This is a genomic window from Pantoea allii, from assembly GCF_046529425.1.
GTDB lineage: Bacteria > Pseudomonadota > Gammaproteobacteria > Enterobacterales > Enterobacteriaceae > Pantoea > Pantoea allii.
The window spans coordinates 2,355,364-2,586,049 of the sequence record NZ_CP125958.1 but is presented as its reverse complement, the minus strand read 5'-3'; the positions used below and the strand labels follow the sequence as shown (position 1 = coordinate 2,586,049).

At 53.1% G+C, this 230,686-nt stretch carries 200 protein-coding genes and 7 pseudogenes (2 of these 207 running past the window's edge); 114 read left to right on the top strand and 93 right to left on the bottom strand.

What is annotated here, in order from left to right; genetic code table 11:
* On the bottom strand, positions 1-114 hold the start of the coding sequence (locus QNH99_RS12155) for a hypothetical protein (protein ID WP_063879465.1). Its footprint begins 345 nt before the window's first position; the window shows 114 of its 459 coding nt (coding positions 1-114); its start codon is at positions 112-114; its stop codon lies off the left edge, out of view.
* On the bottom strand, positions 107-1,012 hold the full coding sequence (locus QNH99_RS12150; RefSeq protein ID WP_370513125.1) for a winged helix-turn-helix domain-containing protein: 906 nt from the start codon (positions 1,010-1,012) through the stop codon (positions 107-109). Before QNH99_RS12150 ends, QNH99_RS12155 begins: the two co-directional genes overlap by 8 nt.
* A gap of 1,769 nt (positions 1,013-2,781) precedes the next feature.
* Here QNH99_RS12150 and QNH99_RS12145 point away from each other — a divergent pair.
* The 7 genes and pseudogenes from QNH99_RS12145 (at position 2,782) to QNH99_RS12115 (ending at position 10,660) form a co-directional block, all read left to right on the top strand.
* A complete protein-coding gene (locus QNH99_RS12145) occupies positions 2,782-3,468 on the top strand; it encodes a DUF1120 domain-containing protein (protein ID WP_241536584.1) in 687 nt (228 codons plus the stop codon).
* A 56-nt stretch (positions 3,469-3,524) separates the two neighbouring features.
* Positions 3,525-5,885, top strand: coding sequence for a fimbrial biogenesis outer membrane usher protein (locus tag QNH99_RS12140; protein WP_410516739.1), 2,361 nt, complete (start codon positions 3,525-3,527; stop codon positions 5,883-5,885).
* Positions 5,857-6,561: a fimbria/pilus periplasmic chaperone gene (locus QNH99_RS12135; protein WP_013025675.1), complete on the top strand. Its 705-nt coding sequence runs from the start codon at positions 5,857-5,859 to the stop codon at positions 6,559-6,561. Before QNH99_RS12140 ends, QNH99_RS12135 begins: the two co-directional genes overlap by 29 nt.
* A gap of 51 nt (positions 6,562-6,612) precedes the next feature.
* A complete protein-coding gene (locus QNH99_RS12130; protein ID WP_013025676.1) occupies positions 6,613-6,861 on the top strand; it encodes a helix-turn-helix transcriptional regulator in 249 nt (82 codons plus the stop codon).
* A gap of 685 nt (positions 6,862-7,546) precedes the next feature.
* Positions 7,547-7,822 carry a helix-turn-helix transcriptional regulator gene (locus QNH99_RS12125; RefSeq protein WP_029568750.1) on the top strand — a complete coding sequence of 92 codons (276 nt, stop codon included), beginning with the start codon at positions 7,547-7,549 and terminating at the stop codon, positions 7,820-7,822.
* Complete coding sequence (locus QNH99_RS12120) at positions 7,823-8,716, top strand: N-acetylmuramoyl-L-alanine amidase (RefSeq protein ID WP_063879468.1); 894 nt, start codon at positions 7,823-7,825, stop codon at positions 8,714-8,716.
* 513 nt (positions 8,717-9,229) lie between these two features.
* A pseudogene (locus QNH99_RS12115) lies at positions 9,230-10,660 on the top strand (purine-cytosine permease family protein).
* Between the two features lie 131 nt (positions 10,661-10,791).
* Here QNH99_RS12115 and QNH99_RS12110 read toward each other — a convergent pair.
* On the bottom strand, positions 10,792-11,775 hold the full coding sequence (locus QNH99_RS12110) for an AraC family transcriptional regulator (RefSeq protein ID WP_109716280.1): 984 nt from the start codon (positions 11,773-11,775) through the stop codon (positions 10,792-10,794).
* A gap of 77 nt (positions 11,776-11,852) precedes the next feature.
* Between QNH99_RS12110 and QNH99_RS12105 the strand changes: the two genes are divergently transcribed.
* From QNH99_RS12105 to QNH99_RS12085, 5 genes are all read left to right on the top strand, one after another.
* A complete protein-coding gene (locus QNH99_RS12105) occupies positions 11,853-12,740 on the top strand; it encodes an SDR family oxidoreductase (protein WP_109716281.1) in 888 nt (295 codons plus the stop codon).
* A gap of 338 nt (positions 12,741-13,078) precedes the next feature.
* Positions 13,079-14,164 (top strand): mechanosensitive ion channel family protein, encoded by a 1,086-nt coding sequence (locus tag QNH99_RS12100; protein ID WP_172823924.1) that lies wholly within the window; start codon positions 13,079-13,081, stop codon positions 14,162-14,164.
* Positions 14,165-14,320: 156 nt separating this feature from the next.
* The gene (locus QNH99_RS12095) at positions 14,321-15,148 is read left to right on the top strand and encodes an MBL fold metallo-hydrolase (protein WP_172896846.1); all 828 of its coding nucleotides are present in this window, start codon (positions 14,321-14,323) and stop codon (positions 15,146-15,148) included.
* Between the two features lie 193 nt (positions 15,149-15,341).
* Complete coding sequence (locus QNH99_RS12090) at positions 15,342-16,049, top strand: alpha/beta fold hydrolase (protein WP_172896847.1); 708 nt, start codon at positions 15,342-15,344, stop codon at positions 16,047-16,049.
* An 813-nt stretch (positions 16,050-16,862) separates the two neighbouring features.
* Positions 16,863-17,996 carry a glutathione-independent formaldehyde dehydrogenase gene (locus QNH99_RS12085; protein ID WP_063879477.1) on the top strand — a complete coding sequence of 378 codons (1,134 nt, stop codon included), beginning with the start codon at positions 16,863-16,865 and terminating at the stop codon, positions 17,994-17,996.
* Between the two features lie 233 nt (positions 17,997-18,229).
* On the opposite strand, the gene QNH99_RS12080 is transcribed toward QNH99_RS12085, so the two are convergent.
* Positions 18,230-18,955, bottom strand: coding sequence for an SDR family NAD(P)-dependent oxidoreductase (locus QNH99_RS12080; protein WP_410516738.1), 726 nt, complete (start codon positions 18,953-18,955; stop codon positions 18,230-18,232).
* A 153-nt stretch (positions 18,956-19,108) separates the two neighbouring features.
* On the opposite strand from QNH99_RS12080, the gene QNH99_RS12075 reads away from it, so the two are divergent.
* Complete coding sequence (locus QNH99_RS12075; protein ID WP_172896849.1) at positions 19,109-20,017, top strand: LysR family transcriptional regulator; 909 nt, start codon at positions 19,109-19,111, stop codon at positions 20,015-20,017.
* A gap of 171 nt (positions 20,018-20,188) precedes the next feature.
* Here QNH99_RS12075 and QNH99_RS12070 read toward each other — a convergent pair whose 3' ends face one another.
* From QNH99_RS12070 to QNH99_RS12050, 5 genes are all read right to left on the bottom strand, one after another.
* Positions 20,189-20,578, bottom strand: a complete 390-nt coding sequence (locus QNH99_RS12070; protein WP_254353830.1) for a hypothetical protein — start codon at positions 20,576-20,578, stop codon at positions 20,189-20,191.
* Between the two features lie 199 nt (positions 20,579-20,777).
* The gene (locus QNH99_RS12065) at positions 20,778-21,287 is read right to left on the bottom strand and encodes an Lrp/AsnC family transcriptional regulator (protein WP_063879480.1); all 510 of its coding nucleotides are present in this window, start codon (positions 21,285-21,287) and stop codon (positions 20,778-20,780) included.
* A gap of 10 nt (positions 21,288-21,297) precedes the next feature.
* Positions 21,298-22,665, bottom strand: a complete 1,368-nt coding sequence (locus QNH99_RS12060; protein WP_063879481.1) for an aspartate aminotransferase family protein — start codon at positions 22,663-22,665, stop codon at positions 21,298-21,300.
* A 14-nt stretch (positions 22,666-22,679) separates the two neighbouring features.
* The gene (locus tag QNH99_RS12055) at positions 22,680-23,729 is read right to left on the bottom strand and encodes a phosphotransferase (RefSeq protein WP_410516737.1); all 1,050 of its coding nucleotides are present in this window, start codon (positions 23,727-23,729) and stop codon (positions 22,680-22,682) included.
* Positions 23,730-23,760: 31 nt separating this feature from the next.
* Positions 23,761-24,426 (bottom strand): haloacid dehalogenase type II, encoded by a 666-nt coding sequence (locus tag QNH99_RS12050; RefSeq protein ID WP_063879483.1) that lies wholly within the window; start codon positions 24,424-24,426, stop codon positions 23,761-23,763.
* Positions 24,427-24,719: 293 nt separating this feature from the next.
* Here QNH99_RS12050 and QNH99_RS12045 point away from each other — a divergent pair, with 293 nt between their 5' ends.
* From QNH99_RS12045 to QNH99_RS11975, 15 genes are all read left to right on the top strand, one after another.
* The gene (locus tag QNH99_RS12045) at positions 24,720-25,202 is read left to right on the top strand and encodes a cold-shock protein (protein ID WP_063879484.1); all 483 of its coding nucleotides are present in this window, start codon (positions 24,720-24,722) and stop codon (positions 25,200-25,202) included.
* 1,770 nt (positions 25,203-26,972) lie between these two features.
* Positions 26,973-29,351: a type VI secretion system Vgr family protein gene (locus QNH99_RS12040; protein WP_410516736.1), complete on the top strand. Its 2,379-nt coding sequence runs from the start codon at positions 26,973-26,975 to the stop codon at positions 29,349-29,351.
* Complete coding sequence (locus QNH99_RS12035; RefSeq protein WP_410516735.1) at positions 29,352-30,116, top strand: DUF4123 domain-containing protein; 765 nt, start codon at positions 29,352-29,354, stop codon at positions 30,114-30,116. It begins immediately after the preceding gene.
* Between the two features lie 75 nt (positions 30,117-30,191).
* Positions 30,192-30,719 carry a T6SS immunity phospholipase A1-binding lipoprotein Tli1-KP gene (tli1, locus tag QNH99_RS12030; protein WP_410516734.1) on the top strand — a complete coding sequence of 176 codons (528 nt, stop codon included), beginning with the start codon at positions 30,192-30,194 and terminating at the stop codon, positions 30,717-30,719.
* A 68-nt stretch (positions 30,720-30,787) separates the two neighbouring features.
* Positions 30,788-31,315: a T6SS immunity phospholipase A1-binding lipoprotein Tli1-KP gene (gene tli1, locus QNH99_RS12025; protein ID WP_410516733.1), complete on the top strand. Its 528-nt coding sequence runs from the start codon at positions 30,788-30,790 to the stop codon at positions 31,313-31,315.
* Positions 31,303-33,756, top strand: coding sequence for a T6SS phospholipase effector Tle1-like catalytic domain-containing protein (locus QNH99_RS12020; RefSeq protein WP_410516732.1), 2,454 nt, complete (start codon positions 31,303-31,305; stop codon positions 33,754-33,756). The genes tli1 (QNH99_RS12025) and QNH99_RS12020 overlap by 13 nt, the downstream gene beginning before the upstream one ends.
* A 72-nt stretch (positions 33,757-33,828) precedes the next feature.
* Complete coding sequence (tli1, locus tag QNH99_RS12015) at positions 33,829-34,365, top strand: T6SS immunity phospholipase A1-binding lipoprotein Tli1-KP (RefSeq protein ID WP_410516731.1); 537 nt, start codon at positions 33,829-33,831, stop codon at positions 34,363-34,365.
* A 68-nt stretch (positions 34,366-34,433) separates the two neighbouring features.
* Positions 34,434-34,958: a DUF3304 domain-containing protein gene (locus QNH99_RS12010; protein WP_410516730.1), complete on the top strand. Its 525-nt coding sequence runs from the start codon at positions 34,434-34,436 to the stop codon at positions 34,956-34,958.
* 68 nt (positions 34,959-35,026) lie between these two features.
* The gene (locus QNH99_RS12005) at positions 35,027-35,563 is read left to right on the top strand and encodes a DUF3304 domain-containing protein (RefSeq protein ID WP_410516729.1); all 537 of its coding nucleotides are present in this window, start codon (positions 35,027-35,029) and stop codon (positions 35,561-35,563) included.
* A gap of 68 nt (positions 35,564-35,631) precedes the next feature.
* Positions 35,632-36,159 carry a T6SS immunity phospholipase A1-binding lipoprotein Tli1-KP gene (tli1, locus tag QNH99_RS12000; protein ID WP_410516728.1) on the top strand — a complete coding sequence of 176 codons (528 nt, stop codon included), beginning with the start codon at positions 35,632-35,634 and terminating at the stop codon, positions 36,157-36,159.
* A complete protein-coding gene (locus tag QNH99_RS11995; protein ID WP_410516727.1) occupies positions 36,147-38,585 on the top strand; it encodes a T6SS phospholipase effector Tle1-like catalytic domain-containing protein in 2,439 nt (812 codons plus the stop codon). The genes tli1 (QNH99_RS12000) and QNH99_RS11995 overlap by 13 nt, the downstream gene beginning before the upstream one ends.
* 24 nt (positions 38,586-38,609) lie before the next feature.
* On the top strand, positions 38,610-38,867 hold the full coding sequence (locus tag QNH99_RS11990) for a PAAR domain-containing protein (protein WP_063879491.1): 258 nt from the start codon (positions 38,610-38,612) through the stop codon (positions 38,865-38,867).
* Positions 38,864-40,003, top strand: coding sequence for a hypothetical protein (locus tag QNH99_RS11985; RefSeq protein WP_410516726.1), 1,140 nt, complete (start codon positions 38,864-38,866; stop codon positions 40,001-40,003). The genes QNH99_RS11990 and QNH99_RS11985 overlap by 4 nt, the downstream gene beginning before the upstream one ends.
* Positions 39,987-43,433 carry an ImcF-related family protein gene (locus QNH99_RS11980; RefSeq protein ID WP_410516725.1) on the top strand — a complete coding sequence of 1,149 codons (3,447 nt, stop codon included), beginning with the start codon at positions 39,987-39,989 and terminating at the stop codon, positions 43,431-43,433. Before QNH99_RS11985 ends, QNH99_RS11980 begins: the two co-directional genes overlap by 17 nt.
* Before the next feature lie 378 nt (positions 43,434-43,811).
* Complete coding sequence (locus tag QNH99_RS11975; protein WP_063879494.1) at positions 43,812-44,351, top strand: DUF2058 domain-containing protein; 540 nt, start codon at positions 43,812-43,814, stop codon at positions 44,349-44,351.
* A gap of 9 nt (positions 44,352-44,360) precedes the next feature.
* Here the strand turns inward: QNH99_RS11975 and QNH99_RS11970 are convergent, their stop codons facing one another.
* Both QNH99_RS11970 and QNH99_RS11965 read right to left on the bottom strand, forming a co-directional pair.
* A complete protein-coding gene (locus QNH99_RS11970) occupies positions 44,361-44,543 on the bottom strand; it encodes a hypothetical protein (protein ID WP_063879495.1) in 183 nt (60 codons plus the stop codon).
* A gap of 2 nt (positions 44,544-44,545) precedes the next feature.
* Positions 44,546-45,136 carry a CGNR zinc finger domain-containing protein gene (locus QNH99_RS11965; RefSeq protein WP_410516724.1) on the bottom strand — a complete coding sequence of 197 codons (591 nt, stop codon included), beginning with the start codon at positions 45,134-45,136 and terminating at the stop codon, positions 44,546-44,548.
* Between the two features lie 97 nt (positions 45,137-45,233).
* On the opposite strand from QNH99_RS11965, the gene QNH99_RS11960 reads away from it, so the two are divergent.
* On the top strand, positions 45,234-46,169 hold the full coding sequence (locus QNH99_RS11960) for an alpha/beta fold hydrolase (protein ID WP_410516723.1): 936 nt from the start codon (positions 45,234-45,236) through the stop codon (positions 46,167-46,169).
* A 77-nt stretch (positions 46,170-46,246) separates the two neighbouring features.
* Here QNH99_RS11960 and QNH99_RS11955 read toward each other — a convergent pair whose 3' ends face one another.
* The 7 genes from QNH99_RS11955 to QNH99_RS11925 form a co-directional block, all read right to left on the bottom strand.
* Positions 46,247-46,945 carry an RluA family pseudouridine synthase gene (locus QNH99_RS11955; RefSeq protein ID WP_410516722.1) on the bottom strand — a complete coding sequence of 233 codons (699 nt, stop codon included), beginning with the start codon at positions 46,943-46,945 and terminating at the stop codon, positions 46,247-46,249.
* Between the two features lie 215 nt (positions 46,946-47,160).
* The gene (locus QNH99_RS11950; protein WP_063879499.1) at positions 47,161-47,766 is read right to left on the bottom strand and encodes a class I SAM-dependent DNA methyltransferase; all 606 of its coding nucleotides are present in this window, start codon (positions 47,764-47,766) and stop codon (positions 47,161-47,163) included.
* Between the two features lie 123 nt (positions 47,767-47,889).
* The gene (locus tag QNH99_RS11945) at positions 47,890-48,903 is read right to left on the bottom strand and encodes an OmpG porin family protein (RefSeq protein WP_410516721.1); all 1,014 of its coding nucleotides are present in this window, start codon (positions 48,901-48,903) and stop codon (positions 47,890-47,892) included.
* 12 nt (positions 48,904-48,915) lie between these two features.
* Complete coding sequence (locus QNH99_RS11940) at positions 48,916-50,409, bottom strand: glycoside hydrolase family 32 protein (RefSeq protein ID WP_172897186.1); 1,494 nt, start codon at positions 50,407-50,409, stop codon at positions 48,916-48,918.
* Positions 50,410-50,423: 14 nt separating this feature from the next.
* Positions 50,424-51,710, bottom strand: coding sequence for an OmpG porin family protein (locus QNH99_RS11935; RefSeq protein ID WP_410516720.1), 1,287 nt, complete (start codon positions 51,708-51,710; stop codon positions 50,424-50,426).
* Positions 51,711-51,804: 94 nt separating this feature from the next.
* Positions 51,805-53,241 carry a glycoside hydrolase family 32 protein gene (locus QNH99_RS11930; RefSeq protein WP_410516719.1) on the bottom strand — a complete coding sequence of 479 codons (1,437 nt, stop codon included), beginning with the start codon at positions 53,239-53,241 and terminating at the stop codon, positions 51,805-51,807.
* A 19-nt stretch (positions 53,242-53,260) separates the two neighbouring features.
* Positions 53,261-54,499, bottom strand: coding sequence for an MFS transporter (locus QNH99_RS11925; RefSeq protein WP_063879504.1), 1,239 nt, complete (start codon positions 54,497-54,499; stop codon positions 53,261-53,263).
* 263 nt (positions 54,500-54,762) lie between these two features.
* On the opposite strand from QNH99_RS11925, the gene QNH99_RS11920 reads away from it, so the two are divergent.
* Positions 54,763-55,758, top strand: coding sequence for a LacI family DNA-binding transcriptional regulator (locus QNH99_RS11920; RefSeq protein WP_096010696.1), 996 nt, complete (start codon positions 54,763-54,765; stop codon positions 55,756-55,758).
* Positions 55,759-55,835: 77 nt separating this feature from the next.
* Here the strand turns inward: QNH99_RS11920 and QNH99_RS11915 are convergent, their stop codons facing one another.
* Complete coding sequence (locus QNH99_RS11915; protein ID WP_410516718.1) at positions 55,836-56,117, bottom strand: helix-turn-helix domain-containing protein; 282 nt, start codon at positions 56,115-56,117, stop codon at positions 55,836-55,838.
* Here QNH99_RS11915 and QNH99_RS11910 point away from each other — a divergent pair.
* From QNH99_RS11910 to QNH99_RS11900, 3 genes are all read left to right on the top strand, one after another.
* Entirely contained in the window at positions 56,104-56,328 is a 225-nt protein-coding gene (locus tag QNH99_RS11910; protein ID WP_074181017.1) for a hypothetical protein, read from the top strand. The genes QNH99_RS11915 and QNH99_RS11910 overlap by 14 nt on opposite strands.
* Before the next feature lie 191 nt (positions 56,329-56,519).
* Positions 56,520-56,903: a hypothetical protein gene (locus tag QNH99_RS11905; protein ID WP_410516717.1), complete on the top strand. Its 384-nt coding sequence runs from the start codon at positions 56,520-56,522 to the stop codon at positions 56,901-56,903.
* Positions 56,904-57,118: 215 nt separating this feature from the next.
* On the top strand, positions 57,119-57,547 hold the full coding sequence (locus QNH99_RS11900) for a VOC family protein (RefSeq protein ID WP_145393263.1): 429 nt from the start codon (positions 57,119-57,121) through the stop codon (positions 57,545-57,547).
* A 57-nt stretch (positions 57,548-57,604) separates the two neighbouring features.
* Here the strand turns inward: QNH99_RS11900 and araA are convergent, their stop codons facing one another.
* Together araA and QNH99_RS11890 are read right to left on the bottom strand one after the other, a co-directional pair.
* On the bottom strand, positions 57,605-59,095 hold the full coding sequence (araA, locus tag QNH99_RS11895; protein WP_096010690.1) for an L-arabinose isomerase: 1,491 nt from the start codon (positions 59,093-59,095) through the stop codon (positions 57,605-57,607).
* 11 nt (positions 59,096-59,106) lie between these two features.
* Positions 59,107-60,792: a ribulokinase gene (locus QNH99_RS11890; RefSeq protein WP_063879510.1), complete on the bottom strand. Its 1,686-nt coding sequence runs from the start codon at positions 60,790-60,792 to the stop codon at positions 59,107-59,109.
* A gap of 365 nt (positions 60,793-61,157) precedes the next feature.
* Between QNH99_RS11890 and QNH99_RS11885 the strand changes: the two genes are divergently transcribed.
* The 5 genes from QNH99_RS11885 to QNH99_RS11865 all read left to right on the top strand — a co-directional run bounded on the left by QNH99_RS11885 (position 61,158) and on the right by QNH99_RS11865 (position 66,910).
* Complete coding sequence (locus QNH99_RS11885; protein ID WP_410516716.1) at positions 61,158-62,141, top strand: arabinose ABC transporter substrate-binding protein; 984 nt, start codon at positions 61,158-61,160, stop codon at positions 62,139-62,141.
* Between the two features lie 140 nt (positions 62,142-62,281).
* Positions 62,282-63,802, top strand: a complete 1,521-nt coding sequence (araG, locus tag QNH99_RS11880) for an L-arabinose ABC transporter ATP-binding protein AraG (RefSeq protein WP_410516715.1) — start codon at positions 62,282-62,284, stop codon at positions 63,800-63,802.
* Between the two features lie 12 nt (positions 63,803-63,814).
* Positions 63,815-64,801: an L-arabinose ABC transporter permease AraH gene (gene araH / locus QNH99_RS11875; RefSeq protein ID WP_172897178.1), complete on the top strand. Its 987-nt coding sequence runs from the start codon at positions 63,815-63,817 to the stop codon at positions 64,799-64,801.
* A 72-nt stretch (positions 64,802-64,873) separates the two neighbouring features.
* Positions 64,874-65,791, top strand: a complete 918-nt coding sequence (araC, locus tag QNH99_RS11870; RefSeq protein ID WP_063879513.1) for an arabinose operon transcriptional regulator AraC — start codon at positions 64,874-64,876, stop codon at positions 65,789-65,791.
* 78 nt (positions 65,792-65,869) lie between these two features.
* Positions 65,870-66,910 (top strand): oxidoreductase, encoded by a 1,041-nt coding sequence (locus tag QNH99_RS11865; protein ID WP_410516714.1) that lies wholly within the window; start codon positions 65,870-65,872, stop codon positions 66,908-66,910.
* Positions 66,911-66,988: 78 nt separating this feature from the next.
* Here the strand turns inward: QNH99_RS11865 and add are convergent, their stop codons facing one another.
* From add to manA, 3 genes are all read right to left on the bottom strand, one after another.
* Positions 66,989-67,984, bottom strand: coding sequence for an adenosine deaminase (gene add, locus QNH99_RS11860; protein WP_410516713.1), 996 nt, complete (start codon positions 67,982-67,984; stop codon positions 66,989-66,991).
* Between the two features lie 214 nt (positions 67,985-68,198).
* A complete protein-coding gene (locus QNH99_RS11855) occupies positions 68,199-69,698 on the bottom strand; it encodes a YdgA family protein (protein WP_410516712.1) in 1,500 nt (499 codons plus the stop codon).
* Positions 69,699-69,829: 131 nt separating this feature from the next.
* A complete protein-coding gene (manA, locus tag QNH99_RS11850; protein ID WP_096010686.1) occupies positions 69,830-71,005 on the bottom strand; it encodes a mannose-6-phosphate isomerase in 1,176 nt (391 codons plus the stop codon).
* A gap of 197 nt (positions 71,006-71,202) precedes the next feature.
* Between manA and fumC the strand changes: the two genes are divergently transcribed.
* Positions 71,203-72,600 (top strand): class II fumarate hydratase, encoded by a 1,398-nt coding sequence (gene fumC / locus QNH99_RS11845; RefSeq protein WP_063879518.1) that lies wholly within the window; start codon positions 71,203-71,205, stop codon positions 72,598-72,600.
* 33 nt (positions 72,601-72,633) lie between these two features.
* On the opposite strand, the gene tus is transcribed toward fumC, so the two are convergent.
* Complete coding sequence (gene tus, locus QNH99_RS11840) at positions 72,634-73,575, bottom strand: DNA replication terminus site-binding protein (protein ID WP_283355643.1); 942 nt, start codon at positions 73,573-73,575, stop codon at positions 72,634-72,636.
* A 192-nt stretch (positions 73,576-73,767) separates the two neighbouring features.
* Here tus and QNH99_RS11835 point away from each other — a divergent pair, with 192 nt between their 5' ends.
* Together QNH99_RS11835 and QNH99_RS11830 are read left to right on the top strand one after the other, a co-directional pair.
* Positions 73,768-74,955 carry an MFS transporter gene (locus QNH99_RS11835; protein ID WP_410516711.1) on the top strand — a complete coding sequence of 396 codons (1,188 nt, stop codon included), beginning with the start codon at positions 73,768-73,770 and terminating at the stop codon, positions 74,953-74,955.
* A 188-nt stretch (positions 74,956-75,143) separates the two neighbouring features.
* On the top strand, positions 75,144-75,638 hold the full coding sequence (locus QNH99_RS11830) for an RrF2 family transcriptional regulator (RefSeq protein ID WP_410516710.1): 495 nt from the start codon (positions 75,144-75,146) through the stop codon (positions 75,636-75,638).
* 417 nt (positions 75,639-76,055) lie between these two features.
* Here QNH99_RS11830 and oqxB read toward each other — a convergent pair whose 3' ends face one another.
* Together oqxB and QNH99_RS11820 are read right to left on the bottom strand one after the other, a co-directional pair.
* Entirely contained in the window at positions 76,056-79,211 is a 3,156-nt protein-coding gene (gene oqxB / locus QNH99_RS11825) for a multidrug efflux RND transporter permease subunit OqxB (protein ID WP_410516709.1), read from the bottom strand.
* 12 nt (positions 79,212-79,223) lie between these two features.
* Positions 79,224-80,378, bottom strand: coding sequence for an efflux RND transporter periplasmic adaptor subunit (locus QNH99_RS11820; protein ID WP_096010680.1), 1,155 nt, complete (start codon positions 80,376-80,378; stop codon positions 79,224-79,226).
* Positions 80,379-80,683: 305 nt separating this feature from the next.
* Here QNH99_RS11820 and QNH99_RS11815 point away from each other — a divergent pair, with 305 nt between their 5' ends.
* The 3 genes from QNH99_RS11815 (at position 80,684) to QNH99_RS11805 (ending at position 81,833) form a co-directional block, all read left to right on the top strand.
* Positions 80,684-81,040: a helix-turn-helix domain-containing protein gene (locus QNH99_RS11815; protein ID WP_063879524.1), complete on the top strand. Its 357-nt coding sequence runs from the start codon at positions 80,684-80,686 to the stop codon at positions 81,038-81,040.
* An 89-nt stretch (positions 81,041-81,129) separates the two neighbouring features.
* Entirely contained in the window at positions 81,130-81,567 is a 438-nt protein-coding gene (locus QNH99_RS11810) for a ribonuclease domain-containing protein (RefSeq protein ID WP_063879525.1), read from the top strand.
* Between the two features lie 2 nt (positions 81,568-81,569).
* The gene (locus QNH99_RS11805) at positions 81,570-81,833 is read left to right on the top strand and encodes a barstar family protein (RefSeq protein WP_063879526.1); all 264 of its coding nucleotides are present in this window, start codon (positions 81,570-81,572) and stop codon (positions 81,831-81,833) included.
* On the opposite strand, the gene QNH99_RS11800 is transcribed toward QNH99_RS11805, so the two are convergent.
* From QNH99_RS11800 to QNH99_RS11785, 4 genes are all read right to left on the bottom strand, one after another.
* Positions 81,830-84,205 carry a virulence factor SrfC family protein gene (locus QNH99_RS11800; protein ID WP_096010678.1) on the bottom strand — a complete coding sequence of 792 codons (2,376 nt, stop codon included), beginning with the start codon at positions 84,203-84,205 and terminating at the stop codon, positions 81,830-81,832. The two genes, QNH99_RS11805 and QNH99_RS11800, sit on opposite strands and share 4 nt — an antisense overlap.
* Complete coding sequence (locus QNH99_RS11795) at positions 84,202-87,165, bottom strand: virulence factor SrfB (protein WP_410516708.1); 2,964 nt, start codon at positions 87,163-87,165, stop codon at positions 84,202-84,204. The genes QNH99_RS11800 and QNH99_RS11795 overlap by 4 nt, the downstream gene beginning before the upstream one ends.
* Before the next feature lie 2 nt (positions 87,166-87,167).
* Positions 87,168-88,508 carry an SrfA family protein gene (locus tag QNH99_RS11790; RefSeq protein ID WP_410516707.1) on the bottom strand — a complete coding sequence of 447 codons (1,341 nt, stop codon included), beginning with the start codon at positions 88,506-88,508 and terminating at the stop codon, positions 87,168-87,170.
* 162 nt (positions 88,509-88,670) lie between these two features.
* The gene (locus QNH99_RS11785; protein ID WP_410516706.1) at positions 88,671-89,846 is read right to left on the bottom strand and encodes a benzoate/H(+) symporter BenE family transporter; all 1,176 of its coding nucleotides are present in this window, start codon (positions 89,844-89,846) and stop codon (positions 88,671-88,673) included.
* 92 nt (positions 89,847-89,938) lie between these two features.
* On the opposite strand from QNH99_RS11785, the gene QNH99_RS11780 reads away from it, so the two are divergent.
* Together QNH99_RS11780 and QNH99_RS11775 are read left to right on the top strand one after the other, a co-directional pair.
* Complete coding sequence (locus QNH99_RS11780) at positions 89,939-90,484, top strand: helix-turn-helix domain-containing protein (protein WP_410515365.1); 546 nt, start codon at positions 89,939-89,941, stop codon at positions 90,482-90,484.
* A 179-nt stretch (positions 90,485-90,663) separates the two neighbouring features.
* Complete coding sequence (locus QNH99_RS11775; protein ID WP_063879532.1) at positions 90,664-91,221, top strand: isochorismatase family protein; 558 nt, start codon at positions 90,664-90,666, stop codon at positions 91,219-91,221.
* Between the two features lie 3 nt (positions 91,222-91,224).
* Here QNH99_RS11775 and QNH99_RS11770 read toward each other — a convergent pair whose 3' ends face one another.
* The 3 genes and pseudogenes from QNH99_RS11770 to QNH99_RS11760 form a co-directional block, all read right to left on the bottom strand.
* Positions 91,225-91,650 (bottom strand): type II toxin-antitoxin system VapC family toxin, encoded by a 426-nt coding sequence (locus QNH99_RS11770; protein WP_283378650.1) that lies wholly within the window; start codon positions 91,648-91,650, stop codon positions 91,225-91,227.
* Positions 91,650-91,898: a type II toxin-antitoxin system Phd/YefM family antitoxin gene (locus tag QNH99_RS11765; RefSeq protein WP_410516705.1), complete on the bottom strand. Its 249-nt coding sequence runs from the start codon at positions 91,896-91,898 to the stop codon at positions 91,650-91,652. The genes QNH99_RS11770 and QNH99_RS11765 overlap by 1 nt, the downstream gene beginning before the upstream one ends.
* 234 nt (positions 91,899-92,132) lie before the next feature.
* Positions 92,133-92,513, bottom strand: a pseudogene (locus QNH99_RS11760) (TonB-dependent receptor domain-containing protein); the annotation flags it as partial.
* Between QNH99_RS11760 and QNH99_RS11755 the strand changes: the two are divergent.
* Positions 92,513-93,010, top strand: a pseudogene (locus QNH99_RS11755) (DUF4113 domain-containing protein); the annotation flags it as partial. The pseudogenes QNH99_RS11760 and QNH99_RS11755 overlap by 1 nt on opposite strands.
* A gap of 68 nt (positions 93,011-93,078) precedes the next feature.
* Here the strand turns inward: QNH99_RS11755 and QNH99_RS11750 are convergent.
* The 3 genes and pseudogenes from QNH99_RS11750 to QNH99_RS11740 form a co-directional block, all read right to left on the bottom strand.
* Positions 93,079-93,846, bottom strand: a complete 768-nt coding sequence (locus QNH99_RS11750) for a hypothetical protein (protein WP_410516704.1) — start codon at positions 93,844-93,846, stop codon at positions 93,079-93,081.
* Between the two features lie 144 nt (positions 93,847-93,990).
* Complete coding sequence (pqqA, locus tag QNH99_RS11745; RefSeq protein WP_410517673.1) at positions 93,991-94,062, bottom strand: pyrroloquinoline quinone precursor peptide PqqA; 72 nt, start codon at positions 94,060-94,062, stop codon at positions 93,991-93,993.
* Positions 94,063-94,217: 155 nt separating this feature from the next.
* Positions 94,218-94,487, bottom strand: a pseudogene (locus QNH99_RS11740) (TonB-dependent receptor plug domain-containing protein); the annotation flags it as partial.
* 375 nt (positions 94,488-94,862) lie between these two features.
* On the opposite strand from QNH99_RS11740, the gene QNH99_RS11735 reads away from it, so the two are divergent.
* Both QNH99_RS11735 and QNH99_RS11730 read left to right on the top strand, forming a co-directional pair.
* A complete protein-coding gene (locus QNH99_RS11735) occupies positions 94,863-95,723 on the top strand; it encodes an NAD(P)-dependent oxidoreductase (RefSeq protein WP_218994559.1) in 861 nt (286 codons plus the stop codon).
* Positions 95,720-96,502, top strand: a complete 783-nt coding sequence (locus QNH99_RS11730) for an AraC family transcriptional regulator (protein ID WP_410516703.1) — start codon at positions 95,720-95,722, stop codon at positions 96,500-96,502. The genes QNH99_RS11735 and QNH99_RS11730 overlap by 4 nt, the downstream gene beginning before the upstream one ends.
* Here the strand turns inward: QNH99_RS11730 and leuA are convergent.
* On the bottom strand, positions 96,423-98,138 hold the full coding sequence (gene leuA, locus QNH99_RS11725) for a 2-isopropylmalate synthase (RefSeq protein ID WP_410516702.1): 1,716 nt from the start codon (positions 98,136-98,138) through the stop codon (positions 96,423-96,425). The two genes, QNH99_RS11730 and leuA, sit on opposite strands and share 80 nt — an antisense overlap.
* Positions 98,139-98,324: 186 nt before the next feature.
* Between leuA and QNH99_RS11720 the strand changes: the two genes are divergently transcribed.
* The 19 genes from QNH99_RS11720 to QNH99_RS11630 all read left to right on the top strand — a co-directional run bounded on the left by QNH99_RS11720 (position 98,325) and on the right by QNH99_RS11630 (position 114,649).
* Positions 98,325-99,347 (top strand): dipeptidase, encoded by a 1,023-nt coding sequence (locus QNH99_RS11720; protein ID WP_172897160.1) that lies wholly within the window; start codon positions 98,325-98,327, stop codon positions 99,345-99,347.
* A 139-nt stretch (positions 99,348-99,486) separates the two neighbouring features.
* The gene (gene pqqA, locus QNH99_RS11715; protein WP_009090272.1) at positions 99,487-99,558 is read left to right on the top strand and encodes a pyrroloquinoline quinone precursor peptide PqqA; all 72 of its coding nucleotides are present in this window, start codon (positions 99,487-99,489) and stop codon (positions 99,556-99,558) included.
* Between the two features lie 52 nt (positions 99,559-99,610).
* Entirely contained in the window at positions 99,611-100,528 is a 918-nt protein-coding gene (gene pqqB, locus QNH99_RS11710; protein WP_218994555.1) for a pyrroloquinoline quinone biosynthesis protein PqqB, read from the top strand.
* Between the two features lie 3 nt (positions 100,529-100,531).
* Positions 100,532-101,287 (top strand): pyrroloquinoline-quinone synthase PqqC, encoded by a 756-nt coding sequence (pqqC, locus tag QNH99_RS11705; RefSeq protein WP_096010667.1) that lies wholly within the window; start codon positions 100,532-100,534, stop codon positions 101,285-101,287.
* A gap of 2 nt (positions 101,288-101,289) precedes the next feature.
* Positions 101,290-101,568, top strand: a complete 279-nt coding sequence (pqqD, locus tag QNH99_RS11700) for a pyrroloquinoline quinone biosynthesis peptide chaperone PqqD (protein ID WP_063879542.1) — start codon at positions 101,290-101,292, stop codon at positions 101,566-101,568.
* Positions 101,555-102,697, top strand: coding sequence for a pyrroloquinoline quinone biosynthesis protein PqqE (gene pqqE / locus QNH99_RS11695; RefSeq protein WP_096010666.1), 1,143 nt, complete (start codon positions 101,555-101,557; stop codon positions 102,695-102,697). The genes pqqD and pqqE overlap by 14 nt, the downstream gene beginning before the upstream one ends.
* Entirely contained in the window at positions 102,697-104,973 is a 2,277-nt protein-coding gene (gene pqqF / locus QNH99_RS11690; protein WP_410516701.1) for a pyrroloquinoline quinone biosynthesis protein PqqF, read from the top strand. The genes pqqE and pqqF overlap by 1 nt, the downstream gene beginning before the upstream one ends.
* A 118-nt stretch (positions 104,974-105,091) precedes the next feature.
* A complete protein-coding gene (locus tag QNH99_RS11685) occupies positions 105,092-105,676 on the top strand; it encodes a YceI family protein (RefSeq protein ID WP_063879545.1) in 585 nt (194 codons plus the stop codon).
* Positions 105,677-106,220: 544 nt separating this feature from the next.
* Complete coding sequence (locus tag QNH99_RS11680; RefSeq protein WP_063879546.1) at positions 106,221-107,201, top strand: 6-phosphofructokinase; 981 nt, start codon at positions 106,221-106,223, stop codon at positions 107,199-107,201.
* Between the two features lie 9 nt (positions 107,202-107,210).
* On the top strand, positions 107,211-107,525 hold the full coding sequence (locus QNH99_RS11675; protein ID WP_063879547.1) for a PTS sugar transporter subunit IIB: 315 nt from the start codon (positions 107,211-107,213) through the stop codon (positions 107,523-107,525).
* On the top strand, positions 107,518-108,885 hold the full coding sequence (locus QNH99_RS11670; RefSeq protein WP_063879548.1) for a PTS sugar transporter subunit IIC: 1,368 nt from the start codon (positions 107,518-107,520) through the stop codon (positions 108,883-108,885). The genes QNH99_RS11675 and QNH99_RS11670 overlap by 8 nt, the downstream gene beginning before the upstream one ends.
* Positions 108,872-109,714 carry a class II fructose-bisphosphate aldolase gene (locus tag QNH99_RS11665; protein ID WP_096010663.1) on the top strand — a complete coding sequence of 281 codons (843 nt, stop codon included), beginning with the start codon at positions 108,872-108,874 and terminating at the stop codon, positions 109,712-109,714. Before QNH99_RS11670 ends, QNH99_RS11665 begins: the two co-directional genes overlap by 14 nt.
* A gap of 66 nt (positions 109,715-109,780) precedes the next feature.
* Positions 109,781-110,050 (top strand): hypothetical protein, encoded by a 270-nt coding sequence (locus tag QNH99_RS11660; protein ID WP_063879550.1) that lies wholly within the window; start codon positions 109,781-109,783, stop codon positions 110,048-110,050.
* Positions 110,051-110,059: 9 nt separating this feature from the next.
* Positions 110,060-110,497 (top strand): PTS sugar transporter subunit IIA, encoded by a 438-nt coding sequence (locus tag QNH99_RS11655; RefSeq protein ID WP_063879551.1) that lies wholly within the window; start codon positions 110,060-110,062, stop codon positions 110,495-110,497.
* Entirely contained in the window at positions 110,494-111,135 is a 642-nt protein-coding gene (locus QNH99_RS11650) for an AAA family ATPase (RefSeq protein WP_063879552.1), read from the top strand. The genes QNH99_RS11655 and QNH99_RS11650 overlap by 4 nt, the downstream gene beginning before the upstream one ends.
* Positions 111,086-111,517, top strand: a complete 432-nt coding sequence (locus QNH99_RS11645; protein ID WP_410516700.1) for a thiol-disulfide oxidoreductase DCC family protein — start codon at positions 111,086-111,088, stop codon at positions 111,515-111,517. Before QNH99_RS11650 ends, QNH99_RS11645 begins: the two co-directional genes overlap by 50 nt.
* A 153-nt stretch (positions 111,518-111,670) precedes the next feature.
* Positions 111,671-112,078, top strand: a complete 408-nt coding sequence (locus tag QNH99_RS11640) for a DUF2231 domain-containing protein (protein ID WP_410516699.1) — start codon at positions 111,671-111,673, stop codon at positions 112,076-112,078.
* Between the two features lie 12 nt (positions 112,079-112,090).
* Positions 112,091-113,392, top strand: coding sequence for a PQQ-dependent sugar dehydrogenase (locus tag QNH99_RS11635; RefSeq protein ID WP_283378643.1), 1,302 nt, complete (start codon positions 112,091-112,093; stop codon positions 113,390-113,392).
* Between the two features lie 627 nt (positions 113,393-114,019).
* The gene (locus tag QNH99_RS11630) at positions 114,020-114,649 is read left to right on the top strand and encodes a DapH/DapD/GlmU-related protein (protein WP_283378642.1); all 630 of its coding nucleotides are present in this window, start codon (positions 114,020-114,022) and stop codon (positions 114,647-114,649) included.
* Positions 114,650-114,702: 53 nt separating this feature from the next.
* On the opposite strand, the gene QNH99_RS11625 is transcribed toward QNH99_RS11630, so the two are convergent.
* Entirely contained in the window at positions 114,703-116,169 is a 1,467-nt protein-coding gene (locus tag QNH99_RS11625) for a catalase (protein ID WP_256852579.1), read from the bottom strand.
* 353 nt (positions 116,170-116,522) lie between these two features.
* Here QNH99_RS11625 and QNH99_RS11620 point away from each other — a divergent pair, with 353 nt between their 5' ends.
* The 6 genes from QNH99_RS11620 (at position 116,523) to QNH99_RS11595 (ending at position 122,846) form a co-directional block, all read left to right on the top strand.
* Positions 116,523-117,503: a TIM barrel protein gene (locus QNH99_RS11620; RefSeq protein ID WP_109716330.1), complete on the top strand. Its 981-nt coding sequence runs from the start codon at positions 116,523-116,525 to the stop codon at positions 117,501-117,503.
* Positions 117,504-117,568: 65 nt separating this feature from the next.
* Complete coding sequence (locus QNH99_RS11615; protein WP_145393242.1) at positions 117,569-118,609, top strand: substrate-binding domain-containing protein; 1,041 nt, start codon at positions 117,569-117,571, stop codon at positions 118,607-118,609.
* 16 nt (positions 118,610-118,625) lie between these two features.
* Complete coding sequence (locus tag QNH99_RS11610) at positions 118,626-120,125, top strand: sugar ABC transporter ATP-binding protein (RefSeq protein WP_241567820.1); 1,500 nt, start codon at positions 118,626-118,628, stop codon at positions 120,123-120,125.
* Positions 120,126-120,154: 29 nt separating this feature from the next.
* The gene (locus QNH99_RS11605; protein ID WP_096010655.1) at positions 120,155-121,126 is read left to right on the top strand and encodes an ABC transporter permease; all 972 of its coding nucleotides are present in this window, start codon (positions 120,155-120,157) and stop codon (positions 121,124-121,126) included.
* Positions 121,126-121,983 (top strand): MurR/RpiR family transcriptional regulator, encoded by an 858-nt coding sequence (locus QNH99_RS11600; RefSeq protein ID WP_096010654.1) that lies wholly within the window; start codon positions 121,126-121,128, stop codon positions 121,981-121,983. The genes QNH99_RS11605 and QNH99_RS11600 overlap by 1 nt, the downstream gene beginning before the upstream one ends.
* Before the next feature lie 2 nt (positions 121,984-121,985).
* Positions 121,986-122,846, top strand: coding sequence for a PfkB family carbohydrate kinase (locus QNH99_RS11595; RefSeq protein ID WP_410516698.1), 861 nt, complete (start codon positions 121,986-121,988; stop codon positions 122,844-122,846).
* Positions 122,847-122,893: 47 nt separating this feature from the next.
* Here the strand turns inward: QNH99_RS11595 and QNH99_RS11590 are convergent, their stop codons facing one another.
* The 6 genes from QNH99_RS11590 to QNH99_RS11565 form a co-directional block, all read right to left on the bottom strand.
* On the bottom strand, positions 122,894-123,925 hold the full coding sequence (locus QNH99_RS11590) for an NADP-dependent oxidoreductase (protein ID WP_410516697.1): 1,032 nt from the start codon (positions 123,923-123,925) through the stop codon (positions 122,894-122,896).
* Positions 123,926-124,371: 446 nt separating this feature from the next.
* Positions 124,372-125,490, bottom strand: a complete 1,119-nt coding sequence (locus QNH99_RS11585) for an NAD(P)/FAD-dependent oxidoreductase (protein ID WP_410516696.1) — start codon at positions 125,488-125,490, stop codon at positions 124,372-124,374.
* Positions 125,491-125,521: 31 nt separating this feature from the next.
* Positions 125,522-126,595: a Gfo/Idh/MocA family oxidoreductase gene (locus QNH99_RS11580; protein WP_410516695.1), complete on the bottom strand. Its 1,074-nt coding sequence runs from the start codon at positions 126,593-126,595 to the stop codon at positions 125,522-125,524.
* Positions 126,595-127,341 (bottom strand): amino acid ABC transporter ATP-binding protein, encoded by a 747-nt coding sequence (locus QNH99_RS11575; RefSeq protein ID WP_063879568.1) that lies wholly within the window; start codon positions 127,339-127,341, stop codon positions 126,595-126,597. Before QNH99_RS11575 ends, QNH99_RS11580 begins: the two co-directional genes overlap by 1 nt.
* Position 127,342: 1 nt before the next feature.
* Entirely contained in the window at positions 127,343-128,149 is an 807-nt protein-coding gene (locus QNH99_RS11570) for an amino acid ABC transporter permease (protein ID WP_063879569.1), read from the bottom strand.
* Between the two features lie 73 nt (positions 128,150-128,222).
* Positions 128,223-129,044, bottom strand: a complete 822-nt coding sequence (locus QNH99_RS11565; protein WP_063879570.1) for an ABC transporter substrate-binding protein — start codon at positions 129,042-129,044, stop codon at positions 128,223-128,225.
* 195 nt (positions 129,045-129,239) lie between these two features.
* On the opposite strand from QNH99_RS11565, the gene QNH99_RS11560 reads away from it, so the two are divergent.
* Positions 129,240-130,334: a LacI family DNA-binding transcriptional regulator gene (locus tag QNH99_RS11560; RefSeq protein ID WP_109716335.1), complete on the top strand. Its 1,095-nt coding sequence runs from the start codon at positions 129,240-129,242 to the stop codon at positions 130,332-130,334.
* A gap of 151 nt (positions 130,335-130,485) precedes the next feature.
* Here the strand turns inward: QNH99_RS11560 and QNH99_RS11555 are convergent, their stop codons facing one another.
* Entirely contained in the window at positions 130,486-131,049 is a 564-nt protein-coding gene (locus tag QNH99_RS11555) for a GNAT family N-acetyltransferase (RefSeq protein WP_256852583.1), read from the bottom strand.
* 67 nt (positions 131,050-131,116) lie between these two features.
* Here QNH99_RS11555 and QNH99_RS11550 point away from each other — a divergent pair, with 67 nt between their 5' ends.
* Together QNH99_RS11550 and QNH99_RS11545 are read left to right on the top strand one after the other, a co-directional pair.
* Positions 131,117-131,509: a VOC family protein gene (locus tag QNH99_RS11550; RefSeq protein WP_256852584.1), complete on the top strand. Its 393-nt coding sequence runs from the start codon at positions 131,117-131,119 to the stop codon at positions 131,507-131,509.
* Positions 131,510-132,071: 562 nt separating this feature from the next.
* Positions 132,072-132,707 carry a hypothetical protein gene (locus tag QNH99_RS11545; RefSeq protein ID WP_063881173.1) on the top strand — a complete coding sequence of 212 codons (636 nt, stop codon included), beginning with the start codon at positions 132,072-132,074 and terminating at the stop codon, positions 132,705-132,707.
* Between the two features lie 29 nt (positions 132,708-132,736).
* Here QNH99_RS11545 and QNH99_RS11540 read toward each other — a convergent pair whose 3' ends face one another.
* On the bottom strand, positions 132,737-133,837 hold the full coding sequence (locus QNH99_RS11540; protein WP_096010644.1) for an NADH:flavin oxidoreductase/NADH oxidase: 1,101 nt from the start codon (positions 133,835-133,837) through the stop codon (positions 132,737-132,739).
* A gap of 298 nt (positions 133,838-134,135) precedes the next feature.
* On the bottom strand, positions 134,136-134,444 hold the full coding sequence (locus QNH99_RS11535; protein ID WP_063879575.1) for a DUF1471 domain-containing protein: 309 nt from the start codon (positions 134,442-134,444) through the stop codon (positions 134,136-134,138).
* Positions 134,445-135,020: 576 nt separating this feature from the next.
* On the opposite strand from QNH99_RS11535, the gene QNH99_RS11530 reads away from it, so the two are divergent.
* The 3 genes from QNH99_RS11530 to QNH99_RS11520 all read left to right on the top strand — a co-directional run bounded on the left by QNH99_RS11530 (position 135,021) and on the right by QNH99_RS11520 (position 137,840).
* Complete coding sequence (locus QNH99_RS11530; protein WP_410516694.1) at positions 135,021-136,634, top strand: alkaline phosphatase; 1,614 nt, start codon at positions 135,021-135,023, stop codon at positions 136,632-136,634.
* 222 nt (positions 136,635-136,856) lie between these two features.
* Positions 136,857-137,276, top strand: a complete 420-nt coding sequence (locus tag QNH99_RS11525) for a hypothetical protein (RefSeq protein ID WP_410516693.1) — start codon at positions 136,857-136,859, stop codon at positions 137,274-137,276.
* A gap of 3 nt (positions 137,277-137,279) precedes the next feature.
* Entirely contained in the window at positions 137,280-137,840 is a 561-nt protein-coding gene (locus tag QNH99_RS11520; protein ID WP_063881174.1) for an RNA polymerase sigma factor, read from the top strand.
* 62 nt (positions 137,841-137,902) lie between these two features.
* Here the strand turns inward: QNH99_RS11520 and malG are convergent.
* A pseudogene (malG, locus tag QNH99_RS11515) lies at positions 137,903-138,346 on the bottom strand (maltose ABC transporter permease MalG); the annotation flags it as partial.
* Between malG and QNH99_RS11510 the strand changes: the two are divergent.
* Positions 138,344-138,424: pseudogene (locus QNH99_RS11510) on the top strand (hypothetical protein); the annotation flags it as partial. The pseudogenes malG and QNH99_RS11510 sit on opposite strands and share 3 nt — an antisense overlap.
* A 259-nt stretch (positions 138,425-138,683) precedes the next feature.
* Positions 138,684-139,712 (top strand): alpha/beta hydrolase family protein, encoded by a 1,029-nt coding sequence (locus QNH99_RS11505; RefSeq protein ID WP_172897140.1) that lies wholly within the window; start codon positions 138,684-138,686, stop codon positions 139,710-139,712.
* Here QNH99_RS11505 and QNH99_RS11500 read toward each other — a convergent pair.
* The 4 genes from QNH99_RS11500 to QNH99_RS11485 all read right to left on the bottom strand — a co-directional run bounded on the left by QNH99_RS11500 (position 139,684) and on the right by QNH99_RS11485 (position 143,939).
* Positions 139,684-140,670 (bottom strand): helix-turn-helix domain-containing protein, encoded by a 987-nt coding sequence (locus QNH99_RS11500; protein WP_410516692.1) that lies wholly within the window; start codon positions 140,668-140,670, stop codon positions 139,684-139,686. The genes QNH99_RS11505 and QNH99_RS11500 overlap by 29 nt on opposite strands.
* A gap of 190 nt (positions 140,671-140,860) precedes the next feature.
* The gene (locus tag QNH99_RS11495) at positions 140,861-142,090 is read right to left on the bottom strand and encodes an MFS transporter (protein WP_145393230.1); all 1,230 of its coding nucleotides are present in this window, start codon (positions 142,088-142,090) and stop codon (positions 140,861-140,863) included.
* A gap of 113 nt (positions 142,091-142,203) precedes the next feature.
* Positions 142,204-142,641 (bottom strand): GNAT family N-acetyltransferase, encoded by a 438-nt coding sequence (locus QNH99_RS11490; RefSeq protein ID WP_145393229.1) that lies wholly within the window; start codon positions 142,639-142,641, stop codon positions 142,204-142,206.
* Entirely contained in the window at positions 142,638-143,939 is a 1,302-nt protein-coding gene (locus QNH99_RS11485) for a glycoside hydrolase family 10 protein (protein ID WP_410516691.1), read from the bottom strand. The genes QNH99_RS11490 and QNH99_RS11485 overlap by 4 nt, the downstream gene beginning before the upstream one ends.
* Before the next feature lie 190 nt (positions 143,940-144,129).
* Between QNH99_RS11485 and QNH99_RS11480 the strand changes: the two genes are divergently transcribed.
* From QNH99_RS11480 to QNH99_RS11455, 6 genes are all read left to right on the top strand, one after another.
* Complete coding sequence (locus QNH99_RS11480) at positions 144,130-144,294, top strand: DUF2256 domain-containing protein (RefSeq protein WP_410516690.1); 165 nt, start codon at positions 144,130-144,132, stop codon at positions 144,292-144,294.
* Between the two features lie 153 nt (positions 144,295-144,447).
* Positions 144,448-146,775 (top strand): FdhF/YdeP family oxidoreductase, encoded by a 2,328-nt coding sequence (locus QNH99_RS11475; protein WP_410516689.1) that lies wholly within the window; start codon positions 144,448-144,450, stop codon positions 146,773-146,775.
* 311 nt (positions 146,776-147,086) lie between these two features.
* Entirely contained in the window at positions 147,087-147,800 is a 714-nt protein-coding gene (locus QNH99_RS11470; RefSeq protein WP_063879640.1) for an MgtC/SapB family protein, read from the top strand.
* A 624-nt stretch (positions 147,801-148,424) separates the two neighbouring features.
* A complete protein-coding gene (locus QNH99_RS11465; RefSeq protein ID WP_410516688.1) occupies positions 148,425-149,042 on the top strand; it encodes a hypothetical protein in 618 nt (205 codons plus the stop codon).
* A 92-nt stretch (positions 149,043-149,134) separates the two neighbouring features.
* Positions 149,135-149,824: a hypothetical protein gene (locus QNH99_RS11460; RefSeq protein ID WP_410516687.1), complete on the top strand. Its 690-nt coding sequence runs from the start codon at positions 149,135-149,137 to the stop codon at positions 149,822-149,824.
* Positions 149,825-150,187: 363 nt separating this feature from the next.
* Positions 150,188-150,724, top strand: a complete 537-nt coding sequence (locus QNH99_RS11455; RefSeq protein WP_109716349.1) for a C40 family peptidase — start codon at positions 150,188-150,190, stop codon at positions 150,722-150,724.
* 234 nt (positions 150,725-150,958) lie between these two features.
* Here QNH99_RS11455 and QNH99_RS11450 read toward each other — a convergent pair whose 3' ends face one another.
* From QNH99_RS11450 to QNH99_RS11425, 6 genes are read right to left on the bottom strand one after another with little or no spacing between them, the layout of a single operon-like run.
* Positions 150,959-151,606 carry a flavin reductase family protein gene (locus QNH99_RS11450; protein WP_410516686.1) on the bottom strand — a complete coding sequence of 216 codons (648 nt, stop codon included), beginning with the start codon at positions 151,604-151,606 and terminating at the stop codon, positions 150,959-150,961.
* Between the two features lies 1 nt (position 151,607).
* Positions 151,608-153,032 carry a M24 family metallopeptidase gene (locus QNH99_RS11445; RefSeq protein ID WP_410516685.1) on the bottom strand — a complete coding sequence of 475 codons (1,425 nt, stop codon included), beginning with the start codon at positions 153,030-153,032 and terminating at the stop codon, positions 151,608-151,610.
* Positions 153,033-153,048: 16 nt separating this feature from the next.
* Complete coding sequence (locus QNH99_RS11440) at positions 153,049-153,873, bottom strand: ABC transporter permease (RefSeq protein WP_063879644.1); 825 nt, start codon at positions 153,871-153,873, stop codon at positions 153,049-153,051.
* The gene (locus QNH99_RS11435) at positions 153,866-154,693 is read right to left on the bottom strand and encodes an ABC transporter permease (RefSeq protein ID WP_145393222.1); all 828 of its coding nucleotides are present in this window, start codon (positions 154,691-154,693) and stop codon (positions 153,866-153,868) included. Before QNH99_RS11435 ends, QNH99_RS11440 begins: the two co-directional genes overlap by 8 nt.
* 9 nt (positions 154,694-154,702) lie before the next feature.
* Entirely contained in the window at positions 154,703-155,752 is a 1,050-nt protein-coding gene (locus QNH99_RS11430) for an ABC transporter substrate-binding protein (protein WP_410516684.1), read from the bottom strand.
* Positions 155,753-155,772: 20 nt separating this feature from the next.
* Complete coding sequence (locus QNH99_RS11425; protein ID WP_145393220.1) at positions 155,773-156,879, bottom strand: ABC transporter ATP-binding protein; 1,107 nt, start codon at positions 156,877-156,879, stop codon at positions 155,773-155,775.
* Positions 156,880-157,379: 500 nt separating this feature from the next.
* On the opposite strand from QNH99_RS11425, the gene QNH99_RS11420 reads away from it, so the two are divergent.
* From QNH99_RS11420 to QNH99_RS11390, 7 genes and pseudogenes are all read left to right on the top strand, one after another.
* A complete protein-coding gene (locus QNH99_RS11420; protein WP_410516683.1) occupies positions 157,380-158,483 on the top strand; it encodes a sugar phosphate isomerase/epimerase family protein in 1,104 nt (367 codons plus the stop codon).
* Between the two features lie 98 nt (positions 158,484-158,581).
* Positions 158,582-159,322 carry a GntR family transcriptional regulator gene (locus tag QNH99_RS11415; RefSeq protein WP_410516682.1) on the top strand — a complete coding sequence of 247 codons (741 nt, stop codon included), beginning with the start codon at positions 158,582-158,584 and terminating at the stop codon, positions 159,320-159,322.
* A 782-nt stretch (positions 159,323-160,104) separates the two neighbouring features.
* Positions 160,105-160,802: pseudogene (locus tag QNH99_RS11410) on the top strand (IS3 family transposase); the annotation flags it as partial.
* 287 nt (positions 160,803-161,089) lie between these two features.
* The gene (locus QNH99_RS11405) at positions 161,090-162,334 is read left to right on the top strand and encodes an ABC-three component system protein (protein ID WP_410516681.1); all 1,245 of its coding nucleotides are present in this window, start codon (positions 161,090-161,092) and stop codon (positions 162,332-162,334) included.
* On the top strand, positions 162,327-163,076 hold the full coding sequence (locus tag QNH99_RS11400; RefSeq protein ID WP_410516680.1) for an ABC-three component system middle component 1: 750 nt from the start codon (positions 162,327-162,329) through the stop codon (positions 163,074-163,076). Before QNH99_RS11405 ends, QNH99_RS11400 begins: the two co-directional genes overlap by 8 nt.
* A complete protein-coding gene (locus tag QNH99_RS11395) occupies positions 163,048-165,375 on the top strand; it encodes an AAA family ATPase (RefSeq protein WP_410516679.1) in 2,328 nt (775 codons plus the stop codon). The genes QNH99_RS11400 and QNH99_RS11395 overlap by 29 nt, the downstream gene beginning before the upstream one ends.
* 261 nt (positions 165,376-165,636) lie before the next feature.
* On the top strand, positions 165,637-165,951 hold the full coding sequence (locus QNH99_RS11390) for a hypothetical protein (protein WP_410516678.1): 315 nt from the start codon (positions 165,637-165,639) through the stop codon (positions 165,949-165,951).
* A gap of 9 nt (positions 165,952-165,960) precedes the next feature.
* On the opposite strand, the gene QNH99_RS11385 is transcribed toward QNH99_RS11390, so the two are convergent.
* Positions 165,961-167,081 (bottom strand): IS3 family transposase gene (locus QNH99_RS11385; protein WP_109718365.1). Its coding sequence is split into 2 segments (ribosomal slippage): positions 165,961-166,823 and positions 166,823-167,081, totalling 1,122 coding nucleotides; the frame shifts between segments, so codons are not numbered across the junction.
* A gap of 339 nt (positions 167,082-167,420) precedes the next feature.
* Here QNH99_RS11385 and QNH99_RS11380 point away from each other — a divergent pair.
* Positions 167,421-168,038: a hypothetical protein gene (locus QNH99_RS11380; RefSeq protein WP_410516677.1), complete on the top strand. Its 618-nt coding sequence runs from the start codon at positions 167,421-167,423 to the stop codon at positions 168,036-168,038.
* A 390-nt stretch (positions 168,039-168,428) separates the two neighbouring features.
* On the opposite strand, the gene QNH99_RS11375 is transcribed toward QNH99_RS11380, so the two are convergent.
* The 11 genes from QNH99_RS11375 to QNH99_RS11325 all read right to left on the bottom strand — a co-directional run bounded on the left by QNH99_RS11375 (position 168,429) and on the right by QNH99_RS11325 (position 182,665).
* Positions 168,429-172,202 (bottom strand): hypothetical protein, encoded by a 3,774-nt coding sequence (locus QNH99_RS11375; RefSeq protein WP_410516676.1) that lies wholly within the window; start codon positions 172,200-172,202, stop codon positions 168,429-168,431.
* Positions 172,203-173,501: 1,299 nt separating this feature from the next.
* Entirely contained in the window at positions 173,502-174,176 is a 675-nt protein-coding gene (locus tag QNH99_RS11370; protein ID WP_410517672.1) for a hypothetical protein, read from the bottom strand.
* 243 nt (positions 174,177-174,419) lie between these two features.
* Positions 174,420-174,854: an NUDIX hydrolase gene (locus QNH99_RS11365; RefSeq protein WP_410516675.1), complete on the bottom strand. Its 435-nt coding sequence runs from the start codon at positions 174,852-174,854 to the stop codon at positions 174,420-174,422.
* A gap of 61 nt (positions 174,855-174,915) precedes the next feature.
* Positions 174,916-176,112, bottom strand: a complete 1,197-nt coding sequence (locus QNH99_RS11360) for an ABC transporter substrate-binding protein (protein WP_063879652.1) — start codon at positions 176,110-176,112, stop codon at positions 174,916-174,918.
* A gap of 4 nt (positions 176,113-176,116) precedes the next feature.
* Positions 176,117-177,133, bottom strand: coding sequence for a CobW family GTP-binding protein (locus tag QNH99_RS11355; protein ID WP_410516674.1), 1,017 nt, complete (start codon positions 177,131-177,133; stop codon positions 176,117-176,119).
* 20 nt (positions 177,134-177,153) lie between these two features.
* Positions 177,154-177,438, bottom strand: a complete 285-nt coding sequence (locus tag QNH99_RS11350) for a hypothetical protein (RefSeq protein ID WP_063879654.1) — start codon at positions 177,436-177,438, stop codon at positions 177,154-177,156.
* Between the two features lie 10 nt (positions 177,439-177,448).
* A complete protein-coding gene (locus QNH99_RS11345) occupies positions 177,449-178,195 on the bottom strand; it encodes an SDR family NAD(P)-dependent oxidoreductase (protein ID WP_063879655.1) in 747 nt (248 codons plus the stop codon).
* 9 nt (positions 178,196-178,204) lie between these two features.
* Entirely contained in the window at positions 178,205-178,978 is a 774-nt protein-coding gene (locus tag QNH99_RS11340; protein WP_410516673.1) for an SDR family NAD(P)-dependent oxidoreductase, read from the bottom strand.
* Between the two features lie 9 nt (positions 178,979-178,987).
* The gene (locus QNH99_RS11335; RefSeq protein ID WP_256852598.1) at positions 178,988-180,358 is read right to left on the bottom strand and encodes an MFS transporter; all 1,371 of its coding nucleotides are present in this window, start codon (positions 180,356-180,358) and stop codon (positions 178,988-178,990) included.
* Positions 180,359-180,392: 34 nt separating this feature from the next.
* Positions 180,393-181,268 carry a polysaccharide deacetylase family protein gene (locus QNH99_RS11330; protein WP_063879658.1) on the bottom strand — a complete coding sequence of 292 codons (876 nt, stop codon included), beginning with the start codon at positions 181,266-181,268 and terminating at the stop codon, positions 180,393-180,395.
* A gap of 20 nt (positions 181,269-181,288) precedes the next feature.
* The gene (locus tag QNH99_RS11325; RefSeq protein WP_410516672.1) at positions 181,289-182,665 is read right to left on the bottom strand and encodes an amidase family protein; all 1,377 of its coding nucleotides are present in this window, start codon (positions 182,663-182,665) and stop codon (positions 181,289-181,291) included.
* A gap of 295 nt (positions 182,666-182,960) precedes the next feature.
* Between QNH99_RS11325 and QNH99_RS11320 the strand changes: the two genes are divergently transcribed.
* Positions 182,961-184,007: a GntR family transcriptional regulator gene (locus QNH99_RS11320; protein WP_172897128.1), complete on the top strand. Its 1,047-nt coding sequence runs from the start codon at positions 182,961-182,963 to the stop codon at positions 184,005-184,007.
* A gap of 404 nt (positions 184,008-184,411) precedes the next feature.
* Positions 184,412-186,280 (top strand): M48 family metallopeptidase, encoded by a 1,869-nt coding sequence (locus tag QNH99_RS11315; RefSeq protein WP_410517671.1) that lies wholly within the window; start codon positions 184,412-184,414, stop codon positions 186,278-186,280.
* 83 nt (positions 186,281-186,363) lie between these two features.
* Here QNH99_RS11315 and QNH99_RS11310 read toward each other — a convergent pair whose 3' ends face one another.
* From QNH99_RS11310 to QNH99_RS11295, 4 genes are read right to left on the bottom strand one after another with little or no spacing between them, the layout of a single operon-like run.
* On the bottom strand, positions 186,364-186,753 hold the full coding sequence (locus QNH99_RS11310) for a RidA family protein (protein WP_096010588.1): 390 nt from the start codon (positions 186,751-186,753) through the stop codon (positions 186,364-186,366).
* A gap of 9 nt (positions 186,754-186,762) precedes the next feature.
* Positions 186,763-188,094 (bottom strand): NAD(P)/FAD-dependent oxidoreductase, encoded by a 1,332-nt coding sequence (locus QNH99_RS11305; protein WP_410516671.1) that lies wholly within the window; start codon positions 188,092-188,094, stop codon positions 186,763-186,765.
* A 32-nt stretch (positions 188,095-188,126) separates the two neighbouring features.
* Positions 188,127-189,599 carry an aldehyde dehydrogenase family protein gene (locus QNH99_RS11300; protein ID WP_410516670.1) on the bottom strand — a complete coding sequence of 491 codons (1,473 nt, stop codon included), beginning with the start codon at positions 189,597-189,599 and terminating at the stop codon, positions 188,127-188,129.
* Positions 189,600-189,633: 34 nt separating this feature from the next.
* A complete protein-coding gene (locus tag QNH99_RS11295) occupies positions 189,634-190,764 on the bottom strand; it encodes an alanine racemase (protein ID WP_410515328.1) in 1,131 nt (376 codons plus the stop codon).
* Between the two features lie 94 nt (positions 190,765-190,858).
* Between QNH99_RS11295 and QNH99_RS11290 the strand changes: the two genes are divergently transcribed.
* Positions 190,859-191,767 carry a LysR family transcriptional regulator gene (locus QNH99_RS11290; protein ID WP_063879665.1) on the top strand — a complete coding sequence of 303 codons (909 nt, stop codon included), beginning with the start codon at positions 190,859-190,861 and terminating at the stop codon, positions 191,765-191,767.
* Positions 191,768-191,800: 33 nt separating this feature from the next.
* Here QNH99_RS11290 and QNH99_RS11285 read toward each other — a convergent pair whose 3' ends face one another.
* On the bottom strand, positions 191,801-192,196 hold the full coding sequence (locus tag QNH99_RS11285) for a cupin domain-containing protein (protein ID WP_410516669.1): 396 nt from the start codon (positions 192,194-192,196) through the stop codon (positions 191,801-191,803).
* Between the two features lie 431 nt (positions 192,197-192,627).
* On the opposite strand from QNH99_RS11285, the gene QNH99_RS11280 reads away from it, so the two are divergent.
* Genes QNH99_RS11280 through QNH99_RS11270 form a run of 3 tightly spaced genes read left to right on the top strand, consistent with a single transcriptional unit; the run spans position 192,628 to position 194,430 of the window.
* Positions 192,628-193,191, top strand: coding sequence for a fasciclin domain-containing protein (locus tag QNH99_RS11280; protein WP_063879667.1), 564 nt, complete (start codon positions 192,628-192,630; stop codon positions 193,189-193,191).
* Between the two features lie 40 nt (positions 193,192-193,231).
* Positions 193,232-193,786, top strand: a complete 555-nt coding sequence (locus QNH99_RS11275) for an RNA polymerase sigma factor (protein ID WP_410516668.1) — start codon at positions 193,232-193,234, stop codon at positions 193,784-193,786.
* On the top strand, positions 193,783-194,430 hold the full coding sequence (locus tag QNH99_RS11270; protein WP_410516667.1) for an anti-sigma factor: 648 nt from the start codon (positions 193,783-193,785) through the stop codon (positions 194,428-194,430). Before QNH99_RS11275 ends, QNH99_RS11270 begins: the two co-directional genes overlap by 4 nt.
* A 125-nt stretch (positions 194,431-194,555) precedes the next feature.
* Here the strand turns inward: QNH99_RS11270 and QNH99_RS11265 are convergent, their stop codons facing one another.
* Positions 194,556-196,196 carry a methyl-accepting chemotaxis protein gene (locus tag QNH99_RS11265; protein WP_410516666.1) on the bottom strand — a complete coding sequence of 547 codons (1,641 nt, stop codon included), beginning with the start codon at positions 196,194-196,196 and terminating at the stop codon, positions 194,556-194,558.
* Between the two features lie 886 nt (positions 196,197-197,082).
* Here QNH99_RS11265 and kup point away from each other — a divergent pair.
* Both kup and QNH99_RS11255 read left to right on the top strand, forming a co-directional pair.
* Complete coding sequence (kup, locus tag QNH99_RS11260) at positions 197,083-198,951, top strand: low affinity potassium transporter Kup (RefSeq protein WP_241567858.1); 1,869 nt, start codon at positions 197,083-197,085, stop codon at positions 198,949-198,951.
* Between the two features lie 588 nt (positions 198,952-199,539).
* Positions 199,540-199,956, top strand: coding sequence for a GFA family protein (locus QNH99_RS11255; RefSeq protein ID WP_063879671.1), 417 nt, complete (start codon positions 199,540-199,542; stop codon positions 199,954-199,956).
* An 11-nt stretch (positions 199,957-199,967) separates the two neighbouring features.
* Here the strand turns inward: QNH99_RS11255 and QNH99_RS11250 are convergent, their stop codons facing one another.
* The 4 genes from QNH99_RS11250 to QNH99_RS11235 form a co-directional block, all read right to left on the bottom strand.
* Positions 199,968-201,083, bottom strand: coding sequence for a HipA domain-containing protein (locus QNH99_RS11250; protein WP_410516665.1), 1,116 nt, complete (start codon positions 201,081-201,083; stop codon positions 199,968-199,970).
* A complete protein-coding gene (hipB, locus tag QNH99_RS11245) occupies positions 201,083-201,322 on the bottom strand; it encodes a type II toxin-antitoxin system antitoxin HipB (protein ID WP_410516664.1) in 240 nt (79 codons plus the stop codon). The genes QNH99_RS11250 and hipB overlap by 1 nt, the downstream gene beginning before the upstream one ends.
* 614 nt (positions 201,323-201,936) lie before the next feature.
* A complete protein-coding gene (locus QNH99_RS11240) occupies positions 201,937-204,312 on the bottom strand; it encodes a glycoside hydrolase family 3 N-terminal domain-containing protein (RefSeq protein WP_410516663.1) in 2,376 nt (791 codons plus the stop codon).
* A gap of 22 nt (positions 204,313-204,334) precedes the next feature.
* Positions 204,335-205,714: an MFS transporter gene (locus tag QNH99_RS11235; protein ID WP_145393198.1), complete on the bottom strand. Its 1,380-nt coding sequence runs from the start codon at positions 205,712-205,714 to the stop codon at positions 204,335-204,337.
* Between the two features lie 525 nt (positions 205,715-206,239).
* On the opposite strand from QNH99_RS11235, the gene QNH99_RS11230 reads away from it, so the two are divergent.
* Positions 206,240-206,872, top strand: a complete 633-nt coding sequence (locus QNH99_RS11230) for an acyl-homoserine-lactone synthase (RefSeq protein ID WP_096010579.1) — start codon at positions 206,240-206,242, stop codon at positions 206,870-206,872.
* On the opposite strand, the gene QNH99_RS11225 is transcribed toward QNH99_RS11230, so the two are convergent.
* Positions 206,844-207,593: a helix-turn-helix transcriptional regulator gene (locus tag QNH99_RS11225; RefSeq protein ID WP_109716372.1), complete on the bottom strand. Its 750-nt coding sequence runs from the start codon at positions 207,591-207,593 to the stop codon at positions 206,844-206,846. The genes QNH99_RS11230 and QNH99_RS11225 overlap by 29 nt on opposite strands.
* 609 nt (positions 207,594-208,202) lie before the next feature.
* On the opposite strand from QNH99_RS11225, the gene QNH99_RS11220 reads away from it, so the two are divergent.
* Positions 208,203-209,096 carry an SDR family oxidoreductase gene (locus QNH99_RS11220; RefSeq protein WP_145393197.1) on the top strand — a complete coding sequence of 298 codons (894 nt, stop codon included), beginning with the start codon at positions 208,203-208,205 and terminating at the stop codon, positions 209,094-209,096.
* Positions 209,097-209,150: 54 nt separating this feature from the next.
* Here the strand turns inward: QNH99_RS11220 and ampC are convergent, their stop codons facing one another.
* Complete coding sequence (ampC, locus tag QNH99_RS11215; protein ID WP_410517670.1) at positions 209,151-210,290, bottom strand: class C beta-lactamase; 1,140 nt, start codon at positions 210,288-210,290, stop codon at positions 209,151-209,153.
* Between the two features lie 333 nt (positions 210,291-210,623).
* Positions 210,624-211,805, bottom strand: coding sequence for a glycosyltransferase (locus tag QNH99_RS11210; protein ID WP_410516662.1), 1,182 nt, complete (start codon positions 211,803-211,805; stop codon positions 210,624-210,626).
* A 260-nt stretch (positions 211,806-212,065) separates the two neighbouring features.
* On the opposite strand from QNH99_RS11210, the gene hpxO reads away from it, so the two are divergent.
* A complete protein-coding gene (hpxO, locus tag QNH99_RS11205; protein ID WP_410516661.1) occupies positions 212,066-213,223 on the top strand; it encodes an FAD-dependent urate hydroxylase HpxO in 1,158 nt (385 codons plus the stop codon).
* Positions 213,224-213,260: 37 nt separating this feature from the next.
* Here hpxO and dcp read toward each other — a convergent pair whose 3' ends face one another.
* From dcp to guaD, 5 genes are read right to left on the bottom strand one after another with little or no spacing between them, the layout of a single operon-like run.
* Entirely contained in the window at positions 213,261-215,303 is a 2,043-nt protein-coding gene (gene dcp / locus QNH99_RS11200; protein ID WP_410515323.1) for a peptidyl-dipeptidase Dcp, read from the bottom strand.
* A gap of 60 nt (positions 215,304-215,363) precedes the next feature.
* On the bottom strand, positions 215,364-216,140 hold the full coding sequence (gene xdhC / locus QNH99_RS11195) for a xanthine dehydrogenase accessory protein XdhC (RefSeq protein WP_283378608.1): 777 nt from the start codon (positions 216,138-216,140) through the stop codon (positions 215,364-215,366).
* Positions 216,127-218,493, bottom strand: coding sequence for a xanthine dehydrogenase molybdopterin binding subunit (gene xdhB / locus QNH99_RS11190; RefSeq protein WP_256852611.1), 2,367 nt, complete (start codon positions 218,491-218,493; stop codon positions 216,127-216,129). The genes xdhC and xdhB overlap by 14 nt, the downstream gene beginning before the upstream one ends.
* A complete protein-coding gene (xdhA, locus tag QNH99_RS11185; protein ID WP_410516660.1) occupies positions 218,483-219,922 on the bottom strand; it encodes a xanthine dehydrogenase small subunit in 1,440 nt (479 codons plus the stop codon). Before xdhA ends, xdhB begins: the two co-directional genes overlap by 11 nt.
* Positions 219,919-221,247: a guanine deaminase gene (gene guaD, locus QNH99_RS11180; RefSeq protein ID WP_096010568.1), complete on the bottom strand. Its 1,329-nt coding sequence runs from the start codon at positions 221,245-221,247 to the stop codon at positions 219,919-219,921. Before guaD ends, xdhA begins: the two co-directional genes overlap by 4 nt.
* A gap of 383 nt (positions 221,248-221,630) precedes the next feature.
* Between guaD and ydfG the strand changes: the two genes are divergently transcribed.
* Positions 221,631-222,377 (top strand): bifunctional NADP-dependent 3-hydroxy acid dehydrogenase/3-hydroxypropionate dehydrogenase YdfG, encoded by a 747-nt coding sequence (ydfG, locus tag QNH99_RS11175; RefSeq protein WP_063879687.1) that lies wholly within the window; start codon positions 221,631-221,633, stop codon positions 222,375-222,377.
* A 28-nt stretch (positions 222,378-222,405) separates the two neighbouring features.
* Here ydfG and QNH99_RS11170 read toward each other — a convergent pair whose 3' ends face one another.
* Positions 222,406-222,732 (bottom strand): YnfA family protein, encoded by a 327-nt coding sequence (locus QNH99_RS11170; RefSeq protein ID WP_063881184.1) that lies wholly within the window; start codon positions 222,730-222,732, stop codon positions 222,406-222,408.
* A 133-nt stretch (positions 222,733-222,865) separates the two neighbouring features.
* Between QNH99_RS11170 and QNH99_RS11165 the strand changes: the two genes are divergently transcribed.
* Positions 222,866-223,189 carry a DUF1283 family protein gene (locus tag QNH99_RS11165; RefSeq protein WP_063879688.1) on the top strand — a complete coding sequence of 108 codons (324 nt, stop codon included), beginning with the start codon at positions 222,866-222,868 and terminating at the stop codon, positions 223,187-223,189.
* Between the two features lie 45 nt (positions 223,190-223,234).
* Positions 223,235-223,531 carry a DUF1161 domain-containing protein gene (locus QNH99_RS11160; protein WP_063879689.1) on the top strand — a complete coding sequence of 99 codons (297 nt, stop codon included), beginning with the start codon at positions 223,235-223,237 and terminating at the stop codon, positions 223,529-223,531.
* A gap of 89 nt (positions 223,532-223,620) precedes the next feature.
* On the opposite strand, the gene QNH99_RS11155 is transcribed toward QNH99_RS11160, so the two are convergent.
* Positions 223,621-225,087 carry an MDR family MFS transporter gene (locus QNH99_RS11155; RefSeq protein WP_410516659.1) on the bottom strand — a complete coding sequence of 489 codons (1,467 nt, stop codon included), beginning with the start codon at positions 225,085-225,087 and terminating at the stop codon, positions 223,621-223,623.
* A 378-nt stretch (positions 225,088-225,465) separates the two neighbouring features.
* On the opposite strand from QNH99_RS11155, the gene QNH99_RS11150 reads away from it, so the two are divergent.
* Genes QNH99_RS11150 through osmV form a run of 4 tightly spaced genes read left to right on the top strand, consistent with a single transcriptional unit; the run spans position 225,466 to position 228,903 of the window.
* Entirely contained in the window at positions 225,466-226,182 is a 717-nt protein-coding gene (locus QNH99_RS11150; protein WP_063879691.1) for an ABC transporter permease, read from the top strand.
* A gap of 16 nt (positions 226,183-226,198) precedes the next feature.
* Positions 226,199-227,110, top strand: coding sequence for a glycine betaine ABC transporter substrate-binding protein (locus tag QNH99_RS11145; RefSeq protein WP_172897112.1), 912 nt, complete (start codon positions 226,199-226,201; stop codon positions 227,108-227,110).
* 9 nt (positions 227,111-227,119) lie between these two features.
* Entirely contained in the window at positions 227,120-227,767 is a 648-nt protein-coding gene (osmW, locus tag QNH99_RS11140; protein WP_096010567.1) for an osmoprotectant ABC transporter permease OsmW, read from the top strand.
* The gene (gene osmV / locus QNH99_RS11135; RefSeq protein ID WP_063879694.1) at positions 227,767-228,903 is read left to right on the top strand and encodes an osmoprotectant ABC transporter ATP-binding protein OsmV; all 1,137 of its coding nucleotides are present in this window, start codon (positions 227,767-227,769) and stop codon (positions 228,901-228,903) included. The genes osmW and osmV overlap by 1 nt, the downstream gene beginning before the upstream one ends.
* Positions 228,904-229,051: 148 nt before the next feature.
* Here the strand turns inward: osmV and bioD are convergent, their stop codons facing one another.
* Together bioD and QNH99_RS11125 are read right to left on the bottom strand one after the other, a co-directional pair.
* A complete protein-coding gene (gene bioD, locus QNH99_RS11130) occupies positions 229,052-229,750 on the bottom strand; it encodes a dethiobiotin synthase (protein WP_063879695.1) in 699 nt (232 codons plus the stop codon).
* Between the two features lie 115 nt (positions 229,751-229,865).
* Positions 229,866-230,686 carry the 3' portion of a sugar metabolism global transcriptional regulator Mlc gene (locus tag QNH99_RS11125; RefSeq protein ID WP_096010566.1) on the bottom strand. The gene runs 397 nt beyond the window's last position, so 821 of the gene's 1,218 nt are visible here — the last part of the coding sequence; the start codon falls outside the window, past its right edge; it ends in the stop codon at positions 229,866-229,868.

Below are 230,686 nucleotides of genomic sequence, written 5' to 3'. Positions count from 1 at the left end.
CCACTGATAAGAAATATCCGCTTTACACGATATACGGTGTTCCCGGTTTCCACTAAATGGATACAATAAAAGAGCGATAAAGCATAGCCCTGTCAGAACCAGAATTTTATTCATCATTGAAATTCTTAACATAATAATGAGAGAGACAGTTTGCTCGAATTGTAGCGTGCAAGGGGTGCTGGCATTGAAAGTAAGAGAGTCTGTCAGCATTTTTAAAAGATGTCATATAGATATATTGACTGTCTTTACAATTGATATCCAAATCATCTACGCGTTTTTTTAACTCAGCGCTATTGAGCCAGGCGTCTGAGTTATTAAAAATCACGCAGCCTTTATAGTCCATGCTGTGAGCGAAAACGGGCTCTGCCGATTGCGGTTCGACTTTGATAAAAATAAAAATACAGCAAAAAGAAACGAAAGTGATGGCGGTAAAAAACACATTTTTAAAAGAGAGTCGTGCTAACAACATTTCTGTTTTGGGTAACCATGGCGAGTGATCACGTTGACGAGTTGAGGGTAAAACCGTCTTATGATCTTTATCATCTTCGACATCTGCGTGCTGTAACACGGCTGGAGATGCTCCCTCGTGGGATTCTGTGTTTTCTTCTGACGAAAGAGGTTCATAATTTTTCTCACTCAAGACAGCTGCTGAAGAGGCTGTAACGGTATTTTCTTTCATCACCACGGTTTGTGGTGACAGGATAAAACCACGCCGGGGCATCGTTCGAATGATGTCTTCCTGCAGTCCGGCTTTACTCAGTGCGCGCCTGAGGCTGGATATATTCTGATAGAGGGACGTAGAGGTCGGCTCCATGCCAAAACGACGCCATGCATAGTCAAAAAACTGTTGATGAGTGACTAACTCACCGACATTTTCAATGAGCAACTCGAAGCATAGTGATGCTGAAGCACTAATGATCGCCGGATTGCCTCTGCCAGTAATTCTTTTTTTCTCGGGTTCAAAAACCAGAAAGTGATTAAGTGTAATCTTTCGGCTCAAAGTGCTCTCCATCTGTACCAAAAGAAATGGACATGAATACCCATCTATTGAAAGGAATTAATAGATAAAAATTTGTTATCTGAATCGACATCAGCATAGTGCTGAATAATTTCCAAATCAAATTAAATAAAAGAGTTTTATTTGCATGCCTTTGTCTTTTTTAATTTAAGTGGAATATAAAATACATGATTTAAGTTGTAAGTAATTGATTTTATTGTTTATAATTTTAAATTTAATTTAATAAAAAATAGTAATGTTTTTAGAGGGAACCTGAAGCGGGTTTAGGCTTCTTATGTAGCCCGCTGTCGCACGCGAAAGACAGCAGATAACGATGTTAAAACGCGCAATTAACTTCTCAAAAATTTCTCTAATAGTAATTATATACATTCTCATTTGCCCTGTCAGTCAGGCGTTCTGGTCAACGGCAGGTGTCAGATTCATTTGAACTCTCATTGGTTTACGCGCTTGCTGCCGTTCACTGCATCATTCAAAATAGACGTTGTTGTCAGCATACGCACTCATATGAAAAACGCACATACATACGTCTTTTAATAAGCCGTCAGCGCTATCCACATCAGAGGTAGGCGTAGCTGCATGCGCGCAATCCTCAGGTCGCGCAGACAGACATCATGCGACCAGGGGGGTTGGGCGAGGATAAAATCTGCAAGAAAATAATGTGCAGGGTTGTTAAACCAACCAGATTAAGCCCAGATTGCAGACTGAGCGGAACGAATACACCCTCCATTTTCAAAAAACCTCTACCTCAATGATACTCATCGTCACTGCAGCCTGAGATCACGCATCAGCCGTTGTTTAAGTAAATCACGCGAGAATTCCAGGTGGGCATCACAGAATCTTACGTTGCTTCGTTTAACGTTAAGGTATTGCATTTCAATGGGGCGTTGATGATGTTTTTAACTGCCCTCACTTACCTGTGTCATTCTGTATTTATCCATACCTGCGACATTATGGCTTAGCAACGCATCGTAGATATCATGTAATCAATATCCCGCTGTGACAAACACCACTCTCATCGACCTGACAGAATGTCTGTCGTTTCCTGATCTCCTGACGTTAAGTATCGAAAGTGCGCAACCCAAGCCTCTGGCCCAATGTTCTAAGAGCGTCACGGTTTGCACAGCACTTTCTTTTTCAAACATATTGCTGATTTAACGGGGAGGTAGGATAAAACGGTAAGCTTTTCTGGTACGACTATCTGACTAAAAGATATGGCTGTGAGTCAATGTAAACCAGGAATGAACTAAAGGAATGAAAATGGTCAGGAATGAAACATCTTAAGTAATGCATTCAGGTCGAGTGACCAATGACAACGTCAGGCTGAACGTTTGTCTATTTTAAACGTGATTAGTAGGGCAATGAAACAGCGTCAATCAGATGTGACGGCATGGCGTTGTGTGTACTGACGCTTCGACACAGAAAAAAGTATGAAAAGGGACTGGAAAGGGCAGGCTAATCCGGCAGGTGTCCATTGCAATCTTTAAAAGACGAGTTTTCACTCAGTGATAAGTAAATATTGGGAGTTGATGTGTATGTTCTTTTCTGAATTTATTTATAAATCAATCAAAAAAAATATTGCTTTAAATGTGGCATAGAGTATATGTCTATCTTATTGATTTTTAACAATAAAAAACAAAAGATTATTTTATAAAAAAAGAGATTAATTCATATGGCGATTTCAATGTTTAACGTTATATTTCTCACCGCATTAAGCCTGAGCGGCTTGTGTCGATTTTTTTTATACAGAGATAAGGAAGAATAACGTGTCTTTTAATAAAACAGTATTAGCGTTGAGTTTCACCACCAGTGTATTATTTTGCCATTCAGCCATGGCGGGAACCGACATTAATGTTCATGGCATCATTGCGCCGAACGCCTGTACAGCAAGTGTTGTAGGCGGTGAGGCTCTTGACTGGGGGATTACTCAGCACAAAGATCTTAATCAAACCGCGGTCAATACCTTTGCAGCGAAACAAGTGACATTACAGGTAAGTTGTCCCTCAGCGCAGAAAGTGGCATTCTGGGCGACCGACCCCAATGAAAGCAGTGCTATGGTGGGTGTGAATACCAATAACAGAAGTGGGCATGCAGATAGTACGCGTATTTTTGGTTTAGGGATGGATCCGGTAACGGGAAATAAATTGGGGAATTTTACCATCAGCCCTGTTTCATCAACGGTAGACGGCGTGACCAATACGACCTCTTTCGGTTACCAGAATAGTGGTTCGCACAGTGGTACTGCGTTTGGTCGTGTGTTAAATGCCGATTGGAGTTATAAGAAAACGGAAGACTGGACACCATGGGATGAAACGACCAGTGCACCAGCCTCAGGGAAAGATATTTCATGGGTGTTTGACATCGAACCGCAATTAAACGCCGGAAATATGATAACGAATGCGCAACAGGTTGACTGGCAGGGTACTGCACAGATTAACGTACGTTATTTTTAATTTATTTTTTTTGAGAGCGACAGCAGGCATCTCCCTATGAGGTGCCTGATTTTGACATGCAAAAAATATATTATGTTGTTACTGTTATTTTCTTTTTAATTTTTACAGCACCAGTGCGGAGTGAAACGCTACATTTTGATTCTAATTTGATGGCTGCGAATGGTATCACTTCTGCGCAGCTTGATAATGCACTTAATCAGCATGTAATGCCAGAGCGAGAAACGGAATCTGATATTTACATCAATGGAAAATATATTTTATCAGGAAGGGTTTTTTCGGTTAAAAATGCAGCGGTTTATTCGGAAGACATAAAATCAAAAGCAGGAATAAAAGCGTTAGCATGGTCGCCCTACAAAGCCAGAAATGGCAGTAAATATTTTTATCTGGATAAACAGATTCAGGCTAAATTTGATCGGGCTAATAATACCTTACGGTTATTAGTCCCTGTAAAATATCTGATTAATCCAGAGGGGAAGCAAAGGTTGAGTGGCGGGAACGGGGCATTTATAAATTACAATACCTATGCCTATCGCTTTTCAGGAGGAGAAACCTCCCTCAACAGTATCAATACAGATTATGAAGCCGGAATTAATATGAACAATACGATTATTCGCTCACATGGTTACTACAGTTCCTTTAGCAGCCGTAACGCACGTACGGCGGTTAACACGATACGTGATGGCTATATTGAGCGAGACTATCAAAATGTTCGCGTCCGCGCAGGACGAACAATCGTTAGCGATGGTGGGTTTGGCACTGGCTATATTGATGGTGCCATCATCTCCTCCGCCAACGGCAACGCGACGGCATTTGTGAACTTTAATTATGAAGCTGCAGAAACGCTGACTGTCGAGTTCTGGCAAAATAACTTGCTTCTCTGGAAACAAATCATTCAGAAAGGCCATGCGGAACTGCGTAATATTCCGGTAGCTGGCTTTAGTGATGACGTCAGGGTATTGGTTAAGCGAGACGGGCAGATCGTTGACTCGCGCATCATCTCACGCGCGCAAATCACCTCTGACCAGGATGGTAACGCGGGCTATTATGCTTTTACAGGACGTACCGTTAGCGGCAGCAGAAGCACGGTAAGCGGCGCCGGTTTCTCCAGAACGCTAAATTCAATCTTCGCCCCATCGGTCGCTATGGTCACTGCGTCAGGCTATCGCGGGCTTACGGTCAGCAATACGGCTTTCGAAAAAGATTTTCGCTTTCGCTCCAGCCTGACAAGCGTACAAAATGAGAAAAACCAGAAGGGCCTGAGTTTGGATGTTTCAGGCAGCTATAAAAATACCAGCCTTAATTTTAGTCGTAACAGCCGGCATTTTAGCTATATTGGCCAGGCACGACTCGGGAATTACAATGCACAGCGGAGCAGCATTGGTTTAACGCAGACGCAGCAGTTTTCCTATGGCGTGACAGGAAGTATCTCGTTAACACATTATCGTTTCTACGATGCGCCTGGTTTCAATTCATTGTCAGGCAGTCTGAACTTACCTGTGGGAAAAGCTTCGTTGGGCGTAGGTGTCTCCTACATGTCTTTAAGCCCCGGACAAACGCAAAAAGATAAGATCAGCCTCAATCTTTTCTTGAGCCTTCCACTAAGTTTCAACAAACACAGCGCTAACTGGCGAAGTCAGTATTACACGTACGGTAACAGAGCGCGCCTGTCGAATTCGCTCAGTGCGCCGGTATCTAAAAACTATACCGTGACTGCCAGCCAGATGCGTACGTCGGGCGCGGGTCGGTCAGAAAGCTACTCGCTGGATAATGCCGTCATTACACCTTACACCACTGCGGATGTCTCGCTCTCCCAGGGACGAGATGCCGGAGGCGTATCGCAGACCACCGCGGCATATTTATCCGGTGCTGTTGCCATTAGTAAAGAAGGCGTTATTTTCTCACCAAACCGTATTGGCAATACCTGGGCGGTGGTCGACACAGGCGTCCATCATTATCTTGATGTCGCCTCATTACAAAGTAGTGCGGTCACCAATCATGATGGAAAAGCCATAATTACGCCTGTCGCTGAAGGACGAAATGATTTTATTCGCGTTAGCCCGGAAGGTCTGCCATCAGGTGTAATCATTAAAAACAACGTCAGAGATTTTTCAGCTGTTCGCGGATCGGTGCCGTTCTTTAAATTTGGCATAGCGGATAACCGTTCAATGCTGTTGAAATGGAGCCACAAACCTTCTGACATTCATCAGAGTGATCTTTTTTATGACGGTTCTGGAAAATTAATTGCCCGTTTCATCGACAAAGATATTCTTTTAATCGATGAAAAAGATATCGGAAAGCTGGAATCAGAAGGTATGTCGTCACCTACGCATTTAAATATGCAATGTAAACTTTCATCTCGTCGTCTGAATCAACAGGGGAGTATTAAAAATGTTATTTTCAACTGCCATGCTTCGTAACGTTTCTATGAGTGTTTTCATATTTACAGGTCTTATTCATGATGCCAGTGCCGAAATTCTACCTTCATCATCAGCGGTGTTGATCGAGTCAGGTAAGCAGGAGTCGACTATTGATATTAAGAATAATGGCGATAAAAGTGTGCTGCTTTACAGCAAAATCCGGCGTCTACCAGACGATAATCTTGCCGGTGGCACACTGTATACTGAACCTCAGGCTATTGTAATAGGTCCGGGCGACATCCAGAGCATTCGGGTAATTTACCGTACCAATACGCCGGATGTAAAAGAGCATATCGCGCGCGTCGTATTTACAGGATTACCACCTAAGGATGAGGTCAGCGATGGAAAGGTGAAAATTCTCATTGGGCAAGATCTGCCGGTCGTAGTTAACGTCAGAAAAGATATCGAGCAAAAAGATATGTGGCAGCGCGTACAATATCAGTTAGTCCGCGGCGATCTCTGTATAAGTAATCCCAGCGCTAAAGTGTTCCGTTTCTCACCTTTGGTTAATACAGATGAAGGCGGATCGAAAATCACTTTTACGAAGCCTTATGTTCTTCCGCAGGAGACGTTGTGCGCTACACCTTCTCATCCACTTTCAAAGGGTATGCATCTGAGCATCACCAGCGTCAGTGATTATAATTATCAGTTAAAAACAAATAAAGTCACCCTGTAGTTTATTGCAGGCGCGCCTTTGAGGTTTACTGATTCGCTATGGAGATAACATGTGCTTAGGGTTATCGGGAAACATGGAGAAAATGTTTTTTTAACGGACAAAGAAATTGCCGTAATAGGGTTTTACATGACCGGAATGAAATTACAGCAGATTGCGTGCCGGACAGGCATGGATGTGCTGAAAATTCGTTACCACAAACGCAGGGTGATGCGTAAATTAGGTGTGAAAAACAATAAGGAACTTATTCTCTGGTTCATCGCCAACCGTCCCTCTTTTAGTCTTGAGGAGAGGGAGGGTTAGTGCAAAACGAGGATTCATCCAATTAATGACCAACGGGTGTACGTGGTTTGAATATTTTGGCGAACGCTCTCGGCACTGTGCCGGCGATATGCCTTCCTCTCCGCAATGTGAGTGGGCAGGTGCAGGGAAGGTTTATGGCGTTGGAGGCGGTGCTGGCAAAACGTTGCGAGGAAAAGGGGGCTTTTGGCCGCTGTAGGGGGGAAAGATATTGCCGGAGGATTCTGCGCCTTTCTGTAACTGGCGGGGATGAGTTACAGACAGGCGCAGATAATACCCTTTCTGGTTGTGTAACGTCCTAAAATTGTTATCTCAATGTTCTGAGCTGAACGCTTTATTGAATATAAAAATAGCGAGAGGCTAATAAAAAACATTACATCCGATATTCTGAGAATGGAAATCTGTTCTGTGTGGCTTCGTGCTTAGGGTTTCTATCAATTAGACGCGGCGTTTTTAGAAATTATGATGCCGGGTTGAGGGGGGCATGTTAATCCGGTACGTACAATCCGGAATTATCTTAGCTAGTCGTTCACTGAATGCCACCAGGTTAGGGAAGGTGGCATTTTTATATGGCGTTGGGATGATGAATGACAGGTTGGGATTTGAAGTTGATTGTTAATTAAATATTTTTTTGGTTATTTGTGGAGAGATAAAAAATTATTGCTCCAGTGGAGGGGTTGTGACTTTTATGGATAATGCAAAACGTTGTCTGACATTTACTGAAAATGAAGTAGCGGTTACCTGGTTTTTTATGACCGGGATGACAGTAAGGCAAATAGCCGAATGGATGAATCTGCCGGAGAAAGCAGTCAGTTATTATAAACGGAGAGTGATGAAAAAAATCGGCGTGAAGAATGATAATGAATTCATTATGTGGTTTTTGGAAAACAGACTTTCTTATCAGAGGAGCGAGATTGAATTTTCTATCCTCCGTCAGAATAAAAGAGCGATCAGGATAAAGTAAATGTTGCAAAAAGATTTAATTGATATGGGAATTAAAAAGAATGCAAGATGCATCCTTACCAGCCTGTTTTTACTGTTATCACTTACAGGTTGTAGCCATAGCATTTCGTCAAAAGCAAACAGGCAAGACTATACGCTGAGCCATGATTATTCTTCACTCGCCCAAAACGAACGTATTCGTTTCCTGGTTTTTCATTACACGGCCGCTGATAACGCAACATCGTTAAAACTTCTTACAGGTAATAATGTCAGCGCCCATTACCTTATTCCTGAGTCGCCTGACAATACAGCAGATAAACCCCTCATCTATCAACTGGTCCATGGAGATAAGCGCGCCTGGCACGCCGGTGTCAGTAACTGGAATGGGCGTGTCAATCTCAATGATTCTTCTGTCGGTATTGAGATTGTTAATCGTGGTTTTTCAGAAAATATGTTGGGACATAAAACCTGGTATCCCTACGATGAAAAACAAATCAAGGCGCTTGTCGCGTTGTCTAGGCGCATTATCCAGCGTTATAATATTACCCCTGATAACGTAGTCGGTCATAGTGATATCGCCCCCCTGCGAAAACAAGACCCCGGTAAGCTGTTTCCCTGGAAACAACTGGCTGCTCAGGGGATCGGGGCCTGGCCGGAAGCAGAGAAAATAAAAAAATATCTCAACGGTCGTCTGCCAACCGCACCTGTGAATGTTCATAAAATGCAGGTGCTACTTAAAACCTATGGATATGATGCTATTCCACAAACGGGTGTGCTCGACGAGGAGACTATAAAAACCATTCAGGCGTTTCAAATGCACTTCAGACCGGCGCTTGATAACGGCATACCTGATGCGGAAACAGAGGCAATTGCTCAGGCGCTTAACGAACAGTATCGCCCAAAGGCCATTGATTGAAGGGATCATCAACTCAAGGCCAGGCAGCGACTTTGAGCATCGGGCTGTTACGCATGCCAATAACGCAGAGGCGGTTTGCTGGGTGGGCGGCTAACGGGCAAACGTTATGTTTAGGCTGACTCCTTATAAGGGCTCCAGTCAGTTTGTTAACGGAGCCAGACGGCGATTCATATCGCAATTTTCCCGTGTTGGCTGTTGTGGATTTAACACCTGGTAAGGCATGTGGCGCGTTTCTCCTGTACTCGGCTTTGCCTTAAATACGTCAATCTGACGGGTTGAGGGCAGGAGCCAGTGCGATTGTTCGTTTTCACGCCCGACATGCTTGCAAGCGATGCGCGTTCACCTGTCAGGCTTGCCTGCACCATCACATTTTCCAATGACGCGTCATCTTGTAACTTCTCAACTCGCATGACAGTATCGTTACATGTATATACATGTACTACCGTTTACGCATCCATCCGTTCAACAATAGGTCTCAACGCACCGCGTATGCTGTGTTCCAGTGAGGAAACTATGCCAGCTGAATCACCTGCAGCAGATTATTCAGGCGCAGAGAAACCGCGCCTGTCAGAAACCCGTTCGATTGATTACATCCCGCCGCGCGAACGTCACGGGCAGCCTTTCAGCCAGTTTACCCTCTGGTTTGGCGGTAATCTGCAAATCACCGCCATTGTCACGGGCGCGCTGGCTGTGGTTCTGGGCGGCGATGTGGTGTGGTCGCTGGTTGGGCTGCTGGTCGGCCAAATCATCGGGGCGGGCATCATGTCGTTACATGCCATTCAGGGCCCGCGCCTGGGGTTACCGCAGATGATCACCAGCCGCATGTAGTTTGGTGTATTCGGTGCGGTCATTCCCCTAGTGCTGGTCTGTATAATGTACGTCGGCTTTTCTGCCAGTGGTACGGTGCTGGCGGGACAGGCGCTGGCGAAGCTTATTCACGTCAGCAACGCGACCGGAATGGTGGTGTTTAGCGCCCTTATTGTGGTGATTGCGGTACTGGGCTATCGTGTGATTCATCAACTGGGGAAACTGGCGAGCGTGATCGGCGTCCTGGCCTTTGCCTATTTGTTCATCACGCTGCTCTCCACTCACGACTTATCGGCGGTATGGCAGAATCGCCATTTTACGCTGGCTAACTTTCTGCTGGCGATCTCGCTGTCTTCCTCCTGGCAAATTGCGTTTTGCCCCTATGTCTCTGACTATTCGCGCTATCTTCCCGCCGATGTTTCCGCAAGGACGCTGTTCTGCTCGGTGTTCTTTGGCAGCATGACCGGCACCCAGGCATCAATGACCCTGGGCGTGATCGTTGCCGCGATCGCCGGTAAGGCATTTTCAGGCAATGAGGTTGGCTATATTGTGAGCTTAGGCAGCACCGCAACGATGGCGATGGTGATCTATTTTGCGATCTGCTTTGGGAAAATCACCTTTACCACCCTGAATGCCTACGGCAGCTTTATGTCTCTGACGACAATTGTATCGGGCTTCCGCCAGCAAACCTCGCTCAGTCGGGGGGCACGCGTTCTGTTTGTGGTCTTGATGGTCACCGTTGCCTGCATCATTGCACTGCTCAGTGAACCGGCCTTCCTGAAATCCTTCACGCATTTCCTGCTGTTCCTGCTGGCCTTCTTTGTCCCCTGGAGCGCGATAAGCCTGACTGATTTCTATCTCATCACGAAAGGCAAAGTGGATGTCCCGGCACTGTCAACGCCAGACGGACGCTATGGCCGCTGGAACTGGGCCGGTATTACGGTCTACTGCCTGGGGGTGATGGTGCAGTTGCCCTTTATCGATAACCCGTTACATCATGGTTCTCTTACCTGGGTTTTTGCCGGCAATGACATCTCGTGGATTATTGGCTGGTTGGTGACGGCACTGCTATGGCTGATCGCCAGCCGATGGGATCGCCGGGGTAAACTCGAATCTTCAGTCTTTCCGCACGAATAACAGTGTGCCGGTCACCAGGCGGCGCGGCTGTGATGATTATCGCGCCTCCTCCCGGTGATTTTTTTAACGCGTGCTGCGCGCCACTCCCGGCTTCGGCGGGCTTAGCCCTAAAGCGAAGGGGAAAACTACACTCAGGTAAAAAGAGGGTGGGCTGCAGGGTTATCGCTCTCCCTTGCCGGTAATTTGCCTGGCGAACAACCGATAACGCGTTTAAAAGCTTTCCTGAAGGCGCTTTCTGATGCGTATCCCAGGGAGGTTGCAATATGCAGTACAGAGTCATCGGTGCGGTGTAACCGGTCGCAGGCTAACAGCATTCTCCATTGCGTAAGATATTCAATGGGGGATGTTCCCACGGTTTGCCTGAAATGCTGTGCAAACGCTGAACGCGACATGGCCACTTTTATGGCAAGCTTTTCCAGTGTCCAGCCATATCCGGGCGCGTCATGTATACAGGCTATCGCCGTGCTCAGTTTTTTATCCCGAAGCGCAAAAAGCCAGCCCGCGCTGGCGGCTGCGTTGTCATCCGCATGCAATCGCAGTGCCTGTATTAACAGCATAAAAGCCAGTTGCTGCACGATAAGTCCGCTGCCCGGTAGAGGATTGCGGACCTCCTGCGCCATCCGTTCAAGCGCCCAGTGCATCGCCTTTTTATCTGTCTCCTGACGAAGATGCACAACGGGCGACAGTGGATTCAGAAGCATGCGCGCAGCCTGGCCAGCCAACAGAAAATGGCCACCGACCAGAAAACAACCTGCCGTCTCATGCGTCCTTGCGGCGATATCTGAAATCATTTCAGAACGAACCTCCCGAAAGTCGACGGGCGTTAATCCCAGGTCTGTCGCCAGTCTGAAAGGCGGGCCGGGCGGTAAGAGATAACACTCTCCGGCGGTGAGCCTTACGGGCTCTGCAATGCCCTCTACCGACAGCCAGCACTCGCCTGATACCACGGCGTAGCATTTAACGCCATCGTGAGCGGGCCACTGAACCGCCAGCGTCGGATTCAGCACAACGCCGCCCGAAGCATAACTTTCAGGTTTGAGTAGCGATAACAGTTGTGAAAGGGGATCCATAATCTGCTCCGGACGATTGGACATAAAACAGCGACGTTGCAGCATAGATTGTATTACGTCCCACGTCTAAATTAGCCGCATCGGGTGGCAAAATAATTCATGGTTCATAAAGGAGTAATAAGATGCGAATTTTTCTTACAGGTGCGACGGGGTTTATTGGCACTGCAGTTGCCGCTCAGCTTATTGCATCAGGCTACCAGGTTTCAGGCCTTACCCGAAGTCGGAAGGGGGCTGATGTCCTGACTGCTGCGGGTGTCGAACCCTTTTTTGGCGACGTTGACGATCATGCCTGCCTGCGAAGCGGAGCGCTATTGAGCGACGGCGTCATTCATACGGCGTTCAATCACGATTTTTCCACTTTCATATCTAATTGCGAAAAGGACAGACTGGCGATTCAGACGATGGGCGAAGCGCTGGTGGGAACGCAGCGGCCGTTGATTGTTACATCCGCTGTGGCGCTGGGCTCTCCCAGCCCGGACAGCATGGCGGTTGAAAACCACTTTAACCCTCAACATCCTAATCCGCGCAAGGCGTCAGAGCTGGGCGCAATAACTGCCTTACAACAGGGGGTTAATGTTTCTGTCATCAGGCTTTCGCAGGTACACAATCCTCTGAAGCAAGGCCTGGTAACCGCACTGATTGAGACGGCCCGGCAAAAAGGTTTTTCTGCCTGTGTTGGAGAGGGCCAGAACCGCTGGTCGGCGGTGCACATCAGTGATGCTGCTCATCTTTATCGACTGGCACTTGAAAAAAACCGCGCGGGTGATCGCTATCATGCCGTTGCAGAAGAAGGCATCGCGATGCACAGGATTGCCGAAACGATTGGCCACATGCTCAATGTGCCGGTGGTGAATATTGAGCCTGCCGAAGCACCTGAACATTTTGGCTGGTTAAGCAAATTTGTCACTCAGGACATGTCTGCTTCTGCGACAATCACTCAACGGGAACTGGCCTGGAAGCCGCAAGGGCCAGGTTTACTTGCCGATCTTGAGCAAAATCGCCTGGTATAACGGAAGTTTGCTATTGCTCAACGCGCCGGTCCGTTTTGTGCCACAAACGGGCTATGCAAACATCACTGTTTTAATAAGAAGGTAACAATACATGTCTTAATTGTACTGGCTGGCAGGGTAATTAAATACATCATATTCATAAGGTTAGTGGCAGCTTGCCGATAGGCTGCTCGCTCCGTATAGCGGTTTTTTACCCGCTTAAGAATGCAGTGGGTCAAATTTTTCATAAACTATTAAACGTGATCACGTCGTTCGCAGATAACCGAGAGAACAACGGTTACTGATTTTAGTGACTTGTCTGGCAACTGAATGTTGTCGGTGGAATGGAAGGGAATATGATGTCTTTGATTTTTGGTGAGTTATCGGGTGCGCCAGCCTGGGTACCTGCAGTATTACTCGTTATTCTCTCATTAATAGTGGGGTTTCTTGCTCGATTTATTCTTCTCAGGTTTATCCGTTACTGGCAGAGTCGCGACAGAAAGTTATTCAAATCCCTTGAAAAGCATCTTCGTGGGTCCCTGTTTCTTTTTATCCCTTTAGTGTTAATCAATATCGGGGTGAATTATATCAATATCCCCCCGCAATCCCTTAATTTCATAACGGCTACCGCCAATATATTTATTATTTTATCCGTCTGCTCTATTTTGATTCGATTGACGAATGTCGCACAGGATATGCTTTTTATACGCTATGACATTAATCTTTCAAATAACCTTCGTGCCCGTAAAATTCGCACGCAGTTAATCTATGTAAAAAAAGTGGCAATCGTCATCCTTGTGTCATTCTGTTTGTCGATGATTCTGCTCAGTTTTCCGGGTGTGCGTAAATTCGGCACGACAATTCTGGCCGGTGCCGGGGTAGCAGGGATCATCATTGGTTTTGCCCTGCAGAAGTCGCTGGTCAACCTGTTTGCTGGCATCCAGATCGCCTTTACGCAACCAATAAAAATTGACGATGCCGTGGTCGTTGAAAAAGAATGGGGATGGATTGAGGAGATAAATCTGACCTATGTCGTTGTGCGTATCTGGGATCTGCGCCGACTGGTTCTGCCCATTACCTATTTTACAGAAAATGCCTTCCAGAACTGGACGCGTAATAACGCACAAATATTAGGATCGGTGTTTCTTTATGTGGATTACTCCATGCCGTTGGAGCCGCTCCGCAGACATTTTGAAAAAGTGCTGAGCGAAACAAAACTCTGGGATCAACAGACTCAGGTGCTTCAGGTGACCGATACGACCGAAAGAACCATGACCATCAGGTTATTGATGACGGCACAGAATTCCCCCACAGCCTGGGATTTACGCTGTTACGTACGGGAAAAAATGATTGAGTTTATTCAGCAAAATTATCCGCAGAGTTTGCCTCATGTCAGGGCAACCCTGACCGACGCCGATGCGGTAGACAAAGAAGCCCGCTGCTAATCGCGTATTGGGGGAGAGTGGAACGTACAGAGGTGCTGATCGCCGTATAAACGTCAGGACAACTGTACTTCTGCTGTTTGTTTACATCCGTAGTGGATGGCATGATTCGATGATGCAAACCGGACGCATCATTCCATTCTGTTTTTAAGGGGCCTTATGAAACACAAATCGATCTATCGCGTGGGTGACTGTGAGGTTTTTAAAGTGCCTGAACTTGAGGCGTCTTTATCGGTAAGTATGCTCTATCCTGACCAGCAACTGGATAGCCTTTCCCCTGAAAACATCTCGCTTTCGGTGCATAGCTGGATTGTCCGGACACCGGGCGCCACCCTTGTCATTGATACAGCCAGTGGCAACGGGCGTGAGCGTCCCGGATCTCCGCTTTCTCATCAACTGGATACACCTTATGAACATCGTTTCCGCGAGACGGGCATCGATCCCGATGAGGTGGATTTTGTTTTGATCACCCATTTGCACGGCGATCATGTGGGCTGGAACACCCACCAGGTGGAAGGCAAGTGGACGCCGTTTTTCAGGAATGCGCGCTATTACTGTTCCGATATCGGTCTGAAAAACTGGCAAAACGATCCTGCAAGACAAACCCTGTTAGAGGACAGCATCAATCCGGTTATCGAAGCTGGCTTACTTGAAACGCTGGATATGACGACAAAACCGATCCTTGCTGAATTATTACGCTTTGTGCCCACGCCCGGTCACAGCCACGATCACGCGTCAATTATTCTGCACAGCGCGGGAGAATATGCCTTATTTACCGGCGATCTTATGCATAACGAACTTCAGGTCAGGCAACCCCATCTGGCCTCTCGCTTTTGTGCAGATGCCGACCAGGCGGAAGTGCAACGCCGATGGGCAATGGAATGGGCCGCCGATCATCAGGCATTATGTTTCAGTTCGCACTTCGCCCAGTCGTCTGCGGGTTATCTGAATAAAACCGCAAACGGGTTTGAATGGCGCTTTGTCTGAGTAAGCCCCTGTCGCTCCGGCTCAGGGCCGCCATGCGCTCTTATTTTTGGGTCGTTCAAGGATTTTCGCCCGGCACATCTCCTCGTGCAGAGCGTCGTTTTTAGCTTGCGAGGCAGGGCATAACACATTCATTCCAACGCCTGTGATAACTTGTTAGGCTTTCCCGACAGACGTTCAGGAGGGTGCCATCATCATGGTTAGACGCATTGGGGTGGAAACCTCCATCGTTAAACACGCAGACAAAAATGTTGAAGTCACCTTGTTGCAGGTAAAGGAGGCGACGCGATGTATCCTGTTTGTCGCCGGGCTGGGGGGCAGCCCACTGCGCCACCTTGAGCTTCTGCAGACCTTTACCCGGCAGGGTATTTCCGTTGTCGCGCCGCATTTTGAACGCCTGACCTCTCCCTTTCCCTCCAGGGCTGAATTGCTGGAACGTAGCCAAAGGCTCGCCTTAGCCGGGAACAACTTTTGCAACCACTATGACTCGATAACCGGGGTTGGGCATTCACTTGGCACGGTGATTTTATTGATGCACGCCGGGGCCACAGCCTGGACCAAAGCAAGAGAGTCGGTCGTTTTTGACGGCAGGCAGAGGTTAAATCAACTGGTGCTTTTAGCACCGCCAGCAGATTTTTTTCGCGCGCCGTCGGCGCTGGTATCCGTCAACCTCCCTGTTCAGATTTGGGCGGGTGAAAAGGACAGCGTTACGCCACTTTCAGAGGCACTCTTTCTCAACGCGGCATTAGCGCATCACACGCAGACAGATCTTCATGTTGTGAAAGATGCCGGTCATTTTACCTTTATGAATACATTGCCTCCGCACGTCACCGATTCCTTTGCCTCGCGAGATACTTTTCTTTTGGATTTGGGCGAAAAGATATCCCATTTTGTTACTGCTTAGTGCCACAGGGCACAGCCAAACAGCGGCTGGGTAAGAGGGGCGCTAATGTGAGATAAACGCGTTCACCCTCTGACTATCAATAACGCGATGATTTTACCCATGACCAGAAGCCAGGGCAGGGATAAACGTCATTGAATGAAATAGCGCCCTGTTGTAACCCGTATTTTAATTCGCGGTGCGCGGTAGTAAAAATAATGGGGTCAATAATGAATAAAAGCGGAGGCGTGCTTAGCATGATAGCGAATTATGAGTATCTGCCTGGAGGGGGAAATATCGTTATCACTGGCATGATATTATCATGGGTGCTGAAATCAATGCTTAAAAATGAATCATTTACGGTTTCGCTTGCCGTCTCTGTAACGTCCGATCACATAATACTGGAGTGGAATAAGCTGCTGTTTAATAAGTATAATTAAATTTTTATTCATTTATTTCCTCTGGCTGCCTGCAATTTCCGTCATATAAGTTACGCTTTGAAAGGTGATTGAAAGCAAACAAGACGGCGAATGATATTTATAACTACCTGATTGACTGACACTGCCATCATTTTAAGTGACAACGTTATTGTTTGTAATAAATCAGGCCGGAATAGTCTGAAAATGCCTTTTTTTAATGGGCGTAAACTTCTTTGTCGATAATTAATTTTGTTTTGGTTGAAATGCTTTTTTAAGAAAAACCGCATTACCTTCGCAGTAACTTTATTATCCGCCAAAGGCCGAATGAATAAGCCAGATAACGCTGATTCTGTATTGCCATGTCCTGTGAATAAGGAAACGCTAACGCAGAATCATCAATGACCCGAGAGGAAAGAGTATGAAAGCAGTCGTTTATAACGGACCCTTTGATGTTTCAGTTAAAGATGTGCCCGATGCCAAAATTGTCCGCCCCACCGATGTTCTGGTTCGCATCACCACCACCAATATCTGCGGCTCAGATCTTCACATGTATGAAGGACGCACCAGCTTCGAGCAGGGCCGTATTTTAGGGCATGAAAATTTGGGGCAGGTGGTTGAAATTGGCAGTGGCGTAGAGCGAATCAGCGTAGGTGACTATGTCTGCCTGCCGTTCAACGTAGGCTGTGGATTCTGCGAAAACTGTGAGAAAGGCCTGACGGGATACTGTCTGACAGCCAACCCTGGTACTGCTGGCGCTGCCTATGGCTTTGCCGAAATGGGCAGTTGGGAAGGCGGTCAGGCCGAGTTGCTTCGCGTCCCCTTTGCCGATTTTAACTGCCTGGTATTACCGCCCGATGCGGTTGAGAAGGAAGATGACTACGTCATGCTGTCCGACATTTTCCCGACCGGCTGGCACGCCACAGAGCTTGCGGGCTTAAAAGCTGGTGAAAGTGTGGCTATTTACGGTGCCGGCCCGGTGGGACTCATGGCAGCGCACTCGGCCATTATCAAAGGCGCATCGGAGGTCTATGTTGTCGATACGCATGCCGACAGGCTGGCACTGGCGGAAAAAATCGGTGCGATTGCCATTAATGCCACGGGCGCTGATGCGGTAAATAAGATTCTCGATCTCACCGATGGTCGCGGCACCGATTGCGGTTGTGAATGTGTGGGCTATCAGTGCTGCAACAAACATGGTGTTGAAGACAATTCTGACACGATGAACAGCCTGGTTGCCTCAACAAAAGCCACGGGCGGTATTGGCGTGGTGGGCGTGTTTGTTCCACAGGACCCGGGTGCAGCGACTGATCTGGCGAAAGAGGGCAAAATGCCTTTTGACTTTGGTAGTTTCTGGTTCAAAGGACAATCCATCCGTACCGGCCAGGCGAATGTTAAAGCTTATAACCGCCAGCTTGCACGACTGATTTCGCAGGATAAAGCGAATCCAGGGCAGATTATCTCGCATCGCTTAAAACTGTCTGAAGCGGCAGAAGGCTATAAGCACTTTGACGATCGCGACAGCGGTTGGACAAAAGTGATTTTAAAACCTTAAGTCGTTCGTCATTACCATGATTGCCCCAGTCTGGTGAGTACGCCCGAGTGCGTGTGAACCAGACTGCGGGCGTTCAGCCTCTAAATGAAAGCCTTTCTTTATCAGTCAATCAGACCTGTTGGCATTGAAAGCCTTAGCTGAAGGTAAGCCCCATCCATGAGCATGATGCGCGGATCGCTTCCAGGGCGAAAAGCGTGAGATTCTTCTAACCGACAAGGTGACTGAAAGGGCGATTACCAGGGCGCGCGGTTTCGATCAAAAAAGAAACCCGCAGTCATCGCCTGGGGAGCCTGATCGGCAAGCCAGACAATGCCATCGGCCGCTTCCTCAACCGTTCTGTAGCCTGTATGCCCATTAAAATCGGTGGCGGTGTAGCCTGGGTCGACGGCGTTTACGCTAATGCCAAACCACGTAAGTTCATGAGCAAATGCCACGGTCACGCCATTCATCGCCGTTTTCGAACTGGTATAACCCATTGCCTGGACGCGTGAATAGGGATGTGCCCGATCGGCGACCCACGCCAGCGATCCCAGCCCGCTACTCACCATAATCACTCTGGCTTGGGGCGCGAGTTTAAGTAACGGAATAAAACACTGGGTCACGCTGATGGCACCAAAAACGTTAGTGTTATACACCGCCATAATATCGCTGACTGACTGCTCACTGGGGGCGACAGGTTGAATCCCGGCAATGCCAGCATTGTTGATAAGAATATCCAGTTTTCCATCTGACTTCAGTACCTGTTCAGCCGCCGCCTGAACGCTGGCGGCCTGGGTCACATCCATCACCGTCAGATGCACATCCAGCCCTTCTGCGGCGAGCGTGTTCAGCGCTGCGTGGCCAAGCTGCTCGTCACGACAAGCCAACCAGACCTTATAACCCAGTAAGCCCAGTTGCCTGGCCGTCTCAAATCCAATGCTTTTGTTCGCGCCGGTGATAAGAACACTTTTGTTGGTCATTTTCTGCTGCCTCAGTTATCTCTGCTGGTGATATGGCCCCGCTAAACGCATTACCGGGCGTGTTCAGCATTTATAGCCCAGGCAATGCTGTTTGATAACAGAGGCTAATACGAATAACCTGATCGAAATGGCGAACAATCGTAGGCCGTGTAGATGAACGATTTATCGATTTTTCTGGCAGTGTTTAATGCTAAGGGCTTTCGTGCGGCAGCCAAAAAGCTGGGGCTGTCTCCCTCTACCGTCAGTGAAAGGGTGACCGCGCTTGAGCTGAGCCTTGGCGTGCCGCTTTTTATCCGCACGACGCGCAGCGTAACGCCGACTGAAGCCGGCCGGATGTTGTCCGAACGTATGTCGCCACTGCTCAGCGAAATGCGGAGCATACTGAACGACGTTGCCAGCTCTCAGCAGGCGGTGCGCGGGGTGCTTAAACTGAACGTCACGGGTGCCGTCATGGTGGATATCCTTCCCGCGCTGATCGATCGGTTTCTTGCTCATCATCCGCGCTTACAGGTGGAAATCATGGTCGATGATCGCCTCATCGAAGCCACATCGGAAGGCTGCGATGCAGGAATACGTTATGGCGAGCACCTTGCCCAGGATGCCATTGCCATTCCCATCGGCCCTCGTCAACAGCGTTTAGCGCTGGCGGCGTCACCGGCTTATCTCGCCGCTCACGGCTCGCCGTCACATCCCGCCAGGTTAACGGAACTTGACTGCATTCGTCTGCGATATTCCAGTGGCGCGCTGATCCCATGGGAGTTTGCGCATAACGGAGAAACTGTCCGCGTCGATGCGCCCGGACGTCTGACTATCGGGGTCAATGGTGTGTCGGGGGCGATCGATCTGGCAATAAAAGGTCAGGGCATTATCGCGACGTTTGAAAACTGGCTTCAGCCTCACTTTGAAACAGGCGAACTCCATCCGTTACTCGAAGCATGGTGGCCTGCTTTTGAAGGGCCGTGGCTCTATTTTCCCAGCCGGTTTATGTCTGCGCCGTTGCGCGCATTTGTTGATTTTCTTAAAGAGGAGCGCGAGGGATGTGCGGATGAAGGCAGGTGCTAACGATTCATGTCGTGATGCGATGCAGCAAGTGCGCCGGGCCATGCTCGCGAACAGGCTAAGGCGCAGGCAGATTTAGCGTTTTAAGGGCGATGTCTTGAGCGACCCGCTGGGTTAATACAAAACCGTACGGTCGGGGTTAACAGGGGCAGCGCAGTATATTTTAAGTCTGCGTCAGGGTGCGCTCTGGCTGTCGCAGTCCGATTGCTTGCTGCACCTCACAAAGCGGTGACAAAATGAGGCCGCCACAGAGGGGATGAGACCGTTTTTCTGCGCGATATCCAGGTCACCGCTATTGTCACATGTCGCACCTGCCGAAACGCCCTGGCAGCGGTGATGTTCAGAAGCCGTCATCGCATGCTGTAAATCGGTATTCAGATGTGATTTGTAATCATCAAGCGCATCACGAATATCAGCCGGAGCGAGCCATTCCAGGTGCTTAGACGGGCACTGCCGGGTGAGTTCAGCCATGTAAGTTTGCCATGCATGGTCGGCAGGTGCTGCTGCCAGCGCTGCGGTTGAACCTGCAAATAGCAGGACAGCCAGTTCAAGTCGCATGATCATTTCCCACACCGTTCAGAGGTTATACATCGGGATAGCCATTTTCTATGCTGCATCAGTAATACGTTGAGGTAAAGCGTCTCTGTCGGCACAGGCGCGAACGGTGAAGGCGCGCAGTTTGTTGAGTCTCTGGCTTTGCCCACCGGAGCCTACAATGGATGATCTGGCGAGTAAAAAACGCTGCCTGATGTCGGGCGCGCCGTTAGCCTTGTTTCCAGCTTGTCTGGCCGGTCGCAATCTCGGTTAGCGGCTCCTCGCGCCACTGCCAGGGTTGCCGAAGTACCACGCGGCTGGCGAATTTTGCTATGCCAATCTCATCTTCCAGCAAACGCTCCATCAGGTCCTGAAACTTGTATAAATTGGGGGCGATAATTTTCAACAGATAGTCGTAGCCACCACTGATGTTATAGCACTCCACGATCTCCCGGTACTGACAGGCGCCGGATTCAAATTTAATAAAATCGGCAGGATAATGGCTGTTGAGCGTGATCTCGGAAAACACCACCAGATTGTTGCCCAGTTTGTTCAGCGTGACCCTGGCGGCGTAACCCGAAATAATGCCGCTTTGTTCCAGGCGCCGGGTACGCGCTAAACAGGGACTGGGGCTGAGGCTAATCGCCTCAGCCAGTTCAACTATTGAACAACGCCCCTCGCGCTGAAGATGCTCAAGTATTCTGATATCAGTTCGATCGAGAGGCTTAGGATGTGACATAGACAGGTGATTACCTCGGAATGGGCTGTGACGCCCTGGCTGCAGTCGCTTCCGTTAACGACTGATCGAGTACCTCGATTATCATTTGCGCCTGTTCCGCCGTCAACACCAGGGGCGGACGAATCTTCAGCACGTTATGTCCCATTGCGCATGCACTCAGCAGGACACCTTTCTGGCGCATTCTGTTCACCACCTGACTGGTTAGCCAGCGGTCCGGGGTACGGGAAGGGCGATCGGAAACCAGTTCCACGCCAACAAAGAGGCCCGCGCCACGCACATCGCCGATGGCTTCATGCTTGTGACTGAGGGCGGTAATGCCCTCAAGCAGAAGCGCGCCTACCTTGCGGGCATGGGCAATCAGATCATCCTGTTCAATGGTTTTCAGGACGGCCAGCGCGGCGGCACAGGAAACCGTATTGCCCGCAAACGTATTGAAATAACGGGCGCGTTGACCGAACTCTGCCAGAACGTCAGCCGTGGCCAGCAGCCCGGCAATCGGTTGACCGTTGCCCATCGGTTTGCCCAGCGTAACGATGTCCGGGATGACGTTGTGACGCTGAAAGCCCCACATGTTTTCGCCCGTGCGTCCGAAGCCAGGCTGCACCTCGTCGGCAATAAACAATCCTCCGGCCTGTTTGATGGCATCGACCGCGCCTTTCAGGAAACCCGCTGTGCCAGGCAGGATGCCATCGCTGGTAAACAGCGAATCGACGATCAGTGCAGCGGGCTTAATGCCGTGCCGCTGCAGATCGGCAATGGCGTTTTCGACATCACGCGTGAAGCGCTCGCCGAGATCGGCCCCCTCGGCATGGTAGAGACGGGGCGCGGGCACCAGACGCACATGAGGCCCAAGGTCAACCGAGGTGCCCAGCGAGGGCGAGAACTGAGAAACCGCGTCCGTGATGCCATGGTAAGCGGTTTCGGTCACGATGATGCCGGTGCCGCCGGTCCGTATTTTGGCAATACGGTAGGCCAGATCGTTGGCTTCACTGCCTGTGCAGGTCAGCATCAGATGCGCAAGCGCCGTTTCCGGCACGGTCGCCAGCAGACGTTCGGCCAGTTCCAGAATGGTGTCGTGCAGGTAGCGGGTATTCGTCGCGAGGGTTTTAACCTGCTGACAAATGGCCTCGGTGACGGCAGGATGACAATGCCCAAGTGAGGTCACATTGTTATAAATGTCCAGGTAGCGACGGCCTTCAGGATCGATAAGCCACACGCCTTCACCGCGCACGATGTGTAAGGGATGCTCGTACATCAGACGATAAGCCGGACCCAACAGCGCATCGCGCCTTTCGATCATCGCGGCCGTTTCCGGTCCCACGTCGGCCTGACCGGGGATATAGGCGTTTACCATATTAAGATCGGTGGTGCTTTTCATTAATTTCTCCCATTTCAGAGTTCAGTCAGCAATCGGTCACGTGCCGCATCGCGAGACAGATCCGCCATGAAGGACAGCGCCTCCCAGGCGGCTGGATTATGACGCATGATATAGGCGCGGTTATGGGGATAGCGGACCGCGCGCCATTCGGTAATCAGGACGGTAATCAGATGACGGGTGGCCATCAGATCGGTAACGATGTCTTGCTCCATGTCGTTGAGCGGGAGCGTTTTGTGATAGGCACCCACGAACTGGGCTGCGCCTTCAAACGGATCGGGCTGGCCTGACATTTGAAAGGCCGCAGCGGTCGCGACTTCGCCCACCAGTGGGGCATAAAGCATGTCGCCAAAATCGATAATCCCCGTAATGCGGTCCTGTTCCTCTGGCGCCACCATCACGTTGTAGAGGTGAAAATCGTTATGGATGACCTGCGCCCTGATTGCCGACAGGCGCGGCAGGACGTGCGTGGTGAAACGCGTCATAAATTTCTCCGCCAGCCTGCGGCGCGTGGGGTCGACGAGTTCTTCCAGCTTATCCATCAGACGATGTGCGGCAGAAACGTTCCACAGTAGATCATGGCTGGCGGCAGGATGTGTGAAACCCTGTAAAGCCAGATCGAGTTGGGCCAGGCAGGTGCCCATGGCACGACGTTGTGCAGGCGTTCGGTCCGTGTCCTTAACCTGCATCCCGTCCAGATAGGTCAGCATCCTGACAGTGGTTTTTGCACCATCAGCTAGAGTGACGTTGTCACAATCCTGTCCTTTGCGCGTCCGCACAACACGCGGAATCAGCAGGTCGGGTGCAACCTCAGCGACATGGTTGAGCGCCTTAATCTGGAAATCCACAATCGACAGCGCTTCAGAGGGATTACTGATCTTCAACACATAGCGCGTGCCGTCTGCCTGCTCGATGCAACAGTTCTGATCGCGCTCACTGGCCAGTGACCGAATGTTGCCCTCAATGCCATACATTTCAGACACTAAAGATTGAATGGCCGGAAGTGAGAGGGCCGGCGCGGCTGTGCTCAATGCGACAGCAGGGTTGGTGTGTTCATCAAGCATCATTTTCCCTCGCTTTACCGTCTTTGGAGACAAATCAAAGGCCCAACAGGCCGGCAAGCTGGCGGAAGTTGGTGAGCCGTTCAACGCCATAGCCGTCGACGGCGGGCTCATGCCCACGATCGATAAATGCTTTGCCCATAAAGCCGAGGTCGGATGCCGTCATCAGGTCATAACGGAAGCTGGAGGAGCAGTGCATGATGTGTTCTGGCCCGCAGCCCAGTTGGTCAAACATGTATTCAAAAATCTGCGCACGCGGCTTATAAGCACGCGCCTCTTCTGCCGTATAGACAGCATGAAAGGGCGCTTTAAGATGGGCGACGCTGTGTGGGATAAGATCGGTCATCGAATTCGACAGGATCACTAAAGGAAAATGTTGGGATATCAGTTCCAGCGTTTCCACAACGTGAGGATGCGGCTGCCAGGTGGGCACGGCGTCATAGAGAGCCTGCGCGTCAGTATCGCGGTAATCCACATCATGAGCTTTACAGGCCCGCTGAATGGCGTTTTCTACCACCTGGAAAAAGGGCTTCCAGTCGCCCAGCACTTCATCAAGACGATAGAAACGAAAGCTTTCAAGAAAGGCGGGCATCCGCTGTTCTGCGATGCGATCGGCAAAAAGTGTCTTTGCTGTCGGTCCCATTTCAAAATTAATTAGCGTTCCATAGCAATCGAAGCTGATAAATTTTGGTTTATAAATCATGTGATTAACCCCTTTCATTTGTATAAAAGAAGTATATCGTGGTGAGCGAACAGATAATTTCTTATTGACCACTGAATGGAGTGGTTTTTGCTCAATTCGCCATAGCACGCGGCATTATCCGCATAGCGTTAATCACGCCCCGATGGCTTCGTCAGCGTCGTTCCCCGGGGCCGCCCACCGGCAGCGCAGAAATTTATCAGCCCGACTTAGCCCAAAGGCGTAGTTTGCGCCTGCATTGTGTTTTACACTGCGCGCTGAAAAAAATGAGTAGATTAACGATTAGGTAGGCGGTAATGGCGATGAATGGAACAATCACAACCTGGTTTCAGGATAAAGGCTTTGGCTTTATAAAAGATGAAAACGGCGATAACCGCTATTTTCACGTGATTAAGGTCGCCAACCCTGATCTGATTAAGAAAGATGCGTCGGTCACGTTTGAGCCCACCACGAACAATAAAGGGCTGTCGGCCTATGCGGTGAAAGTCCTGCCGGAAAGCAAATACATCTTCATTGCGGGCGAGCGGCTTAAGCTTACCGCCATTAAGTCTTTTGTGGTTTACAGCGAAGAAGTCCCTGCCAGTAGCCGCATTGATAAAGAAAATACGGTGCTGTCTGTGGGCATTCTGATGAACAATATCAAACCCAAATCAGCCGACCAGGCCGATGAGATGCGTACGCTGAAGAAACTGGCGATCACCACTTTTCAGGGGGCGACCTTAATCTTCTCTGAGGATGAGATTGATATCGATGCCACGGTGAAACTGCTCAAGGTCTGACAGCTTCGGGCCAGAACTGCCAGCGCCTTTCTCAACAAGGCACTGGCAGCCTGTAAGCATTCCGGTGCACCCCATCGCTGGGTCTCTTTGGTCCTTTTGGCCGCTTTCGAACAGGATAGTTGTGTTCGCCAATGCTTCTGGTGCCTGTCTTTTACACCTTACAGACTCCTTAATAAGTTCTCTCTGTAACCGAATATCAGATTACCTTGGTGAATGAATGGCTCTCATTCAGCGAGGGTTTCGTTTTTCTGTTCCGTTACCCTTCGTCTGCAATCCAGCGGTTATGGGTCAGCATTAAGGTTCTGGCATGTATGAATGTCAGGCCAGGGCTGTCTTCTGGAATGCGCTTTTCGTTGTTTTGTAATACAGCGCGCGCCGTGCTTTTTACTGCACTGGCTTATGCTGTGATCGTAGTTGACGATGTGACTGTCAGGCGTGTAATTGTGTTTTCAGTACATAATTAATTTATTTTTATCAAAATTAAAAAAAATGGTTTTTTAACTGTAATTTAATACGTCAGCATTTCCATTGCTTTGTTTTCTGTTGAGGCTTTTCCTGCCAGGTAAAGAAGATTTTAAAAAAACGCTCGCATCAGTCAGGTTTACAACATTTTTAATAAAGATGTTATTTGCATTTATTTTTGGTGAATAAATTTTTTTGTTTGTTTTTATGGTTGTTTAAAGTTGACAGAAATTAATGTTAAAATTGGAATTAAAAATTCAATTAAATTATAACATTAGCGCAATAATCTATTGATTTGATATCTGGTTGAAGATTGTCCTATTATTGTCCGCAGGACACGGAGGTGTCCCGGCTGCTTACAGCGATACAAGGATAATGTAATGGATAAAGATTTCCAGAATAACGCGTCAGAAGCACGTACCCATCTAAAAAATATCTGCATAAAGCCGGAGCCGGTAAGCAATAAATCCCCTCCCTGAGGTGCCCGGTGAGGGATGATTGCCGTAACGGCCAGGGCGTCGGGCGCCTGGTCATATGCAAAAACTCATCGTTAATAAAACTAACCTCAACGCCGGTGTTTTCGAATATTACCGAAAACTCATCTGACTGTTAAAAATACGTGTGCAGGTAAAGGCGGTGAAAACAAAATCAGTCTCACGTTGTGAATACGAAAGGTTTTTCTGAGCAAGCTTCAAGACAGATACCGGAGTTGTCGGCCTTTCTTTTTGGCTGAGAACCTTTTCGAACGTTGAGCAAAAAACTGTCTGCCTGACCCCGCGCGCTGTGAGTTCCCCATAACGGGAAACAGCGAAGGGCGGTAGCGTGCCCGGAATCCTTCGGAAGAGCAAAAAATGGAAAACCCAGCCAGTCTGTTACACCGTTTGAATGCTTATTGTGCCCATGCCAGGGAAGCCGCTGTCTGCCTGTGCCAAATCCGCGTGCGCAGAAATGCTGCCTAAGCACTGGCGGCTGAAACTGCTGGAGCAGGGTAAAGGCATCTGATGTTACTGGCGCGCCGCAACGAATGGGATAGGGATGTCCTCAGACAGGATTTGTGCGGCGGGCACGGCAAACAAAAACCTCAACACCGTCTGTAGCTTTCGAAAAGTATTCATTTAAGTGGTGCAGGAAGCAGGGTTATTAGCTTCTCTGGCGGGTAACAGCCTGTTGACTCAGCAAATACTGCCTGAAATGAGTCAGGTGGCTGACTGATATAGCGGAAAAACAGATGCTGACCTCGCTGACGCTGGAATGATGCGAGGAAGACGCTGTCTCGTTGGAAATTGACCGGACACAAGGAGTGGACATATGAGCAACAATCCCCCCATAAGATTCAGTCACAACCACCACCGGCTTTCGGTGAAGGGATGTGGCGCAGAGCTTGATGTGCTGGCTTTTGAAGGCGATGAAGCCTTAAGCAGACCGTTCCGCTACCGGATTGAATTCACCTGTACAGACCATGCCATCAGCAAAGAGATGATGCTGATGAAGCCCGGTTCCCTGACGCTGCAGGCCCCGGCTGACACGGGTTTCGGTAGTAAAGTGCAGCAGACGTTACGGGTGATTCAGGGCGTGGTGACCGGCTTTGAGCGCCTCAGCACTTCTAAAGAGGAAACCCGCTATGCCCTGACGCTCCGGCCGCGCCTGGCGCTGCTTGACCGTTCGCACCAGAACGCCATCTACCAGGACATGTCGGTGCCGCAGATTGTGGAAAAAATCCTGCGCGGGCGCCACAACATGCGCGGTCAGGATTTTCTGTTCTCGCTGTCAAAAGAGTACCCGCGCCGTGAGCAGGTGATGCAGTACGGTGAGGACGACCTGCACTTCATCACCCGCCTGCTGGGCGAGGTCGGTATCTGGTTCCGCTTCACCACCGACACGCGCCTGAACATCGACGTGGTGGAGTTCTGCGACGGTCAGCAGGGCTATGAGAAAGGCCTGACGCTGCCGTCGGTGCCGCCGTCGGGGCAGCACTCGCAGGGCGTGGATTCGGTGTGGGGGATGGAGAGTCATCACAGCGTGGTGCAGAAGCAGGTCAGCACCCGGGACTACAACTACCGTCAGGCCACGGAAGACATGAACGCTCTGGTGGACGTGACCCGCGGGGATGCGACCACCTACGGCGATGCCTACCACTGGGCGGATAACTACCTGTCACCGGGCCGTACCTGTGACCGCAGTCCGGCACCGGAGTCCGGTGCGTTTTATGCCCGCATCCGGCATGAGCGTTACCTGAACGGCCAGACGCAGACCCGGGCCATCACCAGCTGCCCGACCCTCTCTCCGGGTCAGGTGCTGAAAGTCACCGGCGGTTATGAAGTGGCGGAGGTATTTGCGCAGGGCGTGGTCATCACGGCGATGCACAGCCAGGCGCGGCGGGATGAAGACTTTCGCGTGCATTTTGAGGGCATCCCGGACAGCACGGATTTTTGCTTCCGCCCGGAGCCGGGCTCACGCCCGGTGATGGCCGGCACCGTACCGGCGCGCGTCACCAGCACCACCGAAAACGACACCTATGGCCACATCGATAAAGACGGCCGCTACCGGGTGAACATGCTGTTCGACCGCGATAACTGGGAAACCGGGTTCGAGAGCCTGTGGGTACGCCAGTCCCGCCAGTATGCCGGGGACACCTACGGTCTGCACCTGCCGCTGCTGGCGGGCACGGAAGTGGCGATTGGCTTTGAGGACGGCAACCCGGACCGGCCGTACATCGCAGGCGTGCTGCACGACTCGGCCCACGGTGACCACGTGACCATCCGCAACTACAAACGTAACGTGCTGCGCACCCCGGCGAACAACAAAATCCGCCTTGACGACGAGCGCGGTAAAGAGCACATCAAGATTTCCACCGAATACGGCGGCAAGAGCCAGCTGAATCTCGGACATTTAGTGGATGCTGAGAAGCAGAAGCGCGGTGAGGGTTTTGAGCTGCGGACGGATAAGTGGGGAGCCATCCGGGCACACAAAGGGATATTCATCAGCGCTGATGGCCAGACGAAAGCACAGGGCCAGGTGCTGGAGATGCAGCCGGCCATCAGTCTGTTGAAAGGAGCGTTAAATCAGGTAACCAAATGGGGAACGATTACTCAGACACACCACAACGTTGCCCCTGATACTGAGCCATTAAGCGAATTTGTTTCCGGTGCCAGTGAGCTTACAGAGCCTACTTTGTTGCTGTCTGCACCGAAAGGTATTGCCGCCGTCACGCCGGAAACGAGTCTGATGTATAGCGGGAAGGGGCTATATCTACAGAGTCTGGGCGAAGTCAATGTCAGCACAGCACAGCGCTATTCCGTGAACGCGAGCTACTCTGTCTCAATCCTTGCCCAGCTTGAAGGGATGCGGCTGGTATCCGCTAAAGGTCCGCTTAATATTGAGTCACATGGAGATGTCCTGTCGCTGACTTCTCTTAATGATGTCACTGTTCAGTCAACACAAGGGCACCTGCAGTTAACGGCTAAAAATGGCATCACTCTGGGCTGCGGTGGGGCTTACATTCGTCTTACGCCACAGGGGGAAGTGCACATTCACGGTCCGGGATTAATCAGTCTCAAAGGCCTCCACGATTTGCAGGGGCCAGACAGCGAGAATTTCCCCCTGCCTGAACTCCCGGCATCGATATGTAAAGAGTGCCTTAAAAAAGCCCGGGAGCTGGCGCAGGGCTTCGTCCCCAGGGAGGCATAAATGACCACACGATGGATTGAGGAAGTCGCTGTTACTTGCCGGACATCCGGGGCTGATTATCTTGATATTATTGTTGATCAGGCTGGGCTGGATTTCAGCGTGATACCGGCACTGGACGCACTCTCTGTGGAGTGGCAGTCGCTTTATCATGGGCTTCCGGAAGCGTTTATTGTCGATGATGCGCCGCTGATTGCACGCATTACGCTCGATGATCCTCAACAGATGCAGTGGCTGAAGGACATGAGTCAGTTGATCGCTGTTCAGTCTCCTTTGCTGCTCTTGTGTTCACACTGGCCTTTTTCTGCCCTGACTGGCTGGCTCACACAGTGTATGGATATTCTGCAGGAAGGGCGGAGCGGAATTTTACGATTTTACGATACGCGGATTTTCCCACTGCTTTTTACGCACGTTCTCAAAGAGGAACAGCAACAGCCTTTGTTGCGTCCTGTCCTGTTCTGGGCCTGGCAGGATATGGATGGCAACTCAAGAGGTATAAAAGGTAACAGTACGCCTCAGAATCGCAATGAAAAACCTCCCAAAATCGACCTCAGCGATCGCCAGTTGGATCACCTGCTGTGTGTCTGCGATGTCATGATCCTCCTGTCCCACAGTGCACCACTAGCGGTCAGGTATACATCACAACAAGCGCTTTTTTTTGATTGTTATCAGGGCATGGTGGAGGCAACCAACCAGGGCATTATTCTGGATGAAGCCCGCGAGGCCTGGGTCATTGAAAAATGGCTTACTAAACAAGTAAAGATCTAATAGTGAAAGGAAACCGCTTCAGCCCGGGTGCAGCCGCCATTTCCCCTTTAGTCCCGCCTCTGTAAGGAACCTCAGATGAAACACACAGTATTAACCCCGCTGCTGGCGGCCCTGATGCTGTTAACCGGCTGCTCACAGCCTGCCGCTCAGGCCGGAGGTGGCGGCGGCACCATTAAAGCCATCAACCACACTAAATGGGCGATTAACCACTTCAGCGTGGATAACCAGTCGGGCATCGACATTATCGGCCCGTTCCAGGGCGGTGGCGGAGGCTGCTGCTACAGCGTGCCCGCCCGCTGGACGCCGGGCATGACGGTGCGTATTGACTGGGAAACCGGGGTTGGTGGTTCTAAAGGTTTTCCAGGATTCGCTGACAGAGCTAAATACAAAGCCTGGAAGACAAAGGTTGACGAACAAAAACGGCAGCACAGCAAAACCGTCCCGGTTCCCGGCTATAACGGCCAGGACGTCTGCGGCATCACGGTGCACTTTTTGCCCTGCGATGACGTGAAGGTCACGACCAGCTGCTGGTCACCGAGAAATGCCAACTACCCGATAAAAGAGCCCATCAGGATGAAGGAGCCGGAAGTATGTCCGAAATAACGGTAACCGCGTCAGCCCGGGTGCCGCCACCGCTATCTCTTCAGTTTTGCCTCTGCAGGGAACCTCAGATGAAACACACAGTATTAACCCCGCTGCTGGCGGGCCTGCTGCTGTTAACCGGCTGCTCACAGCCTGCTGCTCAGGCCGGAGGTGGCGGCGGCACCATTAAAGCCATCAACCACACTAAATGGGCGATTAACCACTTCAGCGTGGATAACCAGTCGGGCATCGACATTATCGGTCCGTTCCAGGGCGGTGGCGGAGGCTGCTGCTACAGCGTGCCCGCCCGCTGGACACCGGGTATGACGGTGCGTGTTGACTGGGAAAGTGGGGAGGCGTCCACTGAAGGTTTTCCTGGATTTGCAGATTCAAAAAAATATAGGGAGTGGAGGGACAAAATGAAAGAGAACGATAGGCAACACAGCAAAACCGTCCCGGTACCCGACTATAACGGCCAGGACGTCTGCGGCATCACGGTGCATTTTTTGCCCTGCGATGACGTGAAGGTGACGACCAGTTGCTGGTCACCGAGAAATGCCAATTACCCGATAAAAGAGCCCATCAGGATGAAGGAGCCCAAAGTATGTCCGAAATAACGGAAACCGATTTAGCCTGGGTTCCACCGCCGTTTCCGGCCCAGGGGCGCCTGCCGACGCAGGCACTGCAAGTTGGTCAGAATTGCCATCAGCAGAACAGCGCCGAGCGGCTCTACCGCCAGGAACTGTGTCTGGCGGCCGGGCGACGTGTCGAGCCGCCATGCTGCAAGACGCTGCATATCAGTCTGTTTTTCGACGGTACGGGGAATAACCTGAACAATGACATGCTGCTGGCTGACCCGAAGCATCCGACCAATATCGCGCGGTTGTTTCGCGCAACTATTGGAGATGGTACAGCAGGTGGCGTATCTGATACGAGCAGGATGCCGCTGGATTCGGCAAGCGACAGCGGCGGCAAATACTTCAAATTTTATATTCCCGGTGTGGGCACTCCGTTCCCGGAAGTGAACGACCCGGATTATTCCACTATGGGGCTGGTGGGTGCAACCAAGGGTGAGGAGCGTATTAACTGGGCGCTGCTGCGTATTATTGATGTGCTAATGCGCATAAGTAAGGACCCGGAAAACAACAGCATAAAACTGTCCGAGGGTGCCAGCCGTAAGTCCCTAGAAAAAATGGGCACCAGCTGGAACCGGCTGTGGTCTGGCGGAAGCCACAACCGTTATGAAGAGTTCAGCCGTTTACTGAATGAGTTAGCCCCGCAACTGAAACCACTGCTCACGCAGCCGGAGCCGGGCAAGCCGAAGCTGCTGGGTATCAAACTGTACATTTACGGTTTTTCCCGCGGTGCCGCCGCTGCGCGTACGTTTGTTCGCTGGCTGAGCGAACTGCTTCCCCCACCAAAAGCGGAAGACGAAAAACCCCCACAGTGCCTGCAGATTGGTGAGATGCAGTTGCCCGTCAGCGTGGAGTTTCTCGGGCTGCTGGATACCGTGGCCTCCGTTGGGATAGCGCACGTTGTGCCGATAGCCGAGGGGCATATGTCCTGGGCAGATGGCACCATGGAGCTGCCGGACGATAAAACCTATGGCGGTCTGATAAAAAAATGCGTGCATCTGGTGTCCGGGCATGAGCAGCGTCTCTGCTTTCCGCTGGACTCGGTGCGCCGGGGTGACGGCAAGTATCCTTCCTGTGCCACCGAAGTGGTTTACCCGGGGATGCACTCGGATATTGGCGGTGGGTATCCGCCAGGGGATCAGGGGAAAGCGAATGCTGAGCATGATAGCTATTTGCTGTCGCAAATAGTGTTGCATGACCTGTATTCAAACGCTTTTTCTTCTGGTGCTCCACTGAAAGTCAATAAATCTAGTTTACCGGAGAGTTTAGGAAAGGACAGTTGGCGCGCTCTTGATGCTGAGCAAGTTAGAGATTTTGTCGTCGCACCGGAATTGATATCAAGATTTAACGCCTGGCGCGAACTCACCCTGAACCTGACCACACCAGAAAAAATCACGCCCGAAGAGGCCTCACAATACGAACCACCGCGCGCCAGCGGCAGTCTGGAAACCGTCGTTGAAAACCAGATTGCGTGGATCACCGCCTGGCGTATCGAGCGCTATGCCAGAGGTTCGATGCTGAAAACGCCATTCTACCAGCGCGCCACCAATACCGAAGCACTGCCCGCCGCGCGCAAGGCGGCAGAAGAAGCACGGGATGAAAAGCAGCGAAAGGTACTTGAAAAGCGTCAGGACCAGATAGCAAAACAGTCTGCCGACAGGATGGATGAGCTTGTGCTCTATCCGGGCATCAAGGATTTTGACCCGGATATGGCGCAGACCCAGTTGTTTGAAGCGGCGAAGGAGTTTGGTAAGGATTACCACGACGGTTACCGTATCCCGGAGAACCTGGCGCAGGTGGTGCTGGATACCGTGCTCCAGCCGATGATTTTCGTGCTCAATACCGATGATGAACCCCGGGAATACCGGCGAATGAAGGCTGACGGAGACGCGCGGGTGTCAGTCCTGTTCCCTGCCGCCGGTGAGCCCAGTAATGCCGGACAGCCCGCCGGGCTGGTCAGGGCCTTATTCGACGATCAGGTGCACGACTCGCGTGCCTGGTTTATGCACGCTGCGCTGGGTTCGCGCGAGATGTGGGGCGGCTACTTCCGCTACCGGATGATTTATTTCAGCGACAAATGTAATAAGTCCCTGTCGCCGCTGGTGATCGCCGGGGATCTTATCGGGTTTGCCACCCTGACCACAGGTGTTGTGCTGAGCTTCAGACAAAAGACCCTGACCGGAAAGCTGGCAGGGCTGGCCGCGACAGGCGCCGTACGAACGCTGCAGGTTGAAGTGCTGGATCAGATCACCGGTGAACCCGTGCCGGAACTGCCGGGCGGGGAACAGCAGCGGGCATTTACCCGGGAGCCGGGCGTAGTGGTTGCACAGCGAAAAGCGCTTGTGGCTGAACAACAGCTGGCGCGGGCGCAGGCTGCGATCCCGGCCAGCTGGCTTGAGCAGGTGCTGGCGGCAACTGTCTGAGAAAGATAAAAAAGATTTGGCATGGGTAACACCGCGAGTCCCCTTTATTCCCGCCTCTGCAAGGAACCTCAGATGAAACACACAGTATTAACCCCGCTGCTGGCGGCCCTGCTGCTGTTAACCGGCTGCTCACAGCCTGCCGCTCAGGCAGGTGGCAGTGGAGGTGGTGGCGGCACCATTAAAGCTATCAATCACACTAAATGGGCGATTAACCACTTCAGTGTCGATAACCAGTCGGGCATCGACATTATCGGTCCGTTCCAGGGCGGTGGTGGAGGCTGCTGCTACAGCGTGCCCGCCCGCTGGACGCCGGGCATGACGGTGCGTGTTGACTGGGAAACCGGGGTGGGGGATATGGGTGGATTTCCTGGTTATCAGGACCGAGAAAAATATCTTGCCTGGGCTAAGAAAATGAGAGCCCAAAAACGTCAGCACAGCAAAACCGTCCCGGTACCCGACTATAACGGTCAGGACGTCTGCGGCATCACGGTGCATTTTTTGCCCTGCGATGACGTGAAGGTCACGACGAGTTGTTACACCTACGGCAGTCCGTCCTACCCGATAAAAGAGCCCCTCAGGATGAAGGAGCCCAAAGTATGTCCGAAATAACGGTAACCGCGTCAGCCCGGGTGCTGCCACCGCTATCTCTTCAGTTTTGCCTCTTCAGGGAACGTCAGATGAAACACACACTATTAACCCCGCTGCTGGCGGCCCTGCTGTTGTTAACCGGCTGCTCTCAGCCTGCTGCTCAGGCCGGAGGCGGCGGCACCATTGACGCCATCAACCACACTAAATGGGCGATTAACCACTTCAGCGTGGATAACCAGTCGGGCATCGACATTATCGGCCCGTTCCAGGGCGGTGGCGGAGGCTGCTGCTACAGCGTGCCCGCCCGCTGGACACCGGGCATGACGGTGCGTATTGACTGGGAAACCGGGGTTGGTGGTTCTAAAGGTTTTCCAGGATTCGCTGACAGAGCTAAATACAAAGCCTGGAAGACAAAGGTTGACGAACAAAAACGGCAGCACAGCAAAACCGTCCCGGTACCCGACTATAACGGCCAGGACGTCTGCGGCATCACGGTGCACTTTCTGCCCTGCGATGACGTGAAGGTCACGACGAGTTGTTACACCTACGGCAGTCCGTCCTACCCGATAAAAGAGCCCCTCAGGATGAAGGAGCCCAAAGTATGTCCGAAATAACGGAAACCGCGTCAGCCCGGGTGCAGCCGCCATTTCCCCTTTAGTCCCGCCTCTGTAAGGAAAGTCAGATGAAACATGCATTCTTAAGTCCGCTGCTGGCGGGCCTGCTGCTGTTAACCGGCTGCTCACAGCCTGCCGCTCAGGCCGGTGGCAGTGGAGGTGGTGGCGGCACCATTGACGCCATCAACCACACCAGATGGGCGATTAACCACTTCAGCGTGGATAACCAGTCGGGCATCGACATTATCGGCCCGTTCCAGGGCGGCGGTGGCGGCTGCTGCTATAGTGTGCCCGCCCGCTGGACGCCGGGCATGACGGTGCGTATTGACTGGGAAAGTGGGGAAGCATCGACAGATGATTTCCCGGGATATGAAAAATGGGACAAATATCTGGAATGGGAAAAAAAAATTAAAGCCAGTCATCGGCAGCACAGTAAAACCGTCCCGGTACCCGACTATAACGGCCAGGACGTCTGCGGCATCACGGTGCATTTTTTACCCTGCGATGACGTGAAGGTCACGACGAGTTGTTACACCTACGGCAGTCCGTCCTACCCGATAAAAGAGCCCCTCAGGATGAAGGAGCCCAAAGTATGTCCGAAATAACGGTAACCGCGTCAGCCCGGGTGCCGCCACTGCTACCTCTTCAGTTTTGCCTCTTCAGGGAACCTCAGATGAAACACACAGTATTAACCCCGCTGCTGGCGGTCCTGCTGCTGTTAACCGGCTGCTCACAGCCTGCCGCTCAGGCCGGAGGTGGTGGCGGCACCATTAAAGCTATCAATCACACTAAATGGGCGATTAACCACTTCAGTGTCGATAACCAGTCGGGCATCGACATTATCGGTCCGTTCCAGGGCGGCGGTGGCGGCTGCTGCTACAGCGTGCCCGCCCGCTGGACGCCGGGCATGACGGTGCGTGTTGACTGGGAAACCGGGGAGGGGGGGTCAAAAGGTTTTCCCGGGTTTGCAGATACTGAAAAATATCTGGACTGGGAAAAAAAAATGAAAGCCCAGAACCGTCAGCACAGCAAAACCGTCCCGGTACCCGACTATAACGGCCAGAACGTCTGCGGCATCACGGTGCATTTTTTGCCCTGCGATGACGTGAAGGTGACGACCAGTTGCTGGTCACCGAGAAATGCCAATTACCCGATAAAAGAGCCCCTCAGGATGAAGGAGCCCAAAGTATGTCCGAAATAACGGAAACCGATTTAGCCTGGGTTCCACCGCCGTTTCCGGCCCAGGGACGCCTGCCGACGCAGGCACTGCAAGTTGGTCAGAATTGCCATCAGCAGAACAGCGCCGAGCGGCTCTACCGCCAGGAACTGTGTCTGGCGGCCGGGCGACGTGTCGAGCCGCCTTGCTGCAAGACGCTGCATATCAGTCTGTTTTTCGACGGTACGGGTAATAACCTGAACAATGACCTGCTGCTGGCTGACCCGAAGCATCCGACCAATATCGCGCGGTTGTTTCGCGCAACTATTGGAACCGGTACGGCGGGTGGGGTACCGACTGGCGGGCAGGCAACGCTGTTAGATGATGCTGAAGACGGTGGCGGGAAATATTTTAAGTTTTACATGCCCGGAGTGGGTACCCCTTTCCCGGAAGTGAACGACCCGGACTATTCCACCATGGGACTGGTGGGGGCTACTAAGGGTGAAGAGCGCATTAACTGGTCGCTGCTGCGCATTATTGATGTACTGAAATTTACCGCAACTGAAGAGTGGCTGAGCACCGCAGAGAGTCGACAGTCCATCAGCAAAATGGGCACCAGCTGGAACCGGCTGTGGTCTGGCGGAAGCCACAACCGTTATGAAGAGTTCAGTCGTTTACTGAATGAGTTAGCCCCGCAACTGAAACCACTGCTCACGCAGCCGGAGCCGGGCAAACCGAAGCTGCTGGGTATCAAACTGTACGTTTACGGTTTTTCCCGCGGTGCCGCCGCTGCGCGTACGTTTGTTCGCTGGCTGAGCGAACTGCTTCCCCCACCAAAAGCGGAAGGCGAAAAACCCCCACAGTGCCTGCAGATCGGTGAGATGCAGTTGCCCGTCAGCGTGGAGTTTCTCGGGCTGCTGGATACTGTAGCCTCCGTTGGGATAGCGCACGTTGTGCCGGTTGCAGAGGGGCATATGTCCTGGGCTGACGACACGATGGAGCTGCCGGACGATAAAACCTATGGCGGTTTGATAAAAAAATGCGTGCATCTGGTGTCCGGGCATGAGCAGCGCCTCTGCTTTCCGCTGGACTCGGTGCGCCGGAGTGACGGCAAATACCCGCCCTATGCCACTGAGGTGGTTTACCCGGGGATGCACTCGGATATTGGTGGTGGGTATCCGCCAGGAGATCAGGGGAAGGCTAATGCTGAACACGATGGATTGTTTCTATCTCAGATTATTTTGCAGGATCTATACTCCTCTGCTTTCGGGATTGGAGCACCCCTAAAAGTACCGCAGGATGTATTACCAGAATCATCTACAGATAATTGGCGAATCATGCCTATTGATCTTATTTCTCAATTTTTAGTTTCTGATGTACTTGTCAATCGCTTCAACGCCTGGCGCGAACTCACCCTGAACCTGACCACACCAGAAAAAATCACGCCTGAAGAGGCCTCCCAATACGAACCACCGCGCGCCAGCGGCAGTCTGGAAACCGTCGTTGAAAACCAGATTGCGTGGATCACCGCCTGGCGTATCGAGCGCTATGCCAGAGGTTCGATGCTGAAAACGCCATTCTACCAGCGCGCCACCAATACCGAAGCACTGCCCGCCGCGAGCAAGGCGGCAGAAGAAGCACGGGATGAAAAGCAGCGAAAGGTACTTGAAAAGCGTCAGGACCAGATAGCAAAACAGTCTGCCGACAGGATGGATGAGCTTGTGCTCTATCCGGGCATCAAGGATTTTGACCCGGATATGGCGCAGACCCAGTTGTTTGAAGCGGCGAAGGAGTTTGGTAAGGATTACCACGACGGTTACCGTATCCCGGAGAACCTGGCGCAGGTGGTGCTGGATACCGTGCTGCAGCCGATGATTTTCGTGCTCAATACCGATGATGAACCCCGGGAATACCGGCGAATGAAGGCTGACGGAGACGCGCGGGTGTCAGTCCTGTTCCCTGCCGCCGGTGAGGCCAGTAATGCCGGACAGCCCTCCGGGCTGGTCAGGGCCTTATTCGACGACCAGGTGCACGACTCGCGTGCCTGGTTTATGCACGCTGCGCTGGGTTCGCGCGAGATGTGGGGCGGCTACTTCCGCTACCGGATGATTTATTTCAGCGACAAATGTAATAAGTCCCTGTCACCGCTGGTGATCGCCGGGGATCTTATCGGGTTTGCCACCCTGACCACAGGTGTTGTGCTGAGCTTCAGACAAAAGACCCTGACCGGAAAGCTGGCAGGGCTGGCCGCGACAGGCGCCGTACGAACGCTGCAGGTTGAAGTGCTGGATCAGATCACCGGTGAACCCGTGCCGGAACTGCCGGGCGGGGAACAGCAGCGGGCATTTACCCGGGAGCCGGGCGTAGTGGTTGCACAGCGAAAAGCGCTTGTGGCTGAACAACAGCTGGCGCGGGCGCAGGCTGCGATCCCGGCCAGCTGGCTTGAGCAGGTACTGACGGCAACTGCCTGAGACAGAATAAGGAAAGGAGAACTGATGAGTAAAGTCATCCGGAAAGGAGACAGCCTGAGGGAATATGGTGGCAAGGTATTAGGCGGGCATTACCAGTGTTTTGGTAAGGGGTTTGCCTGTAAGGGGGACCCGGTTCGCTGTAACAAACACGGTGTGACCACCATTGCTGAAGGTAGCGCATTGACCACGGTTGATGGACAGCCGGTAGCGCTGCATGGCCACCGCTGTACCTGCGGCTGTACGCTGGTCAGCTCATTTCCTGACTGCGGTATTGAACAATGAGGCCCGAACCTGATTATCCGGCGTACAAAACGGCACGTCCGCCCGGTACAGCCAGGTGGCTGTCGGCCATGGCACTGCTGGTGCTGTTCTGCGGCGGCGCTGGGGCGCTATTGCCATCAGCCCAAGGCAAAAGTTCGCTTGTTGCCAACAGTATACTTGTGGCACTGCTGCTGGCGGGCACAGGCTGGCTTGTGCGGTTGTTGTACTATCGTGTCAGCATGCATAACGCTGCTCTCTACTATCAGTTGGTGGAATATGAACAGCAGCAGTGGTGGGCGCAGCATCGTCAGCCGTTCTGGTTAAAAGAAGTCGTATTGCTGGGGCCAGCGGGTACGCGCCCAATTGACTGGCTGCGTGTACTTAATCGTGAACAACGCCCACCGGAGGAAAAAAAAGAGGAGGGCGGCAGTGCATTGAGATTGCCACAAATTTTGGCCACAGATGCTGTCACGCGCGAAAAACGGCTTGCGGAACTGCTGGTTATTGCGTGGCAAAAGCAGCGAACTGAACAAAAACTCTCTCCTCCGCTGCGTTGTTACTGGCAGGGTACTGATATCACCTGGCAGGCATTTCGCGAAAAGATGTCGATGGCTTTCCCGGAAATCGCGCTGCCAGCGCGGCCTGAACCCTGGCATGGGGAAGCCACTCTGACAGAGATAGCGAGAGATCTTGCTGAAGCCAAACCCGAGGACACGATACTTATAGCCGGGTGTCAGGTGATCGCGGCGCAGCAAGGTATAGCGCGTCCCGCCGGAGAATCTGCCGTACTGTGGCTGGCCGGACGTAATGGCCCGGTACAGTTGACGCGTGGTGAAACTTTTTCGCCGGAGCAAGGTGATGTTTTGCTCACAGTTCTCGCCCGTTCACTGGAACAAAGTGAACTGAAAGATCCTCCAGAAGCCTGTACGTTGTTTTCCCTGCCCGGCACCGAGGCGCTGGCGAGCAGTGGCTGGGATGTCAGCCAGCATTTGCAGGACGTCAACTGGGGGGATATCGGCGATATGGACGCTTTGATCGTTTTATCGCTGGCGGCAATCTATGCCTCCCACCACCAACAGCCGTGCGGCTGGATTGCCCGCGACCCGATGAATACCCTCGCAACTGGAATTGTAAAACCTGATGGACAACACCAATAAACCTGCTGCCATCTCTGTGGCAGCCACGGCAACGGTCTGTATTGCTATGACCACCCTACTGGTACTGCTGGGTGGACTGGCATGGTGGCTATGGGCGACCGAACGTTCAACGGAATGGGAAATGCTGCGCCCGCTTATTGTTTCTGGCTTTATCGTCTGGGGCATTGCGCTCAGCCTACTGGTACTGGGGTTTATGGCTTTACGGTTACTGGTTAAGGACAAGGTTCGCCTGCCAGCATCCTGCAAGCGTAAACCCGCAAAAGTTACCGGTGGTGGAAGGGCTTATGGACAGCTGAAGACATATCTTCGTACACGCTATAACCTCTTCTGGTGCCATAAAGTCCGCCTGCTGTTAATCACCGGCGACGAAGCCGCAATCGAACAGCTGGTTCCCGGCCTGCAGCAGCAGCAGTGGCTGGAAGGCAACCGTACCGTGCTGATTTACGGCGGCAGCCTCACCGCTGAACCCGATAAGGAAAAATACACCGCGCTGCGCAGGCTGCGTCGCGGGCGCCCGCTGGACGGGATTGTCCGCGTCATGCCTGCGTCGCTTAACCTGACGCCACACATCAGCGACAACGACCTTCGCGGGCTGGAGAAAATCAGCGAACGGCTGCGCTACTCCGCTCCGGTCTGGCTGTGGCAGTTGTGCAGCAGCGACTGGTCGCAGGCCACGCGCCCTGAGCAGGCGGTCGGGGCAACGTTCCCATTGCGCGCCAGCGAAGATGATATCGTCCGCCAGCTTGAGCGGATGCTGCCGGCCCTGCGGGTGCAGGGGATAAGCCAGGTCGCGGAGAACAACAGCCACGACTTCCTGCTGCGCCTGGGCCGGCACCTCAGAGAGGGCGGTATCGCCCGCCGGGCTCAGCAACTGGTGCCATGGCTGGCTGCCTCTCAGCAGCGCGTGCCGCTGCGCGGCCTGATGTTCAGCCTGCCGCGGGATACGCCCGTTGATGTGTCCGGGGCAGTTAAATCTCCTGACGCTGCCATGACAGAAAAATACCGCCCTGAATCACAACGCCATGCCCTGACCCTGCCGGTGACCTGGCAGGGCATTGTGGACGACTGTGCCCGCGTACGCGGCCGGCGTGTCGCTGTGCCGTGGGAACAGGCGACCGGCGGGACGCTGATGGCCATCATGGGTGCCTGGGGAGCGGGGCTGCTGCTGTCGTTTGCCGTCAACCGCCAGCAGATTATCTCCGTTGCGCAGCAGGCGCATGCCCTGGTGGAGCATCCTTCCGTATCGGATGACCAGCTGACGGCCCTGCATACGCTGCGTAACGCGGCCGGCCGCCTGCAGCACCGCATCCAGGAGGGCGCCCCCTGGTATCAGCGCTTCGGTCTGGACCACAACACGCAGCTGCTCAGCGCGATGCTGCCCTGGTACGGCGTGGCGAACAACCGCCTGATACGCGACCCGGCAAACGCCGCCCTGATGCAGAAGCTCAGCGCGCTGGTGAACGCCGCCCCCGACAGTGACCAGCGGGCAGCGCTGGCGAAGCCGGGCTATGACCAGCTGAAAGCCTGGCTGATGATGGCCCGTCCGGATAAAGCCGACGGCGCGTTCTACGCCCGGACCATGAAGGCCGTGCAGCCGGCGCGGCAGGGCATTTCAGCCGCCCTGTGGCAGAGCCTGTCGCCGGACCTGTGGGCCTTCCACATCACCGGACTGCCTGAACAGCCACAGTGGAAAATCACGCCGGATGCGCAGCTGGTCAGCCAGAGCCGCCAGGTACTGTTACAGCAAATCGGACGGCGTAACGCCGAAAGCACCCTGTATGAAAACATGCTCAAATCCGTGCGTCGTCACTTCGCCGATGTCTCTCTGGAAGACATGACCGGCGGTACCGATGCGCGGCGACTGTTCACCACCGGGGAAGTGGTGCCGGGCATGTTCACCCGCCAGGCCTGGGAAGGCGGGATTCAGCAGGCTGTCGAAAATGCCGCACGTTCGCGCCGGGATGAAATCGACTGGGTGCTGAGCGACAGCCGCAGTGCCGTCTCCGCAGACCTGTCGCCGGAAGCCCTGAAGGCGCGTCTGACGCAGCGTTACTTCAGCGACTTTGCCGGCAGCTGGCTGAGCTTCCTCAACAGCCTGCACTGGAATCCGGCCAGCAACATTGCGGACGTTACCGACCAGCTGACGCTGATGAGCGATGTCCGTCAGTCGCCGCTGATTGCCCTGATGAATACTATCGCCTGGCAGGGGCAGACCGGCCAGCAAAGCGAAGGCCTCCCGGACGCCCTCATCAAATCGGCTAAAGACCTTGTAGGCGGGAAAGACAACCCCGAGACTGACCCGTCCGCGTCAGGCCCACAGGGGCCGCTCGGTGAAACCTTCGGGCCGCTGCTTCAGCTTCTGGGGAAAAATAAAGGCAGCCATGTGATGTCGGCTGACACTTCACTGAGCCTGCAGACGTATCTGACCCGCATCACCCGCGTGCGTCTGCGCCTGCAACAGGTGGCCGGTGCTTCTGACCCGCAGGCGATGATGCAGACCCTGGCGCAGACCGTATTCCGGGGCAAAAGCGTCGACCTCACCGACACCCGGCAGTACGGCAGCCTGATGTCGGCAAGCCTGGGCGAGGCGTGGAGCGGCTTCGGCAACACGATGTTTGTGCAGCCGCTGACCCGGGCCTGGGAAACCGTACTTCAGCCGTCGGCAGCCAGCCTCAATGACAAGTGGCGCCGCTCCGTGGTGGCAAACTGGCACACCGCCTTCGACGGACGTTTCCCGTTTGCCGCCAGCAAAAGTGACGCCTCTCTGCCGATGCTGGCGGAGTTTGTGCGCAGGGACAGCGGGCGCATTGAGCGCTTCCTGAACACGGAACTCAGTGGCGTGCTGCACAAAGAGGGCAGCCAGTGGATAACTGACAGGGTCAACAGCCAGGGGCTGAGCGTTAACCCGGCCTTCCTGCGGGCGATTAATCAGCTGAGCCAGCTGTCGGACATTCTGTTCACCGATGGCAGCCAGGGCATCAGCTTTGAGCTGCAGGCGCGTCCTGTGCCGCAGGTGGTGGAAACTCAGCTGACCATTGACGGACAAAAGCTGCACTACTTTAACCAGATGGCCGACTGGCAGCGCTTTCGCTGGCCGGGCGACACCTACAGGCCGGGGACGATGCTGACCTGGAGCACGGTCAATGCCGGAGCGCGCCTGTTCGGGGACTACAGCGGAACCTGGGGGCTGATTCGCTGGCTGGAGAAGGGGAAACGCGAGCAGCTTGACCGAAGCCAGTGGATGATGAGCTTCAGCGCGCCGGATGGCCGAACCCTGCAGTGGGTGCTGCGCTCACAACTCGGAAAAGGTCCGCTGGCGCTGCTGGAACTGCGGGGGTTCACGCTGCCGGATCAGATATTCAGTGTCGACAGTGCGGTGATGGCGCAGACGGCAGACGTTGAGAGCAGTGACGATGAAGGGAGGGGATAACATGCTCCTGACTGGCGGGTGCTTTACGGATAATCAGGGCAGAACGCATTCACAAAGAAATCCTGTATCAACTGAGGACGTTACCTGACGCAGGCCGATAAAATGACATGTGGCGGGATAACCACAACGGGCGCAGAAGACCACAGCCTGTTTGATAAACCCGTTGCCAGGATAGTGTGAACTGCAGGAACCTCGCTCGCTATCACAACATCGCCGGTGGCATCGACAACGACACCCTTCACACCAGGTGAATTGCAGTAACCCGCTACACATGTAAAACTGACTCTCCGATCTTAAGCGCGCACCACATCAGCGTCTGCAATCTGACACCGCCTCAGGTATAATCCCGCCCATTCCTTATCAGATTCAGAGACGAAGATGGCAAAACTCACCTTACAAGAGCAGCTGTTAAAAGCGGGATTGGTCACCAGTAAGAAAATGGACAAGGTCCAGAGAACGGCCAAAAAATCGCGTGTTCAGGCCCGCGAGGCGCGCGAAGCTGTGGAAGAAAACAAAAAAGCCCAGCTTGAACGCGACAAACAGCTCAATGAACAACACCGGCAGGCCGCGCTTTCAAAAGAATATAAGGCGCAGGTGAAGCAGCTGATCGAAATGAATAAAATCGACATTTCTAAAGGCAATATTGGTTTTAACTTCACCGATAATAATCTGATTAAAAAGATAATGGTCGATAAGCTGACCCAGTCACAGCTTATTAGTGGCCGTCTGGCGATTGCGCGTTTGCAGGCAGACAACAGCGAAGAGAGTCATTACGCCATTATCCCCGCGAGCGTTGCCGATAAAATTGCCCAACGTGATGCGAACAGTATCGTCTTAAACAGTGCGCTGAGTCAGGAAGCGCAGGATGAAGACGATCCTTATGCTGATTTCAAAGTACCCGATGATCTGATGTGGTAATGACTGCAATCAGGCGGGATAACCGCTGAGCCTTGCAGCAAAGTGCTGTGCACTCTCGCCGCAGGGCTCGCGCCGTTTGCCGCTCGGACGGCGGCGGCAGGGCGCATTACCCTGGGCCAGGTTGACCGCGCATTTATCGGTATTGAGCATCGATAACATCGTCCCGGCATCCTCAGGCGAGCCGGGATACATAATCAAGCCTGATCCGATCGCTTTCGGGATCGAAACGCCGCGACTTTCATGCGATTGCCACAGGTCGCCATGCTGCACCAGCGGCGGCGGTGCGATTTACTGAGGTCATGGAAAAGCAGGATACAGTCATGTGCTTCACACTGGCGCACGTACGTAAAGCTGTCACTGACAACAAGCTCGACCAGTGCGTTGACCACGGGCCAAAGTAGGGTGGCTGTACTTATCTCCTCGTGGCTAACCGCGATCTGGTATCGCTGCGCGTCATCATCCCACGCCAGTCGCTCCGTCGGGCGCCCGTCCTTATAGAGCCTGTTAAGAACAGTCAGGTCCGCAGATAAGCCATTCATCGCAGCATCGACTAATGCACGTGCACTATGGCGCAGCGCCCGCGCTTCATGTAACAGCCCATCAGATGCCTGCAAAGGCGCGCCATCCGGCCAGATCCCTGCCATCTCCAGCCAGAGCATCACGCGTCGATCGTCGCTGAAACCGTCATGTCGCTGCTCGTCCACGCCGTATTCACTATTGATAAAGTCCAGTGCGAGGTTATCCGCCAGGAAAAGGAAGTCGTGGGTGTTGAGATCGGGATTCATAGCTGCCTGTAACTGTTAAAAACATATTTGACAGGTTAGCAAATAAGATCGTAACCTTCAAATAACAACTTTAACGGTTACATCATAAGGAAACATCATGGCGGCTTCAAAATCCATTACGACGACAGACAGTTTGCGTACGCACGACGTTAACGATGCACAGCAACTGGATGGCGTAAAATACCGCTACGAGCAGGTCGGCGACGTCAATGTGTTTTATCGCGAAGCGGGCGATCCCAGCAGGCCAACAATACTGTTACTGCATGGCTTTGCGGGGTCATCATTTATGTTCAGAGACCTGATTCCACAACTGGCTGGGCGCTATCACGTGATCGCTCCCGACCTGCCTGCATTCGGGTTTACCGAAGCGCCCGCGCGGGACGCGTACGCTTACACCTTCGAGCAACTGGCGATGACTATCGAACAGTTAACACAGCAGCTCAGGCTGAATAACTATGCACTGATGGTGCACGACTACGGCGCACCTGTCGGCTGGCGGCTTGCCGTCAGTCATCCGGAGCGGATCACGGCCATTATTTCTCAGAACGGTAACGCCTACGAGGAAGGGCTGGGAGAGGGCTGGAAACCGATTCAGCGCTACTGGCAGGAACCGACTCAGGAGAACCGCAATGCGCTGCAAGACTTCCCAACGCCCGCCTCCATCAAATGGCAATATCTTGAGGGCGTGCCGGATAAAAGTCGTGTCTCACCCGATGGTTACACGCTTGAAGGGCTGCAAATTCTGCGGCCGGGTAACGCGGACATTCAACTCGATCTGCTGCTGGATTACGCGTCAAATGTTGCTATGTATCCGGTGTTCCAGAACTACTTCCGCCAGTATCAGCCGCCATTGTTAGCGGTGTGGGGAAAGAACGATCCCTTCTTCCTGCCTGCTGGCGCACGTGCGTGGAAACGGGATCTGCCTGCGGCGGACATTCGTTTCTTTGATACCGGACACTTCGCGCTCGAAACGCACGGCCAGGTGATTGCAAGCGTGATCGCAGACTTTCTGGACAACTTACGGCTGAAATAAGCCGATATCCGGTGCGATGCGAAGAGACGGTGCCGCGCAGTGCAAGGCGGCCGGGCCAGCGGTGTGATTAACGTACGTTAAAACGGGCTGGGGCAGCGAGCGTGAAACGGCGTGCCACTGACGGGATGGACAAAGTGCAGTTCACTGGCATGAAGCATGAGCCGCGGTGTCTGCTGCGTACCCGGCAAATCAAGACCGCCATAGAGATCACAGCCCAGAATCGGATGACCCAACAGCTGGCAGTGAATACGTAGCTGATGTGTGCGTCCGGTTTCCGGGGTCAGCGTCACCCGGGTCAGGGGAAGGGCCGTGGCGTCATCCCGTTTTTGATATAAACGTTCAGTAACCTGGTAACCAGACCGGGCTGGTTTGCCATGGCGCGGGCAAATCGACATCCGTGGAAAGCGGGCCGCATCTTTGGCAATTGGGGCATCAATCACACCTTGCTCATCCGTTACATGCCCGCACAGCAGCGCACTGTATTGCTTGGTGACGGCGCGCGCGCTGAATTGCTGGCAAAGCGCGGCGTTAATGGTTTTATTTCGCGCCACGACCATCAGCCCCGAGGTACCAAAATCCAGCCGGTGAACCAGTGTGCAGCCAGGAAACAGCTGCACCAGGCGATGATGTACCGAGTCCAGGTTTTGTGGATTTTTACCCGACAGGCTCAGTAGCCCACTGGGCTTGTCGATTAGCACCAGATGGTCATCCTCATAGAGAATGTTTATCGCCTCGTGGCACGGCGGAGCAATAAAAGTATCAACGATCGTAGACATCAGTAAGCCTGAGGAGTGAGCAGGGAGGGATGATAGCGAATTATTAACGGTCAGGCGAATGGGGCTGGTTGCAGAACCCGACAGCCACAGGCTTATATCAATGCGATTAATGCGGCCCTTGCTGACAAGACGGCATCAGCCTGCTGGCGCAAACTCACACATGATGCTGGCGAGAATGCGACGAGTAAGGGCTGTTGTGGGTGGCAACGGGAGGATTAATCTTTAGCTGCGAGCCATAATGTCCGGCCATTGCACTGCTGATCCTCGACAACATGATGCACAATATGGAAATCGTACTGTTGCAGGAGTGACGCGTATTCAAGCGGCGACAGGCTGGAATGATAAAGCGGCTCACCCTGAAATTCACCTATGGCTTCGCCGTCCGCCGGGCCAGCGTTAAACATCAGTGCGGTGCCCTTACTGGCATGCGCAGAAAAAATGGCAAACATCTGCCGCTGATCGGCACGGGTGAGATGAAAAAAACTGTCCCAGGCAAGAATACCATCGAAACGATGTCCCAACTGCAGCTCCCGCATATCCGCCACTTGCCAGGTGTGTTCAGGAAAGGTTTCTTTGCAGCGGGCAATCATTGAAGGAGAGCTGTCAATGCCTGTCACACGGAACCCACGGCTCAGCAGATACCCGGCAATCGGCGTTCCATTGCCACATCCCAGATCCAGAATATGTCCGTTGGGACGAACATGATGGAGGAATCTGTCCAGCCAGGGTTTTTCTGACAGGTTGGTGGCGCGCAGTTTTGCAAATGCGGCAGCGTTTCTTTCATACAGTGATATTACTGACCTGAACGCCTCATTATCCATCATCTCTCCATAACCTCAGATTTATCATCATTATCACTATCGGGATCAGGTTCGCGGCGTAAGTCCGGCAGCGTCGAATAACACGATCCGTTCCCTTACACCGCGAATGATTTACGCCCCTGTTTAAAAATTATAATCCAGCATCAACGTGTAACGGGTAGTGATCGCATCGCCTTGAGTGACCCAACTGCCACTCTGATTTTTCAATGCCCCCGTGACTTCGCCAGAAACAGTAAAGCGCGTAGTCAGCGGATAATTCATCGACACTTTCAGGAACCGACTGCGGGTGTTCTGGAATATTTCACCATCCTCAGGTTGGGCATTATTTTTCTTATAATGTCCATATCCCCCGCTGAGGGTTGTAGAGAGTTTTCCCCAGTTATGCCAGACGCCTACGGATGTGGTCCAGCTTTTTTCATCTATATCGCCCCATTGTTCTCTGTCTAAAATTCCCGAGGCGAATTGCTGGCGAAACCAGATGCCCGTTGTGTTGTTGATAATATATTGCATACCCGGCTCAATCTGGAATGAACGCACATCACGATCATTTTGTGAACCGCCACTGCGGCGGTGATCGATTTGCTGATAAAGATAATTAAAGAATGAGAGGCGGTCTGTTAAACGTAAATCGGTAAAGAATTTGACGCGCCCCTGCCAGCGGTCCTCTACAGACGAACTTCCGCCCATCACATCCCAGCCGTAGCGCAGACGTTTGTAGAAATATTCGTGGCCGACAATAAGTTGAGTCCACTGATTCTGGCTGAGGTAAGTCTGGTCTTCCCAGGTACCGTTATAATTGGTGGTTCGGCCTTCAGAAAAGGCCAAATACCAGCCGGGTAATGCATCATGACGCATTACACCCTGCACAAAGGTGAGTGAGTCATTGCCGTTATGAAAATGGCTGTTACGCCAGTTGTTATCCTCAATCGCATATTTCATTTTTAACTGGCCATGAACGCGACCGCCGGCTGGGTTTGATGAGCGGGCAGAGGTCCACATGATATCTTCATCCAGATAGGACCACGGATCGACCGCAATAACGGTGCCTGATAAATCCTTCATGACGCTCATGCTCGCATGGGTCAGGGTTGGACACAGCAGGGCAAAAATAATACTCAGGGCATGATGTTTTTTCATAATACGATCCCATTAAATCATTTCTTTTATTTTCAACGTCGCGTGAAAATGATCGTTTTGAGGCAGGCTGATGCTCCAGGGTTTCCCCTCCATGGAATACATCCGGGTACTGAATGCCGCCTTATTGTTGATGTAAAAAACAGCAATTGAGTTTTGTATCAGGACGCGCAACTCAATTTTTTCATCAAGCGGAACATCTACCCAGGATTCCGCATTGTCCTGATGAATTGAGGTCAGCGGAGAGTTAAAAAAATAAACTTTCCCTTTGCTCTTATTGAACACCACGTTCAGCCCGGCCTTACTGATGCTGTCGTCAGTAAGGCCAAAGCTCATAACCATGCCGGCAGAGGGAATATCCACGGTGGCAGTCAGCACCGCGCGTTTAGGCAGGGGCGGATACACAGAGGACTGTAGCGATGCGAACTGTGTGGTCGTTTTTAGCGTTTTACTTTCTGTCAGCGTGGTAACCGGACCTGGATTCGCGTCGATGGCGGTCTGCAATTCCTGCGGAATAACACTCTTGAGCTGGCCCTGAGGCTCCGCGATTAACTCGTGAACAACCAGATTCCCTGCCCAGTCAATATTGCCGCTGTCACGGTTTCCTGCTTTGGTGGGTATCCAACCAAAAACGAATAAGCGGTCGTTTTTGCGTACCAGTTTTCCCGCGTAAAAACCTGAGCCATCGACCACATAATTATCCGTTTTTCGCCACGGCCCTTCCGGATTATCCGCGACACGGTACTGTGTCAGACGCAGCGGCCACTGATCGCTAAAGCTGAGATACCAACGTCCGTTGAAGAACACCAGCGTCGGACATTCGAGATTGGCGTTCGTGGTGATAGTGTCATTATCGAAAAAGATACCGCTGTCTTCCCAGTTTGTTAAATCGGTTGAACGGTAACGGGCAATAACCCCTCGGCCGTTGCTACGCGTGGTAATTAACATCCAGTATTCTTTTTTTTCTTCGATCCAGACAACGTGAGGATCGCGGAAGTCATTACCGCGATACTTATTGCCCGGCAGAAGGGTGTCATTGGGATGTTTAACCCAGTGAAGACGATCTTTACTGGTGGCGTGCATAATGGACTCCACCGGAAACACGTTTTCATTGTGGGCGGTATACCAGGCATGCCAGGTGTCGCCGACTTTAATGATCGATCCGGTTCCCAACAGCAGTTCCGGGTCGTCAACGTTATTGACGTAGGGAATCACTTCAGAGTGGTTTTGATAATCATATAAGTTGGCACTCGACAGCAGATGAATCGCGTGCACGCCTAAGTCACTGCCGCCACGGACATCATTAAGATAAAAAATATCAAATTCGCCATTGTTATACACCGGCATGGGATCGCCAATAAATGAGCCTTCCACTCGCGGGAAAAAGCCATTAATTCGCGTAATGCTTTTATTTTGTAATGTTTCTTTAGAGGGTTGTGAATAAACTGGCGTATTTCCAACGGAAAGCGTCAGCAGTGCGACGAATGTCGCTAACGTTAATTTTTTCATGCTGCACCTGAATATCAGAAGTTATAATTCACGCCAACCACGGTAAAGGGATTCCATGAGTGACCTTTATATGTCCAGAGTCCGTCTTCTTTCGTAAATTCTGCTCTGAATTCACCATAGAGTCTGACTTCACCAAACACCGGATAGCTGAGGGTGCCGCCGATAAATTTATAGCGGCCATTATAAAAAACTTCGTTGGCGTTACTGGCGTTCTCGGTTTTGTCCTGACCGAAGCCCACATACAGCGAGGTTAAAAGCGGATACCAGTTTCGCCAAAGCCCGGCCGTTACTTTCCATTCCACTTCAACAATGTCACCCCAGTTTTCACGTACCTGACGGTTATAGTAATAATAAGGCCGTAAATACAATCCCATATCCGGATTCACGCGATATTGAATAGCCGGCTCAGTTTCAAAAATATATTGTTCAAGATCGCCATTTCCCGGTTCATTGCCCTGGGGCTGATATTCGCCATAAGCATAACCGGCAAGACTCCATTTATTGCTGAGTCGCAGGTCCTGCCAGACTTTAAAACGATTCTTCCAGCGTTTCGTGGCTGTTTCGGAACCGATCATGGCTTCTGTACCTATATTACCTCGCCAGGTTTCAAAGATATGGCCAACAAAAAACTCATTAATCGTATTGGTGGCATCGTATTTCTGATTACTGAACTGGCCTTTATAGCTGTCTTCCCGGGCATTCCAGAAACCAAAGTACCAGTTTGGTAACTCATCATGCCTTAAAAAAGCCTGTATGGTTGCGAGCTTAAACTTTCCGCTGTTTTTACTCTTATCACGCCAGCGAACATCATCAATTTCGATCTGTGTGCCAATGTTGCCGTGTAAGCCGCCAGCCTCCATATTGCGGCCGATACTGTTCCAGTGAACTGGCGGATCTTCCTGTCTTAAACGCAGCAGGCTGACATCTGCTGGCATAGCCACCTTACTGCTGAGTTCAGGGTCGGTTATGTTATTTTCGCCTGCAGGGGATAAGGTCGCCGGCACGGGTGATGCGGCATGTTCGGCTGTCCTGTCCACCGTAACCGGCGAGGAGGAAACGTGGCTGACCGGCGGCGCAGGTTCCTTTTTAGCAGGCGCCGTGCGGATAGGGTGATTATCCGTTTCATCATAAAAATAACTTTGATAGTTCCCGGTATAAACATTTGACGAGTCCGGTGTGTTTTCGGCTACAGCAGGAAAGGCCGCTAATGACAGCATCAATGCCAGCGTTTCTTTTCCCGAAACCCTATTTTTTCTATTCATCACACTAACCCGGTGGAACGGCGTTAATATTTCATCCATTTTTCTGTCTCATTATTTCAGGCGAGAGCAGCCAGTCAGAGACTGACAGAAATAAAAAATCAGCAGCTAAGAGGCGTTACGGATCGGGACGGAATTATCTGTCCAGAGACCAGTACCCAGCGTCTTCTAAGGCGGCGACGCCGTTATGGGCAAACAACGTTAAATCGCGCTTGTCAGGCTGAGGGTAAATTCGGCTACTCAGGCAGGCGGTGCCCGCATTGACAAACACTTCCACAGAGGAACGGTCAATGAAAATTTGCAGCGACAGTCGCTTGTCTGCTGGCAGGGAAATGCTGCGTGTGCCCTCAAGCAAAAATTCCGGGTAACGACGCTCGACAATTAGCCGTTGGGCCTGATTGTCGACGTAAATTCGCAGCCCGTCGCCTAACGCAAGACCATATTGCTCCGCCGAGGACGCGTTGAGATCCCATTCCAGCCGCACTTCAACCGCCTCGGCATGTTCCCCGATAGACAGGGTTTGATTGTTCAGCTCGCGCACCGGGACCGCATAATAACGGTCACGCAGGGCGGCGACCTCGGCCGCGGGCTTCATCCGCACACGGTCATCATCGCCCAGGCTTAACTCACGCGGCAGAGAAAGCATCCCGGCCCAACCGTCCTGCTGTTCGGGCATCGGTGATTCCCACATATCCAGCCAGCCGATGACAATGCGGCGACCATCCGGGGTCAGGAAGCTTTGCGGCGCATAAAAATCGTGACCATGGTCCAGCTCAATGAATTGTCCATCATGGATGAAGGCTTCACCGGGTTGCCATTCGCCGAGCAAATAGCCGCTCTGAAACAGATTGCGATGGTGATAACCTGTCGCTGCGATCCCCTGCGGGGAGAAGATCAGGACGCGTCGATTGCCCAGGGAAAAGAAGTCCGGGCACTCCCACATAAAGCCCATTCCGTCTGCCGCCTCGGCAAAAACACCTTCGTCGTGCCATTCACGCAGATCGGCGGAGCGATACAGGCGCACCTGACCTGTGTCCTCGACGCGGGAGCCGACAACCATGTACCAGAACTCACCTTCGCGCCATACCTTGGGATCGCGGAAATGATGCAGGCCTGGCGGGGTATCGATCACGCAACCCTGGCGTTCAAAGTGGATACCGTCGCGACTGGTGGCCAGGCACTGAACCTGATAGAGGTTGTCATCCGTGTCGGCGGGTCCGTGAAATTTATGGCCTGTATAAATCAATGCCAGCGTGTCGCCGTCCACCACGGCAGAGCCTGAGAAGCAGCCGTCTTTGTCTGCCGGGCCTTCCGGTGCCAGCGCAACCGGCAGATGCTCCCAGTGCACCAAATCTTGACTGCGGGCGTGCCCCCAGTGCATCGGTCCCCATTTTGTGGAGTAGGGGTGATGCTGGTAGAACGCGTGATACCAGCCTTCAAACCAGACCAGGCCGTTAGGGTCGTTCATCCAGCCTGCGCGAGCGGCAAGGTGATAACGTGGATACCAGCGTGGATTAATCCCGGATTGCGAGGTTTCAAGTGCCTGTTCAGCCTGTTTTAATAAAGATGTCATTGTGTTTATTCTCAATAAATTACACAGCGTTTTGCTGTAACAAGGATGGCTCAGAGGAGGACTTAGTTGAGCGCAAAAGGAAAATGGAAATAAACGTCGTGCAGAACACCATGATGCCCATAATCAGATAGGACTGGGCAAAGCCAAACCGCTCATAGCTAAAGCCCGCCAGCGGCGATAACACGGTGCCAATAATTGAGCTGGTACAGGCGAAGCCCACCAGATAGATCGTGGAGGACAGACGCTTATCGAAATTCAGACTGTTATATTTAAAAATGGCGACCAACAGGATAGGGAGTTCAACAGCGTGAAGCAGTTTGGTGATGGAAATCAGCAGCGGACCTACCACCAGGCCTGATGCCACCATGCGCAGCGCCATCACCATACCGGCGAATATCAAACCGTTTTTAGCGCCAATCCGGTTAACCAGCCAGGGCGCACAAAACATGCCTGCTGCCTCCAGAAAGACCTGGACGGAGTTTAAATAGCCAAACATGGCGTTCCCTTCTTTTAACGTCGGAAACTGAGAAGAGAAATAAACCGGGAATTGCTGATCGTACACGCCATAAATACAGGTGCCGACTACGAAAAAGATCAGCGCCCAGAAGTGCGGCAGGGTGAGCAGGCGAAAGGCATCGGCAAGCGAGACTTTTTTAGCCCCGATTTCGAGTTTCTCCATACTTGCCGGGGCCGCCACTTTCAAACGCGCCAGCAGGCAGAAGAAAACCAGTCCGGAGCATGATGCCACCAGGAAATTAAGATTGGGGTTGATATTAAACAGCAGCCCGGCAAAAAACGTGGCGATAGCCCAACCGAGGGAGCCCCACATCCTGGCCCGGCCAAACTCGAAGCTGCTCTGACGGGCAACGCGTTCGGTATAGGATTCCAGCACACCGATACCGCCGTTAAAGGTCAGGCCAATAAACACACCACCGAACAGGCTACCCAACAGAATATTCACACTCAGCAAATAGCTAAACAGCAGGTAAGCAGGGCCGGAGAGAATCAGCAGGGCGGTAATAAACCACAGCAGATGTTTGCGCAGACCCAGTCGGTCCTGAATAAAACCATAACAAACCTGGGCAAAGAGGGCCGATACGGATAAGACCGAATAGATGATGCCGGTTTGCGACGCCTTAAGGCCGACTTCCTGGTGAAGCCAAATGGAGAGAAGTGAACTGGAAGAGGACCAGGTCATAAAGAAAAAGAACAGCAGTGCGCTGAGTAGCAAATAGCTGCGGGAAGGCCGTTTTTTCATCTACATAATCTCATAAGAAGGATATGCCAGAATGGTAACGTTAACATTTGTGGTGTACACTGCGTTTGAGTGCAATAGTCGATGTTAATCACAAAAGTTAACGTTAACATCGATGTGTTGAGACCTCGATCAACTTTTTGATTCGGGTTTGCATATTTCTGAGATTTACGCTGAGGTAAGGGCATGGGTAGTGGCACAGCATCCGTTAATAGCGGGATGCATGAAAACCAGGCCGGAATCGTGGGCAGGCTTAATGGAGAGGTATGGCGTCTTTAAAAGATGTGGCCAGACTGGCTAATGTATCGTTAATGACGGTATCGCGGGTGCTGAATGACCCTGACCGTGTGAAGGCAGAAACCCTTGCCAGGGTGCAGGCGGCAATATTACAGCTTAACTATGTGCCGGATCTTTCTGCCAGGCAGGTTCGGCGTGTCGGTGCCAAAAACAAAACGATTGGTGTGCTTGCGCTGGATACGGTCACCACGCCTTTTTCTGTCGAGATCACGCTGTCCATTGAGGAAACCGCGCGCGCGTATGGCTGGAACAGCTTCGTGGTGAACATGTTTTCAGATGATAACCCCGATGATATTGTCGATCTGCTTCTTGCACACCGACCCGGCGGTATCATCTTCACGACCATGGGACTGCGCGAAGTCAGCGTGCCACCCAAGCTACTGACGCATCCCTGCGTGCTGGCGAATTGTGAGAATAAAGGGGAGCCGGTGGCCAGCTATATCCCTGACGACGAACAAGGCCAGTATCACGCGGTGCAGTCACTGCTCGCGGCAGGATACCGCCGACCGCTCTGTCTGCATTTACCGATCAACCATCTGGCGACGCGCCGCCGCCGTAAGGGGTTGGATCAGGCCTGTCGTGAAGCCAATATTAACCCCGATAATCTTGATCATTGTTATATGCAATATGGTGACGAGCACTACCGCGATATCCCGGACATGCTGATGGCACATATTCATCAGGGGCAGCCGCAGTTCGATGCCGTGATATGTGGCAATGACCGCATTGCGTTTATGGTTTATCAGACGTTGCTGGGGCAGGGAATACGTATCCCACAGGATATTGCGGTGCTGGGTTACGATAATCTGGTTGGCATCGGTAATCTGTTTTTGCCGCCTTTGTCGACGGTGCAGTTGCCGCATTACGAAATTGGTCGCCTGAGTACGTTGCATATTATTAACGGGTATAGCCACCGCAATAGCGTGCTGGTCGACAGTCCGTTGCTGTCACGTCAGTCATTTTAAAAATGCCTTGTCAGCCAGGATAAACCCGAACAACGACGGGCAGGGCTGATGTCGCGCTGCCCGCCAGAAGGCCGGTGTTATTTAAAGGCCTGGGAAGATTTATCCCAGTATTTTAAAAATGCCCGCCTCATTCGTCCGGTACTGCCAAAACCGCAGAGCCTGGCGACTTTTTCAACATTGCCCACCCCGTTTTCCAGCATCCCTTTTGCAGTATCTACCCGAATCCGCTCGACCACTCTCGCCACCGTTTCACCCGTTTCAGCGGTGAATTTGCGTATGGAAATCCCCGTACGTAAAAGACCTGAAATCGCGCTGGTACATTTAGGGGCATTTATGGATGGAGGGATGAACGCAGACATGTTCCCCCTGTCATTTTTTGAGGAAATCTTCGAACGCTATCCTCAAGAGGGCAACAAAGCGCATTTTATCGAACTTGTGGCGAATGTGCTGACGAAAAAACCGCACACAGCCTACCTGACGTTTGAAAACGATATCGGCATACGCAGGGTCAAAGATTATCATCCGCTAAATTATTGCGATAAAAAGCCTGCTTATCCTTTTAACCGCTAGAATTTAACGCGCAGTCGTATGAATGATAACCGGTCATTTAACGCCGGATTTACTGTCCAGAACGCATGCCAGCCATCGTCTGATGTTTAACAGATGATGCATCACCTGGCAGAAAAGGGAGCGGCAGGATGAGGATGCAAAAAAAACCACTACAAATTTTTCAGGGGCGAGCGCAAGTCAGCAGCTTAAAAATGATTTTAGCCTCAGTGACCGTCCTGTTTATCGCCCCGGCCTGTGCGGAGGATGTATTAGCGCTGCAAAAGGGCATTTATGTCGATACATCACAATCGTGTCGTGACCCCGCGAACGCCGGGATAAAACACTATGACGGGGTGGGACTGAATAGTGCGCATACCCACGCCTGCAAGCTGAATATTCAGTCTGCTCAGGGCCGCAACTATGTTGTCACTCAGCGTTGCATTGATGCCGGTGTGGGGGCTGGCCCTGACGTCAGCGATACGTTTACCCTGACGGTGATTAATCATCACCGGTTTACCTTCAGACAAGGTCAGGGCGCAGTCACTTACCGCTATTGTCCCGATAATCGTTTACCTGCCGGGCTTGTTGCCAAATAGCCATCACCTCACGACAACGCCAGACTGAATGATTATTCTGGCTTCTGTGACTGGATCGAGCGGGATCAGAAGCCTGGACGTTCTGTTATTTCGGTCACGGTTATGCTGCCTGGATTTTATATCGACTCCGGCAAAGCACGCCCTGTGATTTATGCCGATGAAGCTAATGATACATTCTTAAAAAGCTCGATTCCTCAACGCAAAGGCTATATCAGATGATAAAAAGTTACGATCATGTCGGGTTTTCAGTGAGAAACATCAAGCAGTCCTTGCACTTCTGGACAGCGGTGCTGGGCGGCACACTGTTACGTGAAGGGAACATGTCCGGCGCGATAATTGATGAGGTAACGGGAGCGCGAGGCGCGGATGTGCAAATGGCACTGGTTGAACTGGCAGGCATGAAAATAGAGCTCCTGCAATATGACAATATTGCGGTGCCGGATGAATCGTCGCCTCCCTATGCGCCGGGCTATGCACATCTGGCTTTCAGGGTTGAACATCTGGATGCACTGCTGGAGCGTGTCTCACTGCATGGCTGGAAGACGCCGGGCCAACCCCAGACCATCGCTGCCGGCCCGTTAAAGGGAACCAGAGTGATATACGTGATGAGTCCTGACGGGCAGACGCTTGAATTTATGGAGTAACCGGTGAACCATGAAAACGGGCCAGCAATCTGACCCGTTCGCAACGTCTCAGCAATCTTAACGTTTCATATGGTAGTACGCATCGTTCCAGCGCAGGGCATCTTTGAAAGCAGGCAACCGGGTATGTTCATCTATAACCAGCACTTCAATGCCGTGCATCTCACCATACAGATACATATCATCCAGGCTTAATGCCTGACTGAACACGGTATGATGCGCGCCGCCGGCCAGAATCCAGGCTTCAGAGGCGGTTGCCAGTGACGGTTGAGCCTTCCACAGCGCACGGGCGACAGGCAGTTTTGGCAGCGGTTTAGGCTGTTCAATGGCATCCACCACGTTGACCAACAGACGGAAGCGGTCACCCATATCAATCACGCTGGCGTTGATCGCGCGGCCTGCGGGTGTCGAGAAGATCATGCGCGCCGGATCGGCTTTGTCGCCAATGCCCAGGAACTGAACGTCAATCAGCGGTTTCTCTTCCAGCGCGATGGACGGGCACACTTCCAGCATGTGTGAGCCCAGAACTAAATCGTTACCCGGTGAGAAGTGGTAGGTGTAATCCTCCATAAAGGAGGTTCCGCCGGGACGGTCGCCCGCCAGCACTTTGAAAATGCGCAGCAGGGCAGCCGTTTTCCAGTCGCCTTCGCCCGCAAAACCATAACCCTGGCCCATTAAGCGCTGTACCGCCAGACCGGGTAACTGGGTCATCCCATGGAGCGTCTGGAAGTTGGTGGTAAACGCCTTACAGCCTTCATCGTCCAGAAAACGCTTCAGGCCCAGTTCAATGCGTGCAGCATCCAGAACATGTTGACGCTTTTCACCGCCGACGGCGGCCACAGGGGTAAAGCGGTAGTGGCTTTCGTACTCATCGACCAGCGCGTTAACATCACCATCGCTGACGCTGTTAATCACCTCGACCAAATCACCCACGCCCCAGCCGTTGACGGCATAGCCAAACGTGATTTGCGCGGCGACTTTATCGCCTTCCGTGACGGCCACTTCACGCATGTTATCGCCGAAACGGGCCACTTTCAGGTTCTGACTGGCCTGCTTAGCCAGTGCGGCACGCATCCAGTTGGCAACGCGCTGCTGGCTGTGTTTATCCTGCCAGTGACCGGTCACCACGCTGTGTTGCAGGCCCATACGTGCGCCAATAAAGCCAAACTCACGACCGCCGTGGGCCGTCTGGTTCAGGTTCATGAAGTCCATGTCCATGCTGTCCCACGGGATTTCAGCATTGAACTGTGTATGAAACTGCAATAACGGTTTCGTTAATACGTTTAAACCGCCGATCCACATTTTGGCCGGCGAAAAAGTATGCAGCCAGGTAATGATACCCACACAGTTTTGATCGTGACTGGCGTCGCGGCACAGCGACAGCGCTTCATCAGGCGATTTCACCAGCGGTTTCAGTTCCAGGCGCACAGGCAGTCCCGCCTGATTTAAACCTTCCACCACCTGACGGGCATTCTGCTCAACCTGACGTAACGTTTCCGCTCCGTAGAGGTGCTGTGTACCAATGACAAACCACACGTTGAACTGTTGCATAAACCACTCCTTTACTTAGCGGAAGCGGAACGTGCGGCATAATGAGGTTCTGCCGTCACGCACCATTGTTGATAGCGTTGATAAAGTTCCTGATAGCGCGCGACGCGCTGCGGATCGGGCTGCAACGTGACGTCAATCGGGCTGGCCATCACTTTCTGTGCCTGCTCGACGTCGCGGTGAACACCGGCGGCCACGGCAGCGAAGATCGCCGCACCCAGCGCACAGCATTCATCCGAGGCGACGATATCCAGCGGACGGTTCATCACGTCGCAGCAGGCCTGCATGATGGCGGGGGATTTACGGGCAATACCGCCCAGGGTCAAAATGTTCTCAACCGGAATAGCCTGTTGCTCGAAGCACTCCATGATGGCGCGAGCGCCAAAGGCGGTCGCTGCAATCAGGCCACCAAACAGGGCCGGCGCGTCGGTGCCGAGATTAAGATCGGTAATCACGCCTTTAAGACGCTGATTGGCGTTGGGTGTGCGGCGGCCATTGAACCAGTCCAGCACCACCGGCAGGTGATCCAACTGAGGATTAGCGGCCCAGGCGTCAGTCAGGTTTTTGATCAGCGACTTTTGCATCTCAGCCAACTGCGGCTTGAGTTCAGGATGTTGCTGCGCTGCCTGCTGTAACGGCCAGCCCAGCAGGCGGCTGAACCAGGCATAAATATCGCCAAATGCCGACTGACCGGCTTCCAGACCTATTGCGCCAGGCACCACGCTGCCATCGACCTGGCCGCATATGCCTTTAATGGCGCGATCGCCGACTTTTTCGGTGTCAGCAATCAGAATGTCGCAGGTGGAGGTGCCAATCACTTTGACCAGCGTATAAGGCCGCGCGCCTGCGCCCACTGCGCCCATGTGACAGTCAAACGCACCGCCCGAAATGGTGACCTGCTGTGATAAACCCAGGCGCTGTGACCATTCGGCACTCAGGGTGCCCACCGGCAACTCCGCCGTCCAGGTCTCTTTAAACAGCGGCGAATCCAGCTGTTGAGTCAGACTGGGGTCCAGCGCATTGAGGAATTCAACATCGGGCAACCCGTTCCAGTCACCGTGCCACAGGGCTTTGTGTCCTGCCGCGCAGCGCCCACGCCGCAGTTTATCAGGGGCGACGGTATCGCTAAGCAGCGCCGGTACCCAGTCGCACAGTTCAACCCAGGACACGGCGGCCTCGCGCACCGCAGCATCGTTGCGGGTAACGTGAAGGATTTTTGCCCAGAACCATTCAGAAGAGTAAATCCCGCCAATATACCGGCTGTAGTCGGTAAAGCGGCCACTGTGACAAAGCTGGTTGATTTCCTCGGCTTCTTCTATTGCCGTGTGATCTTTCCACAGCACAAACATTGCATTCGGGTTTTCAGCAAACTCAGGCCGCAGAGCCAGTACGTTGCCGTCACGATCGATAGGGGCCGGGGTGGAGCCGGTGCTGTCAACGCCGATGCCGACGACGGCCGCACGTTGCGTTTCACTCAGCGCATTTAATACGCCGAGCATCGCCTGCTCCATGGCGTCGATATAATCTTGTGGATGGTGGCGGAAGCGGTTGCTGTGAGGATCGCTGTAAAGTCCTTGCTGCCAGCGTGCATAGTTTGCCACGGCACTTTGCAGCTCCTGACCAGAGTGACAATCCACCGCCAGCGCACGCACCGAATCACTACCAAAGTCCAGTCCCAGGGTGATGGCTTCAGTACGCATTTGAATCTCCTGTTATGAATAAACCTCCTTATCCTGTGATGTGTAAGAAATAACGGTTAGTCATGGCTGGCTGAGAATATGCACTTTTCTGCCATGAGCAGTGAAATTGTGATCCATTGCAAAAGTTAATAGACGGTTAAATTTGCTAAATGTATGGATCATTCTGTCGTGATTTTAAGATGTGATACCGCTCTACATTTTTCTTCTCCATTCCCGCTAAAAATAGGCCAACGTTTAAGCAGGCTCCCATCGCGGCTCGCGCTAACGTCCTGATTTACTTCTGTACCCAAAAAAGAAAGTTAACTGGTAACGTTTACACCAATTCGTTTTTAACAGCGATAAAACAACTAGCGCCGGAGAGCATCATGCATAAATTCACTAAAGCGTTGGCAGCCATTGGGCTGGCAGCGGTTATGTCACAATCAGCTATCGCCGAAACCATGAAGCTGGGCTTCCTGGTCAAGCAACCGGAGGAGCCGTGGTTCCAGACAGAATGGAAGTTCGCTGATAAGGCCGGTAAAGATCTGGGCTTTGACGTGATTAAAATCGCCGTTCCGGATGGTGAAAAAACCCTGAATGCCATCGACAGCCTTGCGGCAAGTGGCGCGAAAGGTTTTGTTATCTGTACACCGGACCCCAAACTGGGCTCGGCCATTATGGCCAAGGCGCGCGGCTATGGTCTGAAAGTGATTGCAGTGGATGACCAGTTTGTTAACGCCAAAGGCAAGCCAATGGATACCGTGCCATTAGTCATGATGGCGGCGACCAAGATCGGTGAGCGTCAGGGTCAGGAACTGTATAAAGAAATGCAAAAACGCGGCTGGGACACGAAAGATACGGCTGTGATGGCGATTACCGCCAACGAGCTGGATACCGCCCGTCGCCGCACCGGTGGCTCGATGGATGCGTTGAAAGCTGCGGGATTCCCGGCAAAACAGATCTATCAGGTGCCAACCAAGTCTAATGACATCCCCGGCGCATTCGATGCCGGTAACTCCCTGCTGGTACAGCATCCTGAAGTGAAACACTGGCTGATTGTCGGCATGAACGATAACACCGTGCTGGGCGGCGTGCGCGCAACAGAAGGTCAGGGCTTTAAGGCCGCTGACGTCATCGGTATCGGCATTAACGGTGTGGATGCGGTGAGTGAACTGTCAAAAGCTAACGCTACCGGCTTCTACGGTTCTCTGCTGCCAAGCCCGGATATCCACGGTTATAAAAGCAGCCAGATGCTCTACAACTGGGTGAGCAAAGGTCAGGAACCACCGAAATTTACCGAAGTTACCGACGTGGTGTTAATCACCCGCGATAACTTCAAAGCCGAGCTGGCGAAGAAAGGGTTGATGTAACAACAGGCTGCTCAGGCAGCACAGGTAAAGTAATCGGGCCACAGAGAACGCAGGGGTTTCCCACGTGACTGCAATGGGTAACAGGATAAACCCTAAACTGCCGGTGGCCCGACTCATCAACGTTATTTATTGGAGAAACCATGAACACTGATTCAGCCTTTCTGTCGTTTCATGGCATCAGTAAAACCTTTCCCGGCGTGAAAGCGTTACAGGATATCTCTTTTGAGTGCCACGGTGGTCAGGTGCATGCGCTGATGGGGGAGAACGGTGCCGGTAAATCGACACTGCTTAAAATCCTCAGCGGCAGCTATCTGCCAAGCGGCGGCGAAATTCGCATCAAAGGAAAGCCGGTTAATTTTCAGCACACCACCGACGCGCTGGACGCGGGTGTCGCAATTATCTACCAGGAACTGCATTTAGTCCCCGAAATGAGCGTGGCAGAGAACATCTATCTGGGTCAGTTGCCACATAAGCGCGGGTTGGTAAACCGAAAACTGCTGCGTTATGAAGCGGGCCTGCAACTCAAAAATTTAGGCATGGATGTCGATCCAGACATGCCGCTGAAGTATCTGTCTCTGGGGCAGTGGCAGATGGTGGAAATTGCCAAAGCGCTGGCGCGTAATGCGCGCATCATCGCCTTTGATGAGCCCACCAGTTCACTGTCCGCGCGGGAAATCGACAATCTGTTTCGCGTCATCCGTCAACTGCGGGCGGAAGGGCGCGTTGTGCTTTATGTTTCGCATCGTATGGAAGAGATTTTTGCCCTCAGCGACGCCATCACCGTGTTTAAAGATGGTCGTTATGTTCGTACCTTTACGGACATGGCAAACACGCATCACGACGATCTGGTTCAGGCGATGGTGGGACGTAATCTGGGCGATATTTATGGTTACTCCCCGCGTGAAAAAGGGGCCGTGCGGCTGGAGCTGCAAAATGTTGAAGCGAAGGGCGTCAGAACGCCGATTTCGCTTAATGTCCATGCGGGCGAAATTGTCGGCTTGTTTGGACTGGTCGGCGCAGGGCGCAGCGAACTGCTAAAAGGGCTGTTCGGGGCGACGCGACTGCGCGGTGGGCGTGTATTGCTGGATGGTGAGCTGATTAAGATCGGCGCACCGATCGATGCGATTCGTGCGGGAGTGATGTTGTGCCCGGAAGACCGCAAAGCCGAGGGCATCATTCCGGTGCATTCGGTCCGCGACAATATCAATATCAGCGCACGCCGCCACAACCTGACCGCCGGGTGCCTGATCAAAAACGGCTGGGAAGCTACCAATGCTGACCGCCATATCCGCTCGCTCAATATTAAAACCCCAAGTGCCGATCAGCTGATCATGAACCTCTCCGGGGGCAACCAGCAAAAAGCCATTCTGGGGCGCTGGCTGTCAGAGGAGATGAAAGTGATCCTGCTGGATGAGCCAACGCGCGGCATCGACGTTGGGGCCAAGCACGAGATTTATAACCTGATTTATGAACTGGCAAACAAAGGCATTGCGGTGCTGTTTGCCTCCAGCGATCTTCCGGAAGTGATGGGCCTTGCCGACCGCATTGTTGTGATGCGTGAAGGCGCTATCGCCGGAGAAATACTGCATGACGAGGCTACGGAGCAGCAGACGCTGAGCCTGGCTATGCCTAAAACGACACAAGCGGCCGCCGTGGCCTGACAGGAGAGTACCGTGACTTCATCCACGACATCTAATACGCCGCCAGTAGCACCACGCCGTGGTCTGCATCTTGGTCGCATCTGGGACAATTTCGGCATGTTGGTGGTCTTTGCACTGCTGTTTATTGCCTGTGCTGTTTTTGTGCCTAACTTCGGCTCTTTTATCAATATGAAAGGCCTGGGGTTGGCCATGTCGATGTCCGGCATGGTCGCCTGCGGCATGCTGTTCTGCCTGGCCTCGGGTGATTTTGACCTGTCGGTCGCCTCGGTTATCGCCTGTGCAGGCGTGGTGACCGCCGTGGTCATCAACATGACCGAAAGCCTGTGGATCGGCGTCGGTGCCGGGCTGGTACTGGGCATGGCAACCGGCTTTATCAATGGTTTTGTGATTGCACGGCTGAAGATCAACGCCCTGATTACCACATTGGCGACCATGCAGATTGTGCGCGGCCTGGCTTATATCTTCTCGGATGGTAAAGCAGTGGGCATCGAAGACGAGCGTTTCTTTGTTCTGGGCTTCGCTAACTGGCTGGGCGTGCCTGCGCCAATCTGGATCACCCTGGCCACCATGGTGATTTTCGCCTTCCTGCTGAACAAAACCACCTTTGGTCGTAATACGTTGGCCATCGGCGGTAATGAAGAGGCCGCCCGTCTGGCTGGCGTACCGGTGGTGCGAACCCGCATCATTATTTTTATCCTGTCAGGTTTGGTCTCCGCCGCTGCGGGCATCATTCTTGCCTCACGTATGACCAGCGGCCAGCCCATGACCTCCATCGGTTATGAACTGGTGGTGATTTCTGCCTGCGTACTGGGCGGCGTGTCCCTTAAGGGCGGCATCGGCAAGATTTCATACGTCGTGGCCGGGGTGCTTATTCTTGGCACCGTCGAGAATGCGATGAATTTATTAAATATCTCGCCATTCTCACAGTATGTTGTACGTGGTTTGATACTGTTGGCAGCGGTGATATTCGATCGCTACAAACAAAAGAATAAAGTCTGATTTGGCGTGAAACCTTCCCGCGGACGCGAAAGGCGTCCGCGCGTGATCAATCAACGACGAAGTGAGGACGTTATGTATCACCGTGAATTACCGGCAGAGCAGCAAAACCCTTTGCTGCCTGGATATTCGTTTAATGCCTGGCTGGTGGCGGGTTTAACGCCTATTACCGCGGATGGTCCGCTGGATTTCTTTATTGATCGCCCACACGGCATGAAGGGCTATATTCTTAACCTGACCATTAAAGGCAAAGGCCGGGTATTTGATGGCGAAAAAGCCTTTGATTGTGAACCTGGCGAAATGCTGTTGTTCCAGCCTAAAACCGCCCATTATTACGGTCGTGCACCCGACAGCCCGCAGTGGTTTCATCGTTGGGTCTATTTCCGCCCGCGCGCTTACTGGCATGACTGGCTGCGCTGGCAGGATGAACAGGAAGGCGTCGGACGCCTGCGGTTACCCGAATCGCTGCGTGGCGAGTTTGATCGCCTGTTTGCCACCATTGAACAAACCCATAACTCCTCGCGCCGCTTTGCCGAAGAGCTGGCGATGAATCTGCTGGAACGTCTGTTGCTGCGCGCGGTGGAAGAAGATCCGCGTAATCATCAGCAAATTCGCGATCCGCGCATCATTGAAGCCTGCCAGTACGTCAATAATCATCTCGCCAGCGAGGTGAAAATTGAAGAAGTGGCTCGTCACGTGTGCTTATCGCCTTCACGGCTGGCGCACCTGTTCCGTGAGCAGATGGGCGTCAACCTGCTTCGCTGGCGCGAAGATCAGCGGGTGATAAGAGCAAAGCTGCTGCTGCAAACCACTCAGGAACCTATCGCCAGCATTGGTCGTGAAGTGGGCTACGACGATCAACTTTATTTTTCACGAGTCTTCCGTAAACGCGTCGGCGTTAGCCCAAGTGATTTCCGCCGACGTAATCAGGATGTGCACGATAATTTAGCCAGTCAGAGCGCCTGGACCGCGGCCCGCAGCACAGTCTCCTGATTTTAAGGGGAATCCTCCTTGTTCTGACGAGACTATTAGTCTTAAATCAGTCTGGTTAGCGAATAAAGAGGAAAAGGAATGAGCGAGAAACTGCGAGTTGGACTCATTGGATATGGCTTTGCCAGTAAAACATTTCATGCTCCGCTGATTGCGGGCACGCCGGATGTTGAACTGGCAGCCATCTCCAGCAGCGATGCCAGCAAAGTCAATGCCGATTGGCCATCCGTGAAGGTGGTGGCCGATCCTCAGGCGCTGTTGGACGATCCCAGCCTACAAATGATTGTTATCCCCACACCCAATGATACTCACTTCCCTCTGGCCAAAGCGGCGCTGAATGCGGGTAAACATGTGGTCGTGGATAAACCCTTTACCGTGACGTTGTCACAAGCACATGAACTGGATGCGTTGGCGAAAGCCAAAGGGCTGTTGCTGTCCGTGTTTCATAACCGCCGCTGGGATAGTGATTTCCTGACGCTGAAAGCCCTGTTAGCGGACGGCGAGCTGGGCGAAGTGCGCTATTTTGAGTCGCACTTTGACCGCTTCCGCCTTGAGGTACGTCAGCGCTGGCGTGAAATGAAAGGGCCAGGCAGCGGTATCTGGTACGATTTGGGGCCACATCTGTTGGATCAGGCGCTACAGCTGTTTGGTCCACCGGTGGCTATCAATCTGGATCTGGCTGAACTGCGCCCCGGTGCACAGACCACCGACTATTTCCACGCCACGTTAACCTATCCGCAGCGCCGTGTGGTGCTCCACGCCAGCATGTTAGTGGCGGCAGAGTCCCCGCGTTATACCGTTCACGGTACGCGGGGCAGCTACGTTAAATATGGCCTTGACCCGCAGGAAGATCGTCTGAAGGCCGGCGATTTTCCGCCCAGCGAAGCGTGGGGCTACGACATGCGCGATGGCACACTGACGCAGGTTGACGGTGACACCATGACCGAGAAAAGCTGTCTGACCCAGCCGGGCAACTATCCGGCTTATTATGCCGGCGTTCGTGATGCCATCAACGGACGTGGGCCCAATCCGGTCACGGCTGAAGAGGCGATTCAGGTGATGGAGCTGATCGAACGGGGGCTGCAGTCAGCCGAGAAACGCCAGACACTGTCTCTGAAATAGTCAGAGAGTGAAAACCTGTAAAAAAGGCCGCTGATTCAGCGGCCTTTCTGTTTACTGCACTTTTTATTTCTGCATCTTTTATTGCAGCTTCGCCCGAATAGCCGCTTTTTCAGCTTCACTCAGGAAGGCAATCGTAAGGCCGTTTTCCTGAGCCTGGCGCATCTGCGCCTGACTCAGTCCCGCAGCAGGTGCGGCATGTCGATATTCATGTTCCAGCTCAATGCCCTGTACTGCAGGATCGTCTGTGTTAATCGTGGCGAGAACGCCATGCTCCAGGAACACTTTAAGCGGATGTTGTGCCAGTGAGGCAACGGTACTGGTTTGGATATTTGAGGTCAGGCAGGATTCGATACCGATGGCGTTTTCCGCCAAAAAATCCATCAGCGCGCGGTCTTCAATCGCTTTTACGCCATGACCGATACGTTCAGCGCCTAACTCGCGAATGGCCTGCCAGATGCTTTCCGGACCTGCCGCTTCACCGGCATGCACGGTAATGCGGAAACCGGCATCCCGCGCGTGGGCAAAGTGACGCAGGAACTGATTACCCGGCGCGCCCAGTTCATCACCGGCTAAATCGACGGCGGTGATGTGATCGCGAAAAGCCAGTAAACCATTGAGTTCGTCCAGGCAGGCCTGCTCACCAAACGTGCGGCTCATGATGCCCGTTAAACGCACGTCGATATCATGCTGCTGGCATCCGGCTTTTATGCCGTCAATGACGGCTTCAACCACACCTGCAATCGACAGATTATGCGTCATCGCCATATAGCCTGGCGAAAAACGGAGCTCGGTGTAATGGATACCTGCTCTGGCGGCATCCTCCACGTTTTCGCGGGCCACGCGCTGGCAGGCATCAAGATCGCCCAGCACTTTTACGCCCCAATCCAGCTTTTGCAGAAAGCTCACCAGATCCGGCTGTGTTTCCGTAACCTGCACATGCGGACGCAGGGCTTCAAGGGTAGTGGCGGGCAAGGTCAGGTTAAACTGACGGCCTAAATCAAGAATGGTTTGTGCACGGATGTTGCCATCAAGGTGGCGATGAATATCAGTAAGGGGAAGCGTTGAATCAATCATGGAGTGCACTCGTCCGGGTATCTGTAAAGTGCAGAACATTATAAAAATATCTTGCGCAACAACGCCAGCGATTTGCGCAACAAGTGAGTCAGGTGCTGCTTAATTGCGCAAGGGAAGGTGATCTTCGAACATGCATTTTGCCAGTTATGGGGCAGCATGGGACGTTCAGGCATAAAAAAGGCGGCCAAAGCCGCCTGATTCAGGAAGATAACGCTTATTCTGGCATGCCTTCGTTGGTTGGCACGCCCAGCATATAACGCGACATAAACTGTTCCAGCGTCATTTTATCGCCATTCATATTCACCTGGCCGTTAGCATACTGCAGGCTGGTGACGATGTTGTTGTCCTGGGTTTGTGTCAGACGGAACATCTGCCCCATCGCCGCCAGGCCTTTAACCTGCTGATCGGCCAGCTTCTGCGCGTCGTCAGCCTGATAACCTTCTGCCAGTCCAATGTGACGCATGGTTTCTGTTGCCATTGGCATATTGATAGACAGTTTTAAATCTAGCGTTTTCAACACGCGGTCTACCGTGGCGGCCAGCGTCTGCGGCTCGCCAGTCACTGTCGATGGATCGTTAAAGTTCGCGTTCAGATTAAAGGTGCTTTCACCTTTATCATTCTTCCAGCTCAGAGGTGCAACGCTGATCGTTGGCGCGCCTTTTAACAGCACAGGCAGATTATTCAGCAGAATGGCACGAACGCCAGTCTGGAAACGTACCGGATCGTCTGCCACGCCGGGCTGATTCATCAGCGTGGTCAGCTGGGCGTTATAGTTATCAGAGAAGGTTTTTACGCTCTGCGCATCAAACTGTGACAGCTTCATTTTTAAGGCAAACTGGCCCAGATTTTGTTTTTGTACTTCAACGCCATCAATTTTGTAATTGATATCGCCACTGATTTTGCCCGCTTTGTTATCAAAGGCAGAATCACCGACCATCTTGTTAAGAATCACAGCGTCCTGACCATTCACGGCGGCGGCGACTTTATCCACGCTGATGGATTGATCGCCAATGCGCACGCCTTCGCTGGTGAGATGGGTATCGGCGTTAACTTTCAGGCCTTTCAGCGTAAACATGACTGGCTGGTCGACCTGATTCTTGCTGGTGATAGCAACGCTTGCGATGTCACTGTCCAGCGAGACTTTATCGCCTTTGTTATCTGCACTGATGTTCACCGTGCCGCCACTGGTGGCCGCGCGCTGCGCCGTTTGCGCATTTTGATAATCGATTGGCAGAATATTTACCGCGGTATCGGTGCTTCCACTGTAACCCACGCGCGTTTCAGCATTAATGAACGACTGGTTGTTCGTCAGCTCAAACAGTTTTTTGACCGCGTCAGTGTTTGTCAGGGTGGTATGAACCGATGCCATGCTCGGGATCAGGTTGAATTTTTTCAGTTGGGCGAACGGGAAAGGACCGTGATCGATCTGCTCATTAAGAATGATGCTCTGACCCGGTTTTAACAGCGGGTTATCTTCCGTTTGAGAGCTCGCCTGAATGACCACATTCATTTTACTGCTGAAAATACCGCGTTGATAATCCTGATAGCTGACCTTCAGACGACTGTTGGGCGCCAGAGTAGTTAACTGAGCGTTGGCATTTTGAATCATCTGATCCATATTGCTTTCCAGCTTTTTGCCGGTAAACCATGCCGCACCTGTCCAGACTACGCCCAGAGCAACTACCACACCAACGGCAACTTGAGTCTTTTTCATTGCTGAATCGTCCTTATCCTTGATTTCATCCGCCTTGCAGACTGCGCCAGACAGCGGAAGAAGAAGCGCCCGCAGGCATTTTAGCTAATAGTTTGAAATAATAGCAGTTAAGCGCAGTGACGTCAGCCGTCTCAGTTTAACGCATTAAATACACGTGCTACACGGCCGTGACCCACGATCGTCAGGGACGGATCGTTCGCCGCGACAAAACAGGATTCGCCGGGTTTTAGCACCAGTTGCTGCTGGCCGCAGACGAGCGTTGCCTCACCTTCAATGCAAAACAGCAGGGCTGCACTGTCCTGATGGACAGAAAGCGGCTTATCCGTAACCGTATGAATGGAAAATGAAAAATCATCCACCGGAATAGGAAAGTTGAGACTGTTTTCGTGCTGTTCGGGTTGGGTCAGTAACTGACTGGCCGGTTTTTCTTCAAATTTCAGATTGGCCATCAGTTCTGGAATATCAATATATTTTGGCGTCAGGCCAGCGCGCAACACGTTATCGGAATTGGCCATGACTTCCAGCGCGACACCATGAAGATAGGCGTGCGGGGTTTCAGCAAACAGGAACATGGCTTCGCCGGGTTGCAGAGTGATCACGTTGAGCAGCAGCGGAGAAAACAGACCGCTGTCATCCGGATACTGCACGGCGATGTCGGTAATGGTCTGCCATGGCTCACCCTGGTGTTGCTGGGCTGTGGTCATCAGGACAGCTAACGCGTGCGATTTTGCATCGTTCTCAAGTGAGAGCAGGGTGGAAAACAGCGCCGCCAGGCTCTCCAGGTTAGGTTGGCGCAGGAACTGCGCAATCTGCGGATGCGCCCCGGCAACCGGCTCCAGCAGTGAAACCATCTCTTTCAGTTCGCGAAAGCCGTTGATGGCTTTAAACGGCGTCAGCGCATAAACCAGTTCGGGTTTGTGGTTAGCGTCTTTGTAATTACGTTCCGCGGAGTTAAGTGGGATGGACGCGGCATTTTCCCGCGCAAAGCCCTCTTCGGCGGCGCGTTTGCAAGGATGCACCTGAATTGACAGCGGCTGATCGGCACACAGCACCTTAAACAGAAAAGGCAATTCGCCAAAGCGCTTCGCCACGGCATCGCCCAGCATCTGCTGCGGATTGGCCGCAATCACATCACGTAACGAACGCGGCTTGCCATGTTCTTCTACAGTCGATGGGCTTTTTGGGTGCGCCCCCATCCACAGTTCAGCCATCGGCAACTGCTTAGGATTCGCCATGCCATAAAGCGACGTTAATGCTGTTTTACTGCCCCATGCATAATTTTGCAGAGAGTTAGCCATTTTTTTCATGAAATTAATTGCCTTACTGGCGGGAAATATTGCGCTTATTAAACCAGAAACTGACATGGAAAATACATATCCAGCGCAAGAAGGATGCTAAGCTCGGAGGATGTTAATAAATTGTATAGGTTTAACCGCGTCACACAGGCTTTAACCGGCAATGGGTGACGCGACGTCTTATCTTAAACTGTGCTAAGGAGAGAATCATGGCAGCCAATCGCGTTGAAAAAGATTCAATGGGGCCAATTGATGTACCGGCTGAGAAACTTTGGGGCGCACAGACACAGCGCTCACTGGAGCATTTCCGTATTTCGACAGAAAAAATGCCTGTCGCGTTGGTTCACGCGCTGGCCATGACCAAGCGTGCCGCCGCCAGCGTTAACCGGGATCTGGGTTTATTGCCAGCGGAGCGGGCTGAGGCGATCGTTAACGCCGCCGATGAGGTGTTAGCGGACAAGCACAGTGACGAGTTCCCCCTGGCGATCTGGCAGACCGGTTCCGGCACCCAGACCAACATGAACATGAATGAAGTGTTGGCTAACCGTGCCAGTGAGCTGCTCGGCGGCGAGCGCGGAATGGCGCGTCTGGTGCATCCTAACGACGATGTTAACAAGAGCCAGAGTTCGAATGATGTTTTTCCCACCGCCATGCACGTGGCGGCAGTGATTGCGGTTCGCGAACATCTGGTTCCACAGCTGAACGTGCTTAAACAAACGCTGAGCGCCAAGTCAGAGGCGTTCAAAGACATCGTAAAAATTGGTCGTACACATTTACAGGATGCCACGCCGTTAACGCTGGGCCAGGAAATCTCTGGCTGGGTCGCCATGCTCGAACATAATCTTAAGCATATTGAGCAGAGCATTCCGCACCTTGCGGAGCTGGCACTGGGCGGCACGGCGGTGGGAACCGGCCTGAATACCCATCCTGAATACGCGGTTCGCGTGGCTAAAGCCTTGGCCGATTTAACCCAACAACCTTTTGTGACCGCGCCGAATAAATTTGAGGCGCTGGCAACCTGTGATGCGCTGGTACATGCGCACGGGGCGCTTAAAGGGCTGGCGGCGTCGCTGATGAAGATTGCCAATGATGTGCGCTGGCTGTCATCAGGCCCACGCTGTGGTATCGGTGAAATCGCTATCCCGGAAAACGAACCGGGCAGCTCGATTATGCCAGGTAAGGTGAACCCAACCCAGTGCGAAGCCCTGACGATGCTGTGCTGCCAGGTGATGGGGAATGATGTGGCGATTAATATGGGCGGTGCGTCAGGCAACTTTGAGCTGAACGTTTATCGTCCGATGATTATCCATAACTTCCTGCAGTCGGTGCGTTTACTGGCAGATGGCATGGACAGTTTCAATCATCACTGCGCCACCGGTATTGAACCTGTACGTGAGCGAATTGAGCAGTTACTTAACGAGTCGCTTATGCTGGTTACCGCGTTAAATACGCATATTGGCTATGACAAAGCTGCGGAAATTGCCAAGCAGGCTCACAAACAAGGCTTAACGCTTAAAGCCTCGGCGCTGAAGCTGGGTTATCTCACTGAAGAAGAGTTTGATGCCTGGGTTCGTCCGGAAGAGATGGTCGGCAGTATGAAGCAGTAAGTCAGGTGCATCAGGGCCAGCACGGCCCTGATGTCATACCGGACAATCCACCCATAAATGCAGTCGGGGAATCAGCAAATACAGCGGTTCGGCGGCAGGCTTATAGCGATGCGTAATATTGTCGGCATCATAATTCAACAGTTCACCTAACTGGGGCACCTGGCTGCGGTCGCGACACAGCACCAAAATCGGTGACGGACAGGCCAACTGGGTTTGCTTTTTCTCTTCTGCGCGCCAGACCCGCGCGATAGGCTGCACTTTGACCGGACGCTTGATTTTAAGACGCGCCGAAGCGGGAAGGGCACGCACATCCGCCAGCTCTTGCTGCACCTTTTCTGCCCACTGCTCACGCGTCCAGGGTGCCTGTGCGCGACCGGCTTTCAGGCTTTTTTCCAGTTGAGCGACAATCTCTTCCCGTTTCACGTTTTTAATGACCTGCTTATTGGCCCAACCAAAACGTAAACTCTCTGGTGCTGTGATAGCGGTAAGGGTTCGGTAGGCATTAAGGGTGATCAGCCCACGTAAATGCTGATGAACAAATTCAAAGCGGGCTTCAGAGGGCAGGCCGGACTCCACGGTAATCAACTGTTCCAGACGGGCTTTACATTGATTGATCCCCGCGATACGGTCGGTCAGTTCACGCTCTTCCTGTTCGTTGCATTCAATGCAAAGCGCACCTGGTAAGCGCACGGCGGCTTTAGTGCTGAGCTTTTCCGACTGATGCTGCATAAACAACCGACAGTAGTGATTAAGCGCCATCTCGCGTGCCGCAATGCCAAGATGCTGCTCGACGGTAATCTGGCTGATGGGGTCATGTTCGTGGCCTTTTTCGACCGGCGGTAAACGAAAGACCCGGGCAATCAACAGCGGAAGCGACTCTGTCTGCTGACGGAGTTCCCCCAATGCCTGCTCAAGATCCTTTACGCATTGCTGCATGTCTGTCACTAAATCGTAGCGCACTGTTGTCTTCTCCATAGTTACAACATGCTTACTGTGGCAGAGCGGTTCCTTCTCTGCAATAGCGCTTATAGTTACAACATACTTTTAGTCAGGCAATGAAAACCGTGCCGCCAGCCCGCGCTGACAGCAAAAAAGCCATCAGCAACATTTTTCCCCCTATGCATTAACATGTTATAAAAACCCTTTGCCTGCTAACGGATGCCCGACATGGACGTAATGAAAAAGCCTGGTTCATTCAGCATTATCCTTATGGGGCTGGTTCAGATCGTCTCATGGGGGGGATCTTTCTACCTGATGGCGGTGATGGCTGCGCCCATCGTGGCGGAAACCGGCTGGTCACAACAGTGGGTTTATGGCGCGCTGTCGTTGGGAATTCTGGTCTCCGGGCTGCTGGCACCGCGCTGTGGGCGCATCATTGCACAGACCGGCGGGCGTTTAATGCTGGCATTAAACGGGCTCGTCATGGCAGCAGGGTTAACCCTGATGGGGTTCAGCCATTATTTACCTGTATTTTTATTTGCCTGGGTGATCATTGGTGTGGGCATGGCGATGGGGCTGTACGATGCACTGTTTGCCACCCTGGGCACTCGCTATGGCGGACACGCGCGCGGTGCCATTACCGGCATCACGCTTATCTCGGGATTCTGCACCAGCCTGGTTTGGCCGGGCACGGCGCTGCTTATTCACTGGTTTGACTGGCGCGGCGCCTGTTTCGCCATCGCCGGGTTGTTGCTGGCCTGTGTCCTGCCTGCCTATCTGTTTGCGTTGCCGCCAGGTAAAGCGCCCGCACCGGTAAAGCGTAATAAAAGTCCGCACGGCGCTGAAGCGGATTTTCCTGTGGTGCTGTTCCGTCTGCTGTGCGCCATTTTTACCCTGGCATCGGTGATCATGACGGCGATATCCGTTCAGTTAATTACGCTGCTGGAAGCAAGCGGTTACAGTCTGGCCTCTGCGCTAGCAATCAGTGCCATTCTGGGGCCGTGTCAGGTGGCGTCGCGCATAATCGATATGGCTTTTAAAGGCGGGCATCCCATCTGGACCACATTTTTTTCAGTGGGATTGGTCGCGCTGGGTTTATTGCTGTTGGCACTGTTTCCTCAAACGGCGCTGTTCAGCATGATACTGTACGGCGCGGGCAACGGCCTGCGTGCGATTGTGCGTGGCACCTTGCCGCTGGTGATGGTTAAACCGGAAGCCTATGCGGTACTGGCGGGCAGAATGGCGCGTCCGGCGCTGATCGGTCAGGCGCTGACGCCGCTGGTGTTTGGCTATGTGTTTGCCACCTATGGGGCAAACGTCACGTTGTGGCTCCTGTGCGTGCTGGCCGTGCTTAATGTATTGCTGGTGGTGGCGCTGAAAAAACGGCTTCCCGCGCGCGTCAGTGCTGCACCGTAAGCGAATCGGGGAAGTGGCAGGGCGGTAAGCACCTTGTGCTGTCGTGGGCCTTATGCTGGTGAATATGTGCCTTGTCGCGGGCCTCTTGCTTCTAAAAAGTAACCGTGTTTGTTATATTTACAGCTGATTCATTGTTCACTCATGCGGCAATACAACAATAAAAACGTACCGCAACTCAGGATACAAAGATGCTTGATTATCGCTTCCCGACAGCTTTGCAAATGGTTCTGAGCGTGGCGATGGCGGAGCAAATGGGAAAACGCTCTACCAGCGCGATTCTCGCTTACGGGCTTGAAGCAAACCCAAGTTTTATACGCAAGTTGATGGTGCCATTGACGCGTGACGGAATTATCGTGTCCACGCTGGGTCGTACTGGTTCCATCCATCTTGGCCGACCGGCGGCGGATATCACTCTGCGTGATATTTATGTCTCCGTCACCGATGACAAAAAACTCTGGGCCGCCCGCCCGGACGTTGCCCCGCGCTGTCTGGTCAGCGCCAACCTGTGCTGGTATTTTAAATCCATCGCAGAAGAAGCCGAGCAGGCATCCCTGTCGGTATTAGCCAAACGTACCGTTGCGGATGCGCTAAATGAGCTTAAAACCCACGATACCAGCAACTGCACTGCCGTGCCTGAGCCGGATGTGGCAGAGCCAGAAAACCTGTGCAAAAAAAGCCGCTGATGCGGCTTTTTTTATATCCTGAACCTGCCAGCCGCTAAATCCGTCATACGGATCAGTAACTGAGCAATCATACCGCCAGCTGAAAAACCACACGCATATTAACGCCCGCCTGTACTTCACTCCCTTCATCCATGATGTCGTTATCGACCCAAGGCCTGTTCGCAGTCTGCGATGATACGTTTGCCAGCTTAGCCATCTTGGTTGCATCTGTTCACTTCGTCGCGTGCTACACAACCTGGCGTTCTGGGGCAAATCCCTTTTCGTCGGTGTTAAACCATGCTCCCTTAAACGCACCAGCCCCTGACAGGCATGGCATAATCTGTGCGGCTGCACATCAGGCATCAGGTGGTGCGGTTCAGGAAAATATGAGAGCAAAATCCGATCCGGGCGATAAGATTACCGCCCGGATCAAACCGATTATTGTGGATGCTGTAAAGCGTGATGCGCGGCTTTACGCGTCACCAGCTTACGCAGCGTCACGTAGAACACCGGGGTCAAAAACAGACCAAACAGGGTGACACCTAACATGCCGGAAAATACCGTTACACCCGTGACGCCCCGAACTTCAGCGCCCGCACCTTCACCCAGAATCAGGGGAATTGTACCGGCAATGAAAGCAATAGAGGTCATGACGATAGGGCGGAGACGCAGGCGACAGGCTTCCAGCGCGGCCTCAACAATGCCTTTGCCCTGAATCTCCAGTTCACGGGCGAATTCAACAATCAAAATGGCGTTTTTACAGGCCAGCCCCATGAGCACCACCAGTCCGACCTGGACAAACACGTTATTGTCGCCGCCGGTTAACCAGACGCCGACCAGGGCAGACAGCATCGTCATCGGCACAATCAGGATCACCGCCAGCGGCAGCGTCCAGCTCTCATACAGCGCGGCCAGCACCAGGAACGCCAGCAGGACAGCGACAGGGAAAACAATAAGCGCCGTATTGCCCTGCGTCGCCTGCTGATAGCTGAGATCGGTCCACTCAATATTCATGCCGTTCGGCAGTAACTGGCCGGACAGGGTTTCAAGTTGACGCATCGCCTGAGCAGAAGAGAGCACGCGCGGATCGGCATCACCGATTAAGTCTGCTGCCGGATAGCCGTTATAACGAATAACCGGATCGGGTCCGTAGGCCGTGGTGATGTGCACCATGCTGCCAATGGGCACCATTTCACCGCGGTCGTTGCGGGTGCGCAGGTTCGCAATGTCCTCAACGCTGTCGCGGAATTCCCCATCCGCCTGCGCCATGACGCGCCAGGTGCGGCCAAAACGGTTGAAATCGTTAACATAGGATGAACCCAGATAGGTTTGTAGCGTACTGAACAACGCGGTCAGCGTCACGCCCTGAGCTTTCGCTTTGTCACGGTCAACCTGCACCTCTAACTGGGGCACGTTGGCCTGGTAAGAGGAAATGGGGAAGTGCATGCCTGGCGTCTGCATCACCGCACCCGAAAGAGTGTTAATGGCGGTTTGCAGTGCGCCATAGCCCAGTCCGGCCCGATCCTGCACGTACAGGGAATAGCCCGAACCCTGACCTAATCCCAGAATAGGCGGTGGCATAATCGAAAAGCCAAAGCCCTGTTGAATGCGGGAAATTTTCGCATTGATCTCCGCATTAATCTGCGCCGCCGTTTGTTTGCGCTCGCTGAAGGGTTTCAGGCCAAAAAAGACCGTGCCACTGTTCGGCGTGTTGGTAAACTGCAACGCATTCAGGCCGGGGAAAGCCACTGCGTAAGCCACGCCTTCCGTTTGCAGGCCGATTTCGCTCATCTGACGAATCACTTCATCGGTGCGCGCTAATGACGAGCCTTCCGGCATTTTTACGCCACCAATCAGGTAAAGTTTATCCTGAGTAGGAATAAATCCTCCCGGTACGGCATGAAACATCCAGCCTGCACCAACCAGTAATACCAGGTAGACGCCAAACACGGCACCGCGACGACGCAGCGTTTTTTCCACCATCGATTCATAGCCGTGCGCGCTGCGCTGAAAGACGCGGTTAAACGGACGGAAAATCCAGCCAAACAGCCGATCGATCAGGCGCGTCGGCATATCTTTCGGGGCCTGATGATCCTTAAGTAACAGCGCGGCCAGCGCGGGCGAGAGGGTGAGTGAGTTAATGGCGGAAATGACCGTTGAAATCGCAATGGTGGTGGCGAACTGCTTGTAAAACTGCCCGGTCACGCCCGACAGAAACGCCATGGGGACAAACACGGCACACAGCACCAGAGCAATAGCAATAATGGGACCGGAGACCTCACGCATCGCCTGATGCGCAGCCGCCTTAGGTGACAAACCCATCTCGATATTGCGTTCAACGTTCTCCACCACCACGATGGCATCATCCACCACGATACCGATGGCCAGTACCAGCCCGAACAGGCTCAGCGTATTAAGCGAGAATCCAAGCAAATAAAGCACGCTGAATGTGCCTACCACCGACACGGGAACCGCCAGCAGGGGAATGATCGAGGCCCGCCAGGTTTGCAGGAACAGAATCACCACCAGCACCACAAGAAACACCGCTTCCAGCAGGGTTTGCACCACGGCCTTGATAGAGTCACGAACGAAAACGGTCGGATCGTAAGGCGCGGCCCACTTCACATCATCAGGGAAACGGGTTGCCAGTTCGTCCATTTTGGCCCGCACCGCATTGGACAGATCGATGGCGTTGGCTCCCGGTGCCTGGAAGATACCAATACCGACAGCGTCTTTGTTATTTAGCTGCGAACGCAGAGCATAGCTGCCCGAGCCCATTTCAATACGCGCGACATCACGCAGGCGCACCAGCGAACCGTCTTCCGAGGTTTTTAAGATGATATCGCCAAACTGCTGCTCGTTCTCCAGCCGCCCCTGCATATTGATGGACAGGAGAAAATCGCTCTGTTTTTTTAACGGTTCTGCCCCAAGTTGCCCGGCGGACACCTGCACGTTCTGCTCCTGCATCGCGTTCACAACGTCAGACGCGGTCAAACCGCGCGCCGCCACTTTATTCGGGTCCAGCCAGACGCGCATCGCGTATTCACCGGCACCAAAAATCTGGATTTGCCCAACACCCGGCAGGCGGGCCAGCTCATCTTTCACTTTCAGCGTGGCGTAATTGCGCAGGTAGAGCGAATCGTATGTGTTATTCGGAGAAAACAGATGCACCACTAACGTCAGCGTTGGCGACATTTTTTGAGTGGTGATGCCGAGCCGCCGCACGTCTTCCGGCAGTCGCGCCTCGGCCTGAGCCACGCGGTTTTGCACCTGAACCTGCGCCTGATCCGGATCGGTGCCAGGACGGAAGGTCACCGTGGTCACCAACACACCGTCAGAACCGGCCACCGACTTCATGTACATCATGTTTTCAACCCCGTTTATCGCTTCTTCGAGCGGGGTCGCTACGGAATCAGCGATCGCTTTCGGGTTAGCGCCAGGGTATTCAGCACGCACCTGTACGCTGGGCGGCACGACATCGGGATATTCACTGATGGGCAACAACGGGATAGCGATCAGTCCGGTAATAAAAATCAATACGGACAGCACGGCAGCAAAGATCGGCCGATCAATAAAAAAGCGGGAAAAATCCATAACAACCTCAGATTATTGAGCGGCAGTGGCAGCCATATCGACAGTTTTTGCCGTTACCGGCATACCGGGCATAAACACTTTTTGCAGTCCGGCAACGATAACCCGATCGCCCGCCTGTAAACCGGCGGCAACGATGCGTAATCCGTCTGCCATCGCACCGGGCTTAACGTCCCGACGTTGGGCTTTCCCCTGGGCATCGACCACATAGACATATTTGCGGTCCTGGTCGGTCAGCACGGCTTTATCGTCGATCAACAGGGCATTAAACTGCGCGCTACCGGGAAGACGTACGCGGGCAAACAGGCCGGGCGTATAGGTGCGATCGCGGTTATCCAGCAGGGCGCGCATACGGATTGTGCCGGTGCTGGCGTTGAGTTGGTTATCCAGGAAGTCGACGTTGCCACGATGCGGATATCCCTGTTCCCCTGCCAGGGCAATTTCAACGGGCAGGGCATGCCGCTGTTGTCCCTGACGCGCCATCGCCTGATAGTGCAGAAACGTCGTTTCATCGACGTCGAAATAGACGAACATCTTGTCCTGCGCGACCAGTGTGGTAAGCACGCTGGCGCTGTCACCGGCGGTGACCAGGTTGCCGCTGGTGATCATGGCCCGGCTGGCCCGACCGTCAATCGGTGCGGTCACGCGGGTAAAATCCAGATTGAGCTGGGCCATTGCCACAGAGGACTCGGCGGCCAGCACATCGGCCTGCGCCTGACTGGCTGTTGAACGCCGCTGTTCCCACATCTCGCGCGATACGGCCTGAGTCCCGACTAACTTCTCCGTTCGCGCCGATTCGCTTCGGGTCAGGCTGGCCTGACTCCGTGCCCGGGCCAGCGTCGCTTTTGCCTGTTCCAGCGCCGCGCGGTAGCTGCGATCGTCGATGGTAAACAGCACCTGACCTTTTTTAACCTCATCACCTTCGTGATAATTCACGGTATCGATATAACCCGAAACCCGTGGCCGAAGCTGCACGCTTTCTACGGCTTCGACGCGCCCGTTGAAGCTGTCCCACTGACTGACAGGCTTTACCAGTACATCTGCAACGCTGACCTCGGGCGGCGGCGGTGGTGCATTTTTTGTCTGGCCGGTGTCGCACCCGCTTAGCAGACTGACCAACAGTCCCATTCCCAGTAGGGTAGATCCCTGACGAACCCAGTTAGTAATCATTGTTGTGATTCCGCGATGAACAGTGAAATGAAGCCCGCAGGCCAATATTTGCAACTTCTATGGTTGCAATTTATCGCGAGGAGTGTAGGCTTGTGCGTCAAAGAACTGCAAGAATTACTGATACACTTTATGTGCGGTATGACAAGCCGAAGAAATCGGCCTGGCGGTGACTGAAAATAAGCCCCATAAAAAGTGCGGCATTTAATGTATTAATTAAACTTGCATTAAGTGGCATTGTCATCCACGCTTTTAGTGTAACTGCAACTGATACTAATACTGTTCGCTGCCGCGACGGGAGACTAAACATGATGAGTAACGCTTTTATTCACGACCTTATTGACTGGATCGACAACAACATCGAAGCACGTCTCGATCTCGACACCGTTTCTGAGCGCGCGGGCTACTCAAAATGGCACCTGCAACGGATGTTCAAAGAGCACACGGGCTATCCACTGGGTGAATATATTCGCATTAAAAAGCTGAAAAAGTCGGCTGACCGCCTGACCAGCACCAATGAACCTATCCTGAACGTGGCGATATCGCTGGGTTTTGACTCTCAGCAGTCTTTCAATCGCAGCTTCAAACGACAGTATGGTGTGGCACCGGGCGCATGGCGTCGTCACAGCGTGCCTTCTCAGGCTGCCATGCAGTCAATGCAGTAAACACCGCCGGGGCCAGGTAATCTGGCCCGCGCTTTTTGATCCTCAGGTAAAGCTGCTATCATCTGCATCCTGTTTAAAGGGATGCCATCATGTCAAAAAAACTGTGGGTTGGGCTGGTTCTGATCCTTGTCCTCTGTTGGGTAGGGTTAAAACCTTATTTGACCTCTGCACCAGCCAAAACGTCTGCGTCAGACATTGCTGCTCTTACGGATGTGCGAACGGTTGCCCGGTGGGTCCTGCAGCATCAGCAACTGCCCGATTATTACATTACCAAGAAGCAGGCCCGTCGCCTTGGCTGGAATCCCGCGAAAGGGGACTTGTGCGAGGTGTTGCCGGGTAAAGCTATCGGCGGCGATCGTTTTTCCAACCGCGAAAGAAAATTACCTGAACGTTCCGATCGTCAGTGGTTTGAGGCCGATGTGAACTACCGTTGCGGTCACCGTGAAGCCGACCGGTTGGTTTACTCCTCCGATGGCCTGGTTTTCCTCTCTACCGATCACTACCGCACCTTCAAGCCGGTCCCTTAATCATGCTGACCTTACGTTTCGACCTGCGTCAGATCACCGAACGTGATGCCTTCTATCGTGCGTTTGCCGCGCAGAGCGGTTGCAGCGCTGGATTCGGCAACAATCTGGATGCGCTATGGGACTGGCTGACCGGAGGAATGGCGTTGCCCGCCGAGATTCATCTGCTGCATGCAGAACAGTGTCATGCCGAGCTGGCACCTGTGGTGGCGTTGCTGGAGGAGGCGGCGCAGTCGCTGTCGGGCGAGCTGCGCCTGATTGGCAGTTAGTGGCGTAACGGTTTAAGCAGCGCGGTGAGTGACTCGCGCGCGGCGACCGGCAGATCGCCACCGCCGGTATAACCGTTGTTCTCAATAATCACCGTGTTCAGCCCCACCAGCCAGTCGTAAATATAATAGGCCGTATGGTTAGCGGGCGCGGCAGAAAGCTTCGTCAGTCGCTGACCTGCGCTAAAATTCACGCTGGGCGCGGGCGGACGCGAGAAAATGGACTGTCCCCGATTGACCCGGCTTCCCGGACGTTCCGCTTCTGGCCGCTGAAGAAAACCAAGCCAGGCGACAAAATCCCCCAGCACCGTCATCGCGCGGGTTACCTGACGGTCGGCACGTGATTCGTGTGTCATGCTCTGTGCATCCGGTTCATGTAACGCCTGCTGCAGGGACTGCAGAATACCGGTGCGGAAGCTGGCCGTAATCAGTTCTTCGATCAACCACTCCATCGTCGCTTTATCAATATTCAGCAGGGCTAACAGGCTCTGGTTTTCCGGCAGCTGACGCAGGTGGTTCAGCCACAGGCTAAAAACCTGACGTGGAAACTGGGCTGAACCCTGACCGAAGCTGGTCTGCTTAGGGGCAGGCTGTTCAACTTCGGCATCGCTGAACAAATCAAACTCAAAGCCAATACCAAACTGATTTTCCGGTGCCTGAATACTGGAGGTCGCCGCCGGAACAGACGAGGTGGACTGGTTGAGCCACAGCTGGCGCAAGGCTTCGCGGGACGGCTGTAAGCGCTCAAGCAGTTCGCCATGCAAACCGGTGCGGTGTTGTAAACATTTCAGCAAGGTGTCGGCGATGCTTTGCCTGCGAGCGGCCTGGTCTGGCGACGCACCGGCTTCCGTCCAGGGCTGCAGTCGGCGCTCGACTACGGCGTGCTGGATTTGTGCCAACTGGGCAATCAGCATATCGCGACGTGCGTCGGGCTGCATTTCTTCCTGCAGCCAGTCAGACATCCGATCCACGCCTGCGCGATCCAGGGCCAGCATAGAACCCCACTGCTGACCCGGTTGTCCCACCTGACGCTGTACCGCCTCGTCAACATTGATCTGCTGATGGCGCGCATCGTAAGGCGTGATCGCCCAAATCAGGCGAGGTTTTTCACCCGCTTCATTGACCGGCTGGTGGCGCTGCCATTCACGCAATGCCCGACTGGCGACATCGACATCCTGACGCTGGCTGGCGGCGGTGCAGATCAACAGCAGGTCGATACTTTGCCGGGCGGCATACAGGCCCGGGATCAGGATTCGTTTGTGCTCAAGCAGGCGCGCGCGTAACGCATCCTGCTTCTGCAGACGCTGGCGCTCTTCACGCAGCGCCGGATCGCTCGGCGTTCCGGGAGCAGGCAGTTCCAGCATGTCGGCATCGTCATACAGCGCGGTGCGCGGGGTGGAGCTGAGTGGGATGGTGACCTCAAGCGTTAGCAGGGCCAGTAATCCCAGCGTCACGTTCTGCGGCTTACCCAGACGGTTACCGTTTAACGGACAGACTTCAACCGACAGCGACTGATCCTGCTCGCTGGCGGGAACGATCAGCTGCTCAGCGGGCAGCAGGGAATTATCCGTCAGCAGGCTAAGCGGAGCCAGTACCCGGGTGCTGTTACGCAGCTGATGGCGTAAGTGCAGTAAGCTTCGCACCAGCTCATTCAGGGCCGGCTCGGCGGGCCACAGCAGTGAAAACAGCTGCACACGGTCATCCACGCTCAGCCAGGGAGCCAGTTCAACAGCCTGCGGCCAGAAATGGCGATCCAGCTGGGCGTCATACAGGTGATGACGGCGGCACCAGGACCAGAGCGTGACCAGTGCATCGCTCTCCAGACCCGGCAACGGCGTAGTTAAACGATGGCGTTGCAGGCGCTGCAGCACGCTGTCAATTTTCGCGGTGTCGGGCTGCGTTACCCCTTCACCACAGGAGATGGCCAAACGCAACACCTCGGCCTCGCTCAGCAGCGTCAGCTCGACCGGCCACTCCGAGGAGAGGATTTCACGCTGGTGGGTAAAACGCGTTGCGGTGGCAAAATCGAGATTGCCGGGGTTGACGTGCTGGAAATAATTAATCGGTTTATCGCTCAGCGCGGTGATCAACTGACCTTGTGCGTCAGCCACCATTTCCGTCAGCAGCCAGGCTTTGCCCGCCTGCGACTGTCCAAACAGCGCCAGCGTCACCGGGCGCGCAACCTGCTGCGCCAGGGCCTGCGCCTGCACGCGCGCCTGCCGTAACTGCAGGGTCAGGGTTTCGGCTTCCAGTGCCAGCCGCGGCGACTGTTCGCGGGTGCTCTCAATCCAGGCCAGGCTGCCGTTCAGGGCGTCCTGCAATAAACTCAGGCGTTTTGCCAGCGTCTGCGGCTGGCGGGGTTTTACCGATCTCATCGTTTACACACACTCCCGCTGTCAATCCAGTATTGCGCATTGGCATTGCCCGTGGCGGAGAGAGTATTCAGTTTGAGGCTCAGATGTTCAAGTGGAACACGCGTGCCATCATCCAGTTTGGCTTCGCTTAACACCAGATTTTCAGGGCCGGGCGCACCCGGACCGGCCTTCACTGCCAGCTTCACGCGCAGAACGCTTTCACCTGCGACCTTGCGTGCCAGTGCCGCATCGTTGAGCGTCAGGCTGTAGAGTGGCGAGGCGGGCCAGCGTTCATTATCTAACTGGCGGAATCCCAGGCATACGTTACCGCGAATGCGGAAGCTGCTTTTACGGTCCAGCGAGAACTGGTGATCGTCGAGATCGATGTCGCTATAGCAGAGGTTCTCGTCCGTCAGCGCCTGATTTTCGTCCAGCATGCCCAGATAGCGAATGGTGGAGTAAGGCTCAAAGTCACCTGCACGGAACCAGAAGCTGCTCAGGCGTAAATCCAGCGCCAGCAGACACAGCATCGCGCCGACTGCGGCGGTCGATTTCGGGTTATCGATACGGCCGTGCTTATTAAACGGATACCAGTCACTGGTGTGATAGCCTTCGAGCGACAGAATACGGCTACCCGGCAGTGGCTGTAGATGGCGCACCAGCGCCTGAATGCCCGGGAACCGCGACGGGCGCCCGGTCAGTAGCAGCACATCGCACTGATAGAGCGAGACCACTTCACACATGGAGCGCAGGGCCGGAATAATCGCCATGCGGTGCTGCATAAACTCACCGTGAAGCTGGGCCATGCTCACGACCAGCGGCACCTCAAGCAGATCGAAACGGCTGTTACCGCCCAGTTCTCGCTGAATTTCACCATTAATAAAGGCAAGCACCGCATCGGCAGGGCGCTGATCGACCAGTTCGCCAAACAGGGCGTTGATCTCGGCATGGCTTTCCAGCGGGTCCCAGTTTTCGTACCGTTCCAGCACCGCCTGAGCCAGCGGGATAAACAGCTGTAACGTGGCCTGCTGGCGTAACGTTGCCTGTCCATCCATGCGGCTGTCGTGACCAAACAGCTTGTTGATCAGCGGCTCAGCCAGCGTCAGTCCTGCTTTTTGCAGGCTCTGCTGCAGTGCAGGCAGAATCCACAGCTGAATCACATCCAGTAAAATATCATCACCGGCCACTTTGAAGCCTTCGCGAAACAGCAGGCGCGGGGTGATTTTGACGTTGTTGCCCTGACCGTCGTCAAGACGGTACTGGGTAATGGCTAAATCGGTGGTGCCGCCGCCAATATCAATGGAGGCGATACGCAGGCTCTTGCCTGGCAGCTCGTCGGCTTCGCGCGGACGGTCGGGGCGCGCCATGCTGCTAAAGAAATCTTCTGCACGACCGGCAAAGTTAACCTGGGTCTCGTTAAACAGCCACACCATCTGGCCGCAGGTGGCTTCGTCCCACTCCATCTGCACATCCGGCACGGGTTTGCTGCTTTGGGCCTGGTTCTGCTCGGTAAAATCCTCGTCAGCCGGATGCCAGCCCTCGGCTTTCCACACCAGCGCGATGGCTTCCTGCATACGGCGACGGAATATTTCACGTTCGGGTTTTGGCATGGCGGACGGCAGCGTCAAAATGACATGGCGCAACTGACGCGGCGCATGGCTTTGCGGCATACGCTGACGCTGTGCCGCGCTGTTCATTTGCATCAGCGCCTGAGCCAGTAACTCACACAGCATAAAGGTCATCAGTGAACTGCGGCTGTAGTGGGCGGAGAACACGGGTAAGCGCTCGTCCACGGGCAGCGCATACAGCGGCTGACCTTCGTCATTCATCAATGAGGTAAAAGGTGCAGCACAGGCCTGAGGCTCACCCTGCGGACTCTGTTGATTGAAGCGCCAGCCTGGCTGATAGCGTGCTTCGTCCCACAGGTAACGGCGAGGGCTGGACAGGCCGGTGCTGCCTTCCAGACCCGCACGCTGCAGCGCCAGACGGCTGGCTTCACGTCCGACGCGAGTTAACGAGGGCCACATAAAGGCCTGCTCGCGGCCGCTTTCCAGCGAAAAGTTAGCTTTACCAAAACGGGCTTCGGCAAATTCCAGTCGACTGTCGAACAGTTCGTTATAAACCCGATGGGGCTGAGACAGATCGCGCATTTGCAGCTCATAGGTCTGCTTCAGGCCATTGCTCTCTTCCGGGTGATCTTCCACGAGGATGCCGCAGGTGTGGGAGTTCCCCACGTCGAGAATGATATCGACATTGACCGCCGGCGTTTGCAGCGTGGCGGCCTGAATATGAATTTCAGTAAGGTTAAGCTGTTCGCCCAGCAATTCCAGCAGGTTGAGGTAGTGCGCCTGGTATTCAAACTCACGCAGAGCCTGGCTAATTGCCTGTTCCCGGCGATCGGATACGCGATCCGTGAAGGACTCGCGCAGCCAGCCATCCACCCACGTATGGTCAAGAAAATCGCCCAGTTCGTAGTTGTGCCAGGCCAGCGCAAAGGTGACACCGTTTTGCGCATCGGAGGGCGTCAGTCCCAACTGCTCGCCGCCGTCTTCTTCAGGCACGCAGCGGGTATCAAAAGCCAGGGTGACGCGGTGCGTATTGCCTGTGCTGTCCGGCTTATCCAGGGCAACCAGCCGCATGCGCGCCCAGTTTTCCGGGCCGCCAATAAAACGTCGGCCTGATGCGCAGCGCAGCATCGGCAGCGGTAGCCAGCATGCTTCCAGCAGCGTCAGGGAGTCGGCCAGGGCGATATCGGTTTCAGGGCGCACCACTTCCGGCGCACCGCCGTCCTGCGGATAGAGTAAAAACTTACCGCTGTTGCCGTCTACATTCAGGCGCAGCAACGGGCCGTTCGCGGTCTGGCGCACGAACTGGCGGCGCGCCTGAGTAGCGGAAAGTTGCAGACCAAAATCAAGGAACTGTACGCCACTGTTCTCAATCAGTGAAATCTTCTGCTTATCATCGATCAGGGGAGCCAACATAGTTACTTACTCTCACGCTTAATCGTAATGGGATACGTACGATCCCCACTGTACTGTGCTTCACATGCTGCCGCGCCAATGCTGGAATGACACACTAACAACGGCATGCGATAACGCGATTTGTCCGCGCACCGGGCAGTAAAGCGGCTCTCAATCACCAGGTTACCGGCGCTGGTCATCGCAGCGGTCACATCAGCCTTACAGGTGGTGTTGCCCTGGTTAATCTGGACGTTGCCTTTGCCGTTTTTGAACTGGAAGCGCATGACAGGCGGTTTACCGGTTGGGGTTTTGACCTGGTCAATCTCCACGCGCCAGCGACCATCAATGACCTGTACCTGGCCATCGCGAACGGCATCCGGTGTCACCACCAGATCCTCGGGTTTAGCGGGCACTGCCGGTACAACGACGTTTGAAAGCGTGGATGACGGGGCGCTGGCCGTTGCTGTCGCGGCGTTTGCCACCACTGCGGCCGGTTTTTGTGGCAGCGTGGCGGACAGTTTTTCAGTCGAAGCCACCACCGCCGGAGGCTTACTCGCGATAACCGGCGCAGGAGCCGGGCTGTTTTGAGCAACGGGTTGCGCCGTGGTAACCGGTTCTGACTTTGGCATATGTAAAATAACAGCCGTCGCTGCCGCAGCGGCCACGGCCAGGGTTGGGATGAGATACCACAGGCGGAAAGACCGACGACGCACTGCCGCCACAGGCAACGGTTCGGCTGCCTGAACAGGGACATCGCTGACCGTCGGCTCCGTAACCTCGGGTTCAGGTATCACCACAGCTTCAGGTTCTGGCGCAGCAGCCACGGCGACGGCGACAGGCTCAGGTGGCGGTTCAACCAGCACAGTGGGCAGTGACTCTTCAAGGCTGTCACGCAGGCAGGCCAGCGCATCATCACGATTACGCTCCTGAGCGTCGACAAATCCCCAAAAGGTAATGACGGGTTTACCGTTAACCAGATATACATATTGCTGATTAGGGAACTGCAGGCTTTTGCCTAACAGCGCACCAAACAGGCGCATTGCCGGATTAGCTGCATCGCGTGCGCGGGCGCTGATCTCCTGCAGGTCCTGCTGGCAGGCGGTGAGGTGTTGTAAAGCCTGACGGCGTTCATAATCGCTGGCACCCATCCAGGATTTCACTTTGCCCGGGAAGGGCGAGTACCAGTCAAGCCGGTCGCCACGTTCATTGGTTTGTGGAATGGCCAGGCAATTTGCCAGCGCGCTTTGACGGCGCAAACGCAGGGTTTCACGGATTTGCAGGGCGGAAGCAAATACAGGCTGGCCGTTCTCGCCCAAAGCCAGAACCGCATCCAGATTGCCGCTGCGCAGAAAAGTTTTTGCCACCTGTTAAGCCCTTATCGGTCGTTGTCTGAGGCAGAAGATCGCGTGTTATCGTCGATTACGGTGATTTTACGTGGGACAATGGCAAATCAAACCGCTGAAAAAGGGGATAAATGCGTGGTTTTTTGACCCGCTGCCGGGAAAATAACCAATGCCCTGATGATGTTACGCTGTTTTACGCTTTAATAACAGATGTGCAACCACGCCACCGACCAGGCCCCAAAACGCCGAACCGATACCGCAGAGCGTCACGCCGGATGCCGTAATCAGAAAGGCAATCAGGGCGCTGTCGCGCTCGTCGGGCGTATCCAGCGCACGTTGCAAACTGCCGCCGAGGGTGGCAAGCAGGGCCAGACCGGCCAGAACCTGAACCATCACCTCAGGCAGTGCGCTGAACAGCACGGCAATCAACGCCCCGGATAATCCGGCCAGCAGATAAAAAAAACCAGCCAGCGCGGCCGCTATCCAGCGTCGTTGCGGATCGGCATCCACCTCTTCGCCCATGCAAATCGCGGCAGTGATTGCTGCCACACAAACCGAAAATCCGCCAAACGGAGACAGCACCAGGGCCAGCAGCCCGGTCCAGCTCATTAATGCGGAGATCGGCGGTCGGTAGCCGTGTGCCTGCAAGGTCGCAATGCCTGGGGCATTTTGCGAGGCCATGGTCACCAGAAAATAGGGTAGACCAATACCCATGAGCGTGGGCAGTGAAAAGGTCGGCCAGACAGGGGCGGGAAGGCTAAAGCGCGCCACATGCTCAGGGAAATGAATGCTGCCTTGCCCAAAGGCGATGGCAAGGCCCGCCAGCAGGGCGATAAGAATGGCATAGCGGGCGAACCAGCGGCGTGCCAGCAGCCAGATAAAACACATTGATGCGGCCAGAGTGAAATTAACTGATAAATCGCTAAACGTCTGCAGGCCAAATCGCAGTAAAATCCCCGCCAGCATGGCGGCTGCCAGCGAGGCGGGAATGTGGTTCATCAGCCGGGCAAACAGGCCGGTTACGCCGCACAACACAATCAGGGCGTTGGCAAAAACAAACACCCCGACGGCGTCGTTGACAGAAACCCCTTGCAGGCTGGTCGCGAGTAACGCCGCGCCAGGCGTGGACCAGGCGGCTAAGATCGGCATCCGGTACGCCAGAGACAGCCCCGCCGAGGCAATGCCCATCGCAAGGCCAATCACGGAAAGCCAACCGGCGATCTGCGTGGGCGATGCGCCTGCCGACTGAGCGACCTGATAAATAATCGCACCGGTACTGCTATAGCCCACCAACACCGCGACAAAGCCGGAAACGGTCATGGGCAAGGTAATGGGGAACGGCGCGCGGCGTGCAGACATGATGTAACCCTCTTGTGCGTTATAGCGCACATCGTCGCACAGGGCGTTATAACGCACAAGTGTTACACTGAAGCGGTACAGCAGGAGACAACATGGAAAATTTGCAGCAATATCTTGGCGATGCGCTGAAACAATTGCGCCAGGCCAACGGCTGGAGCCTGACTTCAACCGCGGAAAAAACGGGCGTGAGCAAGGCGATGCTGGGTCAGATTGAACGTGGCGAATCCAGCCCCACGGTGGCGACCTTGTGGAAAATCGCCACCGGGTTCAATGTCCCGTTCTCATTTTTTGTTCATAACGGATCGCTTTCCGCCGGTGAGGTGGCAAGTTACCGACAGCATAATGCCCAGATGACGGTCACGCCGCTGTTACCTTATGACGAACGACTGCGTTTTGATTTGCTGGCAGTTGAGCTGGCAGCCGGTGCACAAAGCGATTCCGCGGCCCATGAGCACGGTGTGATTGAGCAGGTGGTGGTGGTGGAAGGGGAACTGTTACTGGGCATCGAAGACACCTGGCGGCGGCTTAAACAGGATGAGGCCTTTCAGTTCAGGGCGGATGTTGCCCACAGCTACCGTAATCCCCTGAACAGCCGCTTACGCTTTCACAGCCTGATTCATTACCTTGGGCGAACCTGAGCTTACAAATTGAAACCAGCCGCGCCTGTTCAGATCTGACCGGCATTTGTATACTCACTTCCCCTTTGTAAGGCCGCGCTGCACGCCTGTTTGCACCTCGTTGCAAACGCTGACTGCCTGAGCGTCGCAGTCTGCACCTTACTGACTCGTTATCTGTTACCGCTTCCAGAGGAATTATCATGGCTTTAACCACACTTGATGCGAAAACCGCGCTGATCGTCATCGATCTGCAAGAGGGGATTGTTGCGCTGCCAGTTGTGCATGAGCCACAGCCAGTTATCGAACGCTGCGCAATGCTCGCCGCTGCATTCCGTGAAAAAGATCTGCCCGTTGTGCTGGTCAACGTTGCTGGCGGTGCGCCAGGACGCAATGAGATGCCGCGTCACGAAGGCGAGCTGCCTGCCAACTGGGCAACCCTGGTTCCTGCCATGACACCGCAGCATAACGACCTGACCATCACCAAAAAAACCTGGGGCGCTTTTCATCACACGGCGCTGCATGATGAACTGCAAAAGCGTGGCATCACGCAGGTCGTTATTTGCGGCATTGCCACCAGCATTGGGGTGGAATCGACGGCACGTCAGGCCTATGAATTAGGTTACAATGTCACGTTGGCAGTGGATGCAATGACTGACCTTAATAGCGACACCCACGAAAACAGCATCAAGCGCGTGTTTCCCCGTCTGGGCGAAACGGGCAGCTGTGATGATGTGCGTGCAAAACTCAACGCGCTGTAATCGCTAAGCAATATCCCAGGGATTGAGCAGCATAACGCCCAGTCCCTGGAAATCTTTCAGGTTACGCGTGACCAGGATTAAATCGTGCTGTAGCGCCGTTGCCGCAATCAACGCATCGGTTTCAGCGCGCCGGTCGGGCACGTGCAGTTGGGCGCAGCGCCGCGCGATGGGGCCATCAACAGGCAAGGTTCGCTGACGATACGCCTCAAGTACCTGTGTCTGATACCAGAGGCGCAAACGTTGGGCCTGCTCTTCATCCCGCTGTTCAAGATGCAAAATCCCTCTCTCTATTTCCAGCAACGTCAGGGCGGAAATAAAGGTGCTATCAGTGCTGACCGTGACAGCCCAGGCTTCGACGTTCGGATCGACGCGCGCTGTTCCTGCCTTGCGCAATTCGGAAACGACATTCGTATCCAGTAAATATCGCATCAGAAATCGACATCCCGCGCGGTAATACTTATGCGTTCCGGTGTAAAATCGATATCTGCTGTTTCAGGCATGGCTAATGCCATCGCCAGATTTTTTTTGCCACCTGTTAATGTTTGATAAGCCTCAAACGTTAACAGGACATGTGCGGGTTTACCGCGATCGGTAATGTACACTGGGCCGTCCTCCGCCTCTTTTTTCGCCTTTGACACGTCTTGATTAAAGGCACGACTTGAATAGATTTTGTTCAACGTGAGTGCTCCTCACATGTAGTTACGTTACTACATAGAGTTTATGTGAGTGGATCTTTTTGAGCAAGTTTTGAACGAAACCTCGAGTGCTCTCGCAAAATGGCACAGCGAAAACCGGGATGGGTGGGTGATACAATGAACTGACTGACGACAGCGAGATGCCAGCGTCAGGAAGGATGGCGGGGAGAGGCCACCTGAGCGGCGGCCGCGTGATACCGGCGCGGCCGCCCTGTATTACTGGAAAGCGTAACTGACCGTCAGGCCCACGCTGTAGTTGCGCCCCGGTGCCGGTTCGAAATAACGGCTGTTACTTTCGTTGACGATCACCGAGCCCACGTAATTCCGGTCAAACAGGTTATCTACCCGCCCAAACAGATCCAGTGTCCAGCTGGCAACCTGCCACTTATAGCCGCTGTTCAGCGAGGTAATGGCGTAAGAGGGCGCCCGAACGTCATTGCTGTCATCCGCCGCAATATTGCTCATGTAACGCCATTCTGCCCCGGCGTAAAAACCCTGTTCCGGGGCGTAAGCCAGCCCGGTATAAAGCATATTGCGCGCGATGCCGGGAATACGATTGCCGTTGCAGCTGTTGTCACCACAGGCATTGGTGCGGTATCACCGAATACATGGATATGCGTCAGGCCGTGTGTGCTTTTGCAGAACGCGCCGCAGAAAAGCTGAGGAAAGAAAGGCAGTACTGCAAACAGATTGCTGTATTTGTGCGTACCAGTCCGCACGCAGAAGAAGAGGTGTTTTACGGCAATCAGGCCCACGGGAAACTGCTCACGCCTTCTAACGATACCCGCGACATTATCCGGGTGGCTATGGACGCACTCGATCAGATATGGCTCGACGGTCACCGCTATATGAAAGCAGGAGTAATGCTGGGCGATTTTTTCAGCCATGGAGTGTCTCAGCTCAATCTATTTGATGAGTACCGGCCACAGCCTAACAGCGAAGCTCTGATGCGTGTCGTTGATGGACTCAACCAAAGTGGCAAAGCAAATTTATTTTTTGCGGGGCAGGGAATTGAAAAGTCTTGGGAAATGAAGCGGGAGATGCTTTCCCCCGCTTACACAACCAAATTTTCAGATCTTCCGATAGTAAAGTAACGTTTAAAAAAAGAGAATAAAACCCTCTATGAATTTTTGAGCGATGCCAATCGGAAATAATAAACAAATTAAAATTTATTATATTTATTGCAAAGTGTGCGAGTATGCGTGAATAACCCTTTATACCTTATCGTTGGAGTAATGCCACTTGCATTTGAAAGATCTTCTATTTCATTCATCAAGCTTTGAGAGGCATCTCTAAAAGCCAAAAGGTCATTGTGCTTTTCAGAAATCTCATTATTAATTATTGCTTTTTCAGCTATTAAGTCTTGGTTCAATGATTTTAAGTTTTTTACTTCATTCGTTAAATTCTCGCAGGATATCCTTAAATTTTCTTTCACCTCCTCCAATTCCAAAAGCTCCCTTTCCTTTTCTCCATTCCTTTCCTTTAAGTTATTGATAGATAATTGCATTTCTTCAATCTTAACTTCTTCGTTTTTCGTTTTTGTGTTATATGCAATATCAGCTTCGGCTCTCAAAACTTCAGTGGTTTTCTTTCGAGCAAGTGCGTAATCCGTTCTGTCTGCTAATTTATCTTGAGCTCGCTTAAATGGTCCGTTTTGAATCTTGTAGGCTTGTTCTAAAACGTAAGGCATTGCTATTACATATAATGCTGAAGAAAATAAAGGGCTGATCAGTGAGTTGAACCAACTTCCGACGGCAATAATTGCGCCAATCTTTATTTCAATATTTCTATCGCTAAATAACAATATAAGAATTATCTGCCAGTTGAATATGATCCAAGAAATTATAAATGAAGAAACTATAGGGTTGGATATCCGTTCAGAAATAGATTGACTAACGGATTTTTTTACTTCATTGATGTTATCAAACATTTAAAGGTCCTAAACATAATGGTGGCTTAACAAGCTTACCTTCAGATTATAGATTGTAATAGTCTTAGTGAAAAATAGTCAGGGTGTGAAAAATGGTTTTTTCTTACCCAAATCATCCATGGCCGCTTAACGCGGCCATAAATTTTATCTGTTAGAAATATACAAAGTCACTTCAAGCCCTAATCTCAAGACAATAAATTTAGGTTTTTTCCACATAACAGAATCCTTTATCAAAGAAAACTAGCACTCGTTTAGACAAAATTCTAGCCGAAATGAGTACATAAATGAGTACATAGGTAATATGACTCAATTAATTTAATATATAAAAAACAGGTACATAAAATCAATTCAGTCAGGCCTTTGTCTGTTTAGCTAAAATTTTGTCGGTTCTGAATCTGCAATCCTGGTACGCTGGTCAGGCTTTCTGACAGGTTAACGCGCGGCGCGGCCTGGCGCATATCATCGCCGTTAACCACGCTAACAGCGGCAGGCGTATCAAGTTCGCTCAGGCCTTTTGCGGACGGTGCCGCGCTGACGACCAGCGTATTATCGCCGTCTGCTGCGAAGAGCGGCAGCGAAGAAAATATGGCAGGCAGGACTAAAAACGGCAGGCTGACCCGACGTAATCGCTTAATATTCATTTGTATTTGGCCTGAAAGCGTGGATTCCCTGGGTATGTCGCCTACCAACCCGCGGCTTAAAACCACAGCGGTTAACGGCAGGTCGCGAAACTAGTGGTGCTAAATGAACCAACTGGAACAATCGCGGCATATATTAATAGTTTTGTCAGTTGTTTGGAAATCGTAAATGATTGATCGGTTTATATGATCGTCATGGCGTTAAAACGTCATGCCCTCAGCGCGGTTAACCCCGTGATAGCGCACGACGGGCGGGCAGGCGGGCAAGCCAGTAAGGCAAAGGCCAGCGGACGTACAGGGTCACAGGTGCTACATTTTAGCGTGCACCGCCGGGTAAGCTTAAGGCGGACAGCACTAATCAAAAATAAGGAAATCAGCATGAAACAACCTGATGTTGCAGTACTGGGATTAGGCGCCATGGGGCACGCCTTTGCCGCCAATTTACTCAAAAAAGGTTTCAGGGTTTACGGCTGGAACCGCACCCGCGCACGGGGCGAAGATTTGATTGACGCCGGGCTGACGTTAGCCGCATCCGCCGCGGACGCAGTGCAGCAGGCCGACGTCGTGATTGCGATGTTATCGGACGGTAGCACCACAGAGCAGGTGCTGCATGAGGCGAAAGCGGCGTTAAAACAGGGCGCAACCCTGTGCCAGATGGGCACCATCGGTGTGGAAAAAACCGATGCGCTGATTGCCTTCTTCGCTCAGGAGCGCCCCGATGTGGTGTTTATTGACGCGCCGGTTTCCGGCACCAAAGCCCCCGCAGAAAACGCCCAGATTCTGGTGATGGCCAGCGGCGATCGGTCCCGTGCTCAGGCAGCAGAAGCCGTGTTCGGCGCGATAGGTAAAGGAACGCAGTGGCTGGGTGAGGCGGGCAAGAGTTCGCGCATGAAGCTGGTCATCAACAGCTGGCTCATTGGTCTGATGCAGAGTCTGGCCGAAAGTACCCGGCTCGCCGACCAGTTTGGGTTTTCCACCGACGACCTGTGGCAGGTGCTGGACGGCGGCCCGCTGGCCGTGCCCTATGCCAAAATGAAGCTGGGCATGATCGCCAGCGATGATTATACCCCGCAGATGCATCTGCAATGGGCGCTCAAAGACGCAAAGCTGGCGCTGGATGCCTCTGAGCGTTCACTGCCCGCACTGGAAAATATCGCCAGCGTCTGGCAGCAGGCCGTGGAAGCCGGGCACGGTGAAGAGGATTTAGCGGTGATCTACAAGTATCTTAAATCGCAATGAGTTCGACGGTCAGTTTTGATTTCAGCACCCGCCCGCTGGTGCCGCTGGCGCACGATTATCCGCATGGTGCCACAGAACCCTGGCACCATCACAGCTGCGCGCAGCTTATTCATACGCTGAGCGGCGTAGTGCGGGTTGAAACGGAACTGGGCAGCTGGACCGTACCGCCCAGCCGTGGCGTCTGGCTGCCTGCCTTCACCAGCCACAGCTTACACATCACCGGGGCGGTCGCTGCGCGCACGCTGTTTATCGATCCCTTTGCCAGAGCCGATCTTCCCGCCAGCTGTCAGGTCGTGCAAATTTCTGCACTGCTGCGCGAGCTGATTATCAACGCCATCGATTTGCCTGTGTCCTACGCGCCAGCCAGCCGCACCGAACGGATTTATGAATTGATCCTGGATGAGATACGCAGCATGGACGTGCTGCCTTTTGCCTTGCCCCTGCCACAGAGTCCACGTTTACAGGCGCTCTGCCTGCAGGTTCAGGCTGACCTGTCTGGCGACTGGTCGCTGGCGGCAGCCAGCGCCAGGCTCAACCTGTCTGGTCGAACGCTGGCTCGCCATTTTGTACGTGAAACCGGCCTGCAGTTCAGCGACTGGGTACGGCGAGCCCGCGTGGCTATCGCCCTGACGCGGCTGGCACAGGGCGACAGCGTATTGCGCGTGGCTCTGGATCTGGGCTATGAAAGCCCAAGTGCCTTCAGCGCCATGTTTCGCCGTCTGCTGGGCGTGTCACCAACGGACTACTTTCCTGCGGCAGAAAGTGGCTCGCCGCGTTAAGCAACGCCTGCAGTGCGGCGCGCGACGTATCATTGTCGATGCTGACGCCCCAGTGGCGTTCACCCTGCAGATTCATACAGCTGACATAGGCGACTGAGCGGCTGTCGCTGCGTTTTCCCAGCGTGTGTTCATGATAATGTTCAATGGTCAGCGCCAGGTCCAGCGTCTGACGCAGTGCCGTAACGGCGGCGGAAAGCAGGCCATTCCCGCTACCAGTCAGCGGCACGGTGCGGTCGTGATGATGGACGTGAGCCCGCAACTGCGTCTGCTCGCCCGACTCGCTTTGACTGTGTGCATCCATCAGGCGCAGGGCAGGCTGTTCAATCTGATAGTGACGGCAAAAAAGTTGCCAGACAGCATGCTGCGTCATTTCTTTTCCATACAGATCGGTTTCCTGTTGAACACAACGGCTGAAATCCTGCTGCAGTGCGCGGGGAAGGTGCAGGCCGTGGTTTTGCTCCAGCAACCAGGCCGCGCCGCTTTTACCTGACTGACTGTTTACCCGGATAACGGCTTCATAACTGCATCCAATATCGGCAGGATCGAGCGGCAAATAGGGGATCTGCCACCGCGTTTCCTGGTGCTGGTGGCGATAAGCGAATCCCTTTTTGATCGCATCCTGATGAGAGCCGGAAAAAGCGGTAAAAACCAGCTCGCCTGCATAGGGATGACGGGGATGGACCGGCAGTTTATTGCAGTCGGTGACCACCTCAATCACCCGGGCCATATCGCTAAAATCCAGTCCCGGCGCAATGCCCTGGGTGTAAAGATTTAACGCCAACGTGACTAAATCGACATTACCGGTACGCTCACCATTGCCAAACAGGCAGCCTTCAATGCGATCGGCACCCGCCAGCAGAGCCAGTTCCGCGCAGGCAACGCCCGTCCCTCGGTCGTTATGAGGATGAACGCTGATACATACCGCGTCACGTCGGCTAAAGTGACGGCAGAAAAACTCTATCTGATCGGCGTAGACGTTGGGCGTGTTAACTTCAACGGTGGCCGGCAGGTTAATGATCATCGGCCGTTCCGCGCTGGGTTGCCAGACGTCGGCGACCGCTTCACAAATCTCCAGCGCGAAGGCGGGCTCTGTAAAACAGAAGGTTTCGGGCGAGTACTCAAAGCTCCACTGTGTTTCGGGCGCGGCCTCACAGGCGGCTCGAATCTGTTGTGCGCTTGCGGTCGCCAGCGCCACGATCTGTTGTTTACTCTGATTAAACACGCGCTCACGAAATAAGGGGGCGGTGGCATTGTACAAATGCACAATGGCGCGCGGTGCCCCTTCCAGTGCGCAGAAGGTTTTTGCAATCAGGTCGTGACGCGCGGGCGTTAATACCTGCAGCGTCACATCATCTGGAATTCGCTTTTGTTCAATCAGGTCGCGCACAAAGTCAAAATCGGTTTGCGAGGCGGAAGGAAAAGCGGCTTCAATTTCTTTGACACCGCAGTCCAGCAGCAACTGCCAGAACTGAAGTTTTTGCGTGCGGTTCATCGGTTCCGCCAGCGCCTGATTTCCATCCCGCAGGTCAGTAGACAGCCAGCGCGGCGCACGGGTGATCTGTTGTGAAGGCCACTGGCGGCCAGCCAGCTCAACGGACGGAAACGGGCGGTATTTCTCAGCCGGGTGCATCAACATAGTCATCTCCTTGTAGGTGTTTAAGCCAGTGTGGCGTGGCGAGAAGTCTGTCGCGCGCGGAAAACTGACAACCTGAAGCGCAAAAGTGACAACCTTGTTGACGGCGTGTGGCGCTGCGTGCGCAGGCGTTTGCTGAAGTGGAAAGACAGCGGTAGCATAAGCCGATGTTTCCCAAGGTGGTTTCCTATGCTGGTTTTTGACGGGCACAACGATCTGTTACTTAATCTGTGGCTGTACCATCGCGATGCGCCCGCAGAGGCATTCTTTGCGGGCGTGCCGAAAGGCCATCTGGACTTTTCTCGTATGCAGCAGGGCGGTTTTGCCGGCGGGTTGTTTGCTCTTTTTGTACCGCCGCAGGACTACCTTGCTCAGGTCGCCCCGGCGCGTGCGGCGCAAGAAGCCTATGAGCCACTGACGATTATGTGGCAGCAACTGGCGATACTGCAGCAAATAGCCGCGCAGTCAGACGGGCGCGCCAGGCTTTGCCACTGCGCCGCAGAGATTGAAGCCTGCCGCGCTGAAGGGGTTCTGGCGCTGGTGGCGCATATTGAAGGCGCTGACGCCCTGGACGCGGACGGCGAAACGCTGAACGCCTTTTATCAGGCTGGCGTCCGCTCCATCGGGCCATTCTGGAACCTGAAAAATCGCTTTGGAGAAGGCGTTAACGGCAGTTTCCCGGGATCGCCGGACACAGGACCAGGGCTGACGGCAGAGGGGGAAAGGCTGATCGGCCAGGCCGCTGCGCTAAACATGATGATTGATGTTTCGCATATGAATGAAAAAGCCTTCTGGGATACGGCCCGCCTGTCTGACGCGCCCCTGGTTGCCAGCCACTCCAACGCCCATGTTCTGTGCCCACAGCCCCGAAACCTGACGGATGACCAGCTCAAGGCTATCCGTGCGAGCGGTGGGGTGGTCGGTATTAATTTTGGCAACGCTTTCCTTCGCGCCGACGGTAAACGTGACAGCGACACCGATCTGGCAGAAATCGTCAAACATTGTGATCACTTGATTAACATAATGGGCGACGATCATGTGGCGTTCGGATCGGACTTTGACGGGATTTCGCCGCCGGAAGCGCTGGGCGACGTGAGCGGTCTGCCGCGATTGCTCGCCGTTTTTCGCGACTCGGGCTATGATCAAAGCGTACTGGAGAAATTAACGTGGGGAAACTGGCTGCGGGTTTTGCACCAAACCTGGCTGGGTTAACACGTTTTCTTACGGGCTTTTCATTGATTTCACTGTGCGGTCTGCGAGAAAATAGTGTGACAAGGTTCGCATTTCAATCCCTGTCACACTGCTGTTTTGCAGTAATTTATTTGTCTGTTTATCTATAAGGAAGAAAATTATGTGGAAAAAACCAACGTTTGTTGATCTGCGCCTCGGTCTGGAAGTCACGCTGTACATCTCCAACCGCTAATCATTTGCCCGCCGTTTGCGCGGGCATTTTGTTTCAACACCTGGTCCCTTTCATGTTTATTAAAGTCCTTGGATCTGCTGCAGGCGGTGGATTTCCGCAATGGAACTGCAACTGCCCCAACTGCCAGGGTGTGCGTAACGGCACCCTGCAGGCCACGCCGCGTACTCAGTCCTCGATCATCGTTAGCGATAACGGGGAAGACTGGGTTTTATGCAATGCCTCTCCTGACATCAGCCAGCAGATTTTGCACACGCCAGAACTGGTTAAAAAAAACGTCCTGCGCGGTACAGCCATCGGCGGAATAATTCTTACCGACAGCCAGATTGACCATACTACGGGCCTGCTCAGCCTGCGTGAAGGCTGCCCACATCAGGTGTGGTGTACGCCCGAAGTTCATGACGATCTGACCACCGGTTTCCCGGTCTTTACCATGCTCAAACACTGGAATGGCGGACTGCAGCATCGGCCCATTCGTCCGTTAACGCCGTTTAACGTCGATGTTTGTCCGGATCTCCAGTTCACCGCCATCCCGATTCTCAGTAATGCACCGCCATACTCGCCATACCGCGATCGTCCGCTACCGGGCCACAACGTGGCGTTGTTTATTGAAAATCGCGCTAACGGTCAGACACTGCTGTATGCGCCAGGCCTTGGTGAGCCGGATGCGGTGATCCTTCCCTGGCTGGAGCGGGCCGATTGCCTCCTGATTGATGGGACGGTATGGCAGGACGATGAGTTACTGACCGCCGGAGTGGGTAAAAATACCGGAAAAGCGATGGGGCACCTGGCGCTGGCCGACGAGCAGGGGCTGATGGCATTACTCGCCCGGCTGCCGGCAAAACGTAAAATTTTAATTCACATTAACAACACCAATCCTGTTCTTAACGAACAGTCACCTCAGCGGCACTTCCTGTCACAACAGGGAATAGAGGTGAGCCATGATGGGATGGCGATACATCTTCAGGACTAAATCATGCTGATTACGGAAACCCTGTCGCCGCAGGCCTTTGAACAGGCGCTGCGCGATAAAGGCGCGTACTACCATATTCATCACCCTTACCATATTGCGATGCATAACGGCCAGGCCACGCCTGAGCAGATTCAGGGCTGGGTGGCGAACCGCTTCTACTATCAGACCAGTATTCCGCTCAAAGATGCGGCGATCATGGCCAACTGCCCGGACCCGGCGACCCGGCGTAAATGGGTACAGCGCATCCTGGATCACGATGGCAGCCAGGGCGACGATGGCGGCATTGAAGCCTGGTTACGCCTGGGCGAAGCGGTGGGCCTGAGCCGGGATGAGCTGGTCTCGGAACAGCATGTCCTGCCGGGCGTGCGGTTTGCGGTTGATGCCTACCTCAACTTTGCGCGCCGCGCTAACTGGCAGGAAGCCGCCTGCAGTTCCCTTACCGAACTCTTCGCTCCCCAGATTCATCAGTCGCGGCTTGACAGCTGGCCTCAGCACTATCCGTGGATCAAAGAAGAGGGCTATTTCTATTTCCGCAGCCGCCTGAGTCAGGCGAACCGCGACGTTGAACACGGCCTGGCGCTGGCGCTGGCATTTTGTGATACCGCTGAAAAACAGAACCGCATGCTGGAGATTCTGCAGTTCAAGCTGGATATTCTGTGGACGATGCTGGATGCCATGACAATGGCTTACGAACTCAAACGCCCGCCTTATCATAGCGTTACGGATAAGGCAGCCTGGCACACAACCCGACTGGTATAACGATGAACGAACACGCAATTGCCGCTTTTCGCCGTGGCTACCGTATGCAATGGGAAGCGGCTCAGGACAGTCACGTCGTGCTCTATCCAGAAGGCATGGCGAAACTCAATGAAACGGCCGCCGCCATTCTGGCGCTGGTGGACGGCAAACAGGATATTGCCGCCATCATTGCCATCCTGGATGCCCGTTTTCCCGAAGCAGGTGGCGTCGGCGAGGATGTTAAAGAATTCCTGCAGTCAGCGTATGAACAAAAGTGGATACAGTTTCGTGACCCAGCATAAACCCGGCGTGAACCCACCGCTCTGGCTGCTGGCAGAACTGACCTACCGCTGCCCGCTCCAGTGCCCGTACTGCTCGAATCCGCTGGATTTTGCCCAGCAGGAAAAAGAGCTGAGCACCGAGCAGTGGATTGAGGTGTTCCGCCAGGCACGTGCCATGGGCAGCGTGCAGCTCGGCTTTTCAGGCGGTGAGCCGCTGACGCGGAAAGACCTGCCCGAACTGATCAAAGCGGCGCGCGATTTAGGTTTTTATACCAACCTCATTACCTCCGGAATCGGCCTGACGGAGAAAAAGCTGGAGGCGTTCAGCGACGCCGGGCTGGATCATATTCAGATCAGTTTTCAGGCCAGTGATGAAACCCTGAACGCAGCGCTGGCTGGTTCGAAAAAGGCGTTTCAGCAGAAGCTGGACATGGCGCGCGCGGTCAAAGCCCATGGTTATCCCATGGTGCTGAATTTCGTCTTGCACCGTCACAATATTGACCAGATCGATAAGATCATCGATCTCTGTATCGAGCTGGAAGCCGATGACGTGGAGCTGGCGACCTGTCAGTTTTACGGCTGGGCGCAGTTAAACCGCGAGGGCCTGCTGCCAACCCGTGAGCAGATTGCCCGGGCCGAAGGCATCGTTAACCAGTACCGTGAACGCATGAGCGACAGCGGTAATCTGACCAATCTGCTGTTTGTTACCCCCGATTACTATGAAGAACGTCCCAAGCCGTGCATGGGCGGATGGGGCGCTATCTTCCTGAGCGTCACGCCGGAAGGCACGGCACTCCCGTGCCACAGCGCACGCCAGCTGCCGGTGGCTTTTCCCTCTGTGCTTGAGCAGAGCCTGGAAGATATCTGGTACCACTCGTTTGGCTTTAACCGCTATCGGGGCTTTGACTGGATGCCGGAGCCTTGTCGCTCTTGTGATGAAAAAGAGAAAGATTTTGGCGGCTGTCGCTGCCAGGCCTTTATGCTTACCGGCGATGCAGACAATGCCGATCCGGTGTGCAGTAAATCCCCGCACCACGGTAAAATTCTTGATGCGCGCCGTGAAGCTGACTGTAGCGACATCAAAATCGGCCAGCTACAGTTCCGCAATCGCAGCAACTCTCAGCTGATTTATAAAACGCGGATTCTGTAATGCCCACACGTTGCCTGCAACTTAACGGACTGAAGGTGACGCTGATCCACCAGCCGGAGGCCAGTCAGTCAGCGGCACTGGTGAGCGTCGCGGCAGGCAGCCATGATGAGCCGGATAGCTGGCCCGGCCTGGCGCATTTGCTTGAGCACCTGCTTTTTACCGGCAGTCAGCGCTGGCCAAATGACGGGCGGTTGATGAGTTGGGTTCAGGCCTGCGGGGGACAGGTGAATGCCAGCACCCAGGCCCGCCAGAGCGCGTACTTTTTTGAAGTCGCGCCTGAGAATTTTAGCGAAGGCCTGCTGCGCCTGCAGGATATGCTGAGTGCGCCACGACTAACCCTTGAGGCTATCCGCCAGGAGATTGCCGTTATTGATGCGGAATACCGGCTGCTGCAGCATCATGCTCCGGCGCGGGCGGAAGCCGCTATCTTCACGCCGGTGACGTTCCCCGCCGTATTTCAGCGCTTCCAGACGGGCAACAGGGCAGCATTTGGTGACAACGTCACCGAATTGCATGCGGCGTTGCAGGCCTTTCATCAGCGTTTTTATCACCCTGAGAATATGGCGTTGTGGCTCCAGGGGCCGCAGTCTCTGGAAGCGCTCACCGGTCTGGCAGAAACCTTTACCGCCGCGTTTCCCCCACGTCCATTGCAGCTGCGTAAGCGTGCCAGCATCGTCCCGCAACCGGTTCAGCTGTCCCCCGACCGGAGCCTGGCCTTGCAGCAGGAAGGGCCGTCCGCGCTGTGGCAAAGCTGGCTGTTACCTGCCGCGTTTCGTGACAGTGTCACTCTGGTGCGGGAATTTTTACTTGATGAGGCGCTGGGTGGCTTACTGGCCACGCTCCATGCGCGCAACATCGCGACTGGCCTGCAGGTGAAATGGCTTTATCGATCTGACACGACCGACTGGCTGGCGATAACGGTCGTCAGCGAGCAGCCTGCGCCTGTGATGGCACTGCTGAATGCGTTTCTGCAGGCGTTAAGTCGTACCACCACGGCGCAACGGCAACATTACTGGCATCTGGCACAGCAACGGCTGGCTGCGCAATCGCCACTGATGCAACTGCAGGCGCGTGCACTGGGTTTTGCGGCTGTGGGTGAATGTCCTGATATCTCTGCCTTATTGAGCGAACTGTCCACCCGTGCCGCGACCACGCTTTTTTGTGCCGCCGATACGCAGGGGGAAAAGCGTCTTGTACAGGGCTATGAACTCGCGCTGGCAACCTGGCAGGTGCCAGCGCACCGTTGCCCGCCTGTTGACTGGTCATTTTACCCGCAGCAAAGTCCTTTCCCACTCAGTGATGCGCCCACGGATGTGGCGGTTCTGCCGCACATCGCGCCGGATACGTCGCCGGGTACGCTGGTGCTGCGCTCCGAGCTGTTTACCACGCTGGCGGCGGGCCCGGCATATGACCATGCCTTACGGCCCGTCTTTGCGGTGTTACGCCATTTTGCCGCTAGCGGCGAGTGGCGCGACGTTCAGGGCGTCTGGCAACTCAGGCTGCAGCTGCCGTCAGACAAGACACTGCTCAGCGCGGCTCTGGCGCAGCTTCTGCAACGCCTGAGCCAGCCAGCCAGGGCATCCTCACCACACATACCGGGCATTGCGATACGCGAACTGCTGCGGCAACTGCCTTACCAACTGGCTACCTCTGTGGAGCCTGCAGGCTGGCGTGCCGCCCTGTTGGGCGGTGATGCTGACCAGCTGCGGATCGTGGCGCAGCAACTCAGTGTGCTTAAGGTGAATTCCCCGACGCGTCCGGCTCGCGCATCGGTTGCCGGTGAAACCTGTATCCCCCAGGCGACGGATGACAGTGCTGTTTTGCTGTTTATTCCCCTGGACGACGGGCAGCAACTGGCAGCGCTTCGTGCTCTGGCGCTGATCTGTGAGCCGCGTTTTTACCAGCGCTATCGCGTTGAGCAGCCGGTAGGTTATGTGGTCAGCTGCCGCTACCATCGCAGTGTGGACACCGATGGCCTTCTTTTTGCCTTACAGTCGCCGGATTGTCCGGCATCAACATTGATTCAGTTCTGTGAAGCCTTCCTGCATGACATGACGCCTGGCGTTGCACAATGTGATATCAACCCGATCAAAACTCAGCTCATGGGGATGAAAGAAGACCCCGAGGTGGCAGCCCTGCGTCAGGCGAACGGCCTGACCAACCTTGAGCCTGAAAAGGTCGCCTCACTGACTCAGGAAGCGGTGCAACAGCTGCATCAACGATTGTTAACCTGCCGACACCGCTGGCGCATTCTCTACACTAAAGGTAAGAATTAAAATAATCACTCAGTGATATTGCTGAATAAATTTGATTGTTTACGCCAAATCTCTTCACTTTTTATTCGCGTTTATATGCCCCAAACTCAGATGGACGCCATAAAATAAGGAATAGAAAGTGAAGAATGTAAAACGTTTAACTCTGCCACTGCTCGCGGCTGCTGCGCTGTATGTCCCTGCCTCTCAGGCAGAAGCCATGCATTATCAACTCGACCCACAGCATACGTCTGTAGTGATGAGCTGGGAGCACTTCGGCTTTTCGCATCCTACCGCTGATATTCCAGATGCTACAGGTTCCCTGGTGTTTGACAGCAGCAAACCTGAGCAGTCGCGTGTCGACGTTACCCTGCCGGTAAGTAAAATTGACAGCCATGTCGCTGCCCTGACCAAAGAATTCAAAGGTGCGGACTATTTCGACGTTGCGAAATACCCCAGCGCCACCTTCCGCAGCACTAAAGTCATCGCTAAAGGCGATAACAAGTTTGATGTAGAAGGGAACCTCACCCTGAAAGGTATTACCAAACCTGTCACACTGCACGCCACGCTGAACAAGCAGGGCGAGCATCCGATGGTGAAGAAGCAGGCGATTGGTTTTGATGCCACCGGCACCATCAAACGTTCAGACTTCAAACTGGACAAGTACGTGCCCGCGGTCAGTGATGACGTGAAACTGACGCTCTCTACCGAAGCATACGCGAAGTAATTCTGCGTTTGCGTTCTCAGCCCGGCACTCAGGTGCCGGGTTTTTTTTTGCCTGGCCTGGCTACGGGCAACCCGGCAAACAGGCAGCGTCTGCATTCAGCGTTGTCAGGCCCTGAACGAGTCGGCGGCACCGAAACCGCCTCAAAAAGCGCCAGCATTGTCTGAAAAAAAAGCACTTCATCACGCTATTTTCGGCGGCTGAAAAAGCCTGAGCCCGTCCCGCGTAAAATTAATCCTCTGCCGTACCTAAAAAAATGAGGCGAAAATCACAAATTTGCATCGTGATTTTATCGACGCCTGCGCGATATAACGTTGACAGAAAAGCGAGGGGGATCGTCATATTTAACTTGTTGTTTTAAAAGGATAAGCTCACAACCCACCTTTGCGATTAAAATGTGATTTCTTTCACATAAATAAGCCATTTGTACGCGCTGTCAATACATCACCTAAATAAATTCCTCTCATTTTTGTGATCTTAATTGCAAATATCAGTCTGTTATCCCGAAACAATAGCTTCAGACGCATTAAGCCAGAAGGAAGTCAGGATGAGAATCGGAATGGTAATTAGCGGCGGCGACGTAACCGGCATTAATAATTTCATTTTCCAGGTGGGCAGAATGACCCAGGCGGAAATGGTGTTATTTAATGGCGGCATTCCTGGACTGCTGGATAATGTCTGTCAGGAAATATCGCAGCGTGATTTACTGGATTTTTCCATCACGTCCATTCCGGTGATGCAGTCGGGCAGAACTGCGCGAAAATTAATTCGCAGCGAATATGAAACCATTGCCCGGCAGTTAAAAACATTACGCATTGATGTATTAATTCTGGCTGGCGGTGACGGGTCGCTGCAATTTTTGCACACGCTGAGTGAATTTGGCGTCAACTGTTTTGGCATCGGAATGACCATTGATAACGATGTCTACGGCAGTGATTATACCGTGGGTTTTTCCACCGCCTGTGAGCAGGTTTTAAAAGAGGTGGCAAAGCTGAGAAACACCGGTCGGGCCTTAACCGGACGTGTGTTTATGGTAGAACTGCTCGGCGGTTATTGTGGTGAGCTGACGCTACAGTCCGCCATAAAATCCAATGCCGATTTTGCGCTGATCCCGGAATGCCAGATTCCCACTAGCGTGCTGGCAGAACGCATCACTCAGCGGCTCAGCGAACAGAACAGCGTGGTAATCCTCTGTTCAGAAGGTTACACACGAGAATATTCACCGGGATTTCAGGGCGCGATTGATACATTAATCAAGCAACTTGAACCGCTGATCGGCGTGCGTATTCGCAAAACGATCGTCGGCTATGGACTGCGTAATGGCGACCCCACCTGTGAGGAGATTTATCAGGGCACCATTATGGCAAGTGAAGTCGTCCGTTGTATTCAATCCGGGATGCGTAATAAAGCCGTCATTATTAATGGCAGCAATAAGCCTATTCCGATTGACTTAATAAGCATGAAAAAACGCCTGGTCGATACAGAAGGGCACCATTATAAACTCGCTAAACAACTGCATATATTGTGAGGAGAAAACATGCTGAAAATTTTATGTGTCTGTGGTTGCGGTCTGGGATCAAGTTTCGCTATCGAAATGAGTGCGAAATCAGTTTTAAAAAAACTGGAGATTGAAGCCGATATCGATCACACCACGATTTCAGAAGCTAACGCATTTAAATCCGACATGATTTTAACGCAAAAAGCCTTTGCGGATGTCTTAAATGCCGACGCCACACCAGAGCAAATTAAACGCGTAATTATATTAAATAAACTCACCGATAAAGCTGAAATTGAGCAAAAGATCGTGGCTTTCTTAAAAGAACGTAATGTGAAGGTTGCTAATCATGAATAGTGTAATCAATTTTCTGGTTAAAGACTTATTGGGGCAGGCGTCTATTCTGATCGCGTTTATTGCGCTAATCGGACTGGTCCTGCAAAAAAAATCGGCCGGGAAGGTCGTGGAAGGGACCTTTAAAACCCTTCTGGGCTTCTTGATCATGATGGCGGGCATCAACATTATTGTGGGTGCGCTTACCTTCCTTAACAGCATTTTTACCCACGGTTTCGGCATGCAGGGCTACATCACCGACGTGGCCGCGATTGCCGGGCTGGCAAACCGTGAGCTGGGCTCGGAAGTGGCCATGACGCTACTGGTGATCTTTATCGTCAATATCATCATTGCGCGCCTGACACCGTTTAAATACATCTTCCTCACCGGCCAGGCGCTGTTGTGGATGGCAACCATCGGGGCCGTGATCGGCTACAAAGCCGGTCTGACCGGATTACCGTTAATTCTGACCGGCGGTATTTTCGGCGGCATCATGGCGGTGGTGATGCCGGCACTGGCACAGCCGGTGGTGCGTCGTATCACGGACTCGGATGACGTCGCGCTCGGCCACTTCTGCACTATCGGTTATCTGCTCACGGCGGCGGTGGCGAAAGTCGTCGGCCGAGGCTCACGCTCAACGGAAGACTTAAAGCTCCCCGATAACTTTAAGTTTTTGCAGGACACCTATCTGTCGATGGCGGTGGTCATGGTGCCGATGTACCTGATTCCCGCTGTGGCGGCAGGTCCAGCCTTTATCGCCCAGTACAGCAGTGGTACCAACTACCTGATGTATGCCTTTATGCAGTCTATCCAGTTTGTGGCGGGCGTCTTTGTTTTATACAGCGGCGTGAGACTGCTGCTGAATGAACTGGTCCCGGCCTTCCGCGGCATTGCGATGCGACTGGTGCCGGATGCCAAACCTGCACTCGACTGCCCGGTCATGTTCCCTTATGCGCCTAACGCGGTCATCGTCGGCTTTCTTGCGACCACGCTCGGCTCTGTTGTGGGCATGCTGGTCTTCCCAATGTTTGGTCTGGCGATGATTCTGCCCGGCTTGCTGACCAACTTTTTTGCCGGCGGTACAGCAGGCGTATTTGGTAACGCACTGGGTGGACGGCGCGGGGCGATGATTGGTGGATTCGTCCACGGATTATTTATTACCTTCCTGCCCGCCATTCTGGTACCGATGCTGGAAAGCTACGGCTTCACCGGCGTGACCTTCAGTGATTCCGACGTGATCAGTACCGGTCTGGTTCTGGGACATGCTTTCCAGCATAACTGGCTGTTTGTCGCCGTATTCGTTGCTTTTGTTACCGCTATCGCCTGGTTTGTTAACGGAAAATCCACTAAGCCCCGTGAGGAAAACGTGCATGAAACTTTATAACTTTACCGAATTGCTGAAAATTGCCAAAGAACGTGAATTTAAAGCGGTAGGGTCGTTTAATTTACACTGTCTTGAGATGTTGCCGGCGTTTTTTAAAGCGGCAGAAAATACGCACAGTCCACTGATGATTCAAATATCAACCGGGACCGCGAAATATCTGGGACACGAATTATTGGTTGATGCCATTAAGTCATTATCCAAAAGTAAAAATATTCCGACCTGTTTGCATCTGGATCACTGTTCCGATTTAGACGCGATTCAGACGGCAATTAATGCCGGATTCAGTTCGGTGATGTATGACGGTTCACATTTATCGCTGGAAGAGAATATCGCGAATACCCGCCGGGTGATTGATATGGCCCGTCCCGTGAATGTTTCCGTCGAGGCTGAGCTGGGCGCGATCGGCGGTTCTGAAGACGGAAAATGTGTGGAAATGAGCGATATCGTGTTTACCACGGTCGAGGATGCGAAACGCTTTGTGGATGAAACCGGCGTGGACATGCTGGCCATCTCCATCGGTACCGTTCACGGCCTTTACACCGGTAAAGCCCACATCCAGCATCAACGCCTGGCGGAGATCACGGCTGCCACGGGAACGCCGCTGGTCCTGCACGGCGGAACCGGGGTCAGCGATGAGGACATGCGCCTGGCCGTGGGCAGCGGTATCGAAAAAGTTAACGTAGGTACGGAAATGAATGTGCAGTGGGTTGCCCAGTGCAAAGCGACCTTTGAGAAAGGCAAAGTCAATGACAGCGTGCGTAATTTCCTCGTGCCTGCCAATAATGCCGTCACCAATGTATTAGTTGAGAAAATGCAGCTGTTCCGTTAAGCACTTTTATTATCCCGACGTGAATAAACCTGAGGTGCCCTGGCGCTTTTCGGGGCAGGAGACGCTATGTTTGGATTCATGAAAAAGAAAGGGGGAAATAATGCCCCAGATGATGCAGAACGGGATCGTCAGGCAGAAAGTGTCAGTGAAAAAATAACGGCGCTGGAAGCGAAACTGGCGATTAATTCAGGCGATATTGAAACGCAGAAACAATTAATGCTGGAATATAATCGTGCATTATCCCTGTTTGCGAAAAGCCGCCGTTACCGGGATGACATTGATCCTCTTTTTGTGAAAATTGATGAATTACGTAATCTGGTGCGTAAATCAGTTTAAGGAGCAGTAATGACCATTAAACAGTTATTACAGGAAGCCAATGCTGTTCAGGTAGGCATTGCCGCCAGGGACTGGCGGCAGGTGATTGCCATGGCGGCAAAACCGCTGGTGGAGGGCGGTTATGTTCATGCCTCTTATCCTCAGGCGGTCATTGATAATACGCTGACGCATGGTGCCTATTACGTGTTTGAAGAAGGTATCGCTATTCCCCATGCCCGCCCGGAAACGGGCGTTATCCGCGACTGCTTCAGCATGGTATTGCTGGCGGAACCCATCTCGTTTGAGGGAAGCGATAAGGCGGATATTGTGATCATGTTTGGTGCCCGCGACAGTAATGCGCACATAGAAGAGGGCATTCGCGCCATTGTCAGTATGCTTGAGGATGAAGAGACGCTGGTAAAATTACGGCGTGCCAGCAGCGTTGCGGAAGTAATGGAGATCCTATGACCAGTGAGACTGACATAAAGCGCGTGGTGTTAGTTAACGGGATTCCTGCCTCCGGGAAAAGCACGCTGGCCCGCACGTTGTCACAGCGTTTTTCCTTGCCGGTGTTAACGCTGGACAGCCTGAAGGAGCCGTTTATGTCCAGCTTTGCGCCGGTCGATCGCCAGCGCAACCGACAGCTGGGCTGTGCGGCTTATCAGGCTATCTGGAATATCATCGGCCAGTCGCCCAGCGACTGCGTATTCCTGATTGATGCCTGGTTTGGCTTTCAGCCTAAAACGGTACTGGAGCAGGGATTACAGCGGGCTGGCGTGAATGACGTGCTGGAGGTGTGGATGCAGATCTCACCGGACGCCGCCGTGGCACGCTACCAGGCGCGGCTGACGCAACGCATGCCGGGTCATCCCGGTGCTGAGTACCTTCCTGAGTTGCGTCGTCTGGCTGAGGAAGCGCAGCCGATGGCACTGGGGCCGCTGTTAAAGGTCAATGCCAGTGCTATCGACGAGCACGCCGTGATCCAGTGGCTGGCTCAGTCTCTGGGCCGGGCAGGCTATACTGCTTCTGATGAGGATAATACCGAGGAGAAGCAGCATGCCACAGCCGCCTTATCTGCAAACGGGCGAGAGCGTCGTGCTTTATGATGGCGTTTGCAAACTCTGTACAGGCTGGGTGAGTTTCCTGCTGCGCCACCGACTGGCGCAGCAGGTCCGTTTTGCTGCGGTGCAAAGTGAGCAGGGCAAAGCGCTGCTGAAGTGGGCGGGGTTGACAGAGGACAATATCAATACCATCGTCTATATCCGTGGCGATCGGCACTGGCTGCGGGCACAGGCGGTGCTGCGTGTGATGCAGCAGCTACCGATGCCGTGGCGGGCGCTGAGCGTGCTGCGCTGGTTTCCCCGCCGCATCAGTAATTTTTTTTACGACTGTATTGCGCTAAACCGCTACAGGTGGTTTGGCCGCCACCCGGCTCAACAGGCTATTCAGGCAGATTATCCGGGCCGCTTTCTGCCGCCACATCCCTAACCGCAACGCGGTTGCAGTAAAAAACACCACGAATGTGAATTAAAACCCTCATTTTCCTTCAGGTTTACTAATATTTTACAGGCAGGTTTACCGCGCGATGGAAACGTAATGCGCTGTGCCTGAGCGGTATTATTATTGAAAATGGAGATGAAAATGCGCAATACCTCTGGACGATCGGCCGTTGCCGTGACGCTTTATGCTCTTCTGGAACCCGTGCCGCTTGGCTTTTTTGTGGCAGCCTGGTTGTTCGACATCATCTATATGAAGACCTATATCATTCTCTGGTCAATCAGTGCCAGCTGGCTGATTGCCATCGGTCTGGTGATGGCCATCCTGCCCCGAGTAATTAGTCTGGTTTATATGTTTCGCGGCAGTACCGCACCCGAGAAAACCCATTTCTGGCTCTCCCTGGTTGCCGTTCTTCTGGCTATCGTCAATGCCTTTATTCACAGCCGTGATGCTTATGCCGTGGTGCCGACGGCGGCTGTGCTGTCGACGCTGGTCGTGATACTGCTGCTGCTGGCGAATGTGCAACTTGCACTGCGTCAACGTACTGCTTAAGGAGAAGCCATAATGAAAATGCCGCAACATTCCCTTATTGCGCTGACGATGATGGCCCTGCTGACGGGTTGTGATACCGGTGCGACAATCGATCCGCAAAAGCAAACGGGTGCCAATCCCGAATTACCCGACGCCAAAAACTTTATGGTGCCGCCAATGCAGGTGCCTAAAGGCGTGCCGTGGAAGAACGGTGAAAAACCCACGGTGGCTCAGGGCCTGAAGATTGAGAAGATTGCTGACCATCTTCAGCATCCGCGTCAGGTTTATGTGCTGCCCAATAACGATATTCTGATTGCCGAATCCAACGGCATGCCCAAACCCACGACCAAACCCAAAGAGTTAATCACCGGTCTGGTGAAAAATGCCTCGGGGAAAGGTGGTAAGGGCGGCAACCGCATTACCCTGCTGCGTAACGTCAACGGAAAATGGGAACAGCACCGCTTTATTGACAACCTGAGCGCCCCGTTTGGTATGCAGCTGGTGGGTAACACCTTGTATGTCGCCAACGCAGACAGCCTGGTGAAATTCCCTTATACCGAAGGACAAACCGAAATTCGGACCGCTCCGCAACGGGTCACCGAGTTACCTGGCGGCCCGATCAACCACCACTGGACCAAAGCGCTGCTCGCCAGTCCGGACGGCAGTAAACTCTATGTTGGCGTGGGTTCCAACAGCAACATTACCGAGAACGGCATCGGCGCAGAATATCGCCGCGCCGCCATTCTGGAAGTGGATGCCGCCAGCGGTGCCAGTCGTATCTACGCCAGCGGTTTGCGTAACCCCACCGGTCTTGGCTGGGAACCCCAGACGAAGCAGCTGTGGGCGGTGATTAACGAGCGTGACGAAATTGGTTCGGACCTCGTGCCTGATTACCTGACCTCCGTGAAAGAGAACGGCTTCTATGGCTGGCCCTACAGCTATTTTGGTCAACATGTGGATGTACGGGCACAGCCGCAGCGTCCAGACCTGGTCGAAAAAGCGATCAAGCCTGACTATGCACTAAGCTCGCATGTCGCCCCGCTGGGATTGCTGTTCTATGGCGCGGAGAATATGCCACAGTATCGCGGCGGCGCATTTATCAGCGAGCACGGGAGCTGGAACCGTAAACCGCTTAACGGCTACAAAGTGGTTTGGGTGAAGTTCGAGAATGGAAAACCGGTGGGGCAACCGCAAACCGTGGTATCGGGCTTTTTAACCGAAGATGAAAAAGAGGTGCGCGGCTTACCGGTCGGCCTGGCCAGTGACAAACAGGGCGGTTTGATCATCGCAGATGATGCGGGTGATTCCATCTGGCGCGTCAGTTCGGTGAACTAAGCGGTAAATAGCAGGCATAAAAAAAGGATTTGGCGTGATGCCAAATCCTTTTTTCTTGTGTTCGTTGCCCGGCGGGTAACCGGATGGCGAACGAGGTGCTCAGCACTCTCCACAAACAGATTGTAAAGAGTGCCGCCGCAGACTTCAAGTTTAGCCAAAATGCTGTATATTTATACAGGTGTTGAGTGTTGGGCATCGCCTCATGGTTAACTGACTGCTTCCAGGGGAGCACGGTTACATAAATCCCGGCAGGTAACAGGTGGTGCTGACCTGTGGCTTAAACCATGAGTGCCGCTCAGCCCTCTCCACAAAGATGTGCTCAGGCACCCGGCGGGTAAGGGTAAAGCCCCGGCTGCTGAACAGCGCGCTCCTGTTGTGGGAGAAGGAAAGTGATGGAACTGACAAAGCTGATTCTGGAGATTATCCGGATCATCTTGCAGATCATCGTTGCCCTTATGCAACTGACCGGTCATGCAAACTAACCGGAACTTTGACCAAGGCGGAGCTAACCACTCCGCCTTTTTCGTTGTCAATTGCCTGTCATCTTTCCCGGCTACAGTGGCGCAGCAATCAGGCGCCCGAAAGGCACGACTTATCCAGACATCAGACCAGATCCGGGAGTTTTTCATGTCACTTGCCGCAGTCAAACCCGCCAGGCTTCAGCAGACCGAAATTGACACCAGCGTACGTATGCGTGAAACCGAGGTTGGGGCGCAGTGTGAAATTTTGGCGCACAGTTACCTTGAGTACAGCGCCATTGGCGATTTCTCTTACGTCGGCGAGCACTGCTGCATAGCCGATACCGAAATAGGCCGCTTCACCGCCATCGCCAATCAGGTGCGTATTGGCGCGCCCAACCATCCTATGGATCGGGCATCACAACACCGCTTTACCTATTGCCCAGAGTATTATGATGCTGCCGCGACGCGCGACCACGGTTTTTTCACGGCACGCCGTGAGGACCGGGTGGTGATTGGCAACGACGTCTGGATAGGCCATGGCGTGATTGTGCTGCCGGGCGTGACGGTAGGCGATGGGGCAGTCCTGGCGGCGGGTGCGGTGGTGACGAAAGACGTTGCGCCTTATACCGTGGTCGGCGGTGTGCCAGCAAAACCGATTCGCGTTCGCTTTCATCCGGCCATTGCAAGCCGGTTACAGCACATTGCATGGTGGAACTGGCCGCTGGAAAAAATCATGGCAAACCTGGCCGATTTTCAGACAGACGACATTGAGCAGTTTTGTGCCAGACATGGCTGAGAACGTCAGAAAAGCCAATAAACGGTGGCGAACGCCACCGTTTGACGTGCTGGTTAGCGCTTAGCGCGCGCTTCCTGCACCTTACTGGCGATACGGTCGCCGATGGTTTGATCGATATTGCGCCAGTAGGCAAAGGCACGTGAAAGCACCGGTTCTTCAACGCCGTTCAGCAGATGCCCGCTGACATTATTCACCAGCCTGTCGCGCGCGGCGTCATCCATCACCTTGTTGATTAAGGTATTTGCCTGGCCGACGTCGTCATCGTCCCGACGCAAAGTGTAAGGCGCACGCACCATATCACCGCTGGCAGACCAGACAGAGTCGGTCGGATAACGATCGCCATCGGCGGCGGGGCCACCTTTGCTGTTAGGGGCATAAACCGGATCGGACACCGGGTTCATACGCATCGCGCCATCTTTGCTGTAGCTGTTCACCGGCGACTGCGGGGCATTGACCGGAATCTGCTTATAGTTCACCCCAAGTCGTGCGCGGTGGGCGTCGGCATAGGCAAACACGCGACCGAGAAGCATCTTGTCCGGGCTGAGTCCAATGCCAGGCACCAGATTATTGGGCTCGAAAGCGGCCTGTTCAATCTGCGCATGGTTATCGGTCGGGTTCCGGTCGAGCGTCAGCTTGCCGACTTTGATTAGCGGATAATCACTGTGCGGCCAGACCTTGGTCAAATCGAAAGGGTTGTAACGATAGTGGTCAGCGTCGGCAAACGGCATGATCTGCATGTACAGCGTCCAGCTCGGGAAATGGCCGTTTTTGATAGACATGAACAGATCACGCGTGTGGTAATCGCCATCTTCCCCTGCCAGCTTGTCGGCTTCTTCCTGCGTCAGGTTTTCAATGCCCTGATCGGTATGGAAGTGGTATTTCACCCAGAACTTCTCACCCTGGTCATTCACCCACATATAGGTGTGGCTGGAATAACCATTCATATGACGCCAGTTTTTAGGGATACCGCGATCGCCCATCAGCCAGGTGACCTGGTGTGAGGATTCGGGCGACAGGGTCCAGAAATCCCACTGCATGTCGTTGTCACGCAGATTGTTATCGGCGCGGCGCTTTTGCGAGCGGATAAAATGCTGGAACTTCATGGGATCGCGAATAAAGAACACCGGTGTATTGTTGCCCACCATGTCGTAATTGCCTTCGCTGGTATAAAACTTAATGGAAAATCCGCGCGGATCGCGCCAGGTATCCGGACTGCCGCGCTCGCCAGCCACCGTTGAAAAACGCATCACGACGTCGGTTTTCGTGCCCGGCTGAAAGACTTTGGCTTTGGTGTAGCGACTCACATCTTCAGTCACCTCAAAAAAGCCAAACGCGCCGCTTCCTTTCGCATGGGGTTGCCGCTCAGGAATGCGCTCGCGGTTGAAGTTGGCCATTTGTTCAATCAGGTAGTGGTCGTGAAGCACCAGCGGACCGTCGGGACCGACGGAAAGGGAGTGTTCATCGCTGGCGACGGGGATACCAGCGTCTGTTGTGGTGGGTTTACGCTCATCATGACTCATTGAAATTGTCTCCATTTTTGTAAGGGTAATGCATGGAGTAAGCGTAGCGTAAATCTGGAGACAGCAACGGCCGATCCCGCGCCGATGTGCATTTTCACGGCGCCCGCCCGTTTCTGCCGCTCTTTCCGCACCTGTCCTGCAACGCCTTGCTAACGCAGAGGTTGTGTCTTTTTGACTGACCACCACAGGTTGTTGCCTGAGGTGATTAATACGTGACCGCCCTCGCAATTTACTTATTTCCCCCACAACAACGGTTGCGCGTTATCGCGTAAAGAGTAAATTATATTATAACTTCACAGTTAGTTGTGAAAAAGGAAAGTACATTACAACCCTGTTACTAAGGATTGAGCCTCATGTCAGATTTAAAGTTTGCTACACGTCTTAACTCATTCGCTTCAGGGGCACATCTCTACTGGCCAGATTTGCAGGGCAAACCCTCTGTACTGCAAATGGTTGCGCGCGCGGGCAAGGTTAAAGGCTTAACGCATTTGGATCTCAACTATCCCCAGCACCTGACCAGTGATGTGAAAACCCTGCGCCAGGCTATCGACGACGCGGGCCTGGCGGTCAACGGCATGCAGATGCGCTGGGATGCACCGCAGTTCAAAATCGGTGCGTTTACGCATCCCGACGCAAAGATTCGCCGTGAGGCGATTGATCTGACCAAGCGCGGCATCGATACCGGCCGCGAGTTTGGCTCACGGTTAATGACGTTATGGATGGGGCAGGACGGTTTCGACTACTGCTTCCAGGTCGATTACAAAAAAATCTGGGAGGACGCGGTGAGTGCGGTGCGTGAAATCGCCGACTATGCGCCGGACGTGGATGTGAGCATTGAATACAAACCCAATGAGCCTCGCGCCTACAGCATCTTTCCTAACGTAACAACCTGCCTGCTGGCCGTAGAAGAAGCCGGTAGCCCTAATCTGGGCATCACGCTGGATTTTGCCCATGTCCTGTTCGCCAATGAAATTCCTGCCTGGGCGGCGGCCATGGTGGCACGTCGTTCAAGGCTGCTGGGGCTGGATTTGAATGACGGCTGGGGCAAACGGGATGACGGGCTGATGGCGGCATCGGTTAATCCGCGCGCCACGCTGGAGTTTCTGTGGCAGATGCAGCGCGATGGTTATCAGGGTGCCTACTATTTTGACACCTTCCCGGATGCCAGCGGGCTTGACCCGGTGCGCGAAGCAGAAATCAACATCGCCACCGTGACGCGATTACTCAAGCTTTGCGACCAGCTTAACGATAATCCCGCATTGATGGAGGCGATAAGCCGTCAGGACGCTGTCGCCTCACAGCAAATCGTCAACGACATTATGCTGGCGCGTTAATGCAGGGCGTCAGCTGCAGAACAGCAAAATCTTACCCTACAAATGCATAATAAAAGGCTGAAAAAATGAAAAAACGTTTACTCGCCGTCATCGCTTCCTCGCTGCTGTGCGCCAGTGTCTATGCCGCAGAGATGGCGCCGCTCAAGTCCGATACCGAACAGGATCGCACCGAATGGTCGCAGCTCGACAGTAAATATGGCGCGATGCCCAAGATCGATAAATCGCTCAAAATCGGTGGTGTCTCTAAAACCCTGACCAATGAATACTGGCGTTTGCTGGGCGAGGGTTATCAGAACGCCGCTAAAAAATATGGCATCACCGTGGCTTATCAGGCCGCAGCGAATGAAGACGATCAACTGGGTCAACTGTCGATTGCCGAAACCATGATTTCCCAGGGCTATAACGGCCTGCTGGTTTCCCCGCAAACCGACATTAACCTTGAGCCTGCACTGGAAAGCGCCAACAGTAAAAAAATCCCGGTAGTGAACGTTAACGATGCGGTTATGCCGGATGCGGAACATTACGTCGGTAACGTCCAGAAAGACAACGGTGTGCGGGTGGCGAAATGGTTTATCGAGCACCATCCGCAGGGCGGCAAAGTTGCGGTGATTGAAGGCCAGCCTGGCGTCTATGCTGCCGGACAGCGCACCAGTGGATTTAAAGAAACGCTGAAAGCCAACGGCAAGTTCAATGTGGTGGCCAGCGTACCGGCCAACTGGAGCCGTGAGCAGGCATTTAACGCCGCCAGCACTATTCTGCAACAGCATCCTGACCTGATCGGCTTTTACGCCAATAACGACACCATGGCATTGGGTGTCGTGGAAGCGGTGCGTTCGATGGACAAAGCCAAACAGGTAGCCGTATTTGGTACTGACGGGATCTCCGATGCTTATGCGTCCATCAAGCGCGGCGAACTGACCGGTACCGTGGACAGTTTCCCGGTGCTGACGGGTGAAGTGGCGATGGATGTGATGCTGCGTTTGATTAACGGCCAGAAAATCTCACGCGTGGTTTCCACACCGCAGGCGCTGATCACCAAAGAGAATGCGGATGCATTTTCCACCAAAGACATGGACAAGCTGCGTCAACTGTTAGCGCAGCAGTAAGCCTGGCGGAGAGCGTATGGAACAGTATCGTTTAATGATGCGCGGCATCAACAAAACCTACGGCAGCGCCGCAGCTTTACAGAATGTCGACTTTTTTGTGAAGCCCGGTGAAGTGCATGCCCTGATTGGTGAGAATGGCGCGGGGAAATCCACGCTGTTGAATATTCTTTCCGGCGTGCGGGGCGCAGACAGTGGAGAAATCAGCGTCAACGGTCAGACGGTGCAGATGAAAAGCCCACTCAGCGCCCGTCATGCGGGGATTGCGATGATCCACCAGGAACTGCAACACGTTCCAGAGCTCTCAGTTGCGCAGAATATGTTTCTGGGTCGCCCACTGACCAAAGCAAAAGGGTGGTGGGTGGATAAAAAAGCCCAGCTGTCGCGCGCCACGCTGATTTTGAAACGGCTTGATCCCACGATCGATCCCAACAGCCCGATCAAAGATCTTAAAGTGTCTCAGCAGCAGATCGTCGAAATTGCCCGTGCGTTACTGGATGACGCTAAAATCATCGCCATGGATGAGCCGACATCCAGCCTGACGCCGCGCGAATTTGACCGGCTGGCTGAACTGATTGCCGATCTCAAGTCGCTGGGTGTGTCCTTGATCTATGTGTCACACAAGATGAACGAGATTTTCCGGGTCTGCGACCGGGCGACCATCATGCGCGATGGTAAACAGGTCGGGGTGGTGAATATCTGTGACGAAGATGAAGAGAGCATCGTCGCCAAAATGGTCGGCCGTAAGATAGAAAGGCTCGATCATAACGCCTTTGTGACCGCACAGGAAGTGTTGCGGGTCGAAAATCTGGCGCGTGGCAACGAAATATTACCCGCTAATTTTAGCGTCAACGCCGGGGAAGTGTTGGGCATTGCAGGGTTGGTCGGGGCAGGACGCACCGAGTTGCTCAAGCTGATTGCCGGTATCGACAAGCGCAGCAGCGGCACGGTACAGGTCAATGGTCAGCCCGTCCCGAATCATAATATCAGCGCGGCCATAAAAGCCGGAATCGGTCTGGTACCGGAAGACCGGAAAAAAGAGGGCATTATTAAAGCGCGCTCGGTGAAGATGAATATGGCGCTGCCGTCCATGCGTCAGTTCACCCTGGCGGGTGTGATAAATAAACTTCGGTTAAATCGGGTGGCGCACGATGTCATGAGCGACCTTAAACTTCGCCCCATGGATATTGAAAAAACCATCGGTACGCTGAGTGGCGGAAATCAACAAAAAGTCATTATCGGACGCTGGGTCGCAGCGGATGCCAAAGTCTTTTTATTTGATGAACCCACGCGCGGCATTGATATTGGTGCCAAATCCGAAATTTATAATCTGATTGAACGACTGGCGCAGGCAGGTAAAGCCATTATTGTTGTCTCGTCAGAGATGACGGAAATTATTCGCATCTCCGATCGCGTATTAGTGATGCGGGAAGGAAAAATAACGAAAGAGTTAAAGGGCGAGGCGATTACTGAAGACAATATTGCCCGCTTTGCGATTAAAGATGTCGAAACTGCCTGAGCGAACACCTCTCTATAAAGGTTATCACTATGACGACTGAAACAAATATGCAGCCGGTTGGCCGTGCATCACCGCTGTTGAAATTTAACCTGCGCGATGCCGGAACCTTAATTGGCTTACTGATTATTGTGGTGACATTCTCTTTCCTGTCGCCGGTATTTTTTACCGTCCCGAATCTGTTGAATATTTTGCAGCAATCTTCGATTAATGCCTTAATTGCCCTGGGCATGACGCTGGTGATTATTTCAGGCGGTATTGATTTATCGGTCGGGCCAACCGCCGCACTCTCTGCCGTGTTTGGCGCAACGCTCATGGTCTCTGGCGTGCCTGTGCCCCTGGCGGTTATCGCCACGCTGGGCATTGGCGCACTGAGCGGTATTTTCAGCGGTACGCTTATCGCCTATGCCGGGCTGCAACCCTTTATCGTGACGCTGGGCGGCTTGTCGCTGTTTCGTGCCATCGCGCTGATCTACACCGGCGGTAATCCGGTCTTTGGTATTCCGATGTCGTTCCGCAGCCTGATTAACAGCACGGTGTTCGGTGTGCCAACGCCCATCGTCGTGGTGGCCGTGATTGCCCTCTGCCTGTGGACGGTAATGAACAAAACCCCGTTGGGTGAGTACATTCTGGCGATTGGCGGCAATGAAGAGGCGGCTCGTGTGGCCGGTGTGCCGGTCAAACGAACCAAAGTCACGGTGTACGTGATCTCAGGCATGCTGGCCTCTCTGGCATCGCTGATTCTGATTGGCCGCCTGGGCGCGGCGGAACCGACCATCGGCAACCTGTGGGAGCTGGACGCCATCGCCGCTGCGGCCATTGGCGGCGCGTCTTTAATGGGCGGCAAAGGCAGTATCTTTGGCACCCTGATTGGGGTGATTATTTTGGGGGCGCTGCGTAACGGTCTGACCTTGCTTAATATTCAGGCGTTTTATCAATTGCTCGCTACGGGTCTTATTATTATCATAGCGATGTTGATTGACCGAGCGACCCGAGGCAAGTAATGAAGCAAGATCCGCGAGCCATTGGCGCTCAGATACGTATGCGATTACCTCAACTGACGCCGTTAGAACGGCGGGTTATTGAGGCAATCACTGCCAGAACCGATATTACCGAACAAACGTCGTTAAAAGAGATCGCGCAGGAAAACGGTGTATCGGAAGCAATGGTGGTTAAGATCACGAAAAAGCTTAACTTCACAGGATTCAGAAATTTCAGAAGCAGTTTAATTTATTATAACGCCTCTGAAGTGGCAGGTTTGCATGCGGAAATTGAGCCCGATGATTCATCGGAACAGTTACTGGCGAAAGTATTCAGAACCTCAATTCAGGCCATTGAAGAAACCCTGTCGGTTTTAGATGTCTCTGAATTTAACCGTGCGGCAGAGATTATTTTTAAGGCTCGTCATATCGATCTTTATGCCGTGGGCGGATCGGCAACGGTTGCGCGCGATCTTTCCCACAAGATGCTTAAGATTGGGATTAAATCCACCGCTTATGATGATGCCCATATAATGCTGATGTCTGCGGCAGTGTTATCTGATGATGATGTGGTTATCGCCATCAGTCACTCCGGTGCCACGCGTGCTGTGAACGATCCGGTTAAATTAGCCGCCCGTAACGGTGCCAGAGTGATTGTGATTACGAATTACGCCGAGTCGCCTGTTGCGCGTCATGCGCATGTGGTACTTAATTCAACTTCTCAGGGATCGCATCTGTTAGGTGAAAATGCCGCATCACGAATTGCCCAGTTAAATATACTGGATGCGCTGTTCGTGGCTATCGCGAAAAAGGATTTAAAGCGGGCGGAGAAAAACCTGATCAAAACCCAGCATGCGGTTCAGGATCTGCGGGAATTCTGAGCATGAGTAAAATTGCAGTCACCGGCAGTCTTCATTACGACATTATGCTGGATGCCCATCATCGGCCTGAAAAGGGCGAAACGGTAATGGGAAACGCCTGCCACTACAAGTTTGGTGGCAAAGGCGGTAACCAGGCGATAGCGGCAGCCAACGCTGGCGCAGATGTACGTTTTATCGGGGCCGTAGGGGCCGATCAACAGGGCGCGTTTTTACTGAATACGCTGCGTCAGGCCGGGGTTAACACCGATTCGGTCGCAACGATTAAGGATGTCCCGTCTGGCATGAGCGTGGCGATTACCGACGCGGAAGGCGACTATGGCGCGGTGGTGGTATCCAATGCCAATCAGCACATAGCGGCGGAGCCGTTCATGCAGGCCGGTTTCTGGCAGGATGTGTCGATGCTGGTGTTGCAAAATGAAGTGCCGGAAGCGGTGAATCTGGCGGCGGCGCAGGCTGCGCGGCAGCAGCGTATTCCGGTATGCATTAATGCCGCCCCGGCTCGCCAGCTCTCTGCCGAATTTGAACGTTGCGTCGATTTGCTGGTGGTGAATGCGGTTGAAGCCCGGGATATGAGCGGCGTAGCGGTGACCGATCTGCTGTCAGCCAGAGAGGCGGCAGAGCAGCTGGCATCACGTTTCAGTCGTGTTGTGGTCACGGCAGGGGAACATGGCGTGGCTTTCAGCGAAGCCGGCGAAACGCACAGCCTGCCTGCCCGTCAGATTACGCTGGTCAGCACGCACGGCGCGGGTGACTGCTTCATGGGCGTCTTGTGCAAGGCGCTTAATGATGGCAACGACCTTGCGCACGCGGTAGCAACCGCCAACGATGCTGCGGCAGAGCACGTCTCACGCCCGATCAGATAAAAAAAATGCAACGTCCATGACGTTGCATTTTTACAGGATCGGCTGGTTTACGAGGCGACTTTAACCACGGTTTTTCCGAAGTTTTTGCCGTTCAGCATATCGATAAAGGCTTTGGGGGCCTGTTCAAGGCCCTCAATCACGTGTTCGCGATACTGAATTTTTTTGCTCTCAACCAACGGCGTCATGGCTTTCAGGAATTCGGGATAGCGATGGCCGTAATCCTGGAAAATAATGAAACCCTGCATACGAATGCGACGTTTCAGGATGCCCGCCATAATCAGCGAGGTTCTGTCCGGACCGGCAGGGAGTGCTTTCTGGCTGTAGGCGGAAACCAGACCGCAGACCGGCACGCGCGCGGCGGTATTTAACAGCGGGAAGACGGCGTCGAACACTTTGCCACCGACGTTTTCGAAATAGATATCGATGCCGTCCGGACAGGCGTTTTTAAGCTGTTCTTCAAAGTCCGGGCTGTGGTGATTGATACAGGCATCGAACCCCAGGTTTTCTACAGCATGACGGCATTTTTCTTCGCCGCCCGCCACGCCCACCACGCGACAGCCTTTCATTTTACCTAACTGACCCACTGTGGCACCCACCGGACCGGTTGCGGCGGCGACCACGAGGGTTTCACCTTCTTTCGGCTGACCGATGTCCATTAATCCCATATAGGCGGTAAAACCGGGCATGCCCAGAATACCCAGCGCCCAGGAAGGATGGGGCAGATTGTTATCCAGACGGGCAACATCTTTGCCATCAGAAACCGCATATTCCTGCCAGCCACTTTGGCAAAGTACCCAGTCGCCCTCTTTAAACTCACTGTTTTTGGATGCAGCGACCTGACAGACCGTACCGCCGACCATCGGTTGATCCAGCTCAGCCGGTGGCGCGTACGATTTTCCCTCATCCATGCGTCCACGCATGTAAGGGTCCAGTGACAGATAAATCGTCCGCAGTAAGATCTCGCCGTCTTTGATCTCCGGCGTCGACCGCGCAACATAACGGAAATTCTCTTCCGTTGGTTCACCCTGTGGGCGTGAAGCCAGAAGCCAGGCGTGATTTGTTGTCGATTGTTCAGTCATAGTGTCGTCCTTTGCATGGGCTAACCGCTAGGGGTTGCCGGGAATGAATGGCTAAAGTGTAGATGACTGAAAAAAGGATGCTTAACCCTGCTGGCGGTTAACAGGCAGGAGGGAAAGGGCAAGACCGGCGCGCGACGCAGCAGCGCGCGTTTCTGCTGGGGGGATTCGGATTGCTCTGAATCACCCGCGCGGCGTGACAGTGCTTTAACGCGCGAAGCGGGTTGGCGGTGGCACTTTTCAGGACCGCCGTGACAGCCCTGGTGTGAGACACAGCCGCTAAAACTGCTGAAACCGAGGTTAGCAGACCTGATATTTGTCTCTTTCTGCAGGCGAGTCAAAATCAAGCCTGCGCCAGTAACGACATGCACGGCAGTGACAGGCTTCAGGGCGTTCATCCAGCGCCATAACGGCCATCACCGCATCACCGCCATGACGCTGGAAAGGGCTTAGCTAAACCTTTCTGGCCGGAAAGTGGCGAGCATCGGATGTTGCACACCATTGAGTATTTCATCGGTGAGAAGTTCGCCCAAAATCAGTGCCAGCGTTGCGCCCGAATGGGTAAACGCAACAAAGCACCCCGGCACTTTTTTCAGCTCCCCGACAACCGGTTCCCCGTCACCCGGAACCGGCTTTAACCCGATTTTCCAGCTCTTTGCGTCCAGGGGTTTACCCTCACCAATCAGTTTACCGGCTTCCACCATTAACTGGTTGATGACCGCCTGATCAATGCTGTACTGACCATCGGCATGCGCAACGATATCCTCTTCGTACCAGTCATGGTCCACCGCCAGCGTGTTGCCCGGATTGGGGCGTATCGCCGCGCGCGGCGTGTTCATGACAACCTGCAAACCCTGATTTTGTGCAGTGCTGGTGACCAGCATGGCGACAGGCGACGCGTTTGCAATGTGCACACCAAGCGGCGCAACCACCTCGGGTGTCCAGGGGCCACAGGCGACAAGCACACGATCTGCGCTAAACTCACCGCGCTTTTCGCTACGAATGCCTGTCGCACGCCCCGCAGTGGTGATCACGCTTGCTTTTCCCGCATGCTCAACGACTTCGCCGCCTGAGGCTTTGAACTCATGAATCAGATGTTCCATAAGATGGGGCAGACTGACCCAGCCTTCACCCGGATTGGCAATCGCGACACGGGTAAGGGCGGTTCTGTTCACCTGAGGGTCAACACGATTTACTGTGGTGTGATCGACAAGGAGAGATTCGTAGCCATGCGCTTTTTCGTAATCATGGCGCGCCAGGGTTCCCGCATCATCGTCCTCCTCCCAGAACAGCGCGCCATCAAAACGCAGCCAGTCGAGATCGGGATGGCGTGCAAACAGGGTATGGTAACGCGCAATCCCTGCCATTCTTAGCGCATGATAAGGTTGCGACCGTTCGCCCGACGAGTTGAGCCAGGAAAGTGAACGTCCCGAGGCCCCGGAGCAGAGTTCCGCTTCAGTTACCAGCGTCACTCTGGCACCGGCTTTGGCCAGTTGCCAGGCGGTCGATACGCCCAGCACGCCACCGCCCAGTACAACAACGGTTTTGACTACAGCTTGTTCAGTCATGATTGATTCCTTTGTTAAAAAGTTACGCCGTTCAGGCAGTACGCACGCGGTTTTGCTGATGAAGCTGATCGATAAGCTTCAGTACCGCAAGCGCCTCATCTGTCTCGACAGGCGGTGGGCCGCCATGCAAAAGCGCACTGGCAAGCAATTGATAAAATGCGGGATAGTTACCGCGCTGCAGGATAACGACATCGCTTTCCTCCGCGGTCCCCATCAGGGGATAACCTTCGGGCGGCGTAACGCCGTACTGGTTGTCCGTGGGCGACATGCCTGCAGCCAGCTGTGGCTCCTGGTTATCCAGTCCCCAGTGGGTAAAGGCGCGCTTGCTGCCCAGCAGATGGAAGCGCGGGGCGTTCAGGGCAGCCTGACCATTCATCCACAGCCGCGAACGCACGCCGTTTTTATGCAGCAAGGAGACAAAACAATCCTCGTCGGTGTCCGACTGTTGACCCGAATAGCGGGCTAACTCGGCGCTGGCTTCCTCTACCGGACCGAATAACTGTATGGCCTGATCAATCAGATGACTGCCGAGATCCAGCAGCAGGCCGCCGCCTTGCGCAAGGGACACCGTGTCACGCCAGTTGCCAAACCCCTCAGGTCGCCACCACTCAAAGCGGGATTCAAAACTTCTTACAGTGCCAAACGCCTCTTCCTGCACCAGGCGCTTAAGCGTCAGAAAATCCCCATCCCAACGGCGATTGTGAAAGACCGTCAGCAAGGTATTGGCTTGACGGGCAGCGCTGATCATCGCTTCTGCTGCCTCGACGTCAGGGGCGAAGGGTTTGTCCACCACCAGATGAATGCCGCGCATACTGGCCTGCAAAGCCTGTTCACGATGTTGTGCGGGTGGTGTAGCCAGCACGATGAGATCCAGGGCGATTTCACCGCTGTCGATAAGCTGCATCAGCGAAGGCCAGTCCGGCACAATCCGTGCCTGCGGGTAACCTTGCTGGGCGGATGCCACGCGCTGTTCATCGCGACTGACAATCACGTCAAGCCGGTAATCGGCATTGTGCGCTAGCAGCGGGGCATGAAAGACGTTTCCGGCAATACCAAAACCCACCAGCGCCGTGCGGACAGGACCTGAAACGGTAGAATGTGACATCAGAGCACCTCGGATAAAAATCGCTGTAAACGGGCAGACTGGGGACGTTCAAACAGTTGCTCGGGCGTGCCGGCTTCGACGATCTCGCCTTCGTCCATAAATACCACCTGGTCGGCAACGCGTCGGGCGAATCCCATCTCATGCGTCACCACCACCATTGTCATGCCGCGCTGACACAGCTCGGCCATCAGCGTCAGCACGCCTTTCACCAGTTCGGGGTCGAGTGCGGAGGTGGCTTCGTCAAACAGCATCACTTCCGGTTCCATCGCCAGCGCCCGGGCGATGGCCACACGTTGTTGCTGCCCCCCGGAAAGATCGCGCGGTCGATGATCGGTGCGTTGTGCTAATCCCACTTCGGCCAGACGTTGCCTGGCAATGCTCAGCGCCTTCGCTTTCGGCTGGCCTTTGACTTTCCACGGTGCCAGCGCCACGTTTTCCAGCGCGCTGTGGTCGGGGAACAAATTGAAGTGTTGAAACACCATGCCGATGCGCAGTCGCAGCGCATCGGGTTTGTCTTTTAATACCGAGCGGCCGGCCAGTAAAACATCGCCGCTTTTCGGTTCATGCAGGCGGTTGATGCCCCGCAGTAACGTCGATTTTCCCGACCCTGAAGGGCCGATAATGCAGGTTGTGGTGCCGGGGGCGATGGCTAACGACACATTGCGCAGCACTTCAATCGGGCCGTATGCCAAGGTCAGATTGCGCAGCTCAAGACTTGCGCCATGAAAGGCAGAAGAGGTTGCCATGTTAATGTCCTTGTCCGCTGGTCAGAGAGGCAGTGGGCGCGACCGCCCGTTTTACCTCCACTTCATCGATTTCTTTTAAACCGCTTTGAGGGGCCGCAGCACGACGGCGTCCGGTGCGGTAACGGATATCGATGTGGTTCACGGCGTGCGTGAGTGGCACGGTAATCACCAGATAAAACAGGCCGGCCAGCATCAGGGGAGACAGGTTGCCGCTCAGTACCGCAGCATCCTGGCCTACCCGGAACAGCTCTCGCTGATAAGTCATCAGCCCCAGCAGATACACCAGTGAAGAGTCTTTGATGATGGCGATAAACTGGTTCACGATGGCGGGTAATACACGCCGGATGCCCTGTGGGATGATCACCAGCCGCATGGCCCGGCTATAACTCATGCCCAGCGCCCGACAGGCTTCCATCTGCCCCTGTTCGATGCTCTGAATACCCGCACGAAAGATTTCACCCATATAGGCACTTGCAATCAGGCTTAGGGCAAAGATGCCGAGGGGATAAGGCGTGGGGCCAAATAACTGGTAACTGAAACGCGCCAGCCCCTGACCAATAAGCAAAATGGTGAGGATGGAAGGCAGGCCGCGAAACAAGTCGGTATACAGCCGGGCAGGCAGGCGCAGCCAGCGCGAAGGTGAGATCCCCATCAGCGCCAGGATCAGGCCGAAAAAGGTGCCAAGTAGCGTGGCCGACACCGAGATAATCATGGTGTTAACCAGCCCCGTTGCCAGCAACTGGGGCAGGACGTCCATCATCGCAGGGATATCGAAGAAGGTACGCGAAAGAATAGTAATGAGATCCATAGCCGATTCTCTTTTGCGGGTGACAGACAGGGTCCATCACCAGGTACATTCACACGCACAACGTGCGCGGCGATTAAGGGTGCTGGGGCAGGTACTGTGCAGGCATCGGCGAGCCTGGGAACCACTTCTCATAGAGCTTTTCCCAGGTGCCATCCTGCATCGCATCTTTAATGGCTTTATCCAGCGCCGCTTTGAACGCTGGCTTGTTTTTGGCTATCGCCACCCCGGCAGGCGCATCAAAAGAAGGGATATTCGCGGCCATGACCAGATTGAAGCGCGCGGCATAATCTTTGGCGGCTTCATAATCAAGGAAGGTGGCATCAAGCGTGCCGTTATTCAGCGCGGAAACCGCCGCGTTGTTGTCAGGAAACCGAACCAGGTCGGTCTGTTTAAAGTGCTGCAACGCATAGGTTTCCTGCAGCGTTCCCTGAATCACGCCCAGTCGCTTATGGGCCAGCGTCTCGACATTTTTCACGCCAGAATCACTGCGCGTTAACACCGTCAAATAACCCGCCAGATAACCTGTCGAGAAATCCACGGTTTTTTCACGGGCGGGGGTAATGCCGATTGCGGCTACGCCCGCGTCATATTGCCCGTTGGCGACGGCGGGCAGGATGGCGGAGAAATCTTGCCCAACGAAATCCACCTTATCGATCCCGATGCGATGGGCTACATTTCTGAAAAATTCGACGTCAAAACCGGTGAAATTGCCGTTTTTGTCTGTAAAGGTATAAGGCTTTGAATCACCCAGACTGGCGACACGCAGGTGCCCCGGTTCGATTAAGCCATACGGATTGTTATCACTTGCCGCGTGTGCACTGAAGCTGGCTGAGAGCATTACAGCAATGCCAAACAGGGCTGCGGATAAAGAGGGTAAACGTTTATGCGATGTCATAAAGCTCTTCCGATTTTGCAGGTGAAACGTCAGAGTCCACTTAGCCGGTGATATTATATTGAGACCGGTCTCAGTGAGGCGTAAAATGAAACCGGTGCTTGTTGTGAGACCGGTCTCAAATGGATATAATGATATTAAGCACACGCTTTAAGCAGCGTCAATCCAGATGTTATCAACTTGTGATTCGAAATAATTATGACAACAAAAAAACCTCAATTACGGGGGCCGACGGTCGCGGATGTTGCACGCCAGGCAGGCGTTTCCAAAGCGCAGGCAGCAAGAGCGTTAGGCGGATATGGATCGGTCAGTGAAGATGTACAAACCCGTGTGGCTCAGGCGGCGGAAACGCTGGGCTATCGGCCCAATGAACTGGCACGCAGCATGAACACCGGGCGTTCAAATACCCTTGGCGTCATCGTGGGCGATATCGAAAACCCCCATTTTGGGCTGGCATTACGCGGCATGGCCGATGTAGCCCGCCAGGCGGGTTTTCATTTGCTCCTGAGTAACAGTGATGAAACCGTGGAAGAGGAGCGGGAAGCCGTACGTGTGATGCTGGACAAACGCGTCGATGGCATCATCGTGGCGCCCTGTAGCTCCCTGGCACGGGATAATGAACATCTGAAACAGGTGCTGGTGGAAGGGCGGGCACTGATGACCTTTGACCGCTCTGTCGAAGGGCTGGAGGTGGAAACGATTCAGGCAAACTTTCTTAACGTGGCAAAGCATGCCACGGAATTATTACTGAACGCCGGCCACCAACGTATCGCTTATCTTTCCAGTATGCGCATCGCCACACCTTATTCCCACTCTGTGGCGCTGGGGCCCACGCCTGTCGCGCAACGTGTTAAAGGCATGATTGATGCGCATCATGAAGCGGGAAAGGTTCTCGATCCGGCCCTGGTCCGTCTGAATGCTATTAATAATGACTGCATTGAGCAGATATTAACTGAACTGCTCGCACTCTCCGATCCGCCCAGCGCACTGATCGCCTCGGATAATCTCATTGCCATGGGGATACTGCGCGGACTGGCAAAACGCGGGCTACGCGTCCCCGAGGATATCTCGTTCGTGATGTATGATGATTTTCCCTGGACCGAACTGATGACGCCGGCGATTACCGTCGTGGCGCAGCCAGTGTATGAGATGGGCAGAGAGGCTGCGCGCAGGCTGATCTGTCATATCCGACAGCAACCGGCTGGCGTGTTACCTGAGTTTGAAAGCTGGATGGTGGTGCGGGGATCGATTGGCGAAAAGCGGCCAAAAGCGTGCAGAGAATCTGGCGGCTAGCTTGCGTTGTTGGCAGCAACCACGGCAACCGCATTGATCCCCAGAGACCGCTGTTCGGGTTGTTATCAACCAGCTTATCAGCCGTCGTGATGTCGGCACCTTCACTGCGCGAGCCTTAAGAATCTGCGTTTCAGCAGTTGAACAACTGCTATTACTCTCTGGCGCTGGGGGTGTTGCCCGCCGCCCTCAGTGCTTGCCACGCTTTCTGATTAATCGAATAAAACAGGCTGGGTGGTGCATTGTCGACATCATAGATCTCGTCGATAAACCGCAAACCGGTTTTTTCCAGCACGCGTATTGAGGCCTGATGAGGGCGTCTTACCGAGGCTGAAATCGTCTCCAGCCCCAGTTCGCCAAAACCATAGTCAACGGCGAAGCGTGACAACTCGGTAGCGAACCCTTTGCCCCAGGCGTGGGTGGCGAAGCGGTAGCCAAGGTTGTTGACGGTCCTTTCGCCATAAGTACGCACGCTTAATCCCCCAAAGCCGATGATGATCTCTGGCGCCTCCTGGGTCGCTATCGCCCAGCTGTCATAGCCGTAACGCTGAAACGACGCCAGTCTGTCGGCCAGCACCTTTTGCGCGTGGGCCAGGTCTGGATAAGGGCCTGCGGGGTTAAACGTATTGGTCGCGGGGTCGCCGTAAATGCTGAACAGATCCTTGTCATCGGAAGGGCGCATAGCTCTGAGCAACAAACGCTCGGTCTGAAGATGCACTATAAACCTCACTGTAAAGCTATCTGAATGACGTATTAATAGCCTGTTTACTCAACAAGGAGAAGTGATGAATATTCAGCAAATGCGTATTGCGCGGCCCGTGAGCGATGTAGCCGCAAGCAGCAGCCTGTATTGTGCCGGTCTGGGACTCACGCGCATGGGAGAATTCACGGATCATGAGGGTTTTAGCGGGGTGATGTTGGGCGATAAAACCCTGTCATGGCATCTGGAATTTACCCAATGTCATCACCATCCTGTACAACCGGCTTCGACAGCCGAGGATCTTCTGGTGCTTTATCTGCCGGATGAAACCCACTGGCAACAGCGCTGCTCAGACCTGACGCGCGCAGGCTTTGTGAGGGTCACCGCGTTTAATCCTTATTGGGAGAAAAACGGCGCAACCTTTCAGGACAACGATGGTTATCGGATCGTGCTTCAGCACGGCGCGTGGCAACCTTAACGCCTGCTTTTTCAGTTTCGCGCGTTACAGGCGCGTTGTTTCAGGTAATGCGAAGCAAAGCGCAACGCACTATCGCCGCCAGACGTTAATTTTATGGCAATCAATTAAACGTTAATGCATGGCATATTTTCATTTACGTTGTCGATAAAGCGAATTCTTGCCTGTAGCCAACAGGGTTTTACGACTCACATCGGATTTTTTTTTAAACTCAGCGCAACGGCTAAGCCACGGAATTTTTCACAGGCACTACAGCAACTGCCATTCTGATGCCCGATCTTGTTAACGCAATTTCCCCGCGATTCTTTTGTTTTTACCTCTACCGCACGCATTCTTTTTCATGGTGGCTGAGGTCAGCGTGATTCGTCGTTAAGCGTCGTACTGCGCCGCGAACTTTCCGCATGAGCGACTAAACAGCGATAGCGGACGTGATGGTTAGCGGATTCGTCAGGCAATGCCCATATCTGTCAAAGTGGACATCTCTGGGTGCGAAAGCCTGGTATTGGTGCCCGGATAAACGCATGGCATGATGGGGAACGTTTTCTAGCCAAAGAGCCAACACGTGATCAATATTGCCTGCTTACATACCGCCGCCAGCAATATCGCCATCTTTGACGATGCTGCCCGGCAGCTTAATCTGACGCATCTGCAGCTCAGCCATCTGGTCATGCCGCACCTGCTGGCGGAAGCCGAAGCCAGCGGTGGCCTGACGGCAGGGCTTTACGATCGGCTGGTGATGCTGCTACAGGATCTGCAACCGCATTTTGATGTCATTCTGATCACCTGTTCAACGCTTGGGCCGGTTTCTGCCGCGTTTTTTCCGCTCAAAAAACCCTGCGCTGTCTGGCGTACCGACGGCATGTTGGCAAAAGCCGTGCACAGCAATGAGAAAAAAACGGTGGTGCTTTGTGCCGCTGAATCCACGCTCGGCGCAACACGGGCACTGTTCTGCACTAACGGACGGACGCCTGAAGTACGGCTTATCCCGGATGCCTGGCAGCGATTTAAAGCGGGTGATGAGGCGGGATATCTTCACTGTGTGCGTACGGCGGTAGAAGATGCCTGGCTGCAGGGCGCAGAGCAGGTGGTGCTGGCTCAAAGTTCGATGGCACCGGTTGCGCAGTTTTTTACACCGCAACGTCAGCCGCTGTCAGGGCCTCATCTGGCGCTGCTGCAGTGTCATCATCAACTCAACCGTTGAGGCCGCAAACAGGTTGCGGCCCGTACAGGTTATTCGTCTGGCTTCAGCGTGCCTTTTGCCCCGTGGGGTTCTGAGCGCAGATATTGTGGTGGCGCTTTGACGTTGGCGCTAAATTCAGCCGCGGCGTGCCATGGCCAGCGCGGGTTATAAAGCATTCCACGGGCCAGTGCGACCAGGTCGGCTTCGTCCTGTTGCAAAATCGCCTCGGCCTGCTGCGGCTCGGTAATCAATCCCACCGCAATCACCGGAATACCAATTTGCTGGCGGATATCGCGCGCAAAGGGAACCTGATAGTTTGGTCCGACCTTGATCTGCTGCTGTTCAGACAGCCCACCGCTGGAGACGTGAATATAGGCGCAGTTCAGGGATTCAAGCTGCTTTGAGAAGGCGATGGACTGGCTGACATCCCATCCACCCTCTACCCAGTCGCTGGCTGAAATCCGCACGCCAACCGGAATCTCTGCCGGAACGGCTTCGCGCACCGCGTTAAACACCTCTAAAGGAAAACGCATCCGGTTTTCCAGCGAGCCGCCGTATTCATCGCTCCGCACGTTGGATAACGGGGAAAGGAACTGATGCAGCAGATAGCCATGGGCGGCGTGAACTTCAATTAATTCAATCCCCAGACGAACGGCGCGTTTTGCCGTCGCGACAAAGGCATTTTTAACGCGCTCAAGATCGCTGACCTGCATTTCCAGCGGAAGATGCTCGCCGTCACTGAACGACAGGGCAGAGGGGGCAAGGGTTTGCCAGCCGCCATCCTGAGGCGCAATCTGCTTGCCACCTTCCCAGGGAACGGTACAGGAGGCTTTACGCCCGGCATGGCCTAACTGAATCCCGATGGGCATGTCGGAATAGTGGCGAATATCGTGCAGGACGTCAGCCAGCGCGGTTTCGGTTTCATCGTTCCACAATCCCAGGTCGCCGTAAGTGATTCGGCCAATATCTTCAACGGCGGTGGCTTCAATAATCAACAAGCCTGCGCCCGAAAGGGCAAGATGGCCAAGGTGGATACGATGCCAGGCGGTCGCACGACCTTCCTCGGCCGAATACTGACACATGGGCGCAATAACGATCCTGTTATCCAGGGTTAACTCACCCAGAGAGAAGGGGGAAAAGAGTTTGCTCATAAAAACCTCATTGTCTGCGCTCGGTTAACAGTCTGGTGAAAACTATAGTGGCTGATTGGCAAACGCGTGCGTAAAGCTGCGTAACAATTTATTGGTGATGACGGTTAGCGCCTTTAGTTACAGCATACATATAAAGTGAAACTAACAGGTGCAATATGAAAATAAGTCATGGGCTATATGAAGGGAAACCTGTCAGCGTCAGCAGGAAAAGAGGGCATGAACCCTTGCTGTTAATGCCGATGATAACAGCAGGGTTCAGGGCGTAGAATAACGCGTTGCGAAGATTGATCGGTCACAATCAGGCTCTCTGCAATGCCTTCTCATCAAGCGAATACAGGGTAGCGGTCGCTTCCAGAATATGCTGCTGGTCATTACCCGGCTTATGGGAATCGACGTGGGTGATGTGATAGCCGACCGCACCGGCCTCAGTCGCTTTGCGCAGCAGTGCATCCGTGATTTCTTCCATCGAGGTTGCCCAGGTCACGGTCGTCACGCCCATCGGCTTGATGGCATTTTTTTCTTCCTGGGATAAGCCAGTGCGGATAAAAACAGGGCTTACTGTCTGAGGAGAAAAGATAGACAAAATATCCTGAACAAGTGCTTTCATTTTCGTGCTCCTGAGTATCTGAATTTACAGCATCACGCGCCTGTTAAGCGCCATCGATTTATTAATTCGCCATGGGTTCGATTAACGCATGCATGTTAAGGACTGTCGGCAAAAGTTATAAAATACCTTTTCGAGTTAACGAATTTGGCTTTTCTTGCTAATCAGATGCTTATGAAAGCTTCAGCCACACTTGAGCTGAAATATGGCAGGTTTTTCGTGTCTGCTTACAGGTTGTGAAATCCAGATACAAAATATCAACACAAAACCAACAATTGAGCGGGGAGCGCATTAATGCGCGCCGGAAAAGGCGGATTGCAGCAGGCTTACAGAGCTTTACATTGCCAGAAAAATCGCAAAATAGCCGGTTTATGCCTGTAATTGATTGATAAATAACAGATGTGAAAAATACGAAATTTGGCTTAAGGAAATAATCCGTTCATCAACCGAAGGTTTTCATAAAACTGTCATACCGTGCCGCAATACTGCGCAGCCACGAAGTCACAAAAAGACATTTTTTGAAATCATTTGAAACCTGTTTTGCGTTCAGGCGGTTGCTGCAATTATAAGGAGAGTTTTATGTCACGCCAACTTCGTCAATACAATGCCTCTGCAACATTTTCACGACGTCAATTAAGCCTGTGCCTGCTGGTGCTGGGCAGTATAACAGCCAGTGCAGCCGCACCTGCCGTCGAGATGAAAGCGAAAAACGTGATTGTCATGATTAACGACGGTGCAGGGTGGGGAACATGGGATGCAACAGCATACTGGCAATATGGCGGGCGCGACAAAACGCCTTATGCCGGATTTCCGGCAAAATATGCCATGACAACCTATCCGCTTAATGCGTCGAAAAAGGCGACACACAGCGATGAATCCCTGGTTAATTACGATGCGCAGAAAGCCTGGGATACCACGAAAACAGATAACAGGGATCTGCCCTTTAAAGGCTATGAATATCTGGCCATTAACCCTACCGACAGCGCTGCTGCAGGCACCGCGCTGGCATCGGGGATAAAAACCTATAACAACGCCATTAACGTCGACAATAACGGCAAGCCGGTCGACTTTGTCACCCTCACCGCCAAAGCGCAGGGGAAAGCCACGGGCGTAGTCACCAGCGTGCCGTTCTCGCACGCTACGCCAGCCGCCTTTGGGGCGCAAAACGCGTCACGTAATGACTACCACGCGATCGCCAGACAAATGCTCACCGCCGGTCAGCTCGATCTCATCATGGGAACCGGGCTACCCGGTTTTAATGTGAACGGAACGGATTGCCAGCATCTGGCACACAACGAATCCAGGACAGGCTGTGGCGCTGATGCGAACCGCTATCTGGCGAACGCCGAGTGGGATCAGCTGCGTGCCGGTAAGCTGGCACCGGCAGGCGGTCAGCCGTGGAAAATGGTACGCAGTACAGAAGCGTTCACCCAACTGGCTAATGGCTCTCTGAACTATGACGGCCCGCTGCTGGGATCGCCAAATGTGGCACCCAACGGTACGCTGCAGCAGGGACGTCAGGCTGAGTTTGTCGGTAAAGATGCCGCTAACCCGTCCGGCGATGCATTTATTACCACCGTGCCAACGTTGAATATGATGACCCGAGGCGCGATGCAGCACCTGAGTAAAAATCCGGCTGGCTTCTTCATGATGGTAGAAGGTGGGGCGACCGACTGGTCTGCGCATACCAGCAACGCCTGTAGCGGCAAAGGCGACTGGGGCAATACGTATAACCCCAATTGTGTGGGCGTTGAATACGGCCGCCTGATTGAAGAAAGCGCCGATTTTAATAACGCCGTTGCCTCCGTCATTGAATGGGTCGAGAAAAACAGCAACTGGAATGAGACCTTGCTGATCGTGACAACGGACCACGATAACGGTATGCCGATGGGGCCCGATGCGCAGACTACCGCGTTCCAGCCTGTCATCAATAAAGGTAAAGGCGCGATGCCCGGTATTTCTTTCCGTCCGACCGGTAATCACTCCAACGCACTGGTTCCGCTGTGGGCGAAAGGTGTGGGGGCTGAAGCCTTTGCCCAACGTGTACGTCGACACGATGCGGGCTATGCCAGACATGTCGGTTTGAATGATGGCAATTACATCGATAACACCGATGTTTTTACCGTCGTTAAGGCCGTGCTGGAAGGAAAGGCGGTTGAAAAAATCACGCCGGAGCAGGCCAGTAAATCCTGATGTGACAACGTCATAAGAAACAAGGCGTTTTACGGATTTCTGATCCACGCCTTTCCCCCGGTGCCGGTGGCGATAGCTGACCGGCACCGTTTTTTTTAACATCGTGATGAACTCAACCATCCCGTGTCTGCCGCTTTTTTTCAAAACGTCAGCAATATTATGCCGCCTCATTCGTCTACCTCATCACACAGGATTGTTAATTACTGATGAGGTCACCCTGATATGAGAGATATTGATAACCATCCGTTCCGTCATGCCCGTGGTATGGGCAGAAACCGACTGGCGAAGCCATTGATCGTCGGTGTCGTTTTAATTGTCGCGCTATGTCTGCTGGTCATGTCACTATGGAACGCCTTACTGCCCACCATTATTGGGGTCAAAACGATCGGTTTCTGGCAGGCTGCGGGACTGTTGTTACTGTGCCGGATTCTGTTTGGCGGATTGGGGATCAGGCCGGGGATGTTTGGCCATGCCCGACGCCGTATGCATGAGCGCTGGATGCAGATGACACCAGAACAACGAGACGCATTTATGAAGCAACGTCGTGACGGTTTTGGTCATCGGGGACACCATTGCCGGGATAAAGCCCGTAACGAACAGCCGCCGTCTCCCAATGACAGCCATGATGCCCGGACTGAGTAGACGATGAAGGCCAGCGCATCGCAAACCTCATCATGGATAAAAGCGCTTACGCTCTGCAGAACAAAACTCCACTCTTTTATTCGCGCCCGTACCTCAGCACGCGATGAGGCTGAGGATATTTTGCAGGAAATTACCTGTCAGCTGATGGGTGTGGAACAGCCGGTTGAGAATATCTCCGCCTGGCTGTTTCGTGCAGCGCGAAATGAAATGACGGACCGGGCACGTAAGAAGCGGGAACTGCCGCTTTCCGTCTTCAGGGAAAACGATGAGGAGGAGGCGGTAGAAAATGAACTGGCTGAAACCCTGTTTGGCCTTCCGCAAACGCCTGAAGATGATTACCTCAGAGCACTGCTCTGGGACGCGCTGGAAGAGGCATTATCCGAACTTCCGCCCGCTCAGTTTGAGGTGTTTGACCAGACAGAACTACAGGGGATCAGCTATAAAGCGCTGTCACAATCAACCGGGATCAGTGTTCAGACCTTGCTGTCGCGTAAGCATAAAGCGGTGCTGTATCTGCGTATGCGCTTGCGTGCGGTCTACGACGATCTGGTAAATAACGACTAAAAAAGGCGGCCACTGGCCGCCAGAGTGCGCCTTATCATCTGGTCGTTACAAGAATGACAAGATCAGCCTTTCACGCCACCGGCGGTCAGGCCGTTCACCAACCAGCGTTGCGCCAGCAGGAACACCAGGGTAATAGGAATCGCAGAGAGAACGGCGGCGGCGGCAAAATCGCCCCACAGATAGTTTTGCGGGTTAAGGTATTGCTGCATTCCCACCGCCAGCGTGTAGCTGTTGACGTCGCGCAGCAGTAGCGAGGCCACCGGCACTTCAGTCACCGCAGCGATAAACGCCAGAATAAACACTACCGCTAAAATGGGCACCGACAGGGGCAGCAGCACCAGTCGAAACGCCTGCCACGGCGTCGCACCATCCAACGCAGCCGCTTCCTCCAGCGAACTGTCTATGGTTTCAAAATAGCCCTTTATCGTCCAGACATGCAGCGCGATGCCGCCAAGATAGGCAAAGATCACGCCGCCATGCGTATTCAGCCCAATAAACGGCAGGTATTGCCGGATGAGGCCGAACGGCTCGGCTCGACGTCCGCGCGGCAAACATTAATCAGCAGTGTTAAAGGCAAGGGTTAATCACTCCTACAGTGCTGATTTGTTGCTTCTTACGCGCTAAGGCGCACCTTTTTACGCCTAATGTCTGTCCAGTGGGGTAATAACATCACGATGCGGAGTCTGCCCATCATTCCTTCCATTTACGGGCACGTTCCTGCAGCCTTGCCAGGCACAATTTCTAACCTAAACAGTTAATTTTAGGTACGCGATCGCGTTTGAGGACGCACATCATTGACGGCGCTGATACAAGAAAGGCTCTACCACATCAGGAGTCTTAATTATGTTTATGCGTTTACTGATCCCGGCAGTTGTTTTGTTATTCAGCGTATCTGTTATAGCCAGTAACGGCTTTCGACAACTCAAAATAGGCGAAAACCAACGCCCTTTTGAAGTTGCGGTCTGGTATCCCACCGAGACGCGCTCGCCGTTAGAGTTGGTTGCGGATAATCCTGCCTTTGAAGGAGTGAATGTGATAAGAAATGCAGAACCCTCCGCCGGGCACCATCCCTTGTTACTTTTATCTCATGGTTATGGCGGGAACTGGCGCAACCTTGCATGGCTTGCTGATGCGATGGCCACTCAGGGTTATATCGTGGTCGTGCCTAACCATCCCGGCACAACCACTCAGGATTTAACCGCCGCGCACGCTCAGCAACTTTGGCAACGGCCGCAGGATCTCGTCAAGGCGCTGGACATGATTACGGCCGATCCTTCCCTTGCTGGATACGTTGATCATGACCGAGTGGCGGCCGTCGGGCACTCCCTTGGCGGCTGGACAGTGATGGAATTAGCTGGAGCGCGTTTTGATACTCAACAGTTTGTTGCTGACTGCCTGCAACATGCTGAACTGTCCAGCTGTCGGCTCACGCAAAAACTGGGCATTCAGCACGCGCTAACAGCGGGACAGCTGGAAGCGAATCTTCGGGACCCACGAATAAAGGCTGTCGTCACGCTGGATCTTGGACTGGCGCGAGGACTAACGCGCGTCAGCCTTACACAGGTGACCTCGCCAGTGTTGGTTTTGGCTGCAGGTGTTGACTCGCCAGCGCTACCCGCCAGCCTGGAATCACAATATCTTAGTGATAATCTTATGCAGTACGTTGTGAATTACAGAGTAGTGCCAGGTGCAACACATTTCAGCTTTATGCAGTTATGTAAACCGCAAGGCGAAAGCCTTATTGAAAAAAGCGCACCCGGTGAAGGGGAAGTTTGCCATGACGGTGCGGGCGTCAGCCGCAGCGCGTTACATAAAATACTGGCGAATGAAATCAGCGGGTTCCTTAACACCGCACTTCATTACCAGCCATAGCCTGGCGGAATGCGGTTGGTGTTTTGCCAGTAATGCGCAGAAATTCACGGTTAAAATTCGACTTACTTATAAAGCCGGTTTCCAGCATGATATCCGTGATTTTCAAATGTGGATGGCACAACATCTCCTGCGCCTTTACCACCCGAAAGGCATTGAGCCACTGCGAAACATTACACTGTCGCGTGGCGTTCACGGCACGAGAAATTTGCCGGGCTGGGATGCCGAGTTTGCGTGCGAGTTTATTCAGGGTCAGATCATGATCAAGATAGTAATCATGTTCACGAATTTGCGTTTCCAACTCCAGACACAACGCTTCGAGTGATTCATCCTGCAGCGGGTTGCTGTCTGCCAATGAGGGCGTCATAGTTTCGGTGTGGTGCTTCGGCTCCGGAAGACGTTTGGCAGCGAGCAAAATCGCAAGGCAAATCAAAGGCAGTAGTGTGCCCTGAAACACGGCAATCAACCCGGGCGCGATATCTATTCTCAGGCTAATTGCCGCATCGGCGAGGGCCGAAAAGCAAAGGAAGCATCCTGCGGCCAGCATCATCTTCTGCGTAAGAGAAGCTTTACTAAAGCGTGATATTGAAAAGAAATCGGCTCCGTTTCCTGCCGTACGCAGCAGTGCAATGCCGTACCCGGCGTAGAGGATAAAAAGCAGGCAATCTGTTAGCGCGGGAAGAAACAGCTGGATGAACACCATACCGTATACAGGAAGGGTTGCCAGTCTCAGGCGACGTGCACGCGAGTAATATGTGAGATCGGTAAAACAAGACCATGCCACAGCCGGTAAGAAGGTTGCCAATAGTGCCTGCAAGGGTTTCAAAAGGGCGAAATGCCACTCCCATCTGATGATGCCCAGCGCGATAAGCAGCGCTGAGGCGGCGATAAAAAGCATCGCGCCGCGGTATTCGCGCCGCCCGGAAACCATCAACAACATCATTAAAATCAGCAGTGCCAAAAGCGTGATAACAGGGAAGGGAATGGAAAACATGCGATGCGTCCGCAAAGTGTGTTGGCGTTATCTTGACATATTTGCTGCACCACAGGTTAGCGAAACGCTCGTTTGCTTTATCAATAAAATGCACAGGCTGCGGGATAAACGGGCGCTTCAAAACGCACAGGCAGCAGCACGCTGCCTGTCTGTGCCGTTATTTAACGCGACGTGTATCGGGCATCAGTAAGGTGGCAAAGCCCAATAGTGGAAGAAAGCCACAGGCGTTGTACACCGTGGTGATGCCGTACCAGTCCGCAAATTTCCCCAGCGCCGCCGCCGCAATCCCGCCAATGCCAAACATGGTGCCAAACATAATCCCGGCCACCATGCCGGTGCGGCCCGGCAGGACTTCCTGCGCATACACCACCAGTGCGGCAAACGCCGATGAAAAGACCAGACCGATACAGACGGTCAGCACGGCGGTCCAGAACAGATTGGCATGCGGCATCAGTAGCGAGAACGGGATAACGCCCAGAAACGAGATCCAGACCACTGCCTTACGACCAATACGATCGCCGACCGGCCCTCCCACCAGGGTGCCGATCGCCACGGCGGCCAGAAAGGTAAACAGGTAGATCTGAGCCTGAGGGATCGGGAGCTGAAAACGCTCAACCAGATAGAAAATGTAGTAGTTACTAATAGAAGCAATGTAGGTAAATTTTGCCAACAGCAGCACACCGACCACCGACAACGCCAGTTTCACATCTCGCGGGGACAGCGATCGCAGTGACTGGCCGTTATGTTTTTTCATGTGTGCATGGCCGTGCTTAACCGTCCAGCGGCTGATGCCGGAAAGCACAATGACTGCAAACAGCGCAATCAACATCAGCCAGCCCACCGCCAGTTGCCCATGCGGAATAATCAGCATCGCGGCCACTAAAGGCGCAAAGGCCGTGCCGATATAGCCACCGACCTGAAAGGTGGACTGCGCCGTACCAAAGTGCCCGCCCGATGCCATGCGTGCCACACGGGAGGCTTCAGGGTGAAAGGTTGCGGAACCCACGCCGATCAGCGCCGAAGCAAGCAACACCACGGAGAAGTGCGGGGCTATTGCCAGCAGTCCGATGCCGAACAGGGTTGCCACCATGCCAGAGGGCAGCAGCCAGGGTTTAGGATGTTTGTCGGTATACAGGCCAATCCAGGGCTGCAACAGCGAGGCGGTCATCTGATAGATAAGCGTAATCAGGCCAATCTGCGCATAGCTGAGAGAAAAATTGGATTTCAGCAAAGGATAAATCGACGGCAGCATGGCCTGGATAAAATCGTTACAGCAGTGGGAAACCGCCACCGCGCCAAGAATCGACACCAGAATCTTCTGGCTGTCGTCAACGGTCGGGGCCAGGCCCGGCGGGTTTGATTTTACGTCGCTGGAGTAATCAGACATGAGGATTTCCGTATAGGCGGCTTTACGTTTGTTGACGTATCTTACCCCACGAAAAAACAGCGGTGCTGACAAAAGTGCTATTTATGGCAAATTAGTAAAATAATTGTTAATGCTCATAATGTTTTACTCAGGCAAACCGAGGCGGGCCTGTCCACATACACGCCATAGCGGTCGGTTTCCTGATAACCCTGACGCTGATAAAACGCCACTGCGCGGGTATTGATGACGCGGGTAGAAAGCCGAATCGCTTTATAGCCCCGCTGCCGGGCAAGTTGCTCAATGGCTGCCAGCAGCGCCGCGCCGGTTCCCGCACGCTGTCGGGTGGAAAACATGCGTTTCAGTTCGGCCGTATCAGGGGAAACATGCAGCAATGCGCCGCAGCCAACAGGGTTATCCGCATCATCGGTGGCCAGTATCCATAGCGCGTCGTCTGAGGGAGTAAAGTGATGCGTCCCGTCGTCGCCGGTGATTGACAACAGCTCGGCTGACAGACGGGCCGTCAACGTCTGCAGCGCCGGTGTGCATGCGGGGACGATCCTGGTATGGATCACTTTGCCTGGCCCCAACGGCTGCGCAGGTAGTTAACGGCCTGCTGGGTTTGCGGCTGATTCAGGTAATCTTCCCGGAACAAAATAGTGCCATCGATCTGCGGGATGGAATCGTTAAGATCCAGTTGTCTTTTTAGCTCCGGCACACCACCGTTAATCGTCCACTCCGGCTCATTTTTAGCCGGCACGCCAACCTTGTATAAAGCAATGCCGATATACAGGCGGGTTTTGGTTGGCTTCACCACGTTAGCCCACCAGTTTGCCAGCACATCATAGCGGGCAGCGCTGCGCGAGAAGGGCCAGTAAATCTGCGGCGCAATATAGTCCAGCAAGCCTTCCTGCACCCAACGGCGCGTATCCGCATAGGATTCATCATAAGCCGCCGCACCGCGCGTATCCGAGCCTGCCGCATCATGGGAGCGGTTACGCCAGACGCCAGCCGGGCTGACGCCAAATTCTACATTCGGCTTGAGCTGCTTGATGGTGTGAGATACCTGTTCGATTAACAACTGCGTATTGTGCCTGCGCCAGTCCGCTTTGGACGCAAAACCCTGACCGTATTGGATAAAGGTCTGGCTGTCATTCAGGGCAGAACCCGGTGATTCGGCATAGAAATAATCATCAAACTGCACGCCATCGATGTCATAACGTTTGACCACTTCTGCCACGATGCTGGTTATCCAGTCCCGGGCATCAGGAATACCGGGGTCGAGCACATAGCGATCCCCCGAGGTACGAATCCAGTCGCGATGCAGCACAAACACGCTGGCAGGCTGCTGTGACAGCGTGCGGTTAAGCTCAGCCACCGTTGAAGGTTTGGTATTCACCGAGACGCGATAAGGATTAAACCAGGCATGTACCCGCATACCGCGCCTGTGCGCCTCGTCGAGCATAAACTGCAGCGGATCGAAGCCCGGGTCCTGACCAATCTTTCCGGTCATCATGTCTGACCAGGGCAGGATTTTTGATCTCCACAGGGCCGTGCCGTCTGGTTTAACCTGAAAAAACACGGTATTGATGCCCAGGCTTTTCAGCTTATCCAGCTTATCGGTCAGCGCTTTTTTTTGCTGACTGACGCGCACGTTGTCATTGCTGATATTCACGGAGGCGATCGGTGGCCAGTCAAGCCGTGAAACCGTCGTCAGCCAGACGCCGCGCACCGGTTCATGATGTTGCACCGGTTGAGAAGGCAGCGGCGGTTTACTGGGGGACGGGAAGGGCGTAACCAGCGATTTAGGCGGTTCAGAGGCACAACTGACCAGCAGCAAGGCCGATGCGGCTAACAGGCCAGTTTTTACCACCGCGTTGAAGCGGAACAGGTCGCGAAAGGTGATGATGATAAACTCCGTGTAGCGCAGTCCTTGATGCAGGCTATTCTGATCCTATTTGCCGCAAAGTCAATCAGCCCTGCCAGCATCAGGTCACGCAGTTTGCCTTACCCGGCGGCTATACTTTTTATGCTAATGCGTAACCTGAGCAAAGGAGCGATAGATGAAAACATATAAAGGCAATAAACAGTCATTGCCGGTTCGCTATTGCAAACAGTGCCAGAAACCGATGACCTGGCGCAAAAAGTGGGAGAAATGCTGGGAAGAGGTGCAATATTGCTCCGAGCGCTGCCGAAGACAACGGCGAGGGAATACGCTGCAAGCCTGATCAGGACACATAATCGGCCCATGAGTCAGCCTAAACGCAACGATGTAACATTTAGCAAAAGTTATCCTGACATTTACATCACTGTTCCCACGCACCATCGCGATTACTGTACCAGGCTTAATGAAAAGCGAATAACAGTGATTGTGGAGCAATATGAAAGAGCAAGAGAATACATCGGGCATTCATTCCTATGAAGGTGCCGCAGGCGGCTGGGGTGCCCTGAAAGCGGTGGCTGGCGCTATTCGTGGACAAATGGCGGTCAAGCAGGACGTCATCGCGTTGTTCAAGGTCAACCAGCCCGAAGGGTTTGACTGTCCGGGCTGCGCCTGGCCCGATCCCAAGCACACCTCCTCGTTTGAATTCTGTGAAAACGGCGCAAAAGCGGTTTCATGGGAAGCCACCAGTAAACGCACCACACCTGAATTCTTTGCTGCGCATACCGTCAGCGACCTGTGGCAGCGCAACGCCCATGAGCTTGAAGGCGAGGGCAGGCTGACGCATCCGATGAAGTACGATCCCGCCAGCGATACCTATCAGCCCATTGAATGGGAAACGGCCTTTAACGAAATTGGCGAGCGGCTGCGCAGCTATAACGATCCGGACAGCGTGGAGTTTTACACCTCGGGTCGCGCCTCCAATGAAGCCGCGTTTCTCTGGCAACTGTTTGCCCGTGAATTCGGAACCAACAACTTTCCTGACTGTTCCAACATGTGCCACGAGCCGACCAGCGTTGGCTTGCCTGAATCGATTGGCATAGGCAAAGGCACGGTGGAACTGGATGATTTTGACCATTGTGATTTGGTGATCTGCATTGGCCATAACCCCGGCACCAACCATCCACGTATGCTGGCAACCCTACAGGAAGTGGCAAAGCGCGGAGCCAGAATTGTGGCGATCAACCCGCTACGCGAGCGCGGGCTGGAACGTTTTACCGCACCACAAAGCCCGGTTCAGATGCTGACGCTGAGCTCAACAGAACTGGCCTCGACCTACTACAAAATTCGGGTAGGCGGCGATGCCGCGATGCTGAAAGGCGTGATGAAATGTCTGTTAGCGATGGATGAGGACGCCAGAGCGAAAAGCAATCCGGGCATCTTCGATCTCGCCTTTATTGAAGAACATACCCAGGGCATTGACGCGTTGAAAGCCGATTTGGCGGCGACAGACTGGGAGCACATCCTGAAAATCTCGGGTATGGAGCGTGAGCAAATTCAGCACATTGCTCACCTTTATGCCAATGCTGAACGCACAATCATTTGCTATGGCATGGGGATTACCCAGCATCAATACGGCACGCAAAATGTTCAGCAGATTGCCAATCTGCTGCTGTTGCGCGGCAATATGGGCAAGAAGGGCGCGGGGATCTGCCCTTTACGCGGTCACTCTAACGTGCAGGGCGATCGTACCGTGGGTATTACTGAGATTCCCACAGAAAGCCTGCTGAACAGCATTGAAAAAGTGTTTGGTTTCAAACCCCCAGCCAAACATGGCCACGGCGCAGTTCAGGCCGTGCAGGCGATTCGCGATGGAAAAATCAATGCCCTGCTTTGCCTGGGCGGTAACCTGGCCGAAGCCATGTCCGACCCGCAGGAGACGTTCCCTGCCATGCGCAAGCTGGATTTAGTGGTGCACATGGCCACCAAACTGAATCGTTCTCATTTGTTGCTGGCAAAACACAGCTATCTGTTCCCGGTGTTGGGACGCACAGAGATCGATCAGCAGCAATCCGGTGCGCAGAGCGTAACCGTTGAAGATTCCATGTCGATGGTTCACGCCTCTCGCGGTACGCTTGAACCCGCCTCACCGCATCTGAAATCCGAGCCAGCGCTGGTAGCCGGTCTGGCAAAAGCCACGCTGCCGGGCACCGTGGTGGACTGGGACAGCATGATCGCTGACTACAGCACCATTCGTAACGCCATTGAGAAGGTGGTGCCAGGCTTCGACAACTTTAATGAGCGCCTCCAGCAGCCGGGCGGTTTTCGTTTACCTAATGGCGCGTCGGAACGCGTCTGGCATACGCCGTCGGGTAAAGCACAGTTCCTGCTCATGGACGGCATCAACGAAGATCCGCGATCGTTCAAATGCCATGATTTGGTGCTGACCACGCTACGCAGTCACGACCAGTACAACACCACGCTTTACGGCCTGGACGACCGCTATCGCGGTATCAAAGGACGCCGGGATGTGTTGTTTATTAGTGAAAATGAGGCGGAGAAAAACGGGGTTCGCATGGGCGATCAGGTCAACATCATTGCGCTGGACCCGGACGGTAAGCCTACCCATCGTCGACTCAATAATCTGACCATCGCGGTCCATGACATGGCCGACGGCTCTGTCGCAGCCTATTATCCCGAGGCCAATGTGCTGATCCCACTGGACAGTTACGACACAAAGAGCGGTATTCCCTCCTATAAAAGCACCCCGGTGATGATGGAACCAGTCCGGTCAGAAGTACCAGCGGACGCGGCGACCCTGCGCTAATCGCTTTCTGCTGGCATAAACCAAACCTTAACGAACAGCCATCTGAGTGGAAATCTCTGCTCAGATGGCTATACAATCGCCGCGAATTTTACTCAAGAGGCAATCAACCTTGGACAAAAGTCCCGAACGATTACACCTGGCTTCTGCAGTAAGATAGTCTTCTGGCTGTCTTAACTGCGCGTTAAGATGGCGGTTTTACAATCATCCCTCCACAACGTGATGCGCTCTGTGCATCAGCGCCTGCTGTAATCCATTTTATTCATCTTTACTTTTCCGTCCTGCGCATACTGCGTGGCGGAGAGAGGTTTATCATGGACTGGAAAATCTTTTTACTGCGCGTGTCGGCTGCGCTGATTCTGGGTGCGCTCATCGGCAGCGAACGTCAACTGCGTCAACGCATGACCGGCTTACGCACCAACGCGCTGGTCAGCACCGGCGCCTGCCTGTTTGTGCTGATGACCCAATGTGTACCGGGCATTGCCACCGATGCCACGCGCGTAGCCGCCTATGTGGTTTCCGGCATCGGCTTTCTCGGCGGTGGCGTGATTATGCGCGACGGGTTAAATGTGCGCGGCCTGAATACCGCCGCCACTTTATGGTGTACTGCGGCCGTCGGCGTATTGTGCAGCATGGGGTTATTGCTCGAAGCCGCGATTGGCTGCATGGTGATTCTGTGCGCCAATATCCTGCTGCGCGAGCTGGCGCTGGGCATCAATCGTCAGTCGATCGTGTCGGCTGACGAGGCGGTACAGCATTATAAAGTGCAAATCGTTTGTCTGGCTCAGGATGAAGTTCAGGTGCGCAGTCTGATGCTGCACAGCCTGGGCAATAGCGGCTTGCGGCTGCAGTCGCTCCACAGTGAAGATCTGGACCCGCCGCACCGCATGGAAGTGAATGCCGAAGTGATGGGACAGCCCAGCATGACCGGGCAGCTGGAAAGTCTGGTAAGCCGTATCAGCCTGGAGAAGGGTGTCAGTTCAGTGCGCTGGCAGGTGTGCGGGCTTGATCCAGGTGAAAACGGGTAGGGTAAAACAGGCGTCGCTACGTGAATTCTGAGAAACGGGCAGGGGAAGTATGGGTCAGAATTGGCGTAGCGTCGTTATTACGTTCTCAAGAGTACTCAACTAAAAACATCTGAATTTTAATTTATATGTAAAATGAAATGCTGTTAACAACCTCTTCGAGTATATCTTATTTTGGTATGAGACATCTGAATATAAAATGAAAAATCAACACCCTCGGGGGGATGTTAATCTCGCTAATGTTTTTCTTTCTTAATACATTAAAGATATATGTTTTTGTTACTATATGTATCTTTTTATATTTTAATGTTGGATTTTGTGTCAATAAATTTCCATCATTGGGATGTGATTGCACAATTCAATTCAGGAGGCTAATGGATTTCCGTATTTAAACAGAGTGTAAACAAAGGACAGGAAAAAAATTATCTAATAAGAAATTCATTATGATTTTATTTATTTTAAACACACTCAAATTAACCAGGTTTTAGTTTAACATTCACCAGTCAAGTTTTTGGGTGTTTTTAATTTACGACTCATGAGTGGTTTATATTTTTAATAAATGATATTTTTTGATGTTAAAAAAAGGAAGTTTTTCCGCCACGGTCTCATCCTTGTAAAGGATACGGAATGTCGCGCTTTATACATTCATTCATTTTCTGTTCTACATTCGCATTGAGTACTCTGGCCACTAAAGCCTATTCCTCTTATCATATCAGCGCCTCAGCGTGGAGAGAGACAAAGGAAACCGCCTATCCAACGCTCTGTGATAAACATCAGATTGAATTATTCTCATGCCCTGATAAATCACGACACACGATTGCATTGTGCATGACCAGAAAAGATGAATTTATAAGCTTTGTCTACCGTCAGCATCGAATAAAGAAAAGCATTCAGCTGAACAACATCCAACGGGTTATGGATAGCCCGTCAGGTGGACCATCTACCATATTGCAAGCTGAAACAGGAAAAGGCTTATTTCGATTTTATCTTGATGAAAATTCTTCAGATTCAAATTCAAATTATCCAGGTGTGGTGACTCTGAACGGAAAGGTCGCATTCGTATGCATTCACGACCATAGAACATATCGAACCCCTACATATATTATTAAATCGAAACAAGGTGAAGATGAGCTGGTAAATCTCTGGCATATTAAATTCAATGCTTTTTTTGAAAAAGAACAAAAAGATAACCCGGAATTATATGAAGATAAAATGGATGATCTATGGGGATCATGGCCGGAGTAATCATTTAATTTGCAAGTGAGTGTATTTTAAATTGAAGGTGAATTAAAGATTGCTTAAAACGACTGTGTCATTAAGTAAATATTGAGGAAAAGATGGTATTTTTCAAGGCAAAAAAAGAAAGTAATTATAAATTCAGAAGAAAAGTAAAGTCAGCTATGTTTATATTGGTTTTACTCTTGGCACTTCCTGGTGCTTTTGTATATTTTGACTTCGTAAAATACAGCACTCTTGGCCATTTAAACTCAACAATAAAATTTATTATTATTTTTTTATATGTACTGATTTTCTTTTTTAGCTTAACAAAAAGGAAGTGGCATTACTTCTTTGTTTTTCTGTTGTCACTTACCATGCTCGTGATTTACCCATACTCAGGTTTGAAAGATTTAATTATTCATAAAGGATTTTATACACTCAGAGGTCAGTTTTATAAAAACCTATCACACTGCGCTGTGGAACATTATGGTAAAAATCAGGAGCAAACACTCGCCTATTGTTTTAGAACATACCCTGAAATCGAGGGAGAAAATTATGATGTTTTTTATGATACTGGTGGAGAGTTGATGTTACCGGAAGATAGTCGTTCTTGCTCGTGGTATAAAGCCTGGTACTCAATTGCCAGAGAAAAAAATAACAGCATACTCTATGGTGTTGCTAAAGAAATCAGTATGCCTTCCATACTCATGAGAATGTCTGATGTTGGTCATTCTTTTTACGCAGTGGAATATGATTTATTTGATCGAAACTTTAATTATTACCCTCTTTCCTACTGCGGCATAAAATAAAAAATCAAACCGGATTTTGAGCTTGCAGGAAAGCGGGGTAAGCCTGGTAGCAATAATTACAAAATGGGTTTAACAAGTCCGCAGGTTGATTTTTTAATAGCTATTAAATTTACAAAAAATTTTCCTGCGTTCTATTACTGTAGTTAAGCGTTTTTGGATTAACAGCGAGTAGGAGGATATCTAATCAAAATATAAATGCAACTGCATGTAATAAAATGCAACCATTTGGGTGTGAGTAAAATCTAAGCATCCCGCTATTGTAAGTTTCAGTAAACCAGACTACTGTTGTTTCTATAAGGTTCTGAATAGGTTATAAAAGCCCTTAACTTGCTGGCCTCTTATCTTTACTGTGCGGATCACTCGATGAAGCGTAGAACATCTTTCTTTTTACTTTCCGGCCTTATATTGCTGATTTCCGGCTGCAGTCATCATCCTCGCTCAGACGCTCCCGAGGACACTTCCGCATCGGATTCAACGCAAAACCCTGACTTAATCCCGATTGTTGCTGCATTGCATGACCAAATGCATACCTGGCATGACACACCGTACCAATGGGGCGGAACGCAACTGTCGGGCGTCGACTGTTCGGGCTACGTCTGGCGCACCTTGCATGACCGCTTTAATCTGCCGATGGATCGCGTGACTACCGCCGATCTCCTGCATATGGGCGTTCGCGTCACGCCGGAACATTTGCAGCCGGGCGATTTGGTCTTTTTCCGCATCGGCGGTGGTATGCATGTTGGGTTCTACGATACTGACCATCAGTTTATTCATGCCTCTGCCAGCAAAGGCGTGATTCGTTCTTCACTGGATAATCCTTACTGGAAATCCGTTTACTATCAGTCTCGCCGTCTGACACGTGAATATGGCGCACAGGTGACGCTGAATCGGGCAAGTTAATGCGTTGAACACAGGCGTTCTGCCCGAGCAAAGCATGAGTGGGGAAATCAGCCACGCGTCTCACGACAGAATGGTGGCTTATCTCCGTTCACACCCACTTCAGTGTGCTTAGTATTGCAGCCACGCTTAACGGGGCGACGCAGCCGTTATGTAGCAGGTTGGTGTTTCTATTGGTTACTGTGTAAAGGCGCGCGTTACACCTGCGGCTCCACAGATGCCTTTGTTTGCAACGCGTTATTTAATGGTTTGTCGTGATGCCCATTGTTCGGGCGTCAACGTTTTTACATCAAACTGATCGCGCGTCCGGCAATAAGTATTCCCACCCATACGACCAATCGCGTCCATAAGGTGCTGATCGATGTGCAGGTTTTCCGGGTTAACCGCATCGCTACGCACATAGACGCCGACCACTTCACCAAGAATAATTTCGCGCGCGGGGCCGACCTGCAAAGTGGTATGTCGGCGGCATTCCAGCGCGGCTGGCGCGGCAAGAATGCGCGGGCTGCATACCTTGTTGCCCGGAACGGTAGCCAGGCCAGCTTCACGCAGTTCATTCACCTCTGGCGCAAATTTAATCGCGCAAACTTCCATTTGTTCGACCAGCGCCTGGTCCACAATATGCACGGTAAATTCGCCCGTTTCACGAATGTTCCGGGCTGTGTCTTTAAAGCGCATATCGGCATAATTTTCGACACCAATAGCAACAATGGCCGGATCGTGTGTTAACACGTTGAAGAAGCTAAATGGCCCGGCATTCGCGTGCCCGTTTTTATCAACGGTAGTCACCAGCGCTACGGGGCGCGGTATCACCGTACCAATCAGTATTTTGTAGCGTTCCCGTTCGCCTAATGACGCGAAATCAAACCAGGTGTGCGAATTCATATCAAACTCCGGCTGCAATACGGTGGGTTTCAAGCGGCGTATGGCGGCTAAGGTTTTCGAAGCCGTCCTGGGTCACCACATAACAATCCCCAATGTTGCAACCGGCCGATAACGGCTCAAGCCATTGGGTGTGCAACACAAACACCATACCTTCCTCCAGACGATCGTAATTGTGAGACGAAATGTTGAAGCTGTTTTGGCCGCCCGCCATGCCGACTGAATGGCCCAGGTTCGGGTTATGTGGGCCGTGAGTGGCAGGGTAAACATGCATGAGTTTGCGTCCCTGTGCTTCCCAGTCTGCATCCGGGACATACTGTTGCGGAATTAAACGTGCCTCGCCGTCCGGCATGGGTGACCAGTTATACGGCATGCTGCGGGCTTCGGGTGAGGTCAACAGTCCTTGCGCGATCATGGGCGCAAAGGCTGCATTGTTGATATCGCGCATTAACGCGCCCGGCTTAATGAATTGCTCCGCACGTTTAACGCCTTCAGTACAGGCGTTTAACACCAGCTCCTGGCGGGCGGTAATATCGCCCACGGCAATCATGCGCGCCGTCTGGGCGGTATAGCCGCGCCAGGTGACATTTGAGATATACAAATTGATCAGGTCACCCGGACGAACAATATGTCCGTAAGGCTTGCCGCAGTGTGTACCAAACGCATTGATACCAATTTGATAGCCATCGCCGGTCTCACCACCGAATGCCATTTGCGCGGCGGTAAAGGCCGCAAAGATTTCATGATCGGTGATACCCGGTTTCGCCACATGGTAAGCCGCTTGCGTACCGATGCTAATCAACTGTGCCGCCGCCCTGAACATCTCGATTTCACGCGCGGAGCGCACTTTTTGCAGTCGGTCCAGAATGGCGTTGTCTGCAATCCATTGACTGCCGGGTAACTGGATTTCCAGCGACGCCCAGAAAGTCAGGCTGGTACGATCGCCAATTTTGCCAATCTGTGCACGCGCTAATCCCAACTGACGCAGTATCGCGGCACATTTTTCGGCCGTTTTCACCACCGCGTCGCCGGGACGGTCAGCATATTCGCGGCCTATTGGCCCAATCTGCCAGATGTCCTCGACCAACAGCGGCTCACCGGCTGGCGGAAGCAGCACTGACTGGGTGAAAAACGACAGCAGCGTCAAGGGCTTATTGTTATCTGTGGGGATGATCAGCACACCTTCGCGCATCCAGTCGCAGATATAGCGAAGATAGGGATTTGACGCATGAAACCAGCCCACGCTGCCTGCGTGAACGATCAGCGCATCGTGTCCGGCCTCTACGGCCTGACGACGGATTTTACGCAGCCGCTCTTCAAACTCCTCCAGCGGCAAGGGCGGCGGGGCGGAAAACGTGAAGTCAGGCTGGAAATCAGCCAATAACGCGCCGATGCGATATCCTGCGGCGGCAGTCGCATGAGTAGTCATAGTGAATCCTTTTTATTTACGGGTTTTGCGGACGCGGTGCCAGTACACGGCGCGCGACCAACATGCCCATCAGGGTTATCGCAATCAGAATGCCGGAGATGGCCGCAACGCGAACATCCAGCGACTCTTCAATCAGTGCAAACATGCGCAGGGGAAGGACTGTGGTGCGAGCGTCAGCAAGGAACAGCGTGACCGTGACGTTATCCAGAGACTGGATAAACACCAGAAATGCCCCGGCGGTGATGCCCGGCATCAGCAGCGGCAAGGTGACGCGGCGCAGGGTCATAAACCAGCTCGCTCCCATTACCGTCGAGGCTTCAGCCAGAGAGGGATTCATTCCCTGCGCAACCACGGATGCTGCCCGATACATCAGCGGGCCGAACACCACGATGTGGCCCGTAACCGTTAACCATAGTGACGGTGTCACGCCAAAAAAGTTGGCAACGATTAAGGCCGCCAGGCCGTAGACCAGACTGGGCAGCACCAGCGGTGCCAGCAGTAATGGTTCAATGGCATTGACGCTTTTACGTTTCATTCGCGTCATGCCAATGGTGGCGGGCACGGCGAACAGCAGCGATCCCAACACCGCCAACCCGGCAATTTTCAGGGAGTTCCAGGCCGCGATCTGCTCCGTTCCGGAACGAACGGGGTCCAGTAAGGCCTCGTACCAGCGCAGGGAAAATCCCTCGGGCGGATACTTCAGTGTTTGACCGGCGGTAAACGACATCATGATGGCAATAACAATGGGCGCAACCAGATAGATAACGCAAAGCGTGCCAAAGCCATAGACGAACAGGTTATACAGTGCAGCAGGCACCGGGTTTTCTCGATGATTACGCATGGCCGCTCAGTCTCCGGTGGCGTGAAATCATGGTCAGGGCAACCAGCAGGCAGCCAGTAGAAAGCAGCAGCACCACGGCGATGGCAGAGGCCAATGGCCAGTCAAACAGCGTGCCGACTTCGCGATAAATCAGCTGTGGAACATACACATTGCGCGCGCCACCGATCACGGACTGGGTGACAAACGAACTACTGGTGCTGGCGAACACCAGAATCCAGCCGGCCAGTAAGCCCGGGAGCATTAAGGGCAGCAGTACGGTGACGAAAATTCGCCACGGACCTGCACCTGAAACCTGCGCGGCTTCCGTGAGTGCGTAGGGAGTCCGCGTGAGAATCGCAATCAACGGCAGGATAATTAACGGCAGATCGATCTGGCACATTGCCAGGACCAGACCCAGCTCGGTAAACATCAGGCTGGTTGGCATGCCGGTGATGCCCAGCGCCATAAGGGCATCACTGACAGGGCCCTGGCGTCCCAGAATGACAATCCAGGCAAAGGTTCGCACCACGTTGCTGGTCAGCATCGGTATCAGCGTCAGGAAAATGATCGTCTGACGCACTGTGCGACCGCTGTGCCAATACAGCAGAGCGATGGGAATCCCCAGCAAAGTCGTCCCAATAACGGTTTCAATGCCCAGTCTTGCGGTATTAAGCAGCACGCGGAAGTTAAACGCATCGCCAAAAAAGCGAGCGTAATGCTCAAGCGTGATACCGCTTTTGGTGATAAAGCTGAATCCGACTAAAACAGCGAGCGGCGTTGCGAAAAACACCACGGACAGCAACAACATGGGCACCACATACGGAAAGCCGCTCTGTTTCATCACGCCACCTTATCCAGCAACAATCGTATCGAATTTGCGTATCCAGGCATCGCGATTTTTGTTGATCGCGGTCCAGTCGGGATAAACCAGCGAAGGCAGGTCCTGGCGAGTAACGTAGGCCGAGATGGCAGGCGTCAGCGCCACATTGTTGTTGGTGGGAAACATTTCTGCTGGCGGTAGCTTGAACTGATCCTGAGCGGCCTGTGAGATAGCGGCATCCATATAGGCATAAACCGCCTCTGCGTTTTTACTGCCTTTGGTCAGGTGAATGTTGACCGGTGCCGCCGGTGTACCGGTTTTAGGATGCACAAATTCGGCATTCATGCCCAGGCTCTTCAGCCGCGCGACGTTACTGGTGCTGCACATAAAGACCGCAATTTCACCTTGCTGGAACAGCGTCATCTGGTGATTGGTGCTGTCGACGATGCTCTTTAGCTGCTCAGGGTGTTTCTGGAACAGTTGAAACACGGCATCCATATCATCTGGCCCTTTGCCGTATATTTTGGCAATTTCGGTATAGGCCATGACGGCGGTGTTAGAGCCAAACCCTGTCCAGGAGACCAGCCCTTTAAACCTGGGATTCTCAAACAGATCGGCATAGCCATCCGGCCTCGGTACCATATCGGGATTGTAGGCAATGCCGTTGACTTCCACGGTCACCGTCGGCCCGTATTCTCCCTGAAAACTTTTATCGAGCAGGTGCCAGTTTTTCAGCCGTGAAGGATCGATTTTTTCAATCAAATTATTTTGCAGAGCAACGTCAGTTTGCCCCGGAGACATCAGCAGTGCGTCATAGGGCGGATTGCCCGGGCTGGCCATCACTTTCGCGAGCTGGTCCTGGGCCATCGCTGGCGCAATCGTCAGGCCAATGCCTTCTTTCTGCAGCATCGGTGTTAATACCGTGCGATAAGCGTCCTCCCAGTTGCCAGGGAAGGTGGCTACCACGGCTGATTGCGTATTGGCTGCCAATGCCCGTAACGAAAGCGGCAGCAGTGAGGCTGCCGTCGCCCCGGCAATCAGTTGACCGAACCGACGACGACTGATGTTAACGTCTTTCATAGTTTTTCCTTCTTATGCGCTTAGGATTGCGGTTCTGCCGGAAAGGCATGGCAGCGTGTGGTATTGATCTCGGCGAACAACTGCGCGCCGGGGCGAAGAAGCGGGGTACCGGCACCACGCACTTCAGACGCGCGCAGGCTGCCACCACAGGGAAGCGTCATCTCGTGGAGCAACGTCGGGCCCAAAGGAACTGACACGCTCAGCGTAACCGGCTGCGTGTTTTCGTTGGGGTGCGGCATCAGGGTGATGTCTTCTGGTCGGCAGGTGATGATGACCTTAGCGCCCAGAATAAAGTTGAGTCGCCTGGGCAACCGCAGCGTCATATCGTCAGGCAGGCCAATTAAGGTGGTATCGTTGTCAAAGCGCAACACCGTGCCCGGCAATTGGTTGGTTTGACCAATAAAGGTGTTAACAAACAGCGTGCTGGGCTGGTCATAGACCGCCATCGGCGTATCAATCTGCTCGACATTCCCCTTGTTCATGAGCACCAACCGGTTCGCCAGGCTCTGGGCTTCCTCTTGATCATGCGTGACGATCAGCGTGGTGATACCCAACGTTTTTTGCAGGTGCAGTAACTCAACCTGGAGATCAAACCGCAAGGCGCGGTCGAGCGCACCAAAGGGTTCATCAAGCAATAATAAAGAAGGGCGGCCGGCAATGGCGCGGGCAACAGCAACACGCTGCTGCTGTCCGCCCGATAATTCGCGCGGCAGGCGATTGCCGTACTCTTCCAGCCGCACCAGCGTCAGCATCTCTTTCACACGCGCTTTGCGCTCAGCGCGCGACATCTGCTGACAAGACAAGGGATAGGCGATGTTCTCAGCCACGGTCAGATGCGGGAATAAGGCGTAGTTCTGAAACACCATGCCAATACCACGGGAGCGCGCTGACATTTGCGCAAGGTCCTGATGACCTAACACGATTTTGCCTGCCTTGGGCTGAATCAGTCCGGCAATGGCGCGCAAGACGGTCGATTTACCGCACCCGCTCGGCCCAAGCAGCGCCACAATTTCACCCGGCTCAATGGTGAACGAAATATCACTGATAGCATTACTGCTGCCGTAACTGTGGGTAAGTCCATGAACGCTAAGACGTTTACGTTCTGATGTTTTAGGCATAGTTGACATAGTGCTTCCCTGGTACGGCATCGTTTAATGGAACGATCAAGTCGAAGTGAGGAATTTTGCAAGTGGCGTGCCAGCCTGAAATACAGGGGGAGGCGAAAAAGCACAATACGTTGATTATTAATGCAAATTATTTTCATTAACTTATTCGTATGTATTTGCGAATATCTTTGATTCAATTTTTATTCATAAATAATCGATCAGCATTCACTTTTATAGTGCGAAACTTCCTTAATTTGGTGCAGCCTGATGTCATTTTATGCCACCGCTGCAGCAGGGCTTGTTAACGGCAAAGGCGGTAATCGCGCGAGAATGCAGGCTGTACAAGGGATTGAGAGAAGAGTAATTCCGTACAGAATTAATCGGGAAATAATTCGCAAAAATATTCGAATGTTTTTAATTTACTTTTTAGTTATTTGCATCAGGGAGTTAGCCATAGCTGTTCCTTGAGTGGCATGAGGCTTGCACGCAACAGCCTACAATGACATCTAAAGGGTTCGTCTATGAGATTGGGAATTGATGGGTTAAAGCTGCCGGAGGCAAAAAAACGAGGTCCGCTCGCCAGCCTGGATCATGTGAAGAATCTGGGGCTGAGTGGCATTTTTTTCAGCACGCTACTGGATATGAGCCCACAGCTCGATATCGCTGAACTGCGTGATATCCGGCAAAAGGCTGATGATTCAGGCCTTTACCTCGAAAGTGGATTAGGCAAAATTAATCCCTATTGCAGCGCTGAATCACCCGAATTACGTGACATTGGCGACGGCGATATCATCGCAGGGTTAACGCGGATGATTGAATCGGGGGCAGAAATTGGCTGCCGAGAGCTTTGGGTGTCACCTGGTAATTTCAAACCGGCTTATCGTGGTCGGCTGGCGGTCGATCGCTTTCGTACAGATGTCACCTGGGATGAGCAGCTTAGCGCCACAGAAAAAGTGCTGCGCAAACTGGCGCCGGTGGCACGCGCTAATGGTGTACACATGAACATAGAAACCCATGATGAGATCACCTCATTTGAGATTCTACGTCTGATTGAAGCGGTCGGGGAAGATTGTCTGGGCGTGGTGCTTGATACCGCCAACATGTTGCAGCGTGGGGAACATCCGGTCTGGGCAACGCGCCGCCTTGCGCCCTGGGTGCGTCAGACGCACATTAAAGATGCCTATATTGGTCGGGCGGAAGGCGGGCTTGATTTCCAGCCGCGGCCATGCGGCACGGGGATAGTGGATTTCACCGCCATTCTTACCTTACTGGCGGAAGTGAATCCACAGCTAAACCTCTCGCTGGAAATAGCCCGATCGTCAGACGATCAGCGCCGTGATGCAAACCCACGACAATGCATCCAGATTGACGATCCTGTCTGGCGTGCAGGTCATCCGGACCTGACGTCAGAAGAACTTGAGGCCTACTTCGCGATGCTCAATGCGTATGAAAAACGGGTCATGGCAGGTGAAGTGGCTGACTTTGAGTTTTACGAAACAGCGAACTACGGCTATCCCAGCTATCAGTATCAGTCCTACGGTTTTGAGCAGGCGATTGGCTTTATTCAACAATCCTCTGAGCATATCCGTGCGGTATGTGCCCGACTGAATATTGTGCTTAGCTGAGGTTTGCGCAGCGAAATTATTACAGAGATAGTACAATCCGGTTTTCAACAAGTGCGATAGCGGCTTGATGCCTGCTATTGCCTGACAAGGAACAAGAGATGAAAAAAACGCGCAGTCGGGCAGGTGCGGCAGTTTCTGGCACAGCGTTGACAGGTGGAGAAGGTCATGACGATGTTTCTGAGCGCATCCGTGCCACCCTGGCGGCGGCCATTAGCGAAGGCGCACTCAAACCGGGAAGCAAAATTCTGGAAGAAGCCATAGCCGAGCATTTTGGCGTCAGCCGGACTGTGGTTCGCGGTGCTTTAGGCGTTTTAGAAAGCGATCACCTTCTGGAGCGTAAGCACAACCGGGGCACCTTTGTTGCCGAGCCGGGCATTGAAGAAGCAAAAAGCCTGTTTGAAGCGCGGCGTAAAATCGAAGGGCTGCTGCTCGAAATGGTTTTACGGCGAGCCACGCCAGCCCAACTGGATGCGCTGACGGCGTTAACCGACGAAGAAGAGCACATCCATCAGCATGGCGATGAGAAATCCAAAACCGTTTTATCCGGTAAGTTCCATCTTGTTTTGGCGGAGTTGGCCGGCAATCCCGTACTAACCGAGATGTTGTCGAAAGTTGTGGCACGGTTATCGTTGGTGATGGCGTTATATGAAGAAAAGCACAGTGACGATTGTGGTGCAGACCATCACCGCATGATTGTTCAGGCACTAAAGGATAACGACCTTAAACAGGCTCAGCATTTGATGGAACATCATTTGTCGGACATTGAAAGCCGCGTCCGCTTAACGGCAGGTCAGGGCGACCGTCACTCATTTATGTCGGTGCTGGAGAATTTTTCCTGACAAACTTGTCGACGCCGAGGCAACCGCACTCAGTCTGATGTTGGTTTGAGGCTTAATCGAGAATGACGTTATCCGGGCTGGAACTGAGCATGGCCTGGCAACAGGCTGTTAGCCGTAAGCCATTTTCACGGTAACGAGCGGCAGTGAAAACAGATCGGACAGAACCAACAAAACGCATGTCGGGTAAACGTGGCGAGGTTACTGTGAAAAAAACGTGGCAATGGCCAGACTCAAACTGGCAACGCTACGTGAATTCTGAATAACTCGCAGGGGGATTATGCGCCAGTTTTCGCGTAGCGCGATCGATTTGGAATGCGCTTCAAGACATAAAAGTGCGCAGGTGAGGAGCCCGTGATACCGGGGAGCCATCTGAGTACGTAATTAGATATCTTATTTAACTTATGTTGAGCGAAAATTCAGTTCATGAGTCATGTTTTTTTTATCCGTATGATTTAATTTATTATTTGTAATTTAAAGACCAGTTCACTTTCGGAGAACTTCATGAACTAACAAAAGATCTGCTTCTTATAGGCATTTCCTGGCAATGTGCTACACAACCCTTTACCCTTCACAATCGCATATAAAGCCCTACCAATTATAGGTGGTATCTAATTGTTGTATTGAAAAAATCATGATTTCCAATGACATTTAGATTCGTTAATACCTAATCAGAACTGATAATTCTGATGGCGGTAGCGTTGTCAAGTTTGCTAGGTTTGCTTGAGAAGAATCGGTCAGGTAAGAGGGCTATTAAGAGCTATGTTGGCCGATCGGCGTGAAGTGAACTCGCCCGCGACTCTTATACCCTGAGTGGCGGCGTTTATGGATACCGGCGGGTCCACAGTGACCTGCGAGAAATTGGAGAGGTATGCAGTAAAAACAGGGTAGCGAAAATTATGCGGCAGAACAGAATCAAGGCCGTACATGGCTATAAAATCCCGCGAGGAACACGGGGACGTCCGTCAGTCATTGCTCCTAAACGGGTACAGCGGGAGTTCACAGTTGTTAAGCCAAACCAGGTCTGGGTAACGGATATTACCTACATACGGATCTGGCAGGGCTGGCTGTATCTGACCGTGGTGATAGACCTGTTTGCCCGTAATGTGGTGGGCTGGTCCATGAAACCCACACTGTCACGCGAACTGGCGCTGGATGCTCTCCTGATGGCCGTCTGGTGACGAAGGCCTGAGGAAACCGTTATCGTGCACAGCGACCAGGGTAGTCAGTGTAGCAGCGATGACTGGCGACGGTTCTGCTATGCTAATAACCTGTCACCCAGCATGAGCCGACGCGGTAACTGCTGGAATAATGCAGTGGCAGAATCCTTCTTCAGTTCGCTAAAAAAAGAGCGCATCAGAAAGCGGATAATAAAACCCGGGATATGGACCGGGCTGATATCTTTGATTATATCGAAGTGTTCTACAACCGGGCCCGACGCCACAGTCACCTGGGAGGCGTAAGTCCAGAGGCCTTCAAAAGGCCTCGTCGTGAGGACAGTGAATGTCTACGGGAACGGGGTCACTCCACAGTTATGTTCGGAAGTTTGGCTGACCCTTTTTTTGACCCTACAGGTATGTTACATTCGGTGATGTCATAGTGATATCGCTCAAGGGAATGCATAAAAATGACAATCAAGGAAGTTTTCATAACGCCGCTGGGCGCGTGCAACAAAAAATATAAACATCGGATACAGAAATTAAGATCATATTCTACTGAGTTAGAAGGTTACTTCTGACTCTGTCTCTAAATTTGCCTAGGACATATTGCATGTCGAAATCGGCTTCCTCCCATCCTCATACAGCTGCACCTACATGGAGTGGGTTTATTTATCAAGGGCATTTAGCGCTTTATCATTCCATAGAATGTGTGCTCAATAAAATGTCGTTTGAGTTGCAAATCGACAGCATTGATGATTTTTCGATAATTGAAAATGGAATTGCAGTTTCTACACATCAGGTAAAAGCGCTAGCAGATGATAAAAGAGCTGCCTATAAGGAGGCTCTCGAAAAAGCTGCATCTACATATATGTTGTGTGATAAGACTACCAAAAGATATTTTCATACATCTGCGCGCCTTGATGATGCTTCTGATTTTGTTGGCAGCAATGGGAATGTCGTTAAATTTTATACTTACGATGGACTGCCTTACTGCTATCTCCAAGATGTTGAAGAAAAAACGAAATCAAAAATTGAGACGTACTTGGTTTCCGAAAAGTTACCTTGTAGTGATTTTTTAGTGAATTTGAAGTTCGAGGCTTTGCAGAGTCATATTGCCGCTCAAGTAATATATATACACGCGTGCAATCAGGATGGGTTAATGAGCGCCGCAGAAGCCGCGTTTACTCAAACTTTAAAAAGTGAGAAGATTGTAGAGTTATTAAGCCTCACCGCTACCCATGAAGACGACATTGTATACAAAATGTTCCAAGCCAGGATGACCGTTTGTAAATCATTGTATGGGTATACCAATACAATGGAAAAAACAGCAGATAGAACTGTTATTCAAAAAGTTGCAAGTGTTTACGATCAGATTAAAGAGTTGGGTGATACTCCATTTATATGGTTGTGGAAGTCGTTATGTTTTGGATCTTCCACAATGGTCGTGAGTGAGAACAGTGTTTATGATTATGTGGATGTGATCTACGATATAGATAAAGCACCACTGAGTGAGCAAAAGCCTCCTTACTATAGGTGCTCTGCCGGAGATTTTTATTTGCCAACAGCAATTTCGGCAGACAATGTTCGACGGGAGCATAGGTTTGCTGAAGATCTAATGGAGCAGCTGAAAAGCGATCCAGAACTGATAGATATCTTAGTTGAATATCAATGGCTAATCGCAGCTAGAGCAAATATTTTTTCACCCGCTGAGCGATTTTGTGCAGCTACCGGAGCTTCGCGGGATGCTGTAGAAGATGAGTTTTCATTGATGGGTAAGGATCGTAACAAAATAACTAAAGCCTTTGATGCAAAAATAATTTCAAAGGAAGAGGCGAGGGTGAAGTTGAATGATTAAAGATATTGTTCTACAGGCTGCCTTGAAACATGAGTTTACTTTGTTTAATACCGGCGACGATTCTAAAGCAGATGACGTCACCATAGAGTATTCGGCAGGAGAAACTTTAGCTGGTCTTGAAGGTGTTGATTATAAGTCTTTGACTTATTTTAGTCAGGATAGTGGAGATAGGAAGCGATTCCTCGCCGTGGTTGAGTGTGGAAATATACCATCACCGCAGTTGCTGAATAAATTAGTGTTACTGTATGCTCCTGAAGCATTCAAATCTGATCCTGCTTTCGATAAAAATACCGATCTGATTATTTTGCATAAATTAAGGCATCGAGCTGATTTTAATGGAATTGAGAGTAAGGTGTTTGGTATTGAAGAAAATCCATATTATTTTAAAAAATATTTTCTTTATTACAGCGAAGAAGAGCTTAGGTTGTTAGAAGGGCACAACTTCGAAAGCGTTTCAGCGATGGTTGTCGATGATAGGATGTTTGCAGAATATCGAGATCAACCGCTATCGCCTACATTATATAGTGTCGCGGCGAGAATTTTTATAAAGCTTCCATTTGTAAAGGTTCCTGTTAAGGAAAGCTCACTGAAGCCGCTTGATATTTATGTAAAGGAAGCACTCGCCGAGAAAAAATTGACCGGTCTTCATCTCAAAATCTTTAATGCTTCTGCATCTGGGATTGAAGCAGACAAACTAATCGAGACTCTGATTCATGAAGAAATGGAAAATATCCAGCCTTAAGATTGAAAATTTCAAGCCATTTGAAAATACATCTATTGATTTTCGAGCTGCCTCCATGATTACCTTGGATGGCCCCAATGGTTTTGGAAAAACTAGCATATTTGATGCGTTGGAGCTTTTGTTTACTGGCGTTATACAAAGAATTATCAATACAAATGATGCAACAGTTGCAAAACGTTCGCGCAAAAAACAATTTGAAGAAAACATATACTGGAATAGAAATAAAGAGGGCGACATCGCTATTAGAGCTGAGCTCATAAATCAAGATTCAGGAGAGTCAATTTTCCTAGCTCGTGTTGCTACCATAACGGACCTATCGAACCCGGATAATAATGCACCTGATAACTTCTCTATTTTTAAGCTTTACGAAATAAGCAGTATTGACTCCAATAAGTTTGGAGAGAGTCTTGATTCTAAAGCACTAGAGAGTATTCTAGGAGAGAACTTCTTAAAAAATTTCTCTTTATTGAACTATCTTGAGCAAGGGCAGAATAGATACCTATACTCGACGGATGCCACTGAAAGAAAAAAAGGCATTGAGCATCTTATTAATACCGATAAATTGACGGGACAGATATCATATTGCTCCGCGTTAGAAAATATTATTACGGAATCTTATACTGGGAAAGTGCATACTGACCTCCAGGCTGAGTTGAATGAAAAAATTAAACAGCTTAGTGGTCAGTTTCAAGATGCCGAGAATGCCGTTGACTTCAAGCGGTTAAGTACCGCGCTGCCGTCACCTGGTTGGGATGTTGAACAGCCTCTATCGGCTGTAAATGATACAGATATTGAAACTCTGATACGTGAATTACGGAATATGTTTAGAATATATCAGAACTTTGATGAGGTTCTGACGAGAAAGGCTAATAGTAATATTGATGAGTTTTTAAAAAGAGAGGTCGATATAAAGTTGGCTCTTCAGTTGGGTTTTGAAGTAGCTGGATATGAAGGTCTGAAAGTAAAGGAGTCAACACTAGTTGGGCTGGATCATGATCTTTTAATATTCAGAAAGCCAGCTTCAGAGATAAATGAAGTAGACCTAAACGGTCTTAAGAACGCTGCTGATTTGGTTGGTGTAAATAGTCTCATTGAGGTACGGGATCTAATTAAATCTGATAGTGCAGCTAAGAACGCAAAGCTTGTAAATTTACTAAATGCTCATGCAGAGTTGCTGCGGCGACACCAAGAATGTGAAGATTTGGAAATTTCCGGTTGTCCATTCTGTGGGTTCTCATGGGCGACTTACGCTGCGTTAGAGGAAGCCGCTGTAAATAATGCGGAAAGAATTAGATCTGAAATAGATGCTTCTGCCCAAAAGTTGGAGGAGACAGTAAGGTCAATACAGGACTTACTAAATTTACAGATAACAGCATTCACACAGCAGCGTGACCTAGTTGCAAAAGATTTCGATAGTGTACTTTTTAAGGCTCTCACAGCAGCAGAATCTAAGTTCTCAATCATAAGTGAAGTGGCTTTGCAGTTGGTAAATTATGGCGTATCAAAAGACCTTCGTTTTACGGCTGATGATGCAGCTCTGCTGTTACGGTTTAATGAAGCAAAAGGGATTATTGCGACAGCTAAAAAACCAGAAAAGGATGTGCTACCTTTAGACTGGTCATCTAGCTTAGAGATGGCTTTCTTGAACGCATCAGATATAACCTCACTTAGTATTTCGGATTTTGAAAATAAAGAATCCTATCTCAGAGCCGCTCATTCTAAATTCAAAAGTGAAGAGTACAAGTCCAAAGTAGCTGAGCTTGATAAGCTCAGTTCTAGGATTGAAGCTGGCAAAAAAATAAAAGCAAAAATTGTTAATCTTAGGAAGCAATTGGACGACACTGCGAAGCAGTATGCGAAAAAGACTATTGGTGATATAGAGCTGTTATTCCATATATATAGTGGAAGACTCATACAGAACTATCAGCGTGGGTTAGGTTTGTTCATAGTGAGCGGTAAAGGAGATATACTCAAATTCAATACTGCGCTGAAGTCTGATCATGATGCAATCCTGTCTATGAGTAGTGGGCAAATCGCATCATTAGGTTTGGCATTTTTCCTAACATTGAATAGGGTATATGCGCTTAATCCATTTATACTGATTGATGATCCAGTACAGTCAATGGATGAGATTAACATTGCTTCATTGAGTGATTTGTTACGGGTGGAGCTTTCAGATCGTCAGATTTTGTTGTCAAACCATGAGATGGAAGTGTCAACATATATGCGGTATAAATTCAAGCGCGCAGGATTGTCTCAAGCATCTGTTTCTATGTTGCCAAGAAACATAACAGAATAAATGTGTTTTAGGGGTGCGCCTTACAATTAATTTTTTGAGGCGCACTTTTTAGTTGTTTGTTGCGCTTTGCCTAACCGAGCTAATATCAGCCAGTAATAATATTTGGTCGAATTTGAACGAGTTTTAACAGGTGGTGGGCGGTTCCGCACCTATAATCGAACTCATTGTGAGCGATGTGTTGTAAGCATCCCTGCAAACCGGCCCATTCATTTTGAGCCTCAGTATAAATATGAAATCAGCCGGGGAGTGGAGCCTAGCCACATGGATAAGTACACGTTTATTGATCGATATTTTCACAGCCAGCGCGAGCTGTTGGACATCAGGCATTCTGAAGAGCGGGATATCAATACGCTGTTTACCTACCTGAATAATCTCCACTCTACTGCTGATAAGCTGCAAGAGTTATTCAACTGCAGCATCAAAACTGCTCCAGAATTCAAAGTACTCAGGCTTATCAGGAATTATTTTCACCATGTCGGGGACGTTGACGAAATTCGTCTCCATGTCAAAATCGAGGAAAATGTTCTCGTTAGCCATTCGCAACACCTTCTAATACTGACCTGCCCCCAGTATTAGATACAACCATCAGTTAGTAATGTCGGTTTGTTTACCTTCACATTTTCCATTCCGCCACCGTGCTGCAAACTCTGATGGCGTCTGATAATTCAGTGCTGAATGCGGACGATACTCGTTATAATCCTGCCGCCAATCTTTAATGACTTTCCTGGCGTGAACGATATCGCTGAACCAGTGCTCATTCAGACATTCATCGCGAAATCGTCCGTTAAAGCTCTCGATAAATCCGTTCTGCGTTGGCTTGCCCGGCTGGATTAAGCGCAACTCAACACCATGCTCAAAAGCCCATTGATCCAGTGCGCGGCAGGTGAACTCCGGCCCCTGGTCAGTTCTTATCGCCGCCGGATAGCCTCGAAACAGCGCAATGCTGTCCAGAATGTGTGTCACCTGCACGCCTGAAATCCCAAAGGCAACAGTGACCGTCAGGCATTCCTTCGTGAAGTCGTCCACACAGGTCAGGCACTTGATCCTGCGACCGGTGGCGAGCGCGTCCATGACAAAATCCATCGACCAGGTCAGGTTGGGCGCCGCCGGGCGGAGCAGCGGCAGACGTTCTGTTGCCAGCCCTTTACGACGACGTCTGCGTTTAACGCCCAGCCCGTTCAGATGATAAAGGCGGTACACGCGCTTGTGATTAACCAGAAGCCCTTCACGGCGCAGTAACTGCCATATGCGGCGATAGCCAAAACGCCTGCGCTCCAGTGCCAGTTCAGTAATGCGCCCTGATAAATGGGCATCATCCGCCGGACGCTGAGCGTCATAGCGGCAGGTCGACAGGGACAAACCTGTGAGTCTGCAGGCACGACGTTGCGACAGACCGGTCGCACCACACATAAACTCAACGGCTTCCCGCTTCTGGTCTGTCGTCAGTACTTTCGCCCCAGAGCCACCTGGAGTGCCTCCTTATCCAGCATGGCTTCGGCAAGCAGCTTCTTGAGTCTGGCGTTCTCTTCTTCAAGCGACTTCAGGCGCTTAACCTCGGGCACCTCCATACCACCATACTTCTTACGCCAGGTATAAAAGGTGGCGTCGGAAATGGCGTGCTTGCGGCAGAGTTCACGGGCAGAAACCCCGGCTTCAGCTTCGCGGAGGATACTGATGATCTGTTGGTCGGAAAAACGCTTCTTCATGGGAATGTCCTCATGTGGCTTATGAAGACATTACTAACATCGCGGTGTATTAATCAACGGGGAGCAGGTCAATACCGCTAGAAGTGCTCGCAAAAAGCGTGAAATCATTTATCGATAACACGATACCTGACAAAAAAACAAAAATTACAAATCCAAATTGCGATACGTACAGAGGGAAATGAGTGATATCGCTGAGATCTTCGGCTACGCCGCAAATCTCATGAAAGACCTCGAAATGTTCTGCCAAAAGCCCAGTCTAAGGCTTGACGGAAGGGTATATGAACTCGGATTTGATATGTACAAATTCGTTTTCAACATCACGAATATTATTGCAGACAAATGCCGAGAAATCCCAGAGCTACGCGAAAAGAAGGTAATAGTGATCATCTATGGTCAGTCGACGTCCGTAAAGTCGACCTGACCGATGTACGCGACATCACCACAGAAAGTGTCTATCCAGTACTGATGGAAGAAACAAATTATGCATTCCCTGACCGCAATTCAGATATCAAAGGTTGGGTTCGGACCGATGATTTGTCACCTTATGAAGCTTGTCTGATTCGAACTGACAAGGAAGGGGAACAGTGGGTAGCGCTTTCACACAGCTATTGGGACGAGGATAAAGCGCCGAATGAAAATAGCTGGAATTCACCTTACCTGGCAGTGCGTGCTTATTATTCAAGCGCACTCATAAATGAAAGCATCCAGAACTTTAAACAGAAAAGTGCGCGCGATATTTTCCAATATAATCAGGGGAATAGCTGTTATCGCGGTTATCTTGCTGAATATCCTGACAGCCCAGTGTACAAACAACTTCTTAATAATGAGGAAGATAGTGAAGCATTTAATTTTACAGAAGTCAGTTTACTACGCGGAAGCGAATGGGAATATGACTACTCATATACCACGCCCGAGCGCCAGGATAACCTCATTGCGCCATGCCAGGGAATCATTTAAGAACTCGAACTTTTATGGGATTGTCAAAGCGGTTGGGTTGATCGTTCTGGCAAACTTATCGCCTTCCATCATAAAGGTGTAAGACAAAGCGGACTTTTCATTCATCGTTCGGCGTTGAACGCCTACCTGTCCATAACAGGTGAAGAACTTATATATCGCCGTTTTGCTAACAGGGGATATTTTGATTTAGCTGGCCGTAACGGCTCGCAAATAGACCTGAAAACTTGGCTCCAGTACCGGGCAGACAAGGCGCCAGTAGTTTTACGAGAAGAGGAACTGCCGTTTAACTGCTGACAACGATATTTATTAAGTAATCAGCTGACTGCCCTAGCATAAATGATTCAACAGACAGTGTCTGTTGAATCATTGAGCTCTGCTGAGAAGACAGTTTCATTCATTAGATATTGCATTGGCAATATCTTGCGCAAGTAATGCGTTTTGAATGTTCACCAGTATCTCAGCGCCGGGAGCTAACCTGCCATGTGTAAGTGCTGCGACATCTCGAGCAAGATTGACAGCTCCAGATGCAACGTCGTCGTTCAACATTCGAAGAAAATTATGAACAGAGGTGCCCGCTAAACTGGCATCGAAGGCCAGTAGAGCAATTTCAAGTTTGTGTTCATCGGTTTGTCGCACGGTCTGTTCAAGAATAGGGCGCTTGTCACCACCCAGTCTGAAATAACGTAATCCATCAAGCTCTATGATCAGATCGATAATGGGTTGTGCTGCACGCACCAAGGCATCGTCTAGCCGAGGAATGGATAGCGTATCAAGCCAATCATCAACACTATGTGGCGAGGAAAAGAAACTGGAAACACCACCGACTATTAATTGTGAAATCGCAAATCCAGCGATGCGTGGGATAATCCACATCTGGCGACTTTCACCAACGTCAGCACGAATCTGCGCTGCATGCTCATTGAACCAGACCAGCCAATCAGAAGGCGTTTCCAGGTCGACCACTGCAAGAAGTTCTACATTTGGCCAAGGCAGGAGGGACTTCCAATCCGGACGAGTATAAAGCGTTAATTCGATGCCGGATGCCTGTAGTCTGGCTTCGGTTTGGCGTAAGTACCTGCCGGAACGCGTTTTCAACTGCTGTTCAGCTTCAACTTTAGCCAGACGCAGTGCATTTCCAAGCTGAGCCTTGCGGGTTTTCACTATCCACATCTTTGTTGGATGGGATGATTCGCTACCAGCCTCGGCGGCTAACAACCGCAAAGAGGCAAGGATATTTTCCAGTCGCGTTAATAATGGCTCGGGGTCCATGCCCACGATAGACCACGGTTCCCTGCGTGCTTCACTGACACTTTTTAGCAGGTCCCCTGTCCACGCGACAAAGGCACCATAGCCATCCGGTATCTGATTAAAGCGCCTGACCAAATCAGCCGAGCAGGAATGTAGTAAATTTTGTAATGGTTTAACATGCTGCTCCGGCGCCTCGCCAGTTGAAAGACCTTCCTGTGGTGAAGTCAGGTTACAAGCCCCCTCAAAAACCTCACCGAAACGCTCAAGAATTTTTGGTGGTGGTACCTTGCCCCGTAGCACACAGTCTACAATACGTTCCAATACAGGCATAAGCTGTTCCAGCAAGGCGTACGCACGCTGCAGGTAAGCGGAGTAACTTTCTGTTCCAACCAGTTTTGCCGCTGCGGCAATCCAGCGCTTATTCCATTCTGGCAGAGCCTTGGTGGGTAGGTTTTCACGGGGTATGCGTTTGGTAGCAACAGGGTATTCCGACAGACCTGAAAGAAGGCTATCGGCAGCAATGGCATCAACGGCGACTACTGCTGCGGTAGGGTCTAGTCCAAGCAATAGCTCACAAAATTGCACGACCTCTTCATGCACATCGTTCTGGACAGACGGTGCGACGTGAAAAATGCGACTGTGCAGTAAACGACCATCGGGCGTTGCTTCAACATCAATTTCATCCGTCCACGGTATTTCAGTTGTGATGCGGGCTAATAATCGATCCCGGACATCATCCTCTGCCCAGATTATGGCAATTTTCGGGTCGATAAGTCGCGCAACACCCAGTAACTCTGCGGCGTTGCTGAGGTTGTTCGCATCAAAATCAGGCCTTAAATTGCTTAGCGCCGACCTGATACTGTCAGGAATATCCATGCCGACCAAAGTACCCATGAAGGTACATAAACGTTGGGTATCAGCGCGTACGACTAATGCGTTTATTGTGTCCAAGGAAAGTGCGGACAGTAACACTTGTCGCGGATCAGAGGCCGAACACAACTGTAATTCACTCATGGCTTTTTGCAGGTGCTCAGGGAAGGGGATTATTGATGTATTTTGTCCCGCCATAACGAACATGACGGCCAGAGTAATCAATGTTGGCTCCACGCCAAGTGCCCGCGCCTTGGGTATCCAGTCACTCAGCGTTGTTTCGATATGAGCCTGCCCCAAACCGAAGAGGCAACCGTTCAATGCGACAGGGGCAAGTTCTTTTTCAAGTCGAGTCACCAGTGTCTCAATCAGAGACGTTGCTGCATCTGGAATATGAATAGAAACATAGCTTACAAAGCTGCTCAGACTGTCATCGTTGACTGTAAGTGCGGTACTAATGGCCGCATGTGACGGTGTTTGCAATAAATGCGTATGACAGAGTTCAAAAAGTGTCTTTGAACGGAGTTGATGAAGTCCTTTTAGCTGGCCATCCACTGGTATGGAAACCAGATGTTCATCAATTAGTCGACGTAACGCTCGGGTAAGTGCGCACTGTTCAATGCCGAGAACTTCCGGCAATCGGCTGACATCAATCGTCGCGCCTGCCGCCCCGGCAAAGGAAGTAACACTGAGAACAGCCAGTTCTTCATCCCTGGATTCGCGAAGTCGCTGATCTATTTGCTCAGCAAGGATAGACTTAAGTCGCCCTCCACGAGTCAAAATATGCGTATATTCCAGAAGAAGCCCGCCACTCTTGGCCCATGGCTCGCGCCATCCCGCCCAATTTGTCTGACCTTGTTCCACTAATTGGCGCCAAATCTTTTCTGCTACAGCCTCTTCCATGAGCGGACGTACTTCGCGAGCCCGGGAACGCGAGGCCAACATAAGAGTGTCTTCCTCCCTGATTGAACCCAACAGTAATATGCCACTGCCAACGGTAACTTCTTTAAGCAGCGCATTCCAAAGCTGACTAAAACGTCCACCAACGTCATCGAACACAAACCCGACAGGCGCGTCAGGAGAAGCCCTTAATGCACGGGTAAACTGAATGAGAAGATGAACATCAGCCGCATCACCTCTTCTCATCTCAAACCATCGAGTAGTATGTCGACTCGCGCGCGCGGTTTCCCACATCAAAGCAGACTTACCAGCCCCTGACAGACCAACAATTAAAGTCGCACCAGCAGATTCTAATGCGGAGAGTACCTCATGACGTGCATTCGGACGCTCGGCAACAAGACCTGCAGCCAGATGGCCGGGCCGTGTGTTCACACCCTGGTAGAAGGACGGGTCATTGAATGGTGTCAGAAAATCGACAACATCACAGTAACCGTTGCGTAAAGCTGATTCCATTCCCGCCATGTCCAGCGCTGGCTCTATTCGACGAAGAGTAGTTTCCACATCCGATATACCCAGCCCTTCAAAGCGACCATCCCTCACCAGACCATTTTTGTCCGCCAGCGCGGCAATCTGTTTCAACAACTCACCATAATGAATCTGAGCCGCCAAATCTGAGCAGGGCATGGTGCAATGAATACTTGCCACTGCGGCCTCAAAAGGATTTGGTGCAATCCAGATTTGAGTACGTGCGGCAAGGGCTTCCCACTGCGGGTCATCCTGAAGTGGACTGACCAGAGCTGGATGCTCAGCTAACAAATGATCGGCCACTGGCCCCTCGGCAACAGGATGCTCAAGAACAAGAATTAGATTTGTATGGAAGGCGGCATTTTCAACGCGCGCCCAGAGCGCTCGTATAAACCCGACTGCAACCGCCACGGGAAATGGTCCAAGATGGTCACGCCGTGACTTCACCTGCACGAGAGCAGAGCCTATAGTACTACTTAGTTCGTAATCATCTTTCCCTTCGGGAATCACAGCCCCATAGGGGAGTTCGTTAGCCCAGCAGCGAATGGCCAGCCAGACGCCAGCAGCATCTTGATATCGAAAACCCCGACCAGCATGAGAGCCTGCACGTGATGTTGCCAACTTACAACTCCTTGAGAGAACGTGTTAGGTTCCTGAAAGTATTGGTTTACTGAATACACGACATTTACCCCACAATTACTACGGATATGAAGAGAATGTACTCTGTACCTAATGCAAGAAACGAGAGGGGGATCCAAAATTCTAACGTATTGATTTATCAGTTAGTGGAAATGTCTTATGAAGTTATTTACCACTGTAGGTGATTTAACATAATATACATTATGTGCACTTTAATATGGTGGGCTTTGACAGGTTCATCTTGCGTCTTTTATGTCTGCTACGGCTTTTCAGGATCTCAGCCCGTTTTGCATCTCACTGCTTTTGTCTGATGACGTTCGTCTCTCATGCCGTCTTCAGGCCACCATCAAAAGACCTGTGCTGCTATGCTGCATTTCTATTTAATCAGACAACCCAATTTGAATGATGATCAACGACCACATATCCTGTGCTGCGACTTATGTTCATCACCCGAAACGCGCATCAATTTCGTTTTTAGAAAACGTCTTCATCGAGAACTCACAGTGCTTTCCATAAAGACGGTCATCCACGTCTCACTTCGCTTTTCGAAAACGTCTCATGGCAGAACTCACGCTCAGTTCCGTCATGCCGCGTCGTGATGTGTTGTCAGGCTCAGCTGCAAACTAACGCCTGTAAAAAACTGACGCTGCTACGTGAAAGTTAGCGTACTCAGGTGCCGCATTCCCCACAGAATCCACCCAAATCGATCACGAAATTTTGGCTGTCTGGTACAGATCATTTTCAGAAAAAAATCAGCCCGTCTGTAATCACAATTCCGTCATTCATCTTCAGTCGTGCCTGAGGTTGAGATGTGATGCGTTGGCAGCTTACACCGCCAGGGCGTGCAATGAAGAACAGCGCTGCCCTTTTCTTCTTTATCCTGATTAGACAGTTTTGACCAGACCCGGTTAACGACTTCATCTCAGTTTTGTTTAAGCCTGCCGCAGGCTCTGCTCGAACATCGCCAGATTTTCCCGCGCTTCCTTGTACTGATAAGATGTCAGTTCAATCTGATTTCCATCGGAGTTCACTTTCACCTCAATGGGCAGGCGTAAAGAGAACCAGCATTAAACAGATTATTTATTAATGCAAAAAGTCGCGCATCAAATAGCACTTAATTTAACATAATTAAGACGCGATGCTTTAACGCCCCGTTATAGTTTTAATGTAGCGATAACAGAGCGCCATTATTTTAGAATAAGGATCTGCCTAATGAACGTCGGCGACGGTTTCCCCCGCAGCCTGACAATACGGTAATTCAGGCAGACCCAATTAACTAATTTAAAGCAGATAGGAAGGCGATTTGTTGGTGAACTGCGTTATACAGTCATCTAATATTTGCTGCGTGACTTCAGTCACTTTGGCATAACTATGCGCCCGCCATTGCGGCAACGTATATTGCGGCGTGCTGGCCGTACTGCCGCACAAAATACTGGTATAAAGTGACTTGCCATCTTTATCTTGCGTTGCGCGGGATAAGGCTGTCGTCATGATAAGCTCATAGTTATCATCGCCACCGGCAAGGTTTTTATAAATCAGCTTCCATGTATACGGGCTAATTTTCACTGCGTCCGGGTATTTTTTGGCAGGATGTTTATCCATTTCTGTCTTAAGAATCTCACTGACTCTCGGCATCAGATAAGCGACTGATGGATTAGCCAGTCCTTTCACTTCAGTGCCTTTGAGATCGGATTTAGTAAAGCCTGTCGCCTGTCCACCGGTCGTAAACATCATGGTGACGAACTGTAATGTTTTAAGTGCGACGACTTTTGAAGTATCACCTTGCGTCACGTATCGCAACTGATTATCGGTTGGTTGATTAAAGTCGGTTTCCAGCTCATTCCAGGCCTCAATCGTTATTTGAGAACTGTTGGCGGAGGTAATCGTTTCTGATTGAACCAGTTTACTGGTCGGCGGGAGCGGTTTTGACGCACATCCACTTAATAACAGCGCCATTGCCAACAGTGAATAATTCCTTTTTATCATCATTCTCAATCAATCTATTATTGTATGTGGAATGACTATCGGCGAGCAGACAGGAAGCTTTAATTAAATATGAAATATAATTTATGTATTCAATGAAGTTAATTCGATGCTGCCATCACCATGCCCTGCTCTTCCTGATACAAACAGCGGGGCGATGACGGTTTTATTTTGAATATATTTTATACAACCGTTCTCATTCTATTCAGGTCTGTTTCAGGGTAGCAGACGCAGTATATTGGCAGGATAAATCGTGTCGGCTGTTTCACTGAGTGCCTTGATGGTCCACCAACGTGCGCTGGCTATAACTGACTTCTCATTTTCACTCCAGCCCTGCGTGTTAATCTCGTCACCCGAGACAGTGACAACATAAAAACGCTCGTGTGCCAGAACACATTCACCTGAGGGCAGCGTCATCTCAAATTTGCGCTCACCCACGGACGGACCAACCTTCTCCTGACGTATACCGGTTTCTTCATAAAGCTCTCTGACCGCTGCCTGCTCGAAGGATTCGCCCTCCTCTACGCCACCGCCGGGCGTCGCCCAGTAGGCATTGCCTGCCAGCGCATCCTGTTTATGCACGAAACGAAACAGCAAAACGGCATGGGAAGCATTGAGGATCAGTAATCGGGCCGAACGACGAGTGCGCATGTCATCTTCCTTTTTGATTGGGCCTGAAGCGCATTTAAGCGTTCTGGCCTGCCCTTGCCCATCAACTGGCGCGCAAAAAATCCTGCCAGCGACGCGTCAGATAGTTGTGTTCATCCATCACGGCATTCCACACGGCAATATGGCTCATGCGCTGTTCGTAGCTTCCTCCGTCACGCACTTCACCTTGCGGAATCAACGGTGCGCCCCAGGCATCCAGCAGCACCTCGCTTGCTGGCTGACCGCCATACCAGAAGTCCCATTCTGCCGCAGACAGATGCGCCCGGCTGCGCTGCGCGTTGGAAATATAGTAACCCTGTCGCGCCATGACAGCGCCCGGCCAGCCGGATTGCCACCAGTTTAAATAGTCATAGGCCGCGTCTTTGATTTTGCCGGTCGCGCAGCGCGAAAGCGACATGCCGCCATACCAGGCGCGATAACCTTCTCGCGGGCGTGCCATTTTATAGCCGCGCTGATGAAAATGATGACGGAAATAGATGGGCGCCCAGAGGCTCTGCACTTCCACCTGCTGATTGGCGATAAGGTCGCATGCCTCGTCCTGCGAGGCCCAGAATGCCGCGAAATGCCCATTGCGATTGAGGCGCGCCAGTTGCTGAGTCAGCAGATCAATCTCTTCAAGCGTAAGATTACCTGGGTTGGCAAAGCGCGCCAGGCCAGCGCCCTGCATGGCAAGCGCGGCATCAATGCCGCCCATTGCCGCATCTTCCTGTAAAGCCACCTGCCCCGTCAGCGAAGGATGCAGGAGCCAGCCCCAGCTCTCCTCCTGCTGCTGCAACGCCGCGGGCAGTCGGTCGGCGTGATAAGCAAAGCTGTCTGCATTGTGCGTGAGCGGCAGCATACTGATGTGATCGCTGGCATGGCTGCCCAGATGCATATCGCGCTGCACATACAGCCGTTCAGAAGGCACGCTGCCGTCGGCCAGCGGCAGATCCGGACGTAACCTGCCGGTTTTCGCCAGCGGGGTAATTTCATCCCAGTATTTGAGACGTTTGATTTCCAGCGGCTGGATGGCCCGGGCAGGCCAGACAAAATCGATATTGTGAAACCACTGATCGTACAGGTCATAACTCTCCGGCTGCATGACGGCAATGCGTTGCGCATCTTCCACGCTGTGCAGCAGGTATTCGATACGAATGCCCAGATCTTTTTCGGCCCTGACGCGCAGCATTTCCAGCAGCGTGACGGAGGTGCCGAGTACGCGTAATGTCAGTTGATCGTTGACTTTGGCTGCAGAGTTCATCGTTTTACTTATCCTTTAACGCCTGCTGGAAGCGGTTAAACCCTTGTTTCAGCCGTTCTGCGTCGAGTCCGCGCAGAATAAAAACCAGCTTCGATGTTTCTAAATCCCCCGGCCAGTCATTCATGTGTACCGGCGGATGTAACGTATGCTGAACCCCGTGGATCACCACCGGCGCACTGCTGCCGCTGAAGCGTAAAATGCCCTTCATTCTGAGTACCGATCGTCCATGGCTATGTAACAGCATTGACAGCCAGATAGCAAACGCCGGCCAGTTCAGTTCGTCTTCCAGCGTGATCACGCAGGTTTGTGTCAGAGGGTGATGATGCGTCGCCTGTCCGGTCAGACTGTACGCGGCGCTGCCCACGGCACCGAGCCAGCGAAACCGCTGCGCGTGCGTGCCTTTTGCCAGGCGCAGCGCAAATAACGCCTCAGGTTCGGCTAGTGCCTGCGCTGTGTCACTCAGTTCCGCCATGGGGTTTAAACCGGCAAGCCAGGTCTGCAGCGCCATCATCTCGTGGTGATCAATACGATCGCGTTTGCTGAGCAACAGTTTATCGGCCGCACTGACCTGGGCTAACCATTCCGGCTGATGGGCCGACTGGAGGCGAGCGTGCTCGGCATCCACCAACGTGACCAGCGTTCCCTGACTGAAATGGTGCTTGAGTAGCGCATCATGCAGTAACGTCGACAGAATGGGCGCGGGATCGGCCAGACCGGTGGTTTCGAGAATCACCTGGCTAAACGGCGGCAGTTCGCCGCGGGTACGGCGTTCATACAGATCCAGCAGGGCCGTTTTCAGTTCACCGCGAATCTGGCAACACACGCAGCCGCTGGGTAACAGCACCGTATCCGGTGCCACTTCATTTAACAGATGGTGATCAATGCCAACTTCACCAAACTCATTAACCAGCAGCGCCACATCGTTGAGATTTTGATGCGTCAGCCAGCCTTTCAGCAACGTGGTTTTCCCACTGCCCAGGAAACCGCTCAGGATATGCAGCGGCAGTTTTTCATGTTGCATAGCCGCTCCTTTTTGGGCCATCAGAGCGCCGCCAGCCAGGTTTCATCCAGCGGATCGAGGGTGCGTTTTGTCATCTTCTCCGCTTCTTTCCACAGCAGGTCCAGCGAGCTGACCATGACCTGCTGCCCGGTCGGGCTGGACAGCACCCAACTGGTGTGAAATCCCGTTAAGCTCAGGCGCCAGGGTTTGAGTGCCCGGTTAAGCAACGCCAGTTGCTTCAGACGCAGCTGGCGCTGGGGCAAGTCGTTTTCCAGCGCGTCGCTCCACTGCGGGCCGTTATCCAGTAATCCACACATTCCACACATAACCAGCTCCTTAGGGCATAACATCGCCGGAATTAGGCCCCAGCGTCTGACCGACAAACAGATTGCCGCCCGGCTCACTGGCGAGTAGCAGCGCGACCGGTGCCACCTCTTCTGCCCGCCCAAAACGCCCCAGCGGCAGCTCCGCGGCCTTGGCGGTTTTCCACGCCTGATTGATGCCGTCAATTAGCGGGGTTTCGATCGGTCCCGGCGCAATCGCGTTCACCAGCACATTGTCTGAAGAGACCTCAAGCGCCAGCGATTTGGTAAAGCCGATTACGCCCGCCTTCGCGGCGGCGTAATGGCTCAGTTCGGCACCGCCTTTGATGCCTAACTGTGACGCAATGTTGATTACCCTTCCCCAGCGCTGCGCCAGCATCGAAGGCAGCGCCCGCTGGGTTGCCAGAAAGACGCTGCGCAGATCGACCGCCATCATCTGCTCCCACATCGCCAGCGTGATGTCGGTGCAGCGGGCCTGGGTCAGCATCCCGGCATTGTTAACCAGAATATCAATCCCGCCGAAGCGTTCGAGGCAGGCATCCACGCCCGCCGTCGCCCCGTCCACCTCACCGACATCGGCCACCACGCCAAAGCACGGCGCGTTCAGCGCGCCACAGCGCGCGACCATCGCCTCCAGTTTGTCGCCGTCGCGGTCAGTCAGTATCAGCTGCGCGCCCTCCCTGGCAAACAGCGTGGCAATGGCGGCCCCGATTCCGCTGGCCGCGCCACTGATCACACAGCGTTTGTTTGCTAACTGCATACTCTCTCCTTAATCAGGCCAGCGAACGGTCAGGCCGCCATCGACAATCAGGCTTTGCCCGGTGAGATAACTGCTTTCTTCGCTGGTCAGAAACGCAATCGTCTTTGCCACCTCCTCGGCCCGACCAACCCGTCCCAGCGGAATCGCGTGGGCCGCCTTCGCCAGCCCTTCCGGGCCAAGCGAATTTTGTTTGTCCAGCGACTGAGGCGTTTCGATCAGGCCGGGGATAATCGCATTACAGCGCACGCCGCGCGGTGCCAGTTCGACGGCCAGTGACCGGCAAATGCCCGGCACGGCAGCTTTGGCGGCGGCGTAGTGCGCATGTTCCTGCCAGCCATAAACCCCGCCCGCAATCGATGACACGGCAACCAGACTGGCCCCGGTCTGAAGATGCGCGGCGGCGGCGCGGAACAGCCGCATCACGCCTGTCAGATCGACATTCAGCATTTCATCCCAGCGCGCATCGCTCATCTCATCAATCCCTGCGCGGCGCAGAATACCGGCGTTGGCGACCACGTAGTCAAGCCGACCAAAGTGCTGCACACCCTGGGTGATAAACGCATCGGCTGAGGCGGTTGAAGCAACATTGAGCGGCAGCCAGAGCGCATCGCCGCCCGCCGCTTCAACCTGCGCGGACGCCAGCGCCGGATCGTGAGGGTCCTGCGGGTAGTAACCCGCAATCACCCGCACGCCGCGTTGCGCATACAGCGTTGCCAGCGCCAGACCAATGCCGCTGGCCGCGCCGCTGATGGCAGCAACCGGCGTTCCCTTATCATTCTGCATGTGCTGTCCTTAAGCCTGAGGCTGGGTAGAAGCGGTAGCGACCTGGCTATCCCGTTGCGTCACCGGGCGGGCAAACAGAATGATAATGCCCGAGACAAAACACGGCACTGCGCCGAACCACAGCGCGGCGTCCTGCCAGTGTCCGCCCTGGCTCAACACCGAGGTGGTGCCGACACCGGCCACGATAGCGCCCACGGGACCCATCGCCATGATCAGTGCGCCAGCGGTGGCGCGGATGGCCGTCGGGAAGCTTTCACTGATAAAAAACAGGGCCGCAGCATAGGGGCCGATCAGGAAGAACAGCCCTACGCTGTACAGGGCAACGATGATGGCAAAGTTGTCCGGACAGAACAGCATGGCAGCAAAGGCAATACCGCCCAGCATCCAGCCTCCGGCGATGGTGTTGCGGCGACCAATGCGATCACCGAGCCAGCCGTGTGCTAAATAACCGCAGTAGCCCACCAGGTTTGAGAGAATCAGGATCAGCAGCGAGTTATTAAATGACACGGCATGGGTTTTGGTAATCACCGTGGTGCCCAGAACGCTGAAGATCTGAATCGCGAACCAGTTCAGCAGGATAGCAATGCCCAGCACAAGCGTAGAACGCAGCGCCGTTCCCCGAAACGCCGAGGCAAAACCTGACTTAGGCTGATCTTCATAAGGCACTAAATAATCCGCGGCCACCTGACGCGCATCTTTATCATTACCCTGCTCGCGCAACGTTTTGATTTTTTTCTGCACTTCAAACTGTGGCGTTTCTTTGAGCCGGAGCGCCAGCAATGCGATGACTAACGAGGGACAGGCGGCAAAGATAAAGCTGCCCTGCCAGCCAATGATCGGCAACAGAATGGCGGTCAGCGCTGACGCGACCAGCGCACCCACGGGCCAGCCGCCCTGCACCAGGCTGTAAACGAAGCCCTTGCGTTTGTTGAGCTTGGGATCGTCCAGTGCGCTGTACAGCTCTGACAGATAGGTCGCGTTTACCGTCTGCTCTGCGTAACCCAGACCGGCCACGGAACGGATGGCGGTTAGCGCGCCCTTGCCCCATAAGCCGCCTATCGCGGTCAGCAGCGAGCACAGCGCGGCGCCTCCGACCGTGATCACAATCCCCATGCGCCGCCCCAGCCTGTCAACCAGTGGGCCAATGGCCAGGGCGATTACCGCCCCACCAAAGGCTACCCAGGTGGCAATCTCCGACTGCTCAACTTCACTCCAGCCAAAGTGTCCGCCGATTTCCGGCAGCAGCGTGCCGAAAAGGATGAAGTCATAGACGGCAAAAATCCAGGCGAAGAAGGCAATCCATGTGGCGAACTTCACATCCCTGATGGTTAACTGCTGCGGCTGCCAGCCATTTACAGATTTTTTTTTGTAGATGCTCATGTCGCGATCGCTCTGCTAGATAAAGGAAAGAGACTTAACGCGGTTTGCGCGCTAAGAAGTCGTCTGCGATTTCGTCAAAAGTGACAAATCGCACACCCTGGTGGCTTTGGATGTACTTGATCAAACGTTCCAGCATCAGCAGAACCTGCGGGCGGCCTGAAACGTCGGGATGGATAGTCATGGTAAACACGGCGTAGTCGTTTTCGCGGTAAACCCAGTCAAACTGGTCGCGCCAGATCTCTTCCAGATGACGAGGATTAACGAAGCCGTGGCTGTTTGGCGACTTTTTGATAAACATCATTGGCGGCAGATCGTCGAGATACCAGTTGGCGGGGATTTCCACCAGATCGGTCTCTTCACCGCGCGCCAGCGGTTTCATCCAGCTGTCGGGATGCTGGCTGTAATCAATTTTGGTCCAGCTGTCGCCAACGCGAACGTAGTAAGGATGAAAGTCGTTGTGCATCAGGCTGTGGTCATACTTAATGCCTTTTTTCAGCAGCAGTTCATTGGTCACATTGCTGAACTCCCACCAGGGCGCAACGTAGCCTGTCGGGCGTTTGCCAGCCAACTGGGTGACCAGCTCAATACTGCGGTCCAGCACGGCTTCTTCCTGGGCAGGCGTCATGGCGATGGGGTTTTCATGGCTGTAACCGTGCACGCCAATTTCATGACCCGCATCTACCACCGCTTTCATCTGCTCGGGAAAGGTTTCAATCGAGTGACCGGGAATAAACCAGGTGGTACGTAACTGGTGCTCGGCAAACATTTTCAGCAGACGCGGTGCGCCTACTTCGCCGGCAAACAGGCCGCGTGAGATATCGTCCGGGGAGTCTTCACCCCCGTACGAGCCCAGCCAGCCCGCCACCGCATCGACATCCACACCAAATGCACACAAAATTTCTTTAGCCATGATTCATTCCTCTGGAGGAGTTAAGCGCAGACAGACGTGTCTGCTGTGAACGTGCCTGTTACCGTGCTGGCAGCATGAAGAAGCCGGCGATCTTCGCCAGCAGGAAGGGAAAAAAGCAGGCTGGTAGGCAGCCCGTCTGAATCGGTTCCGGTCGGAAAAGCGATACCCGGCATGTCCAACAGGCTGCCCGGCATGGTTAACCGCAACGTGGCCAGATTGGTGTCGGCAAACAAGGTGCTGTCACGCATCAACGGCGCAAGTTCCGGTGCGGTATGGGCGACGGTGGGCGTAATTAGCACCGCGCCATCCAGCTCTGCGGCGAGCGCCTGTTGCCACTGTTTACGCTGGGTAAGAAAGGTCGTGAGAACCGCCGGGTCCTGATGGCTGGCGGCAAGCAGTCGGTCGCGAACGCGCGGGTCCATTACCTCCGCGTCAGGCGAGGCTAACAGCTCGCGATGCAGCAGCCAGGCCTCACGTCCCCCCGGCCAGCCGTTGTCTTCAATCCACGCCAGCGCCTGGTTAAAGGCCGCCAGAGGCGCGCGCTCGATGTCAAATCCGGCAGCCGTCAGCTGCTCTAACCGGCGATAACCGTTGTCGCGTACCGCGGGTTGGCATGCGGCCAGTAAGGCGTCATCGAAACGAAAATGCGGTGCGGGAAAACGCATCTTTTCCCGTCCGCACAGGATGTCATCCAGGGCGATGGCATCACGCACGCTTCGGCAAAGCGGTCCGACCGTGTCCAGCGACTGCGCCAGAGGATATACGCCGTCCATCGCGTAACGGTGGCGGCTGGCGCGATAGCCAATGGTGCCGCTGAATGCGGCGGGAATGCGTATTGAGCCGCCGGTGTCGGTGCCAAAGGCAATGCAGGCCAGCCCTTCGGCGATTGCCCGTCCGGCACCGCTGGAGGAGCCGCCCGGCGCATAAAGGTGCGGCGTGTTTGTACGGATGGCCGGCGTGCCAAAATAGGGATTTAATCCCAGGCCGGAGAAGGCAAACTCACTGAGATTGGTTTTACCCAGCGTCACCAGGCCTGCAGCCGAGCACTGGGCCACCAGCGCCGCGTCCTGCTGTGCGACAGGGACATTTTTTCGCGTGGCCGATCCGGCGGTGGTCTGGCTCGACTGAATATCGAACAGATCTTTCCAGGCCACCGGAATGCCATCCAGCGGACTCAGCGGGCGGCACTGCTGCCAGCGCAGAGTTGAGGCTTCAGCCTCGTCGCGGGCACGCGCGGCGGTAATGGCGATAAAGACAGAGTTGGCGTTTTCTGCCGCCTTCAGGCAGGCCTCGGTAAACGCCAGCGGTGACAGACGCTGTTGTGCATAGAGTGCACTGATGCCCAGTGCATCAATCTGACCAGCCATAAATGACTGACGAACGTTTTCGGCCTGCACGCGATCACCTTTAAATGTATATTACGTTTCAATGTACATTTGAAGATAGCAATAACGGTGCCACAAAAAGCACTGTTAAGTTGCATAATTGTGATCGTGTCGATCATTAAAAATAAAAAATGATTTTAATCAGATGCTTATCTATCGTTGTTTAATTTTTATCACGTCATGGCAGAATAAATGGCGCGCCCACATTAAATGTATTAATTTATAACTGATCCATTATTGGGCGCGGTGCACTATATCAGTGCTGCATCAGTGCTGCGCAGCGCAGGCATCGGGAGTCGTGTCAGGTATGCTAATGTGGCTGGCAGGACGGGGAACTGAAGATGACACAATGCAAAACAAGGTAAATGGGACTGACATGGACGATGCAGGTTCTGCGCGTTACGAGAGTATCCGGCAGGTTTTACTGAAGGTTTTTCAGCAGGATGGCGTGCCTGAGGGGCTGGTATTACTGGAAGGTCCCCTGGCGCAGCTGTTTGGCACCAGTCGTGTTCCCGTCCGGCGCGCGTTAAGCATGCTGCACGAAGAAGGCTGGATTGCCCGCTTTGAAGGGCGAGGCTTTATTGTTGCACGTGATAATCAGGAAGTGGAGCCTGTCCGCATTGCGCTGACGCGGGAGTTGTTCGGCCTTGAACAGCGCGATGAACTGGTTGATACCCGCAGCACGGGTGAAAAAGTGCTGGAGAACCTGCAAGGTATTCTTTCTACCGCCATGGTCTTTGGCTGCTATCAGGTTGATGAACTGGGCGCCGCGAAACATTACAACACCAGCCGCGCGGTAATACGTGAAAGCCTGATGCGCCTGCGTGACAAAGGACTGGTGGAAAAAGAGCCCTATTCTCAATGGCTGACAGGGCCGCTAACTGCGCGTGAGCTGGCCGACCATTTTGAGATCAGAGCGAACCTGGAACCTGCGGCATTATGCAAAGCGGGCGACCGGCTCAGTGTGGCCTGGCTTAATGAACGACTCGATAACGTCCAAAAGTACCGAGGCAAACAGCTGAACCCCGCTGAACTCGAAACGCTGGAAGAAGATCTGCATATACGCTGCCTTGAACCCGCCGGAAATAAGCTGATGATGCAAATTTTGCGGCAAAATCAGTCGCCGTTTATTGTCACCCGCATTTTTTATGATCTGCTCAAAATTCCCGTCGACAGCGCAATGCTTGATGAACACGGTCTGGTTTATGAGTTTTTGCTGAAACGAAACTGGGCGCTGGCGGCGGCCTGTATGCGAGACCATCTTGAGCGGGCGCAGGTCAGGACGTTGCAGCGTCTGAAAGTGTTGTCGGTATTACCGGTGCCTGAATTGCCGGTATTTATGGAGCGCCAGTAAAAATGAAACTGAGAGCCAGATAAACATCAGGCCGGCCTGGCTCCGGCTGCCGCGTTAAATAATCTGCGCAATTGTCGGGTGTAATCGTAAATTATCAGCCCAAAATCGCGTTGCCTGTAAAAATGCGGCTGTTGCGCCGCATTATCGATATAGCGATGAATCCTGCGGCAAGCCCTTCACGTGAATACACCGCGCGTTACCTGCCCGTCTTTCACCTGACGCTGCTTGTGTTAAGAAGACTTAATGTAATTGTTAGCTTATAATAACTTCGCTTTTCAATAACACTAACAAAGCTGCAGCCTGCTGAGACGGATCTCACGCCATTTTCCTTATATGTCGGGAACCCTTTTCAGTATTGCCAGATAATAAACAGCTTGTCCCTCCCACCGACAGTTAGCGAGCTTATTATTGTGAATAAATTAACGGCATTGAAAAAAGGATATGCAAAGGTCTTTTTATGGCTTTTGCTCACGCTGTTTTTAACCCCTGCTATTACGTTGACGTTTGCCAAATACGGCAGCAACGAACTCGACAAAGAATATACGCAAATCTTTATCGATGATGCGCGTGCGCAAAATCAGAATGTGGGGAAATTAACGCGTTTCCTGCAAGCTAATCCCCCATCCACCGTGTGTGGCCCTGTCGCCGACGATCTGCTCGACTATAAAAATGCCGTCTGCGGCCCGGGTTCTGAGCTGTCGCAATTTTATCTCATCGGCAAAGTCGCCTTGTGGACAATGGTTTTCAGCGGCGTCATTTTGCTGATGATTTTACTGTTTAGCGCCCTGGCCTTTAAAAGCAGACAAGGACAGTTACTCAGTCTCAGGCTCGCTCGTCCCTTTCTGATGCTGGCGTGCTCGTTGCAGGTGCTGGTACAGGGCGGGATGCTGGTATGGCTGTCGTTCTGGGGCACCGCCTTTTTCACGCAAAAATACTATCCAAAGCTGGTGCTGCTGGTCGCACTGCTGGTTTTAGCCGGTATGTATTACATGATCAAAGGCATCTTTAAAAAGCTGCCGCCGGAGGACAGCATTGAAGGCGACGTGGTGACCCGTGAAGCCGCCCCTGCGCTCTGGGCGCGCGTTGATGCGCTGGCCGCGAAGGTCGGCACCACGTCACCGGATCACATCATTGCCGGGATCGATACCAACTTCTACGTGACAGAAGCCCCGCTGAGCGTGAATGATCAGCCGCTGCAGGGCCGAAAACTGTATGTGAGTATTCCCCTGCTGCGTCAGCTCAGTACCGCACAAGCGGATGGCGTCATGGTGCATGAACTGACGCACCTGCATGAAGGCGATACCGCGTCGGGTGCACTACTGGGGCCGAAGCTGCACCGGTTTGATATGTACACGCATTTGATGAGTGAGAATCTGGCAACGCTTATCGTTTTCTATCCGCTCTATCTGTACCGGCTGTTTTTTGAACTGGCCTGGCAGCGCAACAGTCGTGAACGCGAATTTGTCGCGGACCGAAATGCGGCAACGCTGGTTTCCTCGTCGGCGATTATCGAATCGCTGATCAAAATCTCAGCCTATGCCAGCTATCGCTATGAGGTGGAGCGTAAGCTTTTTGAGAATAAAACGCTGTATGAGAATGAACCTGGCATCAGTCAGGCGATCGCAGCCGGTCTGCCTCACCATGTTAGTTCTTCCGATTTTGTCAGCGCGATGCGCGAACAAAACATACCGCATCCGTTTGATTCGCATCCCCCGCTGTCTGAAAGGATGCGCAACGTTAACTATTCTGTGGAAGATGCAGATTATGCCGCTATCGCCGCGACCTCACCGGCAGACAGTTGGGTCGATCTGATCCCCGTAGCCGATCAGATTGAACAACAGCTCTGGCAGAAATATGAGCGTGACTTTACGTCGCAACATGAAGAGAGCCTGGCCTGGCGTTATCAGCCAACCGGTGAAGAAGAAACGGCGCTGGTCTTAAAGTACTTCCCGGATGTGCCCTTTACGCTCAAGGATGGCTCGCAGTTGACCATTACCTGGCAGGGCATTGTGCAGCCACAGTCCGCCGGGCTGCTGGAATGGGATAATGTCAAAAACATCAACGTTCTCCGTCAGTTCGGCAGAGATATTTTATATGTGCAGCATGTCCAGCCCAATGCGCAGGGCAAAAAGCGCAGCAAAATCCGCTTACCGGGTCTGAAAAAAGAGATTGAGAACGTTAAGCACACACTCAACTATTACTGGCATCGTCACCAGACCGTGCAGGCGCTGAAGGCACAGGAACTCGCCGAAAACAGCCAGGGCACGGCGTAACCTCATTCGTCGCTGGCGTGCCAGCGACGGTTTTATTTCCCGCCTGCTAACAACGGTTGCCGTTAAGTGTCAGTACGAACCCGTTATCGGCCTGTCGCCGCTGTTGCTTCGACCTCCAGTAACACACCGTAGTGAAGTTCAGGAACGGGCACGATGGCTCTGGCGGGTTTCCACGCGCCAAGCCATTGTGCATACAACGTATTAAATTCCGCCCAACGTTCGACATCGACCAGATAGACTCTCACCATCACCAGATGATGCTTGTCCAGACTTTCCTGCTGCAGGCAGGCCTCCAGATTAGCCATTACCTGCAAAGCCTGTTCGGCAAACGACGCTGTGCTGAGCATTTCGCCCGCTGACGTAACCGGCAACAGGCCGGAGATAAACATCATCCCCGACGCCAGAGCATAATGTGAATAGTGGCCCGGATGCGGTTTGTCGTGGATATCGTGCGCGTGTATCACTGGTTGCATCTTTCCTCCTTACATCATGCCAGGCTTTTTCATGCTGCTCCCGTCACGGAAACGGGAATAGCGGAACGCGACAGGATCGACAATCGGTGCATCCCCGGTCACCAGGTCCGCCGTCAAACGTCCCGCACCGGGGCCAATGCCAAATCCATGACCGCTGTAGCCGGACGAGAGGATAAGTCCCGGAAGCTGCGGCACGGTTGAGATGACCGGAATGTCGTCCGGCATACAGTCAATCACGCCGCCCCAGGCCTGGCTCACACGAAGCGATGCCAGTGCCGGAAACTCGTTGCCGATGGCCGCCAGCCCTTTTTCGACGACGCCGTCAGAGACCTGCGGGTCCAGTACACGGGTTTTCTCGAAGGGTGAAATGCCCTCCATGGACCAGCTCGCCCGCGACTCTGGGCCCGTTAAGAAGGACGCCAGCCGGATTTTGGTGTGAAGATTTAAGCGGCGAGCTTTATATAACGGGAAAAACTCGCGGGCATAGCGTAATCCCTGAAAGCCCGGTTCCAGTCGTCCGGTTCCCGACAACGCAATGGTATATCCGCCGTCCAGTCGTGGACGACAGGCAAAAGCATCCGTGTAAAAAGGCATGGTGATGAGTTGCTCAACGGGACAGGTACGAAACGCACTGCCAATCACGTTACCGGCCGGTAGATCGATGCCGTGACGGCGACAAAACAGCGATGTCCAGGCACCGGCGGCGCACACTACGCTGGCGGTTTTTATCAGCCCGCGTTCTGTGATCACCCCACTGACGCGCCCTGCCGAAATATCCAGACCGCGCACCGCACAGCGCTGAAACAGAAGTGCGCCCTTTTTCACGGCGGCTTCCATCAACCCCGGCGCGGCTAACGCCGGATCGGCGTGACCATCATCAGGTGAATGTACCCCGCCATTCCAGGCAGTGGTACTGCCCGGCGTCATGGCTTTGGCCTCGGCGGCACTGAGCATCCGACTGCGAATACCGTACTGCTTCGCCATTTTTCCCCAGTTATCCCAGTTGCGGATATCTTTTTCCGTCCGCGTGGCATAGACCAGCCCGCTGGCACGAAACCCCACGTCCATGCCAATTTCGTCACTCAGCGCATGCCAGCGTTGCAGGGCATGCATAATGAGCGGAATCTCCCGCTCATCGCGGTTAAGCTGACGGCACCAGCCCCAGTTACGGCTTGACTGCTCTGCCCCGACCAGGCCCTTTTCGATCACGGCAACCCGATAGCCTTTTTGCGTCAGTTCCCAGCAGGTGGCTGCCCCTGCAATTCCTGCACCGATAATCACCACATCCACCGAATCGGGGAAATGGATACTGTCCTGAACAAGTCTGAGCGGTGCGGGCATAGTCTGTGCTCTCCAGCGAAGGTGTTAGCTGATTAAAAATCGATTAATACACTTTTGTAGCGCTGACAGGACTCAAAGGCCTGCCTGCCAAGATCCTTGCCAAAACCGGACCCCTGGAAGCCCCCGGTTGGGATGATAAAGTCCCAGGTCCGACGATAACGATTAATCCAGACCGTGCCGCTATCCAGCGCTTTCATCAACCGCATCGCACGCGGCATGTTCAGAGTATGCACGCCAGCACACAGGCCAAAGACATTGTGCTGCGCCAGTGCAAGGGCTTCTTCTTCATCGCTAAACGTCTGAATGGTCAGCACCGGTCCGAAGATCTCCTGCTGATTCGCGACGTTATCCTGACTGACACCGGATAACAGCGTCGGTTGCCAGAACCAGCCCTGCGCGGTGTTTTCGTAGCGTTGACCGCCCGCCAGAATGTTCGCACCCTGTGCCACGGACTGCGCGATAATCGCCGCCACTTTTTCACCCTGACGCTGGTCGATGAGCGGACAGTAACGGGTGGATGCCTGCCAGGTCATACCGGGCACGGGTTTCTTGCACAAGGCAATCAGCTTTTCGATCACCGCTTCTGCTATGCCTTTCTGGATGATCAGGCGCGTGCCTGAGACGCAGGCCTGGCCAGCATTCACGGTGAAGCCCAGAAACAGACGCTCGGCTATCTCGTTGGCATCGCCTGCATCATCAAACACCAGTTGGGGACTTTTTCCACCCAGCTCCAGCGTCACCGGTTTGGTGCCGTGCAGCGCGGCCTGGCTCATGATTGCGGCGCCGGTCGCAGTGGACCCCGTAAAAGACACTTTTCTTACCTGCGGATGCGTGACCAGTGCATTACCCGTAACCTGCCCGCCGCCCTGAATCACGTTGAGCACGCCTGCCGGAATGCCCGCCTGCACCGCCAGCTCAGCCAGCCGTGCGGTGGAAAACGGCGTCAGCTCAGAAGGTTTCAGCACCACCGCATTGCCTGCCGCCAGGGCCGGCCCGCACTTCCATGAGGCCATCGACAGCGGGAAATTCCACGGCGTAATCGCACCGATCACCCCATAGGGTTCCGGCACCAGCATTCCCAGGCTGCTGCTCTGGGTGGGAAAAACATCGCCGCTGTATTTATCTGCGCATTCTGCATAGAAGCGCAGGGCCGCCGCAGTAAACGGCACTTCAATATTGCGGGTGTCCGTTATCGGACGCGTGGAACCGACCGCTTCGAGTTGCGCCAGGTAATCTCTGTCGCCGTCGATTAAATCTGCCCAGCGGGAAATCGCCGCTCCCCGTTCCCGTGGTGAACAGCTTGACCAGCCGCTGCTGATGCGCTTTTCGTCCGCAATAGTCACCGCATCAGCTACTGTAGCGGCGTCCGCCTCGTTAATGTCGGCATAATGCTGACCATCAGAGGGACGTTTGATGCCCAGCGTGCGGCCGGATGCAGAAACGAACTGGCCGTTGATAAAGTGGCCGGTAGAAAGACGGACCTTATCTGGATCAAAATCTGACATGATGTCCTCGCACAATGAATGAAAAAACGCCCGGCTACCAGCCCACAACCCGTTGCCAGACTTCATGTTCGCCGTTCCGGGTGTCGATCACCTGGTAATGCGTATGCATCGCGGCGGTCGCACAGGCATGATTGGGCAGCACGCGCAGCACGGTGCCGAGCGGGAAGTCTGCCGTCGAATAATCACCGTAATGTGGCAGCGCAATAATCCCGTGTTCCTGATTCGTGGTCGTCAGGAGCAGCCCCAACGGACAACCTTCGTCGTCGCACACCAGCCCATAACCATAATCGGTATGCTGAGCGGCGGTGCCGCGATCGCGTGACATGGCCATCCAGCCTGCATCGACGAAGATCCAGCCTTTTTCGTGATTGTGCCCGATCACCGTGGTGACGACGGAAAGCGCGATATCGTCGCGGGTGCAAACGCCCAGGTTGTGCATAAACAGATCAAAGGTGGAAAATACCCCGGCTCTGACTTCGGTCACGCCCTGCAGATCATGGGCCGCATGCGCCGTCGGTGTGGAGCCTACGCTGACCACCGGGCACGGAATCCCGGCGGCACGAATATGATTTGCTGCCGTGACAGCAGCCTGACACTCTTCCTGTGCGGCAAGGATAATCTCCTCCTGCGACCGGCAGTGGTAAGACTCACCGGCGTGCGTCATTACACCTTCCACCACCATCCCGGCCTGGTGCAAATGACGGGCAATCGCCGTCAGCGCCGCGTCAGCAGGTTGAATTCCCCCGCGATGGCCGTCGCAGTCAATCTCGATAAATACAGAAAAGATCACCTGATGTTGTAAGCCGTAGTCGCTGACGGCCTGTGCCTGCGCCATGCTGTCCAGCAACACATGCACCTGTTTCCCGTTGCGGCGCAGGGCGGCAACGCGGGGTAATTTACCGGGCGCAATGCCCACCGCGTAAAGCACATTGCTATAGCCGGCGGCGGTAAAGGCCTCGGCTTCGGCCAGGGTAGAAACGGTGGCAGGCGAAGACAGATCCTGCAGCAAACAGGGTGCCGCCTGGAGGGTACGAAGTGTTTTGAGATGCGGGCGAATCTGACAGTGCTGTCCTTCAATCCGCTGGTATAACCGATTGATATTGCGTTCGAACTTAACTTTATCTAACAGGAGATAAGGTGTCGTCAGGGTTAAATGATTGAGCATCGTCGGCATTCCTGTAGAGGTTTAGTTGATGCTCTCATCGTTTAAATCTGTTTAAAATGCGGTCATGCCCAATTAATGATTAGGTTTGAACCTAATGATCAACAGTGAAGATTTACGTTTTTTTCAGGTCATCGCCTCACATCAAACCCTTGCCGCTGCCGCACGCTATCTGGACATCACCCCGCCCTCGGTGACGCAGCGTCTGCAAAGCATTGAAAATAAAATTGGGGTTAAGCTGATTCTGCGCCCGGCAAAACGCATCATCCTGACCGATGAAGGCGAAGCCTTGCTTGAGCGGGCGCGCGTGATTTTGCATGAGATAGACCAGTTGCAGGACGTGATTGACCAGACGCGAAACCGTATCAGCGGTACACTGAGAGTGCTGGCCCCGCTGGGCTTTGGCTCTGAATATATTGCGCCCTTGCTGGCCGATTACGCGGACAGCCACGAGGATCTCAGTATCGATCTGACGCTCTCCGATAACCCCGACTGGATGCAGGCCGATAAGTGGGATGTGGTGATCTATATTGGTCATCTGCGTGACTCAACGCTTTACAGCACGTGGCTCGCCGCCAATCCGCGTATTCTCTGCGCCTCTCCCGCTTACCTGCAGCACTATGGCACACCGACACATCCTGATGCGCTTCATCGCCATCACTGTCTGGTGATCAGGGAGAATGCCGAGGATGTCACGCGCTGGATATTTACCCATAACGGTGACGAAACCATCGTCAGAATTACGCCGCGCCTGGCCAGCAACGATGGCCGCATCATTAAAAAATGGGCGCTGGGCGGGAAAGGGATCATGGTGCGTTCGGCCTGGGATATCCGCAGTGAGATTCGTCAGGGGTTGCTTATCCCCCTGCTGCCCGCGTTCACCCTGCCGGCGGCGGATATCGTCGCCCTGACCAGCCTGCAGGAGAAAAAACGGCTTCCCCGCACCCAGGGCTTTATCGAATTAATGAAAAAAACCTTCAGCTCGCCGCAGTGGGAAGCCGGGTAGGTTTTCTCTCATCCCCCTGCCGCCAGCGGTGGCTCAGGATAAAAATTCTGCCTCTGTGACTTTCTCAAGCCAGGTCACCGGACTGCCGTTAAGGGATTCGGCAATCGCAATATGTGTCATAGCGGTGTTGGCAGTCGCCCCGTGCCAGTGACGTACGTCTTGCGGTATCCACACCATATCGCCCTGATTGATTGTGTGCTTATCTTCGCCTTCACACTGAATCCAGCCCTGACCGGCGGTGACTATCAACGTCTGGCCCAGGGGATGCGTGTGCCATGCCGTCCGGGCACCTGGCTCAAAGGTGACGGTAGCGCCCCCGACCCGGGCTGGTGAGGTTGTGCTGAACGGGGCGTCAATGCGGACCTGACCGGTGAAATACGCCTCAGGCCCTTTGGCTGAGGGAACGGATGCATTTTTGATGATTTTCATGATGGCCTTACCTCTGATAGATGGAATCGATACTGTTTATGCGTGAAAAACAGGAATACCCTTCTCGCATTTTCACAGACGAAAACTCAGATGCTGAAAGAGAAGGTTAACGCGCTGATTGCTTTTAGCGTGGCGGCAGCAAAAAAGTTTCACGCGCGCCGCTGCAATACTGCGTCTTCCCCCTTGGCGCTGAGCCATGCAATACGGGAACGTGAAGAACGGATGGGAGGAGGTCTTCTGTCGCCCACCACCCGACCTGTCGCGCCCATGCGGGCAGGAGAACGCCGGTTGAAAAGGTCAGGCTTTGCGACTGAGCGTGATAGCAACGCGCCACGTTGAAAAAAATTATTTTTTTTCTGCATCCAGTTTGTATCCCGCTCTCGTATATCTCATTGAAAGCCACTTACTCCACGCTCTAATGAGGATTTACGATGAAAAAGCTAATTGCTGTTACCGTTGTATCAAGTGCATTGCTGTTTACCACCGCATCCATGGCCGCTATGACGTCGGATTCTGTTATGGTGGGCGGCGCGGCTATGTTCCCTCAGAAAAATATTGTTGAGAACGCGGTCAATTCCAAAGATCACACCACCTTAGTGGCGGCGGTTAAAGCGGCCGGTTTGGTCGATACCTTAGAAGGTAAAGGCCCTTTTACCGTGTTTGCCCCCACCAACGCGGCGTTTGCTAAGCTGCCAGCCGGCACCGTGGACAATCTGTTGAAGCCAGAAAATAAGGCCATGCTGACCAGCGTACTGACCTATCACGTGGTTGCAGGTAAGTATGATATGAAGGCGCTGGAAGCCAAAATTAAACAAGGCGGCGGTCATGCTGAGTTGAAAACCGTTAACGGTCAGCCGTTGTGGATCATGAATAATGGCCCCCATAACATCCAGCTGAAAGACGGTCAGGGCAACGTAGCCAATATCAGCACCTATGACGTCAACCAAAAAAATGGCGTGATAGATGTGATTGATACCGTATTAATGCCGAAGTAATTATTTATACTCGAACGGAAACAGATCATCCGGGACGCTTATGGACAAGGTGCAGGCAGTGGAGCAGGTAAAACTAATGAAGGCAGTCGTCGACGGCGATCGCCGGGCATTTGAACACCTTTACCGGCTGACATCGCCACGCCTGTTTGCCATCGCGTTGCGCATGTTGCAGCACCGCCCCTGGGCAGAGGAGGTGCTGCATGATTGCTATATCACCATCTGGAGCAAGGCTGAAACCTATAATGCTGAGCTGAGCTCCCCGTTGACCTGGATGACCCATATTGTCCGTAATCGCTGTATTGACTGGCTACGCAGCGGACAGGCGCGTATGGCCAGTTCGGAAGAGGCGCATAATGATGCGCTTCTGGTTGCTGAACATGACGAACTGCATAACAGACAGGATGATGCACAAGCCGCTCGATTACAGCGCTGTCTGGGAAACCTCAGCAGTGAGCAGCGTCAGAGCATTACGCTTGCCTACTATCAGGGCATGTCTCACAGCGATATTGCTCACTGGCTCCAGCAGCCGGTCGGATCGGTAAAAAGCTGGATCCGCCGGGCGATGGCGCACCTTCGGGAGTGTGTCGGACTATGAATAAAAAACACCAACGTGACGATGCACTCTCTGCTGAATATGCGCTTGGTACGCTACGCGGTGGCGCGCGATTACGTTTTCAGAAGCGTCTGCAGACCGAGCCTGGACTCGCTGAACAGGTCGCCAACTGGCAAAACCTGCTGTCCGGGCTGGATCTTCACGTCATGCCGCAGGTGCCACCGGCGTATGTCTGGAAGAAAATTGCGTTAAGTCTGCCGGCCAGGAAAAGGCCCCGCGCTGCTCGCGCCTATATTGGCTGGATGGTTGCCGCCGCCCTTGCCGCCCTGACGCTGGTGTCTTATCAGGCCATCAAGGCCCCAGAATTTACGCCGCTTACCGTGATGAATGACGCCCAGCACCAGGGGCAATGGGTCGTCAGTGCAGACAAGACGCTCACACAATTGCGCGTCACGCCGTTGCAGCCCGCGACGGTAGCCGCCAACAACAGTCTGCAACTGTGGCTGATTCCTGCCGGTCATCAGCCGGTTTCTCTGGGACTGCTCCACGCGCGGGACACCACCGAGCTTAAACTCGCAGGACGTGATGCGGTAAAAAACGGGGTTATCGCGATCAGCCTTGAACCGGAGGGCGGTTCACCAACAGGTCAGCCCACCGGTCCGGTGCTCTACAGTGGCAAAATATAATATCGAAATGCGATACGACACGTGATGCAGACCCTGGGCATATTCGAGTGAAAAAAATCCCCTTTCGAGCCTTATAGCGCCCCCAGGGTGGTCACTATCAGCGCGACCACCCTGGGCGACATCCACTAAAAACGTTGCCAGTTATCTTCCTGCTTAGCATAGGCCGCGCGAGCCTGAATAAAGGCCGGAGAAACGGCGGCAGGACTGTGCTGGACAACCGGCGCGTGCTCCACCAGCACAAATGCCGCGACAAGTTCGTTCAGGGCCGTAGCCTGATCCATCAGTGAGCGAGAGGCCGACGAGGCTTCCTCCACCAGCGCCGCATTCTGCTGTGTCACATCATCCATCTGATTGACCGCCTGATGCACCTGACCAATACCGAGCGACTGCTCCTGAGACGCGACGGCAATTTCATCCACAAGATCGGTCACCTGACGGATCGCCTCATTCATGCGCCCCATGTTCTCACCCACCTGCTCCGCCTGATTCACACCGGTTTCCACATAACGCATGGAGGATTCGATAAGCTCTTTAATTTCGCGCGCCGAAGCCGAAGATCGCTGCGCCAGATTGCGAACTTCTCCGGCTACGACCGCGAATCCCCGACCCTGCTCACCTGCCCGCGCCGCTTCTACGGCGGCATTGAGCGCCAGAATATTCGTCTGGAAAGCCACGCCTTCTATCAGGGTGATTATGGCGGTGATCTTTTCAGAACTCTGTTTAATGTCGGTCATGGTGCCGAGCATCGTATGGACTTTCGTGGAGCTGTCATCGGAAATTTCACGGGCGTTTTTCGACAGTTGACTGGCAAGTCGGGTGTTTTCTGCCGTCTGACGGACGGTTTCACTCAGCTCTGACATGCTGGCGGCCGTTTGTTCCAGCGAAGCCGCCTGCTGCTCGGTGCGGGAAGAGAGATCTTCATTGCCCGCGGAAATTTGCGAAGAGGCTGAACTGACCGAATGGGCCGACCGTTCAACCGATGAAAGCGAGTTCGCGACATTCCCGATAAGATGATTAAAGGCTTTAGCCGTCAGACCAATTTCATCCTTGCGCGAATCATCGGCACGCAGCGTAAGATCAAGCCGCTCACTGGCGCGTTCCATAGCCGATCGCATACCGTTAAGGTTTTTACGGATGCCCAGAATCGTCCTGATGGAAAAAGCCCCGAGCAACAGGATAATCGCGACTGAACCGGCAATTAACGACCAGAGTGTTTGCCGGTAAACCCGGTTATTCTCTTTTTCAAATACCGCGCCGACCTCTACATTGAGCTGGAGTTGTTTCTGATAACTTTCAATTAAATCACGAATAGTCTGACCGACGCCGCTATTTCCCTGCAAATCCACCAGGGCGGTATCATTATGTGTTCGCGAATTTGTCAGAAAAGCCGGCAGGCGCACTTCCATTTGTTTAATCAGCGCTAAGGCATTTTCACTGAGCTTCGTATCCTGATCGTTAGTGGTTTCGTTCTTGAGGTAAAATTCAGTCAGTGCTTTAAGCGCTTCAATACGTGTGGAAATTTCCTTTTCAAATTCAGCCTGTTTATCAAGGGCTTTTGCACTTTGATGCCGATAGAGCGCTACGTTAAGTCGGTTACTGCCGTTAACCATTTTATCCAGGTCAACAATCGAGGGCAGTGTGTTGGTTTGCACGTACTGGAAGCGCGACTGAAAGCCGCCTAATACCATGATGACGATCACAACCATAGCAATCATTGATGCTGAGAGTAATGAAAACGTCAGGAAAAGCCGCTGAGTAATAGTCATGTAAATTTCCCAAAATAATAGGTTCGCCAGTCTGTACACCGTACTGAATGACATTCGCTATTCAGGTATCGACAGCGCGGGAATAAGCATTAATGCGCCCAATGATCATTGCGGGGAATAACGGAGATAGTGGGTATAATCGGGATAAAAAGTATTAGTGCGTTGAATGTATAAAGAAATTGACAACCTTATCTTATCTAAAAACAATAAAAAGGATTAATGGATAGAGCAAAGTGGAATTTATCATTGTTGATGGCGGAATACGCTTTTTAAAAAAAGCATGTAACGTTAATGCATGAAAGTTCGGTTAAGGGTAGTTAAATATCGTTCCTGACGGCGTGCAGAAGGACGATATCTTTGCCAACATCTTTGAAATAAATTAACCGCATAAAATGACGAGCGAATTAATCATTAGTAAGGACTATTTTTAAAATATTTTCATTTTTTGTGTCACGTCTTCCAAAAAACCGGTTATCTGCTTCTGTGATATTGCTTACATGCAGACAGTAGGTGTCAGTCAGGATGACGCTGTTCTGCGTCAGCCCGGTAGTGCCGTTTGGCAACTTATCTGGCTTGCTTCATCTCGCGCATTGCGCGGCCCTGATGTGGTGAAGCCGTCGGGAATTTGCCTTAGTGCATCATTATTTTACAGGCCGTTTTAGGCTGTAACGGAATAACCCGGTCAAGGGCGCAAAAGAAGTGATGAGTTAATCGACAACCGTGTAAAAATGCCGTAAAAAAAAGGCACAAACCTGTAAAAATGTAGTTCATAACTTCACCACCTACTCCCTAACGCACGCTAAACCGCGTAATCTCATCCTCACCTCTGACCGGGATAATGACCCGGCGGACGTTGGTGATTACGCGAAGCAAAACAGGATATTAAATGGCGCAGTCTGAAAAGCAGTCCCTGCCTGCAGGTATGTTGGCGGCAGCGGGGATCGTATTTGGTGATATCGGTACCAGCCCGCTCTATACCTTAAAAGAGTGTCTTTCTATTCTTCCCTCTGGGGCGGTGACAGAAGAAGCCGTGATGGGTTTTCTGTCCCTGATATTCTGGGGGCTGACGCTGATTGTGACGGTTAAATACGTCATCTTTATCATGCGCGCAGACCACGATGGCGAAGGCGGAATACTGACGTTAATGTCGCTGGCCCGACAAAATGTTGGCGCACGGCTCAGTCGCATTATCGTCCTTGCTGGCCTGACGGGCGGGGCCTTTTTTTACGGTGACGGCATTATTACTCCCGCTATTTCTGTGCTTTCCGCCGTTGAGGGGATTGAAGTGGTGGCCCCGGCCCTGGATCGTTATATCGTTCCGCTGTCCGTGGTGATCCTGACGTTGCTGTTTGTGATTCAAAAGCACGGTACTGAACGCGTCAGCCGCATCTTTGGGCCAATCATGCTGGTGTGGTTTATTACCCTGGCAGTCCTTGGGGTACGCGGCATTATTATGAATCCCCACGTTTTACATGCGCTTAATCCGGCGTTTGCCCTGACCTTTTTACTCAATCATGAAGCCCTGTCCTTTGCTGCCTTAGGGATGGTGGTGCTGGCTGTTACCGGGGCTGAAGCCCTGTATGCGGATATGGGACATTTAGGCAAAACCCCTATCCGCCTCGCCTGGCTGATCATTGCCCTGCCCGCACTGGTGCTGAACTATTTTGGTCAGGGTGCGCTGGTGCTGGCCGACCCCAGCGCAGTCAAAAATCCGTTTTATATCCTGGCCCCGGTCTGGGCGCAGATTCCCCTGATTGTGCTGTCAACGCTGGCCACGGTTATCGCTGCCCAGTCGATTATCAGCGGCGTGTATACGCTGACGCATCAGGCTATCCGCCAGGGCTTTCTGCCGCCGATGCGCGTGATATTTACGTCTGCTACAGAATCGGGGCAGATTTATATTCCGGTCGTAAACTGGCTTCTGTTTGCGGCTGTTACGGTGGTAATCCTGGCTTTCCGTCAGTCTTCGGCGCTCTCTTCTGCTTACGGTATTGTGGTGACGGGAACCATGGTGCTGACGGCCTGCCTGGCCGGTATTGTTGCCTTTAAAAACTGGAAGTGGCCATTACCTGTTGCGCTGTTTTTCCTGCTCTGCATGTTGTTAATCGATGTACCGCTGTTTGCGGCAAACCTGATGAAGCTGCTGTCGGGAGGTTGGGTGCCGGTGCTGCTGGCGATGACGATGCTGGTGCTGATGCTTATCTGGAGCAGTGAACGCTCCCGGCTTATCCGCCGTCTCACCGACGATCCAGTCAGGCTGAAAGCGTTAATCAGCTCTCTGGAAGCCTCTCCGCCCATGCGCGTGGGGGGAACAGCCATCTTCCTGACGCGCAAAGAGTATGAAATTCCGCAGGCCCTGCTGCATAACCTGAAACACAACCGGGTGCTGCACGAGCGTACCGTGTTACTGCACATCAAAACGGTCGATCTGCCCCGCGTGCACAATCAGAAACGCATCGCGCTGCGCCAGCTGTCGCCTTCGTTCTGGCAGGTTACCGCCGCGTACGGCTGGCATGAACGCCCGTCAATGAAAGATGTGTTGCACCTTTGCGGGCTGGAAGGATTTGGCTGTACCTTAAATGAAGCGTCGTTTTTTACCTCTCACGACACGCTGGTAATGAAAAAACGTCGCGGCCTGGCCCATGCTAAAGGGGCGATATTCCACTTCTTCCAGCGTAATGCATTACGCGCGCATGAACAGTTCAGGATACCGGCCAATCGGGTGATTGAACTGGGTGGGCAAAAAGAGTTCTGATAAGGGATTGCGGCAGAGTCCCTGAGGGGCTTTGCCGCTTTCCGCTTGCGTGATGAATCTTAACTGCCAGCGCACCGCGTTCAACCTTCTGCTGCCAGCCCACAATCCTTCGCTGCGCCTCGTCAGGCTTTTTCAAACTCGCAGGCTGAAACTGCGTCAGACAGGTCAGCGCATGCTGTGCGACGTCGGCCCAGGGACAGGTTTGCTCTTCTCGTGGCTAAAAAACCTTTCGTTGCTCTGGCGTTCACTTTCTGCTGAGTTCGCCTGTTTTAGCGCAGCGCCATAATGCCGTGCAGCCGTCTCTGTTTCTTGTCATCGGGAAGCCGTGGGTAGGCCGGACTGACACACGGCGAGCATCCTGTTTGGGGACGGCACAAGCGGCTCATGAGTCATCGGCGTGCTGACGCCTTTCACCCTGACGGGCACGTCATGCTAAAGAAAATCGCTGCACGCTTCGGGCGACATGCTGGTGTCTTTGACGTTAACCCTTCACAATAACCTTATCGGTTCCCCCTGTTTTGTTGATGCCACTAACATTTCATCCCTGTCGCGCGACGCAAAGTTGCAGGATGAAAAAAGGAGCAAGCCATGTCTGATGCTACATCGGGTCAGTGCCACTGCGGCGCTGTTGCGTTCAACGTTGAACTGCTGGATGGCCTGAAAACCGCCCGGCGCTGTAACTGTTCGTTTTGTCGTATGCGCGGTGCGGTCGTGGTATTCGCCCCCGTCTCCGGGCTTGAGGTGGTCAAAGGTAAGGATAAGCTAAGCGAGTATCGGTTTAATACGGGTGAGGCGGTTCATTACTTTTGCTCTGTCTGCGGCATTTATACCTTTCACCAGAGCCGTTCCAACCCTGAACAGTACGGCGTGAATGCCGCCTGTCTGGCGGGGGTTTCTCCTTTCGATTTTGCCTCCGTTCCTGTGACAGATGGTAATCATCATCCCAAAGATGGCGGTAAAGGCGGTGTGGCCGGTTATCTCCACTATGTGGCAGAAAAGCCCTGACGGTCAGTCCGTCAAAGCCAGTCAGGCTGGCGTACCCTTTCCAGCATGATCATCGCATGGCTGAACACCGCGTCGGCAATCGCCAGAGGGTAATCGTCAGGCAGGCTGTCGCGCAGCTTAACGATCGCAGCCGGTAAGCCCGCAATAAAGGCCGTCAGTATCTGCTGCATCTTCGCCTGACTCAATCCGACGCTGCCCGCGCTGGCGACAAAATGCGCTGGCCAGATCGCGTCAATGTGATGCCGTTTCCCCTCAGGGCCGGGCACGCCCATCGCCAGCTGAAAATCTTGCCTGTCTGTCCTGCGCAGTGAAAGCCCGGGACAGGCAGACAGGATCGGGCTAAAGGGGGCCAGTCGGAAACTGCCGCCACGGGCGATGAGTATCTTGATCTGTTTGGCGTGCCCGCCGGTAGCCCCAATCAGCCACTGAAAAACCAGATAGCGCATCAACTCCTCACGGTCTTTCATGGCGCTGCTCGACCCCATCAGCAAGGCCATCACATCCTGAAGCCCCGGTCCACCCTGCTGTTCATAACGGCTTGACGCCGGTAATCCCAGCGCCTGGCACACCTCCTCTTCAGGAAGATAATAAAGATGTTTTCCGTCGCGGCTCCAGCGGCGATCATAGCTTTCGATGCGTAATTTCCGGCGGCCATCCTCATGAAACAGCCTGGCATCCGCTACCGGGAGCCTTAGCTCGCGGGCAAGGGCCATACACAGATAGGCATTGTCGATATCAGACTGCTGTGCCTCGTCTGCAGCGCTGAACACGCGGTAGGTCGCGTTATCCGGCGCAAGGGGTTGCTGCTTCACCGGCAGCAGCGTGATCGCGCCGGGCAGTTGGTGTCCCACTTTTTGCAACAGTGCAAAGACATCGCAGGATTTTATCGGGTGCTCAGCGTAAATATCGCTTTTAATCAACGTGCTGGGTGAGAGAAGGTTTTCGAAAAAGTAAGCCACCTTCGCAGAATGTATCGCAGCATGCTGCAAGGGCAATGAAAGCGACAGCGGCCTGGCAAGCGGGTGCCTGAGCCACTCCTCGTCATACTGGAAACGGAGTGCGCCGCTGTGATGCAGCGTCAGCGTGCCCGTCCGCGTCCCGTTCATCCAGGCAATCAGCTTCGCCATTACCAGGCATCCTCAGATGAGGCTGAAGGGGGTGGATTCCCCTGAAGCACGACGGCGAGATTGAGCGCCTGCAAGATTTTGAACAGGGTAGCCAGCGACGTCGTCTCCGGGTTGTTTTCGAAGTGAGACAAAGTTGCCTGTTTAAGGCCCACGGTCTTCGCCAGTTCAGCCTGCGTCAAGCCATCTTGTTGACGCAATAGCTTTACCTGGTTCGCCAACTGCCTGGGGCTGTAGATCATGTGGCACGCTCCGTAATAAGTGAGTTTTATCCCCGATAGAGGATATTATCAGACTAACTGCAACATACCTGAAAAGCAAAAATATCCCCTATAGCGGATATTTGAGAGAAAACATCGCCCCGCTTTCTCCGCACGCGTTTCTCCCTGAGGGTAACGTATTCCACTACAGAGCAGGACAGGCAGGATTTGCTCGCCGGGCGGCGCGCTGACCATAATCCGTTTATCGATACCGCGATATATGGCCCGCTGGCGGGATGTTGCCGGGATAAACAGGGGAAATTACGGGTCGGGCTGACTGGCAGCCAAAAAGGAAACAGGCGGTGTATTGCGTTTCGCTGGGCAGCGAATACCTGCGGTTCAGGCCTGGATTAACGCTGGGTTAAGGCAGCAGAACAGCTATCGCGGCGGATGGCCGTGGTGCCCTTGCCAGATAGCTTCAGTTTTCAGGCGTTGCCCTTCTGCTTAATGTATTGCAGATGTCACTGACGGATTTTCCCGATGTCGGCATACTGCTTCATTATCTGATGCGCGCGTTAAACAAGGTGAGCTGACTCTTAGCCATGAAAGGCACAAGGATGATGCCCTGCCCATTCCGTGATGGGCAGGGTTAAAGGTCAGGAAATGTTTATCGTGCAGTCGCTTAACATGCGCCAGTGGCAAGGCAGAACGCGTGTTTCACCCGTCACCGTTACTGTACTGACGCCGTGGATATCGCGACAGGAAGAACCGACCTGCAGCTCAAACTCGCCGGGTTCTACGATGCGCTGGCCATCGCGGCGCGTAAAGTTGAGCATATCCACCGGAAGCCTAAAGCACAGTTCGGCGGTTTTACCCGGCTGCAGCGTGACGCGCTGGAAAGCTTTAAGCTCCTGAAGCGGTCGCACCATGCTGGCCACCTTGTCCCGGACATAAAGCTGCACCACTTCACTGCCCTGCCGTTCGCCGGTGTTGGTGAGCGTGACCCGGAGTTGAATCTCCCCATCAATCGCCACGTTGTCCTGTTCTGGCTGCGGCTGGCCCCAGTCAAAGGTCGTCCAGCCGCGGCCAAACCCAAACGGATAACGCGCGCCAAAATGGAAGGCGATCGGCGTACCGCCGCTTTTCAGTTTGTGATTGTAATAAAACGGCATCGCACCGACGTTTTTCGGTACGCTCACCACCAGGCGGCCCTGGGGTTCCGCGCGGCCGGTCAGAATATCCGCTATCGCCCAGCCGCCCTCCTGCCCCGGTGCCCAGGCCAGCATAAAGGCGGCAACCTTGTCTTCCAGACCTTGCAGGCTATAAGGCCGTCCCCCGGTCATCACGACGATCAAGGGTTTTCCGGTTGCGGCAAGGGCCTCCAGCAATGCTTGTTGTACGCCGGGCAAATTCAGGCTGTCGGTGTCAGAACCTTCACCCACGGTGCCGCTCTGGAACAGGCCTGCCAGATCGCCCACGCAGGCAATCACCACATCGCTGTCTTGCGCCACGCGAACGGCATCGGCAATCAGGTGGGTATCCTGTGACACAGGCGATTGCTGCATGGGTTTCGCCGCACTGTCGCCGGGGAACACAGGGGCACCTGCAGTGCGTTTCTCAATAATATGACAGCCTTTGGCATAGCCGACATTTTCCTGCCCCAGGTAATGTTGCAGCGCGGCGAGCGGCGTGGTGACCTGCGACGTTTCCTCCAGCATATCGCTGATAATCAGGTGAACGGGAAAGCTGTAACCGCTTAGTAGCGCAAGCGGATCGTCCGCACAGGGCCCCACTACCGCAACGCGTCCGCCGGTTTTCAGCGGCAGAATACCGTTGTTTTCCAGTAAGGTGATCGACTGGGTTGCCACATCACGTGCAACCTGACGGGTGGCATCGTCCTGCAGAGAAATCGCCGCTTCATTGATATAAGGATGCTCAAATAAGCCCAGGCGGAACTTCTCGGTCAGGATGCGTGCCACGATCTCGTCAACCTTATCCATCGACAGCAGATTACGCGACACGGCGTCGGCCAGATGGCGAGCGCAGTCATCCTTCGGCAACTCCACGTCCAGCCCGGCATTAAACGCCAGCGCAGCCGACGTTGCCGCATCCTGCGCCACGCCATGATGCTGGTGAAGCAGACTGACACCGCCATAATCAGCCACGATGATGCCGTCAAATCCCCACTGTTCACGCAACACCTCGGTCAGCAAAAAGCGATCGCTGTGGCCGGGTTGATTATCAATGTCATGGTAGGCCGGCATCACCGATCCTGCGTTCGCCAGCTTTACCGCCATTTCAAACGGCAGCAGAAAGATATCGTTTAATTCGCTGAAGCCGAGGTGAACGGGCGCGTGATTTCGTGCGCCTTCGCTGAATGAGTGACCGACGTAATGCTTAAGCGTGGCCAGCAGATCGCGCTTATCGCCTTGCAGGCCTTCGACATAGGCGGTTGCCATCACCCCCACCAGCCAGGGATCTTCGCCAAAGGTTTCTTCTGTCCGGCCCCAGCGGACATCGCGGGAAACATCCAGCACGGGGGCCAGTCCCTGTTTGCAGCCAATTGAGCGGGCTTCGTCGCCAATGTGCTGAGCCGCCCGCCTGATCAGTTCAGGCGCCCAGGTTGATCCGTAATTCAGCGATGAGGGAAAAAGCGTTGCCCCTTTGCACAGCAGGCCGACCAGGCACTCTTCGTGAAACAGCGCTGGAATCCCCAGGCGCGATCCTTCCATCACATCACGTTGCAGGCGATTCGCCGCCCGTACGCCGGTTGCGGCGTCAACAATATGTGTTCCCAACGGGCGGGTAATCTGGCCGATGCCGCGGGTTAATCTCTCTTTAAGGGCATTCTGGGCACTCACACCGGTAAAGGTGTCGCTTAAATCTGTCCGTTCCTGATGGTTGCCCTTTTCATCCAGGATAAGCCAGTAAGCATGCATCTGCGCGAACTTTTCCTCTGCCGTCATGCGTGGCAGCAGGTCGGCAACACGTTCACTAACAGAACGCTGAGGGTCCTTGTAGATTACGGTCATGTTTCACTCCTTCGTACTGATTTCAGATAGCGTTTTGGGCGTCCATTTTCTCTTCAGCGGCACGCTTTGCGGCCAGCTCAAGGGCAATCGCATTGACGCGGGTGCTGTTAAGCTTGTAGAGGCAAAGCAGCAGCAGCATGGCAATAAATAAAACGCCGGGAATAATGTTGTGCATCAGATTGATAGTGGTAATCACGTGAGGCGTTTGAGCCGCCACGCCAGGCTGGTAGTGCACCAGCCCCAGAATCCAGCCCACGACGGCACCGCCCATGGCGAGGCCAAATTTGATGGCAAACAAGGCGGTGGAGAAGACCAGGCCGTCCAGCCTTCTCCCGCTGCGGTGTTCTTCGAAATCCACGACATCGGAGAACATATTCCACTGAATGGGTGTGGTCAGATTTTGAACAAAGCCAAAAACGATATTTATGCCGATGATCAGCCAAACCTGTGAAGGCGGAATAAAATAAATGGTCGTGACGAAAAAAACAAAACTGACCAGGCAAATCTGATAAGCACGCACGCGATCAAATTTCCCCAATAACCGCTCTGAAAAAAATGCACCGCACAATGCCGCTATCATGCCGGTAATAATAAAGGTGAATACCAGGTCAGGCCGCAATAAAACATAGTTCATGTAATATATTGTGGACGAGCCACGCGTCACTACCGCAGTCAGCAACAGGATGTTGAAAATAACAATGATGAGCCATTGGCTGTTTTTACTTAACAGCTTCAGGTCGGACCACATCGAGCTTGCACTATCGCCGCGCGGTAAATAACGTTCCCGGGTCATAAAGAAGCAACAGTAGATTAAAATCACCCCTAAAAAACCCATGAACCCCATGGCAAACAGGTACCCTTTCGCCTTGTCGCCCTGACCTAACAGATCCACCAGCGGCAGCCCGATGACCGTGACCACCAGTCCGCCGATAAAGGCACAGGCAAAACGCCAGGATTGCAGAGAATGGCGTTCTCGTGGATCGAGCGTCAGCGCACCGGGCATGGCGCAATAAGGGACATTTACTGCAGAGTATATGAAGCTGAGGATGGTATAGGTGACACAGGCATAGACGATTTTCGCGGTCGGACCCACATCAGGAACATAGAAGGTTATCAGGCAACTCACGCCAAACGGAATCGCGAACCACATTAGCCAGGGGCGAAAACGTCCATGTCGGGTTCGGGTTCGGTCAACTAACGCCCCGATACAGGGATCGACAAAGGCATCCGCCAGGCGAACCATCAAAAACATCGTCCCCATAATCGCGGCGGGTAAACCAAATACATCCGTATAGAAGTAGGCCAGAAACAAGGTAGCGGTTTGCCATACCATGGAACTGGCGGCATCACCGATGCCGTAACCAATTTTATCTTTTGTTTTAAGCACAGAGGATATAGTCATTGTTATGAGCCTTATAATTAGGTAAACACCTTGATCAGTCAGCTATCCACGGCCTGTATGGACAGGCAGGTCCGGCTCAAGTATTAGTAATACGGCCCTGTGCCAACAATTCCAGAAATTAACAGCCAATTTATGATATTTGGTTTTTTTACCGCTTTGTGATGCAGGCCATATAGATAACCAATAAATCAATTAATGTTGAGCGACATATTTATGACATTCGGCGGGGTTACTTTGTTAAAAACCGGCAGGCGTCCCATATAAAATTGGTATGACACGGGAATATGCACTATTGAAATAGTACAGGGCGGTGACTATTTGTATTGTTTTCTGTTGCGTTATGGCAAATAATATCCCCTCAGGGAGAATTTTACCGCTTGAGATGCGTTATCCTGCCCACTGACAGACAGAGAATCCCTATTTCAGTCGAATAAAGTGTTATTTAGCTGAACGTCAGCGCGAAAAGTTAGTAAAATCAGTACAGGATAGCCGTGAGGGCCGCAGTAACTTTTTAGAGGAAATGGAATGCTTGAACTGTTTGACGTCAGTTACGAAGAGCTGCAAACCACACGTTCAGAAGAACTTTATAAGCTCAGAAAAAAAACTTTTAGCGACCGCCTGGGATGGGAAGTGGTATGCAGCCAGGGCATGGAGTCGGATGAGTTTGATGGGCCAGGGACGCGCTATATTCTGGGGATCTGTGAAGGGCAATTAGTGTGCAGCGTGCGCTTTACCTGCCTGGATCGGCCCAATATGATCACTCACACCTTCCAGCACTGTTTTAACGACGTCCCCCTGCCCGCCTGTGGCACGGAGTCAAGCCGCTTTTTCGTCGATAAAGCACGCGCACGCGAACTGCTGGGTGAACACTATCCTATTAGTCAGGTATTGTTTTTAGCGATGGTGAACTGGGCGCAGGATAACGCGTACAACCATATCTATACGATAGTCAGCCGGGCAATGCTGAAAATTTTGAAACGGTCCGGATGGCAAATCAGCGTTGTCAAAGAGGCTTTTCTGACTGAAAAGGAACGGATTTATCTGCTGACTCTGCCAGCCGGAGAAGAGGATAAACAACAACTGGGTGGCGATATTGTCTCACGTACGGGCTGTGCGCCCGTCGCGGTAACTACCTGGCCGCTGACGCTGCCGGTCTGATAAGGTCTAACTCCACACCCAGTCTTATAGCCTGTCGGGCGTTACTGACGCCCAATTTAACCACGACGTTTTTGATGTGGAACTTCACGGTGCTGACGGAAATACCGGTAATGGCGGCAATTTCAGAATAGGTTTTACCCATGCTCGCCCAGTACAACACTTCATTTTCACGCGACGAAAAAATCGTTTTGTCGGCGTTCTGATTCACCGTCGGTGCTCTTTCGGCTTCTGTCCCGGCCAGTCGATACATCTGCTCATTAAAATCAATCAACAGCATCTGCATGGTGCCCTGCTCAGACGCAAGGCGCTGCTCCAGGGCTGCCTGATCGTTGCCCTTAATAATGACGGAGAGCAACGCGAGGTTGTTCATATGGTCATGGAGCACGTAGGTAAAGCCATTAACGATGTTGTACTGCTTTGATAATGAGAAAATTTTGGTAAACCGCAGATCGGACATCAGGGTAATGTTTTCATCCCAGGCAAACGGCGAGGTCCGTTTGAAGGCGGTGAGGATGACCGGATCGGTTAACTGAAAATTGTTGGCACGGTATAACCTGACCCATTCGTCAGGATAACTGGAAATAATCAGAACATTTGAAGGATTTTTTTTGCTCACCACCGTGTAAGCGTACTCAGGACTGCCAAGCGGAGATAACTTTCTCTGTATGTAAGTCTGAAGCGTATCCATTATTGTTTGATTTTCAAGAAAAAAAGAAAACATTCAGGCTCCATGCTGCTTCTTTTACTTAATGATGACATAACCTGCACTTTAGTACAGGTAAGATGATACTTAAGAATAACTTACAATGATTCATCCAGAGGTTACAATGGCTTCAAGTTGTTTAGCGGTAAAAAAAAACCTGACCTGCAAGGCCAGGTCGCTAAAACAGCCAACACCAGGGAAAAACTTTCCGGCCAGACGTCACAAACTATAAAGTGGTGCTGGCCGGGACACTCATAGTAACATCTTAGAAACATTTGTACAAACATTTAACATCACTGCGCATTGCTTTATTCTCCTCCTTAATCTCCTTTAATACAATCGCTTATTCATACTCGTCATAACTGCCCTGTTCTCAATAGCTTAGCGTAAGCAACCCGCGATTATTCGTCGCTGCTGTTCTCTTCCGTTTCGTGCCTGCGCCTGCCGCCAAAACACATAATCGATATATTCTGCTATTACCGCTGCGCTTAGCGGACATTACGTCGGGGAATTTGTCTGATAAAGTCCTTTTTTAACTGGCTTCGTGCATTAAATAAGCAGTTGAATGTGACAAACATCACATCTGTGCCAGGCTTAAGTTCCTGACAACAGTTCAAGGAGCTCACTATGACGACGTCAAATAAATCAATTCTCGACCCAGATCGCTTTCCGAAGCCGCCATTCAGGCAGCAGCCGCAACAGGCACCCGGACTGGCCAGTGAAATGGACCCTGCTCCCGATCATGGTGAAAAAAGCTATCGTGGCCACGGTCGTCTTGCCGGACGTAAAGCGCTGATTACCGGCGGCGATTCAGGTATTGGTCGCGCCGTCGCCATTGCCTATGCACGTGAAGGGGCGGACGTAGCCATTAACTATCTGCCGGAAGAAGAGTCAGATGCGGTGGAAGTGGTTAAACTGATCGAGGCCGAAGGCCGTAAAGCGGTGGCGATTCCCGGCGATCTGCGTTCCGAAGCTTTTTGTCAGAAGCTGGTTAAAGAAGCGGCTGAGAAACTGGGCGGGCTGGATATTCTGGTTAACAACGCCGGACGTCAGCAGTTTAATGAATCCATTCGGACGCTGAGCACAGAAGACTTTGATGCCACCTTCAAAACCAATGTCTATGCGCCATTCTGGGTAACGAAAGCGGCACTGGCTTATCTGCCGCGCGGTGCATCGATTATTAACACCTCTTCTGTTCAGGCCTTTAAGCCCAGCGATATCCTGCTGGATTATGCCCAGACTAAAGCCTGTAACGTGGCCTTCACTAAGGCACTGGCCAAACAGCTCGGCCCGGAAGGGATTCGCGTTAACGCGGTCGCCCCAGGCCCTTACTGGACGCCTCTGCAGCCGAGCGGCGGTCAGCCACAGGAGAAAGTGGAGCAGTTTGGTGCCGATGCACCGCTAGGCCGTCCAGGCCAGCCGGTTGAGATCGCCCCGCTCTACGTTACCCTGGCTTCAGATGAATGCAGCTTTGCATCTGGACAGGTATGGTGCTCTGACGGCGGTACCGGTACGCTCTAATCCGCATTGATCCCCTAATGGCCGCGCACAGCGGCCATTTTTTTAGTCTCGGCGTTACTGAATGGCCTCCAGGATGGCGGCAGCCGCTTTTATCCGCGCCGGGTTGGGGTAGTTTTTATTCGCCAGCATCACAACGCCGCTGTTCAACTGTGGGATAAAGGCAATGTAGGCACCAAATCCGTTTGTGGAGCCGGTCTTATGAATCCAGCTGGCACGATCCGCCGGTTTGGGCGGGTTCAACAGCGTTGCCGGTTGTGCCTGTCGCGCCATGTTGTTGTCGCTGGCGTCAACGATCGTTTGGGTATCCATCGGCCAGGGATAGCTTTCCCAACCCAGCCCCTGAGACAGCTTGCCTGCCGTTAAGTAGCGCGACTGTGCCGTGATCATACCATTTCGCAAAACGGTATTACCGGACGATAATCCGTTCGGATTCGCATTGGCCTGCATAAAGGTCATCATGTCGCGTGCGGTAGACTTCACGCCATAGGTTTCTGCTGACAGCATACCGGGCGAGACGCGCACCGGCTGTCCGTCTTTATATCCCCACGCATAGTCAAACATCATGGAAGCCGGAACCCTGTAAAAGGTGCGCGTCAGCCGCAATGGCGTAAAGACGTTCTTCTGCATCGCCTCTTCAAACTCGCCTTTTATCATCAAATATCCCAGCAACCCCAGGCTGACATTGGAATAGCGGCGCTGCGTGCCGGGCGCGGCGTCAGGCTGCCACTGTTGCAGGTAAGTCAGCAACGTATCCTGGTCGGTCACGCTGGCGGGAAGCTGTAATGGCATGCCGCCAGCACTGTAGGTGGCAAGGTGCACCATTTTAATCGCCTGCCACTGGGGGCCTTTCAGGGCGGGCCAGTACTTTTGTACCGGGTCGTTGAGATGAAGTTGGCTGTTACGCATCATCACGCCCGCCAGTACGCCGGTAAACGTTTTGCTCACAGAACCCAGTTCAAACAACGTGTTTTCGGTTACGCGTCGATCGGATGCGGTATCGGCTACACCAAAGTTCAGGTACTGCGGGCGGCCTTTATACAGCACTGCGACCGACATGCCTGGTATGCCCTCCTGCTCCATCAGCGGCGTAATGATGTTCTTCACCCGCGAGGCAATGTCCTGCGAGGATAAATCTGCAGCGCTGCTGCTGGCGCTAAGGGCGACAAGTAATGCAGTAAGGTATCGTTTCATCAGCACTCATTCAGGTGGCAGGTTATTTACATTGAGCCGCGCATGATTGCACGCAAAGCTGTGCCTGGGTACTGCAGGCACCGGAATTACGCGTATTACAATGCGATTGCTCAACATAACAACGCGTCTGACAGCTGGAGAGATCACATTTTGCAGCGGCGAGCGTCAACTGAGGTAACGGCGCGCGTGGGGGAAACGTGGGTGCGGGTTGTGACAATGCGCTGCTGACCATCAGGCCGGACAGCAGCAAAGCAAGCAGATATTTCATAACCGATCTCCAGAGAAACGCGTCAGTTAAGTATGGTGACTCTGGCGCGTAACGTCTGATAAATCTTACTAAATTGAGATCGCGGGTGGATGTTCAACAACATCGACGACGCCACGACGATAAATTTCGTTAAGGCGCGCGCAATACTGGCGCGGATCGTGCTGCTGTTTAATGCGTAAAATCGATCCTTCAGCCTTTTCCGTTAATACCTGTGGATGCGCCAGGATATCCAGCAGTGTTGATTTCAGGCCGTCAATTAACGCCCGGCGCAGACGGTGTTTGTCGGCTTCGCTGTTGACCTGATATTCGCGATCGTCATTCAGCGTACCGCCGATCGTCCAGCCTGCACTGGCAGGATTAATTTCCGGCAGCGCGCGCACATTACTGGTTAATACCGGGCAACCGCTCGCCTGCATTTCCAGTACCGAAAAGCCGTAGGTTTCCTGCCAGGTGGGTAATAAGCCAACATCGCTGCGCTGAAACAGTTTCAACAGTTCCGGATTCGCCATCTGAGAGTGATGGGTAATAAAGCTGAGGCGGGAAATGCGATCCTGAATCGTGCGATAAAAGGCGTCATCGTCCTGGAACTGACGGTGTGCCACATTATGCCGCTTATTCAGGTCACCAATAAGCTGAACGTCTAGCTGCGACGCATCAATCTGGCCGGCTTCAACCAGTTCGCTCAGCGCCAGCACAATTTCTGCGCCGCCTTTGCGATAAAACTCGTTGCCGACAAACACCAGACGGATGTTGTCACTCTGGCGTGCAGTTTTTTCTGGGGTAAACAGCGTTTGCGGCGGATGCATCACCAGGGTTTTGGCACGAATTTTTGCGGCGACATCGGGTTTAAACAGCTTCATCTGAATATGAAGCGTGGCCTCTGAAATGGCAATCAGGCCGAAACAGTTGTCTTTCAGTAAATACGGAATCAGGCGCTTTAATTCTGGGTTGTCCTGTTTGGCAACCCCCGCCACCGGCAGCACGCGCGGCAGTTCTGTTTCAAATGTCGCCACCCAGTTCATCTGGGTGATCGCCACTTCATTAAACAGATGCAAAATATTGGGCTTCTGCCCCATTGCAAATGGCACAGGTAAAAAGACAAAGCTTTTATTTTTTTTCAATAAACGGGTACGCAGCGGATTGAGGAAATAGAAAACGTTACGTTTTTTCAGGTTGATATAGTCGTTTTCCGGATTGACCAAAATATTGCGCTGCTCCGGATAGTGATTGTTACTTATTCCGATTTTCATGGAGGAGTCCGAAGTCATTGTGAGGGCGAACGTGATCTATATCACGCTAAATATGAAACGGATTATAGGTAACATCTTAAAAACGCAAGGTTACTGTGGTTTACAGATTTCTCTGCACCGGCCAGGTGCAGATCGTTGCACAGCTACCGTGCATCGACTGTGGTTATCTGTTGTGTTATCCCGACAGATTGAGGCATCCGGCCCTTTTCGCTTCTGGTACAAAAGTTGCAAATTACTGATATGTACACAGGAGATAACATATGAAAGCGATCGTCATTGGTGGCGGAATGGGTGGGATGACCGCCGCACTGGCTCTGGAACAGGCCGGTTTCGAAACTGAAGTTTATGAGGCGGTCAAAACGATACGGCCTGTTGGCGCGGCGATTTCTGTCTGGCCAAACGGCGTGAAGTGCCTTAATGCACTGGGACTGAAAGAAAAAGTCCGCGCTCTGGGCGGTAACATGGCGTTTATGGCCTATCAAGACGCGTTTTCGGGTGACACGCTGACCCGCTTTAGCCTGGCACCGCTGGTGCAACAGGTGGGCGAATTTCCCTACCCCATCGCCCGCGCGGAGCTTCAGGCGATGCTGCTGGATGCTTATGGCCGCAGTCGGGTGAATTTTGGCAAACGTATCGTCCAGGTGGAGCAGTTCGCCAGCGGCGTTATCGCCACCTTTGACGATAACAGCCAGGCGCAAGGCGACTTTCTGGTCGCGGCTGACGGGACGCATTCGGTGATCCGCGATTATGTACTGGATGAAAAATTGCCACGCCGCTACGCGGGCTATGTGAACTGGAACGGTCTGGTCAGGATTGATGAGACCATCGCGCCCGCCGACCAATGGACAACCTTTGTGGGCGATGGCAAGCGCGTTTCACTGATGCCGGTAAGCGGTAATCGTTTTTACTTCTTCTTCGATGTCCCGCTGCCCGCCGGTCTGGAGCAGGATCGTTCAACGATGCGGGACGATTTGCGCCACTACTTCAGCGACTGGTCTGAACCCGTGCAAAAGCTAATTTCGGCAATTGACGTGGACACCACCAACCGGGTCGAAATTCACGACATTGAACCTTTTCAGCGTTTTGTTAAAGGCCGGGTGGTATTGCTTGGCGACGCGGCACACAGCACCACGCCCGATATCGGCCAGGGCGGTTGTGCGGCCATGGAAGATGCCATTGTGCTGGCGTCCGCGCTGTCTGCGCATTCGCTTGGCATCGAGGATGCGCTACTGCGTTACCAGATGCGCCGTGTCGAGCGCGTTAAGGATTTGGTGTTGAAAGCGCGTAAACGCTGTGACATCACCCATGCTAAAGATCCCCAAATGACCTCGGCGTGGTATCAGTCGCTGAAGACGGAAACGGGTGAACGGGTACTGGCTGGGTTGTGCGAAACCATTGAAGGCGGTCCGTTGGGTTAATAAAACAGGGCGGCATTGCCGCCCTTTCGCTTCTCGCTTATTCCGCTAAGCCGCGGTTTTTCAACATAGGTTCGAGCTGAGGCTCACCGCCGCGCCAGGCTTCATACAACGCTTTAAGATCGCTACTGTTGCCACGTGACAAAATCTTTTGTCGAAAGATATCGCCATTTTCCCGCGTCAAGCCGCCCTGTTCGACAAACCACTGGTAGCCGTCGTCGGCCAGCATCTGAGTCCAGATATAGGCATAATACCCCGCAGAATAGCCGCCGCCCCAGATATGCTGAAAATAGCTGGAGCGATAGCGTGGGGGAACGGCAGCCAAATCAATATCGTCGCTGCGTAACGCCTGCTGCTCGAATCCGTCAACGGACTGCACCGGCGTTCGACCGTCAAGGCTGTGCCAGTGAAGGTCCAGTAGCGCGGCAGCCAGCAGCTCGGTCATCTCATAACCTTTGTTGAATTTACCTGCCCTGATGATTTTTTCATGCAGCGCCACCGGCATGGGTTCACCGGTCTGGTAATGCCGGGCGAAATGGCGAAACACCTGCGGCTCACTTGCCCAGTGCTCGTTAATCTGCGAAGGGAACTCGACGAAATCACGCGGCGTTTCCGTTCCTGACAGGCTGGGATAACGCTGACTGGCAAACAGGCCATGCAACGTATGACCGAACTCATGGAACAGGGTAATAACCTCATCCCAGCTCAGGAGTGCGGGCTCACCGTCGGCGGGTTTGGTGTAGTTACAGACGTTGTAGATCACCGGTTTGGCGTCGAGCAGCGTGGACTGGTTAACAAAGTTGCTCATCCATGCGCCGCCGCCTTTACTGTCACGCTTGAAGAAATCGGTATAAAACAGCGCCATCCCACTGCCATCAACATCAAAGATTTCATATACCTGTACGTCTGGATGGTAAACCGGCAGATCGTGACGCGGGGCAAACTGAATACCATAGAGCTGGGTCGCAGCCCAAAACACGCCATTTTCGAGCACCGTGTTGAGTTCAAAATAGGGTTTGATCTGGCTTTCATCCAGATCGTACTGTGCCCGCCGCACCTGTTCTGCATAAAAATTCCAGTCCCACGCGCTGAGCGTGAAGTTGCCCTGCTGGCTGTCGATGGTTTGCTGAATGGCCGAGGCTTCACGCTCCGCACGGGCTCGGGCGGCGGGAACGATATTACGCATAAAGGCGAAGGCAGCATCCGGGGTTTTTGCCATCTGATCCTGTAACTGCCAGGCGGCAAAGCTGGCAAATCCCAGTAGCTTCGCCTGCTCAGCGCGCACCTGTGCCAGACGCAACACCAGCGCTCGCGTGTCGTTGTCATCGCCTTTCTCACTGCGCGTCATGGCAGCATGGAACAAGGCCTGCCGCGTCGCGCGATCTTCCAGAGACTGAAGCGCAGGCTGCTGCGTGGTATTTTGCAGCACCAGCCACCAGGCATTCTCCAGGCCACGCGCGCGGGCAGCCGCCTGGGCGACGGCCAGATCGGACGGGCTCAGCCCCGCGAGTTGCTGGACATCATTCACCATCAACCCGCCCGCCTTGGTGGCAGCCAGCAGCTTGTTGGTAAACTGCGTGCTGAGCCGGGCCGCTTCCTGGTTCAGCGCCTTTAACTGCTGCTTTTGCGCTTCCGGCAGGTTCGCCCCCGCCAGCTGAAAGCGCTGCCATAGCACGTCGACCAGGCGTTTCGATTCGGCATCAAGTTGGTTGCGCTGCAAATAGACCTGATCGATGCGTGAGAACAGCGGTCGGTTCAGCATGATCTCATCGTTTAGTGCGGTGAGCTGTGGCGCGATATCCTCGTCAATCTGCTGAAGATAGGGGCTGGTGTGGGCGGAGGTCATCGCGTTGAACACCAGGCTTACGCGGGTCAGCAGTTGGCCGCTTTTCTCCAGCGCCTCGCAGGTGTTAATAAAGGTCGGCGCATCAGGATCGGTGGCGATGGCCTGCACTTCCTGGCGTTTTTCTTCGATACCGGCCTGCAGCGCAGGGAGAAAGTCGGTTTCCTGAATCTGATCAAAGGGTGGCGTGTGATAAGGCAAACTGCTGACGCTAAAAAAAGGATTTTGACGGGCGTTCATAGGCGCTCCTGGAGAACAACACAGAGTCTCATAGTGGCAGGTTGCCTTTGACAGAACAACCTACCCGCGTGGTTGTTGATACACCGCGATAATTTCCCCCGCAATCGCGACGGCGATTTCGGCGGGCAGCTTCCCTTTGACATCGGGTAAGCCCATGGGACAGCGCAGGCGCGCCAGCCGGTCTTCGCCAATCCCTTTGCCTTCCAGCCGGTAGCGAAAGCGCTGACTTTTGCTTTGCGAACCGATGACGCCGGCATAGCGAAAATCACCCCGCCGCAGGATAGCTTCGCACAGGGCAAGATCCAGCGGATGATGGTGGGTCATAACGATATAATAGCTTCCGGGGGCCGCCCCGGCCACGCAGTCCAGGGGATCGTCGGGCTGCTGGACGTTGACGCCAGGCGGCACCGACGCAAACTGGTTATCCCGACTGTCAATCCAGTTAATGTGACAGGGTAACGTAGCCAGCAGGCTAACCAGCGCCTGACCGACGTGACCGGCACCAAACACCAGGATTTCTGGCTGCGCCTGCATGAGCGGTTCAAACAGAATCGTGGTCATTCCGCCGCAGCACTGCCCCAGTCGCGCGCCCAGGCTGAACTCTTCGGTATGGGGGCGCCGCTCTCCACCTTCTAACAGCGCCCGTGCCTGAGCGATGCACTGAAACTCCAGGTGACCACCACCGATGGTGAGAAAGGTTTCACTGTCCGTCACCACCATCTTGGCACCACCGTCACGCGGTACTGAGCCTCGGTCTTTCAGCACGGTGATCAATACGCAGTGTTGCCGCTTCTGGCGCAGGTCGTGCAGAATGGCAATCCAGTCATGATAAATCATCCGCACCTCCGGTCATGCGCTGTACGCCCCAGAATACCCGCTCCGGCGTGGCGGGCGCATCCAGCCCGGGATGCAGGCGATAACCGGCCACGCTGGCCACCGCATCCTGCAATGCACACCAGGCGGCGATCCCCAGCATGAAAGGCGGTTCGCCCACGGCTTTCGAATGAAAAACCGTGTCCTGCGGGTTCTTGCGGTTTTCCACCAGGGTGACGCGCATGTCGGCCGGTACATCACTGATGGCAGGAATTTTGTAGCTCGCGGGGCCGTCAGTCATCAACTGGCCCTGGTCATTCCAGACCAGTTCTTCACAGGTCAGCCAGCCCAGCCCCTGTACAAATCCGCCTTCAACCTGTCCGATATCGATAGCCGGATTCAGCGACGCGCCCACATCATGCAGAATATCCGCCCGTAGCAGCCGGTATTCACCCGTCAGCGTATCAATAATCACCTCACAGCAGGCCGCACCGTAGGCGAAGTAGTAAAAAGGTTCGCCGCGACCGGCCTGGCGATCGTAATGAATGCCGGGCACGCGATAGTAGCCGGTAGCCGAAAGCGGCACCTGGTTCAGCCAGGCAAGCTGGGCGACCTGAGCAAAGGTGTAATAGTGATCCGCCGCCCGAACGATGCCGTTGCTGAAATTCACCGCATCTGGCGCGCACGCGTGCAGCGTGCATAACATGTTTGTCATGCGCTCACGCAGGATTTCGGCGGCGTTCTGTGCCGCTTTGCCGTTAAGATCTGTGCCACTGGACGCCGCCGTCGGCGAGGTGTTGGGTACTTTCCCCGTATCGGTGGCGGTGATTTGAATGCGATCGACCTCAATTTGCAGCACCTGGGCGACAATCTGCGCCACTTTGGTGTTGAGTCCCTGGCCCATTTCTGTCCCGCCATGGTTGAGCTGCACCGTACCGTCGGTATAGATCAGAATCAGCGCTCCGGCCTGATTGAGGAAACTGGAGGTAAAGGAAATACCGAATTTAACCGGCGTCAGCGCCAGTCCGCGTTTCAGCACGGGATGCGTCGCGTTAAACGCTGCGATGGCTTCGCGCCGGGCATAATAGTCACTGCTGGTTTCCAGCTGCGCCGTGATCTCATCCAGCAGATTGTCTTTCACCTGCTGGTGGTAATGGGTGATATTGCGCTCATGTTTGCCGTAATAGTTGCGTTTGCGCAGCGTGAGCGGGTCCAGCCCCCGTTCACGGGCGATGTGGTCCATGATTTGTTCGATGGCGACCATGCCCTGCGGACCGCCGAAGCCGCGAAAAGCCGTATTGGATGCGGTATTAGTGCGACAACGGTAGCCCGTGATCAACGCATCCCCAAGGTAATAGGCGTTATCCGCATGAAACATGGCCCGATCCACTATCGATCCGCTCAGATCGAGCGAGTAGCCGCAGTTCCCGGCAAGATCGATTTTTACACCGCACAGCCGTCCGTCGTCGTCCACGCCCACATCGTAGCGCACATAAAAAGGATGCCGTTTGCCGGTAATACGCATGTCATCGCGCCGGGCCAGGCGCATTTTAACCGCGCGCCCGGTCAGGTTCGCCGCAACCGCACACAGGCAGGCAACGCTCGCCGCCTGGGTTTCTTTACCGCCAAATCCCCCGCCCATGCGCCGCATATCAATCGTCACTTTGTTCATGCTGATGCCCATGACCTCTGCCACCAGCTTTTGAATTTCCGTTGGATTTTGCGTGGAGCAAAAGACCTGCAGCGCATCGTCTTCACCGGGGATGACCATCGCCGTCTGGGTTTCCAGATAAAAGTGCTCTTGTCCGCCGATATGAAATGCGCCCTGAACGCGGTGCGGGGCACGCGCCAGCGCCGCCTCGACGTCACCGCGCTGGTGAATGTGGGGTTCCTGGACAAAGCTGCCCTGTTGCAGCGCCTGTTCCACGTCCAGTAATGCGGGCAGAACCTCATACTCGATGATGGCCGCCATCGCGCCCTGCCTGGCCGCGTCTGGCGTTTCGGCCAGGACGGCAAGAATGATCTGTCCAACGTATTCGACTTTTTCCTGCGCCAGCAGCGGATCGCCGGGCTGCAGTGGCCCGACGTCGTTTATCCCGGGCACCTCTTGCCAAGTCAGGACGCGCACCACGCCGGGAATGGCATAGCACGGCTGCACGTCAACCTGCGTGATGCGGGCATGTGCATGTTCACTCAGGCGAGGACAGAGATGCAGCAGGCCGGGCTGCTCCGCTTTATCATCGATATACATCGCTTCGCCAGACACATGTTTATCGGCGCTTTCATGTTTATTGCTGCGTCCCACGCCGCTGCTGATGTCACGCGCATGGGCAATGGGTAAGGCGGAATCGGGCAATGCCGGACGGTTATGAGACATAGCGGCTTACCTCGGTAATGGATAATCCATTCAGACGGTAGAAATAACGGCGCAGCAGGTTGCCCGCCACCTGCAGGCGGTAATCGGCACTGGCGCGGAAGTCGCTGAGCGGCTGGAAGGTTTCTGCCAGCGCCTGGCAGGCCTTTGCCATCGTTTCTGCGGTTAAGGGTAATCCGACGATGGCCTGCTCACAGCCCGCCGCGCGCACTGGCGTTGCTGCCATACCGCCAAAGGCGATGCGCGCCGCGGTGACAATGCCGTTCTCGGTCTGGATGTTAAAGGCGGCAAACACGGCCGAAATATCATCATCCAGGCGTTTTGACACCTTCCAGGCCACAAAATCAGGTGACACCGTCACTTTTGGAATGATGATGCTATGAATAAATTCCCCTGCCTCGAGCACGGTTTGGCGATAATCGGTAAAAAAGTCGTCGAGTGACAAGGTACGTTGCGTGTTGCCTTTCTGCAGAAGCAAGGAAGCATTTAACGCCAGCAGCGTAGGTGAAGCATCGCCAATCGGGGAGGCATTCGCAAGATTACCGCCCAGCGTGCCGAGCTGACGAATTTGCAGTGAGGCAAAACGCGTCAGCATCTCGGTCAAACCCGGTATGCGCGTCGCCATAAAATCGGCGATTTTTTCCAGCGAGGCCGCGGCTCCCAGCCGATAATACGCGTCATCCTCATGGCACACTTTCAGCGCATCAACCTGTCCTAGCGCAATCATCAACGGAATGCTCTGATAACGCTGGGTGATCAGCAGGCTGAGATCGGTGCCCCCTGCCAGCAACGCGGCGTCGGGCTGCGCCGCGTAGAGCGTGGCGAGCTGTTCAACGGTTTTGGGGATATAGCAGTAGCGGCCTTTGTCCTGCACCACCTGGACTTCCTGGCTATTCAGCGCGGTCAGGCGCTCAACTACCTTCTCTTCCTGCCGATCAAAGCGGTCAGGCTGCGGCTGCGTCACCACCTGCTCGGCGGCCGCCATGATGGAACGATAGCCGGTGCAGCGGCAGAGGTTACCGGCCAGCGCGTGCTCTGCCTGTTGACGATCCCAGCCATGATTGTTTTTCTGCAAACTGAACAACGACATCACAAAACCCGGTGTGCAGAAGCCACACTGTGAACCGTGGCAGTCCACCATGGCCTGCTGAGCGGGATGCAGGGTTTTGCCCTGACGTAAATCTTCAACCGTAATAAGCTGTTTGCCCTGTAATCCACTCACCAGCATCAGGCAGCTGTTAACGGTCTGATACTGTAATTTTCCGTCTACCACACTGCCCAGCGTCACGCTGCAGGCACCACAATCACCCGAAGCACAGCCTTCTTTGGTTCCACAGCGGCGCTTGTGGGTGCGCAGATAAGACAGCACCGTCAGATTAGGATCGATCTGTTCTTCGGTAATCGGTAAATCGTTAAGCAGGAACTGAATCATGCGGCATTCTCCCTTGTGGCGGATTGCCAGACTGGCTGACCGTTAACCCAGGTCTGAACGATGTTTCTGTCATCGCCCAGGGTCATCAGCACAAACAGTTTCTCCCAGATATCCTTGCAGTTACTCATGCGCAGCTTTTGCAACGGGGAAACGGCCATATCCAGCACGACAAAATCGGCTTCTTTACCTGGTAAAAAATTACCAATGTGCTGGTCAAGATCCAGGGCATGAGCACCGCCCAGCGTGGCATGATAAAAGGCTTCTGCCGCACTCAGCCTGTATTGTTGCAGCTGGCCGACCTTGTAGGCTTCCCCCAGCGTTTGCAACATATTAAAGGTGGTTCCCGCCCCCACATCGGTGCCCATGCCGACGTTAATGCCCTGCTGCCAGCTGCGTTTGATATTAAACAGGCCGCTTCCCAGAAACAGGTTTGAGGTCGGACAAAAGGCAATGGCGGAATCGGTATCATGCAGGCACTGCCATTCATGATTTTCCAGATGCAGGCAGTGTGCAAACACGCTGCGACGACCGGTCAGCTGGTATTGGTGGTAAACGTCGAGATAGCCATTGTGATCGGGGAACAGCGCTCTCACCCAGGCCACCTCCTGCGGGTTTTCGCTGAGGTGCGTATGGAGCCAGACATCAGGATAGGCCGTACGAAGCGTCTGCACTTTTTCCAGCAAGGCGGGCGAAGACGTGGGCGCAAAACGCGGCGTCAGGGCATAGCCCAGGCGGCCCCGCTGGTGCCAGCGTTCAATCAGCGCACGGGTTTGCTGATAGCTTTCTTCCGGCGTTTCGACGAGGTAATCGGGCGCATTGCGATCCATCATCACTTTTCCGGCAATGATGCGCATATTCAGCGCTTCAGCCGCGCTGAATAAAGCCTCTACCGACTGAGGATGAACCGTGCCAAAAATCAACGCACTGGTGGTGCCGTTGGCCAGCAACTGGTGAAGAAAAAACGCCGACATTTGCGCGGCATGTTCCGGGCAGCGGTACTGGCCTTCTACCGGGAACGTATACTGATTCAGCCATTCGAGAAGCTGTTCACCAAAGGCACCGATCATTTCCGTTTGGGGATAGTGGATATGGCAGTCGACAAAACCCGGCATGATCAACTTACCGCGCAAATCGATGACGGCGTCTGGACGCAGGCTGTCGCTCACCTCATGCCAGTCATGCAGCGCCACAACGCGGCCCTCACGTAAAATGAGCAGGCCATCGTCGATATAACGCGCCTGGGCTAAAATAGCCTCAGGATCTTTTGCCACGTCGACGAAATCGAAAAAACTGGCGCGAATCGCTGTGTCCGGGCTTGTAAACATAGGGTTTCCTCTTACCGGACGCGTCATCTCGTCGTCCTGTTCCTTTAACACTCTCTATAGGTAATACATTGCAAGAGTCGTGCCAGCAGCAGTTTAATTAAAATCCTTTATTTTCATAAAGATAGATGGATTTATTTGTTGCGCAACATTTACGCTGACAAATTCTCCACGCAACCGATTGCTCACTCAAGGCAATCGGTTGCTAAGCCATCTGCCGCCTGAATGCTTCCCCGGCAGCGTCGGGCACTGCACGGTTTTAGTGCAGCCTGCGCTAAAACAGCGCAACGTCGCGGTCATCATTGCCTCAGAATTCAACGGGCATACGCAAAACTGACATGCTAAGGTGATGCAAACACCACGAAACGGGATAAGGGAAAAGCGAGATGATTATATTTGTTACGGGGGCCACCGCAGGATTTGGCCAAAGCATTACCCGCCGGTTCATCGAAACCGGTCATAAGGTCATCGCCAGTGGACGTCGAGCAGAACGGCTGAAGGCGCTAAAAGCGGAATTGGGCGACAATCTGTATACCGTTCAGTTAGATGTGCGTAACCGGGCATCCATTGAAGAAGCCATCACGCAGTTGCCTGATGCGTGGCGTCATATTGATGTTCTGGTGAATAACGCTGGCCTGGCGCTGGGCATCGAACCGGCGCACCGGGCAGATGTGAATGACTGGGAAAATATGATCGACACCAATACCAAAGGGCTGGTCTATATGACGCGCGCCGTCTTGCCTGCCATGGTAGAGCGTAACGTCGGCCACATTATTAATATTGGTTCCATTGCCGGCAGCTGGCCTTATGCCGGGGGCAATGTCTATGGGGCAACCAAGGCTTTTGTGCGCCAGTTCAGCCTCAACTTACGTACCGACTTGCACGGCACGGCACTGCGCGTGACCGATATTGAGCCGGGCCTGGTCGGCGGTACCGAGTTTTCCAACGTGCGCTTTAAAGGCGACGATGACAAGGCCGATCGGGTTTACGAAGGCGCGACAGCCCTGACGCCGGAAGATGTCACCGAAGCCGTTTACTGGGTGGCGACACTGCCGAAGCACGTCAACATTAACACTCTGGAAATGATGCCTGTCAGTCAGACCCTGGCGGGACTGAAAGTCCACAAACCCTGATCGCAGCGCCAGCCACCCGGGCTGGCGTTTACGCTTTGCCCCAGCCCACCACGATAATTACCATGCCGCTCAGAGCAATCAGTGCGCCACTCCAGTCCCATACACTCAGCCTGACCCCGTCGACCACGCGCAGCCACAGCAACGCCGTCAGCACATAAACGCCGCCGTAAGCCGCATAAACACGTCCGCTGGCGGCAGGATGTAAGGTGAGCAACCAGACAAACAGCGCCAGGCTTAATGCGGCAGGAAATAACAACCAGACAGAGGCGCCCTTCTTCAACCAGAGCCACGGCAGAAAACAGCCAATAATTTCCGCCAGTGCGGTTATAAAAAACAGGAAGGTGGTTTTGAGCAGCACGATAATCTCTCTGACAGGTAAACAACATGCACACAACTGGTGAGCAAGTAATCGTCAATGGTATACTATCCTCATTTGATGCAATAGTTTTACCCATAGGTAAAAGCAGAGTTAATCGAAGGATATTACGATGAAAAAATTGGTTCCGGTTCTGATGGTGGCCCTGCTTTCTGCGACCGCCCTGTCTGTGAGTGCAGCTACCGATCACCTGATTATTGAAAACGGCAGCAGCGCGCTGAATAACGAAGCGGCACGCCAGAGTAAAGAGCAGTGGAATGATACGCATATGCTGCGTAATAAAGTGAACAATCGGGTGGAAAAAGAGTTCGATAAGGCCGATCGCGCCTTCGACACACGGGATAAGTGCGAACAAAGTGCTAACCTGAATGCTTACTGGGAACCGAACACGCTGCGCTGTTTAGATCGCCGCACAGGCCGCCCGGTATTGCCGTAAATTTCAGCTATAGTAATGACTGACGCATGACAAAAGGAAAGGGTTATGAAGATCAAGACTGCATTACTGACAGCGACGTTTTTGGCATTCCCCTTGCTGGCTCAGGCATCCTGCGAATCTGTAAAAGCGGATATCAGCCAGAAAATCATTCAAAACGGTGTGCCCGAATCTGGCTTTAGCCTAGACGTGGTCGCCAACGATCAGGTTGATCAGGCGGGCGGTCAGGTGGTCGGCCATTGCGACAACGACAGCCAGAAAATCGTCTATAAAAAGCTGGGCCGCGATGAAGGTGCATCTGTGCCGGACAGCGCAGGCAGCTCGCAAGATACCTCAACACAATAACGTTCAGGGCGACGATAACTGTCGCCCTTTCTTTTGCCGCGCTATCTCTCTGACCGCCTGTCACGCAACGCGTTACTGCTGCTCCCGCCTTATTCAGCCTGCTGTGGCTGTTGGCGCGGCATTTTCCATGCTACCCACATCGTCAGTAACGCAATCACCAACGCCACGATAAATACCGAATGCAGCGATGCGGCAATGGCCTGCAGCATATGTTGCAGAACATCGGGGGCCAGCCGATCGCGGGTTTCCTGTGACATGATTTGCTGAACCGGGTCCTGCGCCTGCGGCAGTCGCCACTGCAGATTCAGATTCAGCACGGCACCCATCACCGCCGTACCCAACGCCGAACCGATCATGCGGCTAAACATGACCGACGCGGTACAGATACCGCGCACGTCATAATCGGCATGATTCTGCACGGACACCAGAAACGTCGTGCTGGTCATTCCCATGCCGGTGCCGATGACAAACGCCGTAAATCCGGCCTGAAACAGCGAGCTTTCTCTGTGTAACAGCAGCAGCAAGGCGCTGCCGCTAATCAGCAACAGCGCGCCCAACAGCGCGGTAAAGCGGTAGGATGTCACCAGCATCAACCGGCCACTCAGGGTGCTTGCCAGCGGCCAGCCTATCGACATCATCGCCAGTGCGGTCCCCGCCTGAAGCGGCGATCCTCCCGTCACGCCCTGAATCCAGATCGGCAGAAAAGCGCTGACGCCCATCATGGTCGCACCAATCACCAGATTGCCTAAGTTTCCTGCGATGATAAGCCGGCTCTTCCAGATGACTAACGGAAACAATGGCGACCGGGTGCGCTGCTCATGGCGGGTTAACTGCCAGCCCGCCACCAGGCCAATGAGCAAAAACAGCAACAGCCAGTATCCCAACTGCTCCGCCTGCAACAGCGCAATCAGTACGGCGCTGATACATAACGTCAGCCAGCCGCTGCCGGTCAGATTCAGGGACTGAGACGGCTGAGCTTTCTGCGGGTGAGCGGGCAACAGCGCCGCCAGCATCAGCATACTGATCATGCCAATCGGTACGTTGACCCAGAAAATCACTGACCAGCTAAAGTGCTGAACCAGCCATGCGCCAGACAACGGGCCGATAATGGCGGCGACGCCCCACACGCTGGACAACCACCCCTGCACGCTGGCCCGTTCACGCGGGGAATAGACGTCGGCCACGATGGTGGAACTCAGCGGCATGATGGCACCGGCACCCAGTCCCTGGAACGCGCGGAAAATAATCAGCCAAAGCATACTTTGGGCAAAGCCGCAGAGCACGGACCCCATTAGAAAGAGGGTGATGCCAAGGAACAGCATCTTTTTTCGTCCCCACAGGTCGGCCAGCCGTCCATAGAGCGGCACGCTTACCGCCTGCGTCAGGAGATAGACCGAGAAAACCCAGCCGAACTGCGAAAAGCCGCCCAGGTCAGCCACAATGGTGGGCATCGCGGTCGCCACAATAGTGACTTCAATGGCCGCCATAAACATCGCCAGCATACAGGCAAAAAGAATCCAGTGACGGCGCGATGGTGCGGAGGTGCTGTTGGTCATGATGCTCCCTTTTTGAGTCCTCTAAGGCTAGCGCAAATTTAGCGCGACAGGAATCACTTCAACTCAATATGTGACACCGTCACCTAATAGATGCGTTTTTAGGTAGTTTCGCCCTTAAACCAGTTGCTATAAGGGCTGAGGCGCTTTTGGGCTATTCCTATCTTCCTGATTTTTCCGATAAAAACTGGCGCGCTTCGCTTGGCGCTGCTATAGGAATAAAGCTGTATTTTCTGCAGTTGCTGAAATTACGCAGAAAATGGCAGCGGTTTTCGATCTTTAGCGACAGTCATGGTTTTGGAAGCTGCAATCAATTTAGCCGCTTTTGTCATGCTGTTTTGGGTATGTATAACAACAGATCTGTTAACAGGGAGAATCCATATGCATAACGCTTCACTGGCCAAACGTGCCGGTCTTGCGCTGCTTGCTGTTGTAGCAGTGTTGGGCGCACTGGTCTGGGGGCTTGGCTGGGATACACTGGTCGCCCGCAGAGTCGATCTGATTTACCTTGGACAGCAGCACCTGTTTTTGGTGTTTTGGTCAATGCTGTTCGCGCTGCTAGTCGGTATTCCCAGCGGTATCCTGCTCAGCCGCCCTTTTGCACGTCGCTGGGCAGAATATGTGATGCAAATCTTTAACGTCGGCAATACGCTGCCGCCGCTGGCCGTACTGGCGCTGGCCATGGTGGTCATCGGCATCGGTGACAAGCCTGCCCTGATCGCGCTGTTTCTGGCCTCCTTACTGCCGATTGTCCGTAACACCTATTCCGGACTCAGCGCAGTGCCGCCTTCCCTGCTCGAGGCGGCAAACGGCATCGGTATGACAAAGTGGCAACGCCTGCGTCAGGTTGAAATCCCTAACGCCTTACCGGTAATTCTGGCTGGCGTGCGCATCGCCACGGCCATTAACGTAGGCACCGCCCCGCTGGCGTTCCTGATTGGCGCCAGCAGTTTCGGCGAGCTGATTTTCCCCGGCATTTATCTTAACGACTTCCCTGTGCTTATTCTGGGTGCGGTTGCAACCGCGCTGGTTGCACTGGTGCTGGATATGCTACTGGCGTCATTAGGGCGCTATCTCAGTCCGCACGCTGCGGCATAACAATAAGGGGTTTGTAATGCTAACGCGCTGGATTAAGAGTTGTACTCTGGCATTGATGACCACGCTGGCACTCAGCCAGACCGTACAAGCCGCCACACCGCTGGTGCTCGCGACTAAAAGCTTTACCGAGCAACACATTCTGTCTGCCATGACGGTGATGTGGCTGCAAAAGAAAGGCTTTGACGTTGTCCCGAAACGCAACATCGCGACCACCATCAGTCGTAATGCCATGATCAACAAGCAGATCGACATGACCTGGGAATACACGGGTACCTCGCTGATTATCTTCAACCATATCAACAAACCGATGTCCTCTGAGGAGGCTTACAACACCGTTAAAAATCTGGATGCCAAACTGGGCCTTATCTGGCTCAAACCGGCCCCGATGAACAACACCTATGCCTTTGCCATGCAGCGCGCCCGGGCTGAAAAAGAAGGCATTTCTACTATGTCGCAACTGGTTGCAAAAATGGAACAGGTGCGAAAAACGGACCCAAAACACAACTGGCGTCTTGGTCTGGACCTGGAATTTTATGGCCGTTCCGATGGGATGAAGCCCCTGCAGAAGGCCTATAACCTGACGCTCGACAGGCCACAGATTCGCCAGATGGACCCGGGCCTGGTCTACAACGCTGTACGCGATGGTTTTGTTGATGCCGGGCTGATTTACACCACGGACGGGCGCGTGAAAGGGTTCGATCTTAAGGTGCTGGAAGACGATAAACACTTCTTCCCCAGCTACAACGTGACGCCGGTGGTGCGTAAAGACGTCCTGGAGAGCCATCCCGGTCTTGAGGCGGCGCTGAATCAGCTTTCCCCGCTGATTACCGACGAGGCCATCACCGAGATGAACAAGCGGGTGGACATCGACCACCAGTCACCTGAACAGGTGGCGCGCGATTTCCTTCAATCCAAAAACATGCTGTAAGGAGGCATCGTGGATACCCTTCATTACATCATTGATAACTGGAATAACCTGCTCACGCTTACCTGGCAACATACCTGGCTGGTGCTGGTCGCGGTGGGATGCGCCATTGTGATTGGCGTGCCGCTTGGCATTTTGATCGTGCGGTTCAAATGGCTGGCAACGCCGGTGCTTGGGGTTGCCACGATTGTACTGACCATCCCAACCATTGCCCTGTTTGGCCTGATGATTCCGCTGTTCTCCCTTATTGGTAAGGGAATCGGTGCCTTGCCCGCTATCACAGCGGTGTTCCTCTACTCATTACTGCCTATTGTGCGTAATACCCACACCGCGCTGGAGAATCTGCCAGATGGCCTGCGTGAAGCCGGTCGCGGCATTGGCATGACGTTCTGGCAGCGCCTGCGTTGGGTGGAGATTCCCATGGCGCTCCCGGTGATCTTCGGTGGTATCCGTACCGCTGTGGTCATGAACGTCGGCGTGATGGCTATCGCTGCCGTAATCGGCGCGGGCGGCCTGGGCATGCTGTTGCTGGATGGTATCAGCGGCAGTGATATTCGTATGCTGATCGCCGGGGCGCTGATGATTTGTCTGTTGGCTATTGTTCTTGACTGGCTGCTGCACCGTTTGCAGCTGGCGCTGACTCCTAAGGGAATTCGATAATGATAAAACTTGAAAATCTGACGAAAACCTTCAGCCAGAAAAATGGCACGCTGATGAAAGCGGTGGACAATGTGAGTCTGGAAGTTCCCGCCGGGGAAATGTGTGTGCTCCTGGGCCCTTCCGGTTGTGGTAAAACCACCACGCTGAAAATGATTAACCGGTTGATTCCCGCCACCAGCGGCCGGATTTTAATTAACGGCGAAGATACCAGTACGCAGGACACCACCACCCTGCGCCGCAATATCGGTTACGTGATCCAGCAAATCGGCCTGTTCCCTAACATGACGATTGAAGAGAACATTACCGTTGTACCACGCATGCTGGGCTGGGATAAGAAGCAGTGCCGCGAGCGGGCAACGGAGTTGATGAGCATGGTGGCGCTTGATCCGCACAAGTTCCTGCACCGCTATCCGCGCGAAATGTCCGGGGGCCAGCAGCAACGTATCGGGGTGATCCGCGCGCTAGCGGCGGACCCACCAGTGCTGCTGATGGATGAGCCTTTCGGCGCGGTAGACCCGATAAACCGGGAAGTGATTCAGAACGAGTTTCTGGATATGCAGCGCCAGTTAAAGAAAACGGTGATGCTGGTCAGCCACGATATTGATGAAGCGTTAAAGCTTGGCGATCGTATCGCGGTCTTCGGTCAGGGCAAAATTGTCCAGTGCGCCAGCCCGGATGAGTTGCTGGCAACGCCAGCAAACGAGTTTGTTGGCTCGTTCGTCGGTCAGGACCGTACCCTGAAGCGTCTGCTGTTAGTTCAGGCCGGCGATGTCACCGACCAGCAGCCAACGATCACGGTGAAACGCTCAACGCCATTAACGGAGGCCTTTGGCACCATGGACGACAACGACATGCGTTCCATTACCGTGGTGGACGACGACGGTAAGCCATTAGGTTTTGTGAAACGTCGCGAAGCACGAAACGCCAGCGGTCGCTGCGAAGAGATGCTGCATACCTTTAAAGTCACCGGCAAAGCCGAGGAAAACCTGCGTGTGGTGCTGTCAAAACTCTATGAGCACAACACCGTATGGATGCCAATTGTGGATGAGGATGGACGCTACAGCGGGGAAATTTCTCAGGATTATATTGCTGACTATCTCAGCTCAGGGCGGACTCGTCGTCGTCTGAATCCGTAACGAATCAGGGCCGCAATCGCATTGCGGCCCTTTTATGATTGACCTTGCTTCTCATCCCATATCACTGTCTGTTGGTGCTCTCAGACACATCACGTCTGAAAAAATAAAGCGTTCTGATTAGCGGACTACCCTGATATTGCGGTTTATATCAGGCTATTTTTGCACGGGCAAAATGCAGGTTATCCGCGTTAAGCCGCGAGATATCAAGATATGGCGACAGGTCGCGTTGCTCTGCGCGCGGTAAATAAGGCAACTCACCCAGAAGGGGCGCGGAAATCTGTTCACGCAGGACAGCAATGATATCGGCATAGTGCGCCAGTCCGGGATTAATACGATTTGCGACCCAACCCACAAGCGGTAAACCGTCTGCCAGAATCGCCTCGGCCGTCAGCAGCGCATGGCTGATGCAGCCTAACTTAATACCGACGACTAAGATCACCGGCAGTTGCTGCTCGACCACCCAGGTCGAAAGCGGTTGCGTATCGTTCATCAGGCTGCGCCAGCCACCGGTGCCTTCGACCACCACGCGGTCGACAAGCTGATTGAGGTGCTGCAACCCTTGGGTGATTTGCGCATAGTCCACCTTTTCAGGCGGATAGCCGCAAATCTCCTCTTTCTCAAAAATCACCGGATTGACGGCATGATACGGCAGCGCAAGGGAAGAGGCGTTTTGCAAAAATAAACCGTCCTTGTTTCTCAGGCCCTCTTCTGTCCTGACCCCGCAGCGGGCAACAGGTTTGTAACCCGCTGCCCGCTCGTTCGCCTGACTAAAACTTTGTAGCAGCGCGCGTGAGACCACGGTTTTTCCCACTTCGGTATCGGTTCCAGTAATAAATAGCGTTTTCACTCGACTTCTCCTTCACAAGCGGTATGGGCTAATCGACGATTAGGCTTTCGTGCGAATTCACATTCTAAGGAAGGAAAAGACCGGGCAGATTGCGTTAGCGCAAGGTTAGTGATGCTTAACCTTGCAGTAACTTAACTAACAGGTAACCACTGTAGAGTGAATCCTTGATCAAGGCGGCGGCGCCAAGTGTGCCAGGCTCAGTAAATTCAGTCGGTGCTAGCTGAATTTCAGCGCTGTAAGCAGGTAAAGACTGCTGATGAATCGTGTTCTGTACGGCGGGAAATAAAATATCTGCCGCCTGATTTAGCGGCGAACCTATAAGAATTTGTTGAGGATTAAAGATGTTGACCATCATGCCCAGGATTCTGCCAACGTGATGTCCCACCGTCGCGATCGCATCCCGGGCGAGCCGATCGCCGGCCTGCGCCGCCTCGCAGAGAGCGGAAAGCGTTAACGCCTGATGATGTAACAGGCTGTCAGGCTGGCCTGGCAGCCGTTGGGCGACCAGCGCCAGCAGGCTGCCGGTGCTGGCAACCGTCTCCAGACAGCCGTGATTGCCGCAGTAGCACTGCTGACCGTAAGGATCGACCTGAGTATGGCCCACTTCGACCAGCGCCCGTCCGCTTTTGTGCAGCAGTTGACCGCCCGTGATGACACCCGCGCCGACGGTTTCATCGATCACAATCTGTATCACGTCCTGTGCGCCACGAGACGCCCCAAACAACGACTCAGCCAGCGTCCAGGCTGAGATATCATGCTGGATAAATACCGGCAGACCGGTGCGTGCCGCCAGGGTGCTGCCCAGAGGCATATCATGACAACGGTAACCCGGTAAACGGTGCACGACGCCGGAGGCGGCATTAATCAAGCCCGGCAAGGTGATGGCTATCGCGGTGAGCCTTTCTAACTGCTTCTGATGCCGAATAAAAAACGCAT

Coding starts and splice junctions, on each gene's coding strand:
- QNH99_RS11645 (WP_410516700.1), top strand. CDS start 111,086: ATGCCACAGCCGCCTTATCTGCAAACGGGCGAGAGCGTCGTGCTTTAT.
- QNH99_RS11995 (WP_410516727.1), top strand. CDS start 36,147: ATGTCCGAAATAACGGAAACCGATTTAGCCTGGGTTCCACCGCCGTTT.
- QNH99_RS11585 (WP_410516696.1), bottom strand. CDS start 125,490: ATGACTGAACAAGCTGTAGTCAAAACCGTTGTTGTACTGGGCGGTGGC.
- QNH99_RS11965 (WP_410516724.1), bottom strand. CDS start 45,136: ATGAATCCCGATCTCAACACCCACGACTTCCTTTTCCTGGCGGATAAC.
- araC (WP_063879513.1), top strand. CDS start 64,874: ATGTATCACCGTGAATTACCGGCAGAGCAGCAAAACCCTTTGCTGCCT.
- QNH99_RS11455 (WP_109716349.1), top strand. CDS start 150,188: ATGAAGCGTAGAACATCTTTCTTTTTACTTTCCGGCCTTATATTGCTG.
- QNH99_RS11470 (WP_063879640.1), top strand. CDS start 147,087: ATGGACTGGAAAATCTTTTTACTGCGCGTGTCGGCTGCGCTGATTCTG.
- QNH99_RS11795 (WP_410516708.1), bottom strand. CDS start 87,165: ATGTTGGCTCCCCTGATCGATGATAAGCAGAAGATTTCACTGATTGAG.
- QNH99_RS11630 (WP_283378642.1), top strand. CDS start 114,020: ATGTCACTTGCCGCAGTCAAACCCGCCAGGCTTCAGCAGACCGAAATT.
- QNH99_RS11240 (WP_410516663.1), bottom strand. CDS start 204,312: ATGACCGTAATCTACAAGGACCCTCAGCGTTCTGTTAGTGAACGTGTT.
- QNH99_RS12035 (WP_410516735.1), top strand. CDS start 29,352: ATGACCACACGATGGATTGAGGAAGTCGCTGTTACTTGCCGGACATCC.
- QNH99_RS11280 (WP_063879667.1), top strand. CDS start 192,628: ATGAAAAAGCTAATTGCTGTTACCGTTGTATCAAGTGCATTGCTGTTT.
- QNH99_RS12090 (WP_172896847.1), top strand. CDS start 15,342: ATGGTTAGACGCATTGGGGTGGAAACCTCCATCGTTAAACACGCAGAC.
- QNH99_RS11525 (WP_410516693.1), top strand. CDS start 136,857: ATGAGAGATATTGATAACCATCCGTTCCGTCATGCCCGTGGTATGGGC.
- pqqC (WP_096010667.1), top strand. CDS start 100,532: ATGCTGATTACGGAAACCCTGTCGCCGCAGGCCTTTGAACAGGCGCTG.
- QNH99_RS11495 (WP_145393230.1), bottom strand. CDS start 142,090: ATGTCTGATTACTCCAGCGACGTAAAATCAAACCCGCCGGGCCTGGCC.
- QNH99_RS11615 (WP_145393242.1), top strand. CDS start 117,569: ATGAAAAAACGTTTACTCGCCGTCATCGCTTCCTCGCTGCTGTGCGCC.
- QNH99_RS12050 (WP_063879483.1), bottom strand. CDS start 24,426: ATGATTTATAAACCAAAATTTATCAGCTTCGATTGCTATGGAACGCTA.
- QNH99_RS11930 (WP_410516719.1), bottom strand. CDS start 53,241: ATGACATCTTTATTAAAACAGGCTGAACAGGCACTTGAAACCTCGCAA.
- tli1 (WP_410516733.1), top strand. CDS start 30,788: ATGAAACACACAGTATTAACCCCGCTGCTGGCGGGCCTGCTGCTGTTA.
- QNH99_RS11435 (WP_145393222.1), bottom strand. CDS start 154,693: ATGAAACAGAGCGGCTTTCCGTATGTGGTGCCCATGTTGTTGCTGTCC.
- QNH99_RS11560 (WP_109716335.1), top strand. CDS start 129,240: ATGACAACAAAAAAACCTCAATTACGGGGGCCGACGGTCGCGGATGTT.
- QNH99_RS11480 (WP_410516690.1), top strand. CDS start 144,130: ATGAAAACATATAAAGGCAATAAACAGTCATTGCCGGTTCGCTATTGC.
- QNH99_RS11380 (WP_410516677.1), top strand. CDS start 167,421: ATGCCGAGAAATCCCAGAGCTACGCGAAAAGAAGGTAATAGTGATCAT.
- QNH99_RS12005 (WP_410516729.1), top strand. CDS start 35,027: ATGAAACATGCATTCTTAAGTCCGCTGCTGGCGGGCCTGCTGCTGTTA.
- QNH99_RS11800 (WP_096010678.1), bottom strand. CDS start 84,205: ATGAGATCGGTAAAACCCCGCCAGCCGCAGACGCTGGCAAAACGCCTG.
- QNH99_RS12020 (WP_410516732.1), top strand. CDS start 31,303: ATGTCCGAAATAACGGAAACCGATTTAGCCTGGGTTCCACCGCCGTTT.
- QNH99_RS11750 (WP_410516704.1), bottom strand. CDS start 93,846: ATGTTTGATAACATCAATGAAGTAAAAAAATCCGTTAGTCAATCTATT.
- QNH99_RS11890 (WP_063879510.1), bottom strand. CDS start 60,792: ATGCGTACTGAAGCCATCACCCTGGGACTGGACTTTGGTAGTGATTCG.
- QNH99_RS12080 (WP_410516738.1), bottom strand. CDS start 18,955: ATGACCAACAAAAGTGTTCTTATCACCGGCGCGAACAAAAGCATTGGA.
- QNH99_RS11355 (WP_410516674.1), bottom strand. CDS start 177,133: ATGCAACATGAAAAACTGCCGCTGCATATCCTGAGCGGTTTCCTGGGC.
- QNH99_RS11865 (WP_410516714.1), top strand. CDS start 65,870: ATGAGCGAGAAACTGCGAGTTGGACTCATTGGATATGGCTTTGCCAGT.
- QNH99_RS11975 (WP_063879494.1), top strand. CDS start 43,812: ATGGCAAAACTCACCTTACAAGAGCAGCTGTTAAAAGCGGGATTGGTC.
- QNH99_RS11450 (WP_410516686.1), bottom strand. CDS start 151,606: ATGAATTCGCACACCTGGTTTGATTTCGCGTCATTAGGCGAACGGGAA.
- QNH99_RS11370 (WP_410517672.1), bottom strand. CDS start 174,176: ATGGCGCTGTTATTAAGTGGATGTGCGTCAAAACCGCTCCCGCCGACC.
- QNH99_RS11970 (WP_063879495.1), bottom strand. CDS start 44,543: ATGTATCCCGGCTCGCCTGAGGATGCCGGGACGATGTTATCGATGCTC.
- QNH99_RS11320 (WP_172897128.1), top strand. CDS start 182,961: ATGCTAATGTGGCTGGCAGGACGGGGAACTGAAGATGACACAATGCAA.
- QNH99_RS12070 (WP_254353830.1), bottom strand. CDS start 20,578: ATGATCATGCGACTTGAACTGGCTGTCCTGCTATTTGCAGGTTCAACC.
- tli1 (WP_410516734.1), top strand. CDS start 30,192: ATGAAACACACAGTATTAACCCCGCTGCTGGCGGCCCTGATGCTGTTA.
- QNH99_RS11960 (WP_410516723.1), top strand. CDS start 45,234: ATGGCGGCTTCAAAATCCATTACGACGACAGACAGTTTGCGTACGCAC.
- QNH99_RS11160 (WP_063879689.1), top strand. CDS start 223,235: ATGAAGATCAAGACTGCATTACTGACAGCGACGTTTTTGGCATTCCCC.
- QNH99_RS11950 (WP_063879499.1), bottom strand. CDS start 47,766: ATGGATAATGAGGCGTTCAGGTCAGTAATATCACTGTATGAAAGAAAC.
- QNH99_RS12105 (WP_109716281.1), top strand. CDS start 11,853: ATGCGAATTTTTCTTACAGGTGCGACGGGGTTTATTGGCACTGCAGTT.
- QNH99_RS11505 (WP_172897140.1), top strand. CDS start 138,684: ATGTTTATGCGTTTACTGATCCCGGCAGTTGTTTTGTTATTCAGCGTA.
- QNH99_RS11665 (WP_096010663.1), top strand. CDS start 108,872: ATGAAACTTTATAACTTTACCGAATTGCTGAAAATTGCCAAAGAACGT.
- QNH99_RS11570 (WP_063879569.1), bottom strand. CDS start 128,149: ATGGATCTCATTACTATTCTTTCGCGTACCTTCTTCGATATCCCTGCG.
- QNH99_RS11210 (WP_410516662.1), bottom strand. CDS start 211,805: ATGAAAATCGGAATAAGTAACAATCACTATCCGGAGCAGCGCAATATT.
- QNH99_RS11775 (WP_063879532.1), top strand. CDS start 90,664: ATGGCTTTAACCACACTTGATGCGAAAACCGCGCTGATCGTCATCGAT.
- QNH99_RS11735 (WP_218994559.1), top strand. CDS start 94,863: ATGAAACAACCTGATGTTGCAGTACTGGGATTAGGCGCCATGGGGCAC.
- QNH99_RS11785 (WP_410516706.1), bottom strand. CDS start 89,846: ATGTCTGCACGCCGCGCGCCGTTCCCCATTACCTTGCCCATGACCGTT.
- QNH99_RS11610 (WP_241567820.1), top strand. CDS start 118,626: ATGGAACAGTATCGTTTAATGATGCGCGGCATCAACAAAACCTACGGC.
- QNH99_RS11360 (WP_063879652.1), bottom strand. CDS start 176,112: ATGAACTCTGCAGCCAAAGTCAACGATCAACTGACATTACGCGTACTC.
- QNH99_RS11730 (WP_410516703.1), top strand. CDS start 95,720: ATGAGTTCGACGGTCAGTTTTGATTTCAGCACCCGCCCGCTGGTGCCG.
- QNH99_RS12125 (WP_029568750.1), top strand. CDS start 7,547: ATGGATAATGCAAAACGTTGTCTGACATTTACTGAAAATGAAGTAGCG.
- QNH99_RS11300 (WP_410516670.1), bottom strand. CDS start 189,599: ATGTCAGATTTTGATCCAGATAAGGTCCGTCTTTCTACCGGCCACTTT.
- QNH99_RS11820 (WP_096010680.1), bottom strand. CDS start 80,378: ATGATTACTAACTGGGTTCGTCAGGGATCTACCCTACTGGGAATGGGA.
- kup (WP_241567858.1), top strand. CDS start 197,083: ATGGCGCAGTCTGAAAAGCAGTCCCTGCCTGCAGGTATGTTGGCGGCA.
- tli1 (WP_410516731.1), top strand. CDS start 33,829: ATGAAACACACAGTATTAACCCCGCTGCTGGCGGCCCTGCTGCTGTTA.
- QNH99_RS12075 (WP_172896849.1), top strand. CDS start 19,109: ATGAACGATTTATCGATTTTTCTGGCAGTGTTTAATGCTAAGGGCTTT.
- leuA (WP_410516702.1), bottom strand. CDS start 98,138: ATGTTGATGCACCCGGCTGAGAAATACCGCCCGTTTCCGTCCGTTGAG.
- QNH99_RS11425 (WP_145393220.1), bottom strand. CDS start 156,879: ATGTCAACTATGCCTAAAACATCAGAACGTAAACGTCTTAGCGTTCAT.
- xdhA (WP_410516660.1), bottom strand. CDS start 219,922: ATGATTCAGTTCCTGCTTAACGATTTACCGATTACCGAAGAACAGATC.
- QNH99_RS11600 (WP_096010654.1), top strand. CDS start 121,126: ATGAAGCAAGATCCGCGAGCCATTGGCGCTCAGATACGTATGCGATTA.
- QNH99_RS11155 (WP_410516659.1), bottom strand. CDS start 225,087: ATGACCAACAGCACCTCCGCACCATCGCGCCGTCACTGGATTCTTTTT.
- QNH99_RS11655 (WP_063879551.1), top strand. CDS start 110,060: ATGACCATTAAACAGTTATTACAGGAAGCCAATGCTGTTCAGGTAGGC.
- tus (WP_283355643.1), bottom strand. CDS start 73,575: ATGGAGAAGACAACAGTGCGCTACGATTTAGTGACAGACATGCAGCAA.
- QNH99_RS11955 (WP_410516722.1), bottom strand. CDS start 46,945: ATGTCTACGATCGTTGATACTTTTATTGCTCCGCCGTGCCACGAGGCG.
- QNH99_RS11670 (WP_063879548.1), top strand. CDS start 107,518: ATGAATAGTGTAATCAATTTTCTGGTTAAAGACTTATTGGGGCAGGCG.
- QNH99_RS11640 (WP_410516699.1), top strand. CDS start 111,671: ATGCGCAATACCTCTGGACGATCGGCCGTTGCCGTGACGCTTTATGCT.
- QNH99_RS12085 (WP_063879477.1), top strand. CDS start 16,863: ATGAAAGCAGTCGTTTATAACGGACCCTTTGATGTTTCAGTTAAAGAT.
- hpxO (WP_410516661.1), top strand. CDS start 212,066: ATGAAAGCGATCGTCATTGGTGGCGGAATGGGTGGGATGACCGCCGCA.
- dcp (WP_410515323.1), bottom strand. CDS start 215,303: ATGAACGCCCGTCAAAATCCTTTTTTTAGCGTCAGCAGTTTGCCTTAT.
- pqqD (WP_063879542.1), top strand. CDS start 101,290: ATGAACGAACACGCAATTGCCGCTTTTCGCCGTGGCTACCGTATGCAA.
- QNH99_RS12045 (WP_063879484.1), top strand. CDS start 24,720: ATGGCGATGAATGGAACAATCACAACCTGGTTTCAGGATAAAGGCTTT.
- QNH99_RS12100 (WP_172823924.1), top strand. CDS start 13,079: ATGTCTTTGATTTTTGGTGAGTTATCGGGTGCGCCAGCCTGGGTACCT.
- QNH99_RS11270 (WP_410516667.1), top strand. CDS start 193,783: ATGAATAAAAAACACCAACGTGACGATGCACTCTCTGCTGAATATGCG.
- araA (WP_096010690.1), bottom strand. CDS start 59,095: ATGCAACAGTTCAACGTGTGGTTTGTCATTGGTACACAGCACCTCTAC.
- QNH99_RS11900 (WP_145393263.1), top strand. CDS start 57,119: ATGATAAAAAGTTACGATCATGTCGGGTTTTCAGTGAGAAACATCAAG.
- QNH99_RS11530 (WP_410516694.1), top strand. CDS start 135,021: ATGTCACGCCAACTTCGTCAATACAATGCCTCTGCAACATTTTCACGA.
- QNH99_RS11535 (WP_063879575.1), bottom strand. CDS start 134,444: ATGAAAGCACTTGTTCAGGATATTTTGTCTATCTTTTCTCCTCAGACA.
- ydfG (WP_063879687.1), top strand. CDS start 221,631: ATGATTATATTTGTTACGGGGGCCACCGCAGGATTTGGCCAAAGCATT.
- QNH99_RS11390 (WP_410516678.1), top strand. CDS start 165,637: ATGGATAAGTACACGTTTATTGATCGATATTTTCACAGCCAGCGCGAG.
- QNH99_RS12140 (WP_410516739.1), top strand. CDS start 3,525: ATGCAAAAAATATATTATGTTGTTACTGTTATTTTCTTTTTAATTTTT.
- QNH99_RS11420 (WP_410516683.1), top strand. CDS start 157,380: ATGAGATTGGGAATTGATGGGTTAAAGCTGCCGGAGGCAAAAAAACGA.
- QNH99_RS11310 (WP_096010588.1), bottom strand. CDS start 186,753: ATGCAACCAGTGATACACGCGCACGATATCCACGACAAACCGCATCCG.
- QNH99_RS11810 (WP_063879525.1), top strand. CDS start 81,130: ATGTCAAAAAAACTGTGGGTTGGGCTGGTTCTGATCCTTGTCCTCTGT.
- QNH99_RS11855 (WP_410516712.1), bottom strand. CDS start 69,698: ATGAAAAAGACTCAAGTTGCCGTTGGTGTGGTAGTTGCTCTGGGCGTA.
- QNH99_RS11465 (WP_410516688.1), top strand. CDS start 148,425: ATGTCGCGCTTTATACATTCATTCATTTTCTGTTCTACATTCGCATTG.
- QNH99_RS11595 (WP_410516698.1), top strand. CDS start 121,986: ATGAGTAAAATTGCAGTCACCGGCAGTCTTCATTACGACATTATGCTG.
- QNH99_RS11935 (WP_410516720.1), bottom strand. CDS start 51,710: ATGGATGAAATATTAACGCCGTTCCACCGGGTTAGTGTGATGAATAGA.
- QNH99_RS11605 (WP_096010655.1), top strand. CDS start 120,155: ATGACGACTGAAACAAATATGCAGCCGGTTGGCCGTGCATCACCGCTG.
- QNH99_RS12065 (WP_063879480.1), bottom strand. CDS start 21,287: ATGTCACATCCTAAGCCTCTCGATCGAACTGATATCAGAATACTTGAG.
- QNH99_RS11910 (WP_074181017.1), top strand. CDS start 56,104: ATGAACGCAGACATGTTCCCCCTGTCATTTTTTGAGGAAATCTTCGAA.
- osmV (WP_063879694.1), top strand. CDS start 227,767: ATGATAAAACTTGAAAATCTGACGAAAACCTTCAGCCAGAAAAATGGC.
- tli1 (WP_410516728.1), top strand. CDS start 35,632: ATGAAACACACAGTATTAACCCCGCTGCTGGCGGTCCTGCTGCTGTTA.
- QNH99_RS12110 (WP_109716280.1), bottom strand. CDS start 11,775: ATGCTGCAACGTCGCTGTTTTATGTCCAATCGTCCGGAGCAGATTATG.
- QNH99_RS11335 (WP_256852598.1), bottom strand. CDS start 180,358: ATGAGCATCTACAAAAAAAAATCTGTAAATGGCTGGCAGCCGCAGCAG.
- QNH99_RS11330 (WP_063879658.1), bottom strand. CDS start 181,268: ATGGCTAAAGAAATTTTGTGTGCATTTGGTGTGGATGTCGATGCGGTG.
- QNH99_RS11265 (WP_410516666.1), bottom strand. CDS start 196,196: ATGACTATTACTCAGCGGCTTTTCCTGACGTTTTCATTACTCTCAGCA.
- QNH99_RS11990 (WP_063879491.1), top strand. CDS start 38,610: ATGAGTAAAGTCATCCGGAAAGGAGACAGCCTGAGGGAATATGGTGGC.
- QNH99_RS11980 (WP_410516725.1), top strand. CDS start 39,987: ATGGACAACACCAATAAACCTGCTGCCATCTCTGTGGCAGCCACGGCA.
- QNH99_RS12040 (WP_410516736.1), top strand. CDS start 26,973: ATGAGCAACAATCCCCCCATAAGATTCAGTCACAACCACCACCGGCTT.
- QNH99_RS11940 (WP_172897186.1), bottom strand. CDS start 50,409: ATGAAAAAATTAACGTTAGCGACATTCGTCGCACTGCTGACGCTTTCC.
- QNH99_RS11985 (WP_410516726.1), top strand. CDS start 38,864: ATGAGGCCCGAACCTGATTATCCGGCGTACAAAACGGCACGTCCGCCC.
- QNH99_RS11165 (WP_063879688.1), top strand. CDS start 222,866: ATGAAAAAATTGGTTCCGGTTCTGATGGTGGCCCTGCTTTCTGCGACC.
- QNH99_RS11680 (WP_063879546.1), top strand. CDS start 106,221: ATGAGAATCGGAATGGTAATTAGCGGCGGCGACGTAACCGGCATTAAT.
- QNH99_RS11905 (WP_410516717.1), top strand. CDS start 56,520: ATGATTTTAGCCTCAGTGACCGTCCTGTTTATCGCCCCGGCCTGTGCG.
- QNH99_RS11475 (WP_410516689.1), top strand. CDS start 144,448: ATGAAAGAGCAAGAGAATACATCGGGCATTCATTCCTATGAAGGTGCC.
- QNH99_RS11590 (WP_410516697.1), bottom strand. CDS start 123,925: ATGACTGAACAATCGACAACAAATCACGCCTGGCTTCTGGCTTCACGC.
- QNH99_RS11635 (WP_283378643.1), top strand. CDS start 112,091: ATGAAAATGCCGCAACATTCCCTTATTGCGCTGACGATGATGGCCCTG.
- QNH99_RS11920 (WP_096010696.1), top strand. CDS start 54,763: ATGGCGTCTTTAAAAGATGTGGCCAGACTGGCTAATGTATCGTTAATG.
- pqqF (WP_410516701.1), top strand. CDS start 102,697: ATGCCCACACGTTGCCTGCAACTTAACGGACTGAAGGTGACGCTGATC.
- add (WP_410516713.1), bottom strand. CDS start 67,984: ATGATTGATTCAACGCTTCCCCTTACTGATATTCATCGCCACCTTGAT.
- araG (WP_410516715.1), top strand. CDS start 62,282: ATGAACACTGATTCAGCCTTTCTGTCGTTTCATGGCATCAGTAAAACC.
- QNH99_RS11150 (WP_063879691.1), top strand. CDS start 225,466: ATGCATAACGCTTCACTGGCCAAACGTGCCGGTCTTGCGCTGCTTGCT.
- QNH99_RS11305 (WP_410516671.1), bottom strand. CDS start 188,094: ATGCCCGCACCGCTCAGACTTGTTCAGGACAGTATCCATTTCCCCGAT.
- QNH99_RS11945 (WP_410516721.1), bottom strand. CDS start 48,903: ATGAAAAAACATCATGCCCTGAGTATTATTTTTGCCCTGCTGTGTCCA.
- QNH99_RS11445 (WP_410516685.1), bottom strand. CDS start 153,032: ATGACTACTCATGCGACTGCCGCCGCAGGATATCGCATCGGCGCGTTA.
- manA (WP_096010686.1), bottom strand. CDS start 71,005: ATGAAAAAAATGGCTAACTCTCTGCAAAATTATGCATGGGGCAGTAAA.
- QNH99_RS12055 (WP_410516737.1), bottom strand. CDS start 23,729: ATGATGCTTGATGAACACACCAACCCTGCTGTCGCATTGAGCACAGCC.
- QNH99_RS11395 (WP_410516679.1), top strand. CDS start 163,048: ATGAAGAAATGGAAAATATCCAGCCTTAAGATTGAAAATTTCAAGCCA.
- QNH99_RS12150 (WP_370513125.1), bottom strand. CDS start 1,012: ATGGAGAGCACTTTGAGCCGAAAGATTACACTTAATCACTTTCTGGTT.
- QNH99_RS11550 (WP_256852584.1), top strand. CDS start 131,117: ATGAATATTCAGCAAATGCGTATTGCGCGGCCCGTGAGCGATGTAGCC.
- QNH99_RS11290 (WP_063879665.1), top strand. CDS start 190,859: ATGATCAACAGTGAAGATTTACGTTTTTTTCAGGTCATCGCCTCACAT.
- pqqB (WP_218994555.1), top strand. CDS start 99,611: ATGTTTATTAAAGTCCTTGGATCTGCTGCAGGCGGTGGATTTCCGCAA.
- QNH99_RS11350 (WP_063879654.1), bottom strand. CDS start 177,438: ATGTGTGGAATGTGTGGATTACTGGATAACGGCCCGCAGTGGAGCGAC.
- QNH99_RS11835 (WP_410516711.1), top strand. CDS start 73,768: ATGGACGTAATGAAAAAGCCTGGTTCATTCAGCATTATCCTTATGGGG.
- QNH99_RS12010 (WP_410516730.1), top strand. CDS start 34,434: ATGAAACACACACTATTAACCCCGCTGCTGGCGGCCCTGCTGTTGTTA.
- QNH99_RS11770 (WP_283378650.1), bottom strand. CDS start 91,650: ATGCGATATTTACTGGATACGAATGTCGTTTCCGAATTGCGCAAGGCA.
- QNH99_RS11235 (WP_145393198.1), bottom strand. CDS start 205,714: ATGACTATATCCTCTGTGCTTAAAACAAAAGATAAAATTGGTTACGGC.
- QNH99_RS11440 (WP_063879644.1), bottom strand. CDS start 153,873: ATGCGTAATCATCGAGAAAACCCGGTGCCTGCTGCACTGTATAACCTG.
- QNH99_RS11255 (WP_063879671.1), top strand. CDS start 199,540: ATGTCTGATGCTACATCGGGTCAGTGCCACTGCGGCGCTGTTGCGTTC.
- QNH99_RS11650 (WP_063879552.1), top strand. CDS start 110,494: ATGACCAGTGAGACTGACATAAAGCGCGTGGTGTTAGTTAACGGGATT.
- QNH99_RS11405 (WP_410516681.1), top strand. CDS start 161,090: ATGTCGAAATCGGCTTCCTCCCATCCTCATACAGCTGCACCTACATGG.
- QNH99_RS11915 (WP_410516718.1), bottom strand. CDS start 56,117: ATGTCTGCGTTCATCCCTCCATCCATAAATGCCCCTAAATGTACCAGC.
- QNH99_RS11620 (WP_109716330.1), top strand. CDS start 116,523: ATGTCAGATTTAAAGTTTGCTACACGTCTTAACTCATTCGCTTCAGGG.
- QNH99_RS11365 (WP_410516675.1), bottom strand. CDS start 174,854: ATGCGCACTCGTCGTTCGGCCCGATTACTGATCCTCAATGCTTCCCAT.
- QNH99_RS11720 (WP_172897160.1), top strand. CDS start 98,325: ATGCTGGTTTTTGACGGGCACAACGATCTGTTACTTAATCTGTGGCTG.
- QNH99_RS11565 (WP_063879570.1), bottom strand. CDS start 129,044: ATGACATCGCATAAACGTTTACCCTCTTTATCCGCAGCCCTGTTTGGC.
- QNH99_RS12135 (WP_013025675.1), top strand. CDS start 5,857: ATGTTATTTTCAACTGCCATGCTTCGTAACGTTTCTATGAGTGTTTTC.
- QNH99_RS11675 (WP_063879547.1), top strand. CDS start 107,211: ATGCTGAAAATTTTATGTGTCTGTGGTTGCGGTCTGGGATCAAGTTTC.
- QNH99_RS11220 (WP_145393197.1), top strand. CDS start 208,203: ATGACGACGTCAAATAAATCAATTCTCGACCCAGATCGCTTTCCGAAG.
- QNH99_RS12095 (WP_172896846.1), top strand. CDS start 14,321: ATGAAACACAAATCGATCTATCGCGTGGGTGACTGTGAGGTTTTTAAA.
- QNH99_RS11805 (WP_063879526.1), top strand. CDS start 81,570: ATGCTGACCTTACGTTTCGACCTGCGTCAGATCACCGAACGTGATGCC.
- hipB (WP_410516664.1), bottom strand. CDS start 201,322: ATGATCTACAGCCCCAGGCAGTTGGCGAACCAGGTAAAGCTATTGCGT.
- QNH99_RS11250 (WP_410516665.1), bottom strand. CDS start 201,083: ATGGCGAAGCTGATTGCCTGGATGAACGGGACGCGGACGGGCACGCTG.
- xdhB (WP_256852611.1), bottom strand. CDS start 218,493: ATGTCTCATAACCGTCCGGCATTGCCCGATTCCGCCTTACCCATTGCC.
- QNH99_RS11580 (WP_410516695.1), bottom strand. CDS start 126,595: ATGTCACATTCTACCGTTTCAGGTCCTGTCCGCACGGCGCTGGTGGGT.
- QNH99_RS11225 (WP_109716372.1), bottom strand. CDS start 207,593: ATGTTTTCTTTTTTTCTTGAAAATCAAACAATAATGGATACGCTTCAG.
- QNH99_RS11145 (WP_172897112.1), top strand. CDS start 226,199: ATGCTAACGCGCTGGATTAAGAGTTGTACTCTGGCATTGATGACCACG.
- oqxB (WP_410516709.1), bottom strand. CDS start 79,211: ATGGATTTTTCCCGCTTTTTTATTGATCGGCCGATCTTTGCTGCCGTG.
- fumC (WP_063879518.1), top strand. CDS start 71,203: ATGGCAGCCAATCGCGTTGAAAAAGATTCAATGGGGCCAATTGATGTA.
- QNH99_RS11415 (WP_410516682.1), top strand. CDS start 158,582: ATGAAAAAAACGCGCAGTCGGGCAGGTGCGGCAGTTTCTGGCACAGCG.
- QNH99_RS11925 (WP_063879504.1), bottom strand. CDS start 54,499: ATGAAAAAACGGCCTTCCCGCAGCTATTTGCTACTCAGCGCACTGCTG.
- QNH99_RS11815 (WP_063879524.1), top strand. CDS start 80,684: ATGATGAGTAACGCTTTTATTCACGACCTTATTGACTGGATCGACAAC.
- guaD (WP_096010568.1), bottom strand. CDS start 221,247: ATGTTTACAAGCCCGGACACAGCGATTCGCGCCAGTTTTTTCGATTTC.
- QNH99_RS11230 (WP_096010579.1), top strand. CDS start 206,240: ATGCTTGAACTGTTTGACGTCAGTTACGAAGAGCTGCAAACCACACGT.
- QNH99_RS11345 (WP_063879655.1), bottom strand. CDS start 178,195: ATGCAGTTAGCAAACAAACGCTGTGTGATCAGTGGCGCGGCCAGCGGA.
- QNH99_RS11430 (WP_410516684.1), bottom strand. CDS start 155,752: ATGAAAGACGTTAACATCAGTCGTCGTCGGTTCGGTCAACTGATTGCC.
- QNH99_RS11520 (WP_063881174.1), top strand. CDS start 137,280: ATGAAGGCCAGCGCATCGCAAACCTCATCATGGATAAAAGCGCTTACG.
- QNH99_RS12060 (WP_063879481.1), bottom strand. CDS start 22,665: ATGAAAAGCACCACCGATCTTAATATGGTAAACGCCTATATCCCCGGT.
- QNH99_RS11340 (WP_410516673.1), bottom strand. CDS start 178,978: ATGCAGAATGATAAGGGAACGCCGGTTGCTGCCATCAGCGGCGCGGCC.
- QNH99_RS11275 (WP_410516668.1), top strand. CDS start 193,232: ATGGACAAGGTGCAGGCAGTGGAGCAGGTAAAACTAATGAAGGCAGTC.
- QNH99_RS11575 (WP_063879568.1), bottom strand. CDS start 127,341: ATGGCAACCTCTTCTGCCTTTCATGGCGCAAGTCTTGAGCTGCGCAAT.
- QNH99_RS11295 (WP_410515328.1), bottom strand. CDS start 190,764: ATGCTCAATCATTTAACCCTGACGACACCTTATCTCCTGTTAGATAAA.
- QNH99_RS11830 (WP_410516710.1), top strand. CDS start 75,144: ATGCTTGATTATCGCTTCCCGACAGCTTTGCAAATGGTTCTGAGCGTG.
- QNH99_RS11285 (WP_410516669.1), bottom strand. CDS start 192,196: ATGAAAATCATCAAAAATGCATCCGTTCCCTCAGCCAAAGGGCCTGAG.
- QNH99_RS11540 (WP_096010644.1), bottom strand. CDS start 133,837: ATGAGCAAACTCTTTTCCCCCTTCTCTCTGGGTGAGTTAACCCTGGAT.
- QNH99_RS12120 (WP_063879468.1), top strand. CDS start 7,823: ATGTTGCAAAAAGATTTAATTGATATGGGAATTAAAAAGAATGCAAGA.
- QNH99_RS11400 (WP_410516680.1), top strand. CDS start 162,327: ATGATTAAAGATATTGTTCTACAGGCTGCCTTGAAACATGAGTTTACT.
- QNH99_RS11780 (WP_410515365.1), top strand. CDS start 89,939: ATGGAAAATTTGCAGCAATATCTTGGCGATGCGCTGAAACAATTGCGC.
- QNH99_RS11625 (WP_256852579.1), bottom strand. CDS start 116,169: ATGAGTCATGATGAGCGTAAACCCACCACAACAGACGCTGGTATCCCC.
- xdhC (WP_283378608.1), bottom strand. CDS start 216,140: ATGATTTATCATGACTGGATTGCCATTCTGCACGACCTGCGCCAGAAG.
- QNH99_RS11660 (WP_063879550.1), top strand. CDS start 109,781: ATGTTTGGATTCATGAAAAAGAAAGGGGGAAATAATGCCCCAGATGAT.
- QNH99_RS11885 (WP_410516716.1), top strand. CDS start 61,158: ATGCATAAATTCACTAAAGCGTTGGCAGCCATTGGGCTGGCAGCGGTT.
- QNH99_RS11460 (WP_410516687.1), top strand. CDS start 149,135: ATGGTATTTTTCAAGGCAAAAAAAGAAAGTAATTATAAATTCAGAAGA.